The sequence below is a fragment of the Lonepinella sp. BR2357 genome (assembly GCF_051851525.1).
Taxonomy (GTDB): Bacteria; Pseudomonadota; Gammaproteobacteria; order Enterobacterales; family Pasteurellaceae; genus Lonepinella.
Genome location: NZ_JBPDVG010000002.1, coordinates 1 through 205049, shown reverse-complemented (window position 1 = coordinate 205049; position 205049 = coordinate 1). Strand labels below are relative to the sequence as shown.

The window sequence follows — 205049 nt, the reverse complement described above, 5'->3', positions numbered from 1 at the left end:
GCCAGCGTTCAATCTGAGCCATGATCAAACTCTTCAATTTAAGTTCGATCGCTCAATAAACTGCTTGCTTTTAAATCGTACTTTCTAAAAAGAAAGTTAATGAATTTCTAAGTTAAGCACCTATTAAGACTTCAAGTTTTATTTAATTTTTTAAAACAAGTCAATCAACAAGTGCCCACACAGATTGTCTGATAAATTGTTAAAGAACGATTTTGCTTTCGCAAATTTTTAAATTGGTCGGCGAGATAGGATTTGAACCTACGACCCACTGGTCCCAAACCAGTTGCGCTACCAAGCTGCGCTACTCGCCGTCTGATTTACATAAAGTAAATGGGGTGGCTAATGGGATTCGAACCCACGACAACTGGAATCACAATCCAGGGCTCTACCAACTGAGCTATAGCCACCATTGTTTTTTTGTTGTTTTGCATTGACTCTGGCGCGCTCGACAAGATTCGAACTTGCGACCTTTGGCTCCGGAGGCCAACGCTCTATCCAACTGAGCTACGAACGCACACATATTGCGTTGCAACGGAGGCGTATATTAATGATTTTGCTCATTGTTGTCTAGCACTTTTTTCAAAAAATTTTAGTTTTTCTCACGTTAGCTGTTAATTTGTGCAATTTGTCTGGAATTTACTTCGGTTCAGATTATTTTATAACTTATTCGTCACATAATAATAAGCATATCGCAATAAATTTAACTGGCGTTGCCAACGTGTGGGTTGACTTAATAAACGATATAACCATTCCAAATTCAGTTTTCGCCATAATAACGGAGCCCGTTTGGTCTTACCCACCAACACATCAAAGCTCCCCCCTACGCCCATATAAAGGCAATCAGGATAAATCTGTTGTGCTTTTTGCATAAAAATCTCTTGTTTTGGCGATCCCATTGCCACTGTCACAAACTTCGCATTACTTTGCTTAATTCTTTCAATCACTGCCCTTTCTTCTTGTTCAGAAAAATAACCATGTTGGTATCCCACAATATCCACTTGCTGATGCGATAATTTTTCTGCCACCAGATTCACCACATCCGCTTGTCCCCCAATCAAAAAAACTGGCACACTCAATTCTGCCGAACGTTGCAACAAGGCTTGCCATAAATCAATCCCTGCAATCCGTGTTAATTTTTGCCATTGTGGATATTTCTTTTTAATGGAAAAAACCACGCTAATACCGTCTGCATAGTTAAATTCTGCTTGCTGAATTAAGGCGTTCACTTGGGGATTTTTAGCACAAGCAATCATTTTTTCCGCATTTATCGCAATCAATAACCCCGTTTTTATTTGCTTTTCGGAAATCAAATGATCAACCAACGCTTGCTTATTTTCAGGCACCAAAATATCTATTTCTCGAATGACGACTTTTTCCATTTTACGATTCCTTTTGCTAACCCATACGCCACGCCCCAACCTATCGTCAAAAACACAAAACGAGAAACAAACGCATCAAACCCTTCTCGCACTAACACCGTCAGAGTAAAAATATGCGAAAAACAATAGGCTTTTAACACCGCACTTTCATGACCTTTAGCCCAACGGTACAACCCATCAAATCCTTTGACAACCAATGCAGAACCCACCGCCCCCGCCAAGATCATCGGATAGCCCCCCATAATATAAAACGATCCAATTAGGGTCGGGGAAATCGCCAAGCCAGCATAATAATGCTTAATGTCCCAAGTAAAATAATTTGCCGTATTTAACACTAAATCGGGACGATCCGCCCATAAGGCTTTGGGAATATACACATAAAAATCCCGAATGATGGGCATTAATCCTTGATATTCAATATTTTTTGTATTGAGAATGGTTGCCAAATTTTCCCACGGCGAAAAGGTATCCCGAGTTAAGTGTAAAAAACGAAACAGCGTTTGTTCATCGTTAAAAGCTAACCCATATCGCCACATTGCCAATAAAAACATCGCGAAAACACCCAACAAGGCAAATCCCCCTAATACTCGCCAAGAAATATAGCCCTGAGCAATGCCAATCAACACAAACAACGCAACGGCTAACGCCAAGTTTGCACGCGTGCCACCGATCACCAGATAACTCAACACGCCGAAAGCCACGCCTAAGCACAGAAATTGCCACCAACGGCGTTTACTTGGTTGAAGAAAATAAAAAATTAACAACGCTGGCAAGCAAAAATAAAAAAAACGTTTTAAGGCGACCGCACTCACTTGAGCCGAGAAAATCTGGTTATAGGCGGTTAATTTAAATAATAACAAACCATTCAATCCATAAAAAACGACCATTGCCCCTAAACTTATCGCCAATAAAATCCACATCGTAATCTTAGCTGTCAACTGCGGTGTATTTTTCTCACGTTTTTCTGGCAACAAACGGGGATAAAATTTGCCTTGATAAACCCAATAATAAAGTAAATAAAATCCTGTTGCGGTCAACAACGTTTGGCATAAGACCGCAAAAGGTGGCAATGAAATGTGAAAGCCATACATCAAGCCCATTGACAACGGAAAGCCTAAATAAAAGACCGATAAATAAACCAAGCTAAACAATAAATGAAAAGAAAAACCTTGCTGTTTTACATCTTGTTGTAATAAATAAAGCATCACACTTAATGACAAAATATACAAGAGCATCAACAGGATAAGTTCTGCAAATTCAAGCATTCTCTTCCCCTTGTTGTAAAATCTGCGTTAATATAGCCAACCAACCTGCCATAAAATGGGGTTCAAAAAAGCCAATAGTTTCTTTATCCAGTGCGGTTAATTTTTGCTGAGTTTCTCGAATCCGTTGTTCACTCACTTGATCCTGCAACAGAAACGGCACTTGATATAATCGCATATCGTCAATAAAGGTATTTTTCGGATGTAACACTACTGGCACATTAAATTGAGTTAATAAACACAAGGATCCCACCCCTTGCTGACGTTGAAAAATAAAATACGCCACATCACATTGATTAAGCAAAGCTAAATAATCTTGAAATGGCATTTTTTCGGTTAAAATTTGCACCGCACTTTGAGCAAATAATCTGGTGGCGTGAGCGGACACTTGGGCAATATAATCACCGTTATGTTCGGGATAGCCCATCGGAATAATAATCCGTACATTATCCCCAAGCTGTTGTTTTATTTGCTCCAATCCCACTAAATGACGATTAGACGGATCGCCTGAATTGCCTAATAAAATGGTGAGTTTATCGGATTTTTGCTTTTCCTTTTCCATAGCCTGAAAACTGCGGTGCATTTTACTCGGAAAATAAACTAAATGCCCTTGCACACTCGGATTAATATACTGTTTAAAATAAGCTAAATCCCCCTGATAACCTGCCACGGAAATTAATTTTTTTTGAATAAAACGGCGTAACGGATAAGCGAGTTTAAACTTCCACTGTTGACTGTCTTCGTGTAAATCCGCCCCCCACATTTGCCAAGTGAGCCTGTCAGGCGGTAATTTACCCAAAAGAATAGCGATCCAAAGGGGAAAATTAAATTGACCGTGTAAATAAAAATAGTGTTGTGGATCGTGTTTTGCTAACTGACAGACGGCTTGAGCAATACTTTTTTTACTGTCAAATTCCTGAATGTAAAGGCTTGGATATTGCTCTTGATACCCCTTGCCCACCACCAACACTTGCTTAATGGCTTGTTTCGGTAATTGGGGTTGCAACTGCTCCGCTAAAAAACGCAACATCGTATGATTATGATGGGGAATGGGCGAACCTAAAACGTGAATAATCTGTTTCATTTTTTACTCCCATAATCCAACTTAAATAAAGCCCAACAAAAACCAAAATAAATCATATAGCAAAGTCCATAGCCTAAGGTTGCCCCTGCGACACCCTGTTGTGCGATTCCATAACTGGATAAGCCAAATAATAATACTCCCTGAACAATTTCAGCACAAATATAGCGACCAGTCGCAGCTTTGGCTAACCATAAATAGCCAAAAACGTAGCTCGCCACTTTAAACAGATCGCCCACTAATTGCCAACCAAACAAATCAGACATTGGGGTAAAATCAGGGCTAAATAACACAATGATCAAATAATCTCGCGAAAAAAACACCAATAACGCCAGAGCTAACGCCAACGGAAAAATAAAACCCAAGGCTTTTTTGGCTTCTTTTTGAATCGCCGATTTCTCACTTAATTTGGCAAAAGTTGGCAATAAATACACCGAAAATGCCGTGGTTAAAAGCTGTAAATAGGCATCAGAAATGCGGCTTAATCCTTGCCACAAACCCACCGCACTTAAGCCTTGACTGTCGATTAATTGATTACGCAATAAAATAGACACCACAGGCATTGTGCAAGCCGTCACCAAAGTCATTAACATATAGTGGCTCAATAATGCACTGATTGAGAAATCAAATTTAGGTTTCAACCATTGCCAATGCCAATACCAATGTTGCTTGAATAAGGCAATCAGACTAGGGACAACAATCAAGGCGGGAATACAAGCAAAACCGATCAACGCCCCTTGATAACCTGCGAACCATAAGCACAACAATAAGCATATTGAGCCGACCAAATTAGAAAAAATAGAACTCATCGCACAGGCTTTGGCTTGACGTTGCCCTTTTAAAATGGCGATAAAATAATTACCCAATGCCATTAAGCATTGCAACAAGGCAAGTAGTTGAATGGTTAGACTGTAATCAGCGGTTTGAAATAAAAACAAGGAAATGGGTTGAGCAAACAGCAAGCCAATCAGAGCCAAGATCGCTGAAACCGACATAATCCATAGACTACTTACGCCTAAAATGGCTTGTAACCGTTGCGGATCTTGCTCATATTCGGCTACAAATTTAGTCACTGCATTTAAAATTCCTGCCCCTGACAGCACGCCCAGCACCGTAAGCAAAGTCATATAATTTGCTGCTTGTCCTAACCCTGCCGAGCCAAAATTTAAGGCAAAGATTTTGATGACAACCAATCCGATAATGAGTTTAATAGCGACAGCGGTGGATGTCCAAAGGGTTGTACTGGTTAAGGTTGGTTTTGTGATGGTTGACATATCCGTGACCGCCTTTATTTTTGCCGTTTTTACACCGTCGCACCGCAAAAATCTAAATAAACTTGCGTTGAATTTGGCTTGATTGTAGCAAAATAAGAATGTTTCACCAAATGTACTATGGTGTCCGCTTGCTGAAGTGCGGTGGAAAAATCGGTTAATTTTACCTGATCCGCTAAGATCGCAGGCAATGTCTGAATATGGGGTTCAACTGCCCAAATTTCGCCCTGATGCCATTGAGCAAGATTTTGTGTAATTGCTAATGCTGGGCTTTCTCGCAAATCGTCCACATCGGCTTTAAAACTTAACCCTAAACAGGCGATCTTAATTTCATCTGGGCGACAATTTTTTGCCATCATCAAATCCGCCACCGCAACTTTTATTTTTTCTACTACCCAAACAGGCTTATGATTATTCACTTCTCGGGCGGTACGGATCAATTTTGCCTGTTCTGGGGATTGTGAACAAATAAAATAGGGATCCACCGCAATACAATGTCCGCCTACCCCTACGCTCGGCTGTAAAATGTCCACTCTCGGATGATGATTGGCTAACTTAATCAACTCCCACACATCAATGTCTTGTTGATCACAAATCAGCGACAATTCATTAGCAAAAGCAATATTCACATCTCGAAAACTGTTTTCCGTTAGCTTGCACATTTCGGCGGTTTTGGCATTGGTCGCAAGACATTTGCCTTGTACAACATCTTGATAAAAATCCACCGCACGTTGTGTGCAAGCTGGGCTTAATCCACCAATCACCCGATCATTTTGTACCAACTCTTGCATCATTTTGCTCGGCAACACACGTTCAGGGCAATAGGCAATTTGTACATCTGCTGTATTTTGAGAGAGCAACGGAAAGCTCAAATCAGGGCGTAATTCTTGTAACCATTGAGCCACTTGTTCCGTTGTGCCTACTGGCACGGTGGATTCAATAACCACCAAATTGCCTTTTTGTAAATGCGGGGCAATTTGTTGGATGGATTGTTGCAAATAACTCAGATCCGCCGTCAAATCGGCTTTCAATGGCGTTGGCACGGCAATCAAAAAAATATCCGCTTTTTTCACATCTAAACTGGCGAAAAGTCGCCCCGATTGCACCGCACTTTTTAACGCATTGGCTAATTCAGGTTCGGTGGTCGTGATTTGTGCTTGCTGAATAGCACAAATTTTGCTCATATCCGTATCCATTCCGTACACAATATGCCCTAAATTCGCCAAAATCACCGCCGTTGGCAAGCCAATATATCCCAATCCAATTACCGAAATTTGCTTAGTCATTTTTTGCTATCTGTTTGATAAATTGAATAATCCTCTCACAAGCCTTGCCGTCACCGTACAAGGTGCTGGCTTGTCCCATTTGTTGATATTTTATTGGATTTTTCGCCAACGCATCCACGGCATTAACAATCGCAGAATGTTCCACCTTTACGCGTTGCACAATCCCTGAGCTTTCCGCTTCGATTCGTTCCGTCTGATCTCGCAATAATAAAACGGGTTTGCCCAATGCCGTGGCTTCTTCTTGAATGCCGCCCGAATCCGTTAAAATTAAAAAGGCTTGTTGCATTAATTGCACAAAATCAACATAGGGCAGCGGATCGGTTAACTCAATATTAGCCTGATGCTGTAATAATTGATAAACAGGTTCTCGCACCTGTGGATTGGGGTGAACAGGAAAAATGATCTGCCAACCTTGTTGAGCCAATGCCATTAAACTGTGACACAATTGCTCAATGCCCTTGCCCCAGTTTTCTCGGCGGTGCATCGTGACTAAGAGCATTTTTTTATGGGGTTCAAGCGAAAAAAGTGCGGTGTTTTTTGGTGGATTTTTTTGTATCCAGTGCAACGCATCAATCACCGTATTACCTGTCACCACAATATGTTGTTCAGGATAATGCTCCGCTAATAAATGTTGCTTGGCTTGTGGTGTTGGAGCAAAATGCCAACGAGCTAACACGGATGTTAAACGGCGATTGGTTTCTTCGGGAAAAGGGGAATAAGGTTGATAAGTGCGTAAACCCGCCTCAATATGCCCCACTGGAATTTGTTGATAATAACAGGCTAAACTGGTGGCAAAGGCGGTTGTCGTATCGCCTTGTACTAACACGAGATCGGGACGAAACTCGGTTAAAACGCACCGCACTTTTTGTAAAATTCGACTGGTTAAATCCGTCAGATCTTGTTCATTTTGCATCACTTCAAGATCCACGTCAGGGGTTAAATCAAATAAGGATAACACCTGATCAAGCATTTCTCGATGCTGTCCTGTGACACAAATTCGGCTGTCAAATTCCACTTGCTCCGCCAATAATTTGACTAACGGAGCCAGTTTAATGGCCTCGGGACGTGTCCCAAATACGGTTAATAGTTTAAATTTCACCATTCAGGAAATTAGCTATGATTTTTTTGTTTACGTCTAGCGAAAATTAATGCCAGTAATAAACCCAATAAGAACCCGATCGCACCGCCTACGCTGGCCCATAATAAACGATCCGGTGAGGCAACTCGCGGTTGACTGGGTGATTTCAAGTAATCAAAGGTCATTAATTGGTTATCCAAAGGTGAAACCGATTTCATCATGTTTAATTTACCTTTCCAACTTAATTCATTTTGTGCGGCATTATCGGTGCTTTGTTGGGCAGCCAAATTTACTTGATTAAACAAGGTTTTCCATTTAGCAATCAATTCATTATATAAAGATTGTTGCGTCACATAATTGGTATATTTGACAAAATTATCCAATTGCTGTGCTGCTTGTTTGGGATTATCTAAGGTTACACTGATACGATCTGGTATATGTCGATCAGAATTTCCTTCCACAAATGTCGTATTGGCAATCAGATCTTGTAAAAAGGCATTGTCTTTTTCTTCAATCCCTGTTTGGCGTTGTTTATAAAAATCTGAATTTAGCCAAAAATTCGCCACATTATCATAGGTGTTGACTTGCAGTTTAAAGCCGTGATAAACAAACGCCGCCGTGTCTTTTTTCTGTTCTTTATTATGGCCATTGAGCAATTGATACATTTCAAACAGCGAAAAATAGGTGCCAAGTTGTTCTACTTTAGGCTGACCAATTTCCGCCTCCGCTTTCCATTGTTCTTTTATGGCATAACTTCCGCCATAGCCCGCAGCGGCAAAAAGTGCGGTGAAAAACACAACCAAAAATAACCCTTTTAAGAATTTCATAAATTTTCCTAACTAAAAATAAATCTACATCGCAGATGTTTTTGCTTTACGCAAACGGCGACGATGACGGCGAATAAATCGGGTAATTCGCCATGCTCTTGTTATCGAATAAGAATACAAAAAGAATAACCCAATGAATAAAATAAACATCAGCCATTCATTAATATAATAAATTTCGCCTAAAATACCAAATCCTGCACATAATGCCGCAATAAACGTGATTAGCATAAAGGCCTGACGATGGGTTAAGCCGGCTCGCACCATTAAGTGATGAACGTGTAAACGGTCGGGACGAAATGGGCTTTTCCCTTTACGCAAACGGCGATAAATAATCGCCACCATATCAATTAATGGAATCGCCACCAACCATAAGGCGGTCACGGGATTCATGGGATGGCCTTTGCCTTGGGTACTGAGTAACAAAATCCAAATAATCGTAAACCCAATTAACGTACTGCCACTGTCGCCCATAAAAATTTTGAATTTTTTGCCAAAAGGAATACACAGATTAAACATGGCATAGGGCATAATCGCTACAATTAAAGCAAAGCACCAACGAGCCAGATCATGTTGATTATCCATATACATGAGAATCCCCACGCCAGCAAAAGCCACGCTAGACAAGCCTCCGAGTAAGCCGTCAATACCGTCAATCATATTAAAGGCATTAATAATCGCAATGGTCGCAAATACCGTAATCACCACGCCAATCCAACCGAGCGTCACGGTAAACGGCCCAATAATTTGACCTAAATGATCAAGGGATAAACGCCCATAATAGATCATAAATACCGCCAATATGGCTTGGATCCCTGCTCGCAAGAAAGGGCTAATATCATAGCGATCATCTAAGATCCCTATCGCTAACAGCACAAAAACGCTAAATAAATACAGTTGCGGTAACTTGGTTTGATCCCATTGTAATAGGTAAAAACACAGGTTGCCCATAAACAGCGAAATCCCGCCAATTAAAGGAATGGCACCCTGATGACGTTTGCGATAATTGGGTTTATCCACTAATCCTACCGCAATAGCAATCGGACGCATCACAACAATTGTCAGAAAAGATGCGAAAAATGTTAACAGTAAATCTAACCACATGTCCTTTATTTGCCTTATTCAAGCTACACCTAAAAAATATTGCAAAGCATAGCATTAATCAGCGTTGATTGCAGAATATTTTTATAAAAAAGCGAAATTTAGACAGAAAATACAGTACAATAGTTCCATCTGAGTAATGATAAAGGAAAAATTATGTCAAATTCAACCGCACTTTTTTCTCGTGCAGAACGGGTGATTCCGGGGGGCGTCAATTCACCGGTTCGAGCCTTTAAAGGCGTAGGTGGCACGCCCGTATTTATTCAAAAAGCCGCAGGTGCTTATATTACCGACACCGACGGCAAGCAATATATTGATTATGTGGGATCGTGGGGGCCAATGGTACTCGGCCATAATCACCCGGCGATTATTGATGCCGTGTTAAAAGCGGTGCCAAACGGACTCAGTTTTGGGGCACCCACAGAGAGCGAAATCACCCTTGCGGAATTAGTCTGCAAACTTATGCCGTCGATTGAATTAGTGCGAATGGTCAGTTCAGGCACTGAAGCGACCATGTCGGCGATTCGTTTAGCTCGTGGCTATACTGGACGAGATAAAATCATCAAATTTGAAGGTTGCTATCATGGTCATTCCGATGCGTTATTAGTCAAAGCCGGATCAGGGGCGTTAACGCTCGGACAACCCAGTTCCCCTGGTGTGCCAGAAGATTTTGCTAAACATACCTTAACTTGCACTTACAATGATCTTGATTCGGTCAAGCAAGCCTTTGCACAATATCCCAATGAGATTGCTTGTTTAATCATTGAACCAGTAGCCGGCAATATGAACTGTGTTCCACCGAAAGACGGTTTTTTACAAGGATTACGTCAACTTTGCGATCACTATGGCACGGTATTTATTATTGACGAAGTGATGACCGGTTTCCGAGTGGCGTTATCCGGTGCTCAATCTTACTACGGTGTCACCCCCGATTTAACCTGTTTAGGCAAAATTATTGGTGGCGGTATGCCTGTGGGGGCCTTTGGTGGTAAGCGAGAAATTATGCAATACATTGCCCCAACAGGCCCTGTTTATCAAGCCGGTACGCTGTCTGGCAACCCGATTGCCATGGCCGCAGGATTAGCTTGCTTAACGGAATTAAGTAAAACGGGCAATGAAGAAAAATTGGCCCAGAAAACCGCCAAATTAGCCAACGGCTTAAAGGCCCTAGCCGATAAGCACGACGTACCATTCCAAGTGCAATATGTGGGTGGTATGTTCGGTTTATTCTTCACTGAACAGCAAGAAATTTGCAACTTCCAACAAGTGATGCAATGTGATGCCACGACATTTAACCGTTTCTTCCATTTTATGTTAGAACAAGGGATTTATCTTGCCCCCTCTGCTTATGAAGCAGGTTTTATGTCGTTGGCTCATTCGGACGAAGATATTGACCGCACTTTAGTGGCTGCAGATAAGGCTTTTGCACAATTAGCCCAATCACATTAAACGAAAAAAGGGCTAACCCGAAAGTTAGCCCCTACCCTCCTTGGTAATATCACTCATTAAACGCTTGTTTAATTTGTGCTGTGCCTAAATGCCCTGGAATCACTTTTTGGACATTTAAATCCTGATCAATCACCACACTTGACGGATAGCCCCGTACTTTCGTACGTTTAAGCACTTCGCCACTTTCATCAAGCAAGACCACAATATTTTTATATTCCAGTCCTTTATACCACTCAATAAATTTCTCCGTGGATTTTTCACCTTTTTGATCAGGGGAAACAATGGTGACGACGTTAAAACCGTTATTTTGATCCGCACTTAACTCGTCAATTTCTGCCAGCCCAGCCAAACAAATCGGACACCAAGAGGCCCACATTTTGACATAGAGTGGTTTACCTTGATATTGTGCTAAGGTCACGGACTGATTATTTAAATCTTTAAATTGAATATCTTTCAATGTGGTTTCTCCTGCTGCAAATGAATTCACACTCAATAACATAAACACTAACGCAAATAATTTTTTCATGATTTAATTTTTCCTTATATGATTTTACATAAAGATATGTAAATTATTGGTAATTAATAAAATACCCATTAAGATAATTAATATTCCACCCACCATTTTAAATTTGTTTAAATGTTTATTCATGGATTTTGCTTTTTTCAATAAACTCTCCGAGAAGAAAGAAAACACAATAAAGGGGGTGGCTAACCCTAACACATAAACAAACATCATGGCGGCACCGTATAACGCAGATCCATCGTTGCTGGATAAGGCCAAAATCGAGGCTAATACTGGGCCAATACAAGGTGTCCAACCAAGGCTAAAGGTTAATCCTAGCACAAAGGCTTCAAGGGAGGCACTTTTACCGCTGGTTTTGATTTCCACCAATTTGGTTCGCTCTAAGGCATGAATTTTGAAAATACCTAATTGGTGTACGCCCAAAATCACCACGATAATACCGGCAATAATTCGGGTGGTATCGTTAAACAACACATCACCTAAAAAACCAAAGCCAAAGCCCAATCCAACGAATGTCAAGGATAAACCCAACACAAACAAGAATGTGTTGAGAATCTTTTTCCCGCCTTTACTCAAAATACCAAAATAAATCGGCACAATGGGGAAAATACAAGGCGAAAGAAACGATAACAAGCCTGCCAGAAAAACGCTACTAATTACTAATTGCTGATCAAACATCTTATTTCACCAACCCCATTAAATAGCCATAATGTTGTTTTTCCATTTGATTAAAGGGAATAAACTTAATGGAGGCACTGTTGATGCAATAACGTAAACCGCCTTTGTCTTTCGGGCCATCATCAAACACGTGACCTAAATGGGCTTTTCCACTGCGACTCAACACTTCGGTTCGGTGCATATTAAAGCTGTTATCATCGGCATAAGTGACGACATCCTTGTCAATCGGTTGGGTAAAGCTAGGCCAACCACAGCCCGATTCAAACTTATCCGTAGAAGAAAATAACGGCTCACCGGTGGTGACATCCACATAAATACCCGGTTCAAAATTATTCCAATATTCATTGCTAAAGGAACGCTCAGTATTTTTCTTTTGCGTCACGCTGTATTGTAACGGCGTTAATTTGGCTTTTAATTCTTCATCGCTCGGTTTTGGATAATCTTTGGGATCAATAATAATATTGTTCGCCTGTTCCAAATCAATATGGCAGTAACCATTTGGATTTTTCTTTAAATAATCCTGATGATAGTCCTCCGCCAAAATATAATGTTTCAACGGCTCGACTTCCACCTGAATTTTATCTTTATGTTTGGCTTGCTCCGCTTGAATGGCCGCTAAAATAATCGCTTTATCTTGTTCATTTTGATAATAAATCCCTGTACGATATTGACGACCACGGTCATTGCCTTGTTTATTCACGCTAGTGGGATCAATCACTTGGAAATAATATTTCAATAGTTTATCTAATGACACCAAATTGGCATCATAGGTCACATGCACGGTTTCCGCATGATCGGTACCGCCAATTAAACGGTAACTGGTTTGCTCCGTTTTCCCATTGGCATAACCTGAGGTGGCATCTTTCACGCCGTAAATTCTTTCCATATAGGCTTCGATACCCCAGAAACAACCACCGGCTAAATAAATGTCACGAATATCTTGTTGTTGAGTTTGTTGCATTGTGTTGTCCATCTTTTTCATCTCCGTCATAGGTTTACTCATGCTATCTGCGACACTGATTTGGCTCATCACCATCGCTGATATAAAAAGTAAAGATAATTTTCCGTATTTCATGTTTTTCTCCTTGTAAATCGGCTAAAAAATTTGCCTTGCATGATATTAGTCGTGGTAAACACAAAATCCTTACAAAAAAATTTCATCTTTTTTTCACTGCTCACACTTTACAATTCTTTACAATAAAAGGGTTGCAGGAGCAATCAAAAATCAATAGAATTTGCACGTCTTTAAAAGGTCAAACCAGTAAATATTGCAACAAACAGGAAAACATCAGGGTTTTCTTGCCTGTTGTTTTTTATCATTTTTTAATAGGAATTTATTACGTGAACAAGATTTTTAAAGTTATTTTTAACCGTGACACACAACAAATGGTGGTGACATCAGAATTAGGCAAAAATCACACCAAATCAGGATCGAGCACCGATGAACGAAGTGCGGTGAAAACCATCGCACTTTCTGTGGCGACAGCTGGGGCGGTTATTTTAGGCGGGGCATTTGCAATTTCTCCTGCATTTGCGGCAGATACTGGAGGTGGCGGTTACATTAATACAGGTAAATCAAACAACTCAAACGAAGGTGGTACAACTGGGGTTGTGTATGGTAATGATGTAGGTATTACTAAACTTGGTTCAACTAATGACGATACATTGCCTTCTTATGCAAATGTAACCATTGTTGGTGAAAACGTTACTGCAGTTATTCCCCATGATGATGACTATGCTGCAGCGGCAAATGCTGATGCAGCAACGCGTCCTTATGATGACAACCAATCATTAGGTAATAACTTAACAATGGTTGGTCGTAACATTGCGACTGACGGCGGTAATGAAGTTGCGATCGCTGGTAATAATATTACATTCCACTCAACGGCAACTAACGCTGATTTGGCAAAAAACCTCGTAGGTGTGGGTAACGACATCAAAGTGGTAAACTACAACCGTGGTGATGTACTCGCTGTAGGTAACAACGTTTCAGCGAACAACTCTCCATTAGCAATTGGTAACGATCTCCATGTGGATATTCGTTCTTTAGCGGTGGGTGATAACGTTACAGCAAGTTCAGACTCTGTTGTTTTTGGTCGTGATCTTTCTTCTAATGCGAACACTTTAGGTGCAGATCCTGGGGCAATCCTTGTGGGTCAAAATGCCACTGTGGCTAACTCACGTTACTCAACAGTTGTAGCGTCAAATACAACTGTAACAAATGGTTCTTACCATTCTACGGCTGTAGGTAGTACAAACTCAATTAATGCCAGCCAATTTGCAACAGCAGTAGGTAATGGTAATGCGATTGAAAAATCATATTTTGCAAGTTCTTACGGTTATAATAGTGATATTATTGACTCGACTGCAGGTACTGCACTTGGTGTGTATAACTGTGTAACTAACTCATCTTACTCAACTGCAGTAGGTCGTCAAGGGTACATCACAAACTCAACTCAGGCTTCGGCTTATGGTAACCAAAATGGCGTAAAAGATGCGAACTACTCTGTGGCGATTGGTACTCGTAACCAAATCGTTGATGGCAGCAATGTTACTTCAATCGGTCAAAACAACACCATTAACAACGTAACTAACGCCACTATTTTAGGTAACAACATCACCCTTGCTGGCGATAGCAACGACAACAAATTAGACGGTGCAGTGATTATTGGTAACTCATCAACTTACGCTTCAACTACAGCAGTGGAACCAGTAAAAAGTGACTCGGTGAAAGTTGCTGAATATTCTGATTTCAAATTAACGCAAGAATTTAAAGGCACAGTAACCGACAAAGGCGAAGTGGTGAGCGTAGGTTCTGTGGGGGCAGAACGTCAAGTGAAAAACGTGGCGGCTGGTCATATTTCAGCAGACAGTACAGATGCAATCAACGGTTCACAACTTTACTCTGTGGTTTATGAAGTGGCGAAAGGCTGGAATGTAAGCGTAAGTGCTGGCACGGGTAAAGTTGATAATTCTGCTATTACTGATGCAACAAAACAAGACAACATTCAATTAGGCGAAAACCTCAACTTTGTGGCGGGCGATAATATCAAATTAACCCAAACCGCAAACAGCATTACCATTGCCACTAACACAGAAAGTACCACTGTCACCACGACTGACGGCGTAGCAAGCACCACAACAGGAGCGGGCGTGGTAAATGGCACAACGCTGGTGAATACCGTAAACAACGTAGGTTGGAACATTCAAGGCAACGGCACGACTAAAGATTTAGTAACTGCTGGCAACACTGTAAACTTTGCAGACGGCACAGGTACAACGGCAACCGTTGATTCTAAAGATGGCGTAACAACAGTTAAATACGGTGTAAATACTGACGGTAAAACTGTTCAAGTAAACAGCACAACTAAACAGGTTGAAGCGGTAACGACTGAAATTGCATCTGATGCGAAAGGCGTAGCAACTGCAACCACAAGCACAGCGTTAGTAACTGGCGGTGAAGTGGCAGATGCAATCAATGCAGCTGGCTGGACTGTTCAAGGCAACGGCACAGATAAAGACTTAGTAACTGCTGGCAACACAGTAAACTTCGCAAACGGCGTTGGCACAACTGCAAATGTTGAAACTAAAAACGGCGTAACCACTGTAAACTACAGCGTGAAAGTTGATGAAGCGACTGTTACTGTTGATAAAAACGGCAACGTAACGGCAAACACCACCAATTTAGCGGCTGGTTCAACAGGTAGCATCACTGTTCCTACAGGCGATGAAGCGAAAAACTTAGTGAACGCTTCAACTGTGGCAAATGCAATCAATACAGCATCGCACACTGTTACCCTTAAAAACAGCACAGACCAAGCCGCCGCAACCAACGGTAAAACCCAAATCTCTGCGGGCGATAACCTGAACTTCAATGCGGGTAAAAACTTAGTGGGTAGCATTACTGCTGAAGATACAGAGGCTCCAGTGATTACTTACAGCTTGGCGGAAGATATTGACGTTAAAACCGTAAACGCAACAACTGTTAATGCAACGACTGTCAATGCAACAACCGTCACTGCGAAAGATGTGAAATCTGACAATGTCACGGCAACCAACGTCACCGCAGATAAAGTTTCTGTGGGTACGGTCACCATTGACAAGTCAACCAACAAAATCACAGGCGTTGAAAACGGTGAAGTGACCCCAACCAGTAAAGATGCGATTAACGGTAGCCAATTATACACAGCGACACAAACCACAGACTTAACCGTCACTGAGCAAGGTAAAGTGGTTGAGCCAAGTGCTGCTGAGGGCGTGAAATTAGTCAATGCAACGGAAGTGGCTGATACGATTAACAAAGCAGGTTGGAACTTGAAAGACAACACCGGCACCGTGATCGATTTAGTGACGGCGGGTAACTCAATTCAATACGTAAACGGCGCGGGCACAAACTCAAACATCACTACTGCAACCGATGGCACAGTGAAAGTGACCTATGATGTACAAACAGATGGTACAACGGTTAAACTTAACACAACCACCAATAAAATTGAAGCGGTGACCACAGGTACAACCGTTGGCACAGGGACAAACGCCGGTAAAATTGAAGCCACCACAGGTGCCGCTTTAGTTAACGGTACCACCCTTGCAACGGCAATTAACAGTGCCTACCATACTGTCAGTACGAAAAATACTGGAGGCACTGTAACGGGTTCTGATAAATCAACACAGATCTCGTCAGGCGATAACATCACTTATGACGCAGGTAAAAACCTCGTGGTGAAAATGGATAACGAAAATTCTGTCGCACCTGTCATTACCTATGGTTTAACAGAAAATCTTGATGTCACTTCAGTGAAAGCAAAAGACGTGAAAGCGGACAACGTGACAGCGACCACGGTCAATGCAACCACTGTCAACGCCACCACCGTTGAAGCGAAAGATGTTAAATCGGACAATGTGACGGCAACCAACGTGACGGCAACCACTGTGAAAGCAAAAGACGTTAACTCGGATAATGTCACAGCGACTAACGTCACCGCAGATAAAGTTTCTGTGGGTACGGTCACCATTGACAAGTCAACCAACAAAATCACAGGCGTTGAAAACGGTGAAGTGACCCCAACCAGTAAAGATGCGATTAACGGTAGCCAATTATACACAGCGACACAAACCACAGACTTAACCGTCACTGAGCAAGGTAAAGTGGTTGAGCCAAGTGCTGCTGAGGGCGTGAAATTAGTCAATGCAACGGAAGTGGCTGATACGATTAACAAAGCAGGTTGGAACTTGAAAGACAACACCGGCACCTTGATCGATTTAGTGACGGCGGGTAACTCAATTCAATACGTAAACGGCGCAGGCACAAACTCAAACATCACCACAGCAACCGATGGCACAGTGAAAGTGACCTATGATGTACAAACAGATGGTACAACGGTTAAACTTAACACAACCACCAATAAAATTGAAGCGGTGACAACGGGTACAACTGTTGCGACTGGCGGTAAAGTTGAAGCCACCACCGGTGCAGCATTAGTCAACGGTACCACCCTTGCTGCAGCAGTTAACGGTGCCTACCATACGGTCAGCACCACAAACACCAAAGAACAGGTCGTTGCTTCTGATAAATCAACGCAGATCTCGTCAGGTGATAACATCACCTATAACGCAGGTAAAAACCTTGTGGTGAAAATGGAGCAAGAAAATTCTGAAACACCAAAAGTCACTTACGGTTTAGCTAGCGATCTTGATGTGGATTCTATTAAGGCGAAAGATGTGACTTCTGACAACGTGACTGCGACTAACGTAACGGCTAAAGATGTTAAATCTGATAACGTAACTGCAACGAACGTAACAGCTAAAGACGTAACTTCAGACAACGTAACTGCTACTAACGTAACAGCTAAAGACGTTAAATCTGATAACGTAACCGCAACTAACGTGACTGCGAAAGATGTTAAATCTGATAACGTAACCGCAACTAACGTAACAGCGAAAGACGTTAAATCTGACAACGTAACCGCAACTAACGTAACGGCTAAAGATGTTAAATCTGATAACGTGACTGCAACTAACGTAACAGCGAAAGATGTTAAATCTGACAACGTGACTGCGACTAACGTAACGGCGAAAGACGTTAAATCTGATAACGTAACTGCGACTAACGTAACGGCTAAAGATGTTAAATCTGACAACGTGACTGCGACCAACGTAACGGCGAAAGACGTTAAATCTGATAACGTAACCGCAACTAACGTGACTGCGAAAGATGTTAAATCTGATAACGTGACTGCAACTAACGTGACTGCGAAAGATGTTAAATCTGATAACGTCACCGCAAATACTGTCACAACGAAAGAAGTGATTACTGAGAAAGTTGAAACGAAAGATCTTGTTGCAACAGGTAACACAACGTTGAATAACCTGACGGTGACAAATGGTTCAACCATTGACTTCGGTGGTAACGTGATTACCAACGTATCAAGCGGTACAAAACCAGGTGATCTCGTCACTTACGAACAACTTACTTCGGTTGCTGGATCTAGCAGTTGGAAAATTCAAGCACAAGGTGATGAAGCAACGCAGTCCACTGTTAATAGTACAAACAACGTGGTGGATTTACGCAGTGCAGATGACAACCTCAAGATCACCAACAACAAAGGTACCGTGACTTTTGCGGTCAACCAAGACTTGAAAGTGAATAGCGTGCATGCGAACAGCTCTGTTTCTGTCGGTGACAATGTGACCATTGACGGCGACAATGTGAATGTTGGCGATGTGAAAATCAGCAGTAATGGTAGCATTTCTGGCGTAAAAGCGGGCACCGCAGATAATGATGCAGTGAACGTTAAACAATTGAACGAAGTAAAAGATTCCATGAGTGGTGTCAATAAACGTATCAATAAAGTGAGCAAAGAGATGCGTGCCGGTATCGCTGGTACCAATGCAGCAGCGGCATTACCACAAGTTTATATACCGGGTAAATCAATGGCATCTGCGGCAGCGGGTACATTTAAAGGCGAAAGCGCGGTGGCTGTCGGCTACTCTCGTGCAAGCGACAACGGCAAAGTTATCTTGAAATTACAAGGTAATGCCAATACTCGCGGCGATGTGGGTGCTGGCGTTGGTGTCGGTTACCAATGGTAATTCACCACTAACTAAATTTGAAATGCGACCTTGAGGGTCGCATTTTTTTATGTGCTAAATAAAATTTGGCGGAATAAAATGGGGGTATAAAAAAAGATGCCCGAAGACATCTTTTTCAATAAGTATTGAATTAATTTGATGTATCTAACAGCTCAAAGGATTTAACCAAATCATCTAATGCTTTCATTTGACTCACAAAGCCGTTCAAGGCCGATAACGGTAAGGCAGAGGGGCCATCACATTTGGCTTGGTTTGGGTTTGGGTGTGCTTCTAAAAATAAACCCGCAATACCAATCGCTAATCCCGCACGAGCGAGTTCGGTCACTTGTTCACGGCGACCACCTGAGGCGGCACCAAATGGATCACGACATTGTAAAGAATGGGTCACATCAAAAATCACGGGACTGCCGTGAGAGGCTTTTTTCATCACGCCAAAACCGAGCATATCCACCACGAGATTGTCGTAACCAAAGTTAGATCCACGATCACATAAAATCACTTTATCGTTACCACATTCAGCAATTTTTTCTACGATATTGCCCATTTGACCGGGGCTGAGAAATTGTGGTTTTTTCACATTAATCACGGCACCTGTGCGAGCCATGGCTTCCACAAGATCCGTTTGACGTGCCAAAAAGGCGGGTAATTGGATCACATCCACCACCTCTGCCACAGGTTGACATTGGTAAATTTCGTGTACATCGGTGATAATTTTTACCCCAAATTGACTTTTTAATTCTTGAAAAATTTTCAAGCCCTCATCCATCCCCGGTCCACGATAAGAATGAATGGAAGAACGGTTGGCTTTATCAAAAGAGGCTTTGAAAACATAAGGCACGCCTAATTTTTTCGTGACTTCTACATAGCTTTCGCACACTTGCATGGCCATATCACGGCTTTCTAGCACGTTCATACCGCCAAATAATACAAAGGGTTTATTGTTGGCAACTTCAAGCTCACCAATTTTTACAATTTTGTCTGTCATTATTTTTTCTCTCTAATGTAATAAATCATAAGGTAATTCTTTTTCAATATCAGGCAGTTGTGCCATCAACATATAGGCCGTTGGATCGTGCGGGCATTGCTGAATAAAATAATGAAAATCTTTCACCGCGGCATGATACGCCCCCATTTGAGCCAACACCAAGCCCCGATCACGGCGTTCATAGGGTTCAATATCTTTATACTGATTGGCGCGAAATTCAAAATCAGACAAACGACTTTCAATATACTTCAACGCCGCGTCATTATGTTCTTCCCGAATTAAACAGCCTTTCGCCAACTGTGCAAAACGTTCCTTTAATTGCTCGGGTTCTGCTACGGCCAAATCTTCTTGCGACATAGGCACGCCAAAGCCAAATGCCCCTTCGTACTGTTTTTGCAAATCTTGTTGGGTTAAATATTTGCCGTCCCAAGGATCGATAAATGCCACATCATCACCCACATTTGCCCGTAAAATCAGCTGAGTCGGAAACATCACCGGATACAGTGGCAAGTCCAATTTATCTGCCAGATACAACAAAATACAGCCTAGACTGACGGGCATGCCACGGTGCGAACGTAACACATAGCTCAAATACAAATTTTCCGTATGGAAATATTCTTGTGGATCGCAGCCAAATCCCCATTCGCCGTACATCAACTGCAACAGCTTATGGATTTTCACTTTCACATCATCCTCTTCAGGGATCACTTTACGCGCTTTTCGCACCAACCCGCCCATTAGCGAGCGAATGGTGCGTAAATCTTCGCCCTCATCTTCCGTGGTGATTAAATAAAAACTTTCCATGGCTAAATACAAGCCTTGTTTGACTAAATCTATCTTCATGCTAACCTTGCTAACGTCACTCGCTCATGACCGCCATAATCTTTGACAGTTTGTACCGAATGCCATAAATTTTCGCTAAAAAATGACCGCACTTTTTCGCCCTGTTGCCAACCATGTTCTAATAATAACCAACCTTGTGGCTGTAAAAACCGCGGTGCATTTTCAATGATTTTTTGTAAATCTGCATAGCCTTGGTTTTCGGCCACCAATGCTGTCAACGGTTCAAATCGCACATCACCTTGTTGTAAATGAACATCTTGCGAATCAATATAAGGCGGGTTGCTCACGATAATATCAACGCGTTCGGTGACATTTTCAAACCAACTACTTTGTTGAAATTCCACATTGCCTAGATGATTTTGTCGCGCATTTTGTCGAGCCAGTTCTACTGCGCCAAGTACCAAATCTACGCCTAAAATCCGATATTTTGTACCGCACTTTTGCAATTCATCTGCCAACGCCAACGCAATTGCTCCCGTGCCAGTGCCTAAATCTAAAATGGAAACGTTTCCTTGTTGTTGGCTTTTTGCTTTGGCAATCATTAACGCCTGTTCTACCAAGATTTCCGTATCCGGACGGGGAATTAAGGTATCAGGCGATACTTTCAAATTCAACGACCAAAATTCCGTTTCACCGAGAATATACGCCATGGGTTCGCCTTTGGCTCTCCGCTGTAAAAGTGCGGTGAGTTTTTGCTGACTTTCTGCGCTCAACGCGCGATCATCAAATGCCATTAACTGCGATTTGGTTAATCCTGTGACAGATTGCAATAATAAATAGCTGTCGGCTTTGGCGTTTAAATAGGGATCGTTGATAAGATTTTCAGCTAAAAATTGCTGAGCGTAGGCGATCCCTTTAGCAATATTCATCATTAGGTACACTAATGACAATCGTAGAAAACATCAAATCGGTGACAGAGCGACGATCTTTGCGAATAAACGCACAAATCGCATCAAATAAACCTAATGCCACGAGTTGCCCCCCAATTCCCTCGACCACTTCTCGAGCAATGTATCGTCCCAAACTAATCGGCTCAAATGTGGTATAAGACACCACTTTCAAGCCTAACCATTTTTTACCTAAGGTTTGTTGATAAGTTTTCATTGCCCAAATTTGTAGTCCGAAATAAACCACGACGGCTAAAAGCGGAATCACCGTAATATCATCCCCGACAAAACCAGCAATAAATCCGCCAACAAGCAGGAATGCAATAAAAATCAAAAAATTAATTATTGAAGCCAACCAACGCCAACCACGTCCCGCATAAATAACAGGCATGACTTCGTCCGTTTTTATTACCGGTGCAACCGTATTTGGATTTTCAACTAACATCTGTTTCCCCTTAATTTTGTTCCGACAAGGCGGCTAATTGATCCGCTTGGTATTCGGTGATAATCGGTTGAATCAGTTCATCAATTTTGCCATTCATCACTTCATCAAGACGATACACGGTTAAATTAATACGGTGATCGGTCACACGACCTTGTGGGTAGTTATAAGTACGAATTTTATCCGAACGGTCACCCGAACCTAATAAATTACGGCGAGTGTCCGCTTGTTCGGCAGCTTGACGTTCTTGCTCCACTTGCACAATACGGGAGGCCAATACTGACATGGCTTTGGCTTTGTTTTTGTGTTGTGAACGTTCATCTTGACATTCCACCACAATGCCCGTTGGAATATGGGTAATTCGCACTGCGGAATCGGTGGTGTTGACGTGCTGACCACCTGCGCCAGATGAACGATAGGTATCAATGCGTAAATCGCTTGGGTTGATTTCAGGCAACTCACTTTCAGGCAATTCAGGCATGACCGCCACCGTACAAGCCGAGGTATGAATCCGCCCTTGGCTTTCGGTTTTTGGCACACGTTGCACACGGTGACCGCCTGATTCAAATTTAAGCTGTCCGTAAACATTTTCGCCCGAAATTTTCACGATAATTTCTTTATAACCGCCCTGCTCGCTTTCATTGGCACTCAGGGTTTCTATCCGCCAGCGTTTGCTTTCTGCATAACGGCTGTACATACGGAACAAGTCGCCGGCAAAAATCCCCGCTTCGTCGCCGCCCGTGCCCGCACGGATTTCTAAATAGGCGTTGTATTCATCATTCGGATCTTTCGGCAACAGCAAGATTTGCAACTGTTGCTCGACGCTGTCCACTTCTTCCCGACATTCTTCAATTTCCATTTCGGCCATTTCTTTCATATCAGGATCGTCTAATAAAAGTTCCGCCTCTTGCATATTCGCATGCAGTTGTTTCCAACGTCCAAAGGCTTTCACCACATCTTCTAATTGGGCGTATTCTTTGGAATAGGCACGGAATTTGTCTTGATCATTGATCACGGACGCATCACCTAATAAGGCCTCAAGTTCTTCATGACGTTCTTGTAGGCTGTCTAATTTGCTGATAATACTGGGTTTCATATTGACCTTTTAAATCGATTAAAATCAAAATTTTTTCAAAAATTTTTGTAGGGGCGTATTGCATACGCCCTTGGCATTAACGGAGCGTAATTTGGGCGTATGCAATACGCCCCTACAATTTTCGTTATTCATTAAAATTCGTCGTATTCTAGCATAAAACGGCGGTAAAAATTAATGACATATTGATTTTTTTATTGTTCTCACCGCCCAAAACAAGGATAATACACAAGATTTTAACGATTTTTACTGATAACAATACCTTAGCTATTTATGGAATATATTTTATTGATTATTTCCACCGCACTGATTAACAATTTTGTGTTGGTGAAATTTCTTGGCTTATGCCCGTTTATGGGGGTGTCCAAAAAAGTGGACACCGCAGTGGGAATGGGCTTGGCGACCATGTTTGTGTTAACCGTTGCCTCGCTCACGGCATATTTGGTGGATACCTATATTTTAGCCCCGTTTAATGCGCAATTTTTGCGTACGTTGGTGTTTATTTTAGTGATTGCGGTGGTGGTGCAATTTACCGAAATGGTGATTAACAAAACCAGTCCGACATTGTATCGTTTACTCGGGATTTTCTTGCCTTTAATCACCACCAACTGTGCGGTGTTAGGCGTGGCATTATTGAATATTAATCTTGCCCATAATTTAACTCAATCCGTGGTGTATGGTTTTTCCGCCTCACTGGGGTTTTCCTTGGTGTTGGTGCTATTTTCGGCTTTGCGTGAACGGCTTGCTGCAGCAGATGTGCCGGTGCCGTTTCGTGGTGCGTCCATTGCGTTAATCACCGCAGGGCTGATGTCCCTTGCCTTTATGGGCTTTGCTGGCTTAGTGAGATCCTAGATGACGACTCTTTCTTGCGTATTGATTGCCATCACTGTCCTCGCCTTGCTTTTCGGCGTGGTGCTGGGGTTCGCCTCGATAAAATTAAAGGTAGACGCCGATCCCATTGTGGAAAAAATTGATGCGATTTTGCCTCAAACCCAATGCGCACAATGCGGTTACCCCGGTTGTAAACCCTATGCCGAGGCCATTGCCAACGGTGATGTGATCACAAAATGCGTACCAGGTGGGCAGCAAACCGTGATCAAAATTGCCGAACTGATGGGCGTTGATGTTCCAACGCTGGACGGCATGGAAGAACCCGAAGTCAAGGTGGCGTTTATTCATGAAGATATGTGTATTGGTTGCACCAAATGTATTCAGGCTTGCCCTGTGGATGCGATTATCGGCACCAATAAAGCCATGCACACGATTATTGCGGATCTTTGTACGGGTTGTGAACTTTGCGTGGCCCCTTGCCCAACGGATTGTATTACCATGGAAAAAGTAGAAAAACAGGTCGAAAATTGGAACTGGAAACTCGATCCGAAAATGGTGATCCCGATTAAATATGAAAATAAACTGGTGGTGGGCGAATAATGACCGATATTTTAACTCGCTACCAATCAGGCAAATTATGGGATTTCTACGGTGGGATTCACCCTCCCGAAATGAAATCGCAATCCAATTCTACGCCGATTTCCACCGTACTTTTGGCGGAAAAATACTATGTGCCGATTAAACAACATCTTGGCTCGGCGGGGAATTTGCTTGTCAACGTCGGCGATCAGGTTCTCAAAGGACAACCGCTCACCCAAGGCGACGGCTTGCGTTGCTTGCCTGTGCATGCGCCGACTTCTGGCATTGTCACGGACATAGCCCCTTATATCGCTGCTCACCCATCTGGTTTAACCGAAATGGCGGTGCATATTCTGGCAGACGGCAAAGATCAATGGCGTGAACAACAACCCATTGAAGATTTTCTCAGCCAAACGCCCGATCAACTTATTCAAAAGATTTACCAAGCGGGCGTGGCTGGCTTAGGCGGTGCGGTGTTCCCAACCGCAGCGAAAGTCAGTTCTGCCGCAAATTTGGTGAAATTATTGATTATTAACGGGGCGGAATGTGAGCCTTACATCACCTGTGACGACCGTTTAATGCGGGATTACGCCGATGAAATCATTGAGGGCGTGCGCATTTTACGCTACATTCTTCGCCCTGAAAAAGTGGTAATTGCGGTGGAGGACAACAAACCCGAGGCGGTCGCTGCCCTTGAATTTGCCTTGCACGGTGCAGATGATATAGATATTCGGGTTATTCCGACCAAATACCCCTCTGGCGATTCCAGTCAATTAGTGAAAATCCTCACGGGCTTAGAAGTGCCAAGTGGTAAACGTTCTTCCAGCATTGGCGTGCATATGCAAAACGTGGGAACGGCGTTTGCGATTAAGCGTGCGGTGATGAATGATGAACCATTAATTGAACGTGTGGTGACGCTCACGGGCGATAAAATCCCCAATAAAGGCAATGTCTGGGTACGTTTGGGTACGCCAATTTCCGCTGTATTAGCCCAAGCGGGTTATCAGGCGGATGAACGCTTGCCGGTGTATTTAGGCGGGCCAATGATGGGCTTAGCGTTGCCGAATTTAGATGCCCCCGTCACTAAGTTAGCCAACTGCTTGCTTGCCCCCGATCATTTTGAATATGCGTCACCGCCGGCAGAACAAGCCTGTATTCGCTGTTCAGCTTGCTCGGACGCTTGCCCTGTGCAACTCATGCCACAACAATTATATTGGTTTGCCCGTGCGGAAGATCACGAAAAATCGCAACAATATCAATTAATGGATTGTATCGAATGCGGGATCTGTGCCTACGTTTGCCCGAGCCATATTCCGTTGGTGCAATATTTCCGTCAGGAAAAATCCGCTATTTGGGAACAGGAAGAAAAAGCCAAAAAAGCCGAAGACGCCAAACTCCGCTTTGAGGCCCGTCAAGCTCGCTTAGAAAAAGAAGAACAAGCCCGCAAAGCCCGCACCCAAAAAGCCGCTGAAAATCGCCGTCAAGAAGTGGCAAACAGTGACGGTGTTGATCCTGTGGCTGCCGCATTGGCACGCTTAAAAGCGAAACAAACGGACAGCACTCAAGCGCTGCAAATTAAGTCCATCACTAGTAAACAGCAAGGCGATGCGTTGCCTGATAACAGCGATATTATGGCACAACGCCAAGCACGACGTTTAGCACGGCAACAAGCTCAAAGCAACGAGAAAGAAACCGTAGGGGCGGATCGACGTATCCGCCCGAATGAAGAGCCACCGCAAAACGAACAATCTGTTGATCCGAAAAAAGCCGCTGTAGCAGCCGCCTTGGCTCGGGCAAAAGCCAAGAAAGCCGCCCAACAAAATCAAGCTGTTGAGCCAGTCGTTGAAAAAACACTAGAAACCGGAACCAACGCAGAAGTGGATCCGAAAAAAGCGGCGGTGGCGGCAGCCATTGCAAGAGCGAAAGCAAAAAAACAGGCCCAACAACATCAAGCTGTTGAACCTGTCGTTGAAAAACCAGCAGAAACTGAAACCAGCGCTGAAGTGGATCCGAAAAAAGCAGCGGTGGCAGCGGCTATTGCTCGGGCTAAGGCGAAAAAAGCTGCGCAACAAAATCAAGCTGTTGAGCCAGTCGTTGAAAAGCCAATAGAAACTGAAACCAACGCCGAAGTGGATCCGAAAAAAGCCGCCGTAGCGGCAGCGATTGCAAGAGCAAAAGCCAAAAAACAAGCTCAACAAAATCAAGCTGTTGAGCAAATCGCTGAAAAACCACTAGAAACCGAAACCAACGCAGAAGTGGATCCGAAAAAAGCGGCGGTGGCGGCAGCCATTGCAAGAGCGAAAGCAAAAAAAGCCGCTCAACAGGCTAAAAATAATCCCAACAACGCAGAGTAATGAGAAAATTTACCCCCTGTTTTACCCCATAAAAATCTCAATTTTGTGATCTCTATTCCAAAATTGAGATTTCTTGTTAGGTAAAATGCGCGTTCTAATTTACCGTCAATCTCACCTTGCCATTACAAGAGAGATAACGGATAATTATGCGATTATTTAAAACCAAAGCCTTTGCGGATTTTGCGAATAAAAAAGGCATTGACGACAGTTTACTGATTGATGCCGTTGAGCGAGCCGAAAAAGGCTTAATTGATGCGGATTTAGGCGGAAACGTCATCAAACAACGTATCGCCAAACAGGGACAAGGACGATCTTCGGGTTATCGTTCGTTGATTTTCTATAAAATTAACCAAAATTGCTTTTTTGTGTCTATTTTTGAGAAAAACGATAGGGATAATATATCCAAAGGCGAACTCGCTGATTTAAAAACATTAGCGAAAGCCTATTTTAGTTATACCGATGAAACCATTGCTTTACATATTAAGCAAAAAAAGCTCATCGAAATTTTGTATTAAATTAGAAAAGGGAATAAGAATGACATATCGTAGCATTATATCGCAACAAATCCACCAAAATGCAATGGATTTGTATGAAATTGGTCTTATTACTGAACAAGAAATGAAAGAATTTGACAAGAGTTGCCTTGTCCCCGTGCATCCGCTTTCTAGCAACGAAATCTGCGAGATTCGTTCTAAAGAAGGCATTTCACAACGCACTTTCGCTCATCATTTAAATGTGAGTAAAAGTCTAGTTTCAGCGTGGGAACGTGGGGTGAAAAAACCTACGGGGGCAGCATTGAAATTGTTGAATATTGTACAGGAAAAAGGCATTGATGCTATTGCCTAAGACTGACGAAAACGCCCACAAAGAAGAAAAGGAATACTATGTTTAGAATTGCCAGTTCCCCTCATACCCATTCGGGCAAGCTCACCGCTCGCATTATGCTGTGGGTGATATTTGCGATGTTGCCTGCCTTGGGTGTGCAGATGTATTTCTTTGGCTTTGGGGTGTTAATTCAAGTGGCGTTGGCGGTGAGTTTTGCCTTGCTATTGGAATATGGTGTCACCTATTTACGCAAAAAACCGGCTTTATTTTATATTGCCGATTTTAGCGTCACATTAACCGCCCTCATTTTAGCTATGGCCATTCCGCCTTATGCGCCTTATTGGGTGATTTTAATCGGCACATTTTGTGCGGTGATTTTAGGTAAGCATGTTTATGGTGGATTAGGACAAAATCTCTTTAACCCTGCTATGGTGGGCTATGTGGTGTTGTTGATCTCTTTTCCGGTGCAAATGACAGCTTGGTTACCGCCACTTTCCTTGCTTAACGAACCACCGACCTTGGCGGACAGTTGCCGTTTGATTTTTTCAGGTATGACCACAGACGGCTTTAGCCTACATCAATTAGTCGCAAGCATTGACGGCATCACCTCTGCTACGCCGTTAGACACGGTAAAAACAGGCATGAAAAGTGCGGTATTTTCTCTGCAAGATTTAAGCCAATCGCCGATTTTCAGCGATATTCTGCCATTCAGTTCTGGCTTGAACGGTATCGGTTGGACGCAAGTCAATTTGGCATTTTTACTGGGTGGGCTATTTTTAATTTGGAAAAAAATCATTCATTGGCAAATTCCTGTGGCCTTTTTAACCGCACTTTTTGCCTTAGCTTGCCTGAATTTTGTGCTTTCACCTCATGCCACCAGTCCTATTTGGCAATTATTTACCGGAGCAACCATGTTCGGGGCGTTTTTTATCGCCACCGATCCCGTCAGTGCCTCCATTACGCCAAAAGGAAAATTGATTTTTGGGGCATTAGCAGGCCTGTTAGTGGGTTTAATTCGTTTCTACGGCAACTACCCTGACGGCGTAGCCTTTGCTATTTTATTGGCGAATATTTGCGTACCGTTAATTGACCATTACAGCCGTCCGAGAGTGGCAGGCCATCAAATTGGGCAAGGGAGAAGATCATAAATATGGGAAAAGTTATCAGCAAATATGGGCTGTTGCTTGGTTTTGTTGCTCTACTCTGTTCCGCCATTTCGGGGGGCGTGTATTTACTCACCAAAGATAAAATTGATGCGGTGATTGCCAAACAACAGCATGACTTGTTATTGCAAGTGATTCCGCAAACCTATTTTAATAATGACGTTATGCAAAATTGCCAACCATCCAATAGCCGAGAAATTGATAAAATTTGCACCGCACTTTTAAATGGAAAACTTTCCGCTTATGCCATTGAGGCCACGGCACCAGATGGTTATTCGGGTAATATTCGCTTGTTAATCGGACTCACACCGAATGGCGAAGTGCTAGGCGTGCGAGTGTTAGAACACCACGAAACCCCTGGACTCGGGGATAAAATTGACACACGTATTTCCGATTGGATATTGAGTTTTAGCCATAAAAAAATCAGCCAAGAAAATCTTGCCGATTGGGCGGTGAAAAAAGATGGCGGGCAATTTGATCAGTTTACTGGAGCCACGATTACACCAAGAGCCGTGGTGAATCAAGTGAAACGCAGTGCGTTGGCGGTGTTGGGGAATTGATGACCCTCACCCTAGCCCTCTCCCAAAGGGAGAGGGAACGTAAAATGGATAATTAACATTTATCAATCCTAAAAAATAGCTCTTCTTTTCGGGTGAGATAATTTTCAAAAAGAATTTAATTCCCTCAAAACCATCCCCTCTCCCTCTAGGAGAGGGCTAGGGTGAGGGTAAAGAGGATATTATGACAGAAAAAACAGAAAGCCTTTGGCGGAGCCTGTTTCTGCAAGGCTTATGGCGAAACAACCCTGCCACCGTACAACTGCTCGGCCTGTGTCCATTGTTGGCGGTATCCAATTCTGCCACAAATGCCCTCGGTTTAGGCTTGGCCACCATGATTGTGTTAATTTGCAGCAACACCATGGTGTCGTTGTTTCGTAAACAAATTCCTCACGAAATTCGTATTCCGATTTATGTGATGATTATCGCCACCACCGTGACTGTGGTGCAACTGCTGATGAACGCTTACACATACAGTCTTTATCAAGCCTTGGGGATTTTTATTCCATTGATTGTCACCAACTGTATCGTAATCGGACGAGCCGAGGCCTTTGCGAGCAAAAATGCCCTATTACATTCTGCTTTTGATGGCTTTGCCATGGGTTTAGGCATGACCTTAAGCCTGTTTTTACTCGGGGCATTACGTGAAATTTTCGGTAACGGCACCTTATTTGACGGCATTCATTTATTACTCGGCGATTGGGCGAAAGTGTTACGCATTGAGCTTTTCCACCATGACAGCAATCTGTTACTTGCCATTTTGCCCCCAGGGGCGTTTATTGGTTTAGGCTTGATTTTGGCGTTTAAGAATAAGATTGAACAGAAAAAATGAACCAACAAAAACGTATTGAAATTTTAACCCGATTGCGTGATAACAATCCGCACCCAACGACCGAGCTAAATTTTAGTTCGCCGTTTGAGCTACTTATTGCGGTGATTTTATCTGCACAAGCTACCGACAAAGGCGTGAATAAAGCCACCGACAAACTGTTCCCCGTGGCAAATACGCCCGAAAAAATCCATGCCTTGGGCGTAGACGGTTTGAAAGAGTACATCAAAACCATTGGACTATTTAACAGCAAAGCCGAAAATATCATCAAAACCTGTAAAGACTTAATGGATAAACACGGTTCGCAAGTCCCCGAAAATCGTGAATCATTGGAAGCCTTAGCTGGCGTGGGACGAAAAACCGCTAACGTGGTACTTAATACCGCTTTCGGACACCCAACGATTGCGGTCGATACCCATATTTTCCGTGTTGCCAATCGTACGGGCTTTGCACCGGGTAAAGATGTGGTGAAAGTAGAAGAAAAACTGCTTAAAGTCGTGCCGGCTGAATTTAAAGTTGACGTACATCATTGGCTGATTTTGCACGGTCGTTATACTTGTATTGCCAGAAAACCCCGTTGCGGATCGTGCTTGATTGAAGATTTATGTGAGTTTAAGGATAAGACGGAAGTTTAAATTTGACGGCTAGCTTTTACAGTTGTACAATATGTTGTACATGTTTAAATTTAAGGAAATCTATGCAAACCATCACCTATACCGAAGCCCGTCAAAATCTTGCAGGGTTAATGACAAGAACCGTGAGTAATGTTGAAAATATCACCATTACCCGTGCCAAAGGGGAAAGTTGTGTTTTAATGTCCCTTGCTGAGTTTGAAGCTCTCACTGAAACCGCTTATTTATTACGTTCTCCCGCCAATGCTCGCCATTTACTAAACTCAATAGAGGAATTACGTAATGGCAAGGCTCGTGAAAGGAATTTAATTGATGAAGTATAAAAAAGTCTTTACCGATAGCTGTTGGCAAGATTATTTATACTGGCAAACCACAGATAAAAAAATCTTAAAACGGATCAATGAATTAATTAAAGATATTGAACGCACACCCTTTGAGGGTATTGGGAAACCTGAACCATTAAAACATGGTTTATCGGGATTTTGGTCAAGACGAATTGATAGCGAGCATCGTTTAGTCTATGCCGTTAGCGATGATGAAATTCAGTTAGCCTCTTGTCGTTATCATTATTAACGCCCAAATAATCCTGCGCCCCCACTGCTCTGTAAAGTGGTGGCATAAATCAAACTCACGGCAAACCCCATTAATAGCAAACCGAAAGCCAGTTTTAGCCAATGAGAAAATTGGCTTTTGATACGAGGAGAAAGATACCATTTTCCTACCCGAACAGCGGTTTTTCGGGCATATTGCACCATGAGTGCAAAGCTAGATAACGTCATTCCTGTTCCCACCGCCATGGCCATTGTCGCCACCACGCCCCACAGGTAAAGATCGAGCATATAGGACAAAAATAAAATAAAAATCGCCCCTGTACAAGGTCGCATGCCAATGCTTAAAATAATCAACCATTGTGATTTTAAACTATTGGCTTGGCTAAGTTGATCTTCAGCAGGCAAATGTTGATGCCCACAACCGCAATTTTCATCATGAATATAAGATAAAAAAACTGGCGGATTTTGCACCGCACTTTTTAAAATCTGATTATCGGCGACTGGTTTAATTTGCAGAATTTTTGGCTTGCGTTGAATTTGCCAAATTTTTTTGCCACTTTGAATTATCCATTGTGAACCCAGTAAGAAAATCAAAGCATAAGCGCCCCGTTCCAGCCAAAGTTGACTGGCTTTAAAATAAGACGAAGATAAATTTAACAGGACCACCACAATACTGGTCGCCACAATCGCCACCACGCCTTGCATTAAGGAAGAAAAAAACGCTAACCGCATGCTCGCGAGAATTTTGGATTCATGTAGCGACAAATAACTGGTCATAATAAATTTGCCATGACCCGGCCCTAGCGCATGAAACACGCCATAGCCAAAGCTAACCAAAATTAGACTGGTGCCGGCATAAATTGGGGCTTGTTTAATTTGATGTAGATTGTCTGATAACAGTTGATTAAATTCCCGTTGCCATAGCACGACTTGCTTAAATAAATAGGGAAATAGCAACGTGATGCCTGCAATTAACAGACATAATAATAAAATGGTGCTGATTTTCTTGGTGCTTATTGACATTGCAAAATCACTTTTTGAGCAAATTCTTTACCTAGCGAAAAATCCGCCTCTCGTTGGGTTTTATCTAAGGATTTGGCATATTGTTTGGTTTTTTCATCCACAGTTTGATCCACCATATCGCCATGGCAATTTGACGGAAGTTTGCTAAAATCCACCGCACTTTTATTGTCATAGAACATAGACACATAATAGGTCGGATCGTAAATCATCAAGATAAACTCACTGTCTTTTAAGGGCTGCGGTTGAGATAAAAAGAAATCAAATTGATATAAAATTTGGTTCCCTACCGCTTGAATATCATAATGGGCGGGGTGCGAGGTATATTTCACTCGATTACCTTGTTTATCATAGAGATAGCTAAAATAATGTTCCGATACCGTATTTTTAATCATGTCATCCACAATGGCTTGTTTAACACTTGAATCGTTGTGCGCCACTTGCAAATCGTATAATAATTCTGCTGAACTGGCCTCATCTAGCAACCACTTCACCGAAAAACCGATTAATGCGTCTTTTTCCACCAATGGCGTGGTTCTCATGCCAATAAACGCATGCGGATGTGCGTACACTTGTTGGCTAAAAGCCCAAAGTGCGGTGAAAAATAACAGGATTTTTTTCATTTACATTCTCGTGGTTAAATAACGTTCTACGGTGTCCACAATGGCTTGTGTTTGCGGATCGATTTCAATATTTACTCGATCTCCTACCGTTTTTTTGCCAATAATCGTCCGTTCAAGGGTTTCGGGGATCAAATTGACACAAAATTGCTTGCCGTTCACTTCGCCAATGGTCAAACTAATCCCATCCACCGCAATAAAGCCTTTGGTTAAAATATATTTCATCACCGTTTCATCTGGCAATTCAAACCAAATTTGCAGATTATTTTCGCTCACTTTATGGGCGGAGATTTGGGCGGTGCAATACACATGGCCAGACAAAATATGCCCGCCAACTTCTGCCCCGAATTTCATGGCTCGTTCAATATTGAACCATTCGCCGACCTTTAGTTCCCCTAAATTGGTAATACGTAGGGTTTCAGTCATTAAATCAAAGCTCACCAGATCATTGTCCACCTTGGTGACGGTTAAGCATACGCCATTATGTGCCACCGAAGCACCGAGTTGTAAGTCAGCCAGTAATTCCTGTGGCATTTTTATCTGATGTGTTCTAAAATTAGTTTTTTCAATGATAGAATGAAGTTGTGCCATACCTTGCACGATACCTGTAAACATATAAACTCACTTAGCGAATTAAAAATTTTCTCTATTATAAAGCAAACTCGGATTCTGTATGCAAAAAATTCACCATTGGCCACAATATCATGCGCAAGCAAAAAAATTAATTCAAATTGCCATGCCGATTTTGCTCGCTCAAATCGCCCAAAATTCCATGGGATTAGTGGACACCATTATGGCAGGACGAGTCAGTGCGGCAGATATGGCGGCCATTTCCGTGGGGGCGTCCATTTGGTTTCCCTTGGTATTATTCGGGCATGGTTTGTTACTCGCTCTTCCGCCGACCATTTCCTATTTAAACGGTTCCAATCAACGTTCTCGCATTGCCCATCAAGTACGTCAAGGCTTATGGATTATTCTGCTGGTTTGCTTGCCATTGGGCGGGCTGATTTATCACAGTGATCTGATTATTCATGCCATGCAGATGGAAGAACGTTTGGCAACGATTACTGTCGGTTATTTACATGCCATGTTGTTTGGCTTGCCGGCGTATTTATTGTTGATTAATTTCCGTTGCCTCAATGATGGCGTGGCGAAAACCAAACCCGCCATGGTGATTACCTTTATTGGCTTATTACTGAATATTCCGCTTAATTATGTGTTTATTTACGGCAAATTCGGTGTACCCGCATTCGGGGCGGTTGGTTGTGGTATTGCTACCGCCATGGTGAACTGGGCAATGTGTTTCATGATGATTGCATACAGCCGCCGTTCTCACCATTTGCGTGATATTCGCCTTTTCGATCAGATGATTGAAAAACCTGATTGGACGACGCTCAAAAAACTACTCAAACTCGGTTTTCCCATTGCGGTCGCCCTTTGGGCAGAAGTGGCCTTGTTTGCGTTGACGTCCTTATTTTTATCGCCACTAGGCACCGCCATGGTAGCCAGTCATCAAATCGCCTTAAACACCAGTTCTTTTGTGTTTATGTTCCCTATGTCCTTAGGCATGGCGACCACGATTTTGGTGGGGCAACGCTTAGGCGAACAATCTCCGTCAGAGGCGAAAAAAGTATCTTATATTGCCTTTGCTGTCGGGCTGAATATTACCATCATCACCGCTTTTGTCACCCTATTCTGGCGAGAACAAATTGCGCAATTATTTGTCACTGACACGAGCGTGATTACCTTAGCCAGTTCCCTGTTAATTATCGCTGCCCTCTATCAATTTTCCGACACCTTGCAAGTTGTCGCCGGTGGCGTGTTACGGGGTTATAAAGACACCAAAGCCATTTTGTATATCACAATTTTTTGCTATTGGGTGTTAGGCATGCCGATTGGTTATGGCCTCGCCATGACCGATATTATCGTGCCGCATTTGGGGGCATTAGGCTTTTGGGTTGGGTTTGTGGTGGCATTGACTGCGGCGGCAATTCTGTTGTTATATCGGATGTGGAAAATACAACGCCAATCAGATGAACAGTTGTTAACAAAATTAGAACAGATTAAATAAAAAAGTGCGGTTAAAAAGGTGGAAACCTTTCCAGCTCCTCTCGGCACACAGAAATTCTGACTTTGGCTGCTTTCTTCCGAACCTGACCGAGTAAACCAGACACCATTGCGAAAGACCGAAAAGGTTTCCATAGGATAAGCATAAAATGCTTAGGGCGTGGATTATGCTATAAACTGCGATCAATTGCAACTATTTAAATTTAGCAGAACCATTGGAGCGGTTTTATCCGCTCTTTTTCATTAAAATGAGAATAAATCTTATTAGGCTATTGCAATAAATTATCGTTTACTTTATAATCGCCCAACTTTTTTAAGCGGTCTACTTTTTAGACTATTTTTTATGAACTTTATGTAAGGATAACCTAATGCGTTCCACATTTAAATTTAGCGTTGTTTACACCGCACTTTTTGCCGGTGTTTCTTTTGGTGCTTTTGCTGAAACCGTTCAGCAGACAACAGAACAACTTGATGCGATTGAAGTTTCTGACAGTATTCACGAACCAGCAAGCTATCGTTCTTATTCTGTTGCCAGTGACGGTAAATTGCAAGACAGCGTAAACTTAGGTTTATTAGGTCGTGCGACTAACTTCACCGCCCCTGTGACGGTAGTCAAATACGATTCAAAAGTGTTAGATGATACACAAGCTCGCACCCTTGTTGACGTGGTGGCAAAAAAAGATGCCTCAACATGGCAATTTGGTGGTGAAACCAATACCTTAACCGGTTTATATTTCCGTGGTTATCAATTAGATGCTCGTCAATTTAGCGTTAACGGCTTGGCTGGCATGTACGGTACGCAAGGCACATCAAGCGTGTATGCGGACTCTGTACAATTAATTAAAGGCGGAAACACCGCACTTTCAGGCATGGATCCAGAGGGCGCAACAGCAGGAGCCGTCAATATTGAAACCAAACGTGCCAGTGATCAAGGCAACCGTAAAGTGGGTGTAGGCTATTTCAGCGACAATCGTTTGCAAGGTACCTTTGACTTAGGTCAACGTTTTGGTGATGGCAAACAATTCGGTGTGCGTGTGAATGGTAAAATGCGTGAAGGCGATACCCCTCGCACAGGCTACTGGGAAGACAATAAAGAATTTTCTTTAAATGCGGATTATAGTGGCGATAAACTTTATGTGTCTTTCGATAGTTTCTATGCGAAACGTAAAACCGAGGGCGGTCGTGCACGTATTCAAGATATTCAAAATGCTAAAGCCCGTTTATTTGATGCCTTAGACGGTGAAAATAATCTTCAACCAAGTTGGCAAGCACAAGATACTCGTAGTCAAACCAATATGCTGACCTTTGACTACTATACCGACTATAACTTCCAAATTTCGGGCGGAGTCGGTTATAACGATGCTCGTTATTATGGTAACTTTGCTTCTGCTACCCCATCTACGGATGGTCAATCTTACAATGCGGGACGTTCTCGTATGACCGATCAACGTTTCCAAACCTTAAGCAGTAACTTAGCCGCTCGTGGTGAATTCTCAACAGGTTCTGTCAGCCACAACTGGAGTACCTCATTCGATCGCATTGATCGTCGTCGTCAAACCTATCGTGGTACATCTCAAGCACCAAACCAAAACTTAACCATTTATCCTTATGGTAATGCAGCAGGCCAAACTTTAGCCCAACAATTAGCTAACATTCCACAAGGCAATGTATTTAGTAATGGTTTTGAAACTGATCCAAACTTAGATGCAACGATCCGTGCAAACAGCCTTGCTCTATCAGATACACTTGGCTTTGCGGAAGATAAATTCCGTGTCACTTTAGGTGGTCGTTTCCAATGGGCATCTTATAAAAATAATATCACACAAGCGAAAGGTGACGCACATCGCTTTAGTCCAATGTTTATGCTGTCTTACTTACCTAACCCTGACCTCGTGTTCTACGGTAACTATATGGAAGATTTAGAACCTGCAGACATTAAAACCGATGAAAGTGGTAATACCACAATGTCAAAACCACGAGTTAGCCGTCAATTAGAATTAGGTGTGCGTAAAAACTGGGGTGATGTCGTCACTTCACTTAACGTATTCCAAGTTCGTCGTGAAGGTTACTGGCGTGGTAACACAACAAGCGGTACGGACTTCGCTAATTCGGGTGCATCGGCTGGGGATTCCCAAGGTATCGAACGCAACCGTGGTATTGAGTTTAATATCTATGCGAACCTGTTAGATAAAACGGTGCGTCCAAGTTTAGGCATTATGTACTTACAATCTAAAGTGAAAGATTATCCAAACTATGCTGACAATTTGGTCAATGGTTATCAAGTGGCAAATCCACGTTGGGTGGGTAAAGCTGGCATTGAATGGGATACACCATTTATCCAAGGCTTAACCTTAAGCACCAATGTACAACACTTTGGTAAATCTTACCAAGATTCGCAAAAAACTTACGCTTTCCCATCATACACTTTAGTGGACGCAGGAGCGAAATACCATACCCAATTAGGTAATGGTCACGCTATCACCGTAAGAGCACAAGTGGAAAACTTATTCAACAAAGCCTACTGGCAAGTCCAACGTGGTCAATACGACCGTAGCTTTGCGGTATTAGGTATGCCAAGAACCTATTGGACAACGGTTGAATATTCATTCTAATTAGATTTTGACTTATTCACAAGGGGCGGTTAAACTGCCCCTTTTGTTGTATTATCGGATATATTATGAACTGGCAAACAGAATTAAATAACAGTTTTACTTGGCTACTTTCTGCCCTCTGTTGGCTCAGTTTAGGGCTATTTTGTACCGCACTTTTATTGCGAAAAACGCCTTTTGGGCAAAAATTTTGGCTCATTACCCAACCTTGCGTCAAAAATAGCCATCCGCTTAAAACCCTTGGTTTGATACTGTTATTGTTGGTTTTTATTCTATTAGAAGTCCGAATTAGTGTTCTTAACTCTTTCTTTTACAATGGATTATACAGTTCATTGCAAGACAAAAAAGCTGAGGCTTTTTGGTTCTTTGCGTTACTGAATGCCATGCTGGTCGGCTTTAAAATTATCCATTCCATTTTAAATTATTTGGTGCGTCAGGTGTTTGAAATTCGTTGGTTAGAAAAAATGAACGAACAAATGCTCGATCGCTGGCTACAAAATAAAAATTACTATCGAATTAAATACGAAAAAGACTTGCCCGATAATATCGATCAGCGTATTGAACAAGATGCCAAAGAATTTATTACTGGCACCGTTGATTTACTTGACGGCGTTATCGGTTCGCTGGTATCGATCATTGAATTTACCCTGATTTTGTGGGGATTATCAGGTCTATTGCCCCTGTTTGGTGTCGATATTCCTAAAGGTGCGGTGTTTTTTATCTATATTTTTATTATCATGGCAACTGCACTTTCCGTGTGGATTGGTTATCCGTTAATTAAGCTCAATTATGCCAAAGAAAAATATGCTGGGGACTATCGTTATTCGCTCATTCGAGTACGAGATAATGCGGAAAGTATTGCTTTTTATGACGGGGAAAAACAAGAACAAGCCCACTTAAAAACAAAATTTAATACGATTATTGAAAACCGTTGGGCGATCGTGCGTCGTATGTTAGGCTTAGACGGTTTTAATACTGGCGTCACCCAATTTGCCATGATTTTGCCCTTAATGTTGCAATCTCCCCGATTTTTTGCCGGACTTGCCACCTTGGGCGACATGCACCAAACTGTACAAGCCTTTAACCGATTAATGCGTGCATTGTCCTTTTTCCGTTTGTTTTACGAACAATTTACCTTATATCAAGCACGTTTAAACCGTTTATATGGTTTTATGTTTACCTTGGATGAACTGGATAATGAGCAAATTGTTCAACCAACGGAATGTGGCTTGGGCATTCGTTTACAAGATTTTGGCTTAAAAGATCAACAGGGCGAAATCTTGTTACAACAGGTCAATTTAGAACTAAATGCCGGTGATGCGTTATTAATTCAAGGGCCGTCTGGGGCAGGGAAAACCACGCTACTCAAAGCCATTGCAGGAATTTATCCTTTTGAAACCTTTGGTTATTGTGAACGACCATGCAATGCCAATGTGCTGTTTTTGCCTCAACGTCCTTATATGCCACAAGGTACGTTACGTCAGGCAATTTGTTATCCGAATATCGATCCATACCATGCCGATTTGGAAAGCTATATGGAGAAATGCCGTTTGAGTAATTATATTCACGCGTTGGATCAAGAAAATGACTGGCAAGCTACCCTTTCCCCCGGGGAATTGCAACGTGTGGCGTTTATTCGGATTTTCTTAACTAAGCCAAATATTGTGTTTTTAGATGAAACGACTTCTGCACTGGATGAGCCAACGGAATATATTCTTTATCGTAAAATTCGGGAAAAATTGCCGAATATGATTGTGTTAAGTATTGGACATCGTGGTACACTACATCAGTTTCATAATAAGGTGTTTGATCTTGGGGTGTGTCGAATTTAATTTCTATCGGGTTTCGCCGATGGCGACTTACTTTTTCTTTGCTCGTGCAAAGAAAAAGTAAGCAAAAAGAAAACACGCCCCGATTTTGCCTTGTTTCCTGAAAATCATTAAATTTGCTTAACGGAAAAGTTGTAAACTCGCTACGCTCAAACAGTACAACTTTTCCTACAAATTTAATGATTTTCAGGCGGCAAAGACGGGGACCCCGTTTATCAGAGCGTTATTTAATTTCATTTGAAATTTAAAAATATTTTTTATATTTGCACCGCACTTTCATTACGCTCGATCAAATTGGGGCCCCGTCTGAACCGCCTTTGCGTTTTGGTATTTTTAGCTAAATTTTGCATGTCTGAGCGTAGCGAGTTCAAAATTTAGCGTTAAAAAAATACCAAATAAGCAAAGATAAGCGGTGAAGTCGGGGTGTGCTTTTCTTTGCCTACTTTCTTTTGCACAAGCAAAAGAAAGTATGGTCGCCCAGTGGGGCGAAATCCACACCTAAACAGCAAAAAAAAGTAGGTCGCCCTTTGGGCGAAACCCAATATTTATTTAACAAATTAACTAATAGGAAAATTTCATGACTCAAACCTTTATCCCTGGCAAAGACGCTGCCCTTGAAGACAGTATCAGCAAATTTCAACAAAAATTAACCGCACTTGGTTTTAATATTGAAGAGGCCTCCTGGTTAAATCCTGTGCCTAATGTGTGGTCAGTACATGTCCGTGACAAAGATTGTCCACAATGTTTTGCCAATGGTAAAGGGGCAAGCAAAAAAGCGGCGTTGGCCTCCGCTCTAGGAGAATATTTTGAACGCCTTTCTACCAACTATTTCTTTGCCGATTATTATTTAGGGCAAGATATTGCCAATGGTGATTTTGTTCACTACCCGACTGAAAAATGGTTTGAAATTGAAGATGAAGATCTGTTACCCGACGGAATTTTAGACGATTATTTACTCGGCTATTACGATCCCGAAGGAGAACTTACCCCTGAATTATTAGTGGATTTACAATCCGGTAATTATGATCGTGGGATTGTGGCCATGCCTTATGTGCGTCAATCGGATCAACAAACCGTGTATATTCCACAAAGTATTATTGCTAATTTGTATGTCTCCAATGGAATGTCTGCAGGAAATACGAAAAACGAAGCTCGTGTACAAGGTTTATCCGAAGTCTTTGAACGCTATGTCAAAAACCGTATTATCGCCGAGGCGATTAGCTTACCGAAAATTCCAGACAATGTGATTGCACAATATCCGAGCATTCAAGCAGCGATTGAAAAACTTGAACAAGAGGGATTTCCGATTTTAGCCTATGATGCGTCATTGGGGGGAAAATATCCGGTCATTTGTGTGATTTTATTGAATCCGAATAACGGCACTTGCTTTGCCTCTTTTGGTGCTCACCCTAATTTCCAAGTGGCTTTTGAGCGAACAGTGACAGAGCTTTTACAAGGTCGTAGTTTAAAAGATCTTGATGTGTTTACGCCACCGTCTTTTAATAATGGTGATGTGGCAGAACACGCTAATTTAGAAACGCACTTTATTGATTCCAGTGGTTTAATTTCATGGGATCTATTTAAACAACAAGCCGATTATCCGTTTGTACATTGGGATTTTTCAGGCACCACGGAACAAGAATATCATAATCTCATGTCTATCTTTAATGCCAACGGTAAAGAAGTCTATATCATGGATTACAATCACTTAGATGTGTATGCTTGTCGTATTATCGTACCTTCAATGTCGGATATTTACCCTGCGGATGATTTGGTTTACGCCAACAACAATATGGGCATGGAATGGCGAGAAATCCTATTAGATTTACCGCACTTCCACCATGATGCAGAGACTTATCAAGAATTATTGGATGAATTAGACGATCAAGGCATTGATGATGCCACTCGTGTACGTGAATTTATCGGTATCGTGCCACCACCAAAATCAGGCTGGACGACCTTACGAGTCGGGGAATTAAAATCCATGCTTTATCTGGCATTAGGCGATTTAGAATTAGCCTTAGACTGGGCAAACTGGACATATAATATGAACAGTTCGGTTTTCACGCCAGAACGTGCCAACTACTATCGTTGTTTAATCAGTTCAATTGAATTATACCTAGACGAAACGCGTGATCCTGAACAATATCGTGAAGTATTTGAGAAAATGTACGGCAAAAGTGCGGTGGATTTTGCTTGGTCTGCTGTTGATGGTGGCAATCCGTTCTATGATTTATTAGCTGATGATGAACATTTGCAAAAATTTGAAGCCCATCAAAAATTGTTAGCGGCTTATGCAAAATTGCAAAAAGCCAAACGTGAAAATTGGCAATAATAGGAAGTAAAAATGGCATTTAGTTCCTTATTTACCTTACTTGATGATATTGCTGCAGTCTTAGATGATGTTGCCTTAATGACCAAAGTGGCCGCCAAGAAAACAGTTGGTGTGATCAGTGATGATTTAACCTTAAATGCCACGCAGGTCAGTGGCAAAGATGTGGCGGCCAGTCGAGAACTGCCGATTGTGTGGGCAGTGGCCAAAGGATCCTTATGGAACAAAGCGATTTTAATTCCCCTTGCCTTATTGTTGGCCATTTATTTACCGTCTTTAATTAATATTCTATTAATGATCGGCGGTGCCTATTTGTGTTTTGAGGGGATGGAAAAACTAGTCCATAAATTCTTCGCCAAAAAACATGAAAATTTAGACCGCACTTCCCCAGAAACAGGCTCAAGTGAAAAAGAAAAAATCCGAGGCGCCATTAAAACCGATTTTATTCTGTCGGCAGAAATTATTATTATCGCCTTAGGTTCTATTCAAGAGGCCGATATATTAACCAAAATCTTAACCTTATTAGCGGTGGGCATCGGTATTACCTTTTTCGTCTATGGTTTGGTTGGGCTGATTGTTAAGCTCGACGATATTGGTTTATGGTTAATCAAAAAAAACAATATTGCTGCCCAACAGATCGGTAAGTTCTTACTGTTTTTTATGCCTTGGTTTATGAAATCCCTCTCGGTTATTGGGGTGATTGCCATGTTTTTAGTCGGTGGAGGGATTTTTGTGCATTATTTGCCCGTGCTACATCATTTTATTGAAAGTCTAGCCATTAATAGTAACTTTTCTTGGTTAACGGAATTTGTGGTGGGATTACTCATTGGGTCCATTTGCTGTCTGATTGTACTTCCATTAATTCACTTATTTAACAAACCATCTGAAGCAGAATAATTTCCCAATAAAAAACCCTTTGCACTATCGTCAAAGGGTTTTTCATCTGTAAATCAATGTAATATTACATAGCAGAAACGTTTAGAGTTGAACCACCAACGATACGGACTTTACGTCCCACCGTTAGGCTCGAATCATATTTTTGTACGACCACGATTTCACTGCCATCGTCTTTCTTGATAACTAACTCTAAAGAATCCACTTGAGAGGCTTTTTCTTCAACTTTGCTACCAATCATGGCACCAGCAATGGCACCAACGGCACTGGCTAACACTTGACCAGAACCACCACCAATGGTAGAACCCGCTACACCACCAAGCACACCACCACCTACGGTACCAATCACACCTTGATTGTCTGCTTGAATTTTAACAGAACGTGCGGAAACAATGGTACCATAAGAAATAGAACGTGCTTCTTTGGATTGATTACCAGAATACACATCACCACTGTAAATGTCCGTGTTAGCACAACCTGTTACACCGATTGCGGTAAACAGGGCTAACGCTAAGGTGATTTTTTTCATATTGATTAACCTTTAAATTACAAAAAGAGTCCAGTTCTTGATAACCAAGAACGAGATTCAGAGCGAGATACATTGTCTACGCCATTATCTGATACTCGTACACAAGAACCAACCACAATATCAGAATTGTATTGTACTGTCACTGCTGCTTGTTGCGCTGTGCTGTCTGATTTGTTAGCATCGCAATTATCTTGTGCAACCACTAATTTCAAGTTGCTACCTTCGTATTGTGCGGCTAACACGGTACCTTTATAAGAATTATCATCCGCATTATGATTTGCACAAGCTGATAATCCCATAGCAGCGAATACTGCTAATGCTAAGGTAATTTTTTTCATTCACTAAACCTCAATAATCGTTTTAATGTTATAGGGGTGAACCTTGATACACACTGGATTTTCACGTTTATCGGCAAAACTCACAGCAATAGAGGGATTTGGCAATTGCTCACCCTCGACTTTTGGTTCACTCACTTTGACATGTAGAGTTGTTAATTGGTTCCATAAAAATTTTTCTTCAAGACGACAAAGCCATTGTGAGATACTTTCCCCCTCATTAAATGGCATGACAATCTCAATATGTTCCCATGATTCCAAAGGATAACAGGTATTTTTAGGAAACGGTAATTCGACAATATCCACGGATTGCCCCAAAATGTGCAAAGGCGCATCTAACTGAATTAAATAAATGCGCCGCCCATTGACGATATTATCGCTTAAAATTGTACCGCACTTCGTCAATAACGCCAACCAATTTCTAGCATTATCTTCACTATTTACTCGAATCGCCACATGATCTATCTCATATTTCGCAAGATCAAGTTGCATGGCTTGGGCTAATTGATGAATTTGTTGTTGAAAATGCTCAAAATCAGCCTCAGTGGCTAAATCTGAACAAGTGAATAAAGAAACTGTCATTCTTACGTCCTATTAATAAGCCTAAAATATCATCAATCCATTATCATATCTCAATTATCGCTAAGAGAATATGAAAATTTCCCCTATAATACGCCTACTTGTCAAATGACCGAGATAAGGTTATATTGTCTGAAATTTTACTTTTTTAATTATTGGAGAACATAATGAACATTATTTTATTAGGCGCCCCTGGTGCTGGAAAAGGAACACAAGCGCAATTTATTATGAATAAATTCGGTATTCCACAAATTTCAACCGGTGATATGTTACGTGCTGCCATTAAAGCAGGAACCGATTTAGGCAAACAAGCGAAAACCTTAATGGATGCCGGACAATTAGTCCCAGATGATTTAATTATTGCGTTGGTGAAAAACCGTGTGGCCCAAACCGATTGCGAAAACGGCTTTTTATTAGACGGTTTTCCACGCACTATTCCACAAGCAGACGCATTAAAAGCCGTCGGCATTCGCATTGATTATGTGTTGGAATTTGATGTACCAGATGAAGTGATCGTTGAACGTATGAGTGGCCGCCGTGTACACCAAGCCTCTGGCCGTAGCTATCATGTGGTTTACAACCCGCCGAAAGTTGAGGGTAAAGATGATGTGACGGGTGAAGATTTGATTATTCGTGCGGATGATAAACCTGAAACCGTGTTAGATCGCTTAAAAGTCTATCACAGTACGACTAAGCCGTTAGTGGATTATTATCAGGCTGAGGCGAAATCGAGTGATACGCAGTATTTCCGTTTAGATGGCACCCAAAAGGTGGAAGAAGTGAGTGCGGAATTAGATCGTATTTTGGCGTAATAAAAACGGGTTTCACCGTTGGCGACCCTACTTTCCTTTACTTGTGTAAAAGAAAGTAGGCAAAGAAAAGCACACCCCGACTTCACCGCTTTTCTTGGCTTGGTTGAAATTTTCTTAACGGTAAAATCGCAACTTGCTACGCTCAGACAAGGCGATTTTACCTAAAAATTTCAAGTCGCCAAGGCGGTTCAGACGGGGCCCCGTTTACGGGCGTAAAGATAAACCAGTATTCTATCCAAAAATTACGCTCGTTTTTGCCATTTTCCTAAAATTTATAGATTTTCAGGCGGCAAAGATGGGGGTATTTCATTTACAGGAATCACATTATGTTCAAACGCATTTCAGGTCCTCTTTATCCTTTATTTATTTTTTTCCTCACCAATTTGATTCTCTTATCGATCAGCCGTGTTGCCCTTGGTTTATGGCAAAGTGAACGTATTGGTGAACTGGGAAATTGGTTCCAACTCCTTTTAAACGGTGTGCGTATTGATATTTCTGCACTCTGTTGGCTTTTTGCTCCGCTGATTATTTTAAGCGTTTTATTCAGTGGCAAAGGAAAAGCGGGACAGGTTGTTCAGTCTATCGTCAAAATTGGTTTGGTGATTGAAAGCACGTTCTTTTTATTTATGGAATTTGCTACACCGGCCTTTATTAATACTTACGATCTCCGTCCTAATCGCCTCTTTGTTGAATACTTGTCTAGCCCGAAAGAAGTGTTTACCATGCTGTGGAATGGGCATTTAAGCGCTTTAATTTCTGCCCCCATTTTAACCGCACTTTGTGCCTTTTTATTTTGGAAATTGGCCAATTATGCCTTTAAAAATGTGGCTTACCCAAAATGGCATGGGAATTTAATCACTCGCCCGTTGGTCTTTTTATTAATCGGTGGGATCACCTTTTTAGGCGCCAGATCCAGTTTACAACATCGTGGGATTAATCCTGCTATGGTGGCTTTTTCACCCGATCCGTTGGTGAATTCCTTGGTGTTAAGCTCTGGCTATTCCTTGCTGTTTGCGGTGCAACAAATGAAAGACGAGGGCAACGCAGCGGAAATCTACGGGAAAATGCCATTAGAAGAAGTGATCAGCACCTTAAAATCTGTACGCAACCGCCCAGATTCCGATTATATTTCAACCGAATTACCAACACTTACCCACAACCAAGCCACCTATCAAGGCAAGCCGAAAAATCTCGTGATTATTTTGGAAGAAAGTCTTGGCGCACAATTTATTGGTACATTAGGGGGCAAACCTTTATCGCCGAAAATTGATGAACTCGCTAAACAAGGTTGGTTATTTGAAAATTTATATGCCACCGGCACCCGCTCTGTACGAGGTATTGAGGCCGTCACGGCGAGCTTTACGCCAACGCCTGCCCGTTCCGTGGTGAAATTACCCGGTAGTCAACAAGGCTTTTTCACCATTGCCGAACTGCTCAGCCAACAAGGTTACCATACTTCTTTCATCTATGGCGGTGAAAAACACTTCGATAATATGGCGAGCTTTTTCTATGGCAATGGTTTCCAGCAAATTATTGATGAAAAAGACTACCTCAACCCTAATTTCACCGGCACCTGGGGCGTCAGTGATGAAGATTTGTTTGCGAAAGCCCATGAAACCTTTAGCCAATTACACCAACAAGGCAAACCGTTTTTTAGCTTAGTGTTCACTTCAAGCAATCACGATCCCTTTGAATTTCCAGCGGATAAAATTGAACTCTACGAACAACCACAGGCAACCCGAAATAATGCGGCGAAATATGCCGATTTTGCCACAGGACAGTTCTTTGAATTAGCCCAAAAAGCAGATTATTGGCATGATACGATTTTCTTGATTATCGCTGATCATGATTCTCGTGTGGGCGGTGCCGCCTTGGTGCCAATTCAACATTTCCACATTCCAGCGTTGATTTTGGGTAAAGACATTGCTCCAAAACGTGACCCTCGTTTAGTCAGTCAAATTGACATGCCAACGACGCTCCTTTCATTAATTGGCGTCAGTGGCAATTATCCAATGCTCGGCTACGATCTCACCCAACCCGCAGATCCAAATCGTGCCTTAATGCAATATGACAAAACCTTTGGTTACATGCGTATGCAAAATGACCAGTTAGAGGCGGTGATTTTACAACAAGGTAAACCGGCCGAAAGCTATGTTTATGCGAAAGACAGCGCCACCTTAACCCCAATCGCCAACAATGACGAAATGCAAAAACAAGCCTTAGCCTACTCGTTATGGGGAAGTTATGCCTATAAATTGCATCTTTATCGTTCGGCGGAAACGAAGAAATAATGACATCAGGCGCCCAACTCGGGCGCCTGATTTTTATCTTAGATCAACCTTATCAATAATTAGACGGATTTATCGCTTTCCACCCAAGAAAATACGACAAAACAACTCACTAACAGCACCAATGCCGTCACGGCGCCCTCCTCACCTCGATAACTGCCTAATTGTTGATAGAGCAAATAAGGCAAGGAACTAAAATCTTGATTGCCGAATAAGGCAATCGCCGTGAAATCCCCCAAGGACAAGCAACTCGCCAACGCAAAGGCATATTTCACCGGCTGACGCAAGGCTTGCCATTCAATCCATTTGAACCGTTGCCAACCTGTTACGCCGAGCGATTGGCAAAGGCGTTCATAATAAATCAGGTTATGTGTCATCGGCACCGCCAAAATTCGCATAACAAAAGGCAAGGCGAGTACGGCATTACATAAAATAATTAATCCAAATAATTGTGCGGTGGAAAATTGCCATTCTTTCAACCACAAAAATAACCCGGTTGCCAACATTAACATGGGAACAGCGAGCATAACCAAGGTAATATTGATCACGCCATTAGAAAAACGAGATAAGCCAATCCATTGTAATCGACGTGAAGATAATAACAGCCCTACCGCCAACAATAAGGCCAATAACGCTGATAAAGGGGCAAGGGTGAACGAATAACCCATGGCTCGCCATAAAGCGGATTGTTGCCAAACGGATAACATGGCAGGGGAAAATATCGCACGACATAAGGTATTCAGCAATGGGAGTAACAGAAAAGCGGAAAACAACAGCAATAAAAAAACGTGGCCGAATTTCACCGCACTTGATTGTTTCGCCACCCAATACTGCGATTGATCTAATTGCGTTTCAGTGTTTCGCCCTAACAACGTGCTTAAGGCAAATAATACAAAAAAACAAATGCCTTGCAACAGGGCAAATTGCGTGGCTTTAGCTAAATCAAAATCAAAAATAATCGCCTGATAAATCGCCACTTCTAAGGTGGTAAATTTCGGCCCGCCACCCAACACCAACACAATAGCAAAGCTCGTGAAACACAACATAAAAATCAACACAACGGTCGGCAAAATAGACTGACGCAAATAAGGCCATTCCACCCAACGGATAAACGCCCATCTGCGAATGCCTAATTGCGCAGCTAATTGATGTTGTTGAATGGGAATCCCCTGATAGGCCTGCAAAAATAACCGCATGGCCAAGGGAATATTAAAAAATAAGTGGGCAATCAAAATGCCACTGAGTCCGTAAATATCTGGTCGCCATGTCACACCAAGCCACGCACAAAACTGCGCTAACCAACCCGAAGCACCGTAAACGCCCAATATCCCAAATACCGCCACCAAGGAGGGCAACACAAAGGTGAGCGAGAACAGCCGTAACAGCGCCTTTTTTCCCCAGAATGGTTGATAGAAAAACGCCCGAGCCGACCAAGCGCCAAAGAATACCGATAACAATGCGGATAAGCCCGCTTGCCAGAAACTAAAAAAGAGGACTTGGCGAACATAACGTCCCTCGGTCACCACTTGCCATAATTGCTGCCACACATGCCCCTGTGAACTTTCACGTCCGAAGTCAAACACCGCAAACAGGCTATTGGCGTATAAGCTGAATAACAGCCCAAACACCAATAGCCCGCTCACATAATGTCGTCCTTTTAACTGGCGAAAGGTTTGTTTACCTTGCGCCCAAAAAGCGGACAGGTTTATTGACTTAAGACCGCTTGCCATTGTTCCGTCCAGCCTTTGATCGCCTGATCGGTCAAGTTATCAAAGGGTAAGGCTTTCACTTCAAATTGATGGGCTTTCAGTTGATCAAAGTGCGGTTCAATATTTGCTGAACTGACGGAAAGCATGACATTTTTCGGAATTAACACCTTTTGTGCCTCGGCGCTCACCATAAAATCAATAAATTTATCGGCACATTGATTCGCAGGGCTGTTTGGCTTATCAATTTTCGCCACGGTATCCACTTGATACAGAGCGGCATCACTGAATTCGGTGGCCATGTATTGGTCGGTTTTATCATGTAATTGGTGATAAATCGGCGAGGTGCTGTGGCTAAATACCACATCCGCCTCCCCTTTTAAAAACGCCCCATAGGTTTCCGTCCAACCTTTTCCGACCGTTACCGTATGTTTCGCCAAAGTTTTCCATGCTTGTTCCACTTGATCTGGCGGATAAACTTGATTTAACCAAACCAAAAACCCCCGTCCCATACTGCTGGTGCGAGGATCTTGATAGATCACCCGCAAATCTTGGCGTTCCACTAATTCTTTCAAGGTTTTCGGCGGGTTAGTAAGTTTATTTTTATCATAAATAAAGGCAAACTGGCCAAATTCATAGGGAATAAAGGTTTGATCTTGCCAAGCAAAAGGCAAGGAAAGTGCGGTTAAATCCACCGCAGTTTTGGCAAATAAACCGCTTTTCTGTGCGGCCTCTTGTTGGAAATTATCCAATCCAATCACCACATCAGCCGGCGTTTTTTTACCGTCCACACGTAAACGGTTAAACATGGTATTACGACTATCAAAGACTTTATAGATAACGGAACATTGCGGGTTGGCACTTTCAAAAAGCTGTTTGACTTCATTGCCGGGTCCCCAATCCGCCCCAAAGAACTCCTCGGTATAGACGGTCAGTGGTTGTAAAGACGCCAATACGCTAGTGGAAATGGCAGAAAGTGCGGTGAAAAAAGACAGTGTTTTTACTCTAGACATAAAAAATCCTTTAATGATGATTAAAGGAATTTAAGTGCGGTCAAAATAGACAATATTTTTTGACGTTTCCCAAATCCCTACGCTGATATTACTCGGTTCAGGTTCTACGGGTATTTTCTCAGCCTGATTAACCTAATGGTTAACTCTGCACCCCGATGAGAACAGCATTAGTTTAATCGTTTTTATGCGACTTTGACAACTAACTTGCTCATAAAACATTAACTTTTTTGCCGAATTCGCAACACACCGTCAAATATCAATAACAAAATAGAAATAAATAAGCCCGCCATTAACAGGTAGGAATCACTTTCTAAACGTTCGCCAATTAAAAATGACACGGTAAACATGCTAAAGGGTTCGAGGTAACTCAATAAACCAAATAAATTCATTGGCAAGGATTGGCTCGCCAACACATACACGCCTAAAGCCACCGCACCGACAATGCCTAACACGGCAAGCCAAATATAAATAGCGGGATTTTGTGATTGAATCCAACTCATGTCGGCTTGGCTTGCCAAATAAATGGAAATGGGTAATAGCAAGATCATTTCCATCACAAAGCTAGAAAAATGTAAAATATTAAAACGACGACGAATCACAAAATACAGCGGATAACCCAAACAAGCCAAGGCACTTTCCCATGAAAAAGTGCCTGATAAAATAATCTTGCTTAACACGCCAATGGCCGCAAACAACACCGCATAGGCTTTGATTTTGGAAATCCGTTCTTTGTATAAAAAGCGCCCAATTAACACCATAATTAACGGCATTAATAAATACCCCATGGACACTTCAATGGCTCGGTTATTCACTGGCGCCCACAAGAACAACCACATTTGGATCCCCATATTGGCACTCGTGACCAATAACACTAACCATAAATGGGGTTGATTTTTGAGCTGAATCAGAAATTGCCAGAATACCTGATGTTGTTTAATCACATAAAGCATAACCAGTAAAAAAGGCAACGTGACCAAGGTGCGCCAACCCAATAACACATCGCCCGCCATAGGTTGTAACACCGTTGAAAGGTAATAAATAACGCCAAATAACAGCGATGCCGTGACGGAAAAAATCACCCCTTTTATCATATTTCGCCTTATTTCGTTAAATCTGTTCTAACTTGGCCAAATGCGCAATCAGCCATTTAATCCCTTGCCCTTGGAAAGCAATTTGTAACCTGGTATTGTTGTCCTCACCCTCAATATTAATAATGGTGCCTTGACCAAATTTAGCGTGACGCACTTTTTGGCCTTTTTTCCAACCTCCGCTATTTTGTTCAAAAAGACGGTTATTTTGCACCGCACTTTGCGTGGCATGATCGTCCACTTTTTGCTGATTATAGGCTCTCGTCACCGTGCCACGTAAACGAATGGTTTGTAAACAGGCTTCTGGCAGTTCATTAATAAAACGAGAGGGAAGATGTTGTTCTTGAGTATTATATAAACGGCGACTTTCCGCATAGCAAATCGTCAATTTTTGCTTGGCTCGGGTAATTCCTACATAGGCCAAACGGCGTTCTTCTTCCAATCGTTCTAAATCAAATAAGGATTGTTTACTTGGGAAAATCCCCTCCTCAACGCCCACCATAAATACCCGTGGAAATTCCAAGCCTTTGGCGGAATGCAAGGTCATCATTTGTACGCAAGATTGGTGTGGACTGGCTTGCTCCTCACCGGCCTCTAAGGATGCATGGGTTAAAAAGGCGGTGAGATCGGTCATGTCCTCCGCCTCCGCAGGCTTAATAAATTCACGAGTAGCAGACACCAATTCTTCCAAGTTTTCGATCCGCACTTCGCCTTTATCGCCTTTTTCCTCTTGGTACATTTTATACAAACCCGATTGCTTAATCACAAAATCTGTTTGCTCAAATAAAGGCATTTGGCTGGTATCTAATGCCAAGGCGTTAATTAATTCCACAAAACGCAACAACGCCGTGGCCGCTCGCCCTGCCAATTTGTTATCGGTAATCGCCACTTGAGTGGCTTGCCACAAGGTAATTTGACGTTCACGAGTAAGTTCACGCAAGGTTTCCAAGGTGCGCTCACCAATGCCACGGGTTGGCGTGTTAATCACACGTTCAAAGGCGGCGTCATCATGCGGATTATTCACCAAGCGTAAATACGCCAAGGCATCTTTAATTTCTTGTCGCTCGAAGAATCGCATACCGCCATAAATACGATAAGGAATATCCGCTCGAATAAAGGCCTCCTCCAACACCCGAGATTGGCTGTTGCTGCGATATAACACAGCGCAATCATGTAATTGTCCACCATCTTCTAGCCAGATTTTCACTTGCGCCGATACAAACAAGGCCTCGTCTAATTCATTAAACGCCGCATAGATCCCGACGGGTTCCCCTTGCTCGCCGCTGGTCCACAGGTTCTTGCCTAACCGATTGCTATTATTGGTAATTAATTGGTTCGCCGATTGTAAAATATTGCCCGTTGAACGGTAATTTTGTTCCAAGCGAATGGTTTGCGCTTGATGAAAATCACGTAAAAAGCGTTGAATATTCTCAATTTGCGCCCCACGCCAACCGTAAATAGATTGGTCATCATCCCCCACAATCATCACCTGACCCGTTTTGCCTGCGAGTAATTTGATCCACGCATATTGAATCGTATTAGTGTCCTGAAATTCGTCTACCAAAATTTGACTAAAACGGCGTTGATAACTTTGTAAAATCAACGGATTATGCGCAAATAATTCATAGGCTCGCAACAAAATTTCAGCAAAGTCCACTAAACCCGAACGATCACAGGTTTCTTGATAGATCTGATAAATCCGCACCCATTCTTGCGTTTCTCGGTTGTGGCTGACTTCAATTTGATGGGGGCGTAATCCCTCGTCTTTTTGCTTATTAATAAACCAACAGGCCTGTTTCGGCGGGAAATTTTTCTCGTCATAGCCGTGTAATTTCAACAGCCGTTTAACCAAGCGCAGTTGATCTTCACTGTCTAAAATTTGGAAATCCTGTGGCAATTTGGCGTCGGCATAATGGGAACGCAATAAACGGTGGGCAATGCTATGAAACGTCCCCACCCACATAGAAAATAGATTACGTTGCGAATATTGCGCCAAAGTAGATTGGATTCGCTGACGCATTTCGGCAGCGGCTTTGTTGGTAAAGGTCACCGCCATAATGCTCCCCTCGGTAATATTTTCTACCGCAACCAACCAAGCCACACGGTGCGTTAACACACGGGTTTTACCACTACCCGCCCCCGCTAACACAAGATAATTCCCCAACGGCGCGGAAACCGCCTCACGTTGTTTATCATTTAATCCATCCAGTAATTCTGAAATATCTGCCATAACGATCACTTTTATCTGTTTTTATTTACAGTGCAGTATAGCGAGTTTTTTCACGGAAAACAATTAAAATTTTATGCTTTACAACAACAAAATTCGATCATATAGTAAGGCTCGTAGTTAGTCGGGGTGCGACCCTTTTTTAATGAGTCGCTGAGAAAATACCCGTGAACCTGATACAGTTAATGCTGACGTAGGAAACTAACGGACGGAACATCAATCATCTTTTTGTCCCATTCTTAGCCAAATTCCTGTTAGCTTATTTTAATCATCAACATTAAGGATAAGTTAATGCAAAACCCTATCAAAACCAGTCTAAAATACACCGCACTTTGTACTGCTTTAGTGGCAATGAACCCCCTTTCTCATGCTTATGCAGAGGGCAAACTGACGGTATATTGCAGTGTGCAAAATACCACTTGCGAAAAAGTGACCCAAGCCTTTGCTAAAAAGTACAATGTGGACGCTAAATTTATCCGTGATAGCACGGGAATTGTGCTAGGCAAAATCAAAGCAGAAAAGAAAAATCCACAAGCCGACGTATGGTATGGCGGTACACTAGAGCCACATTTGCAAGCAGCCGATCAAGGTTTGCTCGAACCCTATCGTTCCCCTTTACAAGCGGATGTGATGCCTCAATTTCAACCGCTGATGACCAAACTGAATCATCATATTTCCATTGTCTATTTAATGGAATTAGCGATCGGGGTAAACACGGAAAAACTGGCTAAATTAGGCATTCAAGCACCCAAATGCTTTGCCGATTTGCTCGATCCCGCTTTTCACGATCAGGTGCAATATCCCGATCCTCGGGTGTCTGGCACGGGCTATTCCTTTTTAAGTACCTTAGTGCAACTTTGGGGCGAAGAAAAAGCCTTTGATTATTTCCAAAAACTGCACCATAACGTGACACAGTATACCAAAAGCGGTTTAGCCACCAATCGACTCTCCACGGGCGAAGTCGCCGTAGACATCAGCTTTATGCACAGTTATGTCAGAGAAAAAGACAAAGGCGCCCCTGTAAAAGGGATTTTACCGTGCGAGGGGGCGGGTTATACGTTGGGGGCGGCGAGTATCATTAAAGGGGCCAGAAATCCTGATAACGCCAAATTATTTATTGATTGGGTGATGAGTCCAGAGGCTCAGGAAATTCCATGGCGACAAGGTGATTCTTATCAAATCCCCACCAATATTCACGCTCAACCGTCACCGAAAGCGAGCGATCCGACCAAATTAAAACTCATTGATATTGATTTTATTCGTTTTGGTTCGGATAAAGAAAGTAAACGTTTGTTAGAAAAATGGTTCGAGGTGACCAAAACCCAATCGGATACGCCAAAAAATTAATCGCATTTTAACCGCACTTCGCCGTGATAAATCGTGGCTCGCCCTGTTCGTGCAAAACCGATCAGGGTGAGATCGCAATCTTGCGCCATGTTTACCGCAAGATCGGTGCTAGCCGAAATCGCCACCAGCATTTCAATACCGCATGTCACGGTTTTTTGCACCATTTCATAGCTCGCTCGACTGGTCACTAACACCAAGCCTTGGGGTTTGCCAGTTTTGGCGTGCCAACCTAACAATTTATCCAATGCCACATGTCGCCCTACATCTTCCCGAATCGCCAACAACTTGCCTTGCGGATCGAAAAACGCCGCCGCATGGGTTGACCCCGTTTGTTTGCCTAACATTTGCGCCTGTTGAATTTGCGTTAAACAGTCGTCTAATCGGTGAATATCAAAGGTCAACGTGTGGTGTAATTTCGCCAATTTTTTGCTCACTTGGCTTAATTGTTCTGAACCGCAAATGCCGCAGCCTGTTCTGCCTGTCAAGGTACGGCGGTGTTCTTTCAAACGCATAAAACAACGGCTCGCCAATTCAATATGCACTTCAATACCTTGACAACTTTCCACCCTATCCACGCCATAAATATCCGCCGGCTTGTCAATAATCCCCTCGGTTAAAGAAAACCCGTAAGCAAAATCCTCCAGATCGCTCGGCGTACACATCATCACGGTGTGAGAAATGCCGTTATAGACTAGAGCGACAGGGGTTTCTACGGCTAAAAAGTCTGCTTGGGTTTGTATTGTTAATTCTCCCTCTGAGGATTTTCTCAAAGTATGAATCTGACGTTGTTGGTATGCGGGAAAAGCGTTTGTTTGAAACATAGATTCTGTAAAATTGACCATTTTTAGATGTAAAGATTCTACCGATTAATCAAAGAAACTGCAATGTTAATCCAATTTGTTATGTTGACCCTAGCCAATAATTGAGAATAATTATTATTCTATTGATTTTAGAAAGAATTTAATGTCAATTTTGTGATCTGCATCAACATTATTCACATGCTAAATCTGGATTTTTTTCTACAATTATTGTATGCTATAAGGTGATTTTTAACTTTTTATTAACAACAAAAGCGAAAAACGATGTCAATCGTTTTATAAGATTTTCATTTTATTTCTACCTCTATTTCCAACTTTGTTGGATAAGGATTATCTATGCAGATATCAAGACGTAAGTTCTTTAAAGTCTGTGCAGGTGGTATGGCGGGAACGTCTGTGGCAGCATTAGGTTTAATGCCCGCAACGGCGTTGGCTGCGCCTCGTGAATATAAACTTTTACGAGCGAAAGAAACACGCCAATCCTGTACTTACTGTGCGGTCGGCTGTGGGATGCTGATGTACAGTCTTGGTGACGGTGCAATGAATGCCCGTGGTAAACTCACTCACGTCGAGGGCGACCCTGATCATCCAGTGAGCCGTGGGGCGTTATGTCCGAAAGGGGCGGGCGTACTCGACTATGTCAACAGTCCAAACCGCTTGCAATACCCTGAATATCGTGCGCCGGGTTCCGACAAATGGGAACGCATTTCTTGGCACGAGGCTATTCATAAAGTCGCTCGTTTACTCAAAGATGACCGTGACGCCAACTGGCAATCGGTCAACGAAGAAGGGACGCCAGTCAATCGTTGGACAACCACGGGGCTATTAGCGGCGTCGGCGGCCAGTAACGAAACCTGTATGCTGACCCACAAATTCGGGCGTGCATTGGGAATGTTAGTTTTAGACAACCAAGCGAGTACCTGACACGGACCAACGGTAGCAAGTCTTGCTCCAACATTTGGTCGCGGTGCCATGACAAATCACTGGGTTGACATTAAAAATGCCGATGTCGTTATCGTGATGGGCGGTAATGCTGCTGAGGCACACCCTGTGGGTTTCCGCTGGGTAATTGAAGCCAAAAAACATAATAAAGCCAAATTAATGGTGGTGGATCCCCGCTTTAACCGTACAGCAGCGGTAGCGGATTTCTACTCGCCTATTCGTTCGGGTACGGATATTACGCTCTTATTAGGTGTCATTAAGTATTTGTTAGACAACGATAAAATTCAACACGAATACGTAAAACATTATACCAATGCCAGTTTCTTGATTAACGACGGTTTTGGTTTTGAAGATGGTCTATTCACTGGCTATGACGCTGAAAAACGGAGCTATGATAAATCCACGTGGTCCTATCAATTAGATGAAAACGGTCAACCAAAACGGGATATGACCTTACAACATCCACGTTGTGTCATCAATTTATTAAAAAAACACGTGGAACGTTATACCCCTGAAATGGTAGAACGTATTTGTGGTACCAAACAAAAAGCGTTCTATGAATTTGCTGAAACCATTGCCTCCACCGCCGCCCCTGATCGTGCTGCGTCATTCTTGTATGCTTTAGGTTGGACACAACACACCGTCGGCACACAAAATATTCGTTCGATGGCAATGATCCAATTATTGCTAGGAAATATTGGCGTATCTGGTGGTGGTGTCAATGCGTTACGTGGCCACTCGAATGTTCAGGGTTCAACGGATATGGGCTTGTTCCCAACCATGTTGCCGGGTTATATTCCGTTGCCAACAGAGAATGATGTGAGCCTTGAGGCGTTCTTGAAACGAATTACGCCAAAAGCCACCGTAGAGGGGCAGATGAACTATTGGCAAAACACACCGAAATTTATGGTGAGTATGCTGAAAGCGTTCTACGGCGATAATGCGACCAAAGACAATGAATTTGGCTATCACAATTTGCCGAAACAGTACAAAAAGAAACTGGATCACTTGCAATTTATTGATTTAATGGATCAAGGCAAAATCAACGGTTATATCTGTCAAGGTTATAATCCGTTAGCCTCTTATCCTGATAAAAATAAGATTTCAAGTGCGTTGCGAAAATTGAAATTTTTGATTATTTGTGACCCATTGGCGACAGACACCTCTGAATTCTGGAATTTCCACGGTGAATTTAATGATGTGAATCCGGCGGATATTCAAACCGAAGTGATTCGTTTACCAACCATTTGTTTCGCCGAAGAAGATGGCTCCATTGCTAACTCTGGCCGTTGGTTACAATGGCACTGGAAAGCCGCCGAGCCACCAAAAGAGGCTAAACCGGATGTGGATATTTTATCTGAAATCCGTGAAGTGATGTTGGAAATGTATCATAAAGAGGGCGGTCCATCTGTGGAAACCATTGAGGCCATGACATGGGACTACGCTAATCCGCTTGAACCAAAAGCCGACGAACTGGCCAAAGAAAACAATGGCTATGCGTTGGAAGATCTCTATGACGCACAAGGTAATTTGATTGCGAAAAAAGGCGATCTGCTTTCTAGCTTTGCACAATTACGTGATGACGGTTCAACGTCGTCCGTGATTTGGATTTATACCGGTCAATGGACACCAAAAGGCAATATGATGGCCAATCGGGATAATAGCGATCCGTCAGGTTTAGGTAATACCCTAGGTTGGGCGTTTGCTTGGCCATTAAACCGTCGTATTGTGTATAACCGTGCGTCGGCTGACTTAGCAGGTAATCCATGGAATCCAAAACGTCAGTTAGTGAAATGGAACGGTAAAAACTGGAACTATGTGGATATTGCCGACTTTGGTACGGCACCGCCAAATAGCAATGTGACACCGTTTATTATGCAACCAGAGGGCGTGAGCCGTTTATTCTCGTTGGATAAAATTGTAGAGGGGCCATTCCCTGAACATTACGAACCGATTGAAACGCCGATCGGCACCAATCCACTGCATCCAAATGTGGTGTCAAATCCTGTGGCACGGATTTTGGAAAATGATAAAGCCAGTTTCGGTCATTCTGATGAATTCCCTTATGTGGGCACCACTTATCGTTTAACCGAGCATTTCCACTTCTGGACCAAACAATCCATGTTAAATATGATTGCTCAACCAGAGCCGTTTGTGGAAATCAGTGAAGACTTGGCGGCTGAAAAAGGCTTGAAACAAGGCGACACCGTGAAAGTGAGCTCGAAACGTGGTTTTATCAAAACCAAAGTGGTAGTCACTAAACGGGTGAAATCCCTTGATGTAGATGGCAAAAAAATCCATACCGTTGGGATTCCAATTCATGGTGGTTTCTCCACCGTGGGTAAAAAATCGTTCTTGGTGAACACCTTAACGAGCCGTGTCGGTGATGCCAACACCCAAACACCAGAATATAAAACATTCTTGGTTAACATTGAAAAAGTATCGGAGGCCGCATAATGACAGTACAAGAACAAAGCATTGTTAAAAGCTCAGCGACTTCTTTTGTGACTCCCCCACCGCATGCTCGTTCGCATGTCGTGGAAGTAGCAAAACTGATTGATGTCACCACCTGTATTGGCTGTAAGGCCTGTCAGGTGGGCTGTTCAGAATGGAACGATATTCGTACTGCACCACAAGAATGTGTCGGGATTTACGACAACCCAATCGATCTGGATGCGGAACAATGGACGGTAATGCGATTCCAAGAAGTGGAGGAAAATGATCGTCTAGAATGGTTGATCCGCAAAGACGGTTGTATGCACTGTACCGAACCGGGCTGTTTAAAAGCCTGTCCGTCACCGGGGGCGATTATTAAATACGCTAACGGTATTGTGGATTTCCAATCAGACAAATGTATTGGTTGTGGTTATTGTATTGCTGGTTGTCCGTTCAACATTCCACGGATGAATCCAAAAGACAATCGTGTTTATAAATGCACCCTTTGCGTGGATCGGGTCAATGTGGGACAAGAACCGGCTTGCGTAAAAACCTGCCCAACCGGTGCGATTCGTTTTGGTTCAAAAGAAGAAATGTTGCATTATGGCGAAGAACGTGTGAAAGAACTCAAAACACGTGGCTACGAAAATGCCGGTATTTACGATCCTGAGGGCGTGGGTGGCACGCATGTTATTTATGTTTTACATCATGCGGATAAACCTGAACTGTATTCTGGCTTGCCAAAAAATCCAAGCGTGGATCTTTCTGTGGAAATCTGGAAAGACTTGCTCAAACCAGCCGCCGCTGTGGCAATGGGTGGGTTGTTGTTGGCCGAAGTGGCTCACTATGTAAGCGTTGGACCAAACGTGGAAGAAGATGTTGACGATCATTTTGAAAAATTTGAACAAGAAGATCGTGAAATCGCCGAACGTAAGGCCCAGAAAAAACGAGAAAAAGAAGAACAGAAAGCCAAGAAACAGCAAGAAAAACTGGCGAAAAAAGCCAACAAGGGGGATAAATAATGAGTGAACATGAAAAACTGACGGAAATTACGCAAGATACACGTATTATTCGTCATAAAGCCCCTGCTCGTGTAGCACATTGGCTGTTGGTGATTTGCTTTTTCACCACCGGCTTATCAGGTTTGGCCTTTTTCTTCCCTGATTTTGCGTGGTTGACTTACATTCTCGGTACGCCTGCCATTGCTCGTGCGGTACATCCATTTACGGGAATTTTAATGTTTGTCGCCTTTATTATTATGGTGCTGACTTATTGGCATCATAATATTCCAGAGAAAAATGATATTCGCTGGTTAAAAGGCACCAAACAGGTATTGCTCGGTCATGAGCATGATGTGGCTTACAACGGAAAATACAATCTCGGCCAAAAAATGTTATTCTGGACCTTGATTTTAGCCATGTTTACCTTGCTCGCAACAGGGATTATTATGTGGCGTCAATACTTCAGTCATAACTTCTCGATTCCGGTAATTCGTATTGCGATCCTGCTCCACTCTGCCAGTGCCTTTGCCTTGTTTACAGGGATTATGGTACACATGTATATGGCGTTTTGGGTGAAAGGATCCATTCGTGGTATGGTCGAGGGGTGGGTCTCCGTACGTTGGGCCAAAAAACACCACCCGAAATGGTTTAAGGAAGAAGTGTTACCAGAGCTTGAAAAAGAAGTGGCGGAAAATAAAAAAGCTGCTCAAGTGGCTGAGTAAGCCAATTACTTCTCCCCCAAAAAAGTCCCCTCTCCCCTTGGGAGAGAGTTAGGGTGAGGGTAAAACAAAACCGAAGATTAAGATAACCCTCACCCTAGCCCTCTCCCAGAGGGAGAGGGGGTATAAATTACTTCAAAAGTGCGGTAGAATTAACCGCACTTTTTTACATAAAAAGAAACCCGATTAACGAGAACATTATGGCAATCCGAATACTCCCTGAAAATGAAATCAAACAAATAGCAAGTTCCTTTCAACAGCCACCTTTGCTGTTTGCCAACACTAAAAATCTCTACGAACGCCGAGCTAAACGCTTACGTGATTTAGCTCAAGATCATCCGTTCGCTGATTATCTTGAATTTGCGGCCAAAATTGTGGATGCACAACTATTAATTTTACAAGAAAATCCACTCACCAAACCCGCTGAAATCACGGCCGACATTCAGCCATTAAACGTAAAAACTTGGCAACGTAGTCCACAATGGCGTGATTATTTAAGCACGATATTAAGCGAAATCAAACCTGATGCCAACGAACAAATGCTCGGCACTATTGACAGCCTAGAAAAAGCCTCTACCGAGGAAATTGAACAGCTTGCCGATAAATTACTGGCACAAGATTATGCCCAAGTCAGTAGCGATAAAGCCGTGTTTATTTGGGCTGCATTATCGCTGTATTGGTTACAGCTCACCCAATATCTGTCACACAATACACAACAAGAAAGTGGCGAGGGCTTGCACTACTGCCCTGTTTGCCAATCTGCCCCCGTGTCTAGCATTATTCACTTTGGTACCGAACAAGCCTTACGCTATTTACACTGTTCACTCTGTGAAAGTGAATGGAACGTGGTGCGAGCCAAATGCACCAACTGCGACCAATCCAAAGAATTGGAATATTGGATGCTCGACAAAGATCAATCTGCGGTACGCACTGAAAGTTGTGGCGATTGCCATAGCTATTTGAAAATCCTGTATCAAGAAAAAGACCCTTATGTGGAAGCCGTCGCCGACGATCTCGCTAGCATTTTCTTAGATATTGAAATGGAAGAAAAAGGCTTTGCTCGTAGTGGGGTAAATCCGTTTATGTTCCCCGCAGAATAGATTTAATTTTACACTTTAAGGATAATAATATGACATACAAAGTAATCGCCTTTGATTTAGACGGCACCTTGCTCAATACCAAAGGACAAATTTTAGACAGTAGCAAACAAGCCATTGCGGCGGCTCGAGCCAAAGGCGTAAAAGTGGTGATTGTGACGGGACGCCATCACACCGCCGTCAAACCTTATTACCATGAATTACAATTAGACACCCCGATTGTTTGCTGTAACGGGACTTACATTTATCACCCCGCCACAGACGAAGTGGAACTAGCAAATCCGCTCTCTGCTCACCAATGCGAAACTGTGTTAAAAATTGCGGAGCAACATCATTTGGATTTATTGATGTATAGCCGTGATGCCATGAATTACGAAAAATTAAATGATCACATGACCAAATTTACCCAATGGGCGGCAAGTTGTCCTGAGCATGTGCGTCCAAATGTGCGTCAAGTGAGCGATTTTGCGGAAATTTTCCATCATCCAAAAGAACAAATCTGGAAATTTGTGATCAGCTCACCAAACCGTGCAGACATGGAAAGTGCGGTGCAAAATTTGCCGGTTTCTGAATTCAGTTGCGAATGGTCTTGGATTGACCGTGTAGATATTGCTAACAATGGCAATAGCAAGGGCGGAAAATTGTTAGATTTACTCAAACAATGGCAAGTGGATCCGCAAGAAGTGATTGCCTTTGGTGATAATCACAATGACACCAGTATGCTCACCGCTGTGGGTTATGGCGTGGCCATGGGCAATGCGGAGCAAGAAGTCAAAGATCAAGCTAAATTTGTGACGACGGCGAACGATGAAAATGGTATTGCCGACCTGTTGGCAAAATTACTGTAATCTCACTGCGTATGGCACAAACTAAAACTTGTGCCATACAAATAAAACTTGTCCTTTTCTATTCCGTCTAATATGCTAAAATCCGCATTGTTTACTTTTTATTTTACTCGAGTGATTTTATGCTACCCCGTTTGAAAGATATTCCTCAGATCAATCCCCTTGTCGTCGATTATTTGAATGATTTACGGCGACAAGCCTTTGAGGGAGATGTGGCCTCTCATTATGCGGATCGTTTAAGCCTTGCCACCGATAACAGTGTTTATCAACTGTTACCGCAAGCCATTTTATTTCCGAAATCCGTGGCAGATGTGGTGCGTTTAACCAAATTAGCGCAACAAGAAAAATACCAAGCGCTGACATTCACGCCTCGAGGTGGCGGGACGGGAACCAACGGGCAATCACTGAATAACAATATTATTGTGGATCTTTCTCGTCACATGACGGGGATTTTAGAACTCAACGTGGAACAGCGTTGGGTACGGGTGCAAGCGGGCGTGGTGAAAGATCAGCTTAACCAATATCTTAAACCGCATGGCTTATTTTTCGCCCCTGAACTCTCCACCAGTAACCGAGCCACGCTCGGCGGAATGATTAACACCGACGCCTCAGGACAAGGATCCTTGCAATATGGCAAAACCTCCGATCATGTGTTGGGCTTGCGTGCGGTGTTGATGAATGGTGAGATTTTAGACACAACTGCGGTAAAAACCGAGGGATTTTCTGATCATTTGCCGGATAGCTTATCTGCCCAAGGTCGTCATTTACATCAAGAAATTTTTACCCGTTGCCAAGCCAAACGGCAAGCTATTTTGCATGATTTGCCACAATTAAACCGATTTTTAACCGGTTATGATCTGAAAAATGTCTTTAATGATGACGAAAGCGAATTTAATTTAACCCGAATTTTAACCGGCTCCGAGGGTTCTTTGGCGTTTATTTGTGAGGCGGTGTTAGATCTCACGCCAATTCCCCAATATCGCACCCTAATTAATGTGAAATACCGTTCCTTTAATTCCGCCTTACGTAACGCCCCGTTTATGGTGCAAGCCAATGCGTTGTCGGTGGAAACCGTGGACAGCAAAGTATTAGGCTTGGCAAAAGAAGATATTGTGTGGCATTCGGTTAAAGATTTGCTCAAGGAAGAGGAAGATAATCCGATTTTGGGTTTGAATATCGTGGAATATGCGGGCAATAATCAGGTAAAAATTCAGCAATTTGTCACCGCACTTTGTGAACAATTAGACCACAAAATCGCCCATCAACAAGACGATATTATCGGCTATCAAGTCACCCATGATTTGGTCTCCATTGAGCGCATTTATGCTATGCGCAAAAAAGCCGTGGGCTTGCTTGGCAATGCCAAAGGTTGGGCTAAACCCATTCCTTTTGTGGAAGATACCTGTGTGCCACCGGAAAATCTAGCTGATTATATTTTAGAATTTCGTGCGTTGCTTGATAGCCACAATTTACAATATGGCATGTTTGGCCATGTGGATGCGGGCGTTTTACATGTGCGTCCCGCCTTGGATTTAACGGATCTTGAACAAGTAAAACTGTTCAAACAAATTTCCGATCAAGTGGCCGACATGACCCGAAAATATGGCGGGTTAATTTGGGGCGAACATGGCAAGGGCATTCGCTCTTATTATGGCGAGAAATTTTTTACCCCTGAACTGTGGCAAGAATTGCGTTATGTGAAAACCTTATTTGACCCCCAAAATCGGTTAAACCCCGGTAAAATTTGCATGCCGTTAGACTGTACGGACGAGCTGTATGGTTTGCTTTCGCCAATGCGTGCCGATCAAGATCGACAAATTCCAATTAAAATGCGGGAAGAATTTAAAGGCGCCATGAATTGTAATGGCAACGGATTGTGCTTTAATTTTGATGTGCATAGCGTCATGTGTCCGTCCATGAAAGTGAGCAAAAATCGGGTGTTTTCGCCGAAAGGGCGGGCGGCAATGGTGCGTGAATGGTTGCGTTTAATGGCAAATGAACAGGTGCAACCGGAGCAATTAGAATTCAAAAAATCGTCCATTAAACTGGCCGAATTTGTGCAAAAAATCCGCCATTCTTTCAAGCAAAAACAGGAATATGATTTTTCCCACGAAGTCAAATTTGCCATGGATACCTGTTTGGCGTGCAAAGCCTGCGCTAGCCAATGCCCAATTAAAATTGACGTGCCAAGTTTCCGTGCCAAATTCTTCTATTTTTATCATCAACGCTATTTGCGCCCCGCTAAAGATTATGTGGTGGCGAATTTAGAAATTGCCGCCCCTTATATGGCGAAAGCGCCGCAATTTTTTAATTTTTTCACCCAATTAAAACCGGTGCAAAAAATGGTGGAAAAAACCTTAGGCATGGTGGATTTACCACTGTTATCACAACCGAATTTACAACAACAATTAGTGGAAATTGGCTATCAAGGGCAAACCTTAGAACAGTTGGAAAACCTATCCGAGGTTGCCAAAGCCAATATGTTGTTGATCGTACAAGATCCTTATACCTCTTATTATGATGCCAAAGTGGTACGTGATTTTGTGGCCTTGTGCCAAAAACTTGGCTATCAGGCAATTTTGCTCCCCTTTAAACCGAACGGTAAAGCGCAACATATCAAAGGCTTTTTAGGGCAATTTGCTCGCACTGCCAAACATCAAGCCGACTTTTTAAATCGTGTGGCAAAATTAGGCGTGCCGTTGGTGGGCGTGGATCCCGCCATTGTGTTGTCCTATCGGGACGAATATAAGGAAACCTTAGGCGAAGATCGAGGGGAATTTCAAGTTATCACCGCTCACGAGTGGCTAATGTCACAACTGCATTCCACCCAGATTGAAAGTGCGGTGAAAAAATTGCAAGATTTTCACCGCAGTTTAGACGCACCGTCACCCAAAGAAACTTGGCAATTATTTGCGCATTGTACCGAATCCACGTTAATGCCAACCAGTCCGCAACAATGGCAACAAATTTTTGCGGCCTTTGGTGAAACCTTGCAAGTGCAAAATGTCGGCTGTTGTGGTATGGCTGGTGTGTTCGGGCATGATGTAAATAATCAAACCATGTCAAAAGATATTTATCAGCAATCTTGGCAAACGAAATTACAAGGCAAAAATCCAGAACGCTGTTTAGCCACGGGTTATTCTTGCCGTAGCCAAGTGAATCGTTTTGAGCATTTTAAGCCAAAACACCCCGTTCAAGCATTATTAACGTTATTTAATTAGGAAAATTATGAGTATTTGGAAACGTGAATTTACCCTTGATGATCTCAATCAAGCCTGTATCAACTGTGCTGTTCAACATTTAGGCATTGAATTTAGTGCCAAAGGCGAAGATTGGCTTGAAGCCCGTATGCCCGTCAATGAAAAAACCATGCAACCCGTCGGAATTTTACATGGCGGGATTTCCGCCGCTCTGGCGGAAACCGTGGGATCGGCAGCGGGACATTGTTGCACGGAAAACCAACAAGCGGTGGTGGGAGCAGAAATCAATGCGAGCCATTTACGCCCTGTGTATAAAGGCGAAACCGTCACGGCACGGGCTACCGCAGTAAAAATTGGCCGCACCTTACAGATTTGGCAAATTGATATTCGCAATGAAGAACATAAACTCTGTTGCGTTTCTCGTTTAACCCTTTCGGTGATCCATAATGAATAAAAAAGTCGGTGTATTACTCGCCAATCTCGGCACGCCTGACGCCCCCACAGCGCAAGCGATCAAGCCCTATTTACGCCAGTTCTTAAGTGATCCTCGTGTAGTGGATTTACCCAAATGGCGTTGGTGGCCTATTTTAAATGGCCTCATTCTCCCGAAACGATCTAAGCGTGTTGCCAAAAATTATCAAGCCGTATGGACAGCGCAAGGCTCCCCCTTACTCGCCACGAGTTTACAACAAAAACAGGCGTTGCAAGATTATTTTACGGATAAAAATCAAAATATTATCGTTGAACTTGGCATGACTTACGGCAATCCAAGTATGCAAAGTGCGGTGCAAAAATTAACTGATTTAAAAGTGGAAAAAATCATTGTGTTACCGCTGTATCCGCAATACAGCAGCACCACCACGGCCTCTGTATTGGACGCCTTTGCGCAAGCCCTAAAAAGCCAACGCCATATTGTGCCGTTTGAATTTATTCACTCTTATCATTTAGATGAACATTATATCAATGCGCTCGCCAACAGTATTCGAGCACAGATGCAAGAGGATGACTTTTTGCTATTTTCTTATCATGGCATTCCCGTTCGCTATGAACAGCGAGGTGATTATTACCCTGAACATTGTCGCCAAACCACCTTGGCCGTGGTGGATAAATTAGGACTGGTGGAAACCCAATGGAACATGACGTTCCAATCTCGTTTTGGTAAAGAAGAATGGTTGCAGCCCTACACGGACGAATTTATGCAAACCGCAGCCAAAAATGGCATTGAAAAACTGGCCGTCATTTGCCCGGGTTTTTCAGCAGATTGTTTAGAAACCTTAGAAGAAATTGACCAAGAAAACCGAGGCTATTTCTTGGAAAACGGGGGCAAACGCTATCAATATATTCCCGCCTTAAATGCCAACAAGGCACATATTGAGATGATGGCAAATTTGGTTATCCGTCGTTTAGCGCATGATTAATGATGAAAAAGATATTGAAAATTTATTTAATGTGATGAATGTGGTGGCTAATTTGGTACAAAATTTGGAAGAAAAAAAGGAACAGGCTAAAAAGCAACAGCAGGAAATTAAAACTGGTCAGCAGTTTAATTTGCAACAGTTGAATATGTTGAAAGGGTTTGAATTAGTTCAATATGTAATTCAGCATTTAATAGAGCCTAGTGAATGGAAGAAAGTTGATGTAGAAACACAAATTTTATTATAGGCTCAAAATGATTGATACTTTATATAATTATTCATGATTTCTAAAGTTTTATGCTTTTCTGCTGAACCTGTTTTAAATAGTTTTTGATTTTCTTGGGTAACCTTGAATTTGTCAAAAAGAGAGATTATTTTTCTATCTATATCAATCAGATTATTAATAATGCTGTTATTATAGAATTTATTATTTAGAATTTCTTCCAGATAATCCCCTCTAACTTTAAGAAGTTGTTCAAATTGAGAGTAATTATTCAATTTGTTTAAATTCTCTTCTAATGAGTTATTAAAACTACGAATTTTATTTTTAAATTCTTCGATTCCTACTAATTCATCTGGATTTAAAGGTTTTATTAAATCCTTATAGGTGTAGGTTTTTCCCCTGAAAGTGCTTTTGATATTCTTCATTTCTTGAGTTACTTCACCATATTTAAATAATCTTGAACCATCTGGGGTGCAATACATATTTTTACCTATTGCAAAATCTTGACAACCAGCAGAAAAAGCATTTTGTGAAATAAAAAATAAAGAACCACAAATTAAACCTAATTTAATTTTATTACTGAGCATATTAAACTCCTTTTTTATTATATTTATTTTTTATTCTGATGTTACCGTAGATAAAAATAAATACAATGGTTTTTTAGAAAATAGTTGATGATTTTTAAATAGGTTTATATTTAAATAATCATCAAGGTTATCAACACATTGGTAAAATAGCGATAACCGTTCTTTTACAGAATACGGCGAGATTGGGTGTAGGTTCTGGCCCAATAATTTTCACTTAATGAACTTATGATGACCCCCTGACTCGTACTGGCGTGCATAAAGCGCCCATTTCCCATATAAACCCCCACATGGCGATTTTTACGGAAAAACACTAAATCCCCTTTCTTTAATTCGTTCTTTTGAATTCGCTTGCCTAAATATTGCTGTTCAGAAGTTGAGCGTGGCAACGTCATACCAAAGGCTATGGCAAAGGTTTTTTGCATAAACGCAGAACAATCGATACCACGTACTCCCGTGCCACCTAAACGATAGCGAGTACCCGCCCATTGGTTGTAAACGGATTCTAGATTTTTATATTGTGCGGGCGAATGAGATGAACTCACCGACACATTCAAATTGGGTTTATTGGTTTTCAAGCCCACAATTAAATGGGTCAATTCAGCGTCGTCTGATTGACTGACTGCCTTGGCCTGTGGCCTCGAACTCGTTGAGCAAGCCGTCAACATCAGCAAGCTGACTAACATTAATATCTTCTTTAACATAATTATCTATTCAAAATCAAAAACATCTTGAATACTACCCGATTATATTCATAATAGCCAGACTTTATTCATGATTTATGCAAATTTTAAGGTAAATTTCTCATTTTTATTCAATTTATTGTCTAAACAAAAAAGAAAAATCTAAAAAAAATCACCGCACTTTAAAAAAGTGCGGTGCCTATTTTCTTATTTTTTAGCGCAAGACATTATTTTTTCTTGGCTTTTGCATTTGGTAAGTCAGTAATAGATCCCTCAAAGACTTCCGCCGCTAAACCAACAGATTCATGTAAAGTTGGGTGAGCATGAATGGTTAACGCAATGTCTTCCGCATCACAACCCATTTCAATGGCTAAACCTATTTCACCTAACAATTCACCGGCGTTGGTGCCCACAATGGCGCCCCCTAAAATACGGTGGCTGTCTTTATCGAAAATCAACTTGGTCATACCATCTGCACAGTCAGAGGCAATCGCACGACCAGACGCCGCCCATGGGAAGTTGGCCACTTCGTAGTTTAGATTTTCTGCTTTACATTCTTTTTCGGTTTTACCGACCCAAGCCACTTCTGGCTCAGTATAAGCAATAGATGGGATCACTTTCGGATCGAAGTAATGTTTTTTGCCCGCAATCACTTCGGCGGCCACATGTCCCTCGTGAACGCCTTTGTGCGCTAACATTGGTTGACCCACTACATCGCCAATCGCATAAATATGTGGCACGTTAGTACGCATTTGTTTGTCGGTGCGAATGAAACCACGTTCATCTACTTCAATACCTGCTTTTTCGGCCTCAATTAATTTACCGTTTGGCGTACGACCAATCGCCACTAACACCGCATCATACACACGAGTTTCGTTGGCGCCTTTGCCCTCCATGGAAACGTGAATACCATCTGCTTTGGCTTCCACGGCCGTCACTTTGGTTTCAAGTAACAGGTTGAATTTTTTCTCAATGCGTTTGGTGTAGATTTTCACAATGTCTTTATCTGCGGCAGGGATCACTTGATCAAACATTTCCACCACATCAATTTGTGAACCTAACGAACTGTACACGGTCCCCATTTCTAAACCGATAATACCACCACCCATGACAAGCAAACGTTTTGGCACTTCACGTAATGCAAGGGCATCTGTGGAATCCCAAACACGTGGATCTTCATGTGGAATAAACGGTAATTGAATTGGGCGTGAACCCACGGCAATAATCGCATTATCAAATTTGATTGTGGTTGGGTTACCCTCACGGTCTTTCGCCTCTAAAGTGTGGCTATCGACAAATCTTGCCCAACCCTCAACAACGTTCACTTTACGCATTTTGGCCATGCCCGCTAAACCACCCGTTAAGCGGCTAACCACACCGTCTTTACCGGCACGGACTTGGTCTAAATCAATGGTCGGTTCGCCAAAAGAAACCCCATGATGTTCAACATGTTTCGCATCTTCGATCACTTTGGCAACGTGTAATAAGGCTTTAGATGGAATACAACCCACGTTCAAACAAACCCCACCTAAAGTGGAATAACGTTCAACAAGCACGGTTTCTAAACCTAAGTCCGCACAACGGAAAGCCGCTGAATAACCCGCAGGACCCGCACCTAATACGACGACTTGTGTTTTAATTTCTTTACTCATGTGTTCTCCTTGTATAAAAGTGCGGTGAAAAAATACCGCACTTTTGTATACCGTTAATTACATTGCCAAACGGCGTAAGTCTGCTAATACACCACCAATAAAGCTAATAAATCTTGCTCCATCGGCACCATCAATCACACGGTGATCGAAAGATAAGGATAAAGGTAACATCAAGCGTGGAGCAAATTCTTTACCGTTCCACACTGGTGCCATTTCAGATTTAGATACCCCTAAAATAGCGACTTCAGGTGCATTGACAATCGGTGCAAAGTGAGTGGTACCCAAGCCACCGATACTGGAAATGGTGAAACAGCCACCTTGCATATCAGAGGCAGTTAATTTACCTGCACGGGCTTTTTTGGACACTTCCATCAATTCACGGGAAAGCTCGATAATGCCTTTTTTGTTCACATCTTTGAACACTGGCACCACTAAACCGTTTGGTGTGTCCACGGCCACGCCGATATTGACATATTTTTTCAAGGTTAAGCGTTGGCCATCTTCAGAAATGGAGCTGTTAAAGCGAGGGAATGCCTCCAAGGCTTTGGCAGCGGCTTTCATGATAAATACCACTGGAGTGATTTTCACGTCGAGTTTTTGTTTTTCCGCTAATTTGTTTTGCTCTTTACGGAAATCTTCTAAATCCGTAATATCCGCACGATCAAAGTGCGTCACATGTGGAATCATCACCCAGTTACGGTGTAAGTTCGCACCAGAAATCTTGTTGATACGTGTTAACTCAACTTCTTCCACTTCACCAAATTTGCTGAAGTCAACTTTTGGCCATGGTAACAAGCCTAAACCGGCACCATTGGCGGCACCTGAATTTGCTGACGCACCACTTTCAAGCGCTGCAATCGCTGCTTTCACGTAGGCTTGAACGTCCTCTTTTAAGATACGACCTTTACGACCTGTACCTTTCACTTTATCAAGGTTCACGCCAAATTCACGGGCTAAACGACGAACCACTGGTGTTGCATGCGCAAAGGTGCTACTTGCTGTCACGCTATCTTGATTGACAGGCGCAAGAGATTGTGCAGGGGCGGCTGGCGCAGATTGTGGCGCACTTGGTGCTGGCGCTGCAGCTTGTGCAACGGGTGCAGGTGCGGCACCCGCCACTTCAAATTTCATAATTAATGAACCTGTCGATACTTTATCGCCTGATTTCACTAAAATTTCTTTCACCACACCGGCAAACGGTGCAGGCACTTCCATTGAGGCTTTATCGCCCTCAACGGTAATTAAAGATTGTTCTTCGCTGATACTGTCGCCGACGTTGACCATAATTTCAGTCACGTTAACTTCATCAGAACCGATATCTGGGACATTAACCTCTTTCACGGCAGATTGTGTAGGAGCCGCCGCAGGCGCTTGTGCAACAGGTGCAGCCGCTGCAGGGGAAGAGCCAGTTTCAAATTTCATAATCAATTTACCGGTGGCCACTTTATCACCAACATTGATTAAGATTTCTTTCACCACGCCTGCGATTGGGGCTGGCACTTCCATAGAGGCCTTGTCACCCTCAACGTTAATGATAGATTGATCCACCTCGACTTTATCACCCACTTTAACCATGATTTCGGTCACGTTAACTTCGTCAGATCCAATATCTGGCACATTCACTTCAACCACTGCGGAGGCAGTTGGCGCTGCCGCAGGTGCGGTTTCGGCTTTTGGTGCTTCAGCAGCAGGTGCTGCACCGGCCGCCTCTAATTCGAGCATTGGCGTGCCTGTTGACACTTTGTCGCCCACTTTCACTAAAACCGCTTTTACGACACCGGCCTCAGGGGCAGGAACTTCCATTGAGGCTTTATCCCCCTCAACATTAATAATGGATTGATCCACCGCAATGGTATCGCCCACATTCACCATCACTTCCGTTACGGTGACTTCATCACTACCAATATCTGGCACTTGAATTTGTTTTGACATTTTTATCTTCCTTCTCTGTGCTTGCGGTTAACAGACAAAAATAGCTGTTTTTTCACCGCACTTTAAAACCATTCTCATAAATTATGATAACGTGGAGAGAAAATCTCTCCCACGTTATGCAATGATTTTATTAAGCGTATAACGGATTAACACGTTCCGTTTTTAAACCGTATTTTTCAATGGCTTGTTCAACCACTTTCGCCTCAATGGTGCCTTCTTTCGCTAATTGAGATAATGCAGCCACAACCACATAATACTCATTCACTTCAAAGTGTTCACGTAAGTTTTCACGACCATCTGAACGACCAAAACCATCTGTCCCTAACACATGATAGTGTTTGCTTGGTACATAAGCACGGATTTGTTCCGCATAAAGTTTCATATAGTCAGTGGATGCGACCGTTGGTAAATCCGCTAAGACTTGTGCCACATAAGGTACACGTTGTGTTTCGGTTGGGTGTAATAAGTTCCAACGTACTGCGTCTGCTCCCTCACGGCCTAATTCATTGAATGATGGCGCACTGAATACATCTGCTGTCACACCGTAGTCATTGGCTAAGATTTGAGCCGCTGTACGCACATGACGCATAATGGCACCAGAACTTAATAATTGAACGTGGCCTTTGCCTTTACCTTGTACGGTTTCAAATTTATACAAACCTTTACGAATACCTTCCTCTGCACCGGCTGGCATAGCAGGTTGTTCAGTCACTTCGTTTAAGGTGGTGATGTAATAGAACACGTTTTCTTGTTTTTCACCGTACATACGGTTGATACCGTCTTGGATAATCACGGCCACTTCAAAGGCAAAGGCTGGATCGTAAGTGATACAGTTTGGAATCACGCCCGCTTGAATATGGCTGTGGCCATCTTCATGTTGTAAGCCCTCACCGTTTAAGGTTGTACGGCCTGATGTACCGCCGATCATGAAACCACGAGCTAATTGGTCACCGGCTAACCACATCATATCGCCCACACGTTGGAAACCAAACATGGAGTAATACACGAAGAATGGAATCATTGGTAAGTTATTGACAGAGTAAGAGGTTGCTGCGGCGACCCAAGAGGCGGTGGCCCCTAATTCGTTGATACCCTCTTGCAATACTTGACCATCTGTTGCCTCACGATAGTAAGCCACTAATTCACGGTCAGATGGAACATAGTTTTGACCTGCGGGGCTGTAAATACCGATTTGACGGAATAATCCCTCCATACCAAAAGTACGAGCTTCGTCCGCAATAATCGGCACGATAGTTTTACCGATATTTTTGTCTTTTAATAAGGTGTTTAACACACGGCTGAATGCCATCGTGGTAGAAATACCACGTGGCTGTTCCTCTAACAAGGCTTGGAATTCTGACAAGGCAGGTACTTTATATTCCACATCAAATGCTTTACGACGTGCCGGCACATAACCATTTAAGGCTTTACGGTGGTTGTGCAGATATTCATATTCTTCTGAACCCTCTGCAAATTTGATGTATTCTAATTTTTCAACTTGCTCATCAGTTAATGGCAAATGGAAATGATCACGGAAACCTTTTAAGCTATCCAATGACATTTTTTTCGATTGGTGAGCGGTGTTTTTACTTTCCGCCTCTGGGATTTTATAACCTTTTACCATGTGTGATAAAATCACCACCGGTTTGTCGGCTTTTTGCGCTTTAGCAAAGGCTGCATACATTTTTTCACTGTCATGACCACCACGGCGTAATGCCCAAATTTCATCATCAGTCCAGTCAGCCACTAATGCCGCAGTTTCTGGATAACGACCGAAGAAGTGTTCACGCACATAAGCACCATTTTTGGACTTGAATGTTAAGTAGTCGCCATCCACCACTTCCATCATTAATTGCGCTAATTTACCAGAGGTATCTTTGGCAAATAATTTATCCCAACTGCTGCCCCATAATACTTTAATGACTTCCCAACCTGCACCGCTGAATAAGCCCTCTAATTCTTGAACGATTTTACCGTTACCATGTACTGGGCCATCTAAACGTTGTAAATTACAGCTAATCACAAAAATTAAGTTATCTAATTTTTCACGTGCGGCAACCGTAATCGCCCCTTTAGATTCGATTTCGTCCATTTCACCGTCGCCTAAGAACGCATAGACTTTTTGGTTAGAGGTATCTTTTAAATTACGGTTATGTAAATATTTTAAGAAACGGGCGCTATAAATCGCATTCACTGGGCCTAATCCCATAGATACGGTAGAGAATTGCCAGAATTCAGGCATTAATTTCGGGTGTGGATAAGAAGATAATCCATCCACAAAGGCTTCTTGACGGAAATTATCGAGTTGTTCTTCGGTTAAACGTCCCTCAACGAAAGCACGAGCATAAATACCGGGTGCCGCATGGCCTTGAGAGAAAATTAAATCGCCGCCGTCTTTTTCCGTCGCCGCTTTAAAGAAATGGTTATAGCACACTTCATACATAGAGGCCGCAGATTGATAGGTAGAAATATGGCCACCTAAATCCAAATCTTTTTTCTGACTACGTAATACCATGGCAATCGCATTCCAACGCACTGCAGAACGAACACGACGTTCAATATCTTTGTTACCTGGGTAAGGAGGTTGTTCTGAGGCAGGAATGGTATTTACATAAGCGGTGGTTGCACCGGCTGGGAGAGGAACGGCTTGGCTACGAGCATGTTGCATGATTTGCTCAACAATAAACTGAGCTCGTTCTGTGCCTTCTTCACGAATAATTGAATCAATCGCCAATAGCCAATCTTGAGTTTCGATTGGATCTACGTCATTCTTCACGATTTCTGACATAGTCTTTTCCTTATTTTGATGTTAATAAAATTATGTTTAGCCTGTTGCCAAACGACGGGTGGATAACTAAATTGCTACTCTCTTGATTAGTGAATGCGCTTTTCTCATCCATTTAAAAAATTTTTTAAATTTTATTAGATTTTTTTAATCAAGCATAGCGATATTTCACTAAATTTTAACATTATTTTTTTGAAATATCACGAAATAAGTAAAATTTTGACCGCACTTTAACCGTTCCTCCCGTTGAATCGCCCCTAAAAGAAAAATCACCGCAGAAAGTGCGGTGATTTTTTCAGGGTTATTTTGTGGCGTCAGTCAATAACTTTTCGTAATCCACAAGCGCACGAGACGTAATGTCGCTAATCCGTTGATTACTGGTTAAGGTCATGGCGACACGCATTTCTTTTTTGAAAATATCCAACATATTTTCCACCCCTGCACGGCCCGCCGCACCAAGGGCATAGACAAATGAACGACCAAGCATGGTGGCATCTGCCCCTAATGCGATCATACGTACGACGTCTAATCCATTACGAATGCCCGAATCAGCAAGGATTTTAATATCCCCTTTCACCGCATCCGCAATCGGTGGCAAGGCTCGGGCTGAAGAAAGCACGCCATCAAGTTGGCGACCACCGTGGTTTGATACCACAATACCATCAGCACCAAAACGCACCGCATCTTTCGCATCTTCGGGATCCAAAATGCCTTTGATCACCATTGGGCCATCCCAGAACTCACGGATCCACTCTAAATCTTTCCAAGAAATTGACGGGTCAAAGTTTTGAGTTAACCAACCGATGTAATCATCTAAATTGATTGGTTTACCCATATAAGTGGATACATTGCCTAAGGTATGAGGTTTACCATTGATCCCTACGTCCCATGCCCAAAATGGATGAGTGATACCTTGTAATACACGGCGAATTTCTTTATATGGGCCACTCATGCCTGAGTGCATATCACGATAACGAGCGCCTGGGGTTGGCATATCCACAGTAAATACCAAGGTAGAACAACCGGCGGCTTTCGCACGTTCCAAGGCATTTTTCATAAAGCCACGATCTTTCAACACATAAAGTTGGAACCACATTGGGCGTTTAATGGCCGGCGCCACTTCTTCAATCGGGCAAATCGACACGGTAGATAGCGTAAATGGAATGCCTTTATTATCCGCCGCTTGTGCCGCTTGCACTTCTCCACGACGGGCATTCATACCTAATGCACCGACAGGCGCTAATGCCACAGGCATCGATAATTTTTCGCCAAATAGCTCAATTTCCGTGTCTAATTGTGACATATCTTTTAATACACGTTGTCTTAACGCAATATCGGCTAAATCCGTCACATTGCGTTCTAAGGTACGTTCTGCATAAGAACCGCCGTCCGCATAATGGAACATAAATGGCGGAACTTTGCGTCTGGCCGCTTCACGGTAGTCATTGGCTGATGAAATAATCATATTTTATACCTCTCTGATAAATTATTATTTTGTTAAATCGAATAGAACATTGGCACAATAAAGGTCGCTGCCAGTGCCGCAATGATGCCATAAATAAACATTGGGATCGCGGTTTTCTTCAAGATCTCACCCTCTTGGTTTGGTAAATTCACAATGGTGCTTACCGCAATAATGTTATTTACGCAGATCATATTCCCCATGGCACCGCCCACAGATTGCAAAGCCAAAATAAGCGAAACATTTAAGCCGGCTAATTCTGCAGTGGAAATTTGGACGCCACCAAAGGTCAAGTTAGATACAGTATTTGAACCAGAGAAGAATGCACCAATAGCCCCTAAGTAAGCGGAGAAATAGGTCCAAGATTCACCGGCAACATTGGCAAAACCTGTACCGATAATTTTCACCATTGAACTGTCACCACCCATGGTCATTAATTTCACCATCACCAAAGCACCAAACATGGCCCAGAATGGTCGGATACCTTGTTTAATGCTACGCATGGCAATTTGGTGTACGGATTTTACACTTAAACGATAAATGAAGAAAGTCAGTAATGATACCACACCAAACGGAATTAACGCCGGTACATAAAGTAAACGGTAGTTATCCGATACACCGGTTTCAAAAATATTACTTAATGAAAACACTAAACCTTTGGTAATCGCAAAATCACCTAAATAGCCCCATGACGCATTGATCCATGGTGTTTTATCTTGAATCATGGCGTTAAAAGGTAATTGCGGTAAACGAGTTAAAATTAACAACGTAATAAGCAATAAGGTTGGCGATAATGCTTTAAATACTTCACCTTTCGTCACGGCTGCTGCATACTCAGAAGCCTCCGTTTTCACTAAACCAATACCAAAATTAGCCACGGCAATAGAAATTAATAAACCGATTGCCCCACCCACCAATGATGGAAATTCATAGTTAAATTGTGCGAGTAATACATAGGGAACCACACAAGAAAGAATACTGATGTAAACGAAAATAATGTTACGTTTAACGTCTTTCCACTCTACTACAAATAATAACGCAATCACAGGGATCACTAAAGCGGCTACGGCATGGATTAACGCTGTCATGCCACCGATTTCAAGAATTTGTTCAGCGGGCAAATTGAGTGGCGAAAGGCCAAACCACGTTGGCGTACCTACCGCACCAAAAGACACAGGAATGGAGTTCATGGCTAACGCTAAACAAGCCACACGGAACGGTTTAAACCCTAAACCAATTAAGATCGGTGCTGCAATAGCAGGCGGTGTGCCCCAACCACTGGCGCCCTCAAGCATAAAAGCAAATGCCCATGCAATAATCATTAATTGTGCCACTGGATTTGGATTGATGGTGGCTAACCATTTACGCAAGGTATTAATGGCACCAGAATCTTCCAATGTTCTGTGGAATAAGATCGCACCAAAAATCACCGTAATCGGCACTAAGGTGGAAAGATAGCCCGATACTACATTGGCGTTAACCAACACTAAGTCAGCGTCAAAATAAAAAACTTTAATTAAATAAACTAATATTGCAATCATTGGCAATGCAATATAGGACGGAACAGGATTGCGTTTAACCATTAAATAAATGAGCAACGCAATAGGAAAAATACTTAAAAATAACGCCATAGAAACCTCTCTAAAAAAACACGGCAAATAGGTCGGGTATTCTATAAGAATCTCAAAATAAAAACAGAAGAAAGTTACAAATTTGTGATCTACGTTACATTTTTACAACACAATCGCTTATTTTACATTCAATCTATCGCTATACATTGATTTTTACGGCGTTAAAAATAGAAAAGCTCGCCAATGGCGAGCCTTTAAATAAATAATATCGTATTATTTTTTCAATACTAAAACCACCGATTCACCGGCAACCACATCACCCACTTTTTTACTAATATGGCTGATTTCGTCCATATTAGAAATCACCACTGGGGTTAACACAGATTTTGCTCTTTGTTCTAATGAAGCAAGATCAAATTCAATCACCGTGTCACCACGTTTAACGGTTTGGCCCTCTTTAGCCACACGGGTAAAGCCCTCACCTTTTAATTCCACGGTATCAATACCAAAGTGAACGAATAATTCAACGCCCTCTTTAGATTCCATTGAAAACGCATGGTTGGTTTCAAAGATTTTACCAATCACACCATCAACGGGTGCTACAATTTTGTTACTGTTTGGGCGAATTGCAATACCGTCACCAACAATTTTCTCAGAGAAAACGACATCTGGTACATCTTCAATATTCACAATTTCACCTGAAAGTGGCGCATAGATTTCCACTTCAACAGCGTGACTTTCTTTTGCACCAAATAATTTATCAAAAAATCCCATTTTTTACTCTCCTGCTTGCTATATGAACAAAGATTTTGCGCATATTCTAACCCAAAATCTTTGCTTTGTATCTAATTAAATGCGTTTTCTTTTAAGAAATCGTCTACTAATTTCTCAATTTCCACCGCAGTTGGTTGTTGTAACGCTTGCTCTGCTAATGCTTTGGCATCTTGATAATTGACGTTACGAATAATTTTCTTAATGGCTGGCACAGAAATGGCACTCATACTGAATTCGTCTAAGCCCATACCTAACAATAAGACAGTGGCCCGTTCATCACCGGCTAATTCACCACACATGCCAGTCCATTTGCCTTCCGCATGAGAGGCGTCAATCACTTGTTTGATGAGGCCTAACACTGACGGTGCCAATGGATTGTATAAGTGAGAAATCATTTCATTACCACGGTCAACCGCTAAGGTATATTGGGTTAAGTCATTGGTACCAATACTGAAGAAATCCACTTCTTTGGCTAAGAATTTGGCATTCACCGCCGCTGACGGGGTTTCCACCATCACACCAATTTGAATATTTTCATCAAAGGCTTTGCCCTCGTTGCGTAATGCTTGTTTCAAGGTTTCAATAACAGATTTCAGCTCACGAATTTCTTCCACCGAAATAATCATTGGGAACATCACCGCTAATTTACCAAAGGCGGAGGCTCGTAACACGGCACGTAATTGTGCGGTTAAAATTTCACGACGATCTAACGCAATACGAATCGCACGCCAACCTAAGAATGGATTCATTTCTTTAGGTAAATTTAAATACGGTAATTCTTTATCACCACCAATGTCCATGGTACGCAATACCACAAGACGACCATTCATGGCTTCAACCACTTCTTTATAAGCGATAAATTGTTCTTCTTCGCTTGGTAACTGATCACGATCCATAAATAGGAACTCAGTACGGTATAAACCAACACCCTCTGCCCCATTACGATCCGCACCATCACAATCACGAATGGTCCCAATATTGGCCACCACATCCACACGATGACCGTCTAATGTCATGGCCGGTAAATCTTTTAATTTGGCCAGTTCGGCTTTTTCGGCGGCTAATTTTTCTTGTGCCGCTTTTAACGAGTCGATTTCAGCTTGCGTTGGATTAACTAATACTTGGTTATTCACCGCATCTAATACTAAAAAATCACCTGTATTAACTAATTCAGTGACATTATTTGTCCCAACAATCGCCGGTAATTCCAAAGAACGCGCCATAATGGACGTGTGCGAAGTACGACCACCAATATCCGTAATAAAACCTAACACTTTATCTAAATTTAACTGTGCCGTTTCAGATGGCGTTAAATCATAAGCAACCAAAATCACTTCTTCATTAATATCACCTAAATCCACAATTTTCATGCCAAGAATATTTTTAATCAAACGATTACCAATATCCCGAATATCACCGGCACGTTCTTTTAAATATTCATCATCAATTTCAGACAACATGGTCACTTGCTGATCGATAATCTTGCTCGCTGCCACGGCTGCATTGACTTTATTTGAACGTAAATAATCAATGATTTCTTCTTCCAATTCCTCGTCTTCTAAAATCATCAAATGACCTTCAAAGATGGCGGCTTTATCTTCCCCTAAGGATTTAAATGCACGATCACGAATAGAACTAAGTTGTTCAACGGCGTCCGTGCGTCCTTGATAAAAACGAGCAATTTCTTCATCAATTTTATCATCTGTAATTTTGTGCATATCAAGCACAATTTTTTCTTCTTTAAGGACGAGTGCGTTACCGAAAACAATACCTGGAGAGGCTGGAATTCCTGAAATCATAATTTACCTTCTGACTAAAATGAAAGGGTAATAAAATAAAAGCCACAACATCCCACTTCTCTTAATGCAACAAATCCATGAAGAGAAGAAAATGTATATGGCTAAACTAAAATTATTCTAAAGTAGGGACTAATGCCACTAAATGATCCACAGCGGCTTGTGCATCTTCACCTTCCGCAGAAATGGTAATCACTGTACCTTGGGTTAAACCTAAAGTTTGTAATTTAAACAAACTTTTTGCGCTTGCACTTTTACCCGCAGAAGTCACCGTAATATCTGAACTAAATCCTTTCGCTTCTTTTACGAACTGAGCGGCAGGGCGAGTGTGTAAACCGCTTGCTGCGGTAATTTCAACGTCTTTTGAGTACATGATGTTTCCCTCTTTTTGATGATAATAAAAAAGAACACTATTTAACCCGATATATTAGGTTTCATAGTAAATTGTCTTATTCTAAGCGATTAATGCGATGGAATCACGCTAAAATTGATGAAAATCGAAAAATAACAGTGAGATAGTATAAATAACCGCCAAATGTTAACGAATTATTAATATTTAGCCCAAGTTTAATCGTTTCAGCCCTGCTTTTAAGTCTGAAATCAACTCATCCACTGACTCAAAACCAATATGCACACGAATCAACGTCCCGCTTAAAGTGCGGTCAATATTGGGGCGAATTTTGGCAATGTCTTCTGGTTGGTTATATAAAATTAAACTTTCAAAGCCGCCCCATGAATAGGCCATGCTAAATAATTCAAAATGATCCATAAAATCAGAAAGTTGCTGTGGCGTTAATTTTTGTTTTAACTCAAAAGAAAACAAGCCAGATGAACCCACAAAATCACGAGCAAAAAATTCATGACCTGGGCAACTTGGCAAGGCGGGGTGATAAACCGATTTTACTTCAGGTTGCTCCGCCAACCACATGGCAACTTTCACGCTACTTTCTTCATGCTGTTTAAAACGGACGACTAACGAACGAATGCCTCGAGCCGTCATATAAGCCGTATCAGCATCCACCATTTGCCCCATTAAATAGGAATGTTCACGCAACCGGTCCCAACAACGCACATTCGATACCGCCGTACCAATCATGGCATCCGAATGGCCAACCAAATATTTGGTGCCTGCTTGAATGGAAATATCAATGCCATGTTCAAGGGCTTTAAACAAAATACCACCGCCCCACGTATTATCCGCCATCATCACCACATCCGGATTCACCGCTCTCACCGCTTGCACAATCGCAGGTACATCCGGCACTTCCATGGTTAATGAACTTGGTGTTTCAAGGAATACAACCGTCGTATTCGGACGCATAAAATCGGCAATTTTTGCACCGCACATGGGATCATAAAAGGTGGTTTCCACCCCTATTTTTTTCAACATTTGATGACAAAAATCTTGCGTAGGCTCATAAGCCGCACCAGACATTAAAATATGATCACCCGTTTTCACGAAAGCCAAAATACTGTTGGTAATGGCTGCCGCACCACAAGGATACAAATAACAACCAGCCCCGCCCTCCATTTCACACATCAAATCTTGCAATGCAAAATGGGTAAGGGTGCCACGACGTCCGTAAAATAAGGCTTGTTTGGCTCGATTAATCGTGGCTTGTTTTTTGTCGGCTAGGCTCTCAAACACCAAAGAGGACGCCCGTTGAATCACTGGGTTGACTGCGCCTTGTGTAAATCGTTTAGTTCGCCCTGTATGCACTAAGGCGGTTGCTAATGAATGTTTTTTGCTCATGTTATTGTTTCCTTTTACTTACCCCCCTCTCCCTTTGGGAGAGGGTTGGGGTGAGGGTTTGGGTAAGCGTTATTTAACCACAATTTTACCCTCACCCTAGCCCTCTCCCAAAGGGAGAGGGGACGATTTACTTGATTTATAACTCTGCCAACATGCCTAATACTATTTGTGAGGACATTTTTGCGGCCAAAGGTAAAAATTCGTCAAAAGACATACTGGCCTCGCCGTCCCCCGCATCAGAAATGGCACGCACCACCACAAATGGCACGGCAAAACTATGGCAGACTTGCGCAATAGCCGCCGCCTCCATTTCCACCGCACAAACCGCTGGAAAATCCGCTTTTATTTGCGCTAACGCTGTGCCACCTGCAATAAAGCTATCGCCCGAACAAATCAAGCCACGTTGTACTGAATGGCCTTGTTGTTGTGAAATACGTTGTGCAATACGTTCTGCAAGTGCGGTCAATTTTTCATCAGAAATAAAACGAGGTGGACAAGCGGGTAACTGCCCTTTCACGTAGCCAAAGGCCGTCACATCTGCATCATGATAAGCGGTTTCGGTGGAAAGAATAATATCCCCGACGTTTAACCCTGTGACCACGCCACCGGCCGATCCTGTGTTAATCACCACGTCAGGTTTAGCCATTTGCAATAAGGCAGTTGTACCAATCGCTGCCGCCACTTTACCAATACCCGATTGGACTAACGCCACGGATTTGCCCGCAATTTTTCCCTCAAAAATCACCGCACTTGCGACCTTGGTTTCTGTTTTTTCGGTCATTAACCCTAACAGAATTTCCACTTCTTGTGCCATAGCACCAACAATACCTATCTTCATTTATTTCTCGTTTTGTTTGTTGTTCATTAATTTATTCACCAAATAATCAAGCACCGCAAAGGTGTAATCATCATTATAAAGTGTGCTGATGGTTAAAACATATTTACCATCCAACACAACAAAAGGATAGGTGAATACGCCATATTTTTCCGTACGAGCAATCGCTGAATTGACTAACTTAATGGTTGGATTCGCATAAAAAATTTCGTCAAATTGCTGAGGATCAATATTATTTTGTTGTAACCAAGCTAACAAATTATCCCATTTCGCCAACTCGGCATAACGTGTTGCGTCCGTGGTTTCAAATAATAAGAGATCGGACACATCATCACGTTTTAATTGATGTAAACTATAAAAAACTTGGGCGCTATAAAGGACATCATCTGTCGCAATCGGATATTCTTCATAATTCACCTTATCCGCATTCAGCTCTTTATAGAGGGTAAGAATATCTTGCACATTCACACAAGTTCGACAATCATAAGCAAAAAAAGATTGAATTCTCACACGATCTTTTTCTAACTGAACATTCACTGGCGTACTATAAGAAAAATAATCCTTGCCGTCTTGAAAAGGTTCCGCATTGTTATCGGCTTGCTCAACGGCCATCTCCGTCGCCTGATCTTCACTATGGGACGCCAATGACACGGGGTTTTCTTCCGCCCACGCCGTCGCATTCCAACATAATAAAAATAACAAAGCAATATATTTCATAATGTTACACTAACATGATCGGTTCAATATAATCCACTAATAATTGAATATCCCGATTACCTCGGAATTCATTAATATCCAATTTATAGACTAATTTTGCGCATTTAATCGACTGATCAGGATAATAACGAGTATCCACATTAAAAGCAATGGCATCAATCAGTTGTCCGCCCTGTTTCGGTTCTAACAACATTTTTAAATGACGTTCGCCCACTAAGCGTTGTTGTAAAATTTTAAATTCGCCGTCAAACACCGGCTCCGGAAAGGCCTGTCCCCAAGGGCCGGCTTGTTTGAGGATTTCGGCCGTTTGCAAATTGAACAAAGAGGGGGGCAATTCGCCATCCGTCCACAAGGTACCTTGCAATTCTTCATCCCCTAACCATTCGGTGACCACCTCATTAAAACTGCGTTGAAATTGCTCAAATAATTCTGCTCGAATACTTAATCCTGCTGCCATGGCATGACCGCCAAATTTTAAAATCATCTCTGGGTGGCGTTGATGAACCCGTTCTAATAAATCACGCATATGCAAGCCCTCCACCGAACGGGCGGAACCTTTTAACACGTCATCACCATCTTGTGCAAAGGCAATAATGGGGCGATGAAATTGATCTTTAATACGTGAGGCAACAATGCCTAACACGCCTTGGTGCCAATCCGATTGATACAGTGCCACGCCCAAAGGCAGTTGTTTTTCACGGTTAAGTGCGGTTAATTTTCGGCAAATTTCTAACGCCTCTAATTTCATGCCTTGCTCGATTTCTTTGCGGGTTTGGTTTAATTCATCCAATTCCAACGCCAAGGATCTCGCCTGTTCCATGTTGTTACTTAACAGCAATTCCACCCCAATGGACATATTATCCAATCGCCCGGCTGCATTTAAACGAGGCGCAATGGAAAAACCTAAATCACTGGCGGTGAGTTGATGAATATTTTTATTCGCCACTTCCGCTAAAGCACGAATGCCATAACAGCAATGTTCAGCCCGAATTCGCAACAAGCCTTGATAAGCCAAAATGCGGTTATTTTGATCTAACGGCACCACGTCCGCAATGGTGCCTAAAGCGACTAAATCCAATAATTCAGTGAAATTCGGTTGGGTTTTACTGTCAAATACGCCCATTTCACGTAATTTGGCACGCAACGCCAACATCACATAAAAGGTCACGCCCACACCCGCTAATGACTTAGAGGGAAAATCGCAGCCCACTAAATTTGGGTTAACAATAGCGTCAGCACCGGGTAATTGTTCCGCCGGCAAATGGTGATCGGTAATCACCACGCTCACGCCACGTTGTTTTAAATAGGCCACGCCCTCTAAAGAGGCCACACCATTATCTACCGTGATCAACACCTCCACACCTTGTTGGCATGCCATGTCCGCCACCGCCACGCTTAAGCCGTAGCCTTGTTCAAAACGATCGGGGATTAAATAGTTGACATCCGTAAAACCCAGTTGACGCAAAGCCAATACCGCTAAGGCCGTACTGGTCGCCCCGTCCGCATCAAAATCCCCCACAATGACGATTTTTTTATCACGAGAATCTGCCAATAATTGCACCGCAGTTTGCATGCCTGATAGTAAATGTGGCGACAACATTGATTGCAACGTGCGATCTAATTGTTGTGCGTTTTGAATATGACGGGAACGATATAAACGATCTAATAAGGGATTATCACAAACAGGCGAACCTGTTGGCACTGCTCTTCTTTGAATGATTTTATTCACGGGAATATTGTTATTATTAATTAATCATTGTAGGGTGAATTCATGCGCTGCACCCTAGGTTATGGCTTATTTAGTTAATTCAGCCAATAATGCTTTCGGTTCTAAATAACCACCGATCACTTCACCATTTTCAGTGACAATCGCCGGTGTGCCTTGCACGCCCAATGCCACGCCCAATTTATAATGTTTAGCCACCATATTCGGTGTTTTCAACTGCGTTGGCAACTTGCCTTGTTCCGCATCATTTAATGCTTGAACCCGATCTTTGGCGGTGAAAATCGCCTCCATTTGTTGTGCCACTTGATCGTTTGACGCCACACCACGACGGGGGAACGCCAAATAACGAATGGTAATGCCTAACTCATTGTAAGCCTTAATTTGTTCATGGAGTTTATGGCAATAATAACAACTAATATCCATAAATACCGTCACCACTTGTTTTTCATTTTTGGCGGGGTAAATGATCATATCTTGTTTATAACTTTCTAAAGTCCCCATTAAGGCTTTGGCTGACACGTCTACGGGGCCTTTATCGGTGAGTTCATACAATTTACCATGTAACACATAATTGGCATCTTCACTCACGTATAAAATACCTTCTTCCGTATTCACGGTTTTTAGGCCTGAAATCGGCGAATCTTTAACTTCAACTTGTTGCACGCCCATTTTGTTCAACTTGGCAATAATTGCGTTATTATCGGCTGCTGCATATACTGCGACAGATGAGAGCAAAACTGCGGTGAAAATTTTGTACATTTTTGACTTTCCATGGTTATCATTAAAATTCGTCGCCTAGTTTATCACAACTTTCTATTGAATTTAACTATTTAACCGATAACAGACTGTTTCAACTACTACACAATCGCCCCTAAATAGGCTATAATCCAAGGTTTACGATATGAAAGAAATCCTATTATGTTTGAAATTAACCCAGTAAAAAACAAAATCGCCGATCTCGCCGAACGCACTCAAGTGCTGAGGGGGTATCTTTGACTTTGATGTTAAAGTCGAACGGCTAGAAGAAGTCAATGCCGAATTGGAACAGCCTGAAGTCTGGAATGAACCCGAAAAAGCCCAAGCCTTAGGCAAAGAACGCTCTGCCCTTGAATTAGTCGTAAACACGATAAAAAAACTCGATCAAGGTTTGGAAGACGTGGACGGTTTGCTTGAATTAGCGATTGAGGGCGAAGATGAACAAACCTTTAATGAAACCGTTGCAGAACTTGATGAATTAGAACAGCAGTTAGCCAAATTAGAATTTCAACGTATGTTCAGCGGTCAACACGACAGTTGCGATTGTTATGTAGATTTACAAGCAGGTTCAGGCGGCACCGAGGCACAAGACTGGACAGAAATGTTATTACGCATGTATTTACGTTGGGCGGAATCGAAAGGCTTTAAGACCGAATTAATGGAAGTGTCCGATGGTGATGTGGCAGGTCTGAAATCAGCAACCATTAAAGTATCAGGTGAATATGCCTTTGGTTGGCTTCGCACCGAAACAGGGATTCACCGTTTAGTACGTAAAAGCCCGTTTGATAGCAATAATCGCCGTCATACCTCTTTTGCGGCGGCGTTTATCTACCCTGAAATTGATGATGATATTGATATTGACATCAATCCAGCGGATTTACGCATTGATGTGTATCGTGCCTCGGGAGCAGGTGGTCAGCACGTGAATAAAACCGAAAGTGCGGTGCGAATTACCCATATTCCAAGCGGTATTGTGGTGCAATGTCAAAACGACCGTTCGCAGCACAAAAACAAAGATCAATGTATGAAACAGCTCAAAGCCAAGCTGTATGAAATGGAAATGATGAAGAAAAATGCCGATAAACAAGCCTTGGAAGAAAGCAAATCCGACATTGGCTGGGGCAGTCAGATTCGTTCCTATGTATTAGATGATAGTCGGATTAAAGATTTACGCACAGGCGTGGAAAATCGCAATACCCAAGCGGTGCTTGACGGCGATTTAGATCGTTTTATTGAAGCAAGCCTAAAGGCTGGCTTATAAATTTTAATTATTAGAAAGGTACCAATATGTCAGAACAACAAACAACAGAACTGGATTTTCATGGTGAAATGGCAGTCCGTCGTGAGAAATTAAAAGCATTACGAGCAAAAGGCAATGCGTTCCCTAACACATTCCGCCGTGATGCGTTAGCACAAGATTTACATGATAAACACGATAGTACAGATGGCGAAGCATTAAAAGCGGAAGACATTCAAGTTGCCGTGGCAGGTCGTATTATGACTCGCCGTGCAATGGGCAAAGCAACATTTATCACCTTGCAAGATATGAGCGGCAAAATTCAGCTTTATGTAGCACGTGATAATTTACCCGAAGGTGTTTACAAAGAGGATGTAGGACATTGGGATTTAGGCGATATTGTCGGTGTAAAAGGGACATTATTTAAAACCAAAACCAATGAATTAACTGTTAAAGCCCATGAAGTGCAATTATTAACCAAGGCATTACGTCCATTACCCGATAAATTCCATGGTTTGAGCGATCAAGAAATCCGCTATCGTCAACGTTATTTAGATTTAATTGCGAACGAAGATTCTCGCCGCACGTTTATTATTCGTTCTAAAGTCATTTCAGGTATGCGTGAATTTTTCCTGAGTAAAGGCTTTATTGAAGTGGAAACCCCAATGTTGCAAGTGATCCCTGGCGGTGCGGCAGCACGTCCATTTGTAACCCATCACAATGCCTTAGACATTGATATGTACTTGCGTATTGCCCCTGAGTTGTATTTAAAACGTTTAGTGGTGGGTGGTTTTGAACGGGTGTTTGAATTGAACCGTAACTTCCGTAATGAGGGCGTTTCTGTGCGTCATAACCCTGAATTTACCATGATTGAATATTATCAAGCCTATGCGGATTACCACGATTTAATGGATAACACCGAAGCATTGTTACGCAAATTAGCCCTTGATATTCTGGGTACGACGATTGTGCCTTACGGCGAATACGAATTTGATTTTGGCAAGCCATTTGAGCGTATTACCATGCACGATGCCGTGCTTAAATACGGCGCAGATAAAGACATTGTAAAAGACGATCTTTATGATTTCGATCGTGCTAAAGCTGTTGCCAAAAAACTGGGTATTGAAGTACAAAAATCTTGGGGCTTAGGTTCTATCGTTAATGCGATTTTTGAAGAAGTGGCAGAACATCACTTAATTCAGCCAACATTCTTAATGGCTCACCCAGCAGAAATCTCACCATTGGCACGCCGTAATGATGACAATCCTGAAGTGACCGATCGCTTTGAGCTCTTTATCGGCGGTCGTGAAATTGGTAACGGTTTCTCAGAGCTTAACGATGCGGAAGATCAAGCGGAACGCTTTGATGCCCAAGTTGCAGCGAAAGATGCGGGTGATGATGAAGCCATGTTTAAAGATGATGACTTCGTGGTCGCCCTTGAACACGGTTTACCACCAACAGCAGGTGAGGGATTAGGCATTGACCGTTTGGCGATGTTATTTGCTAACGCTGCGTCAATTCGTGATGTGATTTTATTCCCAGCGATGAAGAATAAAGCGTAAAAAAAGAAAGAAATTTTAACCGCACTTTGTGCTCAAAGTGCGGTTATTTTTTGAGGATTTTTCTGTTTAAAACAGCTAGCTTATTCTTTCTAGTCAACAAAACTCACTATCCAACAATTATGAATCTGCTTATTCCGCTCAAAATCCAATGGCAAGGTTTTTTGCGAAATTTCCACCGCACTTAATCCAAGCTCAGCTAAACCCTCAAAATCCATTTTAAAGCCCCGTTTATTATTTGAAAAAACAATGGTGCCATTTGGGCGTAAAATCCGTTTCAGATTTTTCATTAATTTAATATGATCCCGTTGCACATCCCAGCTATCTTCCATGCGTTTAGAATTTGAAAACGTCGGCGGATCCACAAAAATCAAATCAAATTCACGATCACATTTTTCTAGCCATTGCAAACAATCTGCTTGAATTAAACGGTGCTGTTTACCCTCTAAACCATTTAAAATTAAGTTCTGCTCCGCCCAGTTTAAATAGGTATTTGACATATCAACGGTCGTGGTCGATTTCGCCCCGCCTAAGGCAGCATGAATAGTTGCGGATCCGGTATAAGCAAATAAATTCAAGAAATCGTTGCCTTTCGCCATTTCACCTAGCATCTTACGGGTTAAACGGTGATCCAAAAATAATCCCGTATCCAAATAATCGGTCAAATTGACCCATAATTTTGCGCCGTATTCTTCCACATAAAAATACTCGCCTTTGTTGGCTAATTTCTCATATTGATTTTTGCCTTTTTGTTTTTGACGCACTTTTAAAATCAGCTTATTGGTTTCAATCCCTGTCACAGCAAGGGTAGCCGTCACTGCGTCCAATAAGCGTTGGCGTGCTTTATTTTCATCAATATTTTTCGGCGGCGCATATTCTTGCACCACAATATGATCCGCATAACGATCCACAGCTAAATTATAATCGGGCAAATCCGCATCATATAATCGATAGGCTTGTAGACCTTGCTGCGTTGCCCATTTTTCAATTTTCTTGATATTTTTTTGTAATCGATTGGCAAAATCTTCTGCGACGTGCTGATTTGCCGAAACTTCAAGATTTTGTACCGCACTTTGTGGATCTTGTTCGCTCAAACTGCGGTCAGAAATTTGATAGTTTTTTTGCACACAATCTAGTGGACCATTTTTCGCCTTAAATTGGCGATGTGAACGTAATCGTAAACAATCTAACAGGCCTTGTTCTGAACTAAAAATAGACGCATTCCAGCCACCAAATTGTTGTTTCAAACGCTGACCTAATACAGAATATAAAGCGATCAACGCCGGCGTCGTACCTAAACGTTCACCATAAGGCGGATTACAAATCACCGTACCTTTTTCATCTTGTGATACGGGATTTTTTAACGCTGCCACATCTGATTGCTTGAATTGAATGAGATGTGCCACCCCCGCCTGTTGTGCATTGTGTTGGGCTTTTTGTAATACTCGATGATCCAAATCAAAGCCGTAAAAATGCGGTTGCGGATTTTTATTACATTCCGTTTCAGCCAATGCAACGGCCTCTGCTTTTACTTTTTCCCATGCAGCGACATTATGCCCTTTCCAGAAATCAAATCCCCAGTGCATACGATGTAACTGAGGTGCAATTTTCGCCTCCATTTGAGCTGCCTCAATTAACAAGGTGCCAGAACCACACATCGGATCAAGTAAGGGCGTTCCCGCTTTCCAACCAGAACGTAACACAATAGCCGCCGCCAACGTCTCACGCAAAGGTGCCATGCCTGTTTCTTCACGATAGCCACGTAAATGCAAGGCATCACCACTTAAATCCAGAGAAAGGATAAAATTTTCACGATGTAAATAAGCATGAATGCGAATATCTGGATTGTCTTTATCCACATCAGGACGAGCTTTGCCTTGTCGCTCAAAATAATCCACGAGCCCATCTTTCACACGCATAGCACCAAATTGAGTGTGGCGAATGTCTTGGTTTGTGCCGTTAAAATCCACTAAAAAACGACATCTTTCATCAAAATACGACAACCAGTCTTGCGATAATATCGTAGAATAGAGATCTAAATCACTGTAAATTTTGCTTTGTGTGATCGGCAATAAAATGCGTGAGGCTAAACGTGACCACAATAACGCCTTGTATTGTGTTTCATCATCAGCCATAAAATGCACACCACCTTGTGCCACCTGACATTCCGTCGCCCCTAATGTGGTGAGTTCGACTTTCAGTAATTCTTCAAAGCCACGTGCAGTGGTAGCGAAAAGTTGTTTCATGGATATTCTCTAAATAGATTGGAAATTGGGGGGATTATAGCATTAAATCCTTATTCAACGAAGTTATAAGTGATTTGCTAGACAGTGAAATAACCTATTTCTATATTATAAAATATAGGCAATACCCATGACGATATTGCCCTAATCTTATCAATTAAATAATACGGTCTCGTGCAATGTTTTTCCCATTAAGTCTTTCGCTGACAAACTCGGTTCGCTTTGCAACTGCCAGTCAATGCCAACCGTTGCATCGTTCCAAATGAGTGAATGTTCTGCTTTTGGATTGTAGTAATCGGTGCATTTATACACAAATTCCGCAGTTTCGCTTAACACATAAAAACCGTGCGCAAAGCCTTCTGGAATCCAGAGCTGGCGTTTGTTTTCAGCGGATAAAATTTCGGCGACATATTTGCCAAAAGTCGGCGAACTTTTGCGTAAATCCACGGCGACATCTAGCACTTCGCCCTGCACCACTCGCACTAATTTTCCTTGTGTATTTTCTGTTTGATAATGCAAACCACGCAGTACGCCTTTGACGGATTTGGAATGATTTTCTTGCACAAAAGTGCGATCCGCCACATTTTGTTTAAACCATTCATCACGAAAGGTTTCCATAAAAAAGCCACGTTCATCGCCAAAAGCTTGTGGCTCAAGTAATTTAACATCGGGTATTTGGGTTTCAATGATTTTCATTTTTTATCCTTATGCGACATACGCCTGAATATTCTCTAACGCTTTTCGCCAATCACTCGTCTCAATGCCAAATTCTACTTTGATTTTGCTTAAATCTAAGCGTGAATTTGCAGGGCGTTTGGCTGGGGTCGGATAGTCGGCAGTCGTAATTTGTTTAATGTGCGGTGCTTTTTTTAGCACATTTTGCAAAACGGCTTGGCTAAAAATCGCTTCAGCAAATTCCGCCCAGTTTACATAAGGCGAACCGCTGAAATGATAGATACCAAAGGAGGTTGAGCCGTTAAGAATGGCAAAGGCAATATGGATTAACGCTTTGGCAATGTCGCCTGCGTAGGTCGGTGAGCCGAACTGATCGGCAACAATGCCGAGTTCATCACGGCTTTGTGCTAAGCGTAACATCGTTTTGACAAAATTATTGCCGTGTTCACCAAACACCCAAGCGGTACGCAAAATAATATGGCGTGGGTTAGCGTTTATTACGGCAACTTCGCCGTCTAATTTGGTTTTGCCATACACGCTTTGCGGGCAAACGGGATCGTTTTCAAGATAAGGTTCAGATTTTGTGCCGTCAAACACATAATCGGTAGAAATATGCAAAATGGCTGCACCCACTTGAGCGGCAGCGATTGCTAAATTTTCAGCACCGACACTGTTAATTTGATGGGCGAGTTCAGCTTCACTTTCAGCACGATCCACGGCAGTATGAGCGGCGGCGTTAATAATGACATCAGGTCGCCATTGCTCAACGATATGCAATACAGCATCTTTATCCGTTATATCCAACTCATCACGATCTAACGCCAACACATCCGCTTTACCTGAGAGCTGTTTAAGTAGTTGAAAGCCGACTTGCCCTTTTGAGCCAGTAATCAAAAATTTTGCCATTACTCGCCCCCTTTCGCTAAGCGAAGTAAATATTGCCCATAGCCATTTTTCGCCATCGGCTTAGCAAGGGTTTCTAGCTGTTCGCTTGTCAGCCAACCATTTCGCCACGCAATTTCTTCCAAACACGCCACTTGCACATTTTGGATATTTTCAATAGTGCGAACGAACGCCGCCGCATCGTGCAGGCTTTCGTGCGTGCCAGTGTCAAGCCAAGCAAAACCACGCCCGAGCAGTTGCACATTGAGCGTGCCATCGTTGAGATACATCTCGTTGAGCGTGGTGATTTCCAGCTCACCACGAGCGGACGGTTTCACCTGTTTGGCAAATTCCACCACGCGATTATCGTAAAAATACAGCCCCGTAACTGCCCAATCGGATTTCGGTTTAAGCGGTTTTTCTTCAATGGATAACGCCTTGAAATTGTCGTCAAATTCCACCACGCCAAAACGTTCAGGATCTTTGACTTGATAGCCAAACACCGCTGCCCCTTTGTTTTGCACAAAGCGAGCCGCTTCTTGTAGGCTGGCGGTAAAATGCTGACCATAGAAAATATTATCGCCTAACACCAAGCAAACACTGTCGTTACCAATAAACGTTTCACCAATCAAAAACGCCTGAGCCAAGCCGTCAGGACTCGGTTGCACAGCGTATTCTAGCGAAAGACCAAAATCTGAACCATCGCCCAATAAGCGTTTAAAACTGTCGTTATCTTCAGGCGTGGTAATAATCAAAATTTCCCGAATGCCCGCGAGCATCAGCACCGAAAGCGGATAATAAATCATCGGTTTGTCATACACGGGTAGCAGTTGCTTCGATACACCACGAGTAATCGGGTAAAGGCGAGTGCCTGAACCGCCAGCGAGAATAATACCTTTCATATTAGCCCCCTAGCCCGATACGCTGATTATAGCTGCCGTCTTGAATCGCTTGCCACCACTCTTGATTATCCAAATACCATTCCACGGTTTTACGCAAGCCAGTTTCAAAGGTCTCAACAGGTTTCCAGCCGAGTTTTTGCTGCATTTTAGTGGCATCAATGGCGTAACGTTTGTCGTGTCCGGGTCTATCTTGCACAAAAGTAATCAACTCACGGAATGAGTTAATTTGAGAAAAGTGCGGTGCAAATTTAGTGAGTTTTTCGCTGCCTTTTAGGCTATCCAAAATATCGCAAATGGTTTCCACCACGCTTAAATTCGTTTTCTCGTTGTGTCCACCGATATTATAGCTTTCGCCAATTTCGCCTTGGCTCAACACCAAATGCAAGGCTCGGGCGTGATCTTCCACAAATAGCCAATCCCGAATTTGATCGCCCTTGCCATAAATCGGCAATGGCTTGCCGTGAATGGCATTGAGAATGACTAAGGGAATGAGTTTCTCAGGGAAATGGAAAGGCCCGTAGTTGTTAGAACAGTTCGTTAGCACCACTGGTAAGCCGTAAGTACGATGCCACGCACGCACCAAGTGATCGCTCGACGCTTTAGACGCAGAATAAGGACTGCTCGGGGCGTAAGGCGTGGTTTCGGTGAACAAATCGCTTGTGCCGTGCAAATCACCAAACACTTCATCGGTTGAAATATGATGAAAACGAAACGCTGCTTTTTTCTCGCCACTCAAGCCGTTGTAATAATGACGAGCCACTTCTAAAAGCGTGTAAGTACCAATAATGTTGGTTTCAATAAAAGCCGCTGGTCCGTCAATCGAGCGATCAACGTGGCTTTCTGCGGCTAAGTGCATCACGGCAGCGGGTTGATATTTCGCAAACACTTGCTCAAGAGCGACTTTATCGCAAATATCCACTTGCTCAAAGGCGTAGCGTGGATTATTTGCTACCGATTTGATTGAGTTAAGATTACCAGCGTAAGTGAGTTTATCCACGTTAATTACGCTGTCGTTGGTGTCGTTTATTATATGGCGAACCATTGCTGAGCCGATAAAGCCCGCACCGCCTGTGAGTAGGATTTTCATTTCTTTCCTTGTATTTAACTTAATCTATCTTAAACAAATCAAGATTTTTTTTCAAATAGACCGAAAAATCTCTATTTCTAATGTTCTGTTTATCAATATTTAACTTTTTCTCGAGCTTAGTTTGTTTAATTATCTTACAGGTTAAAACAAAAACATCTTTAATATATTGATAGTTATCTATCATTTCTATCATTTTTAATTCTTGTAATTTTCTATTTTTCAAAATAATATAAGTTAAATAAATCATATGAAATTTATAATTCTTATATTTCAAATAAATATCTTTATTTCTAAACATTAACTCTAGTCTATTTAGTAAAAACGCCGAAATATAGTATAATGGAAGCATTCCTTTATCTAGATTGAAAATTTTTTCCCTATTACTTTCTAATAATTCCCCAAAATATCTATGAGTACTTTGTGGTTGTTCTAAGACCATAGCTACATAAGACTTAATTTGAGCTGACAATGTTATAACTTGATAAGGTGAAATATCAGGATTATTCAAATACTCCTTAGATCTTCTTTCATAAAAAATCTTAGAAGAAACTTTTCCGTTAATAGCCTTATAATATTCTACCAACTCCTTATGAAATGGTTTTAAAGATTCAAACGCTTCATCTTTAACCTCTGTCTGCCTATTAGTAGCTCTAATAATATTATCAATAACATCTTGATTTAAAGTCTCAATTATTTTTACAACAATATATATATTTTCATCTAATTTCTCCCTATTCATAAATAGAACATAGCTAGACTGACATCCATTAACAATTTGGAAATCAGATAATTTTACCTTTTGACCTACCATATCTAATTTTTTTGCTATAATGGTAATGCCATTATTTAATAATGGTAGTAATATTCTATTATTTGGATCAATTAAAGTATTACAAATTTCTTGATTTACTTTATTATTTCCTTGATAATCTCTCACATTATCAAAAAATAAACCTTTAGAGATATTGCCATCACTATCGGATATTAACTCAATGTAATCCTTTGCCGATATAGTTCCAATAAATGACTGATTAACCCCTGCAGACAACTCGGGCAGAGCCACCCTATTATTGAATAGTAATTCTTTAGTTATTTTTCGGTTATTTTCTTGATAATATTTTTTCAACCTTTCCAAGTCTACATACTCAATAATATCTTCATTAGCAAATATATTTTTATTCCTTAGATCTTTTAAATTAAATTCAGCACCATTTACAATATCACTATCACCAATCCATTTTCCAGTAGTAACAAAATATAGTTTTAACTCTGGTTTTATATGAAAACTTAAAGAATTATCGTATATTTTATTTTTAATTTCTCTTAATCTTACTATCGTTTCATTCTCAAGTAAAAAGGAATTATATTCAAAAAAGTTACTAACACCAAGTATAAACTTATTAATCTTACTTAATTCAAAATGACTAGAATTCTTACTTTGGATAAAGATAAATTTCACATATATACTACCATTACTCTTAATAAAAAAGTCGATTTCCTCTTTCTCTTTTATAATAGAACCATTAACAATAATTGCTATTCCATCTATTCCAGTATCACTTTTTCCCCCGACTGACAGTTCTTCAATATCTATATCTCTCGGATATAATTTAGAAACGATATTGAAATTCACAAAACGTTCAAATAAGTCATCTTCTTTCAATTCAGAAAAATCATGTTTTTTATTAAAATCATCCATATAACTTTTAAGGATAAGATCCTTCATACAAATCTCCTAGATATTTCAGTAAGCCCCATCTCTTTTCAACACAACATTCACTGTCTTAAATAAAATGGCAATGTCATTCCATAATGACCAGTTTTTCACATACCAAGAATCAAAATATACTCGAGTATCGTAATCTACATCATTGCGTCCACTAACCTGCCAAAGTCCAGTCATACCAGGTTTTGCCATAAGATAATAATTTACATCAGCATTATAACGCTCAAGTTCTGCTTGAATAACAGGACGCGGACCGACTAAACTCATTTCGCCTTTTAAGACATTAAACAATTGTGGCAATTCATCCAAACTCGTTTTACGGATGAACTTCCCTACCTTGGTAATTCTCGGATCATTTTTAAGTTTAAAATCTTTCTCCCATTCTGCACGAGCATTAGGATCATTTTTTAGTAGTTTCTCCAATACTTCTTTAGAATTAGTAACCATTGATCTAAATTTTAAGCATTTAAACGCCTTCCCATTTCGTCCAATTCGTTCATGCCCATAAATCGCATTTCCACCGTCTTTTTTGATGAGAAAATATAACGTTAAAAGCATTGGTGATAAGCCAATAATAATTAATGTAGAGAAAATAATGTCCATGGTTCTTTTTAAGAATCTTGATGACCGTTTCGCTAAATTATTATTAATACGCAATAACATCACATCATGACTAAATAAAAATGACATATCCGTACTATATAGTGGGAGACCTCGTAAAGTGGGAATAACGGACACAAAACGGCAATTTTTTACCGACAATTTTCTCAGCCACGTACTTTGTAACTCACTTTCATCATCTTCTAATGCAATGATATACTGAATATTATGTGATTCAGGTAAAGATAACACATCATGTTCTGAATATAATTGCGTTTTATTTTGTAAAGTTGAAATTTCATTATGTCCTGTATAAATGAATCCTTTAATGTTAAATCCTAAATAATTTTCGGTCTTTAAGGCATTATAGGCTTCTATGGCATTATTCCCCGAACCAATAATTAATGTATCTCTTACAAAATAACCTTTCGAAATCAAAAATTGCTTTATCATTACCCGGAAAAAAGGTACAATCAATAAAGCAATAGTCCAAGTTAATCCCCATAGATAACGAGAAAAATGTAATTTTGAAAAAGCAATAATTGCCAATTCAAAAACGGCTAAAATAAGCAATGTTCGAATCACTTCTTTTAGTTCAAACCAAAATGGTTTACGGTAAGTATAATGTCTTAGTCTTATCCAAAACCACGCCACACCGAAAATACTTAACACCAAATGAATAAGCACACGATCATCTAACTGCCAATTTGGAATATAACGAGAAATTTCTCCTGTAATTAAAGACAATATCTCTATCGATAATAAAAATGAAACAAAAATAGATACAAAATCTGTGAGAGCTACCACGATTTTAGAAAAAAAGATTTTGTTCATATTACTTTCTCCACCATCTATTGTGCATACTCAAACGTTTTATAACTGAAAAAGGTAAATACTTATGATTTATTCCCAATTTATAACCTAAAAACTTCATTCCATTACGTAAAAACCAACTCGGTAAAAGATGATACGCTTTATTTTTCCTCAAATAATTAAGTTCTGATTTCACATATCGACCACCTTCCCCCGTAGCTTTTCCAAATTTTTTCAAAATCCAAGGTTCGCAAGAATGAAATACACCGATATCAAAATAACGTTTAAAATCCTGTAAGATAGTATAACTGTGTGAATGATAAACTTTAGCAGTTGAAACATAAGCTAATGAATACCCTGAAAGAATCATTTTTGCACCGATATAAACATCTTCACCAAGAATTAAATTATTTTTGAAGTTACCCAGTTTAGTTAATATCTCTTTTCTATATGCAGCAAAAGAATTTGACAACTGACAAGTTTTAATCCCATAAATTCCAATATCATCTTTAGTTTTAATAGATGAAACATCAGGATAGTTAAATTCTCTTAAATGTTTACCAAATAAATTGGTTTCAGGATAACTAATCTGACAACCATAAGCAGCTGAAACCCTTTTATCCTCAAAGACTTTCACAATATTTTCAAGACAAAACTCATCATACGGTAAAGCATCTTGCGTTAAGTAAATTAAAATATCTCCTGTCGCAAGCTCAGCAGCTTTAGCCCTCGTACCTCCATGATCAAATTCTAATGAAGAAATAATAATCACTAAATCAGCATATTGTTTAGCTATTTCGATAGTTTTATCTTGAGATGATGAGTCAATAATAATTAATTCATAATCAGAAAAACTTTGTTTTTTTAAACTTTCTAATAATTTAGATAAATGTTTACTTGCATTATATGTTGGAATAATTATGGACAACATTAAATTCCTCCTACAACTTTATTTTAATTTTTTATCATAAATAAAAAATATATATAAAAATATGACGAGAGAAGAATAAATAACAACATCATTATCATACCCCGCATATTGTGAATTTAAACTAATAAATAATGGCACAAAATAACATAAAAAAATTAATCTATATTTTCTATTTAAATCCCCATGCCAAAATATAAATTTTAGAATCCAAATAAAAATAATTAGTCCAAAAAATCCAACATCTGCAAACATTGTCATAAACGCATTATGCCAATGTAAAGCATTATCCATCCTTTCATACAAAGGTAATATATAACCACTTGAAAATATCCCATTTCCAATCACAATATACATATGTTCTAAATGCAAGTAAAATGCTTTCCACAAATACAATCTTGCAGCTAATCCATCTGCAGAATCTAATTTGATATGAAATAATTTGTCAAATAAAATAAAACTAGCAAGCACAGAAGTAATAATCAATACAGTTAAAGTTACAACCTTTAATAATTTGTTTTTATGAACAAATAGTATTTTCCATAGATAAAACAAAAATATAAACAGTATAAATGAAAGTTGAGCTGTTCTACTCAACATATATATAACACAAAACGTAGCCATTCCTAACATTAAGTATTTTTTAATTTTAGATACTGAAAATACTTTAAAATATATAAATGACAGATACACAATGACTATAAATACAAATTTTGTCGCCCAAGTATTCTTATCTAATGAACCAAAATAAATTGGATACTTCATTATTTCATAGCCATCTATTGAGTTTTGAACACCTATCACAGGAATAAGCCAAATATTTCCCAAATGCACATTTAGTAGGATTTGAGAAAAAGTTAAAAAAATAATTAATTCTAATGTAAATCTTAGCCATTTTACATTAGAAACAATAATCTTTTTATTGTTATATGAATATAAAACAAAAGAGAATAGGAATAAAATATTCACAAGAAACTTAACAAAATAGCTACCAAATGATACATCTATATTTACCAGATGAGATACTATAATTAATGTTATAAATATAGAAAATACAATTACTACAATAAAACTTATTCTAGGTATAAATCTTCTATTAAGAATACTCAATCCAGATAAATATATAAAAATAGAGAAAAAAAACACATAAATAGGAAATCTATCATCAATTGGTGGTAAGAATATAGTAAATATGGAACATAGCCAACTTGGTACTATCAATTTATTTAGGCTCATATAGTCTAATCCCTAGCATTCTAGATTTTATTGAAATCCAACTTTTCTTTACATCACTAAAATCAAATCTTAACAAAGAAAAGATTAGTTTAATAGAATGATATCCGATCACTTTAATGAATAATACCCAGAGAGAAAATGATTTATATTTAGCAACAAAACCACCAAAACCTAAACCGTAGGAGTAAATTTTATTATAGTTAACAACTTGTTCTTCTGATGATGGATGCCAAACAATAATATTAGGATTATATTCAACCTTTAATTTATTATTTAAAATATTATAAACATAATCCACATCTTCACAACTGCCTAATTTTTTCCCAGCCCCCAACATCTCATCAAATCTAATTTTATTTTTTCGGTGGAAGATAGTAATAGAAGAACAGTTAAGGAAAAAATTATATTTATTAATGGGAAAATTGAAACCTTTCCAATTACGAATAATATTTTTATTTCTTTCTTTATCATAAATTCTACCCAAAAACAAATGCACATTAGGGTTTTCTATAAATGCTTTAATAACATTATTTAATGTGTCGGGATAATAAATACAGTCATCATCTGGAAAGGCAATATATTCTCCTGTCGCATACTCTAAACCAATATTCCTATTAATGGACAATCCCTTTTTATCAGAAATAATATGTTTAATATTTAATTTACCACTATAATTAGCTACTATTTCACTTAAATCAATATTATCATTTTGATCAACAATGATAATTTCTATCATTGAAATATCATACTCTTGGAGCAATAAACTATCTAGAAATTCAGAAATTTCATTTTTTCTGCCATAGGTTGCCATTATTAGGCTAAAAATAATTTTTTTCATAAAAAATCAATATTACCTCTTTTTAATTCAAGTATTAAAAGATATTATTTAACTAATAGAGATTTTATTCGATTAACAATAACTTGATTTCCATTACTAGCATCACTAGATGAACTCAAAAATTTAGTTCTCGTTTCCCAATTCATAGGAATATTTTCTATACGATTTAAAGTTTGCATCAATTCTTCAAAATCTCTCACCACACTACCACAAACCGCACTTTCATAGTCAAAATACATTTCCCTATTTCTAGAATAATCATCTAGATCAAAGCAAAAATGAATAATGGGTCTGTTTAACACCAAATAATCCAAATAGATTGATGAATAATCTGTAATTAAACAATCTGCCGTTTTCATTAGTCTAATAGGATCAAGCATATTATTAACAAGTTTTATATTACTAAATTTCGAAACATCTAGCGTAATCTTAGTTGCTGAATGTAATTTCACTAAAAAAATAGAATTCATTTTCAGCATTAAGTTATTCAATTCTTGAAAATCTAATTTAGACTGTTTAAAAAAATCCCTTCCATCATCACGCCAAGTAGGGGCATACAAAAATACCTTATTATATATACCGTATTCATCCAATGGTTCACACTTTTGTAAATGTGTAACTCTTGGGCATTGTGCTATAACTATATTATTATCACTAATTCTAAAAGCTGACTTAAAAGCATAATCAGAAACATATTGTGCTGGCGATAACAACAAATCATATTTTACTTGAGTCGCTGGGGCTACTATTTTTCTAAGTAAGCTAGCATCACGAAATAGATTTACTAATGGTTGTGTTGTAATATCAAACTCAATTTTCTTTAATGGGATGCCATGCCATAAATTGACTTTTATCACATTAGCTGAGGTAAAAAAATTAATCTCTGATATATATGCTGAAAATATATAAACTTTTGCAATTAAAGAATAATATACCCCCTTTAAACTATAAGTGTCATAAGCTTCACCAAATTTTCTGGCTTCTTTAACGGAATCTTTATTTTTAGATATCCATATGGCTCTAACTTTTTTATCTTCATTAATTACATATTCATAAAGATATCGACTATTATCGTTAAACACCCCAAAACTACCAAACACCCATATATTGGAATTTCGTCGTGTAAAAAAGGAAACGAAATATAATGGATATCCTATAAAAATCACGAATAAAGCTTTAATTAATTTTAAAAGCATTGTAGCCACCCAAATTAGCATAGTATCTTTAACCTATATACCCACTTCAGAAATTAGTTAAGAGATACTATGCATAGTTAAATATAAGATTTAAACTATACTTTCATCTTAGATTTTATTGTTAATAATACTCTACAATATCAACTTTATGTTTTAATCTAAGACCTTTTTATTTAATAATTTTTTCCAAATGCTGAAATTCATCCAGAAATCTTTCTAATACATAAAGTTGGTATTTTTGATTTCCATGTAATTGATTTAAAGGAATATCAGCCCTAAATTCTTCTCTTATAGGCCCTTTCCAATCTTTAAAATAAACATCTACAGGTCTAGGCATTGGATTTTTATTAGGTACAGGAATATCATGATAACAATATTTAAATAGTTCTCTCACGAAATATTTGGGCTGCCCATTCCTATTTCTCTCTAAATCTATACCTCCCTTTATTTTCATTCCACAATAAGGATCACAATACTTAATGCCTGCAACCTCAAAAGCATTAACATAAGAGTCTTCACTTTCGACTCCGTATACTTCATCCATAAAACGCAGAAAATCGATCTCTTCTCCTCTTTTACTTTGCTGCGGCAATACTCGGTAACGCTCAAAAAGATAATTCACATCGACAGGGTCTTTAAGTATCAACTTAGGATCTAAAAAGGTATATCTTTCAACAAAATCATCAAATTTCCAATCTTTAGAAATAAGTTGATCCATGCCACCAAATATAGGATCTGCAGCGTCACCAAAAATCATTCTTTCTACCCCATCTGCTTTAGCTTTTAGAGCTGCAACGTATATTTGTGGCTCAATTGAATGAACTGGGGCACCTTTTCTCTTCATTAAAATAGGCAGATGTTCCATAATAGACCAATCAATATCTATATAATGTAAATTAAGCTCCTGCCGCTTAGCGATATTTTCAGCACGCTTAAGTTCGTCTTTTTGAAACTCGCCACCCAAAAATCTGAATGTATAAGCATTAGAGCCTTTTGGCATATAATAAGCCAAACAGCCTGAGTCCATTCCTCCGGATAGAAGAATACCAAGTTTTTCATTATTAAAACTTTGGAATTTTGCCTTAATATGTCTGTCCATATCATGAATAGTTTCTATTTCCGTATAACTTTCAGGATGTGATTTATCTACCTTATGATAAACATGGTCAAAAAAATCCATATCATCACGTTCAATATATCTAAAAGTTAAAAATGAACTCATACAAAAATTTTTATCTACAGTATGTTGCATATGTTGTTTACTCCTCGTCGTTATTATCTCTTGCCCAAGTTAATACATTGCTAATTTTAGTCGATGATATTCCTTTAGTATAAGGGAAATAAACGACTTGAATTCCAGCCTCGTTTAACTCTGTTTCATAATCTTTCCACTTATCAGTTGCATACCAGTCATCCCCAACAAAAAGAATACTTGCCCCTAATTTTTTACACGCCGTAACTTTGTCCATATCGTATTGTGGCACAGCAGCATCTACATGTTTAATATTCCTAACTATCTCTATACGCTCTTGAAAGGGAATAATCGAACGCTTTCCTTTATAGAGTACTAACTCATCAACAGTAACACCGACAACCAATTTATCACAAAGAGCTTTGGCATTTTTTAACAATGTTAAATGCCCGATATGGAATAAGTCAAAAACTCCTGTTGTGTACCCTATAATATATTGTTTCATACAATAACCTATCACTATCAATTTAGTAATTTCATACCAAGTCATTAAGTTTTAACTTAACCCCAATGATACAGATGAACCATCTCACTGTATCATAATTATTGCACCTGCATATTTTTATTACTTACATAAAATACCCCCCCGCATCTTAAAAGTAACACGACACTTTCCGTACAAATATTCATCAGCAATACATTCTTTGCGGTAATCGCATTATTTAGGTACAGCATAAATAAACCTGTTAAGTGCACTACCGCACCAAACATCACAGTATAATTAGCAAAATGAACTTTCTTAACTGCCGAAAAACCAGGATAGCCAATAATCACGGAAAAAAACGAAATACACAGTAAAACCAAAAATAATTTGAAATACTCGCTTGCCAGCCTGAAATCTTCACCAAAAATCAGAACCATTAAATCATCAGCAAATATACCAACCATATAGCAACCAACTACTACGGGAATAATCAAGGTTAACACTAATTTTAACAATAGTTTTAAATTACCTGTGCGGGTTAAATATGGAAACAAAACTTGCGAAACTATTCCTGACACATTTGTTCCTGCACCATATAATTTTTCCGCAGAACCATATAAACCTGCGACACCACTGCCTTGAAAAGACCCTAATATCAATACGTTAGCTGCGGTATAAACTGATACTGCCAGACGTGAAAGAAAGAACGAAAAGCTATATTTCAGCTCTTGCCACATTCCTTTTAAATTTGGTATCCCAATTTGATAATTCTCTTTATAAATGCAAACTAAATAGATAATACTCACTATAAGTTGGCTAATGAAAAAGCAAAACAGGGCAAGATTAATACTTTTATAAAATAAAAAAAGTAACGCCAACATAGCAACATAGCCAACCTTAGCAACCATATTTGCAATGGTAATGTACTTCATCTTTTCAATACCTTGAAAAAACCATATACAGTGCAAAGACTGGGCAAAAATAATTGCGATAATCCACACAATGCTCATCGTATTTAAAGCTGAAGTTGGTGTAAGTAAATTAAATATAATATAAATTACTGCCACTACACTTGCGAACACCGCAAAAACCAATTTTAATGTAAACACATTAGCAATATACTGTTTAATATAGTTTCTATCTTCCCTATATTGCACCACATTATGCGTTGCCGATAAATTAAAACCAAAATCAGTGAGAATATAAGCAAGTGTACAGATAGAAAACAACACCATTAAACTACCGAATTGCTCTAACCCCAATCCTTTAGCAAGCAAAGGCCAAGCCAACAATGGCACAAGGTAGTTAGCAACTTGTACCAATGCTAGTGCGATGAGGTTTTTAACAAGAGTATGTTTAAATAAATTATTTATCATTGATTTAACGAAAATCTACTTAACAAAAGCATTCCTAACCAACACAACCAAACAGGATAAAATAAATCCTAACAACGCCCCTATCACCAAAATCAACACTCTCTTCGGCTTATCCTTCGTCACAGGATAATCAGGTGAACTCAAATAACTAAACGCATTAGCTTTCACCGTCTTTAATTTTTCTGCTAATGGAGCAAGTTGCTCTAATTGTTTTTGGATCTGATAATAGCGAGCTGGAAAGATAATGCCTTTTTCATGGGCGACATCAATTTGAGCTTTTAGATATTTTTCACCAAGCATAAACTGATATGGCACTTTGGCATCGTTTACCACGATATTTTGCACATTGTCTCGACCTAATGTTGAATAGTCTTTGATGCCTGCACGTCCCGCCGTATCATAGGCTTTATCCAATTGTTCTAATTGTACTTTTTCTTGAATTTTCAAATCCCATTCAATTTTTTCTTTCTCAAAATTTAAATCTGTGATTTTCTCATTAACCCACACCTTAAAGTTATCAAAGTCCAACTGTAATGCTTTTTGGTTGATCATATCAATCAGTTTTGCGAGCGTGGCTTGTGCTAAAGCGGGTTTTTCTGCGAAAAGACTAATTTTATTGCCAATGGCATCAGGATTTTTCTTTGGATCAGGCTTCGTCAATATAATGTTTTCTGCCGCTAACATATTCAATGTTCTGACTTTTTGTTCTTCACTTTGATCTTTAGACAATTCCTTAAATAATTCGGAATTTTTTAAGAAATCCACTCTTTCATCAAGAGAGTAAATAAGTTGGTTAAAATTTGAATATAATGCACTGCCCAATGCACTTTCATCAAAATCCACACCAATAATTCGAGAATATTCTTTTCTGACCGTTAAATATTCACCTAAATCAACCGTTGTAGGCGGAATAATCTCCGCTTTTGATGTCCATTGCTCTTTGGCAGTAAACGCATAAATTCCCGCAACTAACGCAAAAACAAAAGTAGATAAAATAATCCAAACTTTCTTATCCCATAAGGCTTTAAACAGTTCTACTAAATCAATTTCATCGTTGCTGTTATTTAATGTAACCTCATTACTCATTCTCTCATTCCCACAAAATTATAACATATCCGATCATTATACTCGTAAGCAAGCAAGCAAGCAAGCAAGCAAGCAAGCAAGCAAGCAAGCAAGCAAGCAAGCAAGCAAGCAAGCAAGCAAGCAAGCAAAGCATACGACTGTAAATTCTTTTGTAAACAATAATTATAATAACAATCCGCACGTAAAACGTGCGGTTTTTCGGCTACCCTATAAGGGCCTATTACTTCACATGCCCCTCAAGGGGCATGTGAATTCTGACAACCGCACAATAACTCTATGGCTTAGGTCCATATATTCTTTCTCTTGATTCCTGATATATTCCTCGACTGCTTTCGTATTAAGCCTACTGTACTTACATAATAACCTTTCACCCAAAAGTTTCGGTTTCCATACTTATATTTTAGATTCCCATGCCTTTCAAATATCATCAGAGAAGATTTTCCCTTTAAATATCCCATAAAACTTGATACTGCCAATTTCGGCGGTATCTTCAACTGCATGTGAATATGATCTTTCATTGCATGAGCTTCTATGATTTGTACATTTTTGTAGTTACATAATTGTCTTAAGATGCCACCTATATCCACTCTTAATTTCCCATAAATTGCCTTTCTTCTGTATTTGGGAATAAAGACTACATAATACCTACAGTTCCACTTTGTGTGTGATAAACTTGAGTCGTCATTGCTTTTATTTGCCATTGACTTATCCTCCTATATTTTGAATTTTGGTTGTCAGCCTTATTCATTATATAGCGAGGATTTTTCTTTTCACCGCTTAAGCTCTTTAATTCCATACGCATAGCGTATGGTTTTTATAGCTAGACTTTGCTAGCTATAACAAAAAAACCCGAGCCAAGCTCGGGTTTTCTTATCTTATGCTAATCTAGTGATTAGAAGAATACACGTAAACCAACAACATATTTGTTGTCTTTTGAGTAAGCTGGACCAGTAGCTTCATATGTTTTAGTGCGGAAATGTGCATATTCAACAAAAGTTACCACGTTTTTGTGTAATTGATAATCTACACCAGCTAAGTATTTATTGGTGATATCAACCGCTTTATTTTCAGCACGTTCCCATTGTACATAAACACGAGATGGTTCTGTCACTTGATAGCTTGCTTGAACTAAAGCATAGTTGCTCTTATCATTTGAATTTTGAGATTTAACTTTATGGTTGGCTTGACCGTAGTTTAAACCAAGGTTAAAGTCACCCAAGGTATAACCAGCGTGAACTAACCATTGACGGTTTTTCGCCACAGTATCTCTTGTTGTACCATTATCATAGTTGTCTTGACTATAAACAGCAGCAAAATCTAATGCCTGACTTTCACCTAATTCTAGGTTATAGAATAAGGTTGCTGCGTAACCATTTTTCAAACTATCGTCTGTTGAACCAGTGCTAGTACGAGTTTTACTACTATTACCAAATAAATAATCTAAACCAAAGCTGAAACCACTCCACTCTGCTGAACGGAATTTAACAGATTTGTCTGCATCAGTTGTTAACGGAATTAATGCACCACTGAAAGTATAACCGTTATCACCAATCACATCATCTGCATTGGTTGCTTGACGACCAAAACTTAATGCACCGATATCTTGGTGTTCAAAACCACCGAATAATTTATTGGTAGTTGGATTGTTAAATGAGCTCTTCTCATCCGCACCATCGTTAAAACGTAATTGATAACCCGCAAATGCGCCGAAACCATTACCTAAATCTTGTTTGACATCGACAAGTACACGAGAGCCATCATTTTGTAAATCAGTACGTTGATCATTTCCAAAACGACCTAATGCCATACGGAATGAACCGCTTAATTCAACTTTTGTGCCATCTTGTTCGTAAACTGTTGCGGCGTTTGCTGTGCTTACTGCTGTTGCGGCTGTGGCAGCCACTGCTAATGCTACTAATGTTTTTTTCATAATAGATTCCTTCTTGTATCAGGATTATTGTTATATACAATTAAGATTTGAACTTTTCAAAAAGAATGCGGTCAAACCTCGCTTTTTTAAAGCCTAGTCATATTGCCAAAGAATAAAATCAAGGTCAACCATAAAAAACAAATTTTCCAAAAAAATGTGATGAAGATCACATTTTTCTTGCATTTTAGTCTATTTTATAGACAACTCACACTATCTCTCACTCCATTATGAGGGAAAACAAGGCAAAAAATCGCATAAAGTGGAGTGAGTAAGTAAAAATTACAGCTGAAAAATCACCCGCAAGCCGATATTTTGCTGATTATTCTGCCTATTTTCTAACCGCACTTGAATATGATGTAATTCCGCAATGCGTTTCACAATGGATAAACCTAACCCACTGCCCTTTTCATTTTGCCCGGCGGGACGATAAAAACGCTGACCCAATTTATCTAAATCGGCTTGATTCACCCCGCCACCATTATCCTCAATATAAATCGCCGTTTTTTCTAACCGTACTTTAACTTGGCTATGGGGTGGGCAATATTTAATGGCGTTATCCATAACGTTGCGCAACATTAAAGACAACAGGACGGTTTGCCCTTGACGTGGTTCGGGAGTCGCCTTAACGTCAAAATGCAGTTCAATCTGTTTGCGTTGGGCGGAAAAATACAGCTCGCTGATCACCGAGCTAATCAGCGTTTGCCAATCAATGTTTTCCAATTCCTCTAATTGTTGCAGATTATCCAAGCGAGAAAGGGTTAATAATTGTTCAATCACCTGTGTCGCACGATCAATGCCTTGCGTGAGATTTGTTAAGGCTTCCTCTCTTAATGCTACATCATCACCGACCATTTGCGCAATTTCCGCTTGAATCCGTAAACCCGCTAACGGACTGCGTAACTCATGCGCGGCGTCGGACGTAAAGCGACGCTCTCGGGCTAACATGCTGGAAGTGCGGTCAAAAAATCCGTTTAATCCTTGCACTAACGGCAAAATTTCATCCGGTAGATTTTCTGTGGTAATATGTTGATGATTATCTGGCGAACGGCGCCGCATTTCCCGCCCCACTTGATTAATGGCTTTTAATTCTCGCCCAATCAGTAAAATCATCAAGCCAATAAGTAAGGGCAAGCCCGCAATCCACACCCACATTTGCTTAAATACCATATCATTAATCAGGCTACCCCGATATTTAAGCTGCTGCCCCACGGCCACAATTAAGCTACGATCTTCGGAGGGCAACCAAAAAATGCGCCATTTATCCTTATCTTCGCCCGCCAAAGTGGTCACCGAAAATCCGCGTGTTGGAGCAAAAATAAAGTTTTCCCCTTTTGCGTCATCGCCCAATAATAATTGACCGTCACGTGTAAATACAGCAAAGGCTAAGGCGTCATCATCATAACGAGATTTCCGTTTATGAAACGGACGAAATCCGCCACGTTTTTGGCGTTCCAACAGAATTTGATGTAAATTCGAGGTAGCTAATCGTTTGGCTAATAACACCTGTTGCGCATCAAACAGTTCATCCACTTCCTTACGCACTTCAAACCACGCAATCGCCGTTGAAATGCCCCATATAATTAGAGCAGTTAACGACAAAATGGAAATTAAACGTAAGCGTAAACTATTCTTTTGCCGTAATTTCATCCTGTTTTCCTAAGGCGTAACCGACGCCATGCACGGTACGAATAAATTGTTTGCCTAATTTTTTACGTAAATTATACATGTGAACTTCAAGGGCATTACTGCTCACATCATCCTCCCAACTGTATAATTTTTCCTCGATAAACGTGCGACTTAACACCCGTTTTTGATTGAGCATAAACAATTCAAGTAACTTATATTCTCTTGTGGTGAGCGAAATATCTTGATCTTCAAGCCACACTTTATGATTATTCGGATCAAATTTCACAGCACCGTATTCAATAATCGGGTTCGTTTGCCCATGACGGCGACGAATTAACGCCTGCAAACGTGCCACCACTTCGGCTAAAGCAAAGGGCTTACACAAATAATCATCCGCCCCACGTTGCAAGCCATGGATACGTTCATCTAAGGTATCACGAGCGGTTAAAATCAAAATCGGCACATCTTGATTATCCGCTCGCCATTGTTGCAAAATAGCCAATCCATCCATTTTGGGCAAGGTTAAATCTAACACGACGGCGTCATAATCCGCAGATTTAATCGCCTCAAAACCTGTTTTGCCGTCAGTAAACCAATCCACCAAAAAGCCTGATTTGGTTAAGCCAATATTTAACCCATTACCGATTAAGGGATCATCTTCAATCACTAAAATTCGCATAAATTACACCGCAGTTTGTTGTTTTACCCTCACCCTAGCCCTCTCCCATAGGGAGAGGGAATGTTTTTTGGGGATAAAAAATACTTCCTTTGCTATCTTGCCCCCTCTCCCATAGGGAGAGGGAATGTTTTTTGGGGGATAAAAAATACTTCCTTTGCTATCTTGTCCCCTCTCCCTATGGGAGAGGGCTAGGGTGAGGGTTCCTGTAATTCTACTCCCCTTTTCCTACTCTTTCACCTTGTTGTGGACGTACAGCACGAACTTTCTCCACCACGACCGCCTCCACTTCAGTTTTGCCCCAAGATTTTTCCACTTCGGCCACGATCTTGACGTTATCTTCCGGCGTAATCAATCCACGCATGGCTTTACGATTAATCTCTAAGGTTAATTCACCTGAGCTATCTTTAAATACGAAGTCGTTTTTACCCACTTGTTTCACAATATGACCGATTAAAATAATCGGTTGATCATCTTGCCACTTTTCTGCGTCCGCCACTTGTGTGGTTTTGGTCGGCATAAATCCACCGTACATAAAAGGTTCAGGGCGTTCATGATTAGGACGATTTTCCGCCATTCTATTGCCACGTTCGGCCCCTTGCCCACGATTCTCTGGCGATCTTGCTTTCGCTTGCACCACCACCGACTCTAAGGTGGCTTGTGATTCAGGTGCAGTTTCTGCTTGTACAAGCGTTGTCCCCGCTAAAATAGATAAACCCAATAAGGCCGCTAAACTCGTTTTTTTCATTACATTTTTTTTCATCATCATTTCCTTTTTAAAATAACGTTAATCATCCAAAGCGTTGCGCCATGACATCACTTTGTTGAGAGAGATTAAAACAGATAAGTATTAAGAAAAAATGAAGAAAGAGGTAAAAAAATTAAAATCCCATTCGCCACCAGAATAATAAAGGCAAAATCACTAAAAAAAGCACCGCACTTAAACCGACCGCCCATTTAAATTGCCAATGTTGGGTCTTATGCCGAAAATGTTGCATACCCAAATGCACACCGATAAACCCACCAATAAAACAAAGGGTAAAGAATACCAATTCTTCAATTCGCCATTGTTTATTTTCAGCACGTTTTTTATCTTCTCGCATTAAAAAATAAGCGGTGATATTCACCACCGCTAGATAGGTTATAAAGAAATAAAGCATGGCTTATTTTTCATAAACCGGTAAACGTTTACAAATTTCCAACACTTTCGCTTTGGTCGCTGCAATAACGGCTTCTTCATTGTCTTTGCCTAACGCATCTAATACATCACACATCCAACCAGCCAATGCGGTGACATCTTGCTCATTGAAACCACGGCGAGTGACAGATGGAGTACCCACACGAATACCAGAAGTGACAAACGGTTTTTGTGGATCATTTGGCACGGCATTTTTGTTGACGGTGATATTGGCACGGCCTAATGCCGCATCCGCTGCTTTACCCGTTAGACCTTGTTTTACAAAACTAACAAGGAATAAATGGTTTTCCGTACCGTTAGATACCACATCATAACCACGAGCTTTAAACACTTCCACCATGGCTTTGGCATTTTTCACTACATTTTGTTGATAGACTTTGTATTCTGGTTCAAGTGCCTCTTTAAAACAGACGGCTTTTGCTGCAATGATATGCACTAATGGACCACCTTGACCCGCAGGGAATACCGCGGATTGGAATTTTTTGTACATTTCTTCATCACCAGAAGAAGACAAAATCAAGCCACCACGTGGACCGCCTAAAGTTTTGTGTGTCGTTGTAGTCACAACATGTGCGTGTGGTAATGGATTTGGATAAACGCCAGCCGCAATTAAACCTGCTACGTGTGCCATATCCACAAATAAATACGCCCCCACTTCGTCCGCAATTTCACGCATTTTTGCCCAGTCCACCACTTGGCTATAAGCAGAGAAACCGGCTACGATCATTTTTGGTTTGCACTCAAGGGCTTTTTGACGCACATCTGCATAGTCGATTAAACCGTCTGCGGTGATACCGTATAACACGGAATTGTAGATCTTGCCCGAAAAGCTCACTTTCGCCCCATGGGTTAAGTGACCACCATGGGCTAAATCCATGCCTAAAATCGTATCACCTGGTTTAATTAACGCCATATAGACGGCTGCATTGGCTTGTGAACCTGAGTGCGGTTGCACATTGACATAATCCGCCCCAAATAATTGTTTGGCACGATCAATGGCTAATTGCTCAACAATATCCGCATATTCACAACCACCGTAATAACGTTTGCTTGGATAGCCCTCCGCATATTTATTGGTAAATTGTGAGCCTTGCGCTGCCATGACCAATGGGCTGGCATAGTTTTCAGAGGCAATCAATTCAATATGCTCTTCTTGACGACGGTTTTCATCTTGAATGGCTTGCCATAAAATAGGATCGTAATTTTCAATGGTGACAGATTTTTTAAACATAGATTTGTCCTTCTAAAGTTGGTGGGTAAATTTTGTGATAGTTTACCCTGTTTTGGATTAAAATTTAATTGTTAATTATTCCAATTCTAAATGAATAATTTTCATCTTTATTTCGTTTGCTCTCTCGCCACTGCCCGATAGCCAATATCACGGCGATAAAAACGGCCTGTCCAATTCACTTGTTCGGCTAATTGCAAGGCTTTTTGTTGGGCTTCAAACACGCTATTACCTAAGGCTGTTACACAAAGCACTCGTCCGCCATTGGTGACTAATCTTCCGTCTTGTTCTGCCACACCTGCTAAAAAGACTTTTTCATCTGTTTTGTTTTCTGTTGGCAAACCGTGAATTTCATCATGTTTACGGTAATCTGCGGGGTAGCCTTCTGCGGCTAACACAATGCCTAAGGCGGGTTTCGGATCCCATTGTGATTTCACCTGATCTAACTCGCCTTGACAGGCTTTCAAACAAAGCTCAACAAGATCGGATTGCAGGCGCATCATAATCGGTTGGGTTTCAGGATCACCAAAACGGCAATTAAATTCGATCACTTTCGGCTGACCGTTTTTATCAATCATTAAACCTGCATATAAAAAGCCTTTATACACATTATTTTCCGCTGCCATGCCTTGCACGGTTGGATAAATAATTTGTTCCATCACACGCTGATGAATTTCTGGTGTGACCACAGGTGCTGGTGAATATGCCCCCATGCCACCCGTGTTCAGCCCTTGATCATGTTCACCGACACGTTTATGGTCTTGACTGGTTGCCATTGGCTCAACGTGTTCACCGTCCACCATAACAATAAAACTGGTTTCTTCACCGTCCAGAAATTCTTCCACCACCACTCGACTACCTGCGTCACCAAAGGCATTACCTGCTAACATATCACGTACGGCATCTTCCGCTTCTGCCAACGTCATTGCCACAATCACGCCTTTGCCAGCTGCTAAACCATCTGCTTTAATCACAATCGGCGCACCTTTTGCACGAATATAGGCAAGGGCTGGTTCAATTTCCGTGAAGTTTTGATATTCCGCCGTTGGGATCTTGTGACGAGCTAAAAAATCTTTGGTAAAGGCTTTCGAGCCTTCCAGTTGAGCGGCAGCTTGACGTGGTCCGAAAATGGTTAAACCTGCTTGTTCAAAGGCATCGACCACACCAACGACTAACGGGGCTTCAGGACCCACGATAGTTAATCCGATTTGGTTATCTTGCGCAAATTTGACTAAAGCGGGTACGTCGGTCGCAGAAATGGGTACATTTTGCACCGCAGTTTCTTTGGCTGTTCCTGCGTTTCCAGGGGCGACAAAGACTTTGGTTGCGAGGGGAGATTGGGCAGCTTTCCAAGCGAGGGCGTGTTCGCGACCGCCATTTCCAATGATTAATATATTCATTTTGGTTTATGTCCTTTTTGGTTTAATTACAATATATCTGTTTATTTTAGATCGGGTTTCGCCCAATGGGCGACCATACTTTCTTTTGCTTGTGCAAAAGAAAGTAGGCAAAGAAAAGCACACCCCGACTTCACCGCTTTTCTTTGCTCGTTTGGCATTTTCTTAACGCTAAATTTTGAACTCGCTTCGCTCAGACATGCAAAATTTAGCTAAAAATGCCAAGTCGCAAAGGCGGTTCAGACGGGGCCCCAGATTTTGACCGAGCGTAAACAAAAGTGCGGTTGAAAAAATAAATATTTTTTAAGCTACGGAGTAGCGTCACCATGCTTAACCTAGTACGCCAGTACTAGGTATTCTCTATTTTTCCACTGCTTTCTATTCCACCACCAATGGGACCCCATGTTTGCCGCCTGAAAATAATTAAATTTGTAGGAAAAGTTGTGCTGTTTGAGCGAAGCGAGTTGACAACTTTTCCTACAAATTTAATTATTTTCAGGAAACAAGGCAAAGTTGGGGTGTGCTTTCTTTTTGCTTACTTTTTCTTTGCACAAGCAAAGAAAAAGTAAGTCGCCATCGGCGAAACCCGATCTAGATTAAAAGAAAAATTCTCTTAAAATCCTAGTGTCTAAAATGCCGCATTCTCGTTAACACCATCACCATCCCATGTTCATCCGCCGCCTCAATCACCTCTTGATCCCGCATTGAACCACCGGGGTGAATCACACATTCAATGCCTACTTTTGCCGCTGCATCAATACCATCACGGAACGGGAAGAACGCATCAGATGCCATTACGCAACCCGCCACGTTTAAGCCCTCATCTTGTGCCTTAATGCCTGCAATTTTGGCTGAATAAACTCGGCTCATTTGCCCTGCACCGATACCGATAGTTTGGTTATCTTTGGCATAAACAATGGCGTTAGATTTGACGAATTTCGCCACTTTCCAGCAGAACAATAAATCCTGTAATTCTTTTTCTGTCGGTTTACGTTTGCTGACAACTCTCAAATCATCAATGCCCACCATACCTAAATCTGCGTCTTGCACCAACAAACCGCCGTTCACCCGTTTAAAATCTAAACGTTGCTGCGTTTGGCTAAATTCACCACATGCCAATAAACGCACGTTTTTCTTCGTCTTAACCACATCAACCGCACCTTGTGACACTTTCGGTGCAATAATCACTTCCACAAATTGACGCTCTACAATCGCTTTCGCCGTTTGTTCATCTAACTCACGATTAAAGGCAATAATCCCACCAAAGGCTGAAGTCGGATCCGTTTGATAAGCACGATCGTAGGCTTGCAAAATATTCTCACCCAATGCCACACCACAAGGGTTAGCGTGTTTTACGATCACACAAGCAGGTTCAGCAAAGGATTTAACACATTCAAGAGCAGCGTCTGTATCTGCAATATTGTTATAAGAAAGGGCTTTGCCTTGTAATTGTTTGGCGGTGGAAACGCTGGCTTCTTTGACATCTTGTTCCACATAAAATGCGGCATTTTGATGGCTATTTTCACCATAACGCATGGTTTGTTTGCGTACAAAATTCAGATTCAAAGTACGTGGAAATTGACCACAAACCGCATTTTCATCTTCTTCGTCTGCTTTAAAATAAGGTTTTACCAATTTACCAAAATAATTGGCAATCATGCTGTCATATTGAGCGGTGTGTTCAAAGGCTTTAATCGCCAAATCAAAACGGGTTTCTAAAGTTAAACTATTTTGGTGTTTATCCATTTCGGCAAGAATGGCATTAAAATCTTGATTATTTACCACAATCGCCACATCTTTATGGTTTTTCGCCGCAGATCGCACCATAGTTGGTCCGCCAATATCAATATTTTCCACCGCATCGGCTAAGGTGCAATTGGGTTTAGCCACCGTTTGAGCAAAAGGATAAAGATTCACCACCACCATATCAATAGGATCAATGCCGTGCTGTTGCATGATACCATCATCTTTTCCACGACGACCTAAAATGCCCCCATGCACTTTCGGATGTAAGGTTTTCACTCGCCCATCCATCATTTCGGGAAAGCCAGTATAATCAGACACCTCGGTTACGGCTAACCCATTGTCTGCCAACAATTTAGCCGTACCGCCTGTTGATAATAATTTCACCCCACGTTGCACTAGACCCTGTGCAAATTCCACGATACCACTTTTGTCTGAAACGCTTAATAACGCCTGACGAATAGGACGATTTGATTGCATTGACATGTTCCTTTGAGAATAAATAAAAATCGGTTTGCATTATAACGCAAACGGTTGCGTTTATGTACTGGATAAATAAAAAAAGCCTATATCTCTTAAAATACAGGCTTCTGGTATGACATAAAGTGCGGTTATTTATTGTCTAACGCAAAGGCACCGCCACCTTGGAAGAAAATATAGAAAAAGGCAAAGCAATATAACGCCGCCAATTCCCCTTTGTTGGTCAAAGGTAAGAATAAATTATCGGCAGGAATCGCATGCACTTGGAAATACGCCACCGCCATCATGCCTGAAAGCAAAAATGCCACAGGGCGAGTAAACAAACCTAAAATCAATAAGATACCGCCTGTAATTTCTAAAATACCGCCAATACCATACATAGAAAATACTGACACTGCCCCATTTCCGCCAGTCATGGACATAGGAAATTCAAAATACTTCGCCGTGCCATGTAACAAGAACATATAAGCCGCCATGATACGTAACAAGGCTAACGCATAAGGGGAATATTTATTTAATGAATTCATACTACTTTCCTTAATAAAATAAAAATGAGTTTTCATTATACGGATTTCTTTTGGTTAATAAAGCCTAAATGAGTGAAAGAACTTTTTATTTTTAGTGAATAATCTTGCTTAACATATTAAATACACCACTAAATAATCTCATTTTGTGATCTGCATTCCAAATTTGCTTTCTTTTTCTATACAAATTTACGCCAGCACTTTATTGTCAATTTCATCTTGCCATTACATGAGAGATAACCGATAATTTATGCGACTATTTAAAACTAAACCCTTTGCGGATTTCGCCGATAAAAAAGGGATTGAGGACAGCTTATTAATTGAGGCCGTGCAACGAGCAGAAAAAGGCTTGATTGATGCGGATTTAGGCGGTAATGTGATTAAACAACGCATTGCTAGAAAAGGACAGGGGCGATCTTCAGGCTACCGTTCGTTAATTTTTTATAAAATTAATGGGAATTGCATTTTTTTCTCCATATTTGAGAAAAATGCAATGGATAATATATCAAAAGAAACGCTCTCTAACTTAAAACTATTTGCTAAAAAATATAAAGAAAATCTCAATAACATCATAGAATTACATATCAAACAGAAATTTCTGATTGAAATTAATACTGATTCAGGAGATAACAATGAAATACAATAATATAATTGATCAACAAATCCATGAGCATGTTACAGAACTTTATCATCTGGGTATTTTTGATGAAAAAACAATGAAAGAATTTGATGAACGTTGCTTAACGCCCATTGCTCCTCTTTCTAGCAATGAGATCTGCGAAATTCGTGAAAAAGAAGGCATTTCACAAGGCACTTTTGCACATCATTTAAACGTCAGTAAAAGCCTCGTGTCTGCGTGGGAGCGTGGTGTAAAAAAACCCTCTGGGGCAGCCTTGAAATTATTAAATATTGTGCAACAGAAAGGGCTTAATGCCATTGCGTAAGATTAACGGCGTTAATCTATTAACGCCGTTGGTTTGTCATTACGGTTGGAATGAATTAATATGCTGATGAAATGTCTCTGCATTCAAAAAACCTGTCACTCTAGCTCCAGTTATTTCCTTACCTTTCTGATCAAAAAACAAAATCGTTGGTAATCCCAATACCTTGAATTTCTCCATAATCTCTTGATTTTCTGGCGTATTTTGGGTCATATCTACTTGCAATAATAAAATCTGTTCAAAATCCTGTTGTACTTGTTGATCTACAAAAGTATATTTCTCAAATTCTTTACAAGCTACGCACCAATCCGCATACAAATCCACCATAGCAACCGATTTTGGGTTATTGACCAAGGCTTGTTCTAATTCCGTAAGGCTATGAATACGTTGAAAGTGCGGTGCAAAATCGCCCTGTTTTTGCACCGCACTTTGTGCGGTCTGAGCAAACATACCTGAATATTGCAATGTGAAAAATGCCGATAAAGCGACAACAACACCCAACCAATAACGCTGACTGGCAATCCAAGCACAAAATAAGATTAACCATACCGCCCAAAGTTCTAACGACCATTGCCCGAAGACTCGTTCTAACAATATAACTGGCAATAACAAAAGGATAAAACCAAACAACTGTTTCACCATATTCAGCCAATTTCCCGATTTAGGTAAAATTTGATTGCCAAATACCGTCACTAAAATTAAGGGTATCCCCATACCCAAGGCCAATAAATACAGGGTAATTGCCCCAATAAAAAGATCTCCACTTTGTGCCACATACAACAACGCACCTGAAAGCGGTGCAGACGTACAAGGGGACGCCACTAACCCCGCCAATGCCCCCATAATAAATACGCCAATATAAGCGCCTGATTGTTGTTTTTGGCTTAATTGGGTGATTTTAGTTTGTAATTTTGTTGGTAATTGTAAGGTAAACAGACCAAACATGGATAAGGCTAATAACACAAATAACAATGATAAACCGATTAAAACGGGCGGGCTTTGTGAGGCTTGTTGAAAAGGCAAGCCAATAGCGGCCACGATTAACCCGAGTAAGGTATAAGTTAACGCCATGCCTTGCACATAAATCACACTTAACGCCAAGGCTCGCCCTGTACTTGGGCGCTCACCTTGACCAATCACAATCGCAGACAGTAAAGGGAGCATGGGCAATACGCAAGGTGTAAACGCCAAGCCTAAGCCGAGTAAGAAAAACCAAAATACCGCATAGTGCGATTGGAATAATCGATTAGCCAGTTGATCTTGTTCACTCCCCGTGGCAAAAACAGCCGTCTTTTCCACCGCACTTGGTTTAAGCAAACCTGAAAAATGAGCTAAATCTATGATTTTTTCCTCAGGCGGATAACATAATCCTTGAGTACAACCTTGATAATTCACCTTTAATTTAGTTTGCGCATTGGCTTGCAGTTCTGGCATTAAAACGCTTAATTCATGGCGAAAAATTTCTGTTTCACCAAAAAATTCATCTTGATGAATTTCCCCCGTTGGAAATTGTAACGTCCCCACATGACCATTTTCTGCCGTGACGCTCACTTCATTTTTATATAAATAATAGCCCTCGGCAATCTGCCAATGTAATGCAACTTGTTGTTGATTTGGCTGAACGGAGAACTGAAACGCCTGATCTGCGGGTAAAAACGTCTTTTTACCGTCAAATAATCCCGCTTGTGCAGAAAATGCTAGCCAAAGTGCGGTGCAAAATACAAAAAATTTTTTCATGCTCTATTCCGTAATAAATCGTTCTCTAAGCTGATGTAACTGATCTCGCACCGCAGCCGCTTGTTCAAATTCCAAATTCTGAGCAAATTGATACATCTGCTGTTCCAATTTCTTGATTTCTTTTTGCAAGGCTTTTGGATCGATCACCCGATAAGTGGCTTGCGGTTCTTCAATGCGACCACCTTTGCCCCTGCCTTTAGCTTTGTTCATTGCGCCTTGCCCAATATCTAACAATTCGCCCACTTTTTTGTTTAACGCTTGCGGGACAATGCCTCGTTCTTCATTATATTTGATTTGTTTTTCACGACGGCGGTTGGTTTCGCTGATGGCTTTTTCCATGGAGTTGGTAATGCGATCCGCATATAAAATGGCTTTGCCTTTCAGGTTACGGGCGGCACGGCCAATGGTTTGAATTAAGGATCGTTCGGAACGCAAAAAGCCCTCTTTATCTGCGTCTAAAATCGCAACCAAAGACACTTCCGGAATATCCAATCCCTCTCGCAATAAGTTAATTCCCACCAATACATCAAATTCACCCAAGCGTAAATCTCGCAGAATTTCCACCCGTTCCACCGTATCAATATCGGAGTGTAAATAACGTACACGGACGCCATGTTCTTCCAAATAATCGGTCAAATCTTCCGCCATGCGTTTGGTTAAGGTGGTGACTAATACACGTTCATTGAGATCCGCTCGAATACGGGCCTCGGAAAGCAAATCATCCACTTGAATCGCCACGGGACGAATTTCAATTTCAGGATCCAACAAGCCGGTTGGGCGCACGACCTGATCGATAATTTCATCTCCTGATTTGTCCAATTCATAAGGCCCTGGTGTCGCTGACACATAAATGGTCTGCGGCGCCAATCGCTCAAATTCTTCAAAACGCAACGGACGATTATCCAACGCCGACGGCAAACGGAAACCGTATTCCACCAAGGTTTCTTTACGTGAACGGTCGCCCCGATACATGCCCCCAATTTGTGGCACCGTGACATGGCTTTCATCAATCACCAACAAAGCATCAGACGGCATATAATCAAACAAGGTCGGTGGCGGTTCGCCTTCTTTTCGGCCAGATAAATAGCGAGAGTAATTTTCAATGCCCGAGCAATAACCCAGTTCATTCATCATTTCAATATCAAACTGGGTACGTTGCGTAATCCGTTGTTCTTCCAGTAATTTATTTTCTTGAATAAACTGTTCACGGCGTTGCACTAATTCTGCTTTGATTTTCTCAATCGCCTCTAAAATCCGTTCTCTTGGTGTCACATAGTGGGTTTTCGGGTAAATGGTAAAGCGAGGCACCGCACCAAAGCTCGTGCCAGTGAGCGGATCAAACAGGCTCAACCGTTCAATTTCATTATCAAATAATTCAATGCGAACCGCTTTATCGTCCGATTCGGCAGGGAAAATATCAATAATTTCCCCCCGCACTCTAAAGGTGCCACGCTGAAACGCCTGATCATTGCGAGTGTATTGCAATTCAGCCAACTTCGCCAATATTTGCCGTTGATCGATAATGGCACCGCTTTGTAAATGCAACATCATTTTCAAATAGCTGTCGGGATCGCCCAAACCATAAATCGCAGACACCGAGGCCACCACAATGGTATCTCGCCGCTCCAGAAAAGATTTGGTGGCAGACAATCGCATTTGTTCGATTTGATCATTAATCGACGCATCTTTTTCAATAAAGGTGTCGCTGCTCGGCACATAGGCCTCTGGCTGATAATAATCATAGTAAGACACAAAATATTCCACCGCATTTTCAGGGAAAAACGCTTTCATTTCCGCATAAAGTTGGGCGGCGAGTGTTTTATTCGGGGCAAGCACCATAGCGGGACGGTTAAGTTGTGCAATCACATTGGCAATGGTAAAGGTTTTGCCCGATCCCGTTACCCCGAGTAATGTTTGATGGGCTAAACCGTCGTTTAAATTTTCCGCTAATTTCGCAATGGCGGTGGGTTGATCGCCAGAGGGTTGGAATTCCGAATGTAAAATAAAAGGTTTACTGTTAATTTTGGTGGCCATGTTTGCTACTGATCATTTGTAAAGTGCGGTGTACAAAATTCCGACAGGAATTTTGAACGTTGCTTGCAACGGGGGCAAAAGCCCCGAACAATCCTAAAAAGGATTGTGAGTATTTTATCATATTTTTAGCTTAAAATCAGGTTGAAAAAATTCAAGTTTTACACAGACTTATCGTTGTCAAGCTGAATAAAAAACATTTTCATTAAAAATTTTGTAAAATTTCACTAGATTTTAGTTAACTTATTGATTTACATATCAATGTTATTTTACGAACAATCCCTCACAGAACCGCCATCAAGCTAGATATGGCCTAGCATGACCGAATTTTTTTAAATTTAACTCACAGAGTTATCCACAGCTTGTGTGGATAGAAAAAACAACACATTTTATTGATTTTTAGACTTGACAATTCATGCAGAGATCATTATCATTCGCCACCTATCTTGATTGATTCAGAATTATTCCTCCTTAGTTCAGTCGGTAGAACGGTGGACTGTTAATCCATATGTCGCAGGTTCGAGTCCCGCAGGAGGAGCCATTTCCTTTTGGTGAACTTTTATTTATCTCCTTTGATAAAAGTTCCTATTAAGCCAGAAGTTTTAGCCCAAATTTTTTTGGGCTTTTATTTTTTCTGCACTATCTCTCTTTTCCTGAATCCGCTATAATGCCCACCTTTATTTTAGATTAAATGATTATTTATGCTTTTACCTAGTTTAGCGCTTATTGTCGGATTATTGTTATTGGTCTGGTCGGCCGACCGTTTTGTAGATGGTGCCGCCGCCACGGCTCGCCATTTTGGCATGCCTCCACTGTTAATTGGTATCGTGATTATCGGCTTTGGTACCTCTGCCCCTGAAATGGTGGTATCTGCCATTTCGGCTTTTCGTGGCAACCCCGGTATTGCCTTGGGCAATGCTTATGGTTCAAATATTACCAATATCGCCCTGATTTTAGGATTCACTGCGTTAGTGAAACCGATTTTAGTGCATTCACAAGTGATAAAACAGGATTTACCCATCTTGCTTATCGTCACCGCACTGTCTGCCTATTTACTCTATGATATGCAAATTTCTCGCCTTGATGCCGTGATTTTAATCGCCATTCTCGCAGGATATATGGCGTGGACAATCTGGCAAGGGTTTCGCCAGAAAAATGTTGAATTGCCAGAAGAATTGCAACATCAAAAATACATGCCGTTAAGCAAAGCGCTATTTTGGCTGGTTATTGGCTTGGTTTTGCTGATGGCTAGCTCGCAACTCTTAGTATGGGGTGCGGTGGAAATTGCCCATTATTTTGGCGTCAGTGATTTAGTGATTGGCTTGACTATTGTGGCAATCGGCACCTCATTACCCGAATTAGCCTCCTCCATTGCCGCCGCTCGGAAAGGCGAGGCGGATTTAGCAGTGGGCAATATTATTGGTTCTAACTTATTTAACACCCTCGCCGTGGTGGGAATTGCCGGCGTAATTCACCCAATGGAAGTAGAAAGTGCGGTGCTTTCTCGTGATGTTTTGATTATGTCCGCTTTAACTGTCGCCTTGTTTGCATTCGGTTATGCCTTTAAACAACCCAATGGACAAATTGGGCGGTTTAAAGGGTTGTTGTTGTTGCTTTGTTATGTTGGGTATAATAGTTATCTTTTTTATACCGCAGTTTAGGGTCTGTTGACCTTTTGGTTTCATTCCCCTGTTCAACAGGGGAATTTTTTATCCCAACCGCGCCAACAACAACGCCTCCAACTGATGTCGCTCGGTTTCATTTAGTGCTTTATTCTGGGCGTTAGTCAGCATAAAAAAGTCCTCCGCTCTGGCGCCGACGGTGGTGATTTTGGCGTTAATAATATTCAGGTGGAGCTCACTGAAAACTTGGCTAACGGCTGCCAATAAACCCGCTTTGTCTAAGGCAAACAGTTCCATTTCGGTGTGTTCGGCTTTTTTGGTGTCGAGAAAACGAACGTCCGTTTTAACCTGAAAATGCGCCAATTTAGGGTTGCTTGAACTGGATAAAATGGGCAGTTTTTCTTGGGTTAAAGCGGTGGTGAGGCTTTTTTCTAAATCACGGCGGCGATCAAAGGGCAATAAGTCGCCATTTAATTCGGTGACAATAAAGGTGTCTAATACATAACCGTCTAGGCTGGTGCTGATTTTAGCATTATGAATACTGATTTTTTTCGCCCCAATGGTGGCCACGACTTTGTAAAATAAATTAGGTTGATCTTGGCAATACACAAAGACTTCTGTGCCACCGTCGGAAAAACGGTTACTGATTTTGACCAAGGGTTGTTGGATCATCTTTTCAAGCAATTCAAAATGCCAGACCAATTCTTTTGGTGTGTTGCGTAAAAAATAATCGTCAGGGCAACGTTGCCATAAGGTTTGGATAGGTTGTTGCTGAGATGGGTTGAGCATGTTCAACGCCTGATGACGATTTTCGTCAATGGTTTTCTGATTATCCAAAAGCTGATCCATGCCTTGGGCAAATTGTTTCAAGGTGGATTGATACAAAGTGGTGAACAAAGCCAATTTCCAACTGTTCCACAGCGTCTGATTGGTGGCACAAATATCGGCAACGGTTAAACAAAGCAATAAATCTAAGCGAACTTTATTTTGCACCTCTTCCGCAAAGGCCATCACCACTTCGGGATCGTAAATATCACGCCGTTGCGCCACCGTTGACATCAATAAATGCTGTTTGACTAACCATTCCATGCAAGCCGTTTCTCGGGCGTCAAAGCCATGCTGTTGAGCAAATTTCCGCACGTCCTCCGCCCCAAGTTCCGCATGATCGCCACCTCGCCCTTTGGCAATATCATGAAATAAGGCACTGATATAAAGCAACGTGCGGTTGGCAATAGTGGGAAACACTTGATGACAAATGGGGTAATCTGATTCACTTTCTGGCTGTAAAAAACGTTCCAAGGTAAGCAACACTCGCATGGTATGTTCGTCTACGGTGTACACATGAAATAAATCAAATTGCATTAAGCCCTCAATGCCTTGCCATTGGGGAAGATAGGCGCTGAAAACGCCATATTGGTGCATGGGGATAATCGCCCGTGCAATGGCGTTGGGCTGTGATAAGACACGTAAAAATTTTTCTCGAGCAAGCGGCAGTTCACTAAGCGGTTGGCGTTGTTGCTTTAAGGCAATATGCAACTGGCGTAACACAGAGGAATGAATCTCTGCCTGTGGTTGGGCGGTGAGATGATAGAATAAATCCAATATAGTATCGGGTTCAGTAATAAAGCCATTTTCTTGAATTAAACAAATCAAATTATTTTGCAACAAAAAATGACGGTCTAAAAAAATACGTGAATTTTGCACCGCACTTTTATTTAACACAAAACGCCCGACCAAAAAATGCTCTCGATAATGTTTGGTTAACACATCACTTAGCCCCGAAATGGTTTGTAAGGCTTGGAAAAAGCGTTTCATCATCTGCTCAACGCCTTGATTGCCGTTGCCTTGATAGCCTAATAATTCGGCAATCTTCACTTGGCGATCAAACAATAAGCGGTTGTCATAGCGTTTTAAAATTAAGTGTAAAGCAAAGCGCACTTTGAATAAAAATTGCTGATGATATTGCAATAACTCATATTCTTCGGGGTACAGCAAGCCCGCTTGCAAAATTTCTTGTAAGGTGATGGCGTGGGAATGGCGTAAGGCAATCCAGTAAATCAGGTGCAAATCACGCAAGCCACCGGGACTGTATTTGATATCGGGTTCTAGATTATAGCTCGTATTGTTATAGCGTTGATAACGTTGTTGTTTTTCCTCGACTTTCGCCTTAAAAAACGTTTCTCTTGGCCAAAAATCGGGTTGGCTCAAGAGTGCGGTTAATTTTTCAAAATTTTCTGCGTTACCACAAAGATAGCGACTTTCCAATAAGTTGGTGGCAATGCTAATATCCGCACGGCCTTGTTCGTCGCATTCACTTAAGGTACGCACACTGGCGCCCACATCAAAGCCACAATCCCATAAGAATTGAATAAAATCCCTGAGCTTTTGCTCGACTTCTGGGGAATTTGGTTGATCAGATAAAATCAAAAAATCCAAATCGGACAAAGGAAACATTTCTTGTCGCCCATAACCCCCGACCGCAATCAAAGTTAAGGGCGCATGATCTAATTGGAACTGTTGCCAAAGCTGACAAAGGAGCTGATCGCAAAATAAAGTGCGGTGTAAAATCAGGGCGTTTACGTCCGTTTGCGCAAAATGATCTAACTCTTGCTGTTTCAGCAATTCTCGCTGTTGTTTGATGTGGGTTGGGGTGAGTGTTTGCATAAGGTTGTTTCTATTGGACATTTTACAGCCTCTCCCATTGGGAGAGGACGGCGAAAATCCGTAGGATTTTCGGGAGGTGAGGGTTGCGTTTTTCCCCTCACCCTAACCCTCTCCCAAAGGGAGAGGGGATCTTTTTACTCGTTCACCATAAAGCGTGTAATGCGCCCTGCTTTTTCTTCTTCATCACGAATGGTCATTACTTCACAGCCGTTTTCCGTCACCACAATTTGATGTTCATATTGGGCGGAATGGCTACGATCTTTGGTTTTGACGGTCCAACCGTCGCCCATTAAGCGCACTTCTTTTTTACCGGCGTTAATCATAGGTTCAATGGTAAACACCATGCCTTTTTGTAACACAACGCCACCGTCATCGGCATAATAATGCAACACTTGCGGTTCGCTGTGGAACTGGTCGCCAATACCATGGCCACAGTATTCACGCACCACGCTAAAGGTTTGTGATTCCGTATATTTTTGCACCGCTCGGCCAATTTCTTTTAAACGAATCCCCGGTTTCACGGCTCGCAACCCCACATATAACGCCTCTTGTGCGGCCTCAACTAATTTTTGGCTACGAATATTGGTGTCGCCCACAATGTACATTTTGGAATTATCGCCATAATAGCCGTCTTTAATCACGGTCACATCAATATTTAAAATATCCCCATTTTTCAAAATCTTATCATCACTTGGAATGCCATGGCAGACGACTTCGTTAAGGGAAATACAAGTGGCTTTCGGAAAGCCGTGATAGTTCAAACAGGCGGGAATCACTTTTTGTTCGTTCACCATATAATCATGACAAATACGATCCAATTCGCCCGTACTCACGCCCGCTTTAATATGCGGTTCAATCATCACTAACACATCCGCCGCTAATTTGCAGGCGACTCGCAATTTTTCAATTTCTTGTTCTGTTCTTAATGGAATGGACATCATCTTATCTCTTGATCTAAAAATATTGCCTATATAATAGCACTAAACCCGATTGAAATAAAAATATCCTTGAATGAATTAGTCGGTTATTAGATAATGGCAGAAATTTTTATTGTGGGAAAAAGTGATGTCAGAGATTTCAGTACCAATTAATTTTACCGATGCGGCCGCTAACAAGGTGAAAGCATTGATTACCGATGAAGAAAATTTAGCATTAAAATTACGTGTCTATATTACCGGTGGCGGTTGTAGTGGGTTCCAATATGGCTTCACCTTTGATGAAAAAGTCAATGATGGCGATTTAACCGTGGAAAATTCAGGCGTGCAACTGGTGGTGGATCCCATGAGTTTGCAATATTTAATTGGCGGTACCATTGATTATGTTGAGGGCTTAGAGGGTTCCCGTTTTGTGGTGAAAAATCCAAACGCCTCCAGCACTTGTGGTTGTGGCTCGTCATTTAGTATCTAATTTTCTTTTCAATTCATGGATTTCCAATTTACCCTGTTACAAGGTCAGGTCATGGCAAAATGTTCCATGGAGCATTTTGCTGTTGCCAACTGGTTTAATACGGAAATCCCCTCAAATTCTCAATTAATTTCCACCGCACTTGCACAATTACAGATAGCCAAATCTTTCACGCCAGAGCAAGAAAGCCAACTGTTTGGTAAAGAATATAGCCTGTTTATTAATGCGGATGAAGTAATGATTCGAGCCAATAATTTAGCCATTCATCAAGATACCACGGAATTAGAACCGGATTTTCATTATTACGATGAAGAAAGTATCGCCTTTCTCGGTTTGGAAGATTTTGAGCGGTTTTTGCGATCTTATTTGGAATTTATCGGCTAATTTCACCAAGATCAGGGCGTATAGCCTACGCCCATATTTCAAAAAGCTATTTCACAAAAGGATTATTTAATTTCTCTTGACCAATCGTGGTATGTGGGCCATGACCGGGTAGCACCACCATATCATCAGGCAATTTAAACATTTTTTGTTTAATAGTGTCGATTAATTGAGCATGATTGCCACCCAATAAATCGGTTCGCCCAATGCCTTGTTTAAACAGCACATCTCCCGTAAACGCAATGCCCTCTTGATGTTCAATAAAACCAATATGGCCGGGGGCGTGACCGGGTAAATGCAGAATTTCAAAGCTAAAACCGGCAATATTTAAGATTTCGCCCTCGGTATCTAACCAACGATCAGGTGCAAAAGCCGAAATTTCAAACAGACCAAATTGACGAGATTGTTGCGGTAAGCTGTCAAATAAGATCTTATCCAAAGAATGAGAACCTAAAATGTCGACTTGAAAATGCTGTTTTAATTTTTCCGCTGCGCCCACATGATCTAAATGGCCATGGGTCAACAAAATAGCTTGTAAATCAAGGCCATGTTGTTCAATCCGTTTAATTAATTTCGGGGCGTCGCCACCTGGGTCGATAATCGCTGCTTTTTTTTCGTCATTCCAAATCAGCGAACAGTTTTGCTGAAATGGCGTAACGGGAATGATGTCAATATTCATGTTTTTCCCTCACATAAACCAGTATAAAACAACAAAACCGCAAAAGTGCGGTCTTGTTTCTCGGTATTTTTATCTCATGAACCACGCCAAGTGCGTACTGGCCCAGTGTCCACGTGTACAAAGTTACTTCTTGGATAATAACCCACACCACCATTATGCAGACGTTCAGCGGTAGCTTTGATTTTCGCCAATGGCACGCCCTCAATACGGAAATCCACGGCTTGGCCTTTAATGTGATAACTATTTGAGGCCACACCACGTGAACGACGGTGCATACGGTTATTGGTCGCTTGGGTGCGATACCCTGAAATCACTAAGATTTCGGTATTGCGTAAGCCTAAACCAGATTGAATATTATACAATTTGGTAAATAAATTCGGATCCATAGCCCGTGAACGATTCACATGCCAGTCACGCATAAACCAATTTAATTTCTGCATGGTAGCGCTAGAAAAACCTTTTCCTGCGGGAAATTCAGAGCTAAATGTTTCTCCGGTGTTAATACTTCTTAAACGCAAAATTCGTGGTTTTGGTGTGGAAACAGCCGCTAACACGGAGTTAGGTGACAATGTGGCGACACCCAACACTATTCCCCCTAAAGATAACCACTTGCGGCGACTATGGTTAATTTCTGTCATTTTTTCTTCTCTATATTGGTGAATAGAATTGTTACTTAGAGTAATATTGTTTTATTTAGTTCAACTTATTATAGGTTATAGGGTGAAATTCTCACCCCATAAAACTTCTAACAATTACAGATATTTTTGTACCGTATTCCAGTTAATATAACTCGGCACATTTAGCTTATCATAACCATAAATATCAGGCAATGTCTGTAACTTACCATTTTCAACCCAACTCGTGACATAATATAAATATACAGGGTTGCTAGACTGAATTGGCACAGATGTGGTTTTTTTGCTTTCGAGTACTTTTTGTTTTTTATCCATTGACCAGCCCGCTTCTTTTAACAACATACTGGCTAATTCATCAGATTTAGACACTCGCACACAACCTGAACTTAACGCTCTTGATGTTTTGTTAAACAAGCTATGATTTGGGGTATCATGCAAGTAAATGGCATCGGAACTTGGCATATTAAATTTAAAGCGACCCAATGCACTGTCATCTCCAGCCTTTTGGCGAATACGGAAAGGTACTGATTTACTATTCACATACTGTGACCAATTCACACTATAGGCACTAATTTTATTTCCTTTACCATCAAAGATCTCCAAACTCGAACGATCTGCGTAACCTGGATCTCGTGCTAATTTAGGCACAATATCTTTGATTAAAATAGTATTTGGCACATTCCAAGGTGGGTTGACCACCACATTGCTTAACTTGCTGTACATTACGGGCGTTTTACGCGCTTCTTTACCCACAATCACACGAGAATTTAACACCAATTTACCATCACGATAATAGTTTAATTGATAACTTGGAATATTGACAAAAAGACCATTATCAAAACTTGGAATAATCCGCAAACGTTGTGCATTCAAGGCTAATTTGTATAATTCTGTATTTGATTTTTGCTTACCACTCGCTAGCGTACTTGAAATACGTTGTAAGGTTTCCTCATATAGGTGATTGCTTGATGATAATGAATTCACAAAAGCCAAATTTTGATTATTTTCTACCGCACTCAACCACTGTTCAATTAATTCATCTGCGGGTTTATCTGCTTTGTAACTATTTTGTGAATATAACCAATTTTGAGCTGATGCTGGGACTTTTTTGATGTAATGCATATAGCCTAAAAAAGCGTCACTCAATAAAATATCATATTGAATATTTTCCGCAGGCGTTGCACTAATGGCATCTAAAGAGGTCGCAGCTCCACGAGACACACCACTAGCGACTAATGCCGCATATTCATGTAAAAATTTCTTTTTCGCACTTTGATCTTGCCAAATCGGAGCAAAATCTCTGGCAGCATAAATCTTCGCTAACGTTTCCTTAAACTGAACAGGTTGCCCCCCCATCAGTTCAACCAGTTTAGCTTCTGCTTGCTGTTGTTTCTCTAATTCAATACGAGCTTGTTCAGCAGCTTTGGCTTCAGCAATTTGCTGATTTGCCTGCTCCACATTAATACTTTCTTTCTGTTCTACATTGGTGCTGGAATTAAAATAATCCGACACTGTACAACTCGTACATAACCCAGAAATTAAGATAACCAATGGGGCAAACTTAAATCCTTGCGTTTTTGCTTTCATTAAAAATCCTTAAACTTAATCAAAATACACCGCACTTTATCTTGTTACTACCCTAATGCTGGACAAAGTGCGGTAGAAAAATAGTTACTTTATTGCGTTTTTTCTGATGACTGACGATGGCTTTCTACCGCTTTAGAGGTTTGTTTATCCGCATCTTGGTTAAATTTCACCAAATCTACGGCCATTTTCTCCGTTTCTTTTAAGAAGAAATCGGGTGCTTCATAGTCTTTCGCTAAATCATCAAGATTTTTTAATGCTTTTTTACCTTCTCGGGCAAATCGAGCATTTAAATCTTTCAATCGTCTTGCGTCATCTTTATCATGTTCTGCCTTGCGAGTTTGATAATTTAATGATAAAAACTTGCGTTCACGACGTTCATCACGAATTTTTAGGTCTTCATTTAAAGCTATAAATTCAGGATCCTTAGCAATTCGTTGCAAGTGTTTTTCATTCAATGTTGCTACCGCTCGACGAGCATTTTCTACTTCGGAATACGTCGCTGCTGGAATTTTATCCCAAGGCAACGCATTATCTTCTTTCTCTTCACCGCTCTCTTTCACATCAATAATTTCAGGATACTTGATATCCGCAGCCACCCCTTTTAACTGAGTGCTACCACCATCAATACGATAAAATTTTTGAATAGTATATTGAATAAAACCTAACGGTTCTTGACTCAAATCATACACAAAATTTAATGGGCGGCTTTGCTGTACGGTACCTTTACCAAAGGTATTTTGCCCCACAATAATGCCACGATTATAATCTTGCATAGCAGCGGAGAAAATCTCAGAGGCCGAGGCACTATAACGGTTAATCATCACCAATAATGGCCCTGAATACACTTGGGCGTTTTCTGGATCTTCATGCACACGAATACGGTTATAGGCATCTCGAACTTGCACAACGGGACCATCAGAAATAAACAAACCGCTCAATTCAACCGCTTCGGTTAAGGCACCGCCACCATTTTCACGTAAATCAATAATTAACGAAGTGGCTTTTTTGCTTTTCATTTCCACCAATAATTTACGCACATCTGCGGTTAACCCAATATAAAAGGTCGGAATTTTAATCACTGCAACATTTTCACCATTGACTTTTTCAACAGTTAATTTGGCCGCACTGTCCTCAATACGCACTTTATCTCGGATTAAGGTAATAATTTTATTTTTACCGCCTTTTTCTGGTTCGATTTCTAAGCGAACTTGGCTGCCTTTTTTACCTTTGATTTTGTCGACAACATCTTCTAAACGCCAACCGACCACATCTTCAACTTCGCCTTTGGCTTGACCGACACCGACAATTTTATCACCCGCTTTAAGTTTTTTGCTACGAGCGGCAGGGGCACCAGGCACCAAAGATTGAATAATCGTCATATCATCTTCTTGACGTAATGTTGCACCGATTCCCTCTAAAGATAAATTCATACTTTCATTAAAGTTTTTCGCTGCACGAGGTGACAAGTAACTGGTATGCGGATCGATTTCACGAGCAAACGCATTTAAATAAAGCTGCGTAATATCATCGGCTTTGGTTTGGGTTAAACGACGAATGGCTAAATTATAACGTTTGGTCAGGGTCTTTTTAATCTCTGGCCATTTTTTGTCTTTTAATTTCAGCTCAATAACGTCATTTTTAACCCGTTGTTCCCACAATTTATTCGCCTCTTCTGCACTTTTGGCAAAAGGCGCTTTCTTACGATCAATTTCAATTTGATCATTGCTGGTTAAATTCGGCTCATTATCCAATAAAGAAAGTGCATAAACATAACGTTCATAACGACGTTGTGTCATCAGATCATACATTGCAAAGGCAATATCCAACTTACCCTCGTTTAGCTCATCATCTAATTGTGTTGCGTATTTTGTACGTAAATCATCAATATCCGATTGAATAAACAAGTTATGGCTATAATCTAATAAGTCCACATAACGATCGAAAATCTTGCTCGAAAACGCATCATCTAATTGAAACTTGCGATAATGTGATTGGGTTAAACGGGTTGTTACACGTTTCGTCGCCAAAGTATTTTCTTCGCTCGCTTGTGGTAGTTTAATATCACTCGCTTTCAATGTCGGCGCTACCGCATTGATGGCGCCCGAGAAAAAGAGGGTTGCCAATAAAACTGAAATATATTGTGTTTTCATCAACTTCATTTTGACTTTCCTAATAAAAGAAAAACATCCGCTAGGTCGCCTATAAGATGTTCAAATGCCGTCATGCCTCTGGATTGAGGTGACGGCATGAAAAGCATATTATGCAAATAAACGATCTGCGGTGACATTCATCACCAAACCATTATCTAATTGCACACGTGCCGTATCTTTAACTATTTCTAAAATCACCGCACTTTTCACACTTTCGCCTACTTTGACTTTAATCCGTGCATTTTGCTTTAAGCTCGCCAAAGAAACTGCGGTCAATTTCTGTGCTTTTTCTGCGGAATTCGCACTGGCCGCATGCGCATTTACTGACTTGTTATTAGCTTTATTATACGGTTTATTGTGCTGTGGCTTACGAGCAGGGCGTTTTTTCATTTTTTCTTTTGCTGCTGCTTTTTCTGCCGCACGTTTTTCCGCCAATTTTGCTTTCGCCTCGGCTAATTGTTGTTGTGCATGTTCAACATGCTCTTGCTCAAGCACACCAACAGGATTACCTTGTAAATCCACGCGCTCTGCACCTAAACGACAACCATGTAAATAACGCCAATTAGACGTGTACTGACGTAACGCATAACGTAACTGGGTTTTGCTAACAAATTCATCATCCGCTAACGCCTCAGCTAAATCTTGGAATAAGCCAATTTTTAACGGTTTTGCCTCACCCTCGACACTAAAACAAAGGGGGAATTTTTCCGCCAAATACGCAATCACTTCTTTATTGGAATGTCTTACGTTCTCTGTGTTGGCGCTTTCCTGCTGAGCTTGTGGCGCCACTTGTGCTGTTTGTGTGTCCGCTTGTACTTCTGTTTGTGCTGTTGCTTGTTCTGTTGTCATATTAAAATCTTAGAATAAAAAATATGCCACATTTTACCGCACTTTATCCGCCAGACGCAATCATTTATGGATAAAATTTCAGGCGCTTTTATTTTTTCCCCTGAAATTCACATAAAAATATTGACAAAATTTCATTAAACCGATATTTCTATACTTTTCGTTATTTGTTTTATTTTTTGGAGAACATTTTATGTCGCATTTATCTATCGCTAAATTCGGTGGCACCAGTGTGGCCAACCATGCTGCCATGGTCGCCTGTGCCAATATCGTGATCGCAGATCCCAATACCCGAGTAGTCGTTTTATCGGCCTCGGCGGGCGTCACCAACCTGTTAGTGGCCTTAGCCAACGGTGTAGACGGCGCACAACGGAAAAAATTAATTGGTGAAATCCGTCAAATTCAAGAAAATATTTTGCTTGAATTAAAAAATGATACGCTCGTTCGCCCAGAAATTGAGCGTTTATTAAATAATATTGAATCACTTTCTGAGGCCGCTAGCTTAGCGACCTCCCCCGCTCTAACTGATGAATTAATCAGTCACGGTGAAATGATGTCAACCCATATTTTCATTGAAGTGTTGCGTGAATTAAATGCACAAGCCACTTGGGTGGATGTCCGTACCATTGTGGCCACCAATAGCCATTTCGGCAAAGCCGCACCCGATGATGAATTAACCCAGAAAAACAGTGATCTGATTTTAAAACCGCTGATTAATCGGGGAGAATTGGTGATTACACAAGGCTTTATCGGACGTGATGCAGAGGGCAAAACCACGACTTTAGGCCGTGGCGGTTCTGACTACTCTGCCGCCTTAATTGCGGAAGTATTAAATGCCAAAGATGTGTTAATTTGGACGGATGTTGCCGGCATTTACACCACCGATCCTCGCATTGTACCAAATGCACAACGTATTGATACCATGAGCTTTGCGGAAGCCGCTGAAATGGCGACCTTTGGCGCCAAAGTCTTGCACCCTGCTACATTACTTCCTGCCGTACGCAGTAATATCCCCGTTTATGTGGGTTCAAGCAAAGCTCCGCAAGACGGCGGCACTTGGGTGACTCGTGATCCGCAACCCCGTCCGACGTTTCGTGCCATTGCCCTACGCCGTGATCAAACCCTACTCACCTTATCAAGCCTAAACATGCTGCATGCGCAAGGTTTTTTAGCCAACGTTTTCGGTATCTTAGCTAAACATAAAATTTCCGTAGATACCATCACCACTTCCGAAGTTAGCGTGGCATTAACCCTTGATAAAACGGGTTCCGCCTCCTCTGGTGCGGATCTGCTTTCCAGTGAATTGTTAGCGGAATTAAGCGAAGTTTGTACAGTAAAAGTGGATACGGGATTATCCTTGGTTGCCTTAATTGGCAATGACTTACATATTGCCTCAGGCGTCGCCAAACGTGTATTCGGTGCGCTTGAACAATACCATATCCGCATGATCAGCTACGGTGCGAGTACCAATAATATTTGCACCTTAGTCCCAAGCCATCAAGCTGATGATGTGGTGCGTGCATTGCATAAAGAACTGTTTGAATAATAGAAAAAACAGATTGAACATAAACAAAAAGAGTTGATTCCCATCAACTCTTTCTTGTTGTGAATTAATCCCGTTTCCGACTCAACAGCCACCAAGTAATGATCAAAAACAGCAAACTGGGCATTAAGGCGCCCGCTAAAGGTGGAACGTTATAGACTAAACTTAATGGCCCAAAAATCTCATTCACCACATAGAACAAGAAACCAAAACAAATCCCCGCCACAATTCTGGCACCAGCGGTCACGCTACGCAGTGGGCCGAAAATAAAGGATAAAGCGAGCAACATCATCACGCCAACGGAAATCGGTTGGAATAATTTCCGCCAATAGGTTAATTCAAATTTTTTGCTATCTTGGCCAGTTTGCTTTAAAAAGCTAATGTAATCGGATAAGCCGGAAATAGACAATGATGTGGGTCTTAACGATACAATGCCTAATTTATCTGGTGTCAGATTGGTTTTCCATTTATCCATTAATTTATTTTTGGTCGTCACCTGTTCTTCACTAATTTGCGACGTATTAATATTCTTGAGAACCCATTCACCCTCTTCATACATCCCCTGATTGGCATGGGTCATTTGCTCAAGTTTACGTTGCTCATTAAAATGATAAATATAAATATCATTTAATTTTGCCCCTTCATTAATGGTTCGCACAAAAATAAAATCATTGCCGTCTTTCGCCCACACGCCATTTTTGACGGACATAATGGAACCACCCGAAATGGCTTTAGCCCGCATATCTCGGGCATATTGTTCTGTTTGCGGAATGCCCCATTCACCAATAATCATGGTTAAGATCACCAAGGGTAAAGCGGTTTTCATCACGGCCAAACCAATTTTTAAACGTGAAAAACCGGCAGATTGCATGACAATCAATTCACTACGGCTCGCCAAATTGCCTAAGGCAATTAAAGCGCCCAATAAGGCGGCCATCGGGAAAAAAGTTTCCACATCTTTTGGCATGGTCAACAGCGTATATACAATCGCTTGCAGACTGTCGTAAGAGCCTTTTCCGACGCTACGAAATTGTTCCACAAATTTAATAATCGCCGATAACCCTACCAAGGTGAGCAAGGTCGCAAAAATGGTGCCTAAAATACTTTTGCCAATATAACGTTCTAAGGTATTCATCATCATTTTTCTATGCCGCCTTTGGTTTATTGAGCAAATTACGCATTTTATACATAAATGCCGTTTCCCAACTATTTAACACGATACCCAACACAAAGAAAATCACATTCACCAACGGCATCCATAAACTTGCGTCAAGTTTTCCAGCGCCACCCGAGGATTTCAAGGAACTTTGTGCTAAAAAATAGATTAAATACAATAAAAGTGCGGGTAAAATTTTCGCAAATCTGCCTTGACGTGGATTCACACGGCTTAACGGCACCGCCAATAAGGCCATTAATGGCACCGCCAACACCAAGGTAAGCCGCCAATGGAGTTCAGCTTTTGCGGCATTGGATTTGGCTTGCGTTAACTCGGCAAAATTTAGCACGGCGGCCTCATCAGACTCTTTGGCATCTGCGATTTGATGGCCTAAATACGCATGATATTGTGCAAAATTGGTCACTCGAAAATCCGGTAATACCGCCGTTCCCTCAATGCGTTGGCTATTTTCCAAACTTAACAACTGGTCACCATTAGGCAAGGAGGTTAACTCGCCCGTTTCCGCTGTCACCACCGCCGGTTTAAAATTTTTCTTTGGTTTCATTTGGAAAATATACACATCATGAATTTTATTCTGGCTAATCTCATTGATAAATAAAACAAAATCGCCATTATCGGAGGACATAAACTGACCCGAACTTAAGGCGGCCATACGTGGATTGGCTTTGGCATCTTCCACAATTTCGGTTTGTTTTTTGATCGCCCAAGGTGAAAGCCAGAGCGCATTGTAAGCAGCTAATCCTGCGGTAAACACCGATAAAATCAACACCACTTTCACCAATAGGCGAGAACCCACGCCACAAGCTCGCATCACGGTAATTTCACTTTCTGCGTATAATCGCCCTAACGTGAGTAAGATCGCAATAAATAAGGACAATGGCAACATTAACTGCGCCATGGTTGGCATACCTAGTCCAAGCAAAGATACCACTAAATCCGCAGGCACTTTACCATTTGCCGCTGAACCTAACACCCTAACTAATTGTTGACAAAAGAAAATCAGAAGTAAAATAAACAAAATAGCCACTTGGCTTTTGAATACTTCCTTGAATAAATATCTATTTAAAATCACGTTATGCCTGTTCTTGTATTGCAAGTCTTTCATCACAAGATTTTACTTGCAATTTATAAAAATTGGGGTAATTTAAACCGCGCTTTGTCGGTATAAAGCTAGTCGGCTATGATACCCTATTTTTAACGATAAAAACAGTAGGAAAACAGATGAAATATTCAGCAAACACCACCACACTTTCCAGTGCAGATGCCATTTTACTCGCTATTTTTGAACAAGGCGAACTGTCAAATACGGCCAAACAATTTGATAACACAGGGGAAATAAGTGCGCTTATCAAGTGCGGTGAAATTTCAGGAAAAATCGGGCAAATCAGCTTATTACGCCAACATGGGCAACGTTTAATTTTAGTCGGCGCAGGCAAACAAGGTGAAATCAGTGAGCGTGAATTTAAACAGATTGCTCAAAAAGCCATTCAATTCGTCAAACAAACCGCCACCAAAACCTTGGTGAATGGCTTAACGGATGTCAACATTAAAGATCGTGATTTATATTGGAATGTTCGTTTTGCTCTCGAAACCTTTGCCGCTGAAGAGTATATTTTCGATCAATTTAAAAGCAAGAAAAGCGACGTTCAACACAAATTAAGCGAAATTATTTTCCATACGGATGTGCCACAAGCAGAACAAGCGGTTCAGCATGCGAAAGCCATTGCTTTAGGAGTAAAAATAGCCAAAGATGTGGCAAATTGCCCACCGAATGTGTGTACACCAAGCTATTTAAGTGAACAAGCAAAAAATCTTGAAAAACGCACCGCACTTTTAACCACCACCGTGTTAGATGAAAAAGACATGGCGAAATTAGGTATGAACGCTTATTTAGCCGTTTCGCGTGGTTCACACAATGAAGCTAAACTGAGTATTTTAGACTATAAAAATCACCCTAATCCCAATGCAAAACCTATCGTGTTAGTGGGAAAAGGATTAACCTTTGATGCGGGCGGTATTTCGCTTAAGCCAGCCGCTGAGATGGACGAAATGAAATACGATATGTGCGGTGCAGCGAGTGTCTTGGGTGTGATGAACGCTTTAGTTGAATTGCAATTACCCCTCAATGTGATTGGCGTGTTGGCAGGTTGTGAAAACCTACCTGACGGCAATGCTTATCGTCCCGGTGATATTCTAACCACCATGAATGGATTAACTGTAGAAGTGCTAAATACTGATGCAGAGGGACGTTTAGTATTGTGTGATACATTGACTTACGTTGAACGTTTTGATCCTGAATGTGTGATTGATATTGCCACCTTAACGGGGGCTTGTATGATTGCATTAGGTCAGCATAACAGTGGTTTAGTTTCGAGCGATGATGATCTTTCTGCCCAATTATTGCAAGCCTCACAACAAAGCCAAGATAAAGCATGGCGTTTACCGTTAAGCGAAGAATATCAAGAGCAGCTTAAATCGAATTTTGCCGATTTAGCCAATATTGGCGGACGTTTTGGTGGTGCCATTACGGCAGGGGCGTTTTTATCCAATTTTGCGACCAAATACCCTTGGGCACATTTAGATATTGCTGGCACAGCTTGGTTACAAGGGGCGAATAAAGGTGCCACAGGGCGACCTGTTGGGCTGCTCACCCAGTTTTTGATTAATCAAGTGAAATAATAAAGCACAAGGTGCGTTTATTCGCACCTTAATTTTATTTATTGGCAATAATGACCGCCCGTTTCGGTGCAGGATAGCCCTCAATGGTTTTACTGTGATCTTCTGGATCTAAAAAATCAATCAGGCTTTCATTATCTAACCAATCTGTTTTACGCTGTTCTTCTAATGTCGTCATGGCTTGATCCACACAACGCACATGACTAAAGCCTACTTTCTGTAACCAGTTAATCAAACAGGCAACAGAGGGAATAAAATACACATTTTTCATTTTGGCATAACGATCTGCTGGCACCAGTACGGTATTCACATCACCATCAATCACCAAGGTTTCTAGCACTAACTCGCCCCCTTTGCGAAGCTGATCTTTCAGCTGGCTTAGGTGATCTAACGGTGATTTGCGATGATATAACACGCCCATTGAAAACACCGTATCAAACACACCCAACGGTTGCATTTGTTCAATGCCTAAAGGAATTAAATTCGCTCGGCGGTCATGATTGAGCAGTTTACGAACCGCTTCAAATTGGCATAAAAATAATTCTGTCGGATCAATACCGACCACCATTTTAGCCCCCTCGCCAACCATTCGCCACATGTGATAGCCACTGCCACAGCCCACATCTAAAATGGTGCGATCTTGCAATGGGGCTAAATGCGGTAATACCCGATCCCATTTAAAATCTGATCGCCATTCACAATCAATATGTACGCCATACAGATGATAAGGCCCTTTTCGCCACGGCATAAGCTGTTTGAGATGATAAACCAAACGCTGTTGTTCACCGTCTGACAATGGCAAATCTCGCACCGATTTCACCGCAGTTTTTAAATCAATCTGATCAGCCGTTAAGTGCGGTAAAAAATCTACGACTTTTGCCCATTTAGCATAATCACCATGGGTTTGTTTTTCCCATTGTTTGAGTTGCAAAGGCAATGTTTCCAACCACGCCGATAAATTAGTAGTGGCAATTTGTTGATAAAAAGGACGAAAATCAATCATAAAATTCACATAAATTTGAGAAAGGTCACATTTTACCTGATTTGTGCTTGTATTTCTATTTTACTTTTCGCTATCCTAGGTCATCATTTTTAAATTTAGGAAGTTGGAACTCAAATGAATTCCGTTGAATTATTAGTCAATATTACCCCGAACGAAACCAGAATTGCCTTGATGGACTCGGGGATTTTAAAAGAAGTGCATATTGAACGCCAAGCCAAACGTGGTATTGTCGGGAATATTTATAAAGGTCGTGTAACACGTGTTTTACCCGGCATGCAATCCGCTTTTGTGGATATTGGTTTAGAAAAAGCCGCTTTCCTACACGCCTCCGATATTGTTTCACATACCGAATGTGTGAATGAAGATGAACAAAAGCAATTTGTGGTGAAAGACATTGCTCAATTAGTTCACGAGGGACAAGATATTGTGGTACAAGTCGTCAAAGACCCGATCAGCACCAAAGGGGCAAGATTGACAACCGATATTACGCTCCCCTCTCGCTATTTAGTCTTTATGCCAGAAAATAGCCATGTGGGCGTATCACAACGTATTGAAAGTGAAGAAGAAAGAGCAAGACTCAAAGCCCTTGCCGAACCCTATTGCGATGAACTTGGCGGTTATATTGTACGAACCGCAGCGGAAGGGGTGAGTGAAGAAGAATTAAAACAAGATGCGGATTTTTTAAAACGTGTTTGGCGAAAAGTCATGGAACGCCGAGCTAAATATAAAACGAAAACAAAAATCTATGGTGAATTAGCCCTGACGCAACGAGTATTACGTGATTTCATTGGTCAGGGCATTGAGAAAATTCGTATTGATTCAAAATTATGTTTTGCGGAAGTAAAAGAATTTACCGAAGAATTTATGCCTGAACTCACCGATAAATTAGTGTTATATTCTGGTGATCAGCCGCTATTTGATGTGTATGGGGTGGAAAGTGCTATTAATATCGCATTAAATAAACGAGTTAATTTAAAATCTGGCGGTTATTTAATTATTGAGCAAACCGAAGCCATGACCACCATTGATATTAATACTGGAGCATTTGTCGGTCATCGCAATTTGGAAGAAACCATTTTTAACACCAATATTGAAGCCACTCAAGCCATTGCACAACAATTACAATTACGTAATTTAGGCGGTATCATTATTATTGATTTTATCGATATGCAAACCGAAGATCATCGTCAACGTGTCTTACAATCCTTACAGGAAGCGTTAAGTAAAGATCCGGTGAAAACTAACGTCAATGGCTTTACTCAACTGGGTTTAGTGGAAATGACCCGTAAGCGTACACGTGAAAGTTTAGAACATATTTTGTGTGACGATTGCCCTGCTTGCCAAGGACGGGGACACAGTAAAACAGTGGAAACCGTGTGTTATGAAATTATGCGTGAAGTGATTCGGGTACATCATTTATTTTCCAGTGAACAATTTACTATTTATGCTTCTCCAGCGGTGGCGGATTATTTGATTAAGGAAGAAAGCCATGGGTTGTTGGCGGAAGTGGAGATGTTTATTGGGAAACAGGTTCAAGTGCGTCCTGAGGTGTTTTATACGCAGGAGCAGTTTGATGTTGTTGTAATGTGATCTTTTTTAAATCGGGTTTCGCCGATGGCGACTTACTTTTTCTTTGCTTGTGGTAAGTTCGGATTTCGCCCGATGGGCGACCATACTTTCTTTTGCTTGTGCAAAAGAAAGTAGGCAAAGAAAAGCACACCCCGACTTCACCGCTTTTCTTCGCTTATTTGGTATTTTCTTCACGCTAAATTTTGAACTCGCTACGCTCAGACAAGCAAAATTTAGCTAAAAATACCAAAACGCTCAGGCGGTTCAGACGGGGCCCCAAGTTTTGATCGAGCGTAAATAAAAGTGCGGTTGAAAAATAGATATTTTCCTACTAAGCTACAGAGTAGCGTTACTATGCTTAACCTAGTACGCTAGTACTAGGTGTTTTTCCACCTTATTTTATTCTACCACCAATGGGGTCCCCATGTTTGCCGCCTGAAAAGGATTAAATTTGTAGGAAAAGTTGTGCTGTTTGAGCGAAGCGAGTTGACAACTTTTCCGTTAAGCAAATTTAATCCTTTTCAGGAAACAAGGCAAAGTTGGGGTGTGCTTTCTTTTTGCTTACTTTTTCTTTGCACAAGCAAAGAAAAAGTAAGTCGCCGTCGGCGAAACCGATTTATACAAAAAACAAATTCTATGTTAAAATCCACCACAACATTCATTAACAAAAACAAAAAACAAAATGCTAAATAACGTCCAACAATCCCTACTCACCCAAAGCAATCTCTCCCTACCCGATCTCCAAAACATCTTCGACATCATGTCGCACCGCCAAATCGACTACGCTGATCTCTATTTCCAACTTAGTCAAGATGAAAGTTGGGTGTTAGAAGATAGCATTATTAAAGAGGGCGGTTTTCATATTGATCGTGGTGTGGGCGTACGTGCAGTAAGTGGTGAAAAAACAGGGTTTGCCTATTCTGATCAGATTAATTTAGCCAATTTACAGCAATGTGCGAATGCGGTAAAAGGTATTGCACTCCCTAATCAAGGCAATATTATTAAGCCATTACATTTTAATGAAGTAAACGCTATTGCACGTTATGCGGCGATTAACCCTTTAAACACCTTAAGCAAAGAACAGAAAATTGAATTATTGCATTTGGTGGATCGCACTGCACGAGCAGAAAACCCCTATGTGACTAAAGTCACGGCAAATCTCACCGCACTTTATGAAGAAATGTTAGTAGTTGCCACTGACGGCACCTTGGCAGTTGATATTCGTCCGTTAATTCGCTTGTCCATTTCCGTTATGGTAGAAAAAGACGGTAAACGTGAACGTGGTAGTGCTGGTGTGGGTGCTAGAGTGGGCTTAGACTGGTTTTTTGAATCCTATTTAGGTGAACAGAGAGCCGTTTATTTTGCTAAAGAAGCCGTTCGCCAAGCCTTAGTCAATGTGAATGCAGTATCTGCTCCGTCTGGTTTAATGCCTGTCATTTTGGGTGCGGGTTGGCCCGGTGTGCTATTACATGAAGCAGTCGGTCATGGTTTAGAGGGGGACTTCAATCGTAAAGAAAGTTCATTATTTACAGGCAAAATCGGTGAGTTAGTCACTTCCCCATTATGTACTATTGTCGATGACGGCACGTTACAAAATCGCCGTGGCTCCATCACCGTGGACGATGAGGGCGTGCCAAGTCAATGTAATGTACTGATTAAAGACGGTATTTTACAAGGCTATATGCAAGACAAAATGAATGCCCGTTTAATGGGTGTTGCCCCGACTGGCAACGGTCGCCGTGAAAGCTATGCACATTTGCCAATGCCACGTATGACAAATACCTATATGTTGGCAGGTTCAAGTAAATTTGATGATTTGATCGCCAGTGTCGATCAGGGTATTTTTGCACCGCACTTTGGTGGCGGTCAGGTGGATATTACGTCGGGTAAATTTACTTTCTCCATGTCGGAAGCCTATTTAATTGAAAAAGGCAAAATCACTAAGCCAATTAAAGGGGCAACGATGATTGGTAATGGGATTGAAGTCATGCAACAGGTGTCTATGGTAGCGGATAATTTAGAAATCGATCACGGTATTGGTGTGTGTGGTAAGGATGGGCAAAGTGTACCAGTGGGAGTGGGGCAACCAGCTTGTAAGATTGAGAAGATTACGGTGGGTGGAACGAATTAGATTTTTATTTAATTTGTCTTTTACTTAACCTTTTGTTTGTGGTTAGATCGGGCTTCGCCCGATGGGCGATCGTACTTTCTTTTACTCGCTACGCTCGCACTTCGTGCCGTTGGCAAAGCCAACGTTCAAAATTCTACGAATTTTGTGCTTGTGCAAAAGAAAGTAGGCAAAGAAAAGCACACCCCGACTTCACCGCTTTTCTGAGCTTATTTGGTATTTTCTTAACGCTAAATTTTGAACTCGCTACGCTCAGACAGGCAAAATTTAGCTAAAAATACCAAAACGCTCAGGCGGTTCAGACGGGGAACAAGATTGTAGGGGCGTATTGCATACGCCCTAATGTTCGATTTTTTCCCCTAAAAATATAAATATTCCGCATTTATGGGCGTATGCAATACGCCCCTACAAATTTTATTTCGTCAAATCTATTTTTATTTTTGGCTCGGGGTCCCCATGTTTGCCGCCTGAAAAGGATTAAATTTGTAGGAAAAGTTGTGCTGTTTGAGCGAAGCGAGTTGACAACTTTTCCGTTAAGCAAATTTAATCATTTTCAGGAAACAAGGCAAAGTTGGGGTGTGCTTTCTTTTGCCTACTTTTCTTTGCACAAGCAAAGAAAAGTACGGTCGCCATCGGCGAAACCGATTTCAATTAAAAAAACTGAATTTTTATTCAAAACTATTGCATAAAAAATCAAATCCTTTTATCCTATCTAAAAAAATAAAGGAAGATCAAAATGCCCCAATACAACAGAAACACATTCGACAACGTCATGATCCAAAACTACACCCCCGCTAACTTCATCCCCATCAAAGGAAAAGGCAGCTACGTCTGGGATCAAAACGGCAAAGAATACATTGACTTCACCAGCGGCATTGCCGTTAATTCACTCGGTCACTGCCCTGATGAAATTGTGGATGTACTCAAAGCCCAAAGCGAAAAATTATGGCATTCAAGTAACTGGTTTACCAGCGAACCTACGCTTGCTCTTGCCAGTAAACTGGTGCAACATACTTTTGCAGAGCGTGTCATGTTCGCCAATTCAGGTGCAGAAGCCAATGAGGCAGCATTAAAATTAGCTCGCCGTTATGCGGTGGACAATTACGGTTATCAAAAATCCACCATTATCTCCTTTAAACAAAGTTTCCACGGTCGTACACTATTTACCGTCAGCGTTGCAGGACAACCGAAATATTCGGACGGTTTTGGTCCAAAACCAGCAGATATTATTCATGTTAAATTTAATGATTTAGCCAGCGTAAAAGCGGTGATTGATGATCGTTGCTGTGCGGTGATTGTTGAGCCCATTCAAGGTGAAAGTGGGATTATTCCTGCTACCACAGAATTTTTACAAGGCTTACGTCAACTTTGTGATGAAAATAACGCCTTGTTGATTTTTGATGAAGTACAGACAGGCGTAGGGCGTACTGGCTACCTGTATGCGTATCAAAGATATGGTGTCATCCCTGATATTCTCACCACGGCCAAAGCCTTAGGTAATGGCTTTCCAATTAGTGCCATGCTGACCACCACAGAAATTGCTAAAAGTTTTGCACCAGGTGTACACGGCACCACCTTTGGGGGAAATCCATTGGCTTGTGCTGTCGCCGAAAAAGTGATTGACACCATTGCTGATGATCAATTTTTGGCTCAAGTTAACCGCACTTCTGCACTATTTAAAGCCGAATTAACTAAATTAAATGAACAATTTCATTTATTTAAGGAAATTAGAGGCGAGGGGTTATTAATTGGTGCAGAATTAATTGAAAAATACCAAGGTAAAGCCAGTGAATTTGTAACAGCAGCCACCGATCATGGTTTAATGATTTTAGTGGCTGGACCGAATGTGTTACGTTTTGCACCCGCATTAAATATCAGTGAACAAGATCTCTTACAAGGGGTTGACCGATTAACCAAAACCTTAAAATGTTTCGCCTAAGATAAAAAGTAAAAAAGCGTTAACCTTGTGATTAACGCTTTTTTGAATTTGGTTGCGGGGGCCGGATTTGAACCAACGACCTTCGGGTTATGAGCCCGACGAGCTACCAAGCTGCTCCACCCCGCGTCTGATGCGGTGTAATATACACTGAAAAATCCGCAATGCAAGCAAAAATCCCTGAAATCCGTTTGTTTGCCGTAAAAACCAACAAAAAGGATAAAAAAAACTAGGGTTAGTGGTTAAATTTTGATAGCATATTGGGTCTTATTTTCGGATTTGTTTAATTTAGGATTTCACCCCATGATATCAAAACGCACCTCATACAAACTGGCAATTCTAACACTTTCTGCCTTATTGGTCGCTTGTTCTTCCCAAAAAACGCAACCTCAACAAGCCGTAAAAGCCAATGTAGGCAATACGGACATGCAGAAACTTGGGGCAAAATACAGTGGCAGAACCTATTCCACCGCCGTATTTACCCCCGTATCAAAAATTGATAATAACAGCGCCATTGTGAACTCAAAAAACTTTATTCATCAATTAAATAATGTGCGTAATTATTCAAGCAGTATCACCAATCGTTTCGCCAATAATTATAGCAAAATCCAACAATGGGTAAATGCCGGTGCCAAAGTGAGTGATCTTGCCAAATATGGTATTCACTCCCAAGTGATGTCAGGGATGGATAACTATCAGAATGTGTTGATGACAGGTTACTATTCGCCCGTGATTCACGCACGCCGTACGCCACAAGGCAAGTATAATCAACCGATTTACGCCATGCCAGCCAATAAGCGTTTCTCCCGTGCCCAAATTTATGCAGGCGCCTTGGCGGGGAAAGGCTTAGAATTGGCTTACAGCGATTCCATGTTAGACAATTTCTTACTGGGCGTGCAAGGCAGTGGTTATGTGGATTTCGGGGATGGTCGCTTAAATTACCTCGCTTATGCGGGCCAAAATGGCTTTAAATACACCTCTGTTGGCCGTTTACTGGTAGAAGATGGCGAAGTGCCGAAAGAACAAATGTCAATTAAAGCCATTCGTGAATGGGGACAACGCAACCCATCTCGTGTGCGAGGCTTGCTAGAACGCAATCCGTCTTATGTGTTCTTCAAAAATGATCCAACAGGACAAGTAAAAGGCTCCGCAGGCGTGCCTTTAGTTTCCATGGCCGCCGTCGCCTCCGATCGTAACATTGTGCCATCAGGTACCGTTTTATTAGTCGAAGTGCCAGAAATTGACCGCAATGGTAATTGGACTGGCGCACACAAATTACATCTCATGGTTGCCCTTGATGTTGGTGGTGCGGTGAATGGCCAACACTTTGATTTATACTATGGTATTGGCGATCAAGCAGGCCATTTTGCTGGCTTGACCAAACATTACGGCCGAGTTTGGGTGTTACGTTAATTTCATGACAGAAAAAATCGATAATTTTGAACAGCGTTTCGGTGGCATTGGGCGGTTGTATACGCCCAATGGTTTAGTGCGCCTACGCCAAAGCCATATTTGTGTGATCGGCATTGGTGGCGTGGGGTCTTGGGTGGTCGAGGCACTGGCTCGCTCAGGTATCGGTAAAATTACCATGATCGATATGGACGACATTTGTGTGACCAATATTAATCGCCAACTGCCCGCCTTAACGGGCAATATTGGTAAGTTGAAAACTGAGGTGATGGCGGAACGGATTAACTTAATCAACCCTGAATGCCAAGTTAATATTATTGACGACTTTCTTTCTAGTGAAAATTTAGCCAACTATTTAACCGCTGACTACGATTATGTGATTGACGCCATTGATAGCGTAAAAACCAAATCTGCGTTAATCGCTTATTGTAAACGGAACAAAATCAAGGTGATTACCATTGGTGGCGCAGGTGGACAAACCGATCCCACCCAAATTCAAATTGCCGATTTAAGCAAAACCATTCAAGATCCGCTACTAGCAAAAGTGCGTTCTACCTTACGTAAAGACTACCATTTTAGCCAAAATCCTAAACGAAAATTTGGCGTTGAGGCAGTTTTCTCCACACAGCCGTTAATTTTTCCCCAAATGCGTGAGAATTGTGAGATCTCTGCGAGCATGAATTGTGCCAATGGTTTCGGTGCGGCAACCATGATGACAGCCACTTTTGGTTTTTTTGCGGTTTCTCGGGTCATTGATAAATTACTTCATACCACGCAATAATCTTATTTTTTAACAAAAAAAAAGATGGCTTTTTTGTCAAATTTAGCGTAATCTATCCGCACTTTTGGTTATTAAGTAAGGAAATTATTATGTCAAAATTAACAAAAACAGCCATTGCGAGTGCCATTTTAGCCGCTGCATTCAGTGCTCAAGCTGATATTGTCACGTCAGTCAAACCGCTCGGTTTTATTGCCTCTTCCATTGCAGACGGCGTATTGGATACCCAAATTATCGTGCCAGCGGGCGCCTCTCCTCATGATTACAATTTAAAGCCTACCGATATTCAAAAAATCAAATCGGCAGATTTAGTGTTATGGATCGGTAAAGACGTCGACAGTTTTTTAACCAAACCTATTGCCCAAGCGGACAGTAAAAAAGTCGTCACCATTGCTGATATCGAGGGCGTCACGGCCTTATTAGAAAAATCCGCCCATCACCATCATCATGATGACGGAGATGATGATGATCATGATCACGACCATGATGATCACGATCATGACCACGCCGATCACGACCATGATCACGACGGTCATCACCATGAAGTGGATGAAAATGGCTTAACCGTAAACTGGCATATTTGGTATTCACCAAAAATCAGCCAATTAGTCGCCAATCAATTAGCGGAAAAATTAACCGCTCAATTCCCGGCGAAAAAAGCCTTAATTGCAGAAAACTTGGCGAATTTCAACCGCACTTTGCAAGAGAAAAATAGTGAAATTACCCAACAATTAAGTGCATTTAAAGACAAAGGGTTCTTTGTATTCCATGACGCTTACGGTTACTTCAACAGTGCCTATGGATTAAACCAAACCGGTGCATTTACTATCAATCCGTTAGTGGCTCCGGGCGCCAAAACCATTGCGCATATCAAAGAAGAAATTGAAGAACACAAAGTCAACTGCTTATTTGCGGAACCGCAATTTACCCCGAAAGTGATTAATAGCTTGGCGAAAAGCACCGGTGTGAAAGTTGGTCGTTTAGACCCAATGGGCGACAGCGTGAAATTAGGCAAAAATGCGTATAGCCAATTCTTACAATTTACCGCTGACAGCTATGCGAGCTGCTTAAAATAACAGGAAAACCCAAGGCGACAAGGAATGTCGCCGATAAAAATGCCCCCTAATGGTTACCATCAGGGGGCAAATTATGTCGACAAGATTTATTTCTTCAACTGCGGTAAGGCAATTTCTTTTGACACGGCTAACAAGCCAGTGTTTGAATAGATGCCTAACTTGTCACGAGTATCTAAAATATCAAGATTACGCATGGTTAATTGACCGATACGATCCACCGGATCAAACGGCGCATTTTCGACTTTTTCCATACTTAAACGTTCAGGGTGATAGGTCATATTCGGAGAGGAGGTATTCAAAATCGAATAGTCATTACCACGACGTAATTCTAACACCACTTCACCTGTTACCGCTTTCGCCACCCAACGTTGGGCGGTTTCACGCAACATTAAGGCTTGCGGATCGAACCAACGACCTTGATACAATAAGCGACCTAAACGCAAACCATTAATACGATATTGCTCAATGGTGTCCTCATTGTGAATCGCAGTAACTAAACGTTCATAAGCAATGTGGAACAAGGCCATCCCCGGTGCCTCGTAAATACCACGGGATTTAGCTTCAATAATACGGTTTTCAATTTGATCCGACATACCCAAACCATGGCGACCACCGATACGATTGGCCTCTAAGAAAAGCTCGACGATATTGCTAAAGGTTTTGCCATTTAATGCCACTGGCACCCCTTCTTCAAAACGTACGGTGACTTCTTCTGCTTTGATTTCCACATCTTCACGCCAGAAAGGGACACCCATAATTGGATTCACAATGCGAATACCACGGCTTAAAAATTCCAAATCTTTCGCCTCGTGAGTAGCACCCAACATATTGGAATCCGTTGAATAGGCTTTTTCCACCGACATTTTGTAATCAAAACCGTTGGCAATCAAGAATTCAGACATCTCGTGACGACCGCCTAATTCGTGGATAAATAGATCGTCTAACCAAGGTTTATAGATTTTTAAATTCGGATTAGTTAACAAGCCATAACGATAAAAACGCTCAATATCGTTACCTTTGAACGTAGAACCGTCGCCCCAGATATTCACATCATCTTCTTTCATGGCTGAAACTAACATGGTACCAGTCACCGCACGGCCCAATGGCGTGGTGTTAAAATAAGCAATTCCGCCCGTAGATACATGGAACGCCCCCGCTTGAATCGCCGCGATCCCCTCATGAGCAAGTTGGCTGCGACAGTCGATTAAGCGAGCATTTTCCGCCCCATATTCCATGGCCTTTTTCGGAATAGCGTTGTAATCCTCTTCATCTGGCTGCCCTAAATTCGCCGTATAGGCGTAAGGCACAGCGCCTTTCTGACGCATCCATAATAACGCTGCACTGGTATCTAAACCGCCTGAAAAGGCGATACCGACTTTCTGACCTAAGGGAAGATTTTGTAAAATTGTGTTTGACATAACTCGTCCTATATATAGTTAATTAAGGTTTTATTCAATTCATTATGTGCCAAAAAATTGGATTTATCAACCGCACTTTCACCATGCTACATCAAATACGGATCTGGATACTGGTACACAAAATCTAATTCCTGACAAATTTTATCCGCCACAATAATCCGTTGTGGATCCTGCTCTGAACATGCAAAGTGCGGTGGATTTTCGGCAAATTTCTTTGCCATCACGGGGTAATACTCCCCTTTTTTAGGGTGTTGCGGTGCAACTAAATGATATAAACGATGGCCACCGTGGGTTTCTAGCAAACTCTGCACCGCTCTTGAACAATCTTCTAAATGCACCAAATTGACTGGGCTGTTGCCTTGTGAATAATGCTTGCCCACCATCGCATGCACAGGATGGCGATCTTTGCCTATCAACCCACCAAAACGCACCACGTCTACATCAATATCCTGCAAAGTAAACAAGACTTGTTCAATCTCATGCAAAGGCGAAAATGGCGCTTGACATTGCTCATCAAACCGCCCACTTTGCATGGGTAAAACCGAAGTAGAACTGATAAAAATAATATGATTTACCCCACATAACAGGGCCTCATTCACCAGATTTTCAATGCCTTGCGTATAACTTTCCGCATCAAAAAAATAGTCGCTAGGCGGAATATTAATCACCAAACTATCCACCGACAACAAGGCTGTTAACTCGTCAGGATCGGCATTGATTTCTGGTTCCAATCGCAGTTGATAAGTTTCCAACCGCCATAAACGCATTTCCTCCACACCCTCGTGAGTACGCTTACTGCCTTTCACTTTCCAGCCTAAATTGCGTAAATCGCAAGCCAGTGGCAAACCAAACCAACCTAGCCCAACAATGGCTACCGTTCGCATAATATTCCTTTATGTCCCCCTTTCATTCCCCTACTGGTGAAGAAAATGACCAAAAGTCAGCCAACTATTGTGTCAATAAATCCAAGGCCTCTTGATATTTTGCCACGGTTTTCTCAATCACATCCGCTGGCACTTTTGGCGCAGGCGGTTGCTTATTCCAACCACTTTGCTCCAACCAGTCACGCACAAATTGCTTATCAAAGGACGGCGGATTGCTGCCCTCTTGATAAGTGTCCACCGACCAAAAACGGCTAGAATCTGGCGTTAACACCTCGTCCATCAAGGTCAATGTCCCGTTTTCATCTAAACCAAATTCAAATTTAGTGTCGCAAATAATAATACCTTTCGTCAAGGCATAATTTGCCGCCGCTTTATATAACGCAATCGCTGAATCACGCACTTGCGCCGCTAACTCCGCCCCAATTTGACGTTCACATTCTGCATAACTAATATTAATATCGTGATCGCCCACCTCTTCTTTGCTAGACGGCGTAAAAATCGGTTCGGGCAATTTGCTTGCCTCCACTAACCCTTTCGGCAGTTCCAAGCCACAAATCGTGCCAGTTTGTTTATAATCTTTTAAGCCAGAACCCGTTAAATAACCACGCACAATGCTTTCAATTTTAATCGGCGTTAAACGTTTACACACCACCGCCCGATCTTTCACTAAATCCGCCTCGGCTTTTGGCAACACATCATACACCGTATCGCCCGTAAAATGATTCGGCATAATATGGGCTAATTTGTTAAACCAAAAGTTAGAAATTTGAGTCAAAATCTCACCCTTGCGTGGAATCGGATCATCCAGAATCACATCAAAGGCGGAAAGCCTGTCCGTCGCCACCATTAACATCCGTTTATCATCAATCTCATAAAGATCACGCACTTTACCTGAATAGATTTTTTTTAGACTAAGCTCTGCCATTCTGTTGTCCTTTCGTAGTGAAAATAAAAACTGCGGTCAATTATACCGCAGTTTTCAAGCAAAAAAAGCAAACGTTTGCATTTTGGTGGGAAATTTTTGTGATCTCTTTCTTTTTAAGGTTTGTTCTGTTATCACTTTGATTTCAAATTGAATAGAAATCCTTGTCTGCTATCCACTTCTTAATTGTTTTGATTTGTGTTAGTGTACTAACGAAATTAAAGGTTTTGCGTTTATTATTGAATTTTACCCCCAAAATATAAACCACTTCATTGTCCTTATCTACATCATACAAGAAGTAAATATTTCTCACCATAATGTATTTATATTTTGTTGTTCCCCAATAGGGACGTAAATTATAATTTTGTGAAAGCTGAAATAGCAAAAATTCATGTTGAATATCATCCAAATACACATCAATAAAATTTGCTATATACACATTGGCAAAATAGACCGAATAAGGTTTAAACATTTTGCTTATTCTTTCTTGATGTCATCTGCACTGCAACACCCTTTTCAAAATCTGCATAAAATTGTGCGGTTGCCAATGCAGCCCAGATTTTTTCTTGATTAGTAAACACTTGATCTTCTTCTGAAATTTCATTCTCAGTAGAGATAAACTTATTCGGATTAAGTGCCAGTTCCATATTTTCCCCTTCTCGTAAATCTGTTTATCAGTCTAATCCGTAACCAAAAGGAAAGCAAATTTTTTTAAGGTTATTTTTGTGATCTTGATTCCAAATTTAGAAAATTACTTTTGTCACCATTTTTATTTCCTATTATTCTTAAAATCATCTTAAAAATGATAAATACCATAAGGAAAAATGAGTGATAAATTATATTGCTCGCCTCACTGTATCCGAAACAATACAATAGCCCTAGCCATTATCGGAACCCACACAAAACAACGACATAGTTAAAGCCAAGCAACTTTGTCAACAAATCAAACAGGAACTAAAAAATGACCATTAAAACCCGAGAATTTAATGCCGCACGTTATCTCAAAAATGAAGAAATGATGGCAGCTTATCTTGCCATTGCTTTAGAAGATGGCTCAGCAGAAGAATTTATCCACACCCTAAATACCGTCGCTCGAACCAAAGGAATGTCCGAGATTGCCGAAAAATCAGGCATCGGCTGAGAAAGCCTATACAAAACTCTCTCAAGTGAAAAACCACGTTTTGATACTATTTTAAAAATTATTACCGCTCTTGGGTTAAATCTCTCCATTTCTCCGAAAATGGCGTTATCCTAATATAGCGTAAAACGCCCTTAAACAAGGGTGTTATGACCACCAATTTTCTAGCATTAATCCATCTACTCGCTCAAATTCTTTGGTGTTATTGGTCACACAAACCAAACCCTTCTCTTTCTTGAGCTTCGGGCTGATCACGATTGGAAAAACAATCTTCGGTTAATTGTGATTGTCTATTGACCCACGCTTGCCAACGTTCTCCCACTGGCACAAGAATACGAGTATTGCCCACGCTAATGACTTCCACCTGTTTGATATAATCAGGAAAAGCCACCGCCTGTGGAAGGCGTACGGCTTGACTACGATTATTTTTGAAAATACTAGCGGTTTGCATATATTTCCCCCTAAAACTAGGTGTATATACCTTTAGTATATACCAGCAAGAGTAATATAGCAAGAAATGCTATTTTACGGTTTAAATTCACCGCACTTTTTTGCAGCAAAAGTGCGGTTAAAATTTGGTAATTATTTTTTACTTAATCAAATTATTCTTGTTCTTTCATTCATCAACCACCCTTTTGAAGGATGAAATAGTTGTTTTAACATCAGGTAGTAAATTGCCATCATTATCTAAAATGGGGATATTTACAATTGATTTTAATGCTTTTATTAGCCTTATTGTTCTTATCAGAATAACTTTTTCTTCTTCATCATAAATACTAAAATCCACTCCATTCTTATCAATTACATATTCTAACATATGTATATAATGACGTACCAAGGGTCTAATTTTTAATATAACTTCATTAATATATTGTAAAATATCCGTAATATTGATGATTATATCTTCTTGCATATCTGTAAGATAGTCTCCTCCCAATACTAAGTTTGATACATTTACATTTTTTGGGTATGACATCATTGTAAAATCATCTATAATCTTATTTTTATCGAAATCAACATTATCTATCTTTCTAAATATATTAATAAACTTATTAATATCATTTTCAATAATACTAATCTTATAACGCCCCAATTCAGTTAATGCAACCCGGAAAATAGCTTCAGATTTATCTAGTTCAATCGTTTCCTCCTTATCAATATCTTGTGAATGGGGAGAGCATTTTTCATCAGAATTTTTATTACTGAATATATCATACTTATCGTAATTTCTAATTGATTTTATACCATGAAATAATCCTAATAAAGTCAGAACACCTACAACAGATTTAACAAAATATGAAAATAACATAATTACCCCTTATTCATTAATTAATGTTAAAAAAATTAAAAAATCACTATAATCTTTATCAAGCAATTGTTTTACCTTTTCAAAAAAAGATACATCAAATCTAAATACATTAGAAATACGGTTTAATACCTTTATGCTTTGAACACTTGGTCTATCAGTATGTAATGTGATTCTACATAATTCAAAAAATATAGTCTTCTTTTGTTTCGTAGTTAAATTATTAATTGCAGATAACCTTATATCCAAAATTTCTGATAACATTTCATAAACAATCAAAGATATTATTTTTGGCAGTAATATCATTCTGGATTTAATCAGTTCAGAATTAATTGAAAAAATATCTATATCCCCAGATAAAATATCCGAGACTAATTCATTTTTTACTTCTCTATTATTTGAATATTCTTCAATAATCATATTGATAGTATTCTTAAGAATGATGTGCAATTTACTTTTAGGATCAGTTAAAAACTTAAGATATGAAATATTTAAAGATTTTTCATATTCTAAAAGACACTCATATACTTCCTTATCAATAAAATCAAGGTGAGTAATTTTCCTATTATCTATATTCAATGGTGATTTCCCACTTGACATAGCGACAATAACCGCTAAATCCATAAAAAGCTCTTTTTCAATTTGTTTTGTGATATGGTGTAAAAACATAATGTATTCTCCAATGTAGATTAATTTATGTTTACTATCATATCTTAAGGTTAATGACAGGTTGTGTCGTGTGGAGATTTTTTTATGATCTTGATTCCAAATCTGGATCATCACCGTTGTTATTCTTTGTGTTTCACATTATCCTTAAATCACCTTGAAATTTGTACAAGATACAACGACAATAAGAAAACAGAATGAATGACAAACTAAATCAGGAATAGTGATGGAACAACATCTATTCAACTGATTACTGCAAAGTGCCGAACAAATGGTCGCCATTGAAAAAGGGGAATTACCAGTTCTTGATGAAAAGATTCATACATTCAAGGTACCTAAGAACCTATAACAAAATTTGTGTAAATACCTGTTTCTCAGATAATAACCAAAAACAGGTATTTTCATTATGAATGGACAACAAATTAAATTATTGGCTAACGAACTCGCCAAAAACCTCAAAACGCCAGAAGATCTCAATCAGCTTTCTCGCGTGCTGAAAAAAATTACCGTGGAAACTACTTTAAATGCTGAATTGACCGACCATCTCGGTTATAAGAAAAATCAGACTCGCATAACAGGTATGGATGAGCAAATTATTACCTTATATACCAAAGGGTTAGGTAATCAAGAGATTGTTGATTCTTTTAAAGAATTTTATGATGCTGATGTTTTACCTAGCCTAATTTCTCGGGTGACTGATTCAGTCAAAGAACGCATTATTGAGTGGCAAAATGAACCTCTTAACACGGTGTATTCCATTGTTTATTTGGATTGTATCGTAGTGAAAGTTCGCCAAGATGGTCGGATTATCAGAATTTGGTGATCGCTTAAATGATCATCTTTAAGTAAAATTGGTGTTTACACAAAATATGGGATAGGCTCGTTGTTAGATTGGTATCATCAAGGGAATTTAAATGTGTCTGAAATAGAAAGACTGATATCTATCAATAAGATACCAGTCTTTTTCTTGTAACTAAAAAGTAGAGTTTATTCTTCCAAATAACTCTAATGTAGATTCTATCAGTAATAGAAATATTTGTAAAGCAAAAAGACTAAAATTTTAGATCCTTATCCCACTAATTTGCAGACCACCAATTCTCCAACATTAACCCATCTACTCGCTCAAATTCTTTGGTGTTATTGGTCACACAAACCAAACCTTGACTGCGAGCGTGTCCTGCAATCATACTGTCATAAGCACCAATTGGCGTGCCTTTATGGGCGAGATCGGCTCGAATATTGCCTGTATGGCTACTGGCTTTAGCGTCATAATCAAGTACCACAAGATTGCCAACGAAATAATCAATTTCAAAGCGATTTTTGACGGGATTACTGGATTTATCCGCCCCATAATAAAGCTCCATTAAAGTCACCGAACTGATACAAACTTGATCTTCATATTGGGCTAACTTTTGCACCACGTGAATCGGATTTTGTTTAATGGCGTAAATGCAAATATTGGTATCTAGCATATATTTCAACATTATTAAAACCCTTCTCTTTCTTGAGCTTCGGGCTGATCACGATTGGAAAAACAATCTTCGGTTAATTGTGATTGTCTATTCGCCCACGCCTGCCAGCGCTCCCCCACTGGCACAAGAATACGAGTATTGCCCACGCTAATCACTTCCACCTGTTTGATATAATCAGGAAAAGCCACCGCCTGTGGAAGGCGTACGGCTTGATTACGATTATTTTTGAAAATACTAGCGGTTTGCATTTTATTTCTCCTAAAATGGATTGTATATGTCTTGAGTATATACCAGTAAGGGAGATATGGCAAGATATGCTATTTTTTAAGAAATTTCACCGCAGTTTTGATCCTTAAAATGTACATAGATATAAGATGAATGTTCTTCTAACAACATTTCTACGATTTAGATAATGTAGCAAGTTTTTCTTTTACTATTTTTTTCTGCTCCCCTTTTAAACCATTTTTTAATGCCAAATTAAACCAATGAATAATATCTAAATCACGTTCAGGGTATGCTATTTCAAGATATAAACCCATAATCATAGCCGAATTAGGATCGCCATTTTCTGCTGATTTTTCCAACCATTCAAATGCACGGTTGTCTTTTTCAGAAAAGTATTTAACCCCTAACTCATAATAAATTATTGTCTTATTATAAAGAACTATAAACGACAGCTTGTGTCGCACCGCAATTTTTGTATAAAATTGTCCCTATTCTTTCACCACAGGATAAAACGGCTTGCCCCAATCCACTTCGTTATGGTTATTCATCATAATCTGCAACATTTCTGGCAAAAGTGCGGTTAAAATTCGGCAACTATCTCGTACTTGATCACGATTGGTTGAACTACCATAGGTTGAGCCGCCATGGATAATTTGATTACGCATAACATATAAACGATCAAATAAAAATAATAAAATACCTGCTGTATTTCTATCCTCTAATACCAAACGGAAATTTTGAATACTCTTAGCTCTTGCATTGTTATACTTAATTTCTGAAATTTTGCCATTATGGAAATCCCAAAATGCTTTCAATAAGAATTTGTTATCTAGCAATTTCCCAATAGCTTGTCTTGAATCATACCAAACAATATGCTCTATCTTCCCAGCCTTATCTAAAGAACAAAGGCTCTTTAAAAAACGCTCAAAACTAATTCTATCTCCTCCCAATACACTCAATTCTTTCGCATAAGCCGCATTAAAAGCAATCCATAAAGAAACAAATTTCATATCTTCATTTTCTTCTATTTCTGCTCTTTTTAGCCAACTAATGGAACGGTGAATACGCAAGCGGAAGTTTTCGTTAAAATTATCACGGATGGATTTGTAATGGGTTTCGAGTTCGGTGATTATCATATAAAGTTACCTTATATAAATTAAATATTACTCACGCTATTTCAATAAATTTTTCACAAATTTCAAAATTTTCCATTGCGGTCCATAACGTGGGTCAAGCTCTGGACATTCAACATCAACCAGCCTTGCCCCGCAGTTAGGGCAAGTGTTTCCTGCACCGACAGGCAATCTGACATCACTAGTAATCAGCGGTGTTTTGAAATCACATTTGGAACATTTTTGATAAAAATAAACTTTGGGGGGCATTGGCATAATAACCATCCTTATAACATTGTGTATTCCGTATCAATAAGTTAACCTATTGTCTGCTATTTCCGAGCAAATTCTAATTCTGTCACTGTTCCATCAACCTCTGTTCTTTTTATTTTTACATCATAATTCTTATACAATGCTAAAATTATAGACAACCCGATAGTCGCAGCCATAACAATTACCCCAATTTCTAAACCTGTTAAAGTAGCAGCAGATGTGATAGATGTAAATCCAGCAACAGCCGTTAAGCTAGCTGCAGAAAGTCCACCAGTAAGTGGTGTAGCTGCAACAGCGGCAGCAATAGCCACTAGTGCCCAACCACTTAATTTAGCAATTTTTCTCGTTTTATATAATTTTTCAGCTAACTCACCTTGAACAACAATATTTTGTTCTTTATTGTCCATTGCTTTTTCTAATTCTTCTTTGGTTTTAACGATTATGCTCATTTTTTGTTCCTTTAGTAACTCTTTAATTTAATATTATAACCATGGTGAGATACAAACAATTTAAAGCTAGCATCTCCCATTAGATGCTAGCATTTAAAAAATGATTATTTTTTATAATCAAAATAAGATTTAAATAAATTTAATATGTCAGCCGTTCCTGCTGGCAATTCAACATTACCGGTTTCCAAATTATAATAATGTTCTAATACACTAATATAAGCGAATCCAACAGCCTCTGTAATAGCAACTGCGGTAGCAGCTGAAATCGTTGCTCCAACAGCAGTTCCAACGACAGGAATAAATTTAAGAATATTAGAAACTGCACTTTTTCCCAATTGAGCTAATGCAGTTGTACCTAGAACCCCTGCGATCAATGACGTTGCAGTGGAAGTCCCCATTTCCAATTCAAATTCAGAATTAATTGCATAAATCATAGTACTTTGAATACCCGCAATAATAGGGGCATCTGAACAAGGAATCGGACTCGCTCCAGCAACACCAGCGGAAACCGAAGCAATATGTATTTTATTTTTTGCTCCCTCAATCATAGCTTCTAAACGCTTTTGGCGATCTGCTATTTGAGCTTTCCTAAATTGTTGAATATATTTTTTACCCTTTTCACCTGCATTTGCCAAACCTTCTTGTAAACAAGTTTCAGTAACCGATAACAGCTCTTTTAATCCCTCTTTAGGAAGAATTATTCCGCAAAAAGATTCTTCTACTGAATTTACTCTGATATATCTATTTTTAATAAAGTTAGGGCTTGTTTCTTCCAAAATAGTTTTAGCAATTTCAACAAATTCATCTCCTTTTTCCCATTGTTTATTAGTAAATACAACAACCGTAGGAATCCCAAGTTCCTTAGCTATTTTTAACAAATTCTTCTCTCTTGCCTCTATTCTATCGGAGCTTTCTTTAATACATAACCAAGCAACATGTGGCATCTCATTTGTATTTTGCTTATTAAATTCTTTTTCAAGATCATTTTTAAGTTGGTTAATCGTTCCTTCATAATCCTCTGCTTCAATTCCCTTTGTATCCCATAAAGAAATTCCCTTTTCCTTAAGTACTATTTTTTCTAAATGCTGTGTAATCGGTTCTCCCTTTCCTGTTCTTACTACATTAGAACCAAAAACTGCATTTATTAACGCACTTTTCCCTACTCCAGATTGACCAAATAAAATAATATTGACGTTAGGTCGTTCTGAATTCAATTTTTCTCTCACTTTATTGAGTTCTAACTCTCCAGTTTGAGAATTAAATGAATTATCTAAATATTGTGTATCTGTAGACATAAGTTTTTCCTTCTTTGTTTATTAAAAAATCTGCATAAATGTTATTTCTTAAATTCCACTCTCACTCGCCCATTCGCCAAATCTCGCCCAATTTCATAATCAGGATCATAAGTAAACAGATTATGAACAGCGATGGTCGCCATTGATAAAATACCTAACTTGGTTTTCACCAATCCTGTCAATGCTGATGCAATACGATTTTGCGTATAAACTCGACAGGTCAAGCCTCGATTTTCAATCAGGCTTTCTAACTCGGCACAAAGGGGCAACATATCGCTCAGTTCCACAAAGCAAACTTCAAAACTGGCTCGTTGGTCAATTAAGGTTGGGTATTGTGCAAAACCGTCTTTATAATCAATTTGGGTAACTGGTTTGCTCATTTTTTCTCTCCATTCGGTTTATCCATATAACGTTGCAAATTGGCAAAGATTTTTTCTTGTAAGCCTTGTGGGCTAATAATGCTTAAATGCGGAATCCAATATTGCACCACAGGAATAATGTCCCATTCGTTGACGTTTTCACAGGAAATAATCAGCTCTTTGTCTTTGGTTTGGTGAATGATTTTCTGGTTCGGTAACAAATTGCGTCTTAAAAAATACGGAGTGGCAAAGGTGGAAACTTGAATCGTGACTTCCGCTAATTGATTGCCATGGGATAGGCTGTCGTTATTTTTAATTTGCCCAATCAAGGTTTGATTTGGGGTAAAGGTTTCATTAAGCATTTTAAGCATTGATGTCTGATTGAAACAAAAGGTTTTTTGTTTATCGTTTTCTGTGCCGATTACATACCAAATGCCGTTTTTATTGGTCAAAGCATAAGGGGCGATTTGGCGAAAACTGCCTGATTTTTCACCGCACTTTGTATAGCAAAAATGAATAAATTGATGTTGTTCAATGGAGGTTCTGATTAAATCAAAATCTTTTTGGCGAGCGGAAATATCTTCATATTCAATACCTTTCACTTGCACACTTTCGGTGAGTTTTTCTTGGTAAAAATCTTGATCGATTTTGGGAAACAAATCCGCTACGCTGGCAAATCTGGCGAAACGTTCGATATCTTGTTGATTTAAAATGCCGTAATATTGGCGGTTAAGTTTGTAAAAATTACCGCCTTTTTCTTCCCAATGAAGAAAATCAAAACGTTCAATATCTCGTTGAATGGTTCTGAGCGAAACGCCAAATTCTATCGCTAGTTGCTTTAAATCAATGCGATTACCTTGATTTAATAAAATCAGAATCTGAGCAAGGCGGTTGGCTAAAACTTCGTTTTTCATTTTGTTCCCCCGAAATTAATAACGTGAGAACAGTCTAACAAGGAGCGGATGACAGGTTGTGTCGTGTGAGAAAAAAGATTGAAAAAATAATTGAAAAAAGAGAAACCGTCTAGGCGTAGAAATAGCCCGACATTCGACATTCGACATTCGACATTCGACATTCGACATTCGACATTCGACATTCGACATTCGACATTCGACATTCGACATTCTCCTTGCAGTGTAACGAGGTTAAAATGGATTGCAAGAGGATTATCAAACAATTATGTCAAAAAAGCAATAGTGGAAAATGATTTAGATGGTGGAATCTTCGCTTGCTACGCCCAACGCTTGCGAAAAACTCCGCAATCCAGTGGAGTCACCTGCTTTTACCATGCTAGACATGGCTTGGGTTGGGGAGTGAATGAGTTTGTTCATTAATTTATAACTCAATTCCTGCAACACTAATTCGGCGTTTTCCCCTTGCTGTAAGGCGTTTAAGGCTTTTTCTAACAAGCCTTGTCTGGTTTGTTCCGCTGTGTCACGATAATGACGAATAAGATTAGAAAACTGATGTACTTTCAACCACTCAAAGAAATCCGCACATTCTTGTTCGATAATCTGATTGGCTTGTTCGGCGGCTTTTTCACGTTGGCCCATATTGTGTTGAATGATATTTTGCAGATCATCTACGCTGTAATGGTAAACACTATCCAGATCGCTTACGCTTTCTTCCACATCTCTTGGCACTGCAATATCCACCACCAACATCGGGGCATTTCGGCGTTGTTTTTGAGCCATTTTGACCATTTGTTTAGTAATCAAGATTTGCTCAGAGGCCGTGGATGAAATCACAATATCCGCTTGATTCAAGCCATCTTGCAGTTTTGCCAAACTCATGATTTGAATTTGTTCACCCTGATCTAAACGGCTCACCAATGCTTCGGCTCGAGATAATGTGCGGTTGGCAATAATGATTTTTTTGACGCCATGACGTAACAGGTGACGACTGACCAATTCAATGGTTTCCCCAGCCCCCACAAGCAATACGGTTAAAGTTTTTAGTTGTTCAAAAATTTGGCGAGCCAAGCTACAAGCGGCATAGGCCACGGAAACCGCACTTTCACCGATATTGGTTTCACTGCGAACACGTTTTGCCACCGCAAAGGTTTTTTGGAATAAACGAGAAAATTCACTGGTTAACGTATTATCAGATTGTGCTTGATAATATTCTTCCGCTAATTGATAGGCTTGTTTCACTTGCCCGAGAATTTGTGGTTCACCTAAAATTAAGGAATCCAACCCACAAGCCACCGACATCAGGTGTTTCACGGCATTTTTATCTTGATGCAAATATAAACAGGTTTTGAGTTCGGCTAAATCAATTTGATGAATTTGGGCAAACCACGCCACCACCTGATCAAGAAAATCTTGCATCTGTTGGATTTCGACGGGAGAAAGATGTTTATTATGAAGATAAATTTCAGTTCGATTACAAGTGGATAAAATCACCGCACTTTGTGCCAATGATAATTGCTGAATTTGTTGCAAGGCAAGCTGACGTTTTTCTTGCGAAAACGCCACTTTTTCCCGCAATCCCACGCTTGCGGTTTTGTGATTAATGCCGAGAACCAAAATTGTCATTGAAAAATACCTAAAAAGCGGTAGAACTATCTGATTTTCATAGCGAAAACCGAATATAATGCGTATTTTAACGGAAAAAAATCATAAAATATACAATAATTGTTTTTAATCAGAATCGTTTGTATTTCTATAAATTTAGGGCGAAGATGATGAATGTCATGGAGATATGCGGAAAAGGGAAATTAACAGAATTGACACCGCACTTTGAGCAAAATGCGGTGTTTTTTCGTCCTTTTTATCGTGGGCAGATTTCACTTTCCACAAAGAAATAGGCAATTTCACGAGCAGCGCTGTCGGAACTGTCAGAGCCGTGGACAGAATTGCGTGTTTTACTTTGAGCAAAGTCACGCCGAATAGTGCCCTCGGCTTGTTTAGCGGGATCCGTGGCGCCAATCAGGGTGCGATAATCCTGAATAGCATTTTCCTTTTCTAACACCGACACCACCACGGGACCAGACATCATATAGTCCACAAGGCCAGCAAAAAAATCTTTGCCTTGGTGTTCGGCATAAAATCCCTCGGCTTGTGCTTGGGTTAAATGCAACATTTTGGTAGCCAAAATTTGAAAACCCGCCTCTTCAAAACGCGTTAAAATTTTGCCAACCAAATTACGCTCAACAGCGTCAGGTTTAATAATCGATAATGTACGTTCTATTGTCATTTTACACTCCCTGTTTTGCTTTAGTTAAAAGTAAATTTGCCAAGGTTTGTACACCAATGCCGGTTGCGCCCACTGCCCATAGATCACTCGGTGATTTGCGATAAGTAGCGGAACAATCAAGGTGTAACCAATGTTGTTGATAATTTTTCACGAAGTAAGATAAAAATGCCGTCGCTGTACTGGCTCCCGCACTCACGGCCAAGGAGCCAGAGTTAGCAATATCCGCAAAGGCGGTGGAAATTTGTCCTCGGTGTAATTCCGCAAAAGGCAAACGCCAGAATGGCTCTTGCGCTTGATCGGCGGATTGTAATAAATCGGCGACTAATTGGTCATCCATGGAAAGCACAGAATGGTAGTCATTGCCCACCGCCACTTTCGCCGCACCGGTTAACGTTGCGGCGTCAATGATAAATTTCGGTTGCTGTGAATCGGCCTCAATTAAGCCATCCGCCAACACTAAACGCCCCTCGGCGTCGGTGTTAGTCACTTCCACTGTCACGCCATTACGATAATGAATAATATCGTTTAATTTAAAGGCATTGCTGCTGATCATGTTTTCTGCGCAACATAAATACAGTTTCACTCGGGCGTTTAATCCTTGGGCAATGGCCAAGCCCAATGCGCCTGTTAATAAGGCCGCACCGCCCATATCGGCTTTCATACTTTCCATGCTGTTACTAGGTTTTAAGCTGTAACCGCCCGTGTCAAAGGTAATGCCTTTGCCCACTAAACAGGCCAACACGGGGGCGTTAACATCCCCCGTTGGGTTGAAATCTAATTGCAACATCACAGGCGCATTGGCGGATCCTTTACCTACGGTCCAAATACCATGATAGCCTTGTTCATGTAAATCTTTGCCTTTAATAATTTTGTAGCTCAACTCGCCCGCTTGCCAATCTTCCGCTTGTTGTTGAATAAATTGTACCGCACGATTAGCCAATACTTCTGGGGTCAATACATCAGACGGTAAATTAATGATTTCACGCACAAAATCGCCTGTTTCAATCAATTCGAGTAATTTTTCATTTTCCGTTTCATCTAACTCAGGAAAATCCACCTCAAAATCTTGTTTCGCCGTATAAAACCCTTGATAAAACGCCCAGCAACTATCCGCATTCCAATGTTCACCGACTAATTCTGCTTGATTAATGCCTTGACCACGTAATTTACGTGCGGCTTTTTGGATTAAAGTGCGGTCAAAATTTTCAGAAAAATGAACAATGGCTTGATTTTGCTGAAAAGTTAAAAATGCTTTTTTGCCCCAAACTTCATCAGGGGCTTGATGTGAAAGTAAAACTTGCATAATTTATCCTTAAAAATTCACAAAATTTCGTTTATATTTACGATGGCTTTGAATATTACGTTCCGCATCTTTACGATCCCAAATCTGCAGTTCCCATGGATAATAAAAATTACTCGAATTTTTGAAATAAATATGAATCCCCACATACTCATCTTTATCTCGTAAGTACCAGTTTTTTAATCCATATTTTTCTTTCCATTCATCTAATTTATTCATGACTTGGGTAATATCTTCCGTACTGACAATCATTCTTGCTCCAAAAATATCATTCATAATACTATTTACTGGAAAGCCTTCGCTACGTTGTTGAAACCGTTCAATTTTATGTAAAATAGATTCCGATGTTTTGACACGATAAAAATAGGAAATATCCGTTAAATCAGCACGATACAAATAATCATTAATGGCTTCGTGCAGATTTAAACGATAGGCTAATATATGCTCTACAGGCACTTTCGCAAGTGTATGTTTTAAATTCACCTTTTGAATTTTCCCTGTTTCAAAATAGTCTTGTGAAAAAGCTAAATGTACCTTATTAATTTCATCAATTAAGCGTTCTATTTTTTCGAGCATATATTTTCCCTACCTAACTACTCGCCCCAAACTTCTTGCACAATATCACGAATAAATGCTAACTTCGCCCATTGTTGCTGTTCGGTCAGAATATTACCTTCTTCCGTTGATGCAAAACCACATTGCGGACTTAAACACAGTTGATTGATGTCCACATATTGAGTGGCTTCTTTGATGCGAGCAATAATATCATCACGATTTTCAAGTATACCGTCTTTAGACGTAATTAACCCTAACACCACTTGTTGATCTTTGATAAAACGTAACGGACGGAAATCTCCCGCACGATCGCTATCATACTCAAGGAAGAAACCATCTACACGGCAAGTACCAAACAAGGTTTCTGCGACAGGTTCATAACCACCAGCCGAGAACCAAGTGGAACGGAAATTGCCACGACAAATGTGCATGGTAATTGCAATATCATCAGCAGGTTTAGCATCCACAATTTTATTTAACATATAAACATAATCTTTGGCAATTTGGTCTAAATCAAAACCACGCTGTTTATAGGCGGCTCGTTTATCTTCCGCACAAAATTCGCCCCAGCTCGTGTCATCTAATTGTAAATTACGACAACCTAATTTGTAGAAAATCTGCATCGCTTTAATATAAGCGTTAGCAATATCGTCTAATAAAAGTTGGTTGTTGTTTTCATAACGTGGAATTGCCACATAATCGGTAGCACGTACATTGGTGATTAAATGCAGCATTGACGGTGATGGAATGGTAAATTTCACTTCTTGACCGTTAGCAATTTGATTAACAGAACGGAAATGTTCGACAAAAGGGTGGCTTTCAGAAAAATCGACTTTATCCACAATTTTTAAGGTTTTCGGGCGAACATTATCATGTTTAAATTGTACCGAAAATTTTTCAGCATCAACTTCTTCCACACCGTCTAAACCTGCTAAAAAATCTAAATGCCAGAAAGTACGGCGAAATTCGCCGTCTGTTACTGCATGTAATCCCACGCTTTTTTGATGTTCCACTAATTTAGCAATTTCTTTATCTTCAACTTTAGCTAACTCCGCACAAGAAATATCACCACAACTACATTGTTGGCGAGCTTGCTTAATTTCATCAGAACGTAAAAAACTGCCGACAATGTCAAAACGATAAGGGGCTTTGCTACGTAAGGTGGCTGTTGGGAATAATTTACTCATCTTGTTTCCTTTCTTTTTATGATTATTTAAATCTAACAAAAAATACACCGCACTTTGGCTGGCTATTCTTCTAATATCACTTTACCAATAAAACTTAAATTACGATAACGTTGAGCATAGTCAATACCATAACCGATAACAAACTCATTCGGAATGGCAAATCCCACCCATTCTACTGGCACTTCTACTTCACGGCGTGATGGTTTATCTAATAAGGTGCAAATGGCAAGACTAGCTGGATCGCGGAGTTCTAGGATTTTGCGGACTTTTTCAAGCGTGTAACCTGAATCAATAATATCTTCCACAATTAACACGTGTTCGCCCTTGATATCACCATTTAAATCTTGGGTAATTTTTACATCATGATTGGTACTCATGCCGATACCATAACTTGATGTGGTCATAAATTCTACTTCAAGCGGTAAGTCAATTTTACGCACTAAGTCTGCCATAAACATAAATGAGCCACGTAATAAACCGACGACAATCAATTTATCCACGTTCTTTTGTTGATAAAAAGCGGTGATTTCCGCACCGAGCTGATCAATTTTAGCAAGCACATCTTGCTCTGAAATCAGGACTTCAACATGATGTTTTTTCATAAGGGTCTCTCTATATAAAAATCTACGAACTACTATATCACAACGGTATAAAGAGAAAATAAAAAAATCAAAAAAAGACCGAAGTGATAACACCTCGGTCTTAAACCCTAACGAATTTACTTTCTACTCTACCTGTTTAGCTACCTATGTCTTAACAGATGTGTGTATATTAATATATAAAATAATCTCTGTCAATAAGAATTATTATCATTTTTAATTAATTTCCCGAAATTTTCATTTCTTCCAATAAAATTGAGCCAGTTTGAATATTGGAACGGGTTTCAATGTCATCACCCACCGCCACCAAATGCTCAAACATCCGTTTTAAATTGCCCGCAATGGTGATTTCTGAAACAGGATATTGAATTTCACCCTTTTCCACCCAAAAGCCCGATGCACCACGAGAATAATCCCCCGTTACCATATTCACACTCTGCCCCATTAAATCAGTCACTAACAAGCCTGTTCCCATTTGGTTTAAAAGTGCGGTTAAATTTCCTTGAGAATTTGGTTTAACCAACCAATTATGAATACCACCTGCATGTCCCGTGCTTTGCATAGCTAATTTTTTACCGCTGTAACTGGTTAATAAATAAGTTTGCAAAATACCATCTTGAATAATCTCCAAATCTTGCGTTCTCACGCCCTCGCTATCAAACGGTGTAGAAGCTAAACCACTTAACAAATGCGGACGTTCGCTAATTTGAAACCAATCAGGCAACACTTTTTGTCCAAGTTTATCTAACAAAAAGCTGTTTTTGCGATATAGACTGCCACCACTAATCGCCGTCGCTAAATGCCCAATTAACCCTGTTGCGACATCATTAAGAAAAATCACTGGTGCCGTTTGGGTGGCAATTTTTTGCGGTCGTAAACGAGCAATGGCTTTCTTCGCTGAATTTTGCCCTACCCATTCAGGTGCAGCTAACGCATGAGCTTTACGAGAAATTGTGTATTCGTAATCACTTTCTAATAAATCATCAACACCACCCAATACTGAGCAAGACAACGAATAACGACTCGATAAATGACTTTGCAACATACCATGGCTATTCCCATACACCCGAACTCCCGTATGGGAATTAAACGCCGCACCATTACTGTTGACAATCCGCTGATCATATTGCAAAGCAGCGGTTTCCGCTTGTAAGGCTAATTCCACTGCCCGATCTACATCAATATCAGTGGGGTGATATAAATCTAAATCAGGTGCATGAAATGCCATTAAGGCTTTATCGGCTAAACCCGCACAATCATCGGGAGAAGTATATTTGGCTATCGCTAATGCCGCATCAACGGCGGATTTAATTGCTGGCTGGCTTAAATCCGATGTGGATGCGTTGCCTTTTTGTTGCCCCAAGTACACCGAAATGCCTAAAGCTCCGTCATTATTAAATTCTACGTTTTCGACTTCTTGCAACCGAGTAGAAACCGAAAGCCCACTGACTTTGGTCACAGCCACTTCCGCTGTTGCCCCCGCTTTTTGAGCCAACTCGACCGCATAACTCACCGCCGCACGTAATTCTTGTTCTTGCTGTTTTAAAAGTGCGGTGGAATTTTCCGTATTTTTTTCTGGCATGCTGTGCTTTTCCTTATTATTTATAAATTTGTCGCATTTTAGCTTATTTGCTACAATGTAGCAAAATATCAATAAGAAAGGATAGGAAATGAAAAAACGGGGCAAAAAGCCAGAATTAGATTGGACAGATGAGCAAGAAGAAATTATCTGGGTCAGCAAAAGTGAAATTAAACGTGATGCGGAAGATTTAAAAAAATTAGGCTCAAAATTAGTGGAATTAACCCCAGCGAATTTAGCCAAAGTACCGCTTGATGAAACCTTGTTAGACGCTATTCATTTGGCTCGTAAATCGGTCAAAGAGGCCAAACGCCGTCAACTGCAATTTATCGGCAAATTATTGCGTGCCACTGACACGGATCCCATTCAAGAAGCATTAGATAAAATTGAAAATAAACATAATCAACAACAAGCCATGTTGCATAAATTAGAATATTTGCGTGATGATTTAGTCGAAAAAGGTGATGACGTATTAGCCCAATTTTTTGATGAACACCCAACGGCAGATCGTCAACATTTGCGTAATTTAGTACGCTCCGCTCAAAAAGAAAAAGAACAAAATAAACCACCGAAAGCGTATCGGGAAATTTATCAGTATTTGAAAGAATTGATGTTGGAAAATTAAAAAAACAAGGCACTTAATCCAGTGCCTTTCATCGCTAATTCGTAGCAGAACTCTCTTGCAAATCCTTACGCAACGACACTAACAACTGATCGATTTTAAAGTTTTCCGTATCAATAATTTCAAATTTATATTTGTCATATAACACAAAATCGGTCTTTTTCGGGATTTTGCGTAGCATATACATCATAAATCCGCCAATGGTTTCATAATTTTCATCTGAGGGAAACGCTGGAATATCTAAATATCGCATGACATCTTCTAATGGGGTAATGCCATCAATAAGCCATGAATGTTCATCACGTTGTACGATCTGTTCTTCTTCGTTAGAGACCAATTCCCCCATCACAATACTCATCACATCATTGAGTGTGACAATCCCCACCACCAACGCATATTCATTCACAATCACCGCAAAATCTTCACCGGTAGATTTAAATAATTCCAATACTTCATAGAGAGATAAGGTATCGGGAATAAACAAGGCTTTACGTAATAACTTAGAATCCGTCAGCGCCACTTTGTTGTCAGTTAAATACAAAGTGAGCAAGGTATGCGACTCCACATAGCCTAGAATTTTATCTAATCCCGCATCACAAATCAGTAATTTTGAATGGGAATTTTTAGCCAAGGTATCTAGCACTTCTTGCTGATTAAAACTGCGGTCTAAAAACACAATATTTTCACGGGTCGTCATTGTGGATGTCACCGTTCTTGATTGCATATCAAAAATATTTTCAATCAAATACTGCTCTTGTGCTTTCAATGCTCCCGACTCAGCACCGGCCTCCACGAGAGCCACAATATCTTCCGACGTCATATTATCTTCACGCACCGTAGACACACGTAAAAAGCGAAACACCCCATTTGCCAACGTGTCAAAAATCATCACTAAGGGCTTAAAAATAAAAATGCAAAACCGCATAACGCCCACGGTTCGCATGGCGATTTGTTCAGGATAGGTCATAGCAAGACGCTTAGGGATCAAATCCGCTAGCAAAATAAAGGAAAACGTCACCAACGCAAACGCCGTCCAAGATGCCACACTTTCTACCCATTCTGCTTGTGTATACTGACTTAACAGCTTGACAAAATACGGATTTAGCGCACTTTCCCCAATCATACCGCCTAAAATGGCCACCATATTTAAGCCGATTTGCACCACAGTAATAAAACGCCCCGGCTTTTCTTGTAACTGCAAGACTTGTGTGGCCCTGATGTCACCATCATTGGCTAAAACTTGTAGCTTAATTTTTCTGGCGCCTGCTAGGGAAATTTCTGCTGAAGAAATCACCGCACTGAGCATAATTAAGCCTAAAATAATTAAAATTGCCTCAAATAATCCCATGATATTATTCCTACGCTATTGATACTGTTTCACAAAATCCAAAAACCGCTGTTCGTCCCAAATTTGAACACCCAATTCTTGGGCTTTGGTTAGTTTTGATCCTGCTGAATCGCCTGCAATCACAATATCGGTTTTTGCTGACACACTGCCACTCACTTTCGCCCCAAAAGATTGCAATAACGCTTTGGCATCATTGCGTCCCATTTGAGTTAAGGTTCCCGTTAATACCACGGTTTTACCGTTTAACGGATTTTCACCAATGTCTTTTTCTTCCACATCGTCCCAATGGACACCTTGTGCGATTAAATCATTCACTACGTCCAAGTTATGTTGTTCACGCCAGAACACATAAATCCGATTTGCCACAACGATGCCCACATCTGGTACGGCTTGTAATTGTTCTAAATCTGCTTGTTGAAGTGCGGTGAGATTTTTGAAATATTTGGCTAAATTCAATGCGGTGGCTTCGCCCACGTCCCGAATACCTAGGGCAAAAATAAAGCGTGCTAAAGTTGTTGACTTGGCTTTTTCTAGGCTATCCAGTGCATTTTGAGCGGATTTTTGTCCCATACGTTCTAATCGCATTAAGGTGAAAAGATCCAATTTAAATAAATCTGCTGGCGTATGAATAAACTCTCGATCCACTAACTGCTCAATCAGTTTTGCTCCCACGCCGTCAATATCCATGGCTTTGCGAGAAACAAAATGTTTCAAAGATTCCTTACGTTGTGCATCACAAAATAAGCCACCAGTACAACGAGCAACTGCCTCGCCATCAATTCGCACCACTTGCGAACCACACACGGGGCATTCGGTTGGAAAAATAATCGATTCTGCATTGGCTGGACGGCGATCATGTACCACACCAATAATCTGTGGAATCACATCACCTGCACGGCGAATAATCACGGTATCACCAATGGCAATATCAAGACGTGCAATTTCATCGCCATTATGCAAGGTCGCATTACTCACCGTTACGCCAGCCACGAAAACAGGTTGTAATTTTGCCACAGGCGTAATTGCCCCCGTTCGTCCTACCTGAAATTCCACATCTTTTAGTATCGTCATTTCTTCCTGTGCAGGAAATTTATACGCAATCGCCCAACGTGGTGCTTTAGAAATAAAGCCAAGTTCCTGCTGTAACGCAATATCGTTAATTTTTAACACTGTGCCATCAATGTCATAGCCTAAAGTTGGACGTTTTTGTTGAATAGTGCGGTAGAAATTCAACACATTTTCTACCCCATCACAAAGCTGAATCTCCGCATTCACTGGAATACCGATAAATTTCAGCCATTGCAAACGTCCATAATGGGTTTCGGGCAAATCCACCCCTTCGGCAATCCCAATACTATAAGCGTTCAGCATTAATGGACGTTGGCTAGTAATTTTCGGATCGAGTTGACGCAACGAGCCAGCAGCAGCATTACGTGGATTAGCAAAGGTTTTCTCCCCTTTGGCTAAGGCTAATTCATTTAATTTTTCAAAGCCCGCTTGTGGCATAAATACTTCACCACGCACTTCTAAACGAGCAGGCGGATGGTCAGTTAATAATTGTAAGGGAATATTGCGAATGGTACGAATATTGGCAGTAATATCTTCTCCCGTAGTACCATCGCCCCTTGTTGCCGCTTGCGTAAGAATACCATTGACATACAAAATACTCACTGCCAAACCGTCTAATTTTGGTTCACAACAAAATTCAAGGGTTTCTGGCAATAACACCAAACGATCTTGAATACGTTTTACAAAGGCATAAAATTCTTCATCGGAAAACGCATTATCTAGGGATAACATGGGAATTTCATGGGTAACTTGGCTAAAGCCCGATAATGGTTTTGCCCCGACACGCTGGGTCGGCGAATTGGCGGTAATGAATTCGGGATATTGTTGTTCTAAGGTTTTTAATTGATGAAATAAACGATCATATTCGCTGTCTGGAATTTTGGGTTCATCAAGCACGTGATATTGATATTCGTGATAACGCAATGTTTCACGCAACTGATTCATTTGTTTGGCTATATCCGTCATTTTATTTTTCTTTTCTAAAATTATTAACAAAATAAACCGCACTTTGAACGCTCAACAGTGCGGTTTTCAATCGACAATTTTCGCTACATGCGATCTAAATAATCTTGTTCTTGCTTGTCATCAAAAATAGCTTGTTGATCGGTCAACACAAAACCATTTAATTCTTCAGCTAAATTTTTTGCGGCTTGGATCATCATTTTTAAATTGGCTTTGTCATTTCCAACCTGTGACGGTACTTGCATAAATAGGGCAAGACCGATAGTGGAAAATTCATTCATGGCATAAGGATTAAATGTACCGGGTTGTTCAATATTCGCCACACTGAAAATCACTGGACTGGCTACCGTATCAACGTGACGGTGATATAAATTGTCTTGGCCAAAAATAAAACCGAGATTATCCAAGGATTGTGCAATAGAAAGCCCTAAAAATTGACGATTTTCGGGGGCGACAACATACAATAGCATAAAATCAGTCGCTGCAGGCTGCTCTTGCGCCACTGGCTCACTGGCTTTTGGATTATCAATCGGTTGTTGTAATGCGGGTTCAGAAATCGGTGAACTGGCCTGTTGCAACTGCACACGCAATTCTGGTGATGTCATATCCACTTGCGCTTGGGTTTCCGCAAAGTCCACGGCATCCGCTAAAGTATAGTCCGCCATATTAGCTTTCGGCTGTTTTGGTTCAGGGTGATATTCATAATGCACGGGTTCGGCGGCGGATTGATTAAAATCAGCATTCGGCAACGTGATTTTAATTTGATCCACAGAATGCGCTTGTCCAACCGATACGCTTGGCGCAGCCGCTGATACCTCGTTTGCCGGAACAACTGGCTGTACAGCTTGTTGCTGAACAGTCTGTTGCGATACCGCTGATTGTGGCGACACATTCAAAGGTGAGGCAGTGGTCGGTTGGACAAAATTTGGCACCACTGTTTCGTTTTGTTCTGAGGGGTTAACCGATTGGTGGTGTTGAGCTCGCCCAAAGTTATTCGCATGCTCAAAATATTGCGATTTTTCACGACGATTTGACCAAATACCATGCGCCACTAAACCAATTAAGGCCAGAATACCTAAGATAATTAAAACTGTATTGAGATCCATTGCAATATGTCCTATTCCAAACCAGCAGAAATAATTGTTAGCTTACCATATTTATTGCCATTATGGATCTTGAAATTTGCATTTTTTGACCGCACTTTGTATCCTGTACAAGGTTTTACATAAAAATGGATAAGATAGGAAAAAGCATGATTGAAGAAAAAGAAGTCAAATCGGGTTTTCATTACTTTGTTATGGGTTGGCATTTAATTACCCAACGAGGCTTGCGCCGTTTTGTGGTGATGCCGATTTTACTCAATGTTGTGTTAATGATCGGCTTGAGTTGGCTGTTTATCAGTCAAATTAGTGGCATGATCGACTGGATTATGAGCTTTTTACCCAGTTGGCTCGATTGGCTCAGTTCGGTGATGTTTATTATGTCCTTGGTGCTGATCCTGATGGGATTTTATTTTTCCTTTACCATGTTATCAGGTTTTATCGCTGCGCCATTTAACGGCTTATTGGCGGAAAAAGTAGAAAACATGCTGACCGGTGAAAGTCTCGCTGACATGACGATGATTGATTTTATCAAAGATATTCCACGCATGTTAGTGCGAGAATGGCAAAAATTGGTGTATAGTTTACCGATTTATATCGCCTTGTTTTTACTCGGTTTTATCCCTATGCTTGGGCAATCTGTGGTGCCGGTTTTAACGTTTATATTTGCGGCTTGGATGATGGCTATCCAATATTGCGACTATCCTTTTGATAATCATAAAATTTCATTCCATACTATGCGAGTAAAACTCAAAGAAAATCGCACGCAAAGTCTAATCTTCGGTGGGTTGATTAGCCTGTGTATGTTTGTACCACTGGTAAATTTAGTGGTGATTCCTGTGGCGGTTTGCGGTGCCACCGCCATGTGGGTAGAAACCTACCGCAAAGCCTTATATGCTCAGCCATCCACAAAAAATTCAAGCAATTCCACCGCAGTTTCAACAGGTGTGCGTACCGCTCAAGGCAAAAATATAGACTTACGTAATAATCAAGATATTGTTTCCAAATAATGCGTCTTGGGTAGCTGAATTTTTATGGTTCCGCTACCCTACATTATTTCAATTTCTTCGCCCGTTCTGCATCCATTTTTTCTAAGGCTTGTTTGCTTTGTTGATAAACCGTTTGATTGTTTTCCGACAAGGCACACAAGGCTTTGTTTTCTAAGCTATCCGCTTGACGATAATAATTGGGACTGGTCATCGCAAGATCAAACTGTTCGTAAGCCGTTTGAAATTCCCCTTGCGAACAAAGAAAGGTGCCGTAATTATTGTGTACATCACCTTGCTTATCATCTAATTTAATCGCCTTTAAATAGGCCTCTCGAGCCTGAGCAACATTGCCCTGTTGCTGATAGAAATAAGCAAAAGCGGAATGCACCAAATAATAATCAGGGGCATAGCTCATGGCTTTATCCAGATTTTGTTTGGTCGCATCTAAATTTTGTTGGGATAAATAACCTAGCGCTAATTCCACTCGGGCTTTGGCGGCAGATTGTTGATCAAAATCCACATCTTCGGCGGGCTGTGACACACACGCCGTCAGTGAAATAAGCGAACAGAACATAAAAAAGTGCGGTATAAATTTCATAAAAATCTCCTTTATAATCCCCTCTCCCTCTGGGAGAGGGCTAGGGTGAGGGTCATAAACCACAGTGAACATCATTAACCCTCACCTCCCGAAAATTTTTTCAAAATTTTCTCCATCCTCTCCCAAAGGGAGAGGCTGTAATAACAGGCTTAATGTGTTTTCACCTCAATCCCTTGCCCGAATTGTTTTTTCATGGCAATGGTTGCCGTGCGTTTAGTGCGGTCAATCACATCCCCCGCCAACTGCCCGCACGCTGCATCAATATCATCGCCACGGGTTTTGCGAACAATCACGGTGAACCCATATTCCATCAACGTTTTTTGGAAACGATCAATACGAGTATTCGAACTTTTCGCATAAGGCGCTTCAGGGAACGGATTCCACGGGATTAAATTAATTTTACACGGCGTATTTTTCAACACACCCGCCAATTGATGAGCATGTTCCACCCCATCATTGACTTGATTTAACAGCACATATTCAATGGTCACTTTGCCGTGGTTAGCATTGGACACTTTAAGATAACGATGCACGCTGTCCATCAACATTTTGATGTTGTATTTTTTATTAATCGGCACCAACACATCACGCAATTCATCATTCGGGGCGTGCAAAGAAATTGCCAATGCCACATCAATCATCTCGCTGAGTTTGTCCAGTGCAGGCACCACGCCTGACGTAGACAATGTCACACGGCGTTTAGATAACCCATAAGCAAAATCATCCAACATAATTTCCATGGCTGGCACCACATTGGCCACATTCAACAACGGCTCGCCCATGCCCATCATCACCACGTTAGTAATCGGACGAATTCCTGTCACACCAAAATTACCAATAATTTTAGATGCTCGCCATACTTGCCCGATAATCTCCGCCACCGTCAAATTGCGGTTAAACCCTTGTTGTGCGGTAGAACAGAACGTACAAGCCAAAGCACAACCCACTTGCGAGGACACACACAAGGTTGCTCGATCGTTTTCGGGGATATACACGGTTTCCACTTGTTGATCGCCTACTTGCATTGCCCATTTAATCGTGCCATCAGAAGAACGTTGCTCCACCGCAACCTCAGGGGCTTTAATTTCCGCCACCGCTTTTAATTTCTCACGCAACTGCTTGTTAATATTGGTCATATTATCAAAATCATCTTCACCAAAATGATAAATCCACTTGACCAACTGATCAGCACGAAACGGCTTTTCACCGATTTCTTTAAAAAACTCACGCATTTGTTGGCGAGTTAAATTCATTAAATTAATTTTATCTGACATATTTACCCTATTGTCACGTTGCTACACTTACGACATTGTTTGTATTTTAAACAATATAAAAGGGCGCTATTCTACCGATTTCCGCCCCATTAATCTATGCGAATTAAAAAAATAATCCAACTTTTGAGTGTCATTTTTGGAATCAAGATCACAAAAATAGTTATTTTAAAGAGGAAAACTACATATATTCGCTATAAAAATAGTTAAAATTTCACCGCAGTTTAACGGTTACACCGCCAAAATCCGGCAATTACACAAATCAACGCTGTCAAATTCAGTTAATTCACCCACTTGTTTATGGGGTATCGGGAACAGACGCACGGTCAAGGGTTTATTTAAGCGAAATGCCATAGTGCCAGTATCTCGCATTAATGCCGCAATTTGTTCAGCCGTCACATTGCCCGCCACTGGCACGGTGTCTAAACCAATGCCACAGACAGCGCTATAAGTCAGCAAGGCACGAATATCAAATTGCTGTTTTTGTGTGCCGTCAGCCAGCCCTAAATCTTCCGTCACAGCGAGCATTAAACCTGAAAAGCCCACTAACGGCACATGTTGCACGGATTTAAATACCCGAGTTAATAATGACGAGGCCTCTACCGTGCCGGCTGCGCCAAAATACGGCACGCCCATTAGTTCATACACTTCTGTCATGGAGGCACAATTTTTTGATGGCGCAGCGGAGCTGTCCATTCCCGCAAACTGGAAATGCAACGAATCTTGCACCGAATTGACCGCACTTAACACTTCATCCACGTGATATTGCAAGGCTTGCGACATGGTCTCATAACATTGTTGGAAAAACGCATTGTGATGGGTTGGCGATAGCTCTTTTAATACGGCGACTAACAAATCAGGGGTTTCCAAGCCAATCACAAAACTATTTGGCAACTGGCTAGAATGATAACTGGCGGGGAAATAAGGAATAAACGGCTTGCAGTTAAAATTCACGGTAAAATTAAAATTGCCCTCGCCACGAGGCGTGATTTCCGCAATGCGTTTGACCGCTTGAGCGGATTGCAAAATCAAATCGTTGTTTAAAATACCATTTTGATCTAATTCCACATTGACACAGGCATTACATAAATCACCATAATCCGCAATAAGTTCAGGCAACAGAGCGATTTCTTCCGCCGTTTTGGCTTCACCAATGGCAAAACGGATCCGCAATCCACTGTCGTTAAGCTGTAATAACAGATCTTTCAAATAAGCTAAATCTTGTTTAGCGCTGGCTAAACTGGTGAGATCCAAATATTCGCCAAAGCTATTGGTGACAATGCGAATAGATTGTACGGTATAGCCTTTTTGTTGAATGGCAGGCACGAGAATATCAAATTCCGCTTTGGCTTGATTTAACGCATTGAGCCACTGGCTTTTATCCTTGGTTAGGCTTAAAAAAAGCGTCACGGCACGCACTCGACACAGAGCTTTGTTTTGATAGGTTTGCATATTAATTTCCTTATTATTAGTTATTTTAAATTTGTCACTAACACATTGATATAATCCATATCACAGCAACCACCGTCTAGGATGGCGATTGGCATCAAATTTTACCGAGGGTTACACATTAAAACGGAAGTGCATAACATCCCCATCTTGCACAATGTAATCCTTGCCCTCAAGTCGCCATTTGCCCGCCTCTTTTGCCCCGTTTTCGCCTTTGAATTGGATAAAATCATCATAGGCGATGACTTCGGCACGAATAAAGCCTTTCTCAAAGTCGGTGTGAATCACTGCGGCGGCTTTCGGTGCGGTTGCCCCCACAGAAACCGTCCATGCACGTACTTCTTTCACGCCTGCGGTGAAATAGGTTTGTAAATTTAACAAAGCATAACCAGCACGAATGACACGGTTTAAACCAGGTTCTTCAATACCTAAGTCTTGTAAAAATTCGACTTTTTCATCATCTTCTAATTCAGCAATTTCTGCTTCAATCGCCGCACACACAGGCACAACAACCGCCCCCTCTTTTTCCGCAATGGCACGCACTTGATCTAAATACGGGTTATTTTCAAAACCGTCTTCATTCACATTGGCAATGTACATTGTCGGTTTTAAGGTTAAAAAATTATAGCCTTTAATCGCAAAAAGTTCGTCTTTATCTAAATTAACTTCACGAATCATGCCTGCATTTTCTAACACAGGCAGGATTTTTTCCATAATGGATAATTCAAATTTAGCCTCTTTATCACCGCCTTTGGCTCGTTTTTGCAAGCGTTGAATGGCACGTTCACAACTGTCTAAATCCGCTAACGCCAACTCCGTATTGATAATCTCAATATCGTCCGCAGGGTTGATTTTACCTGCTACGTGAACAATATCATCGTTCTCAAAACAACGTACCACGTGTCCGATAGCATCGGTTTCACGAATATTGGCTAAAAATTTGTTGCCTAAGCCTTCGCCTTTGCTTGCCCCTGCCACTAAGCCTGCAATATCCACAAATTCCATTGTGGTTGGTAATACCCGTTCAGGTTTGACAATCTCTGCCAACGCATCTAAGCGTGGATCGGGCATTGGCACGACACCCGTATTTGGTTCAATGGTACAAAACGGATAGTTTGCCGCTTCAATACCTGCTTTGGTTAATGCGTTGAAAAGGGTTGATTTTCCGACATTGGGTAAACCCACGATACCACATTTAAATCCCATTTTTTATTCCTTACTCTACTTTAAAACTGTTTAATCGGTTAGTGGCTTTTACCACACCGTCTTTGAATAATACGTCCACACAACGACAGGCCTCGTCAATGGCGGCGTTGATTTTTCCTTGATCTTGGGGGGCTGCCTTGCTTAATACATAACCCGCCACCAATTCTTTACTGCCAGGGTGATCAATGCCAATACGAATCCGATAGAAATTTTTGTTATTACCTAATACCGCAATAATATCTTTCAGCCCGTTATGCCCACCATGTCCACCACCTTGCTTGATTTTCGCTACGCCACAGGGTAAATCCAACTCATCGTGTACCACGAGAATTTCTTCAGGTTGAATGCGAAAGAAATTGGCTAATGCACCCACCGCTTTACCGCTTAAATTCATAAACGTGGTTGGCACAAGCAACCATACATCACCAAGTGCGGTGGAAATCTTGGCAGTTTTACCAAAATATTTGTTGTCGTCTTTCAGGCTGACATTATGCGCACGAGCAATTTCATTGACTAGCCATTCCCCTGCGTTATGACGAGTTCCCTCATATTTTGCCCCAGGATTGCCTAATCCGACAATTAATTTGATTTCAGACATAGATGATTCCGTTAGTCAAAAATAAGGGCATATTATAGCGGAAAATTTAGGTTTTTACACGGTATTCCGATGTGATGTTTTCGTATCCCTAAAAAACAAAAGGACTAAATCCTGTCTAATGCCAGATTTAGTCCTTACCTTATGGAAGATTAATTAGAATTTATAACTCAAATTCCCTGTAATACGGCGTTCTGCACCGTAATAGCAGTAAGTATCGCAACCTGCCACATAACGGCGATTACCCACGTTATCTACGTTCACCTGAGCATTCCAGTTTTTGGTAATGTCATAACGTGCCATTAAATCTACCACGGTGGCTGATGGTACACGGGCGTGAGAGTAAAGCGAATAGTTTTTCGCTGTCACGCTATGACCGATATAACGAATACCTGCCCCAACCGTTAAACCATTTAAAACTCCATTATCAAAGCTGTAGGTTGTTTTTGCGGCGATAACATTGGTTGGAATCAATGGTTGACGTGTTTTTTCGCCAGTGGTTTGAGATTTTGATTCAGATTTGGTGTAGGTATAAGCTAAAGTCGCTGCCCAGTTTTTCGTGAGATTGACATCGGCTTGCAGCTCAAATCCTTTACGGTAAATGGGATCAGCACTGCTTACGGTTGCCCCAATACCGTTGCTAATTAATGCACCCGTATCTTTCGCACGGAAACCTGCCAAAGAAATTGAACCGTCTAACCATTCTGGTAAATATTTCAAGCCTAATTCATATTGGCGAGTAATATTCGGATCGTAAAGGCTTTGATTGCCACTTAATCCCACTGGCAAATTGAATGATTCGCTGTAACTGAAATAGGGATTTAACCCGAACGGCGCTTCATACATAAATGATGCGTTGTATGATGTATGGTTATTTTTCACCGTTTGCGTACTGGTATATTCATCTTGTTTTGCACGGTCGTGACGTACACCAAAGCCTAAAATATAATGTTCTGCAAAACGAGCTGTATCTTGCAAATAGAAACCTAATTGACGAGATTTAATTTGTACGTGCGGTGCAGCACTCACATCTTGAGCTTGATTCCAACCTGTTGACGGGGCAAATACATTGGTTGCAGTTGTGCCACCGAATAAGGTGTAAAGTGCATCGACTTTGTTGTGACGATAGTCTGTTCCTACCACTAAGGTATTTTTTAACCAGCTATTATCATAATTCCACGTCACATAGTTGTTGGCTGAATGGGAAAGGGCTTTACCGTCATTGAATACCACACCACGAGCTAACGCATAGCCTACCGCACTTGGTGCAAGTGGTGCCCAGTTCGCATCATAAGCAGATGGATAAGCGTAAGATCCACGGTGGAAATTATCAATATGGCGATAGGCATAGCTTGAATTAAAGTTCAAACCGTTGCCAAAGTCGTGGCTAAATTCATAACCCACGCTGTATTGGCGATTGGTTTCCGTATCATTAACAGGATCGCCTAAGTTGGTATTACGGTTGATATAGCCGTTTGGTGACGGCACTAAGGTTCCCTCTTGTGGTAAGAAATTGTTACTTGGCACACCGTGATCACGTTGATAGCTAGTTAATAAGCTAAAACGGGTTTTGTCGCTAATATCCCACGTCAAGGTTGGGGCGATATAAAGCGTGCCATTTTCTGTATTTTCCCAGTCACCTTCACGGTGCAAATAGCTCGCCACCACACGATAACGCAGGCTTTCATCCTCGCTGATTTTACCTGTGTAATCCGCACCAAAGCCGTATTGGTTGTGGCTACCGAAAGTGGTTTTAAATTCGCCGTGACCGATATTTTCTTTGTGAGCTCGTTTGGTCACATAGTTGATTAAACCACCTGCATTGGCCGAACCAAAGGTTTGGGAATCTGCGCCTTTGGTGATTTCAATGGCTTCTAAACCGAAACTATCCACATAAGGGGTGAAGAATCCATAGCTAAAACTTGGCAAGCCATTGACTGCTTGAGACACTTCCGCCCCACGCACTCTAAACCAGTTGGTATTGGTGTCGTTACCAAATACTTGGTTGGCGAAGCCTGCTTGATAGCGAGCGATTTCATCGACTTTGTCCACATTTTGGCTGTCAAGTTGTTCACGAGTTACCGCCACAGCCGATTTTGCTTGGTGGAATGGCACTTCGCCCATACGGAACATTGAGCCCTCTGTCACCACATCAATTTGATCTAACTGTGTGTTATTTTTATCGTCTGATGCTATGGCAGGTACTGCCATAGCAATTAGTACTAATTGGCCGATTGCTGAATAAGCAAAGGTTTTTTTCATTTTACTTTCCTTTTAAAGTTAGGTTACATTTTACGCATCATCACTAAGAAATAACTGCCGCCCAGTAGGGTTGCCACCAGACCGGCAGGGATTTCATAAGGGAATAAGATTTGACGACCGAGCCAATCGGCAACAATCATCACCGTTGCCCCCAATAACACCGCACCACTCAGTTGAGCTTTGGGTTTGTGCCAACCGAAGAAGTGAGCGAGATGAGGAGCGAGCAAGCCCACGAAACTGAGCGTTCCAATGAGCAAGGTTGAGGCGGCGATTAATACCGCAGAAAATAGCATTAAAATCCACCGCACTTTGGCTAAATTTAAGCCTAGGGCTTGAGCGGTCGGGTCTTGCAACGCCAGCAAAGATAACCAGCGGTGCAAAGGTAAACTGAATAAAAATAACACCAACGCCAACAATAGCGAGCCAATGGCTAAGGCGGGCGTAGCTTGATAGGTGGATCCTGATGTCCAGGCTAATAATTGTTGCCATTTGTAATCGCCCGATGCCAGCACTAAACGTTGTACCGCATCAAACAAGGCGGCAATGCTAATGCCTGTTAATAGCACTTTTTCGGGCAATAATTGGTGGCGTAAATTCAGCCCAATAATCAAGCTCAATACCAACAATGCCCCGATCACGCCAGCCAGCCAAAATTGCCCTTGGGTTGGGGCAGCAACGAAAAAGATCACCAGTAAAATACCAAACGCCGTTCCCGAGGTAATGCCCAATAATTCAGGACTTGCCATCGGGTTATGGCTTAAACGTTGTAACAAGGTGCCAGCTAAAGCCAACATAATGCCAGCTGAAATGGCGACCACTACGCGTGGATAACGCAAGGATAAAAGTGCCGTATTCCATTGCCAACCTTGCGAAGATTTGCCAAAGAGTAACGCCACAAAAATGGCGAATAACATCAAGCTCAACAGCAAAACTGCGGTGAATTTTGCGGCAGTTTTGTGGCGAGCGATTGCGTCATTTTGTCCTTGCAAACGTCCGTTATGTTTCATATTAAACATTAACCACAGCAATAACGGCGTGCCAAGTAAGGCAGTGAAAGCCCCCGTTGGCAGTTGGGTATGCCAATAATAGTCAATCAGTTGCAAAATGAGATCGGTGATTAACAGCAACATCGCCGCTAAATAAGCAGAAAGCACTAAGCGAGAACGCAAATTGGTCAGAGCAAATTGTCGCACGAGGCTTGAGGCTGCCAAACCAATAAACCCTAACATACCCACACGGCTGACCACGATTGCCACTAAAAAGGCGGAAATCACCACACCTGCAAAACGAATCAGATTGACGGGTACGCCCAAACTTTTCGCATTGCTGTCATTTAAGGTCAGAATTTGCAACGGGCGGAGTAATAACGCCGTGCAGACAACGGCTAACCCTAATTGCCACAGCAACTGCAAGCTATCATACCAACTTTCTTGCACTAAGGATCCCGCTCCCCACAGCAATAAACCACGGCTTTCTTCGGGGTAAAATAACATTAACACAGCGGAAAATGAGCCTAAATACAGGTTGACCACAAGCCCTGCCAAAATCATTAATAAGGGGGATAAGGTTTGTCGCCACGCCAACAAGAAAACCAACGCCAAGGCGGATAATGCCCCAATCAGAGCGATAAGCACCGATCCGAGCGAAAGAAACTGCGGTGCAAAAATGGCGAGAATAAATAAGGCAAATTGCGATCCTGAGCTAACCGCAAGGGTATTATCCGATGCCAGTGGATTGTTAATCACTTGCTGTAATAAGGTGCTGGCTAAACCCAATGCCGCCCCAGCTAAGATTGCCATTGTCAATCGAGGTAAGGTGTAGTTGCTATAAAGAAGCGTAGCAAATTCGTTTGAGCCGTTTAATTGCAATAGGGAAAGCCAACTGAGCAATAAAAGTGCGGTGAAACAAAGGGCGATATTCAGTTTTTTTACCATGATTCACCGCCTTGTTTTAATCCTTGGGCTAATCGTTCAGCAAAAATACGAGCCGATGGCAATGCACCAAATGTCCAAGTGGCAGGCAAAATTAACGGATCTTTTGACAAGTTCAACTGTTGCCATAACGAATTATATTGCAATGCTTTTTCTACATTCGCAGGGTGGGGCTTCACCACAATTAATCGGGTGTTGGCAGGCAATTTAGCGAGTTCAGTAATTGCCAAATTTTCCGATCCCCATAGACCGCCAGTGTTAGCCCAAGCATTGCTAAACCCCAATTTTTCAATTACCGCACCAAATAAACTACGGCGACCATAAAAGCGTAGATGGCGAGCATCAATAAATTGCACGATCGCTAATGGGCGTTGTTGATAGGATTCAAGCTCGGTTTTAAGCTGTTCAAAATAGGCAAAAGTTTGTTCAATCAATTTTTCGGCGTTTTCCGATTGCGAAATTAACGCACCGATTTGTCGGGTGGCATGTTGCATATTTTGCCAAATATCGCCGTCTTGATAAAAATTGACTAAATGGGTGGGGGCGAGCGGTTGTAGGCTTTCGCTTAAATTGGCAAAGAAATTGCTATTAATAAACATCTCCACCTTGATTTGCGACAGCATTTCTTTATTCGGCTGCATCCGCAGACCAAGATCAAGGGTGCTGGCAGGTAGTTTTGGCTCACCGACCCAACGTTGATAACTCGGTTTATCGCCAATCGCCACAGGCGGATTATCCAAGGCGATCAGGGTTTCTGCTACCGTCCAATCTAAGGTGGCAACAGGGATTTGAGCAAAAACCTTTAGGCTCAATAAGGAAATAAACAGGCTTTTTAATAAGATTTTTAGCATGGTTTCGCCTTAATAAAAAACCACAGGGGCTTGCGTATTAGGGTGAGCGATAACATTTAATTGCAAACCATAAATTTGTTGTAAAGAATCAGGGGTAATGAGTTGTTCAGGCGTGCCTTGAGCCAACAGTTTGCCTGAATGTAAGGCGATTAATTCATCACAAAATGCCGCCGCTAAATTCACATCGTGGATCACGATCACCACGCCCAAGCCCAACTCTCGGCTGAGTTTTTTGATGAGTTTCATCACTTCCACTTGATGGGCAATATCTAACGCTGCCAAGGGTTCATCAAGCAATAAAAAACGGCTTTGTTGAGCCAACAACATCGCCAGCCAAATGCGGGAACGTTCGCCACCTGATAGCACATCAATTTGTTGATCGGCGAATTTTTCCGTATGAGTTAAAACTAAGGCATTTTGCACCGCAGTTTGATCCTGCTGTGGATTGCTTTTTAACAAACCATTCCACGCATAACGTCCGAGAGCGATTAATTCTCTGGCGGTGAGTTGGGTATTGGTGGGCAAATGTTGTGGCAAATACGCCACTTCACGGGCAAATTCACGACTGCCCCAATGTTCAATAGCCTGATTATTAAGCAGAATTTTCCCTGATGAAGATTTTTGTTGGCGAGCCATTAATTTGATTAAGGTGGATTTTCCAGACCCATTGTGTCCAATTAAGCCATACACTTTGCCGAGCTCAAATTGTAAGGAGATCGGGGAAAGTAGTTGACGAATGCCCGTAATAGTGGGAATGGCGAATGATACCTGATCTAATTGAAACACAAAAAACCTAACAGAAAAACCCGAAAATAAAGGTTGAGCATTTTAGTTGGGTTTTGTATGAAATGCAAACGATTTTTATTAGATATTTTATGCTGTCAATGAGGAAGAGCTAAGAAAGCGGTTTTTCACCACTTTCTTAGGATAAATACTACGGTCGCACACCCAACGTATGGCAAATCGCATAAGTCAATTCGCTACGATTTAAGGTATAAAAATGGAAATCGTTCACGCCCTCACGAGAAAGCACACGCACCATGTCTATTGCCACACTGGCGGCAACTAAATTGCGGGTAGTTTGATCTTCATCTAAGCCCTCATACATCTTAGCCAACCAACTTGGGATTCTCACATTGGTGACACTCGACATTTTCTGTAACTGTTTGAAATTCGTCACCGGCAAAATACCCGGTACAATTTCGGCATCAATCCCAATGGACGCACAACGATCACGGAAACGCAAATAGCTTTCCACATCAAAGAAAAATTGGGTAATCACATGATTGGCCCCAGCATCAATTTTGCGTTTTAAATTAATCAAATCTGCTTGAGCGGATTTCGCCTCTGGGTGTACTTCAGGATAGGCTGCTACGGAAATATCAAAATCGGCCACATCACGCAATAACGCCACTAAATCTGAGGCATAAAATGGCTTTTTCTCGTAGCCTTTGGGTTCATCACCACGCAATGCCACAATGCGGCGAATGCCACTGTCCCAGTAGTCTTTGGCAATTTGGCGCAGTTGTTCAGGCGTGGCATCAATGCCTGTTAAATGGGGCGCTGCCTCTAAGCCCGTTTGTTGTTTGATACTTTTCACAATGCTGTGGGTGCGATCCCGCTCACCTGAATTGGCCCCATAAGTGACTGAGACAAATTTCGGGTTGAGGGTTTTCAAACGGTGAATAGATGCCCACAAGGTTTCTTCCATTTTCTCTGTTTTCGGGGGGAAAAACTCAAAGGAAACGTTAATTTTGCCGTCTAAATCAGCGATATGTTGGTTTAATGTATCAATTTCTTTGGCGTAGCTCATGATTTCACTCCTGTTATCCACATTCCATCAATGTGTTTCATGAGATATAAAGTAAAGCAATCATAAACATGCGTCAATTTCAAAAAATTCACTTTTTTTATGAATTGAATTCATATAAGTGTTATTTGTAGTCACCTCACAAATTCGCTATACTTTCACCAGATAAATGCACTCATTGGGAACCTCATGAATAAAAAAATTAAATTCTTACTCCGCTTTTCTACGGTCGCCCTCGTGGTAGGAATTGCGGCGCAATTTTATACCAATTATCAAATCGATCAGACCATTAGCAAATTTCCTTACCAGTTAAAGGATCAATTTAATATTAACGTCACCGAAAGTAACAGCGATTTTTTCACTCGGGATTTGACCTTTAGCCTTGAGCAAAACGATCAAAAAACCGATTTTATGCACACAAAATTAACCGCACTTCCGTTGATGATTAGTGCGGAATCGGAATTTAATCCAACCTTGATTAAAAAATTAAATGAGCAATTAAATATCACCATTGATAAAAACACCATTACCAGTCAATTTTCGGTGTTTAGTGATGGGTTAAGCTCTCGTATGCTGACCGAATTTCGTGATGGTACCAATAAATCACAAACCCTAGACACAGAACTTTCCTACGATATTCAATCCAAATCCATTGCATTACAAACGGAATTATCTGGTTTCAACTATGATAAATTGTTGAAAATCACGGAATTGAAAGGCAATTTTTTATTAACTACGCTTAGCGATAATTTATATGATTTAATCAGCGCAGATGTCAAAACCAAAAAAATTGATATCAATTTACTAGACGGGGACAATACCCATATTGGTCTGGTCAAGGGGCATTATATTATTCATAAAAAGATCGCCGAACAGGGCTATGATTTAAATCAGCAGCTCAATCAGCAAGGTATTTATCTGTCGAACAGAAACACAAAATCTGATGACGATAAAGTGCGGGCCGAAAATGTGGCATTTTCCATTAATCGTCAAGGGATCCCGTCGCATATTTCGCTACCTGAGCAGTTAAAACAGCTACAATCTGAGCAATTTAATTTAACCGAATTAACCAAACAATTTTTTGATTTTGTTTATAATAATCAAAAAATGGACAGCAAACTTTCGGTAGAACGGTTTATTTTGCCTGAAAATGAAAAGGCGATTTTGGATGCCAAAGAAAGTCAGTTTGTTTTTGCCTCTGACCATCAAAATAAACAAGATGCCACATTAACCTTTAATGCCAATGTGAAAAATCTGACACTCAATCAAGACGAGGATTTTGCCTTGTCTAGCACAAATTTTGCCACAGAAAACAAAATTGCCCATTTTAATGTGGACGATTATATGGCATTTTTAACCCAATATTTGCCCACCAGTTTGCAAAGCAAACAAGCGCCACAAAAAGATCACCCGAAATTTTTGACGGATTTAACTAAACTGGCAGAAAATACCCATTTCCAATTAGAAAGTGCGGTGAAAACGCAGGCTATTTCGGTAAAAGATCAGGGAACCGCTGACAATGTGCTGTTAACCTATCGTACTGATGTCAAAAAAGATCTTTTGGCGACGCAATATCATGTGTCGTTGGATAAACTGGCGTTGAATGAAGAACAGTTGCAGTTAAGCAAATTGCACTTAGATCTCCCCACAGAAGAATTACTGACGCCTCATTTTAAGCAAGCCTATTTGTGCCAATTCTACGCCGCTATCTGTGTCACGCATTTATCCATGGAGAGCTATCTAAAAACCGCCACGCCTTATTGGGAAACACCAATCAAGGTGTCCAACGCTACGATTTCCGCCAACCTTGACACCTATCCGACAACGAGCAAAGCCATGCCAGTCAGTGTCAATCTCAGCGCAGAGTTGCCACAAGGTTATTTAGGGATCTTGCTTGGTAATCGAGAAAACAGCCAAGTGAAATTGGATATGACCGTGGCGGAAGATATGGCAAAAGGAGAAAAACCACAAACCGACTTTTGGCAGTATGCAGTGCCTGCCGTACAAGAACTTTTTGAATTAAAAGATGGTAAATATCATCTTGATTTTCAATTAGATAATGGCAATATGCTATTTAATGGTAAACCGTTTGATGCGGATCTGGTGGATTAAGAAAACCGTAAAACAGGCTATCAAACAGGAAACGCTCTCCCCCGTTTCCTGTTTCTTATTCCGTTAATTTTTCTAAGCCAAAATGGCGATAAGTATGGCTTGTGGCAATGCGTCCCCTTGGTGTACGTTGCAAAAAGCCTTGTTGGATTAAATACGGCTCCAAGACATCTTCAATGGTATCCCGTTCTTCTCCAATGGCAGCGGCAATATTGTCTAACCCCACGGGACCGCCGTCAAAACGTTCAATAATCGAGGTTAAGAATTTACGATCCAAATAATCAAAACCGGCCTGATCAATATCCAACATAGACAAGGCTGCATGGGCAATATCCGCAGAAATCACACCGCGGTTTTTGACATCTGCATAATCACGCACACGACGTAACAGACGATTAGCAATTCGTGGCGTCCCTCTCGAACGGCGAGCAATTTCAAGGGCGGCGGATTCGGATAATTCAAGATTTAAATACTTCGCACTGCGTGACACAATAAAGGTTAAATCCTCTACCGAATAAAATTCCAAGCGTTGCACAATACCAAAACGATCACGCAATGGCGACGTGAGCGATCCTGCTCTTGTGGTTGCCCCAATCAAAGTAAAGGGTGGTAAATCCAGTTTAATCGAACGAGCCGCGGGGCCCTCGCCAATCATAATATCCAGTTGATAATCTTCCATGGCGGGATATAACACTTCTTCAATGGCGGGCGACAGTCGGTGAATTTCATCAATAAACAACACATCATGGGGTTCAAGATTGGTAAGCATGGCCGCCAAATCCCCTGCTTTTTCTAGCACAGGGCCGGATGTGGTGCGGATATTGACGCCTAATTCATTGGCCACAATATTTGCTAGCGTGGTTTTTCCCAACCCAGGTGGGCCGAAAACCAACAGGTGATCCAAGGCATCTTGGCGCAATTTTGCCGCTTGAATAAAAATCTCCATTTGCGACCGCACTTGCGGCTGCCCGACGTAATCTGCCAACAATTTAGGGCGAATAGCACGATCCACCGCTTCGTCATCTAATTTTGCTACGCCACTGATCAGGCGATCTGCTTCAATCATGTTCTATCTCACTTACAACGCTGCTTTTAAGGCTTCACGAATTAATTGCTCCGAAGAAAGATCGGATTTTGCCACTTTTTTCACCATTTTTTCTGCGTCCGTTGGTTTATAACCCAATGCAATAAGTGCAGAAACGGCATCTTCAGCAGCAACATTTTCTGCGGAAGAACCTCGTTCAACGGCAGGTAAATGGGTGCTTTCCACAAAGAAATCCCCTTGCCCCACGCCTTTAAATTTACCTTTCAATTCCACCAACAGCCGTTCCGCCGTTTTCTTACCTACACCGGGGATTTTCACCAATTTAGATAATTCCTCATGTTCAATGGCATAAGCAAAATCCGCCACTGACATCGCGGATAAAATCGCCAACGCCAATTTCGGCCCGACGCCATTGGTTTTAATTAATTCACGGAATAAACTGCGGTCAGATTTATGTGAAAATCCAAATAAAAGGTGCGCATCTTCACGTACCACAAAATGGGTAAACAAAGTGCAATCTTGCCCCAATTCAGGCAAGTCATAAAAACTGGTCATGGGCAACAGCAATTCATAGCCCACCCCTTGCACGTCTAGCAAAATTTCAGGGGGGTGTTTTTCAATAAGTTTACCTTGTAAGCGACCGATCATTGTTGTTTCCGTTGTTGAAAAAATTTGCTTTATTATACTAAAAACTGAATAAAAGAACAGTTAAATTTTCAAGCGAAATCGCCCACGGCTATAACGGGTGCGTAAAAGTGCGGTGTATTTTTCACGAGTTTCTGTGGGTTGAGCGGTTTGGGAGATGTGCAAACTATGTTGAATGGTGTGCGCATGGGTAATCGCAATGGCTAAGGCGTCAGCCGCATCCGCTTGGGGTTTGTCGGAAAGTTTTAATAAACGGGTAACCATATCTTGCACTTGCACCTTATCGGCGGAGCCAATACCTGTCACGGTTTGTTTGACTAAACGAGCGGCATATTCAAACACGGGTAAATCTTGATTAACGGCGGCCACAATGGCGGTACCACGAGCTTGGCCGAGTTTTAACGCAGAATTGGGATTTTTCGCCAAAAAGACTTCTTCAATAGCAAACATATCAGGTTGGAATTGGGTAATAATTTCCGTCACACCCGCATAAATACGTTTTAAGCGGGTCGGCATATCGTCCACTTGGGTACGAATAGCGCCAGAACCAAGATATTCTAATGTGCGTCCAGTTTGTCGAATTACCCCATATCCTGTCACTCTGGAACCAGGGTCAATGCCTAAAATAATTGCCATATTGTCCTACAAAATAAAATGGGTGGAGCTTAATCCCCACCCAATTATCATAACCGATTTCAATTATTTATTTAATCGTTTTGTTGCTGTTTTATTCACATTACAAAGTTTCGCTAAGATTTGATCGGATTCGGCGCCTTTTTTGAGGAAATGAATCGCATCAACCCCGTTGAAATTATCTAAGGTCAAACCCGTATCCACATTCCATTCATACTTATCTGAAACGAATGAAACCGTATCTTTGCTGTTATCATCACGTGCCAATGATACTTTTAATGCTTTTTTGCCTTTACCTAAACGTACACTCACTGCACGAGGATCGTTATTTTCAAAGGCATAAGTTGCTGTAACGACTTTACCTGATTGGCAACGATACACCACAGATTTGTTCACCGTTGGTACTTTTTGTACTTTGACTTGTGCGGTACCATCAATATTTTTTGCAATTTCAGCGGCTTGTGTATTGGCCGTATTTGCGGCTTGCTCCATGGCTTGCGCTTGTTTTTCTGCTTGTGCAACGGCCATTTCCTGTTCAGTTGGGCCAGAAGAACAAGCGGCTAACACCGCAGCAGCACAGATTGCAGGAATAAATTTAATTAATTTCATAAAATCTCCTTAAATAAAATAAAAGCAAAGTCTTGTTCAAAAAGACAGCTTTATCCTAGCATACCAAACCCGATAATACAAATTTATCTTAAAGTAAGGCGGCGACTTCATCACTGATTTCGGCATTGTGATACACGTTTTGTACATCATCACAATCTTCTAACATATCAATTAAACGCAATAATTTCGGGGCATTTTCCGCATCAAGATCCACCGTGGTTGATGGAATCATAGTCACTTCCGCATTCTCAATTTTAAAGCCGGCTTTTTCAATGCCATCACGCACATCACCGAGATCTTCCCATGCCGTATAGATTTCAAAAGAACCATCCTCTTGCGCTTGAATATCGTCTGCACCTGCTTCAATGGCTGCTTCAGTTAGCGCATCTTCATCCCCTGAGGCAATTAAGATCAAGCCTTTTTTGCTGAATAAATAACCGACTGAACCCTCAGTTCCTAAGTTACCACCACATTTAGTAAAACTTGGGCGAACTTGGGAAATGGTGCGGTTGGCATTGTCGCTCAAACATTCGACCATCACTGCTGTGCCACCCGGTCCATAGCCCTCATAGACTTTGGTTTCCATATTGGTGTCATCGCCACCACCCACACCACGTTCAATGGCACGATTAATGGTGTCACGAGTCATGTTGCTGGAAAGCGCTTTATCCACTGCTGCACGTAAACGAGGATTCGTGCCGACATCTCCGCCACCAATTTTTGCAGCGGTGACTAATTCACGGATTAATTTAGTAAATACTTTACCACGTTGTGCATCTTGTGCGGCTTTGCGGTGTTTGATGTTAGCCCACTTACTGTGTCCTGCCATTTGTATGTTTCCTTTTTATTTTTTAAGTTGTCTATTTTATTCGTTATATCGGATTTCGCCGATGGCGACTTACTTTTCTTTGCTTGTACAAAGAAAAGTAAGCAAAAGAAAGTACACCCCGACTTCACCGCTTTTCCTTGCTTATGGGGATTTTGCTTAACGGAAAGTTTTGAACTCGCTTCGCTCAAACATGCAAAACTTTCCTACAAAATACCCCAACGCAAGGGCGGTTCAGACGGGGCCCCATTACTGATCTTTTTGAAATCAGTTTCCCTATATTCTTCCCCTCTCCCTTTGGGAGAGGGCTAGGGTGAGGGTTCTATGTTATTAAATATTTTTCTATTGCCTGCCGATTATTCGGTGATTTAGTGAGTTCGGCAGCTTGTTTAGGTTCTAACCATTGATAAGCAAGATGTTCCGTTAATTGGGGAACTCGCTCATCAGGCAGTACCAACAAAAACCAATGCTCTTTGCAATGGGTCACATTCGGGGCATATTTATACCGAAAATGCGGGAAAATTTCAAATGTTATCCATTCGTTGCAGTCAAAAAGTGCTAAATTTTCCGCTTTGATGTCAATGCCTGTTTCTTCTAATACTTCTCGAATTGCCGTTTGTTCGGGCGTTTCGTTCTCTGCTAACGAGCCTGTTACTGATTGCCAAAAATCAGGATCGTCTTGGCGTTGGAGCATTAGGACATTATTACTGTTTTGGGCATAAATGACAACTAAAACGGAGTTAGGGTTTTTGTATGCCATAAATTATTCTTTAGCAATACGCATAAAACTTCTTAGTTTTACAATGAACAGCACGACACTTACAATTAAAATAAAAGGTGTCTCATTAGGAGCAAGAAATTTCCAATGCATAAGCCCAATAAAAGCAAATACACCTAACAACCATTTTTCTACCCCATTATATTCATCTATTAGAGATAATAGAGAAAAGAAAATTTGTAATAATACAAGATAAATAAATTGCTTCAAACTAACTATCAACATTTGATAATATCCACCACCATAATGTCCCCAGTCTACAAAATCAGCACACACGTTAAGAACTACCATCCCCGTACAAATATCAATAATAGTTTTTGTTGGCATATCAAGAAAATTATAAATTTTATCAGGTAATTTATCTTCCTTATCAATAACTCGATATAGAAAGAAAATGAAAACCACTATTGTAAAAAACCAAATAATGGGAACCATTGTCTCTCGTTTAAAAGCAAGATCAGGGAGATTAGGCTTGAAATATTGAAAACAAAAAATAAAAATAAACCATATCAAATTTGGTTTTAAACTTTTCCACAATTCCGTAACAATATTGCTAAATAATATATTTATTGAAATATTTGGCTTAGTCATTTAATTTCTCTTATATTAAATAGGTCTTTTAACCATTTAAAAGACCTATAATAAATTACTTTATTCTGCTTTCACCACTGCCACCGCCAATTCCGCCAACGCCTGCGGATTCGCAAAACTCGGGGCATCCGTCATCAAGCACGCTGCTGCAGTGGTTTTCGGGAATGCAATCACATCACGGATATTTTCTGTACCCGTCAACAACATAGTTAAACGGTCTAAACCAAACGCCAATCCAGCATGTGGCGGTGTACCGAATTTTAAGGCGTCTAATAAGAAACCGAATTTTTCACGTTGATCTTGTTCTTTAATGCCTAAAATGCGGAATACGGTTTGTTGCATTTTCGGGTCGAAAATCCGTACCGAGCCACCGCCCACTTCGTAACCGTTGATCACCATATCGTAAGCGTTTGCCACGGCACTGGTTGGATCCGATTCAAGCTGTTCTGGGCTGAAATCTTTTGGTGAGGTGAATGGGTGGTGCATGGCGGCTAAATTGCCGTCTTCATCCCGTTCAAACATTGGGAAATCAATCACCCATAGCGGTTGCCATTCGTTTAGGCGAGTTAAACCGAGATCACGACCAAGTTTTAAGCGTAACGCACCTAATGCGTCGGTGGTAGTTTGCCATTTATCCGCACCGAAGAAGATAATATCGCCTGTTTCGGCTTTCACTCGATCTAAAATCGCTTTTAACACGTCTTCCGATAAAAATTTCGCAATCGGGCTTTGCACGCCGTCTAGTCCACCATTCACATCATTGACTTTTAACCACGCCAAGCCTTTTGCACCATAAATGCCGACAAATTGGGTGTATTCGTCAATTTGTTTACGCGTGATGGTTGAGCCGTTTGGTACACGAATTGCCGCCACACGTCCGCCTTTATCGTTGGCAGGGGTTTTAAATACGCTAAACTCCACCTCACGCACAAGGTCAGAAATGGTGACCATTTCTAATGGGTTACGCAAATCAGGCTTGTCTGAACCGAAACGTTCCATGGCATCTTGCCAGGTCATCACAGGGAATTTGCCTAAATCCACGTTGATGGTGTTGAGCCATAAACCATGGATCAATTCTTCCATAATCGCACGCACTTCAGGGGCGGTTAAAAAGCTGGTTTCCACATCAATTTGGGTAAATTCAGGTTGACGATCCGCACGCAAATCTTCATCACGGAAACATTTCACAATTTGATAATAACGGTCAAAACCAGACATCATCAAAAGCTGTTTAAATAATTGCGGTGATTGTGGCAAGGCATAGAATTTGCCTTTATGCACACGGCTTGGTACGAGATAGTCTCTTGCACCCTCTGGCGTGGCTTTGGTCAACATTGGGGTTTCAATGTCTAAGAAACCCTGTTCGTCCATAAAACGGCGGACAAAGCTGGTAATTTTCGCACGAGTTTTTAAACGTTCCGCCATTTCAGGACGGCGTAAATCTAAATAACGGTATTTTAAGCGTTGTTCTTCGGTGTTATTTTGGTTGAAGTCTAACGGCAATACGTCAGAGGCATTATAAATAGCCAATTCGTGAGCCAAAATTTCCACTTCGCCTGTTGCCATATTTTTGTTAATTTGATTATCAGGACGAGCAATCACTTCGCCTTTGATTTGAATACAAAATTCGTTACGCAGGCTGGCAGCTTGCTCTAAGGCTTGTGGATATTTCGGGTCAAAACACACTTGCACAATGCCTTTTACATCACGCATATCAATAAAAATCAATCCACCTAAATCACGGCGTTTATTCACCCAACCGCTTAATGTCACTTGTTGTCCGATATTGTCACGGTTTAATGCACCGCAATAATGTGTACGCATCATATTCTGTTTTCCTTAAAATTATTTTTTAAACATAATCGGTAAATTATAGCTGAAAAAAAATAAAACTTCTTCTAAAATAACCGCACTTTTTTATCTAAAGATGGCAAATTTATGAATAAAGATACTATTTTCTCTGCCCCCATTGAAAAACTGGGCGATTTTACTTTTGATGAAAACGTGGCGGAAGTGTTTCCCGATATGATTCAACGCTCCGTACCGGGGTATTCTAATATCATTACAGCTATCGGCATGTTGGCAAATCGTTTTGTCACGGCGAATAGCCATGTCTATGATTTAGGTTGTTCTCGTGGCGCAGCGACACTTTCTGCTCGCCGAAATATTCAACAGCCAAACGTAAAAATTATCGGTGTGGATAATTCACAGCCGATGGTAGAACGTTGTCGTCAGCATATTCAAGCCTATCATAGCGAGATTCCAGTAGAAATTTTGTGTGATGATATTCGCAATATCAAGATTGAAAATGCCTCTATGGTGATTTTAAATTTCACCTTGCAATTTTTACCACCTGAAGATCGCCAAACCTTGTTGGAAAAAATCTATCAAGGCTTAAACCCAAATGGCGTGTTGGTGTTGTCGGAAAAATTTCGTTTTGAAGATAAAAACGTGGATAATTTGCTGATTGATTTACATCATCAATTTAAACGTGCTAATGGTTACAGCGAATTAGAAGTGAGCCAAAAACGCACCGCACTGGAAAATGTGATGCGACCCGATAGCGTCAATACCCATAAAGTGCGGTTAAAAAACATTGGATTTTCGCAAGTGGAATTGTGGTTTCAGTGTTTTAATTTTGGATCCATGGTGGCGGTGAAATAGTCCGCATACCAATAGCCCCGTACTTACGTATGGGGTTAAGCATGGTTACGCCACGCCGTGGCTAATGCCAACACAATCGTAACCTTGTACGTCACTGCAAGACAAACAAAAACGCTGAATAATAACTTATTCAGCGTTTTTCTTCTTTATCGGCATTGACTATTTGTCAAATGAACCTTTGTCCTCGAGTTTTGTCACTACTTTGACACTAAGCCAAACGGTAGCTAAAACACCAATTACCCAAGCTGCATATACCATTGTAATTCTCCTTTTTAGTATGCTGTCGTTTTGTTTTCTTCGATGTATTTCGCATCGATACGACCGAACATTTTGTAGTATGACCAAATGGTGTAAGACAAGGCAATTACCACAAACACTAATGCAAAGTAGAACATTAAGGTTAAGGTTAAGTGACTTGATGTTGAATCCCACATCAATAAGCTCATATCAGGATGCGTAATGGATGGCATCACAAATGGGAACATAGACACACCACAGCTCACGATCACGCCCAACATGGTTAATGATGAGAAGAAGAACGCAAAGCCAGAGCGGTTCGCTTTAGAGGCGGCGATATTTAATAACGCACCAATCACTGCAATGGCAGGGAAAATATACAATACTGGTAAGTCATTGTAATTTCTGAACCATGCACCGGTTTCAAGCACCACGGTTTTGCCTAATGGTGAAGACACCGCATTGTGGTCAATCGCACTCGTTACAATGAAACCATCTTTGAATAATAACCATACACCTGCAAGCACAAATGTCACTAAGGTAGCAAAAGCACCTACTTGTGATACAGCTCTTGCACGATTGCGTAATTCGGCAGTGGTTTTCATTTGTAACCAAGCTGCACCTTGTGTGGTTAACATTGATAAGCTAATTAAGCCACAAAGTAACGCAAATGGATTTAATAATTCAAAGAATCCGCCGGTGTATTTGATTTGCATAATGTCGTTGAATTCAAATGGCACGCCTTGTAATAAGTTACCAAAGGCCACACCGAACACTAATGACGGCACAAAACCACCAATGAATAAACCTGCATCCCATGCTTTACGCCACGTTGGATTATCGATTTTCGCACGATATTCTAAGCCCACAGGACGGAAGAATAAGGCAGCTAGAACCAAAATCATGGCAATATAAAAGCCTGAGAAAGACACGGCATAAACGATTGGCCATGCGGCGAACATTGCGCCCCCTGCGGTTAATAACCAAACTTGGTTACCGTCCCAATGCGGTGCAATAGTGTTCAACATAACACGTTTTTCAACTTCTTTTTTACCGGTGAATGGTAATAAGGTTAATACGCCCATATCGAAACCGTCTGTGACACAGAAACCGATTAACAATACGAGGATAAGAATCCACCAAATAAAGCGTAGAATTTCATAATCAATCATCGTCTAACTCCTACTTATTTAGTTGATTGCTCAAAATAATAGCGACCTGTTTTTAATGCGCTTGGGCCAAGACGACCATATTTGAACATTAAATACATTTCTGCGACTAAGAATACCGTATATAAGGCACAGAGTAAGCCAATGGAGAACCAAAGGTCACCGGTACCCAATGATGAGTTAGCAATACCTACTGGTAACACATCTTGAATTGCCCAAGGTTGACGACCATATTCGGCTAAGAACCAACCGCATTCAATGGCAACCCATGGTAATGGTAAGCCCCATAATAAACCACGGAGCAATAAGCCACTTTTCTCGGTTTTATTACGCCATGCTTGTACAAATGCACCAAGAATTAGTAAACCGATTACACCTGCTAACCCTGCCATCACACGGAATGACCAAAATAATGGAGTAACACGTGGAATACTGTCTGCTGCGGCTGCACGAATTTGGCTTTCAGTAGCATCCACCACTTTATCGGTATAACGTTTTAATAATAAACCGAAACCTAAATCTTTACGTGCTTCTAAGAATTGTGCTTTGGTTGCTTCGTCAATTTGACCCGCTTTTTTCTGAGCACGCAATTCTTCTAATAAACCATAAGCAACAATACCGTTACGAACACGTTGTGTATTGGTTGCTTCTAAGTCAATTAAGCCTGGGTAAGTGCCATCAAGTGAACGGGTTGCAATCATACCCCCCATAAATGGAATTTTGATTTCAGCATCATTTTTACGTTCTGCTTGATTTGGAATCGCAAACAATGTCCAAGAGGCTGGCGCAGGTTGTGTATGCCATTCCCCCTCCATTGCGGCAAATTTTACCGGTTGATCGGTTACCGTTTGATAAGCAGATTCGTCACCTAAAATAATGGTACTACCTGTGGCCACTAAACCAAAGGTTGCCGCAATCGCAAAAGAACGTTTAGCAAAAGCAACATCACGGCCTTTTAAAATGTAGAATGCACTGATCGCTAACACAAACATCGCACCCGCTACATAACCAGATGATAAGGTATGTAACAATTTATGTTGTGCTGCTGGGTTTAACCATAAATCTAGGAAACTGGTCATTTCCATTCGCATAGTTTCAAAATTAAATTCTGAACCTGCAGGGAATTGCATCCAGCCATTTGCCACTAAAATCCACATGGCAGAAAGGTTTGAACCAAATGCGACGCAGTAAGTAGAAATTAAATGTTGTTTTTTAGATAAGCGATCCCAACCAAAGAGGAACAAGCCCACAAATGTTGACTCTAGGAAGAAAGCTAACAAGGCTTCGATAGCTAAAGGAGCCCCGAAGATGTCACCTACATAATGAGAATAATATGACCAGTTAGTACCAAATTGGAATTCCATGGTGATACCAGTCGTTACCCCTAAGGCGAAGTTAATGGCAAATAACTTACCCCAGAATTTAGTCATATCTTTATAAACTTCTTTGCCTGTCGCCACATAAGCGGTTTCCATAATCACAAGAATAAAGGAAAGACCCAATGTTAACGGAACAAACAAGAAGTGATATAACGCAGTTAACGCAAACTGCAAACGAGATAGTTCAACAACGTCTAACATCTCACAACTCCTTGTAAATATGCTACAAGATTATATTTCGATTATCGTCCAAAAACGTAATCACCCCGATTTTCTCTTAATGCACTACACATCAAAAGTAACCTTTTATACAAATTATTTAACAATCTTTATTCATTTAATAAATAATAGATTAGCCAAATAATCCAAGATCGGGGCTATTCTACTACTTTTTATGCGGATAAAAAACAGAAAAAATGTTAACTAGATCACATTTCTAGATCTAAATCAAAAAAATCGCAAATTTATTTGCTTTGTCACATTTGATCTGTCGCAAAATTAAATAATTATTAACAAATATTTAACATTTCAACATTATTCTTTACTCGCTATCATATTCAAGATTGCCCCTAAAGAAATATCACTCACGACAAAAAAATATAGACATTTAATTTAATCTCTGGTATTTTCTCCAAAATCGTGGGAATTGTGTACTAAATTTACTCCCATTCTACGCAATGAATCTAAGGATAAAAAATAGTATGATGAAAGCAACAACCAAATTCACAAAACTGTGCTTAACCATGGCATTATCGTTACTTGCAAGTTTGTCCGTGTCCGCCGCAAATACAGCAAAAATGCCTGAACAATGTGAAAAACTGTTTAATGAGGCCGAAAAATTATTTGTTGAGGCACAAAATAGCCCCGGCACGCACACACAACTGAACAACATTCAAAACAAGTTAAATCAAAGTAAAAAACAAATTCTAGAAATGGAAGTGGCAACCCAAATTAAAAGTTGCGATCAAGGTTTAGCCAAACTGAGCCAACTACACAAACCAACTGAAGATCAAGCAAACTAATCTGATCAATTCCCTCTCCCTCTGGGAGAGGGCTAGGGTGAGGGTAAAAAATGTAATAGAACCCCCTCACCCCAACCCTCTCCCAAAGGGAGAGGGAGCAAATCGTGGGAAAATACCATTATGCTCTCGACCGCCACAACTGAAGCCAAACTTCAAGACCTTATTCAAACCCACTTCCCTGAAAAAACGCTCGCAAAAAATACCGCACTTTTAGACAAATTAAACCATGCGATCGCCATGTCAGACTTCGTCTTTGAAGTCTTTAAAAAACAACCGCACTTTTTAGCAAAATGTTTAGAAATCTTACCCGAATTACCTGATGGGGAACAATATTTTCCTCGATTACATCATGAGTTAAATCAAATAGATAACGAAGAACAATTTTACAAAACGCTGCGCCAATTCCGCAACCGAGAAATGGCCATTTTGAGCATTTGTCAAAGCCTAAATGTAGGCACCGTAGAACAAGTTTTTATCCGTTTATCACAATTAGCCGAAAGCCTGATTATTGGGGCAAGAGATTGGCTGTATCAACAAGCCTGTCAAGAAATGGGTACACCTTGCGATGAACAAGGCAATCCGCAACAACTGTATATTTTGGGTATGGGCAAGCTCGGGGGTTTTGAGCTGAATTTTTCTTCCGATATTGATTTGATTTTCACCTACCCTGCGGCAGGCGAAACTGTGGGTGGTCGCAAAGCCATTGATAATCAAAAATTTTTCGTGCGACTCGGGCAGCGATTAGTCAATGCGTTGGATCAATTCACGCCAGACGGCTTTGTGTATCGCACCGATATGCGACTTCGTCCTTTTGGCGACAGCGGTGCATTGGCGTTAAGTTTTGCCGCCATGGAAACCTATTATCAAGAACAAGGGCGAGATTGGGAACGCTATGCCATGATTAAAGGGCGAATTTTGGGTTATGATCCACAAGATCCGAACGTAATAGCCCTACGCCAACTGCTCCGCCCTTTTGTCTATCGCCGTTATATTGATTTCAGCGTAATTCAATCTTTACGTGACATGAAAGGCAAAATTGAGCGAGAAGTCCGCCGTCGTGGTTTAGTGGATAATATTAAATTAGGGGCTGGTGGCATTCGTGAAGTGGAATTTATTGTGCAAGTATTCCAATTAATTCGGGGCGGACGAGAAATCAGCTTGCAACAACATTCGCTACTTAACCTGTTGCCAGAATTAGAAAAATTAGGCTTATTACCACCTGAAAAACGCCACGATCTCACCCAAGCCTATTTGTTTTTACGCCGTGCGGAAAATGTGTTACAGGCCATTAATGACAAGCAAACTCAGCTATTGCCGACAGATCCACAGGATCAAGCACGTTTAGTGGTAGCATGTGCGGAATTTACCCAGTTGAACGCCGAACATCAGCCCGAAACTGTGCGTTATCCCATTCAAGATTGGGATAGTTTTTATGCCGTATTACAACAACATCAACAAAAAGTGCGGTGCGTTTTTGATGAATTAATTGGCGATGAAAAAGAAAAAAGTGAACGTCAGACGGATAACGGCTGGCAAGATTTGTTGGAAATGAATGAGGCGGAAATAGAACAATTCCTCACTGAACAGCACATTTCCGAGACCCATTTTGACGAAATCTTAGATCATTTACACAAATTCCGTCACGAGCTAGAACACCGTGTCATTGGCCATCGTGGGCAAGAAACCCTAAATCAATTATTGCCCCAATTATTTAGCCAAATTTTTAGCCATTCCGCTTATTTAACCTTGTTGCCACGCATGTTAAATATCGTGCAACAAATTCTCTCTCGCACCACCTATTTAGAGCTGTTAGTAGAAAATCCACAGGTACTGACCCAATTATTATCGCTCTGTTCACAATCCAAAATGATCGCCGAACAAGTGGCTCGCCACCCGATTTTGTTGGATGAACTATTAGATCAAAAAAGCCTACAAAATCCACCGCACTTTGAGCAATATCCTGCGGAATTGCAACAATATTTGCTGCGTTTGCCGCCAGATGACGAAGAACAAATTCTATACGCTTTACGTCAATTTAAACAAATTACCTTGCTCCGCATTGCTGCTGCCGATATTCTTGGCGTGTTGCCGATTATGAAAGTCAGCGATCACCTCACCTATTTAGCCGAAGCCATTATTGCGGCGGTAATTAATTTAGCCTGGCAACAAGTTACCACTCGCTTTGGCACGCCTCCCCATTTAACCGACAACGAAAAAGGCTTTGTGGTGGTGGGTTACGGCAAACTCGGTGGAATTGAGCTAGGTTACAAATCTGATTTAGATTTGGTATTTCTGTATGATGGTGTGCAAGGACAGACGGAGGGTGGCAAAAAATCTGTGGATAATTTTCAATTTTATCTTCGCCTTGCGCAAAAAATCGTCAGTATTTTTAGTATGAACACCAGTGCGGGCGTGCTGTATGAAGTGGATTTACGCTTGCGACCATCAGGTGAAGCGGGGTTGTTGTGCAATTCTTTTGAAGCCTTTAAACAATACCAACAAAATGAGGCGTGGACGTGGGAACATCAATCGCTCGTACGCACTCGAGCCGTGTATGGTGAGCCGAAATTACGCCAACAATTTGAACAAATTCGCACAGAAATTTTATCCACACCACGAGATTTAGCAAAATTAAAAACAGACGTCTTGGCAATGCGTGATAAAATGTACCAACATTTGGCCAATGCGGATCCCGAAAAATTTAGCATTAAAACCGATCAAGGTGGCATTACGGACATTGAATTTATCGCCCAATATTTGGTGCTTGCCAATGCCCCAAACAACACCGAGTTAGCCTATTGGTCAGATAATGTACGAATTTTTGACAACATGGCAGAATTTCAAGTGATAAGTGTAGATACTGCCGAACAACTTAAAGATTGCTACACGAGCTTACGCAACCGTATTCATCAGCTTAATTTACTGGGTGAAAAAACCATTGTAGATACCCGTGAATTTAGTGAAGTGCGGTTATTTATTCACCAAATTTGGAAAGAACTTTTTAATGACAACCATTGATATTGAAATCGCCTACGCCTACCCCAAATCCTATTTCTTAAAAAAATTACAGGTAGAACAAGGCACCACGGTACAAGCCGCCATTTTGCAATCGGGTATTTTGCAACAATACACCGACATTGATTTACGAGAAAACAAAGTCGGCGTATTCGCTCGCCCCGTGAAACTCACTGATCCTGTTAATCAAGGTGACCGCATTGAAATCTACCGCCCACTGCTTGCCGATCCCAAAGAAATCCGCCGTAAACGGGCGGAAGAACAGGCAAGAGAGGCGGCGGAGAAGAAAAAATGGGATAAAGAAACAAAAAATAAGCAAGTGTAATTTGCATTATTTATAATTTGTGGGAATATAAAGATCGAGCAAAGGGCGTATGCAATACGCCCCTACAATTTGATTACCATCAGCATTAACTGTAAAAATAACAAAAAATATAACGCTACATTGCATACACCCCAAAAACGCAATTAAACCACAAAAACGTAGGGACGTATTACATACCTCCCAAAAACGCAATTAAACCACAAAACGTAGGGGCGTATTGCATACGCCCAAAAAACACAATTAAATCATAAAAGCGTAGGAACGTATTACATACACCCAAAACACAATTAAACCACAAAACATAGGGGCGTATTGTATACGCCCCAAAAACGCAATTAAACCACAAAACGTAGGAACGTATTACATACACCCAAAAAACACAATTAAACCACAAAACATAGGGGCGTATTGCATACGTCCAAAAAACACAATTAAATCATAAAAGCGTAGGAACGTATTACATACACCCAAAAAACGCAATTAAACCACAAAACGTAGGGGCGTATTGCATACGCCCAAAAAACACAATTAAATCATAAAAGCGTAGGAACGTAT

177 protein-coding genes, 5 tRNA genes, 1 other RNA gene, 4 pseudogenes and 2 riboswitches are annotated in these 205049 nt (G+C 40.9%); of the genes and pseudogenes, 55 read left to right on the top strand and 132 right to left on the bottom strand.

All coding sequences use genetic code 11. The features are described from left to right. Positions 1–234: 234 nt before the first annotated feature. The 11 genes from ACTG7L_RS02190 to wecA all read right to left on the bottom strand — a co-directional run bounded on the left by ACTG7L_RS02190 (position 235) and on the right by wecA (position 9285). A tRNA-Pro gene (locus ACTG7L_RS02190) sits at positions 235–311 on the bottom strand. 20 nt (positions 312–331) lie between these two features. Further along, positions 332–407 (bottom strand) — tRNA-His (locus ACTG7L_RS02185). Positions 408–437: 30 nt separating this feature from the next. Beyond that, positions 438–514 (bottom strand) — tRNA-Arg (locus ACTG7L_RS02180). Between the two features lie 142 nt (positions 515–656). After that, entirely contained in the window at positions 657–1379 is a 723-nt protein-coding gene (gene wecG / locus ACTG7L_RS02175; protein ID WP_439287310.1) for a lipopolysaccharide N-acetylmannosaminouronosyltransferase, read from the bottom strand. Further along, the gene (locus tag ACTG7L_RS02170; RefSeq protein ID WP_439287309.1) at positions 1352–2644 is read right to left on the bottom strand and encodes a WzyE family oligosaccharide polymerase; all 1293 of its coding nucleotides are present in this window, start codon (positions 2642–2644) and stop codon (positions 1352–1354) included. Before ACTG7L_RS02170 ends, wecG begins: the two co-directional genes overlap by 28 nt. Beyond that, complete coding sequence (locus tag ACTG7L_RS02165) at positions 2637–3725, bottom strand: TDP-N-acetylfucosamine:lipid II N-acetylfucosaminyltransferase (RefSeq protein WP_439287308.1); 1089 nt, start codon at positions 3723–3725, stop codon at positions 2637–2639. The genes ACTG7L_RS02170 and ACTG7L_RS02165 overlap by 8 nt, the downstream gene beginning before the upstream one ends. Then, positions 3722–4996, bottom strand: a complete 1275-nt coding sequence (wzxE, locus tag ACTG7L_RS02160; RefSeq protein ID WP_439287307.1) for a lipid III flippase WzxE — start codon at positions 4994–4996, stop codon at positions 3722–3724. Before wzxE ends, ACTG7L_RS02165 begins: the two co-directional genes overlap by 4 nt. A 29-nt stretch (positions 4997–5025) precedes the next feature. Continuing rightward, positions 5026–6279 carry a UDP-N-acetyl-D-mannosamine dehydrogenase gene (gene wecC, locus ACTG7L_RS02155; protein ID WP_439287306.1) on the bottom strand — a complete coding sequence of 418 codons (1254 nt, stop codon included), beginning with the start codon at positions 6277–6279 and terminating at the stop codon, positions 5026–5028. Beyond that, entirely contained in the window at positions 6272–7381 is a 1110-nt protein-coding gene (gene wecB, locus ACTG7L_RS02150; protein ID WP_439287305.1) for a non-hydrolyzing UDP-N-acetylglucosamine 2-epimerase, read from the bottom strand. The genes wecC and wecB overlap by 8 nt, the downstream gene beginning before the upstream one ends. Positions 7382–7389: 8 nt before the next feature. Next, positions 7390–8184, bottom strand: coding sequence for a GlyGly-CTERM sorting domain-containing protein (locus ACTG7L_RS02145; RefSeq protein WP_439287304.1), 795 nt, complete (start codon positions 8182–8184; stop codon positions 7390–7392). A gap of 24 nt (positions 8185–8208) precedes the next feature. After that, positions 8209–9285, bottom strand: coding sequence for a UDP-N-acetylglucosamine--undecaprenyl-phosphate N-acetylglucosaminephosphotransferase (gene wecA, locus ACTG7L_RS02140; RefSeq protein WP_439240671.1), 1077 nt, complete (start codon positions 9283–9285; stop codon positions 8209–8211). Positions 9286–9438: 153 nt separating this feature from the next. Between wecA and hemL the strand changes: the two genes are divergently transcribed. Next, positions 9439–10731, top strand: a complete 1293-nt coding sequence (hemL, locus tag ACTG7L_RS02135) for a glutamate-1-semialdehyde 2,1-aminomutase (protein ID WP_439287303.1) — start codon at positions 9439–9441, stop codon at positions 10729–10731. Between the two features lie 49 nt (positions 10732–10780). Here hemL and ACTG7L_RS02130 read toward each other — a convergent pair whose 3' ends face one another. Genes ACTG7L_RS02130 through msrB form a run of 3 tightly spaced genes read right to left on the bottom strand, consistent with a single transcriptional unit; the run spans position 10781 to position 12935 of the window. Beyond that, on the bottom strand, positions 10781–11257 hold the full coding sequence (locus ACTG7L_RS02130) for a redoxin family protein (RefSeq protein ID WP_439240675.1): 477 nt from the start codon (positions 11255–11257) through the stop codon (positions 10781–10783). 24 nt (positions 11258–11281) lie between these two features. Further along, complete coding sequence (locus ACTG7L_RS02125) at positions 11282–11932, bottom strand: cytochrome c biogenesis protein CcdA (RefSeq protein ID WP_439240677.1); 651 nt, start codon at positions 11930–11932, stop codon at positions 11282–11284. A 1-nt stretch (position 11933) separates the two neighbouring features. Beyond that, positions 11934–12935 carry a peptide-methionine (R)-S-oxide reductase MsrB gene (msrB, locus tag ACTG7L_RS02120; protein WP_439287315.1) on the bottom strand — a complete coding sequence of 334 codons (1002 nt, stop codon included), beginning with the start codon at positions 12933–12935 and terminating at the stop codon, positions 11934–11936. Between the two features lie 338 nt (positions 12936–13273). Between msrB and ACTG7L_RS02115 the strand changes: the two genes are divergently transcribed. Next, the gene (locus ACTG7L_RS02115) at positions 13274–19024 is read left to right on the top strand and encodes a YadA-like family protein (RefSeq protein WP_439287302.1); all 5751 of its coding nucleotides are present in this window, start codon (positions 13274–13276) and stop codon (positions 19022–19024) included. A gap of 130 nt (positions 19025–19154) precedes the next feature. Here ACTG7L_RS02115 and kdsA read toward each other — a convergent pair whose 3' ends face one another. From kdsA to prfA, 5 genes are read right to left on the bottom strand one after another with little or no spacing between them, the layout of a single operon-like run. Continuing rightward, complete coding sequence (kdsA, locus tag ACTG7L_RS02110) at positions 19155–20009, bottom strand: 3-deoxy-8-phosphooctulonate synthase (protein ID WP_439287301.1); 855 nt, start codon at positions 20007–20009, stop codon at positions 19155–19157. Positions 20010–20021: 12 nt separating this feature from the next. Then, positions 20022–20852, bottom strand: a complete 831-nt coding sequence (locus ACTG7L_RS02105) for a SirB1 family protein (RefSeq protein WP_439287300.1) — start codon at positions 20850–20852, stop codon at positions 20022–20024. Beyond that, on the bottom strand, positions 20849–21721 hold the full coding sequence (prmC, locus tag ACTG7L_RS02100; RefSeq protein WP_439287314.1) for a peptide chain release factor N(5)-glutamine methyltransferase: 873 nt from the start codon (positions 21719–21721) through the stop codon (positions 20849–20851). The genes ACTG7L_RS02105 and prmC overlap by 4 nt, the downstream gene beginning before the upstream one ends. Further along, on the bottom strand, positions 21708–22184 hold the full coding sequence (locus ACTG7L_RS02095; RefSeq protein WP_439287299.1) for an RDD family protein: 477 nt from the start codon (positions 22182–22184) through the stop codon (positions 21708–21710). The genes prmC and ACTG7L_RS02095 overlap by 14 nt, the downstream gene beginning before the upstream one ends. A gap of 10 nt (positions 22185–22194) precedes the next feature. Then, positions 22195–23277 (bottom strand): peptide chain release factor 1, encoded by a 1083-nt coding sequence (gene prfA, locus ACTG7L_RS02090; protein WP_439287298.1) that lies wholly within the window; start codon positions 23275–23277, stop codon positions 22195–22197. Between the two features lie 270 nt (positions 23278–23547). Between prfA and rsxA the strand changes: the two genes are divergently transcribed. From rsxA to ACTG7L_RS02035, 11 genes are all read left to right on the top strand, one after another. Further along, entirely contained in the window at positions 23548–24126 is a 579-nt protein-coding gene (gene rsxA / locus ACTG7L_RS02085; protein ID WP_439243631.1) for an electron transport complex subunit RsxA, read from the top strand. Then, the gene (rsxB, locus tag ACTG7L_RS02080) at positions 24127–24705 is read left to right on the top strand and encodes an electron transport complex subunit RsxB (RefSeq protein ID WP_439287297.1); all 579 of its coding nucleotides are present in this window, start codon (positions 24127–24129) and stop codon (positions 24703–24705) included. Beyond that, complete coding sequence (rsxC, locus tag ACTG7L_RS02075) at positions 24705–27038, top strand: electron transport complex subunit RsxC (protein WP_439287296.1); 2334 nt, start codon at positions 24705–24707, stop codon at positions 27036–27038. Before rsxB ends, rsxC begins: the two co-directional genes overlap by 1 nt. Positions 27039–27184: 146 nt before the next feature. Further along, positions 27185–27553, top strand: coding sequence for a type II toxin-antitoxin system RelE/ParE family toxin (locus ACTG7L_RS02070; RefSeq protein WP_439287295.1), 369 nt, complete (start codon positions 27185–27187; stop codon positions 27551–27553). 19 nt (positions 27554–27572) lie between these two features. Then, complete coding sequence (locus ACTG7L_RS02065; protein ID WP_439287294.1) at positions 27573–27884, top strand: helix-turn-helix domain-containing protein; 312 nt, start codon at positions 27573–27575, stop codon at positions 27882–27884. A gap of 38 nt (positions 27885–27922) precedes the next feature. Beyond that, positions 27923–29011 (top strand): electron transport complex subunit RsxD, encoded by a 1089-nt coding sequence (gene rsxD / locus ACTG7L_RS02060; protein WP_439287293.1) that lies wholly within the window; start codon positions 27923–27925, stop codon positions 29009–29011. 2 nt (positions 29012–29013) lie between these two features. After that, positions 29014–29586 (top strand): electron transport complex subunit RsxG, encoded by a 573-nt coding sequence (rsxG, locus tag ACTG7L_RS02055; RefSeq protein WP_439287292.1) that lies wholly within the window; start codon positions 29014–29016, stop codon positions 29584–29586. 181 nt (positions 29587–29767) lie between these two features. Then, positions 29768–30415: an electron transport complex subunit E gene (locus ACTG7L_RS02050; RefSeq protein WP_439241958.1), complete on the top strand. Its 648-nt coding sequence runs from the start codon at positions 29768–29770 to the stop codon at positions 30413–30415. After that, positions 30412–31047: an endonuclease III gene (gene nth, locus ACTG7L_RS02045; RefSeq protein WP_439287291.1), complete on the top strand. Its 636-nt coding sequence runs from the start codon at positions 30412–30414 to the stop codon at positions 31045–31047. The genes ACTG7L_RS02050 and nth overlap by 4 nt, the downstream gene beginning before the upstream one ends. A 62-nt stretch (positions 31048–31109) precedes the next feature. After that, positions 31110–31367: a YoeB-YefM toxin-antitoxin system antitoxin YefM gene (gene yefM / locus ACTG7L_RS02040; protein ID WP_439287290.1), complete on the top strand. Its 258-nt coding sequence runs from the start codon at positions 31110–31112 to the stop codon at positions 31365–31367. Next, a complete protein-coding gene (locus tag ACTG7L_RS02035) occupies positions 31357–31617 on the top strand; it encodes a Txe/YoeB family addiction module toxin (RefSeq protein WP_439287313.1) in 261 nt (86 codons plus the stop codon). The genes yefM and ACTG7L_RS02035 overlap by 11 nt, the downstream gene beginning before the upstream one ends. On the opposite strand, the gene zevB is transcribed toward ACTG7L_RS02035, so the two are convergent. From zevB to ACTG7L_RS02020, 3 genes are read right to left on the bottom strand one after another with little or no spacing between them, the layout of a single operon-like run. Continuing rightward, on the bottom strand, positions 31614–32618 hold the full coding sequence (zevB, locus tag ACTG7L_RS02030) for a zinc transporter permease subunit ZevB (RefSeq protein WP_439287289.1): 1005 nt from the start codon (positions 32616–32618) through the stop codon (positions 31614–31616). The genes ACTG7L_RS02035 and zevB overlap by 4 nt on opposite strands. Then, positions 32609–33238 carry a zinc transporter binding subunit ZevA gene (gene zevA / locus ACTG7L_RS02025; RefSeq protein ID WP_439287288.1) on the bottom strand — a complete coding sequence of 210 codons (630 nt, stop codon included), beginning with the start codon at positions 33236–33238 and terminating at the stop codon, positions 32609–32611. The genes zevB and zevA overlap by 10 nt, the downstream gene beginning before the upstream one ends. Next, entirely contained in the window at positions 33239–33850 is a 612-nt protein-coding gene (locus ACTG7L_RS02020; protein ID WP_439287287.1) for a riboflavin synthase subunit alpha, read from the bottom strand. It abuts the gene before it with no gap. Positions 33851–33908: 58 nt separating this feature from the next. Between ACTG7L_RS02020 and ACTG7L_RS02015 the strand changes: the two genes are divergently transcribed. Continuing rightward, positions 33909–35306, top strand: coding sequence for an MATE family efflux transporter (locus ACTG7L_RS02015; RefSeq protein WP_439287286.1), 1398 nt, complete (start codon positions 33909–33911; stop codon positions 35304–35306). Between the two features lie 24 nt (positions 35307–35330). On the opposite strand, the gene ffs is transcribed toward ACTG7L_RS02015, so the two are convergent. Then, positions 35331–35428: signal recognition particle sRNA small type (gene ffs / locus ACTG7L_RS02010), an RNA gene on the bottom strand. 242 nt (positions 35429–35670) lie between these two features. Here ffs and ACTG7L_RS02005 point away from each other — a divergent pair. The 4 genes from ACTG7L_RS02005 to ACTG7L_RS01990 all read left to right on the top strand — a co-directional run bounded on the left by ACTG7L_RS02005 (position 35671) and on the right by ACTG7L_RS01990 (position 42969). Further along, complete coding sequence (locus ACTG7L_RS02005; protein WP_439287285.1) at positions 35671–37914, top strand: TonB-dependent receptor; 2244 nt, start codon at positions 35671–35673, stop codon at positions 37912–37914. 65 nt (positions 37915–37979) lie between these two features. Next, positions 37980–39743: an ABC transporter ATP-binding protein/permease gene (locus ACTG7L_RS02000; protein WP_439287284.1), complete on the top strand. Its 1764-nt coding sequence runs from the start codon at positions 37980–37982 to the stop codon at positions 39741–39743. 574 nt (positions 39744–40317) lie between these two features. Then, positions 40318–42075, top strand: coding sequence for a 30S ribosomal protein S12 methylthiotransferase accessory factor YcaO (gene ycaO / locus ACTG7L_RS01995; protein WP_439287283.1), 1758 nt, complete (start codon positions 40318–40320; stop codon positions 42073–42075). Between the two features lie 12 nt (positions 42076–42087). Beyond that, positions 42088–42969 carry a DUF808 domain-containing protein gene (locus tag ACTG7L_RS01990; RefSeq protein WP_439287282.1) on the top strand — a complete coding sequence of 294 codons (882 nt, stop codon included), beginning with the start codon at positions 42088–42090 and terminating at the stop codon, positions 42967–42969. 64 nt (positions 42970–43033) lie between these two features. Here ACTG7L_RS01990 and ACTG7L_RS01985 read toward each other — a convergent pair whose 3' ends face one another. Genes ACTG7L_RS01985 through ACTG7L_RS01975 form a run of 3 tightly spaced genes read right to left on the bottom strand, consistent with a single transcriptional unit; the run spans position 43034 to position 44412 of the window. Beyond that, the gene (locus tag ACTG7L_RS01985; RefSeq protein WP_439287281.1) at positions 43034–43495 is read right to left on the bottom strand and encodes a glycine zipper 2TM domain-containing protein; all 462 of its coding nucleotides are present in this window, start codon (positions 43493–43495) and stop codon (positions 43034–43036) included. Positions 43496–43512: 17 nt separating this feature from the next. Then, the gene (locus ACTG7L_RS01980; protein WP_439287280.1) at positions 43513–43833 is read right to left on the bottom strand and encodes a hypothetical protein; all 321 of its coding nucleotides are present in this window, start codon (positions 43831–43833) and stop codon (positions 43513–43515) included. A 3-nt stretch (positions 43834–43836) separates the two neighbouring features. Continuing rightward, the gene (locus ACTG7L_RS01975) at positions 43837–44412 is read right to left on the bottom strand and encodes a VOC family protein (protein ID WP_439287279.1); all 576 of its coding nucleotides are present in this window, start codon (positions 44410–44412) and stop codon (positions 43837–43839) included. A gap of 164 nt (positions 44413–44576) precedes the next feature. Here ACTG7L_RS01975 and adk point away from each other — a divergent pair, with 164 nt between their 5' ends. Beyond that, positions 44577–45221: an adenylate kinase gene (gene adk / locus ACTG7L_RS01970; protein ID WP_439241984.1), complete on the top strand. Its 645-nt coding sequence runs from the start codon at positions 44577–44579 to the stop codon at positions 45219–45221. 326 nt (positions 45222–45547) lie between these two features. Then, on the top strand, positions 45548–47512 hold the full coding sequence (locus ACTG7L_RS01965) for an LTA synthase family protein (protein ID WP_439287278.1): 1965 nt from the start codon (positions 45548–45550) through the stop codon (positions 47510–47512). A 59-nt stretch (positions 47513–47571) separates the two neighbouring features. Here the strand turns inward: ACTG7L_RS01965 and thiP are convergent, their stop codons facing one another. From thiP to uvrD, 4 genes are all read right to left on the bottom strand, one after another. Then, on the bottom strand, positions 47572–49239 hold the full coding sequence (gene thiP, locus ACTG7L_RS01960; RefSeq protein ID WP_439287277.1) for a thiamine/thiamine pyrophosphate ABC transporter permease ThiP: 1668 nt from the start codon (positions 49237–49239) through the stop codon (positions 47572–47574). After that, a complete protein-coding gene (gene thiB, locus ACTG7L_RS01955; protein WP_439258347.1) occupies positions 49215–50228 on the bottom strand; it encodes a thiamine ABC transporter substrate binding subunit in 1014 nt (337 codons plus the stop codon). The genes thiP and thiB overlap by 25 nt, the downstream gene beginning before the upstream one ends. 56 nt (positions 50229–50284) lie before the next feature. Then, positions 50285–50393, bottom strand: a riboswitch (TPP riboswitch). A gap of 53 nt (positions 50394–50446) precedes the next feature. Continuing rightward, positions 50447–51319 (bottom strand): EamA family transporter RarD, encoded by an 873-nt coding sequence (gene rarD / locus ACTG7L_RS01950; protein WP_439287276.1) that lies wholly within the window; start codon positions 51317–51319, stop codon positions 50447–50449. A gap of 16 nt (positions 51320–51335) precedes the next feature. Then, positions 51336–53546: a DNA helicase II gene (gene uvrD / locus ACTG7L_RS01945; protein ID WP_439287275.1), complete on the bottom strand. Its 2211-nt coding sequence runs from the start codon at positions 53544–53546 to the stop codon at positions 51336–51338. Positions 53547–53658: 112 nt separating this feature from the next. Next, a riboswitch (TPP riboswitch) is annotated at positions 53659–53760 on the top strand. Positions 53761–53834: 74 nt separating this feature from the next. Here uvrD and ACTG7L_RS01940 point away from each other — a divergent pair. Then, positions 53835–54890: an ABC transporter substrate-binding protein gene (locus tag ACTG7L_RS01940; protein WP_439287274.1), complete on the top strand. Its 1056-nt coding sequence runs from the start codon at positions 53835–53837 to the stop codon at positions 54888–54890. Here the strand turns inward: ACTG7L_RS01940 and fdhD are convergent. Next, positions 54887–55711, bottom strand: coding sequence for a formate dehydrogenase accessory sulfurtransferase FdhD (gene fdhD, locus ACTG7L_RS01935; protein ID WP_439287273.1), 825 nt, complete (start codon positions 55709–55711; stop codon positions 54887–54889). The genes ACTG7L_RS01940 and fdhD overlap by 4 nt on opposite strands. Positions 55712–56044: 333 nt before the next feature. Between fdhD and fdnG the strand changes: the two genes are divergently transcribed. The 9 genes and pseudogenes from fdnG (at position 56045) to ACTG7L_RS01890 (ending at position 67610) form a co-directional block, all read left to right on the top strand. Further along, a complete protein-coding gene (gene fdnG, locus ACTG7L_RS01930; protein WP_439287272.1) occupies positions 56045–59107 on the top strand; it encodes a formate dehydrogenase-N subunit alpha in 3063 nt (1020 codons plus the stop codon). Beyond that, positions 59107–60000, top strand: a pseudogene (gene fdxH, locus ACTG7L_RS01925) (formate dehydrogenase subunit beta); the annotation flags it as partial. The gene fdnG and the pseudogene fdxH, both read left to right, overlap by 1 nt. Before the next feature lie 107 nt (positions 60001–60107). Further along, a complete protein-coding gene (locus tag ACTG7L_RS01920; RefSeq protein WP_439287271.1) occupies positions 60108–60809 on the top strand; it encodes a formate dehydrogenase subunit gamma in 702 nt (233 codons plus the stop codon). A 197-nt stretch (positions 60810–61006) separates the two neighbouring features. Then, the gene (gene fdhE / locus ACTG7L_RS01915; RefSeq protein WP_439287270.1) at positions 61007–61906 is read left to right on the top strand and encodes a formate dehydrogenase accessory protein FdhE; all 900 of its coding nucleotides are present in this window, start codon (positions 61007–61009) and stop codon (positions 61904–61906) included. 29 nt (positions 61907–61935) lie between these two features. Continuing rightward, positions 61936–62751: a pyridoxal phosphatase gene (locus ACTG7L_RS01910; protein ID WP_439287269.1), complete on the top strand. Its 816-nt coding sequence runs from the start codon at positions 61936–61938 to the stop codon at positions 62749–62751. A 119-nt stretch (positions 62752–62870) separates the two neighbouring features. Next, positions 62871–65969: a D-2-hydroxyglutarate dehydrogenase YdiJ gene (gene ydiJ, locus ACTG7L_RS01905; RefSeq protein WP_439287268.1), complete on the top strand. Its 3099-nt coding sequence runs from the start codon at positions 62871–62873 to the stop codon at positions 65967–65969. Positions 65970–65976: 7 nt separating this feature from the next. Continuing rightward, positions 65977–66402 (top strand): hotdog fold thioesterase, encoded by a 426-nt coding sequence (locus ACTG7L_RS01900; protein ID WP_439242010.1) that lies wholly within the window; start codon positions 65977–65979, stop codon positions 66400–66402. After that, entirely contained in the window at positions 66395–67366 is a 972-nt protein-coding gene (gene hemH, locus ACTG7L_RS01895) for a ferrochelatase (RefSeq protein ID WP_439287267.1), read from the top strand. The genes ACTG7L_RS01900 and hemH overlap by 8 nt, the downstream gene beginning before the upstream one ends. Continuing rightward, positions 67359–67610 carry a hypothetical protein gene (locus ACTG7L_RS01890; RefSeq protein WP_439287266.1) on the top strand — a complete coding sequence of 84 codons (252 nt, stop codon included), beginning with the start codon at positions 67359–67361 and terminating at the stop codon, positions 67608–67610. The genes hemH and ACTG7L_RS01890 overlap by 8 nt, the downstream gene beginning before the upstream one ends. A gap of 2 nt (positions 67611–67612) precedes the next feature. Here ACTG7L_RS01890 and ACTG7L_RS01885 read toward each other — a convergent pair whose 3' ends face one another. From ACTG7L_RS01885 to dsbC, 15 genes are all read right to left on the bottom strand, one after another. Then, positions 67613–68173 (bottom strand): hypothetical protein, encoded by a 561-nt coding sequence (locus ACTG7L_RS01885; protein WP_439287265.1) that lies wholly within the window; start codon positions 68171–68173, stop codon positions 67613–67615. 164 nt (positions 68174–68337) lie between these two features. Then, entirely contained in the window at positions 68338–68874 is a 537-nt protein-coding gene (locus tag ACTG7L_RS01880; RefSeq protein WP_439287264.1) for an NlpC/P60 family protein, read from the bottom strand. 206 nt (positions 68875–69080) lie between these two features. Continuing rightward, on the bottom strand, positions 69081–70505 hold the full coding sequence (gene lpdA, locus ACTG7L_RS01875; protein WP_439242020.1) for a dihydrolipoyl dehydrogenase: 1425 nt from the start codon (positions 70503–70505) through the stop codon (positions 69081–69083). Positions 70506–70562: 57 nt separating this feature from the next. Beyond that, the gene (gene aceF, locus ACTG7L_RS01870; protein ID WP_439287263.1) at positions 70563–72437 is read right to left on the bottom strand and encodes a pyruvate dehydrogenase complex dihydrolipoyllysine-residue acetyltransferase; all 1875 of its coding nucleotides are present in this window, start codon (positions 72435–72437) and stop codon (positions 70563–70565) included. Positions 72438–72567: 130 nt separating this feature from the next. Then, complete coding sequence (gene aceE / locus ACTG7L_RS01865; RefSeq protein ID WP_439242024.1) at positions 72568–75225, bottom strand: pyruvate dehydrogenase (acetyl-transferring), homodimeric type; 2658 nt, start codon at positions 75223–75225, stop codon at positions 72568–72570. 298 nt (positions 75226–75523) lie between these two features. After that, positions 75524–76687: an FMN-dependent L-lactate dehydrogenase LldD gene (gene lldD / locus ACTG7L_RS01860; RefSeq protein WP_439287262.1), complete on the bottom strand. Its 1164-nt coding sequence runs from the start codon at positions 76685–76687 to the stop codon at positions 75524–75526. 32 nt (positions 76688–76719) lie between these two features. After that, a complete protein-coding gene (locus tag ACTG7L_RS01855) occupies positions 76720–78315 on the bottom strand; it encodes an L-lactate permease (protein ID WP_439242028.1) in 1596 nt (531 codons plus the stop codon). A 213-nt stretch (positions 78316–78528) separates the two neighbouring features. After that, positions 78529–79029, bottom strand: coding sequence for a PTS glucose transporter subunit IIA (crr, locus tag ACTG7L_RS01850; RefSeq protein WP_439242030.1), 501 nt, complete (start codon positions 79027–79029; stop codon positions 78529–78531). A gap of 71 nt (positions 79030–79100) precedes the next feature. Then, positions 79101–80828 carry a phosphoenolpyruvate-protein phosphotransferase PtsI gene (ptsI, locus tag ACTG7L_RS01845; RefSeq protein WP_439242032.1) on the bottom strand — a complete coding sequence of 576 codons (1728 nt, stop codon included), beginning with the start codon at positions 80826–80828 and terminating at the stop codon, positions 79101–79103. Between the two features lie 112 nt (positions 80829–80940). Beyond that, on the bottom strand, positions 80941–81198 hold the full coding sequence (gene ptsH / locus ACTG7L_RS01840) for a phosphocarrier protein Hpr (protein ID WP_439256715.1): 258 nt from the start codon (positions 81196–81198) through the stop codon (positions 80941–80943). A gap of 183 nt (positions 81199–81381) precedes the next feature. Then, a complete protein-coding gene (metC, locus tag ACTG7L_RS01835) occupies positions 81382–82578 on the bottom strand; it encodes a cystathionine beta-lyase (protein ID WP_439287261.1) in 1197 nt (398 codons plus the stop codon). Between the two features lie 136 nt (positions 82579–82714). After that, positions 82715–83416 (bottom strand): 5'-methylthioadenosine/adenosylhomocysteine nucleosidase, encoded by a 702-nt coding sequence (locus ACTG7L_RS01830; protein ID WP_439287260.1) that lies wholly within the window; start codon positions 83414–83416, stop codon positions 82715–82717. Next, the gene (locus ACTG7L_RS01825; protein ID WP_439287259.1) at positions 83417–84130 is read right to left on the bottom strand and encodes a thiol:disulfide interchange protein DsbA/DsbL; all 714 of its coding nucleotides are present in this window, start codon (positions 84128–84130) and stop codon (positions 83417–83419) included. 4 nt (positions 84131–84134) lie between these two features. After that, positions 84135–85859, bottom strand: a complete 1725-nt coding sequence (gene recJ, locus ACTG7L_RS01820) for a single-stranded-DNA-specific exonuclease RecJ (protein ID WP_439287258.1) — start codon at positions 85857–85859, stop codon at positions 84135–84137. A gap of 66 nt (positions 85860–85925) precedes the next feature. Then, positions 85926–86615 (bottom strand): bifunctional protein-disulfide isomerase/oxidoreductase DsbC, encoded by a 690-nt coding sequence (gene dsbC, locus ACTG7L_RS01815; RefSeq protein ID WP_439287257.1) that lies wholly within the window; start codon positions 86613–86615, stop codon positions 85926–85928. A gap of 159 nt (positions 86616–86774) precedes the next feature. Between dsbC and prfB the strand changes: the two genes are divergently transcribed. Beyond that, a protein-coding gene (gene prfB, locus ACTG7L_RS01810) for a peptide chain release factor 2 (protein ID WP_439287256.1) occupies positions 86775–87873 on the top strand; the annotation gives its coding sequence in 2 pieces (ribosomal slippage) (positions 86775–86849 and positions 86851–87873; 1098 coding nt in all). 26 nt (positions 87874–87899) lie between these two features. Continuing rightward, the gene (lysS, locus tag ACTG7L_RS01805) at positions 87900–89411 is read left to right on the top strand and encodes a lysine--tRNA ligase (protein ID WP_439287255.1); all 1512 of its coding nucleotides are present in this window, start codon (positions 87900–87902) and stop codon (positions 89409–89411) included. A gap of 89 nt (positions 89412–89500) precedes the next feature. Here lysS and rlmKL read toward each other — a convergent pair whose 3' ends face one another. The 25 genes and pseudogenes from rlmKL to ACTG7L_RS01680 form a co-directional block, all read right to left on the bottom strand. Further along, positions 89501–91654, bottom strand: coding sequence for a bifunctional 23S rRNA (guanine(2069)-N(7))-methyltransferase RlmK/23S rRNA (guanine(2445)-N(2))-methyltransferase RlmL (gene rlmKL, locus ACTG7L_RS01800; protein ID WP_439287254.1), 2154 nt, complete (start codon positions 91652–91654; stop codon positions 89501–89503). Positions 91655–91804: 150 nt separating this feature from the next. Further along, on the bottom strand, positions 91805–92347 hold the full coding sequence (rfbC, locus tag ACTG7L_RS01795; protein ID WP_439287253.1) for a dTDP-4-dehydrorhamnose 3,5-epimerase: 543 nt from the start codon (positions 92345–92347) through the stop codon (positions 91805–91807). 9 nt (positions 92348–92356) lie between these two features. After that, positions 92357–93232, bottom strand: coding sequence for a dTDP-4-dehydrorhamnose reductase (gene rfbD / locus ACTG7L_RS01790; RefSeq protein ID WP_439287252.1), 876 nt, complete (start codon positions 93230–93232; stop codon positions 92357–92359). Further along, positions 93232–94110 carry a glucose-1-phosphate thymidylyltransferase RfbA gene (rfbA, locus tag ACTG7L_RS01785; protein WP_439287251.1) on the bottom strand — a complete coding sequence of 293 codons (879 nt, stop codon included), beginning with the start codon at positions 94108–94110 and terminating at the stop codon, positions 93232–93234. Before rfbA ends, rfbD begins: the two co-directional genes overlap by 1 nt. Position 94111: 1 nt before the next feature. Then, positions 94112–95197, bottom strand: coding sequence for a dTDP-glucose 4,6-dehydratase (gene rfbB / locus ACTG7L_RS01780; RefSeq protein WP_439287250.1), 1086 nt, complete (start codon positions 95195–95197; stop codon positions 94112–94114). Between the two features lie 19 nt (positions 95198–95216). Continuing rightward, complete coding sequence (locus ACTG7L_RS01775) at positions 95217–96923, bottom strand: AIPR family protein (protein ID WP_439287249.1); 1707 nt, start codon at positions 96921–96923, stop codon at positions 95217–95219. A gap of 18 nt (positions 96924–96941) precedes the next feature. Then, the gene (wbaP, locus tag ACTG7L_RS01770; RefSeq protein ID WP_439287248.1) at positions 96942–98357 is read right to left on the bottom strand and encodes an undecaprenyl-phosphate galactose phosphotransferase WbaP; all 1416 of its coding nucleotides are present in this window, start codon (positions 98355–98357) and stop codon (positions 96942–96944) included. 1 nt (position 98358) lies between these two features. Next, complete coding sequence (locus ACTG7L_RS01765; protein ID WP_439287247.1) at positions 98359–99267, bottom strand: glycosyltransferase family 2 protein; 909 nt, start codon at positions 99265–99267, stop codon at positions 98359–98361. Between the two features lie 18 nt (positions 99268–99285). Continuing rightward, on the bottom strand, positions 99286–100500 hold the full coding sequence (locus ACTG7L_RS01760; RefSeq protein ID WP_439287246.1) for an O-antigen ligase family protein: 1215 nt from the start codon (positions 100498–100500) through the stop codon (positions 99286–99288). Beyond that, positions 100487–101338 carry a glycosyltransferase family 2 protein gene (locus ACTG7L_RS01755; protein WP_439287245.1) on the bottom strand — a complete coding sequence of 284 codons (852 nt, stop codon included), beginning with the start codon at positions 101336–101338 and terminating at the stop codon, positions 100487–100489. The genes ACTG7L_RS01760 and ACTG7L_RS01755 overlap by 14 nt, the downstream gene beginning before the upstream one ends. Positions 101339–101382: 44 nt before the next feature. After that, positions 101383–102534, bottom strand: coding sequence for a CDP-glycerol glycerophosphotransferase family protein (locus ACTG7L_RS01750; protein WP_439287244.1), 1152 nt, complete (start codon positions 102532–102534; stop codon positions 101383–101385). A gap of 169 nt (positions 102535–102703) precedes the next feature. Then, positions 102704–103786: an asparagine synthase-related protein gene (locus tag ACTG7L_RS01745; RefSeq protein ID WP_439287243.1), complete on the bottom strand. Its 1083-nt coding sequence runs from the start codon at positions 103784–103786 to the stop codon at positions 102704–102706. Positions 103787–103793: 7 nt separating this feature from the next. Then, positions 103794–104231 (bottom strand): adenylyltransferase/cytidyltransferase family protein, encoded by a 438-nt coding sequence (locus ACTG7L_RS01740; protein WP_439287242.1) that lies wholly within the window; start codon positions 104229–104231, stop codon positions 103794–103796. Between the two features lie 98 nt (positions 104232–104329). Next, positions 104330–105586, bottom strand: a complete 1257-nt coding sequence (locus ACTG7L_RS01735; protein WP_439287241.1) for an oligosaccharide flippase family protein — start codon at positions 105584–105586, stop codon at positions 104330–104332. Positions 105587–105601: 15 nt separating this feature from the next. Next, a complete protein-coding gene (locus ACTG7L_RS01730) occupies positions 105602–106672 on the bottom strand; it encodes an LPS O-antigen chain length determinant protein WzzB (protein WP_439287240.1) in 1071 nt (356 codons plus the stop codon). Positions 106673–106897: 225 nt separating this feature from the next. Beyond that, a pseudogene (gene tnpA / locus ACTG7L_RS01725) lies at positions 106898–107373 on the bottom strand (IS200/IS605 family transposase). A gap of 191 nt (positions 107374–107564) precedes the next feature. Beyond that, a complete protein-coding gene (locus tag ACTG7L_RS01720) occupies positions 107565–108602 on the bottom strand; it encodes a porin (RefSeq protein ID WP_439287239.1) in 1038 nt (345 codons plus the stop codon). Positions 108603–108881: 279 nt separating this feature from the next. Then, positions 108882–110249: a quorum sensing histidine kinase QseC gene (gene qseC, locus ACTG7L_RS01715; RefSeq protein ID WP_439287238.1), complete on the bottom strand. Its 1368-nt coding sequence runs from the start codon at positions 110247–110249 to the stop codon at positions 108882–108884. Further along, the gene (locus tag ACTG7L_RS01710) at positions 110227–110907 is read right to left on the bottom strand and encodes a response regulator (protein ID WP_439241079.1); all 681 of its coding nucleotides are present in this window, start codon (positions 110905–110907) and stop codon (positions 110227–110229) included. The genes qseC and ACTG7L_RS01710 overlap by 23 nt, the downstream gene beginning before the upstream one ends. Positions 110908–111118: 211 nt before the next feature. Further along, positions 111119–111667 (bottom strand): YgiW/YdeI family stress tolerance OB fold protein, encoded by a 549-nt coding sequence (locus tag ACTG7L_RS01705; protein WP_439287237.1) that lies wholly within the window; start codon positions 111665–111667, stop codon positions 111119–111121. 118 nt (positions 111668–111785) lie between these two features. Continuing rightward, complete coding sequence (locus ACTG7L_RS01700; protein ID WP_439256688.1) at positions 111786–112064, bottom strand: DUF1294 domain-containing protein; 279 nt, start codon at positions 112062–112064, stop codon at positions 111786–111788. A 3-nt stretch (positions 112065–112067) separates the two neighbouring features. Continuing rightward, positions 112068–113333 (bottom strand): serine hydroxymethyltransferase, encoded by a 1266-nt coding sequence (glyA, locus tag ACTG7L_RS01695; RefSeq protein ID WP_439287236.1) that lies wholly within the window; start codon positions 113331–113333, stop codon positions 112068–112070. A gap of 107 nt (positions 113334–113440) precedes the next feature. Beyond that, positions 113441–114730, bottom strand: a complete 1290-nt coding sequence (gene purD, locus ACTG7L_RS01690; protein WP_439287235.1) for a phosphoribosylamine--glycine ligase — start codon at positions 114728–114730, stop codon at positions 113441–113443. A gap of 618 nt (positions 114731–115348) precedes the next feature. Further along, the gene (gene purH, locus ACTG7L_RS01685; protein WP_439287234.1) at positions 115349–116950 is read right to left on the bottom strand and encodes a bifunctional phosphoribosylaminoimidazolecarboxamide formyltransferase/IMP cyclohydrolase; all 1602 of its coding nucleotides are present in this window, start codon (positions 116948–116950) and stop codon (positions 115349–115351) included. Between the two features lie 131 nt (positions 116951–117081). Then, positions 117082–117477 carry a DoxX family protein gene (locus tag ACTG7L_RS01680; protein ID WP_439287233.1) on the bottom strand — a complete coding sequence of 132 codons (396 nt, stop codon included), beginning with the start codon at positions 117475–117477 and terminating at the stop codon, positions 117082–117084. A gap of 247 nt (positions 117478–117724) precedes the next feature. On the opposite strand from ACTG7L_RS01680, the gene ACTG7L_RS01675 reads away from it, so the two are divergent. Next, positions 117725–118120: a type II toxin-antitoxin system RelE/ParE family toxin gene (locus ACTG7L_RS01675; RefSeq protein ID WP_439287232.1), complete on the top strand. Its 396-nt coding sequence runs from the start codon at positions 117725–117727 to the stop codon at positions 118118–118120. Further along, entirely contained in the window at positions 118107–118418 is a 312-nt protein-coding gene (locus tag ACTG7L_RS01670; protein WP_439287231.1) for a helix-turn-helix domain-containing protein, read from the top strand. Before ACTG7L_RS01675 ends, ACTG7L_RS01670 begins: the two co-directional genes overlap by 14 nt. A gap of 39 nt (positions 118419–118457) precedes the next feature. Here the strand turns inward: ACTG7L_RS01670 and ACTG7L_RS01665 are convergent, their stop codons facing one another. Together ACTG7L_RS01665 and uvrB are read right to left on the bottom strand one after the other, a co-directional pair. Continuing rightward, the gene (locus ACTG7L_RS01665; protein WP_439287230.1) at positions 118458–120152 is read right to left on the bottom strand and encodes a protein-disulfide reductase DsbD; all 1695 of its coding nucleotides are present in this window, start codon (positions 120150–120152) and stop codon (positions 118458–118460) included. A 3-nt stretch (positions 120153–120155) separates the two neighbouring features. Continuing rightward, positions 120156–122186 carry an excinuclease ABC subunit UvrB gene (gene uvrB, locus ACTG7L_RS01660; RefSeq protein ID WP_439287229.1) on the bottom strand — a complete coding sequence of 677 codons (2031 nt, stop codon included), beginning with the start codon at positions 122184–122186 and terminating at the stop codon, positions 120156–120158. 462 nt (positions 122187–122648) lie between these two features. Here uvrB and ACTG7L_RS01655 point away from each other — a divergent pair. Both ACTG7L_RS01655 and ACTG7L_RS01650 read left to right on the top strand, forming a co-directional pair. Continuing rightward, positions 122649–122724 (top strand) — tRNA-Asn (locus tag ACTG7L_RS01655). A 160-nt stretch (positions 122725–122884) separates the two neighbouring features. Further along, positions 122885–123844: a calcium/sodium antiporter gene (locus tag ACTG7L_RS01650; protein WP_439287228.1), complete on the top strand. Its 960-nt coding sequence runs from the start codon at positions 122885–122887 to the stop codon at positions 123842–123844. Between the two features lie 48 nt (positions 123845–123892). Here ACTG7L_RS01650 and glnD read toward each other — a convergent pair whose 3' ends face one another. Both glnD and map read right to left on the bottom strand, forming a co-directional pair. Beyond that, the gene (gene glnD / locus ACTG7L_RS01645; protein ID WP_439287227.1) at positions 123893–126490 is read right to left on the bottom strand and encodes a bifunctional uridylyltransferase/uridylyl-removing protein GlnD; all 2598 of its coding nucleotides are present in this window, start codon (positions 126488–126490) and stop codon (positions 123893–123895) included. A gap of 113 nt (positions 126491–126603) precedes the next feature. Then, a complete protein-coding gene (map, locus tag ACTG7L_RS01640) occupies positions 126604–127407 on the bottom strand; it encodes a type I methionyl aminopeptidase (RefSeq protein ID WP_439287312.1) in 804 nt (267 codons plus the stop codon). Between the two features lie 127 nt (positions 127408–127534). Here map and erpA point away from each other — a divergent pair, with 127 nt between their 5' ends. Beyond that, positions 127535–127876: an iron-sulfur cluster insertion protein ErpA gene (gene erpA / locus ACTG7L_RS01635; protein ID WP_439287226.1), complete on the top strand. Its 342-nt coding sequence runs from the start codon at positions 127535–127537 to the stop codon at positions 127874–127876. A 15-nt stretch (positions 127877–127891) separates the two neighbouring features. After that, positions 127892–128257, top strand: coding sequence for a YacL family protein (locus tag ACTG7L_RS01630; RefSeq protein WP_439287225.1), 366 nt, complete (start codon positions 127892–127894; stop codon positions 128255–128257). 46 nt (positions 128258–128303) lie between these two features. Here ACTG7L_RS01630 and ACTG7L_RS01625 read toward each other — a convergent pair whose 3' ends face one another. The 5 genes from ACTG7L_RS01625 to proQ form a co-directional block, all read right to left on the bottom strand. After that, positions 128304–128933, bottom strand: coding sequence for an MBL fold metallo-hydrolase (locus ACTG7L_RS01625; RefSeq protein ID WP_439287224.1), 630 nt, complete (start codon positions 128931–128933; stop codon positions 128304–128306). Positions 128934–129007: 74 nt separating this feature from the next. Then, positions 129008–129571: a DUF882 domain-containing protein gene (locus tag ACTG7L_RS01620; RefSeq protein WP_439256673.1), complete on the bottom strand. Its 564-nt coding sequence runs from the start codon at positions 129569–129571 to the stop codon at positions 129008–129010. Between the two features lie 114 nt (positions 129572–129685). Further along, positions 129686–131155, bottom strand: a complete 1470-nt coding sequence (locus ACTG7L_RS01615; RefSeq protein ID WP_439287223.1) for a L,D-transpeptidase family protein — start codon at positions 131153–131155, stop codon at positions 129686–129688. Positions 131156–131244: 89 nt separating this feature from the next. Next, positions 131245–133314 (bottom strand): carboxy terminal-processing peptidase, encoded by a 2070-nt coding sequence (gene prc, locus ACTG7L_RS01610; protein ID WP_439287222.1) that lies wholly within the window; start codon positions 133312–133314, stop codon positions 131245–131247. Between the two features lie 99 nt (positions 133315–133413). Continuing rightward, positions 133414–134154: an RNA chaperone ProQ gene (gene proQ / locus ACTG7L_RS01605; RefSeq protein WP_439287221.1), complete on the bottom strand. Its 741-nt coding sequence runs from the start codon at positions 134152–134154 to the stop codon at positions 133414–133416. A gap of 190 nt (positions 134155–134344) precedes the next feature. Between proQ and lysC the strand changes: the two genes are divergently transcribed. Beyond that, positions 134345–135697 carry a lysine-sensitive aspartokinase 3 gene (gene lysC / locus ACTG7L_RS01600; RefSeq protein WP_439241120.1) on the top strand — a complete coding sequence of 451 codons (1353 nt, stop codon included), beginning with the start codon at positions 134345–134347 and terminating at the stop codon, positions 135695–135697. Between the two features lie 64 nt (positions 135698–135761). Here the strand turns inward: lysC and lptG are convergent, their stop codons facing one another. Together lptG and lptF are read right to left on the bottom strand one after the other, a co-directional pair. After that, complete coding sequence (gene lptG, locus ACTG7L_RS01595; protein WP_439287311.1) at positions 135762–136832, bottom strand: LPS export ABC transporter permease LptG; 1071 nt, start codon at positions 136830–136832, stop codon at positions 135762–135764. 7 nt (positions 136833–136839) lie between these two features. After that, the gene (gene lptF / locus ACTG7L_RS01590) at positions 136840–137943 is read right to left on the bottom strand and encodes an LPS export ABC transporter permease LptF (RefSeq protein ID WP_439256864.1); all 1104 of its coding nucleotides are present in this window, start codon (positions 137941–137943) and stop codon (positions 136840–136842) included. A 149-nt stretch (positions 137944–138092) separates the two neighbouring features. Here lptF and ACTG7L_RS01585 point away from each other — a divergent pair, with 149 nt between their 5' ends. Continuing rightward, positions 138093–139550, top strand: a complete 1458-nt coding sequence (locus ACTG7L_RS01585; protein WP_439287220.1) for a leucyl aminopeptidase — start codon at positions 138093–138095, stop codon at positions 139548–139550. A gap of 34 nt (positions 139551–139584) precedes the next feature. Here the strand turns inward: ACTG7L_RS01585 and cmoB are convergent, their stop codons facing one another. Continuing rightward, entirely contained in the window at positions 139585–140550 is a 966-nt protein-coding gene (gene cmoB / locus ACTG7L_RS01580; RefSeq protein WP_439287219.1) for a tRNA 5-methoxyuridine(34)/uridine 5-oxyacetic acid(34) synthase CmoB, read from the bottom strand. Positions 140551–140664: 114 nt separating this feature from the next. Here cmoB and rng point away from each other — a divergent pair, with 114 nt between their 5' ends. Continuing rightward, on the top strand, positions 140665–142140 hold the full coding sequence (gene rng, locus ACTG7L_RS01575) for a ribonuclease G (protein ID WP_439287218.1): 1476 nt from the start codon (positions 140665–140667) through the stop codon (positions 142138–142140). Positions 142141–142146: 6 nt separating this feature from the next. Here the strand turns inward: rng and ACTG7L_RS01570 are convergent, their stop codons facing one another. Next, positions 142147–142314 (bottom strand): hypothetical protein, encoded by a 168-nt coding sequence (locus ACTG7L_RS01570; protein ID WP_439287217.1) that lies wholly within the window; start codon positions 142312–142314, stop codon positions 142147–142149. A gap of 487 nt (positions 142315–142801) precedes the next feature. Here ACTG7L_RS01570 and tldD point away from each other — a divergent pair, with 487 nt between their 5' ends. Together tldD and ACTG7L_RS01560 are read left to right on the top strand one after the other, a co-directional pair. Then, positions 142802–144250: a metalloprotease TldD gene (tldD, locus tag ACTG7L_RS01565; protein ID WP_439287216.1), complete on the top strand. Its 1449-nt coding sequence runs from the start codon at positions 142802–142804 to the stop codon at positions 144248–144250. A 733-nt stretch (positions 144251–144983) separates the two neighbouring features. Next, positions 144984–146186: an aspartate aminotransferase family protein gene (locus ACTG7L_RS01560; protein ID WP_439287215.1), complete on the top strand. Its 1203-nt coding sequence runs from the start codon at positions 144984–144986 to the stop codon at positions 146184–146186. 49 nt (positions 146187–146235) lie between these two features. Here the strand turns inward: ACTG7L_RS01560 and ACTG7L_RS01555 are convergent. Next, positions 146236–146312: transfer RNA gene (locus ACTG7L_RS01555), tRNA-Met, on the bottom strand. Positions 146313–146486: 174 nt separating this feature from the next. Between ACTG7L_RS01555 and mltA the strand changes: the two genes are divergently transcribed. The 3 genes from mltA to znuA all read left to right on the top strand — a co-directional run bounded on the left by mltA (position 146487) and on the right by znuA (position 149447). After that, positions 146487–147596 carry a murein transglycosylase A gene (mltA, locus tag ACTG7L_RS01550; protein WP_439287214.1) on the top strand — a complete coding sequence of 370 codons (1110 nt, stop codon included), beginning with the start codon at positions 146487–146489 and terminating at the stop codon, positions 147594–147596. Positions 147597–147600: 4 nt separating this feature from the next. Then, complete coding sequence (tcdA, locus tag ACTG7L_RS01545) at positions 147601–148374, top strand: tRNA cyclic N6-threonylcarbamoyladenosine(37) synthase TcdA (protein WP_439287213.1); 774 nt, start codon at positions 147601–147603, stop codon at positions 148372–148374. Positions 148375–148463: 89 nt separating this feature from the next. After that, complete coding sequence (znuA, locus tag ACTG7L_RS01540) at positions 148464–149447, top strand: zinc ABC transporter substrate-binding protein ZnuA (protein WP_439287212.1); 984 nt, start codon at positions 148464–148466, stop codon at positions 149445–149447. A gap of 86 nt (positions 149448–149533) precedes the next feature. Here znuA and argG read toward each other — a convergent pair whose 3' ends face one another. From argG to ACTG7L_RS01520, 4 genes are all read right to left on the bottom strand, one after another. Further along, entirely contained in the window at positions 149534–150865 is a 1332-nt protein-coding gene (gene argG, locus ACTG7L_RS01535; RefSeq protein ID WP_439256661.1) for an argininosuccinate synthase, read from the bottom strand. Between the two features lie 86 nt (positions 150866–150951). Continuing rightward, positions 150952–151749 carry an SDR family NAD(P)-dependent oxidoreductase gene (locus ACTG7L_RS01530; protein ID WP_439287211.1) on the bottom strand — a complete coding sequence of 266 codons (798 nt, stop codon included), beginning with the start codon at positions 151747–151749 and terminating at the stop codon, positions 150952–150954. A 64-nt stretch (positions 151750–151813) separates the two neighbouring features. After that, positions 151814–152674: a phosphoribosylaminoimidazolesuccinocarboxamide synthase gene (locus tag ACTG7L_RS01525; RefSeq protein WP_439287210.1), complete on the bottom strand. Its 861-nt coding sequence runs from the start codon at positions 152672–152674 to the stop codon at positions 151814–151816. Between the two features lie 461 nt (positions 152675–153135). Next, the gene (locus tag ACTG7L_RS01520; protein ID WP_439241150.1) at positions 153136–153318 is read right to left on the bottom strand and encodes a hypothetical protein; all 183 of its coding nucleotides are present in this window, start codon (positions 153316–153318) and stop codon (positions 153136–153138) included. Positions 153319–153632: 314 nt separating this feature from the next. On the opposite strand from ACTG7L_RS01520, the pseudogene ACTG7L_RS01515 reads away from it, so the two are divergent. Beyond that, positions 153633–153926: pseudogene (locus ACTG7L_RS01515) on the top strand (addiction module antidote protein). 85 nt (positions 153927–154011) lie between these two features. Here ACTG7L_RS01515 and vapB (ACTG7L_RS01510) read toward each other — a convergent pair. The 3 genes from vapB (ACTG7L_RS01510) to ACTG7L_RS01500 form a co-directional block, all read right to left on the bottom strand. After that, the gene (vapB, locus tag ACTG7L_RS01510; protein WP_439287209.1) at positions 154012–154260 is read right to left on the bottom strand and encodes a type II toxin-antitoxin system VapB family antitoxin; all 249 of its coding nucleotides are present in this window, start codon (positions 154258–154260) and stop codon (positions 154012–154014) included. 165 nt (positions 154261–154425) lie between these two features. Then, complete coding sequence (locus ACTG7L_RS01505) at positions 154426–155118, bottom strand: hypothetical protein (protein WP_439287208.1); 693 nt, start codon at positions 155116–155118, stop codon at positions 154426–154428. 9 nt (positions 155119–155127) lie between these two features. Further along, positions 155128–155784 (bottom strand): hypothetical protein, encoded by a 657-nt coding sequence (locus ACTG7L_RS01500; protein WP_439287207.1) that lies wholly within the window; start codon positions 155782–155784, stop codon positions 155128–155130. 403 nt (positions 155785–156187) lie between these two features. Here ACTG7L_RS01500 and ACTG7L_RS01495 point away from each other — a divergent pair. Then, a pseudogene (locus ACTG7L_RS01495) lies at positions 156188–156592 on the top strand (transposase); the annotation flags it as partial. A 265-nt stretch (positions 156593–156857) separates the two neighbouring features. Here the strand turns inward: ACTG7L_RS01495 and vapC are convergent. The 17 genes from vapC to pmbA form a co-directional block, all read right to left on the bottom strand. Next, positions 156858–157265, bottom strand: coding sequence for a type II toxin-antitoxin system tRNA(fMet)-specific endonuclease VapC (gene vapC, locus ACTG7L_RS01490; protein WP_439287206.1), 408 nt, complete (start codon positions 157263–157265; stop codon positions 156858–156860). 2 nt (positions 157266–157267) lie between these two features. Then, on the bottom strand, positions 157268–157501 hold the full coding sequence (gene vapB, locus ACTG7L_RS01485; RefSeq protein WP_439241154.1) for a type II toxin-antitoxin system VapB family antitoxin: 234 nt from the start codon (positions 157499–157501) through the stop codon (positions 157268–157270). Between the two features lie 150 nt (positions 157502–157651). Then, the gene (locus tag ACTG7L_RS01480) at positions 157652–157942 is read right to left on the bottom strand and encodes a hypothetical protein (RefSeq protein ID WP_439287205.1); all 291 of its coding nucleotides are present in this window, start codon (positions 157940–157942) and stop codon (positions 157652–157654) included. Positions 157943–157966: 24 nt separating this feature from the next. Beyond that, the gene (locus ACTG7L_RS01475; protein ID WP_439287204.1) at positions 157967–158614 is read right to left on the bottom strand and encodes a hypothetical protein; all 648 of its coding nucleotides are present in this window, start codon (positions 158612–158614) and stop codon (positions 157967–157969) included. Positions 158615–158650: 36 nt separating this feature from the next. Then, positions 158651–158866 carry a hypothetical protein gene (locus ACTG7L_RS01470; protein ID WP_439287203.1) on the bottom strand — a complete coding sequence of 72 codons (216 nt, stop codon included), beginning with the start codon at positions 158864–158866 and terminating at the stop codon, positions 158651–158653. A 56-nt stretch (positions 158867–158922) separates the two neighbouring features. After that, positions 158923–159312, bottom strand: a complete 390-nt coding sequence (locus ACTG7L_RS01465) for a hypothetical protein (RefSeq protein WP_439287202.1) — start codon at positions 159310–159312, stop codon at positions 158923–158925. A 104-nt stretch (positions 159313–159416) separates the two neighbouring features. Next, entirely contained in the window at positions 159417–160607 is a 1191-nt protein-coding gene (locus tag ACTG7L_RS01460; RefSeq protein WP_439287201.1) for a GTPase, read from the bottom strand. A 41-nt stretch (positions 160608–160648) separates the two neighbouring features. Further along, a complete protein-coding gene (locus ACTG7L_RS01455; RefSeq protein ID WP_439287200.1) occupies positions 160649–160987 on the bottom strand; it encodes a hypothetical protein in 339 nt (112 codons plus the stop codon). Then, positions 160984–161880 carry a helix-turn-helix transcriptional regulator gene (locus ACTG7L_RS01450; RefSeq protein ID WP_439287199.1) on the bottom strand — a complete coding sequence of 299 codons (897 nt, stop codon included), beginning with the start codon at positions 161878–161880 and terminating at the stop codon, positions 160984–160986. The genes ACTG7L_RS01455 and ACTG7L_RS01450 overlap by 4 nt, the downstream gene beginning before the upstream one ends. Beyond that, complete coding sequence (locus tag ACTG7L_RS01445) at positions 161877–162083, bottom strand: hypothetical protein (protein ID WP_439287198.1); 207 nt, start codon at positions 162081–162083, stop codon at positions 161877–161879. Before ACTG7L_RS01445 ends, ACTG7L_RS01450 begins: the two co-directional genes overlap by 4 nt. A gap of 91 nt (positions 162084–162174) precedes the next feature. After that, positions 162175–163503, bottom strand: coding sequence for a glutamyl-tRNA reductase (gene hemA, locus ACTG7L_RS01440; RefSeq protein WP_439287197.1), 1329 nt, complete (start codon positions 163501–163503; stop codon positions 162175–162177). A 235-nt stretch (positions 163504–163738) separates the two neighbouring features. Further along, positions 163739–164164 carry a nucleoside-diphosphate kinase gene (gene ndk / locus ACTG7L_RS01435; protein ID WP_439241168.1) on the bottom strand — a complete coding sequence of 142 codons (426 nt, stop codon included), beginning with the start codon at positions 164162–164164 and terminating at the stop codon, positions 163739–163741. 1 nt (position 164165) lies between these two features. Further along, entirely contained in the window at positions 164166–165467 is a 1302-nt protein-coding gene (pepB, locus tag ACTG7L_RS01430; RefSeq protein WP_439287196.1) for an aminopeptidase PepB, read from the bottom strand. Between the two features lie 9 nt (positions 165468–165476). Beyond that, the gene (locus tag ACTG7L_RS01425) at positions 165477–166040 is read right to left on the bottom strand and encodes a GTP pyrophosphokinase (protein WP_386687037.1); all 564 of its coding nucleotides are present in this window, start codon (positions 166038–166040) and stop codon (positions 165477–165479) included. A 17-nt stretch (positions 166041–166057) separates the two neighbouring features. Then, positions 166058–167206, bottom strand: coding sequence for a 5-methyltetrahydropteroyltriglutamate--homocysteine S-methyltransferase (locus tag ACTG7L_RS01420; RefSeq protein WP_439287195.1), 1149 nt, complete (start codon positions 167204–167206; stop codon positions 166058–166060). Between the two features lie 62 nt (positions 167207–167268). Next, positions 167269–167808 (bottom strand): hypoxanthine phosphoribosyltransferase, encoded by a 540-nt coding sequence (gene hpt / locus ACTG7L_RS01415; protein WP_439287194.1) that lies wholly within the window; start codon positions 167806–167808, stop codon positions 167269–167271. Positions 167809–168025: 217 nt separating this feature from the next. Next, positions 168026–169387, bottom strand: coding sequence for a metalloprotease PmbA (gene pmbA / locus ACTG7L_RS01410; RefSeq protein WP_439287193.1), 1362 nt, complete (start codon positions 169385–169387; stop codon positions 168026–168028). A gap of 88 nt (positions 169388–169475) precedes the next feature. Here pmbA and yjgA point away from each other — a divergent pair, with 88 nt between their 5' ends. Next, on the top strand, positions 169476–170009 hold the full coding sequence (yjgA, locus tag ACTG7L_RS01405; protein ID WP_439287192.1) for a ribosome biogenesis factor YjgA: 534 nt from the start codon (positions 169476–169478) through the stop codon (positions 170007–170009). Positions 170010–170043: 34 nt separating this feature from the next. Here the strand turns inward: yjgA and ACTG7L_RS01400 are convergent, their stop codons facing one another. The 3 genes from ACTG7L_RS01400 to zipA form a co-directional block, all read right to left on the bottom strand. Beyond that, positions 170044–171354, bottom strand: coding sequence for a hemolysin family protein (locus ACTG7L_RS01400; RefSeq protein ID WP_439241178.1), 1311 nt, complete (start codon positions 171352–171354; stop codon positions 170044–170046). Between the two features lie 15 nt (positions 171355–171369). Beyond that, complete coding sequence (gene ligA / locus ACTG7L_RS01395) at positions 171370–173388, bottom strand: NAD-dependent DNA ligase LigA (RefSeq protein ID WP_439241180.1); 2019 nt, start codon at positions 173386–173388, stop codon at positions 171370–171372. 83 nt (positions 173389–173471) lie between these two features. Beyond that, positions 173472–174491: a cell division protein ZipA gene (zipA, locus tag ACTG7L_RS01390; RefSeq protein ID WP_439287191.1), complete on the bottom strand. Its 1020-nt coding sequence runs from the start codon at positions 174489–174491 to the stop codon at positions 173472–173474. Between the two features lie 146 nt (positions 174492–174637). Here zipA and cysZ point away from each other — a divergent pair, with 146 nt between their 5' ends. Then, positions 174638–175495 (top strand): sulfate transporter CysZ, encoded by an 858-nt coding sequence (gene cysZ / locus ACTG7L_RS01385; protein ID WP_439287190.1) that lies wholly within the window; start codon positions 174638–174640, stop codon positions 175493–175495. 43 nt (positions 175496–175538) lie between these two features. On the opposite strand, the gene pilW is transcribed toward cysZ, so the two are convergent. From pilW to metF, 10 genes are all read right to left on the bottom strand, one after another. After that, positions 175539–176072: a type IV pilus biogenesis/stability protein PilW gene (gene pilW, locus ACTG7L_RS01380; RefSeq protein WP_439241186.1), complete on the bottom strand. Its 534-nt coding sequence runs from the start codon at positions 176070–176072 to the stop codon at positions 175539–175541. A gap of 149 nt (positions 176073–176221) precedes the next feature. Beyond that, positions 176222–177346, bottom strand: coding sequence for a bifunctional tRNA (adenosine(37)-C2)-methyltransferase TrmG/ribosomal RNA large subunit methyltransferase RlmN (locus ACTG7L_RS01375; RefSeq protein WP_439287189.1), 1125 nt, complete (start codon positions 177344–177346; stop codon positions 176222–176224). A 228-nt stretch (positions 177347–177574) separates the two neighbouring features. Further along, positions 177575–178795 carry a DUF711 family protein gene (locus ACTG7L_RS01370; protein WP_439287188.1) on the bottom strand — a complete coding sequence of 407 codons (1221 nt, stop codon included), beginning with the start codon at positions 178793–178795 and terminating at the stop codon, positions 177575–177577. 111 nt (positions 178796–178906) lie between these two features. After that, a complete protein-coding gene (ychF, locus tag ACTG7L_RS01365; RefSeq protein WP_439242227.1) occupies positions 178907–179998 on the bottom strand; it encodes a redox-regulated ATPase YchF in 1092 nt (363 codons plus the stop codon). Positions 179999–180008: 10 nt separating this feature from the next. Further along, on the bottom strand, positions 180009–180596 hold the full coding sequence (gene pth / locus ACTG7L_RS01360; RefSeq protein WP_439287187.1) for an aminoacyl-tRNA hydrolase: 588 nt from the start codon (positions 180594–180596) through the stop codon (positions 180009–180011). 153 nt (positions 180597–180749) lie between these two features. Beyond that, positions 180750–182855, bottom strand: a complete 2106-nt coding sequence (locus ACTG7L_RS01355; RefSeq protein WP_439287186.1) for a TonB-dependent siderophore receptor — start codon at positions 182853–182855, stop codon at positions 180750–180752. A gap of 23 nt (positions 182856–182878) precedes the next feature. Beyond that, the gene (gene fhuB, locus ACTG7L_RS01350; protein ID WP_439287185.1) at positions 182879–184789 is read right to left on the bottom strand and encodes a Fe(3+)-hydroxamate ABC transporter permease FhuB; all 1911 of its coding nucleotides are present in this window, start codon (positions 184787–184789) and stop codon (positions 182879–182881) included. Next, positions 184783–185637 carry an iron-siderophore ABC transporter substrate-binding protein gene (locus ACTG7L_RS01345; protein WP_439287184.1) on the bottom strand — a complete coding sequence of 285 codons (855 nt, stop codon included), beginning with the start codon at positions 185635–185637 and terminating at the stop codon, positions 184783–184785. Before ACTG7L_RS01345 ends, fhuB begins: the two co-directional genes overlap by 7 nt. 9 nt (positions 185638–185646) lie before the next feature. Further along, a complete protein-coding gene (locus ACTG7L_RS01340; RefSeq protein ID WP_439287183.1) occupies positions 185647–186423 on the bottom strand; it encodes an ABC transporter ATP-binding protein in 777 nt (258 codons plus the stop codon). 148 nt (positions 186424–186571) lie between these two features. Next, entirely contained in the window at positions 186572–187450 is an 879-nt protein-coding gene (gene metF / locus ACTG7L_RS01335; RefSeq protein ID WP_439242239.1) for a methylenetetrahydrofolate reductase, read from the bottom strand. 186 nt (positions 187451–187636) lie between these two features. Between metF and ACTG7L_RS01330 the strand changes: the two genes are divergently transcribed. After that, the gene (locus ACTG7L_RS01330; RefSeq protein WP_439287182.1) at positions 187637–189559 is read left to right on the top strand and encodes a hypothetical protein; all 1923 of its coding nucleotides are present in this window, start codon (positions 187637–187639) and stop codon (positions 189557–189559) included. A gap of 55 nt (positions 189560–189614) precedes the next feature. On the opposite strand, the gene ruvB is transcribed toward ACTG7L_RS01330, so the two are convergent. The 8 genes from ruvB to aspS form a co-directional block, all read right to left on the bottom strand. Next, a complete protein-coding gene (ruvB, locus tag ACTG7L_RS01325; RefSeq protein ID WP_439242243.1) occupies positions 189615–190622 on the bottom strand; it encodes a Holliday junction branch migration DNA helicase RuvB in 1008 nt (335 codons plus the stop codon). A 12-nt stretch (positions 190623–190634) separates the two neighbouring features. After that, positions 190635–191249, bottom strand: a complete 615-nt coding sequence (gene ruvA, locus ACTG7L_RS01320) for a Holliday junction branch migration protein RuvA (RefSeq protein WP_439287181.1) — start codon at positions 191247–191249, stop codon at positions 190635–190637. A 60-nt stretch (positions 191250–191309) separates the two neighbouring features. Then, positions 191310–191882: a crossover junction endodeoxyribonuclease RuvC gene (gene ruvC, locus ACTG7L_RS01315; RefSeq protein ID WP_439257685.1), complete on the bottom strand. Its 573-nt coding sequence runs from the start codon at positions 191880–191882 to the stop codon at positions 191310–191312. A 63-nt stretch (positions 191883–191945) separates the two neighbouring features. After that, positions 191946–192488: an ACP-like domain-containing protein gene (locus ACTG7L_RS01310; RefSeq protein ID WP_439242249.1), complete on the bottom strand. Its 543-nt coding sequence runs from the start codon at positions 192486–192488 to the stop codon at positions 191946–191948. Positions 192489–192576: 88 nt separating this feature from the next. Next, the gene (locus ACTG7L_RS01305; RefSeq protein WP_439242251.1) at positions 192577–193317 is read right to left on the bottom strand and encodes a YebC/PmpR family DNA-binding transcriptional regulator; all 741 of its coding nucleotides are present in this window, start codon (positions 193315–193317) and stop codon (positions 192577–192579) included. Between the two features lie 319 nt (positions 193318–193636). Next, on the bottom strand, positions 193637–194074 hold the full coding sequence (gene nudB, locus ACTG7L_RS01300; RefSeq protein ID WP_439287180.1) for a dihydroneopterin triphosphate diphosphatase: 438 nt from the start codon (positions 194072–194074) through the stop codon (positions 193637–193639). Between the two features lie 3 nt (positions 194075–194077). After that, positions 194078–194683, bottom strand: a complete 606-nt coding sequence (locus tag ACTG7L_RS01295; RefSeq protein WP_439287179.1) for a hypothetical protein — start codon at positions 194681–194683, stop codon at positions 194078–194080. A 60-nt stretch (positions 194684–194743) separates the two neighbouring features. Then, positions 194744–196510: an aspartate--tRNA ligase gene (aspS, locus tag ACTG7L_RS01290; RefSeq protein ID WP_439287178.1), complete on the bottom strand. Its 1767-nt coding sequence runs from the start codon at positions 196508–196510 to the stop codon at positions 194744–194746. 111 nt (positions 196511–196621) lie between these two features. Here aspS and cmoA point away from each other — a divergent pair, with 111 nt between their 5' ends. Next, complete coding sequence (gene cmoA, locus ACTG7L_RS01285; protein ID WP_439287177.1) at positions 196622–197347, top strand: carboxy-S-adenosyl-L-methionine synthase CmoA; 726 nt, start codon at positions 196622–196624, stop codon at positions 197345–197347. Positions 197348–197619: 272 nt separating this feature from the next. On the opposite strand, the gene cydB is transcribed toward cmoA, so the two are convergent. Together cydB and ACTG7L_RS01275 are read right to left on the bottom strand one after the other, a co-directional pair. Then, the gene (cydB, locus tag ACTG7L_RS01280; RefSeq protein ID WP_439287176.1) at positions 197620–198756 is read right to left on the bottom strand and encodes a cytochrome d ubiquinol oxidase subunit II; all 1137 of its coding nucleotides are present in this window, start codon (positions 198754–198756) and stop codon (positions 197620–197622) included. A 14-nt stretch (positions 198757–198770) separates the two neighbouring features. Continuing rightward, a complete protein-coding gene (locus ACTG7L_RS01275; RefSeq protein ID WP_439287175.1) occupies positions 198771–200333 on the bottom strand; it encodes a cytochrome ubiquinol oxidase subunit I in 1563 nt (520 codons plus the stop codon). Between the two features lie 500 nt (positions 200334–200833). Here ACTG7L_RS01275 and ACTG7L_RS01270 point away from each other — a divergent pair, with 500 nt between their 5' ends. The 3 genes from ACTG7L_RS01270 to ACTG7L_RS01260 all read left to right on the top strand — a co-directional run bounded on the left by ACTG7L_RS01270 (position 200834) and on the right by ACTG7L_RS01260 (position 204494). Further along, on the top strand, positions 200834–201154 hold the full coding sequence (locus ACTG7L_RS01270; RefSeq protein ID WP_439242267.1) for a DUF5339 domain-containing protein: 321 nt from the start codon (positions 200834–200836) through the stop codon (positions 201152–201154). Between the two features lie 120 nt (positions 201155–201274). Further along, entirely contained in the window at positions 201275–204172 is a 2898-nt protein-coding gene (gene glnE / locus ACTG7L_RS01265) for a bifunctional [glutamate--ammonia ligase]-adenylyl-L-tyrosine phosphorylase/[glutamate--ammonia-ligase] adenylyltransferase (RefSeq protein WP_439287174.1), read from the top strand. Further along, a complete protein-coding gene (locus ACTG7L_RS01260) occupies positions 204159–204494 on the top strand; it encodes an RnfH family protein (protein ID WP_439287173.1) in 336 nt (111 codons plus the stop codon). Before glnE ends, ACTG7L_RS01260 begins: the two co-directional genes overlap by 14 nt. The last annotated feature ends 555 nt before the right edge of the window (positions 204495–205049 follow it).

Coding starts and splice junctions, on each gene's coding strand:
- ACTG7L_RS02095 (WP_439287299.1), bottom strand. CDS start 22,184: ATGTTAGTTGAAAATCCAAATACGGTTGCACCGGTAATAAAAACGGAC.
- yefM (WP_439287290.1), top strand. CDS start 31,110: ATGCAAACCATCACCTATACCGAAGCCCGTCAAAATCTTGCAGGGTTA.
- ACTG7L_RS01720 (WP_439287239.1), bottom strand. CDS start 108,602: ATGAAAAAAACATTAGTAGCATTAGCAGTGGCTGCCACAGCCGCAACA.
- ACTG7L_RS01980 (WP_439287280.1), bottom strand. CDS start 43,833: ATGAAAAAAATTACCTTAGCATTAGCAGTATTCGCTGCTATGGGATTA.
- hpt (WP_439287194.1), bottom strand. CDS start 167,808: ATGAAAAAACATCATGTTGAAGTCCTGATTTCAGAGCAAGATGTGCTT.
- pth (WP_439287187.1), bottom strand. CDS start 180,596: ATGTCTGAAATCAAATTAATTGTCGGATTAGGCAATCCTGGGGCAAAA.
- purD (WP_439287235.1), bottom strand. CDS start 114,730: ATGAATATATTAATCATTGGAAATGGCGGTCGCGAACACGCCCTCGCT.
- vapC (WP_439287206.1), bottom strand. CDS start 157,265: ATGTTGAAATATATGCTAGATACCAATATTTGCATTTACGCCATTAAA.
- ACTG7L_RS02105 (WP_439287300.1), bottom strand. CDS start 20,852: ATGAAGATAGATTTAGTCAAACAAGGCTTGTATTTAGCCATGGAAAGT.
- ACTG7L_RS01710 (WP_439241079.1), bottom strand. CDS start 110,907: ATGCGAATTTTAGTGATTGAAGATGATCCCTTAATCGGTAATGGGTTA.
- ptsH (WP_439256715.1), bottom strand. CDS start 81,198: ATGTACTCAAAAGACGTTGAAATTACCGCAGCAAGCGGTTTACACACT.
- nth (WP_439287291.1), top strand. CDS start 30,412: ATGAACCAACAAAAACGTATTGAAATTTTAACCCGATTGCGTGATAAC.
- nudB (WP_439287180.1), bottom strand. CDS start 194,074: ATGGCATACAAAAACCCTAACTCCGTTTTAGTTGTCATTTATGCCCAA.
- lldD (WP_439287262.1), bottom strand. CDS start 76,687: ATGATTATTTCATCAGCCAATGACTACCGTGAAGCGGCCAGACGCAAA.
- ACTG7L_RS01965 (WP_439287278.1), top strand. CDS start 45,548: ATGTTCAAACGCATTTCAGGTCCTCTTTATCCTTTATTTATTTTTTTC.
- ACTG7L_RS01765 (WP_439287247.1), bottom strand. CDS start 99,267: ATGTTGTCCATAATTATTCCAACATATAATGCAAGTAAACATTTATCT.
- ACTG7L_RS01900 (WP_439242010.1), top strand. CDS start 65,977: ATGAGTATTTGGAAACGTGAATTTACCCTTGATGATCTCAATCAAGCC.
- aceE (WP_439242024.1), bottom strand. CDS start 75,225: ATGTCAGAAATCGTGAAGAATGACGTAGATCCAATCGAAACTCAAGAT.
- wzxE (WP_439287307.1), bottom strand. CDS start 4,996: ATGTCAACCATCACAAAACCAACCTTAACCAGTACAACCCTTTGGACA.
- ACTG7L_RS02165 (WP_439287308.1), bottom strand. CDS start 3,725: ATGAAACAGATTATTCACGTTTTAGGTTCGCCCATTCCCCATCATAAT.
- ACTG7L_RS02015 (WP_439287286.1), top strand. CDS start 33,909: ATGCAAAAAATTCACCATTGGCCACAATATCATGCGCAAGCAAAAAAA.
- ACTG7L_RS01920 (WP_439287271.1), top strand. CDS start 60,108: ATGAGTGAACATGAAAAACTGACGGAAATTACGCAAGATACACGTATT.
- aspS (WP_439287178.1), bottom strand. CDS start 196,510: ATGATGCGTACACATTATTGCGGTGCATTAAACCGTGACAATATCGGA.
- pilW (WP_439241186.1), bottom strand. CDS start 176,072: ATGAAATTTATACCGCACTTTTTTATGTTCTGTTCGCTTATTTCACTG.
- ACTG7L_RS01275 (WP_439287175.1), bottom strand. CDS start 200,333: ATGTTAGACGTTGTTGAACTATCTCGTTTGCAGTTTGCGTTAACTGCG.
- ACTG7L_RS01465 (WP_439287202.1), bottom strand. CDS start 159,312: ATGAGCATAATCGTTAAAACCAAAGAAGAATTAGAAAAAGCAATGGAC.
- ACTG7L_RS02020 (WP_439287287.1), bottom strand. CDS start 33,850: ATGTTTACAGGTATCGTGCAAGGTATGGCACAACTTCATTCTATCATT.
- mltA (WP_439287214.1), top strand. CDS start 146,487: ATGATATCAAAACGCACCTCATACAAACTGGCAATTCTAACACTTTCT.
- rlmKL (WP_439287254.1), bottom strand. CDS start 91,654: ATGAAACAACTTTTCGCTACCACTGCACGTGGCTTTGAAGAATTACTG.
- ACTG7L_RS01500 (WP_439287207.1), bottom strand. CDS start 155,784: ATGTTTTTACACCATATCACAAAACAAATTGAAAAAGAGCTTTTTATG.
- ACTG7L_RS01705 (WP_439287237.1), bottom strand. CDS start 111,667: ATGAAAAAAAATGTAATGAAAAAAACGAGTTTAGCGGCCTTATTGGGT.
- aceF (WP_439287263.1), bottom strand. CDS start 72,437: ATGTCAAAACAAATTCAAGTGCCAGATATTGGTAGTGATGAAGTCACC.
- rarD (WP_439287276.1), bottom strand. CDS start 51,319: ATGATAAAAGGGGTGATTTTTTCCGTCACGGCATCGCTGTTATTTGGC.
- rfbC (WP_439287253.1), bottom strand. CDS start 92,347: ATGAAAATCATTGAAACCCAAATACCCGATGTTAAATTACTTGAGCCA.
- ACTG7L_RS02050 (WP_439241958.1), top strand. CDS start 29,768: ATGACAGAAAAAACAGAAAGCCTTTGGCGGAGCCTGTTTCTGCAAGGC.
- ACTG7L_RS01700 (WP_439256688.1), bottom strand. CDS start 112,064: ATGCTTTATTTCTTTATAACCTATCTAGCGGTGGTGAATATCACCGCT.
- tldD (WP_439287216.1), top strand. CDS start 142,802: ATGCTAAATAACGTCCAACAATCCCTACTCACCCAAAGCAATCTCTCC.
- wecA (WP_439240671.1), bottom strand. CDS start 9,285: ATGTGGTTAGATTTACTGTTAACATTTTTCGCATCTTTTCTGACAATT.
- ruvA (WP_439287181.1), bottom strand. CDS start 191,249: ATGATCGGTCGCTTACAAGGTAAACTTATTGAAAAACACCCCCCTGAA.
- ACTG7L_RS01885 (WP_439287265.1), bottom strand. CDS start 68,173: ATGCTCAGTAATAAAATTAAATTAGGTTTAATTTGTGGTTCTTTATTT.
- proQ (WP_439287221.1), bottom strand. CDS start 134,154: ATGACAACAGAACAAGCAACAGCACAAACAGAAGTACAAGCGGACACA.
- ndk (WP_439241168.1), bottom strand. CDS start 164,164: ATGACAATAGAACGTACATTATCGATTATTAAACCTGACGCTGTTGAG.
- ACTG7L_RS01455 (WP_439287200.1), bottom strand. CDS start 160,987: ATGAGCAAACCAGTTACCCAAATTGATTATAAAGACGGTTTTGCACAA.
- ACTG7L_RS01630 (WP_439287225.1), top strand. CDS start 127,892: ATGGATTTCCAATTTACCCTGTTACAAGGTCAGGTCATGGCAAAATGT.
- rfbB (WP_439287250.1), bottom strand. CDS start 95,197: ATGAAAATCCTACTCACAGGCGGTGCGGGCTTTATCGGCTCAGCAATG.
- ACTG7L_RS01270 (WP_439242267.1), top strand. CDS start 200,834: ATGATGAAAGCAACAACCAAATTCACAAAACTGTGCTTAACCATGGCA.
- ACTG7L_RS01445 (WP_439287198.1), bottom strand. CDS start 162,083: ATGTCGAATGTCGAATGTCGAATGTCGAATGTCGAATGTCGAATGTCG.
- wecG (WP_439287310.1), bottom strand. CDS start 1,379: ATGGAAAAAGTCGTCATTCGAGAAATAGATATTTTGGTGCCTGAAAAT.
- ycaO (WP_439287283.1), top strand. CDS start 40,318: ATGACTCAAACCTTTATCCCTGGCAAAGACGCTGCCCTTGAAGACAGT.
- ACTG7L_RS01560 (WP_439287215.1), top strand. CDS start 144,984: ATGCCCCAATACAACAGAAACACATTCGACAACGTCATGATCCAAAAC.
- prc (WP_439287222.1), bottom strand. CDS start 133,314: ATGAAGTTGATGAAAACACAATATATTTCAGTTTTATTGGCAACCCTC.
- ACTG7L_RS01680 (WP_439287233.1), bottom strand. CDS start 117,477: ATGAATTCATTAAATAAATATTCCCCTTATGCGTTAGCCTTGTTACGT.
- ACTG7L_RS01420 (WP_439287195.1), bottom strand. CDS start 167,206: ATGAGTAAATTATTCCCAACAGCCACCTTACGTAGCAAAGCCCCTTAT.
- ACTG7L_RS01425 (WP_386687037.1), bottom strand. CDS start 166,040: ATGCTCGAAAAAATAGAACGCTTAATTGATGAAATTAATAAGGTACAT.
- ACTG7L_RS01975 (WP_439287279.1), bottom strand. CDS start 44,412: ATGACAGTTTCTTTATTCACTTGTTCAGATTTAGCCACTGAGGCTGAT.
- zevB (WP_439287289.1), bottom strand. CDS start 32,618: ATGTCAATAAGCACCAAGAAAATCAGCACCATTTTATTATTATGTCTG.
- prmC (WP_439287314.1), bottom strand. CDS start 21,721: ATGAATATTGCTAAAGGGATCGCCTACGCTCAGCAATTTTTAGCTGAA.
- ychF (WP_439242227.1), bottom strand. CDS start 179,998: ATGGGATTTAAATGTGGTATCGTGGGTTTACCCAATGTCGGAAAATCA.
- ACTG7L_RS01670 (WP_439287231.1), top strand. CDS start 118,107: ATGAAATACAATAATATAATTGATCAACAAATCCATGAGCATGTTACA.
- ACTG7L_RS01775 (WP_439287249.1), bottom strand. CDS start 96,923: ATGAAGGATCTTATCCTTAAAAGTTATATGGATGATTTTAATAAAAAA.
- ptsI (WP_439242032.1), bottom strand. CDS start 80,828: ATGATTTCAGGAATTCCAGCCTCTCCAGGTATTGTTTTCGGTAACGCA.
- rng (WP_439287218.1), top strand. CDS start 140,665: ATGAATTCCGTTGAATTATTAGTCAATATTACCCCGAACGAAACCAGA.
- hemA (WP_439287197.1), bottom strand. CDS start 163,503: ATGACAATTTTGGTTCTCGGCATTAATCACAAAACCGCAAGCGTGGGA.
- ACTG7L_RS01985 (WP_439287281.1), bottom strand. CDS start 43,495: ATGAAAAAAATCACCTTAGCGTTAGCCCTGTTTACCGCAATCGGTGTA.
- rfbD (WP_439287252.1), bottom strand. CDS start 93,232: ATGGCAAAATTTTTGATTACTGGCTCAAAAGGGCAAGTCGGCTTTCAA.
- fhuB (WP_439287185.1), bottom strand. CDS start 184,789: ATGGTAAAAAAACTGAATATCGCCCTTTGTTTCACCGCACTTTTATTG.
- ACTG7L_RS01470 (WP_439287203.1), bottom strand. CDS start 158,866: ATGCCAATGCCCCCCAAAGTTTATTTTTATCAAAAATGTTCCAAATGT.
- ACTG7L_RS02035 (WP_439287313.1), top strand. CDS start 31,357: ATGAAGTATAAAAAAGTCTTTACCGATAGCTGTTGGCAAGATTATTTA.
- cysZ (WP_439287190.1), top strand. CDS start 174,638: ATGATTGAAGAAAAAGAAGTCAAATCGGGTTTTCATTACTTTGTTATG.
- ruvC (WP_439257685.1), bottom strand. CDS start 191,882: ATGGCAATTATTTTAGGCATTGACCCTGGTTCCAGAGTGACAGGATAT.
- ACTG7L_RS01525 (WP_439287210.1), bottom strand. CDS start 152,674: ATGGCAGAGCTTAGTCTAAAAAAAATCTATTCAGGTAAAGTGCGTGAT.
- cmoA (WP_439287177.1), top strand. CDS start 196,622: ATGAATAAAGATACTATTTTCTCTGCCCCCATTGAAAAACTGGGCGAT.
- pepB (WP_439287196.1), bottom strand. CDS start 165,467: ATGCAAGTTTTACTTTCACATCAAGCCCCTGATGAAGTTTGGGGCAAA.
- cmoB (WP_439287219.1), bottom strand. CDS start 140,550: ATGATTGATTTTCGTCCTTTTTATCAACAAATTGCCACTACTAATTTA.
- hemH (WP_439287267.1), top strand. CDS start 66,395: ATGAATAAAAAAGTCGGTGTATTACTCGCCAATCTCGGCACGCCTGAC.
- ACTG7L_RS01735 (WP_439287241.1), bottom strand. CDS start 105,586: ATGATAAATAATTTATTTAAACATACTCTTGTTAAAAACCTCATCGCA.
- ligA (WP_439241180.1), bottom strand. CDS start 173,388: ATGACGGATATAGCCAAACAAATGAATCAGTTGCGTGAAACATTGCGT.
- ACTG7L_RS01370 (WP_439287188.1), bottom strand. CDS start 178,795: ATGCAAACCTATCAAAACAAAGCTCTGTGTCGAGTGCGTGCCGTGACG.
- purH (WP_439287234.1), bottom strand. CDS start 116,950: ATGCAATCAAATCGTCCTATTCGTCAGGCGTTATTAAGCGTTTCAGAC.
- ACTG7L_RS01295 (WP_439287179.1), bottom strand. CDS start 194,683: ATGACTAAGCCAAATATTTCAATAAATATATTATTTAGCAATATTGTT.
- ACTG7L_RS01400 (WP_439241178.1), bottom strand. CDS start 171,354: ATGGGATTATTTGAGGCAATTTTAATTATTTTAGGCTTAATTATGCTC.
- ACTG7L_RS02125 (WP_439240677.1), bottom strand. CDS start 11,932: ATGTTTGATCAGCAATTAGTAATTAGTAGCGTTTTTCTGGCAGGCTTG.
- uvrB (WP_439287229.1), bottom strand. CDS start 122,186: ATGGCCACCAAAATTAACAGTAAACCTTTTATTTTACATTCGGAATTC.
- thiB (WP_439258347.1), bottom strand. CDS start 50,228: ATGTCTAGAGTAAAAACACTGTCTTTTTTCACCGCACTTTCTGCCATT.
- glyA (WP_439287236.1), bottom strand. CDS start 113,333: ATGTTTAAAAAATCTGTCACCATTGAAAATTACGATCCTATTTTATGG.
- ydiJ (WP_439287268.1), top strand. CDS start 62,871: ATGCTACCCCGTTTGAAAGATATTCCTCAGATCAATCCCCTTGTCGTC.
- wecC (WP_439287306.1), bottom strand. CDS start 6,279: ATGACTAAGCAAATTTCGGTAATTGGATTGGGATATATTGGCTTGCCA.
- qseC (WP_439287238.1), bottom strand. CDS start 110,249: ATGAAATTACGGCAAAAGAATAGTTTACGCTTACGTTTAATTTCCATT.
- rfbA (WP_439287251.1), bottom strand. CDS start 94,110: ATGAAAGGTATTATTCTCGCTGGCGGTTCAGGCACTCGCCTTTACCCG.
- ACTG7L_RS01460 (WP_439287201.1), bottom strand. CDS start 160,607: ATGTCTACAGATACACAATATTTAGATAATTCATTTAATTCTCAAACT.
- rsxC (WP_439287296.1), top strand. CDS start 24,705: ATGACCGATATTTTAACTCGCTACCAATCAGGCAAATTATGGGATTTC.
- adk (WP_439241984.1), top strand. CDS start 44,577: ATGAACATTATTTTATTAGGCGCCCCTGGTGCTGGAAAAGGAACACAA.
- ACTG7L_RS01260 (WP_439287173.1), top strand. CDS start 204,159: ATGACAACCATTGATATTGAAATCGCCTACGCCTACCCCAAATCCTAT.
- ACTG7L_RS01830 (WP_439287260.1), bottom strand. CDS start 83,416: ATGAAGATAGGTATTGTTGGTGCTATGGCACAAGAAGTGGAAATTCTG.
- kdsA (WP_439287301.1), bottom strand. CDS start 20,009: ATGACAGACAAAATTGTAAAAATTGGTGAGCTTGAAGTTGCCAACAAT.
- ACTG7L_RS01750 (WP_439287244.1), bottom strand. CDS start 102,534: ATGCTTTTAAAATTAATTAAAGCTTTATTCGTGATTTTTATAGGATAT.
- ACTG7L_RS02145 (WP_439287304.1), bottom strand. CDS start 8,184: ATGAAATTCTTAAAAGGGTTATTTTTGGTTGTGTTTTTCACCGCACTT.
- lysC (WP_439241120.1), top strand. CDS start 134,345: ATGTCGCATTTATCTATCGCTAAATTCGGTGGCACCAGTGTGGCCAAC.
- ACTG7L_RS01475 (WP_439287204.1), bottom strand. CDS start 158,614: ATGATAATCACCGAACTCGAAACCCATTACAAATCCATCCGTGATAAT.
- ACTG7L_RS01585 (WP_439287220.1), top strand. CDS start 138,093: ATGAAATATTCAGCAAACACCACCACACTTTCCAGTGCAGATGCCATT.
- hemL (WP_439287303.1), top strand. CDS start 9,439: ATGTCAAATTCAACCGCACTTTTTTCTCGTGCAGAACGGGTGATTCCG.
- map (WP_439287312.1), bottom strand. CDS start 127,407: ATGTCCATTCCATTAAGAACAGAACAAGAAATTGAAAAATTGCGAGTC.
- ACTG7L_RS01650 (WP_439287228.1), top strand. CDS start 122,885: ATGCTTTTACCTAGTTTAGCGCTTATTGTCGGATTATTGTTATTGGTC.
- ACTG7L_RS02065 (WP_439287294.1), top strand. CDS start 27,573: ATGACATATCGTAGCATTATATCGCAACAAATCCACCAAAATGCAATG.
- glnE (WP_439287174.1), top strand. CDS start 201,275: ATGCTCTCGACCGCCACAACTGAAGCCAAACTTCAAGACCTTATTCAA.
- wbaP (WP_439287248.1), bottom strand. CDS start 98,357: ATGAACAAAATCTTTTTTTCTAAAATCGTGGTAGCTCTCACAGATTTT.
- lptG (WP_439287311.1), bottom strand. CDS start 136,832: ATGATGAATACCTTAGAACGTTATATTGGCAAAAGTATTTTAGGCACC.
- ruvB (WP_439242243.1), bottom strand. CDS start 190,622: ATGATTGAAGCAGATCGCCTGATCAGTGGCGTAGCAAAATTAGATGAC.
- rsxA (WP_439243631.1), top strand. CDS start 23,548: ATGGAATATATTTTATTGATTATTTCCACCGCACTGATTAACAATTTT.
- dsbC (WP_439287257.1), bottom strand. CDS start 86,615: ATGTACAAAATTTTCACCGCAGTTTTGCTCTCATCTGTCGCAGTATAT.
- ACTG7L_RS01505 (WP_439287208.1), bottom strand. CDS start 155,118: ATGTTATTTTCATATTTTGTTAAATCTGTTGTAGGTGTTCTGACTTTA.
- lpdA (WP_439242020.1), bottom strand. CDS start 70,505: ATGAGTAAAGAAATTAAAACACAAGTCGTCGTATTAGGTGCGGGTCCT.
- vapB (WP_439241154.1), bottom strand. CDS start 157,501: ATGCAAACCGCTAGTATTTTCAAAAATAATCGTAATCAAGCCGTACGC.
- rsxG (WP_439287292.1), top strand. CDS start 29,014: ATGGGAAAAGTTATCAGCAAATATGGGCTGTTGCTTGGTTTTGTTGCT.
- ACTG7L_RS01745 (WP_439287243.1), bottom strand. CDS start 103,786: ATGCAACATACTGTAGATAAAAATTTTTGTATGAGTTCATTTTTAACT.
- ACTG7L_RS01355 (WP_439287186.1), bottom strand. CDS start 182,855: ATGAAAAAAACCTTTGCTTATTCAGCAATCGGCCAATTAGTACTAATT.
- ACTG7L_RS01880 (WP_439287264.1), bottom strand. CDS start 68,874: ATGTTAAAGAAGATATTAATGTTAGTCAGCTTGCTGATGTTGACGGCT.
- ACTG7L_RS01940 (WP_439287274.1), top strand. CDS start 53,835: ATGCAAAACCCTATCAAAACCAGTCTAAAATACACCGCACTTTGTACT.
- ACTG7L_RS01990 (WP_439287282.1), top strand. CDS start 42,088: ATGGCATTTAGTTCCTTATTTACCTTACTTGATGATATTGCTGCAGTC.
- ACTG7L_RS01530 (WP_439287211.1), bottom strand. CDS start 151,749: ATGCGAACGGTAGCCATTGTTGGGCTAGGTTGGTTTGGTTTGCCACTG.
- ACTG7L_RS01615 (WP_439287223.1), bottom strand. CDS start 131,155: ATGAAAGCAAAAACGCAAGGATTTAAGTTTGCCCCATTGGTTATCTTA.
- cydB (WP_439287176.1), bottom strand. CDS start 198,756: ATGATTGATTATGAAATTCTACGCTTTATTTGGTGGATTCTTATCCTC.
- ACTG7L_RS01855 (WP_439242028.1), bottom strand. CDS start 78,315: ATGGCGTTATTTTTAAGTATTTTTCCTATTGCGTTGCTCATTTATTTA.
- znuA (WP_439287212.1), top strand. CDS start 148,464: ATGTCAAAATTAACAAAAACAGCCATTGCGAGTGCCATTTTAGCCGCT.
- ACTG7L_RS02170 (WP_439287309.1), bottom strand. CDS start 2,644: ATGCTTGAATTTGCAGAACTTATCCTGTTGATGCTCTTGTATATTTTG.
- ACTG7L_RS01825 (WP_439287259.1), bottom strand. CDS start 84,130: ATGAAATATATTGCTTTGTTATTTTTATTATGTTGGAATGCGACGGCG.
- ACTG7L_RS01740 (WP_439287242.1), bottom strand. CDS start 104,231: ATGAAACAATATATTATAGGGTACACAACAGGAGTTTTTGACTTATTC.
- pmbA (WP_439287193.1), bottom strand. CDS start 169,387: ATGCCAGAAAAAAATACGGAAAATTCCACCGCACTTTTAAAACAGCAA.
- ACTG7L_RS01345 (WP_439287184.1), bottom strand. CDS start 185,637: ATGCTAAAAATCTTATTAAAAAGCCTGTTTATTTCCTTATTGAGCCTA.
- argG (WP_439256661.1), bottom strand. CDS start 150,865: ATGTCAAACACAATTTTACAAAATCTTCCCTTAGGTCAGAAAGTCGGT.
- ACTG7L_RS01910 (WP_439287269.1), top strand. CDS start 61,936: ATGACATACAAAGTAATCGCCTTTGATTTAGACGGCACCTTGCTCAAT.
- ACTG7L_RS01620 (WP_439256673.1), bottom strand. CDS start 129,571: ATGACAGAAATTAACCATAGTCGCCGCAAGTGGTTATCTTTAGGGGGA.
- tcdA (WP_439287213.1), top strand. CDS start 147,601: ATGACAGAAAAAATCGATAATTTTGAACAGCGTTTCGGTGGCATTGGG.
- metC (WP_439287261.1), bottom strand. CDS start 82,578: ATGAGCAAAAAACATTCATTAGCAACCGCCTTAGTGCATACAGGGCGA.
- ACTG7L_RS02005 (WP_439287285.1), top strand. CDS start 35,671: ATGCGTTCCACATTTAAATTTAGCGTTGTTTACACCGCACTTTTTGCC.
- glnD (WP_439287227.1), bottom strand. CDS start 126,490: ATGTCCAATAGAAACAACCTTATGCAAACACTCACCCCAACCCACATC.
- ACTG7L_RS01450 (WP_439287199.1), bottom strand. CDS start 161,880: ATGAAAAACGAAGTTTTAGCCAACCGCCTTGCTCAGATTCTGATTTTA.
- ACTG7L_RS01760 (WP_439287246.1), bottom strand. CDS start 100,500: ATGAGCCTAAATAAATTGATAGTACCAAGTTGGCTATGTTCCATATTT.
- zevA (WP_439287288.1), bottom strand. CDS start 33,238: ATGAAAAAAATCCTGTTATTTTTCACCGCACTTTGGGCTTTTAGCCAA.
- crr (WP_439242030.1), bottom strand. CDS start 79,029: ATGGGATTTTTTGATAAATTATTTGGTGCAAAAGAAAGTCACGCTGTT.
- ACTG7L_RS01755 (WP_439287245.1), bottom strand. CDS start 101,338: ATGAAAAAAATTATTTTTAGCCTAATAATGGCAACCTATGGCAGAAAA.
- ACTG7L_RS02070 (WP_439287295.1), top strand. CDS start 27,185: ATGCGATTATTTAAAACCAAAGCCTTTGCGGATTTTGCGAATAAAAAA.
- ACTG7L_RS02000 (WP_439287284.1), top strand. CDS start 37,980: ATGAACTGGCAAACAGAATTAAATAACAGTTTTACTTGGCTACTTTCT.
- ACTG7L_RS01375 (WP_439287189.1), bottom strand. CDS start 177,346: ATGTCAGATAAAATTAATTTAATGAATTTAACTCGCCAACAAATGCGT.
- prfA (WP_439287298.1), bottom strand. CDS start 23,277: ATGAAACCCAGTATTATCAGCAAATTAGACAGCCTACAAGAACGTCAT.
- ACTG7L_RS01890 (WP_439287266.1), top strand. CDS start 67,359: ATGATTAATGATGAAAAAGATATTGAAAATTTATTTAATGTGATGAAT.
- vapB (WP_439287209.1), bottom strand. CDS start 154,260: ATGCAAACCGCTAGTATTTTCAAAAATAATCGTAGTCAAGCCGTACGC.
- ACTG7L_RS01665 (WP_439287230.1), bottom strand. CDS start 120,152: ATGAAAAAATTTTTTGTATTTTGCACCGCACTTTGGCTAGCATTTTCT.
- ACTG7L_RS01625 (WP_439287224.1), bottom strand. CDS start 128,933: ATGAATATTGACATCATTCCCGTTACGCCATTTCAGCAAAACTGTTCG.
- ACTG7L_RS02130 (WP_439240675.1), bottom strand. CDS start 11,257: ATGAAAAAATTATTTGCGTTAGTGTTTATGTTATTGAGTGTGAATTCA.
- yjgA (WP_439287192.1), top strand. CDS start 169,476: ATGAAAAAACGGGGCAAAAAGCCAGAATTAGATTGGACAGATGAGCAA.
- zipA (WP_439287191.1), bottom strand. CDS start 174,491: ATGGATCTCAATACAGTTTTAATTATCTTAGGTATTCTGGCCTTAATT.
- fdhD (WP_439287273.1), bottom strand. CDS start 55,711: ATGTTTCAAACAAACGCTTTTCCCGCATACCAACAACGTCAGATTCAT.
- ACTG7L_RS01305 (WP_439242251.1), bottom strand. CDS start 193,317: ATGGCAGGACACAGTAAGTGGGCTAACATCAAACACCGCAAAGCCGCA.
- metF (WP_439242239.1), bottom strand. CDS start 187,450: ATGAGCTACGCCAAAGAAATTGATACATTAAACCAACATATCGCTGAT.
- ACTG7L_RS01730 (WP_439287240.1), bottom strand. CDS start 106,672: ATGAGTAATGAGGTTACATTAAATAACAGCAACGATGAAATTGATTTA.
- wecB (WP_439287305.1), bottom strand. CDS start 7,381: ATGGTGAAATTTAAACTATTAACCGTATTTGGGACACGTCCCGAGGCC.
- ACTG7L_RS01675 (WP_439287232.1), top strand. CDS start 117,725: ATGCGACTATTTAAAACTAAACCCTTTGCGGATTTCGCCGATAAAAAA.
- rsxD (WP_439287293.1), top strand. CDS start 27,923: ATGTTTAGAATTGCCAGTTCCCCTCATACCCATTCGGGCAAGCTCACC.
- erpA (WP_439287226.1), top strand. CDS start 127,535: ATGTCAGAGATTTCAGTACCAATTAATTTTACCGATGCGGCCGCTAAC.
- uvrD (WP_439287275.1), bottom strand. CDS start 53,546: ATGGCAGATATTTCAGAATTACTGGATGGATTAAATGATAAACAACGT.
- ACTG7L_RS01330 (WP_439287182.1), top strand. CDS start 187,637: ATGAATAAAAAAATTAAATTCTTACTCCGCTTTTCTACGGTCGCCCTC.
- fdhE (WP_439287270.1), top strand. CDS start 61,007: ATGGCAATCCGAATACTCCCTGAAAATGAAATCAAACAAATAGCAAGT.
- ACTG7L_RS01520 (WP_439241150.1), bottom strand. CDS start 153,318: ATGGAACTGGCACTTAATCCGAATAAGTTTATCTCTACTGAGAATGAA.
- rsxB (WP_439287297.1), top strand. CDS start 24,127: ATGACGACTCTTTCTTGCGTATTGATTGCCATCACTGTCCTCGCCTTG.
- thiP (WP_439287277.1), bottom strand. CDS start 49,239: ATGGCAAGCGGTCTTAAGTCAATAAACCTGTCCGCTTTTTGGGCGCAA.
- lysS (WP_439287255.1), top strand. CDS start 87,900: ATGTCAGAACAACAAACAACAGAACTGGATTTTCATGGTGAAATGGCA.
- msrB (WP_439287315.1), bottom strand. CDS start 12,935: ATGAGTAAACCTATGACGGAGATGAAAAAGATGGACAACACAATGCAA.
- ACTG7L_RS01310 (WP_439242249.1), bottom strand. CDS start 192,488: ATGAAATTAATTAAATTTATTCCTGCAATCTGTGCTGCTGCGGTGTTA.